The 222,914-nt window shown below is 74.0% G+C and carries 205 protein-coding genes, 3 tRNA genes, 3 pseudogenes and 1 riboswitch; of the genes and pseudogenes, 102 read left to right on the top strand and 109 right to left on the bottom strand.

Annotated elements, in window-relative coordinates; all coding sequences use genetic code 11:
* Positions 1–332: transposase (locus H596_RS0107655; protein WP_027284376.1), on the top strand; the 332-nt coding region annotated here is incomplete at its 5' end.
* Between the two features lie 7 nt (positions 333–339).
* On the opposite strand, the gene H596_RS0107650 is transcribed toward H596_RS0107655, so the two are convergent.
* Both H596_RS0107650 and H596_RS0107645 read right to left on the bottom strand, forming a co-directional pair.
* Entirely contained in the window at positions 340–555 is a 216-nt protein-coding gene (locus H596_RS0107650; protein WP_027284375.1) for a hypothetical protein, read from the bottom strand.
* Between the two features lie 93 nt (positions 556–648).
* Entirely contained in the window at positions 649–999 is a 351-nt protein-coding gene (locus H596_RS0107645; RefSeq protein ID WP_027284374.1) for an ArsC family reductase, read from the bottom strand.
* Positions 1,000–1,084: 85 nt separating this feature from the next.
* Between H596_RS0107645 and H596_RS0107640 the strand changes: the two genes are divergently transcribed.
* Positions 1,085–3,085 carry a hypothetical protein gene (locus H596_RS0107640; protein ID WP_027284373.1) on the top strand — a complete coding sequence of 667 codons (2,001 nt, stop codon included), beginning with the start codon at positions 1,085–1,087 and terminating at the stop codon, positions 3,083–3,085.
* Here H596_RS0107640 and H596_RS20650 read toward each other — a convergent pair.
* The 5 genes from H596_RS20650 to H596_RS20640 are packed head-to-tail and all read right to left on the bottom strand — an operon-like array spanning position 2,977 to position 9,133.
* Positions 2,977–4,089 carry an acyltransferase family protein gene (locus H596_RS20650; protein WP_051212601.1) on the bottom strand — a complete coding sequence of 371 codons (1,113 nt, stop codon included), beginning with the start codon at positions 4,087–4,089 and terminating at the stop codon, positions 2,977–2,979. The genes H596_RS0107640 and H596_RS20650 overlap by 109 nt on opposite strands.
* The gene (locus tag H596_RS0107630; protein WP_027284372.1) at positions 4,086–4,964 is read right to left on the bottom strand and encodes a glycosyltransferase; all 879 of its coding nucleotides are present in this window, start codon (positions 4,962–4,964) and stop codon (positions 4,086–4,088) included. Before H596_RS0107630 ends, H596_RS20650 begins: the two co-directional genes overlap by 4 nt.
* Complete coding sequence (locus tag H596_RS22820) at positions 4,961–6,838, bottom strand: methyltransferase domain-containing protein (protein ID WP_051212599.1); 1,878 nt, start codon at positions 6,836–6,838, stop codon at positions 4,961–4,963. Before H596_RS22820 ends, H596_RS0107630 begins: the two co-directional genes overlap by 4 nt.
* Before the next feature lie 38 nt (positions 6,839–6,876).
* Positions 6,877–8,190: an ABC transporter ATP-binding protein gene (locus tag H596_RS20645; RefSeq protein ID WP_051212597.1), complete on the bottom strand. Its 1,314-nt coding sequence runs from the start codon at positions 8,188–8,190 to the stop codon at positions 6,877–6,879.
* A 7-nt stretch (positions 8,191–8,197) separates the two neighbouring features.
* A complete protein-coding gene (locus H596_RS20640) occupies positions 8,198–9,133 on the bottom strand; it encodes a class I SAM-dependent methyltransferase (RefSeq protein ID WP_211225259.1) in 936 nt (311 codons plus the stop codon).
* A 244-nt stretch (positions 9,134–9,377) separates the two neighbouring features.
* Here H596_RS20640 and H596_RS0107605 point away from each other — a divergent pair, with 244 nt between their 5' ends.
* On the top strand, positions 9,378–10,199 hold the full coding sequence (locus H596_RS0107605; RefSeq protein WP_084602625.1) for a sulfite exporter TauE/SafE family protein: 822 nt from the start codon (positions 9,378–9,380) through the stop codon (positions 10,197–10,199).
* Positions 10,200–10,299: 100 nt separating this feature from the next.
* On the opposite strand, the gene H596_RS0107600 is transcribed toward H596_RS0107605, so the two are convergent.
* Positions 10,300–11,916: a thiamine pyrophosphate-binding protein gene (locus tag H596_RS0107600; protein WP_027284370.1), complete on the bottom strand. Its 1,617-nt coding sequence runs from the start codon at positions 11,914–11,916 to the stop codon at positions 10,300–10,302.
* A 151-nt stretch (positions 11,917–12,067) separates the two neighbouring features.
* On the opposite strand from H596_RS0107600, the gene H596_RS0107595 reads away from it, so the two are divergent.
* The 14 genes from H596_RS0107595 (at position 12,068) to H596_RS0107530 (ending at position 26,821) form a co-directional block, all read left to right on the top strand.
* Entirely contained in the window at positions 12,068–13,513 is a 1,446-nt protein-coding gene (locus H596_RS0107595; protein ID WP_027284369.1) for a circularly permuted type 2 ATP-grasp protein, read from the top strand.
* Positions 13,507–14,436, top strand: coding sequence for an alpha-E domain-containing protein (locus tag H596_RS0107590; RefSeq protein ID WP_027284368.1), 930 nt, complete (start codon positions 13,507–13,509; stop codon positions 14,434–14,436). The genes H596_RS0107595 and H596_RS0107590 overlap by 7 nt, the downstream gene beginning before the upstream one ends.
* A gap of 16 nt (positions 14,437–14,452) precedes the next feature.
* On the top strand, positions 14,453–15,184 hold the full coding sequence (locus tag H596_RS0107585) for a proteasome-type protease (RefSeq protein WP_027284367.1): 732 nt from the start codon (positions 14,453–14,455) through the stop codon (positions 15,182–15,184).
* 270 nt (positions 15,185–15,454) lie between these two features.
* Positions 15,455–16,417, top strand: a complete 963-nt coding sequence (locus tag H596_RS0107580) for a tripartite tricarboxylate transporter substrate binding protein (protein ID WP_027284366.1) — start codon at positions 15,455–15,457, stop codon at positions 16,415–16,417.
* Complete coding sequence (locus H596_RS0107575; protein WP_027284365.1) at positions 16,414–16,866, top strand: (2Fe-2S)-binding protein; 453 nt, start codon at positions 16,414–16,416, stop codon at positions 16,864–16,866. Before H596_RS0107580 ends, H596_RS0107575 begins: the two co-directional genes overlap by 4 nt.
* Positions 16,863–18,965 carry a xanthine dehydrogenase family protein molybdopterin-binding subunit gene (locus tag H596_RS0107570; protein ID WP_051212595.1) on the top strand — a complete coding sequence of 701 codons (2,103 nt, stop codon included), beginning with the start codon at positions 16,863–16,865 and terminating at the stop codon, positions 18,963–18,965. Before H596_RS0107575 ends, H596_RS0107570 begins: the two co-directional genes overlap by 4 nt.
* A complete protein-coding gene (locus tag H596_RS0107565) occupies positions 18,966–19,916 on the top strand; it encodes a substrate-binding domain-containing protein (protein ID WP_027284363.1) in 951 nt (316 codons plus the stop codon).
* 53 nt (positions 19,917–19,969) lie between these two features.
* Positions 19,970–20,755, top strand: a complete 786-nt coding sequence (locus H596_RS0107560; protein ID WP_027284362.1) for an SDR family oxidoreductase — start codon at positions 19,970–19,972, stop codon at positions 20,753–20,755.
* Positions 20,756–20,806: 51 nt separating this feature from the next.
* Positions 20,807–22,009 carry a YeeE/YedE thiosulfate transporter family protein gene (locus tag H596_RS20635; RefSeq protein ID WP_051212593.1) on the top strand — a complete coding sequence of 401 codons (1,203 nt, stop codon included), beginning with the start codon at positions 20,807–20,809 and terminating at the stop codon, positions 22,007–22,009.
* 152 nt (positions 22,010–22,161) lie between these two features.
* Positions 22,162–23,514: a CmpA/NrtA family ABC transporter substrate-binding protein gene (locus H596_RS20630; protein WP_051212591.1), complete on the top strand. Its 1,353-nt coding sequence runs from the start codon at positions 22,162–22,164 to the stop codon at positions 23,512–23,514.
* 4 nt (positions 23,515–23,518) lie between these two features.
* A complete protein-coding gene (gene ntrB / locus H596_RS0107545; protein ID WP_027284361.1) occupies positions 23,519–24,367 on the top strand; it encodes a nitrate ABC transporter permease in 849 nt (282 codons plus the stop codon).
* A gap of 5 nt (positions 24,368–24,372) precedes the next feature.
* The gene (locus H596_RS0107540) at positions 24,373–25,227 is read left to right on the top strand and encodes an ABC transporter ATP-binding protein (RefSeq protein WP_027284360.1); all 855 of its coding nucleotides are present in this window, start codon (positions 24,373–24,375) and stop codon (positions 25,225–25,227) included.
* A gap of 38 nt (positions 25,228–25,265) precedes the next feature.
* Positions 25,266–25,748, top strand: a complete 483-nt coding sequence (gene cynS / locus H596_RS20625) for a cyanase (RefSeq protein ID WP_051212588.1) — start codon at positions 25,266–25,268, stop codon at positions 25,746–25,748.
* 260 nt (positions 25,749–26,008) lie between these two features.
* Positions 26,009–26,821 carry an aspartate dehydrogenase gene (locus H596_RS0107530; protein ID WP_027284359.1) on the top strand — a complete coding sequence of 271 codons (813 nt, stop codon included), beginning with the start codon at positions 26,009–26,011 and terminating at the stop codon, positions 26,819–26,821.
* Here H596_RS0107530 and H596_RS20620 read toward each other — a convergent pair.
* A complete protein-coding gene (locus tag H596_RS20620) occupies positions 26,818–27,993 on the bottom strand; it encodes a M20/M25/M40 family metallo-hydrolase (RefSeq protein WP_051212587.1) in 1,176 nt (391 codons plus the stop codon). The genes H596_RS0107530 and H596_RS20620 overlap by 4 nt on opposite strands.
* Before the next feature lie 181 nt (positions 27,994–28,174).
* Between H596_RS20620 and H596_RS0107520 the strand changes: the two genes are divergently transcribed.
* From H596_RS0107520 to H596_RS20615, 5 genes are read left to right on the top strand one after another with little or no spacing between them, the layout of a single operon-like run.
* The gene (locus tag H596_RS0107520; RefSeq protein WP_027284358.1) at positions 28,175–28,834 is read left to right on the top strand and encodes a DUF1028 domain-containing protein; all 660 of its coding nucleotides are present in this window, start codon (positions 28,175–28,177) and stop codon (positions 28,832–28,834) included.
* Between the two features lie 20 nt (positions 28,835–28,854).
* A complete protein-coding gene (locus tag H596_RS0107515; protein WP_027284357.1) occupies positions 28,855–30,378 on the top strand; it encodes an ABC transporter substrate-binding protein in 1,524 nt (507 codons plus the stop codon).
* A complete protein-coding gene (locus H596_RS0107510) occupies positions 30,378–31,334 on the top strand; it encodes an ABC transporter permease (RefSeq protein WP_027284356.1) in 957 nt (318 codons plus the stop codon). Before H596_RS0107515 ends, H596_RS0107510 begins: the two co-directional genes overlap by 1 nt.
* The gene (locus H596_RS0107505) at positions 31,331–32,176 is read left to right on the top strand and encodes an ABC transporter permease (protein WP_084602622.1); all 846 of its coding nucleotides are present in this window, start codon (positions 31,331–31,333) and stop codon (positions 32,174–32,176) included. The genes H596_RS0107510 and H596_RS0107505 overlap by 4 nt, the downstream gene beginning before the upstream one ends.
* The gene (locus H596_RS20615; protein ID WP_169579853.1) at positions 32,173–34,251 is read left to right on the top strand and encodes a dipeptide ABC transporter ATP-binding protein; all 2,079 of its coding nucleotides are present in this window, start codon (positions 32,173–32,175) and stop codon (positions 34,249–34,251) included. The genes H596_RS0107505 and H596_RS20615 overlap by 4 nt, the downstream gene beginning before the upstream one ends.
* A gap of 125 nt (positions 34,252–34,376) precedes the next feature.
* Here the strand turns inward: H596_RS20615 and H596_RS22815 are convergent, their stop codons facing one another.
* The 12 genes from H596_RS22815 to H596_RS0107440 form a co-directional block, all read right to left on the bottom strand.
* The gene (locus H596_RS22815; protein WP_051212583.1) at positions 34,377–35,414 is read right to left on the bottom strand and encodes a Rid family hydrolase; all 1,038 of its coding nucleotides are present in this window, start codon (positions 35,412–35,414) and stop codon (positions 34,377–34,379) included.
* Positions 35,411–36,445, bottom strand: coding sequence for an alpha/beta fold hydrolase (locus tag H596_RS0107490; RefSeq protein ID WP_027284353.1), 1,035 nt, complete (start codon positions 36,443–36,445; stop codon positions 35,411–35,413). The genes H596_RS22815 and H596_RS0107490 overlap by 4 nt, the downstream gene beginning before the upstream one ends.
* A 32-nt stretch (positions 36,446–36,477) precedes the next feature.
* The gene (locus tag H596_RS0107485) at positions 36,478–37,020 is read right to left on the bottom strand and encodes a chromate transporter (RefSeq protein ID WP_027284352.1); all 543 of its coding nucleotides are present in this window, start codon (positions 37,018–37,020) and stop codon (positions 36,478–36,480) included.
* Positions 37,017–37,547, bottom strand: a complete 531-nt coding sequence (locus tag H596_RS20610) for a chromate transporter (RefSeq protein WP_051212581.1) — start codon at positions 37,545–37,547, stop codon at positions 37,017–37,019. The genes H596_RS0107485 and H596_RS20610 overlap by 4 nt, the downstream gene beginning before the upstream one ends.
* Positions 37,544–38,062, bottom strand: a complete 519-nt coding sequence (locus H596_RS0107475) for a chromate transporter (protein WP_027284351.1) — start codon at positions 38,060–38,062, stop codon at positions 37,544–37,546. The genes H596_RS20610 and H596_RS0107475 overlap by 4 nt, the downstream gene beginning before the upstream one ends.
* Positions 38,059–38,616: a chromate transporter gene (locus H596_RS0107470; RefSeq protein ID WP_027284350.1), complete on the bottom strand. Its 558-nt coding sequence runs from the start codon at positions 38,614–38,616 to the stop codon at positions 38,059–38,061. Before H596_RS0107470 ends, H596_RS0107475 begins: the two co-directional genes overlap by 4 nt.
* Positions 38,609–39,787 carry a M20 aminoacylase family protein gene (locus tag H596_RS0107465; protein WP_027284349.1) on the bottom strand — a complete coding sequence of 393 codons (1,179 nt, stop codon included), beginning with the start codon at positions 39,785–39,787 and terminating at the stop codon, positions 38,609–38,611. The genes H596_RS0107470 and H596_RS0107465 overlap by 8 nt, the downstream gene beginning before the upstream one ends.
* 41 nt (positions 39,788–39,828) lie before the next feature.
* Positions 39,829–40,668 (bottom strand): NADH-ubiquinone oxidoreductase, encoded by an 840-nt coding sequence (locus tag H596_RS0107460; protein ID WP_245583967.1) that lies wholly within the window; start codon positions 40,666–40,668, stop codon positions 39,829–39,831.
* Between the two features lie 90 nt (positions 40,669–40,758).
* Positions 40,759–41,070, bottom strand: a complete 312-nt coding sequence (locus H596_RS0107455) for a hypothetical protein (protein ID WP_156910062.1) — start codon at positions 41,068–41,070, stop codon at positions 40,759–40,761.
* Between the two features lie 7 nt (positions 41,071–41,077).
* Positions 41,078–41,443, bottom strand: coding sequence for a hypothetical protein (locus tag H596_RS0107450; RefSeq protein ID WP_027284346.1), 366 nt, complete (start codon positions 41,441–41,443; stop codon positions 41,078–41,080).
* An 80-nt stretch (positions 41,444–41,523) separates the two neighbouring features.
* A complete protein-coding gene (locus H596_RS0107445) occupies positions 41,524–43,227 on the bottom strand; it encodes a dihydroxy-acid dehydratase (RefSeq protein WP_027284345.1) in 1,704 nt (567 codons plus the stop codon).
* Positions 43,228–43,308: 81 nt separating this feature from the next.
* Positions 43,309–44,265 carry a Bug family tripartite tricarboxylate transporter substrate binding protein gene (locus tag H596_RS0107440; protein ID WP_027284344.1) on the bottom strand — a complete coding sequence of 319 codons (957 nt, stop codon included), beginning with the start codon at positions 44,263–44,265 and terminating at the stop codon, positions 43,309–43,311.
* Positions 44,266–44,431: 166 nt separating this feature from the next.
* Here H596_RS0107440 and rplM point away from each other — a divergent pair, with 166 nt between their 5' ends.
* From rplM to H596_RS24550, 8 genes and pseudogenes are all read left to right on the top strand, one after another.
* A complete protein-coding gene (gene rplM / locus H596_RS0107435) occupies positions 44,432–44,902 on the top strand; it encodes a 50S ribosomal protein L13 (RefSeq protein ID WP_037300407.1) in 471 nt (156 codons plus the stop codon).
* Between the two features lie 4 nt (positions 44,903–44,906).
* Complete coding sequence (rpsI, locus tag H596_RS0107430) at positions 44,907–45,401, top strand: 30S ribosomal protein S9 (protein ID WP_027284342.1); 495 nt, start codon at positions 44,907–44,909, stop codon at positions 45,399–45,401.
* 144 nt (positions 45,402–45,545) lie between these two features.
* Complete coding sequence (gene argC, locus H596_RS0107425; protein ID WP_027284341.1) at positions 45,546–46,499, top strand: N-acetyl-gamma-glutamyl-phosphate reductase; 954 nt, start codon at positions 45,546–45,548, stop codon at positions 46,497–46,499.
* A gap of 5 nt (positions 46,500–46,504) precedes the next feature.
* A complete protein-coding gene (locus tag H596_RS20605; protein ID WP_051212578.1) occupies positions 46,505–47,065 on the top strand; it encodes a gamma carbonic anhydrase family protein in 561 nt (186 codons plus the stop codon).
* Between the two features lie 9 nt (positions 47,066–47,074).
* Complete coding sequence (locus H596_RS0107415; RefSeq protein ID WP_027284340.1) at positions 47,075–47,644, top strand: hypothetical protein; 570 nt, start codon at positions 47,075–47,077, stop codon at positions 47,642–47,644.
* On the top strand, positions 47,645–48,211 hold the full coding sequence (locus tag H596_RS0107410) for a hypothetical protein (RefSeq protein ID WP_027284339.1): 567 nt from the start codon (positions 47,645–47,647) through the stop codon (positions 48,209–48,211).
* Between the two features lie 86 nt (positions 48,212–48,297).
* Positions 48,298–48,906: a hypothetical protein gene (locus tag H596_RS24095; protein WP_169579857.1), complete on the top strand. Its 609-nt coding sequence runs from the start codon at positions 48,298–48,300 to the stop codon at positions 48,904–48,906.
* Between the two features lie 127 nt (positions 48,907–49,033).
* Positions 49,034–49,770: pseudogene (locus tag H596_RS24550) on the top strand (Bug family tripartite tricarboxylate transporter substrate binding protein).
* 26 nt (positions 49,771–49,796) lie between these two features.
* Here H596_RS24550 and H596_RS0107395 read toward each other — a convergent pair.
* On the bottom strand, positions 49,797–51,599 hold the full coding sequence (locus H596_RS0107395) for a PHA/PHB synthase family protein (protein ID WP_027284337.1): 1,803 nt from the start codon (positions 51,597–51,599) through the stop codon (positions 49,797–49,799).
* A gap of 112 nt (positions 51,600–51,711) precedes the next feature.
* Between H596_RS0107395 and H596_RS0107390 the strand changes: the two genes are divergently transcribed.
* The 7 genes from H596_RS0107390 to H596_RS0107360 all read left to right on the top strand — a co-directional run bounded on the left by H596_RS0107390 (position 51,712) and on the right by H596_RS0107360 (position 59,389).
* A complete protein-coding gene (locus tag H596_RS0107390) occupies positions 51,712–52,290 on the top strand; it encodes a hypothetical protein (RefSeq protein WP_156910061.1) in 579 nt (192 codons plus the stop codon).
* A gap of 84 nt (positions 52,291–52,374) precedes the next feature.
* Complete coding sequence (locus H596_RS0107385) at positions 52,375–53,589, top strand: LL-diaminopimelate aminotransferase (RefSeq protein WP_027284335.1); 1,215 nt, start codon at positions 52,375–52,377, stop codon at positions 53,587–53,589.
* A complete protein-coding gene (locus H596_RS0107380) occupies positions 53,586–54,878 on the top strand; it encodes a homoserine dehydrogenase (RefSeq protein ID WP_027284334.1) in 1,293 nt (430 codons plus the stop codon). Before H596_RS0107385 ends, H596_RS0107380 begins: the two co-directional genes overlap by 4 nt.
* 4 nt (positions 54,879–54,882) lie before the next feature.
* Positions 54,883–55,557 (top strand): SIMPL domain-containing protein, encoded by a 675-nt coding sequence (locus H596_RS20595; protein WP_051212572.1) that lies wholly within the window; start codon positions 54,883–54,885, stop codon positions 55,555–55,557.
* Positions 55,558–55,580: 23 nt separating this feature from the next.
* Positions 55,581–56,579 carry a class II fructose-bisphosphatase gene (glpX, locus tag H596_RS0107370; protein WP_027284333.1) on the top strand — a complete coding sequence of 333 codons (999 nt, stop codon included), beginning with the start codon at positions 55,581–55,583 and terminating at the stop codon, positions 56,577–56,579.
* A complete protein-coding gene (gene recJ / locus H596_RS0107365; RefSeq protein ID WP_037300404.1) occupies positions 56,579–58,339 on the top strand; it encodes a single-stranded-DNA-specific exonuclease RecJ in 1,761 nt (586 codons plus the stop codon). Before glpX ends, recJ begins: the two co-directional genes overlap by 1 nt.
* 387 nt (positions 58,340–58,726) lie before the next feature.
* On the top strand, positions 58,727–59,389 hold the full coding sequence (locus H596_RS0107360; protein WP_027284331.1) for a hypothetical protein: 663 nt from the start codon (positions 58,727–58,729) through the stop codon (positions 59,387–59,389).
* A 155-nt stretch (positions 59,390–59,544) separates the two neighbouring features.
* Here H596_RS0107360 and guaB read toward each other — a convergent pair whose 3' ends face one another.
* From guaB to H596_RS20590, 3 genes are all read right to left on the bottom strand, one after another.
* On the bottom strand, positions 59,545–61,047 hold the full coding sequence (guaB, locus tag H596_RS0107355) for an IMP dehydrogenase (RefSeq protein WP_051212570.1): 1,503 nt from the start codon (positions 61,045–61,047) through the stop codon (positions 59,545–59,547).
* A gap of 90 nt (positions 61,048–61,137) precedes the next feature.
* Entirely contained in the window at positions 61,138–61,800 is a 663-nt protein-coding gene (locus H596_RS0107350) for an RlmE family RNA methyltransferase (RefSeq protein ID WP_027284329.1), read from the bottom strand.
* 31 nt (positions 61,801–61,831) lie between these two features.
* Complete coding sequence (locus tag H596_RS20590; protein WP_084602618.1) at positions 61,832–62,857, bottom strand: Ppx/GppA phosphatase family protein; 1,026 nt, start codon at positions 62,855–62,857, stop codon at positions 61,832–61,834.
* Between the two features lie 117 nt (positions 62,858–62,974).
* Here H596_RS20590 and H596_RS0107340 point away from each other — a divergent pair.
* Positions 62,975–63,048 (top strand) — tRNA-Gln (locus H596_RS0107340).
* A 137-nt stretch (positions 63,049–63,185) separates the two neighbouring features.
* Here the strand turns inward: H596_RS0107340 and H596_RS0107335 are convergent.
* Positions 63,186–64,445, bottom strand: a complete 1,260-nt coding sequence (locus tag H596_RS0107335; protein ID WP_027284328.1) for a D-amino acid dehydrogenase — start codon at positions 64,443–64,445, stop codon at positions 63,186–63,188.
* A 130-nt stretch (positions 64,446–64,575) separates the two neighbouring features.
* Here H596_RS0107335 and H596_RS0107330 point away from each other — a divergent pair, with 130 nt between their 5' ends.
* The gene (locus H596_RS0107330) at positions 64,576–65,013 is read left to right on the top strand and encodes an Lrp/AsnC family transcriptional regulator (protein WP_037300402.1); all 438 of its coding nucleotides are present in this window, start codon (positions 64,576–64,578) and stop codon (positions 65,011–65,013) included.
* A 28-nt stretch (positions 65,014–65,041) separates the two neighbouring features.
* On the opposite strand, the gene H596_RS0107325 is transcribed toward H596_RS0107330, so the two are convergent.
* The 3 genes from H596_RS0107325 to H596_RS0107315 are packed head-to-tail and all read right to left on the bottom strand — an operon-like array spanning position 65,042 to position 69,435.
* On the bottom strand, positions 65,042–65,869 hold the full coding sequence (locus H596_RS0107325; protein ID WP_027284326.1) for a PPC domain-containing DNA-binding protein: 828 nt from the start codon (positions 65,867–65,869) through the stop codon (positions 65,042–65,044).
* 1 nt (position 65,870) lies between these two features.
* Positions 65,871–67,628 carry a flavin-containing monooxygenase gene (locus H596_RS0107320; protein ID WP_051212566.1) on the bottom strand — a complete coding sequence of 586 codons (1,758 nt, stop codon included), beginning with the start codon at positions 67,626–67,628 and terminating at the stop codon, positions 65,871–65,873.
* Positions 67,629–67,680: 52 nt separating this feature from the next.
* Complete coding sequence (locus H596_RS0107315; RefSeq protein ID WP_051212564.1) at positions 67,681–69,435, bottom strand: ABC transporter transmembrane domain-containing protein; 1,755 nt, start codon at positions 69,433–69,435, stop codon at positions 67,681–67,683.
* A 56-nt stretch (positions 69,436–69,491) separates the two neighbouring features.
* On the opposite strand from H596_RS0107315, the gene H596_RS0107310 reads away from it, so the two are divergent.
* Positions 69,492–70,712, top strand: a complete 1,221-nt coding sequence (locus H596_RS0107310) for a Coenzyme F420 hydrogenase/dehydrogenase, beta subunit C-terminal domain (RefSeq protein WP_027284323.1) — start codon at positions 69,492–69,494, stop codon at positions 70,710–70,712.
* Between the two features lie 10 nt (positions 70,713–70,722).
* Here the strand turns inward: H596_RS0107310 and H596_RS0107305 are convergent, their stop codons facing one another.
* Positions 70,723–73,503, bottom strand: coding sequence for a phosphoenolpyruvate carboxylase (locus tag H596_RS0107305; RefSeq protein ID WP_027284322.1), 2,781 nt, complete (start codon positions 73,501–73,503; stop codon positions 70,723–70,725).
* An 87-nt stretch (positions 73,504–73,590) separates the two neighbouring features.
* Here H596_RS0107305 and H596_RS20585 point away from each other — a divergent pair, with 87 nt between their 5' ends.
* The 3 genes from H596_RS20585 to purN are packed head-to-tail and all read left to right on the top strand — an operon-like array spanning position 73,591 to position 76,192.
* On the top strand, positions 73,591–74,511 hold the full coding sequence (locus H596_RS20585) for a class I SAM-dependent methyltransferase (protein WP_084602616.1): 921 nt from the start codon (positions 73,591–73,593) through the stop codon (positions 74,509–74,511).
* A 50-nt stretch (positions 74,512–74,561) separates the two neighbouring features.
* Positions 74,562–75,506: a glycosyltransferase family 2 protein gene (locus H596_RS0107295; protein ID WP_027284321.1), complete on the top strand. Its 945-nt coding sequence runs from the start codon at positions 74,562–74,564 to the stop codon at positions 75,504–75,506.
* Positions 75,503–76,192, top strand: coding sequence for a phosphoribosylglycinamide formyltransferase (gene purN, locus H596_RS24085; RefSeq protein ID WP_051212563.1), 690 nt, complete (start codon positions 75,503–75,505; stop codon positions 76,190–76,192). The genes H596_RS0107295 and purN overlap by 4 nt, the downstream gene beginning before the upstream one ends.
* 144 nt (positions 76,193–76,336) lie before the next feature.
* Here the strand turns inward: purN and H596_RS0107285 are convergent, their stop codons facing one another.
* Complete coding sequence (locus tag H596_RS0107285) at positions 76,337–76,963, bottom strand: class I SAM-dependent methyltransferase (RefSeq protein ID WP_027284320.1); 627 nt, start codon at positions 76,961–76,963, stop codon at positions 76,337–76,339.
* Entirely contained in the window at positions 76,960–77,913 is a 954-nt protein-coding gene (locus H596_RS20575; RefSeq protein ID WP_051212561.1) for a glycosyltransferase family 2 protein, read from the bottom strand. Before H596_RS20575 ends, H596_RS0107285 begins: the two co-directional genes overlap by 4 nt.
* Positions 77,914–78,025: 112 nt before the next feature.
* Between H596_RS20575 and H596_RS0107275 the strand changes: the two genes are divergently transcribed.
* A complete protein-coding gene (locus H596_RS0107275; RefSeq protein ID WP_027284319.1) occupies positions 78,026–78,844 on the top strand; it encodes a phytanoyl-CoA dioxygenase family protein in 819 nt (272 codons plus the stop codon).
* Between the two features lie 62 nt (positions 78,845–78,906).
* Here the strand turns inward: H596_RS0107275 and H596_RS0107270 are convergent, their stop codons facing one another.
* From H596_RS0107270 to H596_RS0107255, 4 genes are read right to left on the bottom strand one after another with little or no spacing between them, the layout of a single operon-like run.
* Positions 78,907–79,620, bottom strand: coding sequence for a WbqC family protein (locus tag H596_RS0107270; RefSeq protein WP_037300401.1), 714 nt, complete (start codon positions 79,618–79,620; stop codon positions 78,907–78,909).
* Between the two features lie 5 nt (positions 79,621–79,625).
* A complete protein-coding gene (gene rffA / locus H596_RS0107265; RefSeq protein ID WP_027284317.1) occupies positions 79,626–80,768 on the bottom strand; it encodes a dTDP-4-amino-4,6-dideoxygalactose transaminase in 1,143 nt (380 codons plus the stop codon).
* 44 nt (positions 80,769–80,812) lie between these two features.
* Complete coding sequence (locus H596_RS0107260; RefSeq protein WP_037300399.1) at positions 80,813–81,724, bottom strand: hypothetical protein; 912 nt, start codon at positions 81,722–81,724, stop codon at positions 80,813–80,815.
* 5 nt (positions 81,725–81,729) lie between these two features.
* Positions 81,730–82,392: an acetyltransferase gene (locus H596_RS0107255; protein WP_027284316.1), complete on the bottom strand. Its 663-nt coding sequence runs from the start codon at positions 82,390–82,392 to the stop codon at positions 81,730–81,732.
* 118 nt (positions 82,393–82,510) lie between these two features.
* On the opposite strand from H596_RS0107255, the gene H596_RS0107250 reads away from it, so the two are divergent.
* Positions 82,511–83,143: a class I SAM-dependent methyltransferase gene (locus tag H596_RS0107250; protein WP_027284315.1), complete on the top strand. Its 633-nt coding sequence runs from the start codon at positions 82,511–82,513 to the stop codon at positions 83,141–83,143.
* Between the two features lie 15 nt (positions 83,144–83,158).
* Here the strand turns inward: H596_RS0107250 and H596_RS0107245 are convergent, their stop codons facing one another.
* The 4 genes from H596_RS0107245 to H596_RS0107230 form a co-directional block, all read right to left on the bottom strand.
* Positions 83,159–85,207 carry a hypothetical protein gene (locus H596_RS0107245; protein ID WP_027284314.1) on the bottom strand — a complete coding sequence of 683 codons (2,049 nt, stop codon included), beginning with the start codon at positions 85,205–85,207 and terminating at the stop codon, positions 83,159–83,161.
* A 3-nt stretch (positions 85,208–85,210) separates the two neighbouring features.
* The gene (locus H596_RS0107240) at positions 85,211–86,119 is read right to left on the bottom strand and encodes a lysylphosphatidylglycerol synthase domain-containing protein (protein WP_027284313.1); all 909 of its coding nucleotides are present in this window, start codon (positions 86,117–86,119) and stop codon (positions 85,211–85,213) included.
* 86 nt (positions 86,120–86,205) lie between these two features.
* Positions 86,206–88,602, bottom strand: coding sequence for a hypothetical protein (locus tag H596_RS0107235; protein WP_027284312.1), 2,397 nt, complete (start codon positions 88,600–88,602; stop codon positions 86,206–86,208).
* Positions 88,603–88,774: 172 nt separating this feature from the next.
* Entirely contained in the window at positions 88,775–89,752 is a 978-nt protein-coding gene (locus H596_RS0107230; protein ID WP_027284311.1) for a Bug family tripartite tricarboxylate transporter substrate binding protein, read from the bottom strand.
* Positions 89,753–89,857: 105 nt separating this feature from the next.
* Between H596_RS0107230 and H596_RS0107225 the strand changes: the two genes are divergently transcribed.
* Complete coding sequence (locus H596_RS0107225; RefSeq protein ID WP_027284310.1) at positions 89,858–90,658, top strand: enoyl-CoA hydratase/isomerase family protein; 801 nt, start codon at positions 89,858–89,860, stop codon at positions 90,656–90,658.
* A gap of 3 nt (positions 90,659–90,661) precedes the next feature.
* Here the strand turns inward: H596_RS0107225 and rfaD are convergent, their stop codons facing one another.
* Entirely contained in the window at positions 90,662–91,639 is a 978-nt protein-coding gene (gene rfaD / locus H596_RS0107220) for an ADP-glyceromanno-heptose 6-epimerase (RefSeq protein WP_027284309.1), read from the bottom strand.
* Positions 91,640–91,686: 47 nt separating this feature from the next.
* On the opposite strand from rfaD, the gene H596_RS20570 reads away from it, so the two are divergent.
* A complete protein-coding gene (locus H596_RS20570) occupies positions 91,687–91,953 on the top strand; it encodes an accessory factor UbiK family protein (protein WP_037300397.1) in 267 nt (88 codons plus the stop codon).
* A gap of 34 nt (positions 91,954–91,987) precedes the next feature.
* Positions 91,988–92,210, top strand: a riboswitch (cobalamin riboswitch).
* Positions 92,211–92,285: 75 nt separating this feature from the next.
* Positions 92,286–94,601 carry a 5-methyltetrahydropteroyltriglutamate--homocysteine S-methyltransferase gene (metE, locus tag H596_RS0107210; RefSeq protein ID WP_027284308.1) on the top strand — a complete coding sequence of 772 codons (2,316 nt, stop codon included), beginning with the start codon at positions 92,286–92,288 and terminating at the stop codon, positions 94,599–94,601.
* A 31-nt stretch (positions 94,602–94,632) separates the two neighbouring features.
* Here metE and H596_RS0107205 read toward each other — a convergent pair whose 3' ends face one another.
* Positions 94,633–95,352: a DUF1028 domain-containing protein gene (locus H596_RS0107205; protein ID WP_027284307.1), complete on the bottom strand. Its 720-nt coding sequence runs from the start codon at positions 95,350–95,352 to the stop codon at positions 94,633–94,635.
* 138 nt (positions 95,353–95,490) lie between these two features.
* Here H596_RS0107205 and H596_RS0107200 point away from each other — a divergent pair, with 138 nt between their 5' ends.
* Together H596_RS0107200 and H596_RS20565 are read left to right on the top strand one after the other, a co-directional pair.
* Positions 95,491–96,468, top strand: a complete 978-nt coding sequence (locus H596_RS0107200; RefSeq protein ID WP_245583966.1) for a Bug family tripartite tricarboxylate transporter substrate binding protein — start codon at positions 95,491–95,493, stop codon at positions 96,466–96,468.
* A 57-nt stretch (positions 96,469–96,525) separates the two neighbouring features.
* The gene (locus H596_RS20565; protein WP_037300396.1) at positions 96,526–97,266 is read left to right on the top strand and encodes an NUDIX hydrolase; all 741 of its coding nucleotides are present in this window, start codon (positions 96,526–96,528) and stop codon (positions 97,264–97,266) included.
* 4 nt (positions 97,267–97,270) lie between these two features.
* Here the strand turns inward: H596_RS20565 and mazG are convergent, their stop codons facing one another.
* The 9 genes from mazG to H596_RS0107150 all read right to left on the bottom strand — a co-directional run bounded on the left by mazG (position 97,271) and on the right by H596_RS0107150 (position 105,960).
* Entirely contained in the window at positions 97,271–98,077 is an 807-nt protein-coding gene (gene mazG / locus H596_RS0107190) for a nucleoside triphosphate pyrophosphohydrolase (protein ID WP_027284305.1), read from the bottom strand.
* Between the two features lie 101 nt (positions 98,078–98,178).
* On the bottom strand, positions 98,179–98,973 hold the full coding sequence (locus H596_RS0107185) for an MBL fold metallo-hydrolase (protein WP_342663341.1): 795 nt from the start codon (positions 98,971–98,973) through the stop codon (positions 98,179–98,181).
* On the bottom strand, positions 98,970–99,740 hold the full coding sequence (locus H596_RS0107180) for a TatD family hydrolase (protein ID WP_027284303.1): 771 nt from the start codon (positions 99,738–99,740) through the stop codon (positions 98,970–98,972). The genes H596_RS0107185 and H596_RS0107180 overlap by 4 nt, the downstream gene beginning before the upstream one ends.
* 7 nt (positions 99,741–99,747) lie before the next feature.
* Positions 99,748–101,286, bottom strand: coding sequence for a methionine--tRNA ligase (metG, locus tag H596_RS0107175; protein ID WP_027284302.1), 1,539 nt, complete (start codon positions 101,284–101,286; stop codon positions 99,748–99,750).
* Positions 101,287–101,306: 20 nt separating this feature from the next.
* Entirely contained in the window at positions 101,307–102,296 is a 990-nt protein-coding gene (locus tag H596_RS0107170; protein WP_027284301.1) for a DNA polymerase III subunit delta', read from the bottom strand.
* Positions 102,293–102,910 carry a dTMP kinase gene (tmk, locus tag H596_RS0107165; RefSeq protein ID WP_027284300.1) on the bottom strand — a complete coding sequence of 206 codons (618 nt, stop codon included), beginning with the start codon at positions 102,908–102,910 and terminating at the stop codon, positions 102,293–102,295. The genes H596_RS0107170 and tmk overlap by 4 nt, the downstream gene beginning before the upstream one ends.
* Complete coding sequence (locus H596_RS0107160; protein WP_027284299.1) at positions 102,907–104,133, bottom strand: D-alanyl-D-alanine carboxypeptidase family protein; 1,227 nt, start codon at positions 104,131–104,133, stop codon at positions 102,907–102,909. The genes tmk and H596_RS0107160 overlap by 4 nt, the downstream gene beginning before the upstream one ends.
* Before the next feature lie 22 nt (positions 104,134–104,155).
* Positions 104,156–105,025: a septal ring lytic transglycosylase RlpA family protein gene (locus H596_RS0107155; protein ID WP_051212556.1), complete on the bottom strand. Its 870-nt coding sequence runs from the start codon at positions 105,023–105,025 to the stop codon at positions 104,156–104,158.
* The gene (locus tag H596_RS0107150) at positions 105,025–105,960 is read right to left on the bottom strand and encodes a lytic murein transglycosylase (protein ID WP_156910060.1); all 936 of its coding nucleotides are present in this window, start codon (positions 105,958–105,960) and stop codon (positions 105,025–105,027) included. Before H596_RS0107150 ends, H596_RS0107155 begins: the two co-directional genes overlap by 1 nt.
* Positions 105,961–106,154: 194 nt before the next feature.
* Here H596_RS0107150 and H596_RS0107145 point away from each other — a divergent pair, with 194 nt between their 5' ends.
* Both H596_RS0107145 and H596_RS20560 read left to right on the top strand, forming a co-directional pair.
* Positions 106,155–107,555, top strand: a complete 1,401-nt coding sequence (locus H596_RS0107145) for an MmgE/PrpD family protein (RefSeq protein WP_027284296.1) — start codon at positions 106,155–106,157, stop codon at positions 107,553–107,555.
* Between the two features lie 65 nt (positions 107,556–107,620).
* Entirely contained in the window at positions 107,621–109,681 is a 2,061-nt protein-coding gene (locus H596_RS20560) for a hypothetical protein (protein ID WP_037300394.1), read from the top strand.
* Here the strand turns inward: H596_RS20560 and H596_RS20555 are convergent.
* From H596_RS20555 to H596_RS20550, 4 genes are read right to left on the bottom strand one after another with little or no spacing between them, the layout of a single operon-like run.
* Positions 109,678–110,925: a glycosyltransferase gene (locus tag H596_RS20555; RefSeq protein ID WP_051212551.1), complete on the bottom strand. Its 1,248-nt coding sequence runs from the start codon at positions 110,923–110,925 to the stop codon at positions 109,678–109,680. The genes H596_RS20560 and H596_RS20555 overlap by 4 nt on opposite strands.
* On the bottom strand, positions 110,918–112,402 hold the full coding sequence (locus H596_RS24080; protein WP_027284295.1) for a hypothetical protein: 1,485 nt from the start codon (positions 112,400–112,402) through the stop codon (positions 110,918–110,920). Before H596_RS24080 ends, H596_RS20555 begins: the two co-directional genes overlap by 8 nt.
* 57 nt (positions 112,403–112,459) lie before the next feature.
* Positions 112,460–113,188 carry a glycosyltransferase family 2 protein gene (locus H596_RS0107125; protein ID WP_027284294.1) on the bottom strand — a complete coding sequence of 243 codons (729 nt, stop codon included), beginning with the start codon at positions 113,186–113,188 and terminating at the stop codon, positions 112,460–112,462.
* A complete protein-coding gene (locus H596_RS20550; RefSeq protein WP_051212550.1) occupies positions 113,185–114,891 on the bottom strand; it encodes an ArnT family glycosyltransferase in 1,707 nt (568 codons plus the stop codon). The genes H596_RS0107125 and H596_RS20550 overlap by 4 nt, the downstream gene beginning before the upstream one ends.
* 127 nt (positions 114,892–115,018) lie before the next feature.
* Here H596_RS20550 and H596_RS20545 point away from each other — a divergent pair, with 127 nt between their 5' ends.
* The 3 genes from H596_RS20545 to H596_RS0107105 all read left to right on the top strand — a co-directional run bounded on the left by H596_RS20545 (position 115,019) and on the right by H596_RS0107105 (position 118,129).
* Positions 115,019–116,023, top strand: a complete 1,005-nt coding sequence (locus tag H596_RS20545; protein WP_169579856.1) for an MBL fold metallo-hydrolase — start codon at positions 115,019–115,021, stop codon at positions 116,021–116,023.
* Positions 116,024–116,051: 28 nt separating this feature from the next.
* Positions 116,052–117,932, top strand: coding sequence for an acylneuraminate cytidylyltransferase family protein (locus H596_RS22795; RefSeq protein WP_051212546.1), 1,881 nt, complete (start codon positions 116,052–116,054; stop codon positions 117,930–117,932).
* A 107-nt stretch (positions 117,933–118,039) separates the two neighbouring features.
* Positions 118,040–118,129 (top strand) — tRNA-Ser (locus H596_RS0107105).
* Positions 118,130–118,659: 530 nt separating this feature from the next.
* Here the strand turns inward: H596_RS0107105 and H596_RS23330 are convergent.
* From H596_RS23330 to dusB, 13 genes are all read right to left on the bottom strand, one after another.
* On the bottom strand, positions 118,660–119,040 hold the full coding sequence (locus H596_RS23330) for a phospholipase D-like domain-containing protein (RefSeq protein WP_084602611.1): 381 nt from the start codon (positions 119,038–119,040) through the stop codon (positions 118,660–118,662).
* Positions 119,000–119,089: transfer RNA gene (locus H596_RS0107095), tRNA-Ser, on the bottom strand. The genes H596_RS23330 and H596_RS0107095 overlap by 41 nt, the downstream gene beginning before the upstream one ends.
* A gap of 59 nt (positions 119,090–119,148) precedes the next feature.
* The gene (locus H596_RS0107090; protein ID WP_027284292.1) at positions 119,149–120,030 is read right to left on the bottom strand and encodes an S-methyl-5'-thioadenosine phosphorylase; all 882 of its coding nucleotides are present in this window, start codon (positions 120,028–120,030) and stop codon (positions 119,149–119,151) included.
* A 31-nt stretch (positions 120,031–120,061) separates the two neighbouring features.
* Positions 120,062–121,378 carry a citrate synthase gene (locus H596_RS0107085; RefSeq protein ID WP_027284291.1) on the bottom strand — a complete coding sequence of 439 codons (1,317 nt, stop codon included), beginning with the start codon at positions 121,376–121,378 and terminating at the stop codon, positions 120,062–120,064.
* Positions 121,379–121,472: 94 nt separating this feature from the next.
* Positions 121,473–122,309: an inositol monophosphatase family protein gene (locus H596_RS0107080; RefSeq protein WP_027284290.1), complete on the bottom strand. Its 837-nt coding sequence runs from the start codon at positions 122,307–122,309 to the stop codon at positions 121,473–121,475.
* Positions 122,306–123,634 (bottom strand): GTPase HflX, encoded by a 1,329-nt coding sequence (gene hflX, locus H596_RS0107075; RefSeq protein WP_027284289.1) that lies wholly within the window; start codon positions 123,632–123,634, stop codon positions 122,306–122,308. The genes H596_RS0107080 and hflX overlap by 4 nt, the downstream gene beginning before the upstream one ends.
* Positions 123,618–123,935: an RNA chaperone Hfq gene (gene hfq / locus H596_RS0107070; protein ID WP_027284288.1), complete on the bottom strand. Its 318-nt coding sequence runs from the start codon at positions 123,933–123,935 to the stop codon at positions 123,618–123,620. The genes hflX and hfq overlap by 17 nt, the downstream gene beginning before the upstream one ends.
* A 49-nt stretch (positions 123,936–123,984) precedes the next feature.
* The gene (locus H596_RS0107065; protein ID WP_027284287.1) at positions 123,985–124,659 is read right to left on the bottom strand and encodes an HAD family hydrolase; all 675 of its coding nucleotides are present in this window, start codon (positions 124,657–124,659) and stop codon (positions 123,985–123,987) included.
* On the bottom strand, positions 124,656–126,050 hold the full coding sequence (gene ntrX / locus H596_RS0107060) for a nitrogen assimilation response regulator NtrX (RefSeq protein ID WP_027284286.1): 1,395 nt from the start codon (positions 126,048–126,050) through the stop codon (positions 124,656–124,658). Before ntrX ends, H596_RS0107065 begins: the two co-directional genes overlap by 4 nt.
* Positions 126,040–128,304 carry a sensor histidine kinase NtrY-like gene (locus H596_RS0107055; protein ID WP_027284285.1) on the bottom strand — a complete coding sequence of 755 codons (2,265 nt, stop codon included), beginning with the start codon at positions 128,302–128,304 and terminating at the stop codon, positions 126,040–126,042. Before H596_RS0107055 ends, ntrX begins: the two co-directional genes overlap by 11 nt.
* A 16-nt stretch (positions 128,305–128,320) precedes the next feature.
* Positions 128,321–129,763 (bottom strand): nitrogen regulation protein NR(I), encoded by a 1,443-nt coding sequence (gene ntrC, locus H596_RS0107050; protein WP_027284284.1) that lies wholly within the window; start codon positions 129,761–129,763, stop codon positions 128,321–128,323.
* Positions 129,760–130,902 carry a two-component system sensor histidine kinase NtrB gene (locus H596_RS20530; protein WP_051212544.1) on the bottom strand — a complete coding sequence of 381 codons (1,143 nt, stop codon included), beginning with the start codon at positions 130,900–130,902 and terminating at the stop codon, positions 129,760–129,762. The genes ntrC and H596_RS20530 overlap by 4 nt, the downstream gene beginning before the upstream one ends.
* A 55-nt stretch (positions 130,903–130,957) precedes the next feature.
* A complete protein-coding gene (gene dusB / locus H596_RS20525) occupies positions 130,958–132,010 on the bottom strand; it encodes a tRNA dihydrouridine synthase DusB (protein ID WP_051212541.1) in 1,053 nt (350 codons plus the stop codon).
* A gap of 87 nt (positions 132,011–132,097) precedes the next feature.
* Here dusB and H596_RS0107035 point away from each other — a divergent pair, with 87 nt between their 5' ends.
* Positions 132,098–133,243 (top strand): bifunctional 2-C-methyl-D-erythritol 4-phosphate cytidylyltransferase/2-C-methyl-D-erythritol 2,4-cyclodiphosphate synthase, encoded by a 1,146-nt coding sequence (locus H596_RS0107035; protein ID WP_027284283.1) that lies wholly within the window; start codon positions 132,098–132,100, stop codon positions 133,241–133,243.
* A 261-nt stretch (positions 133,244–133,504) separates the two neighbouring features.
* A complete protein-coding gene (locus H596_RS0107030; RefSeq protein ID WP_027284282.1) occupies positions 133,505–134,686 on the top strand; it encodes an acetyl-CoA acetyltransferase in 1,182 nt (393 codons plus the stop codon).
* Positions 134,687–134,707: 21 nt separating this feature from the next.
* Here the strand turns inward: H596_RS0107030 and H596_RS0107025 are convergent, their stop codons facing one another.
* The 6 genes from H596_RS0107025 to H596_RS20520 all read right to left on the bottom strand — a co-directional run bounded on the left by H596_RS0107025 (position 134,708) and on the right by H596_RS20520 (position 141,414).
* Positions 134,708–135,697, bottom strand: a complete 990-nt coding sequence (locus H596_RS0107025; protein ID WP_037300392.1) for an ABC transporter ATP-binding protein — start codon at positions 135,695–135,697, stop codon at positions 134,708–134,710.
* Positions 135,694–136,665: an ABC transporter ATP-binding protein gene (locus H596_RS0107020; RefSeq protein WP_027284280.1), complete on the bottom strand. Its 972-nt coding sequence runs from the start codon at positions 136,663–136,665 to the stop codon at positions 135,694–135,696. Before H596_RS0107020 ends, H596_RS0107025 begins: the two co-directional genes overlap by 4 nt.
* The gene (locus H596_RS0107015) at positions 136,665–137,567 is read right to left on the bottom strand and encodes an ABC transporter permease (protein WP_027284279.1); all 903 of its coding nucleotides are present in this window, start codon (positions 137,565–137,567) and stop codon (positions 136,665–136,667) included. Before H596_RS0107015 ends, H596_RS0107020 begins: the two co-directional genes overlap by 1 nt.
* 93 nt (positions 137,568–137,660) lie before the next feature.
* Positions 137,661–138,641 (bottom strand): ABC transporter permease, encoded by a 981-nt coding sequence (locus tag H596_RS0107010; RefSeq protein WP_027284278.1) that lies wholly within the window; start codon positions 138,639–138,641, stop codon positions 137,661–137,663.
* Between the two features lie 63 nt (positions 138,642–138,704).
* Positions 138,705–140,291, bottom strand: a complete 1,587-nt coding sequence (locus H596_RS0107005) for an ABC transporter substrate-binding protein (protein WP_027284277.1) — start codon at positions 140,289–140,291, stop codon at positions 138,705–138,707.
* Between the two features lie 46 nt (positions 140,292–140,337).
* A complete protein-coding gene (locus H596_RS20520) occupies positions 140,338–141,414 on the bottom strand; it encodes an AI-2E family transporter (RefSeq protein WP_051212539.1) in 1,077 nt (358 codons plus the stop codon).
* 41 nt (positions 141,415–141,455) lie between these two features.
* Here H596_RS20520 and H596_RS0106995 point away from each other — a divergent pair, with 41 nt between their 5' ends.
* Positions 141,456–142,115 carry a DsbA family oxidoreductase gene (locus H596_RS0106995; protein ID WP_245583965.1) on the top strand — a complete coding sequence of 220 codons (660 nt, stop codon included), beginning with the start codon at positions 141,456–141,458 and terminating at the stop codon, positions 142,113–142,115.
* Between the two features lie 13 nt (positions 142,116–142,128).
* On the opposite strand, the gene H596_RS0106990 is transcribed toward H596_RS0106995, so the two are convergent.
* Positions 142,129–143,160, bottom strand: coding sequence for a polyprenyl synthetase family protein (locus H596_RS0106990; RefSeq protein ID WP_456307592.1), 1,032 nt, complete (start codon positions 143,158–143,160; stop codon positions 142,129–142,131).
* Positions 143,161–143,266: 106 nt separating this feature from the next.
* Here H596_RS0106990 and H596_RS0106985 point away from each other — a divergent pair, with 106 nt between their 5' ends.
* The gene (locus H596_RS0106985) at positions 143,267–143,464 is read left to right on the top strand and encodes a putative signal transducing protein (protein WP_027284274.1); all 198 of its coding nucleotides are present in this window, start codon (positions 143,267–143,269) and stop codon (positions 143,462–143,464) included.
* The gene (locus tag H596_RS0106980) at positions 143,451–144,176 is read left to right on the top strand and encodes a tRNA1(Val) (adenine(37)-N6)-methyltransferase (RefSeq protein ID WP_037300390.1); all 726 of its coding nucleotides are present in this window, start codon (positions 143,451–143,453) and stop codon (positions 144,174–144,176) included. Before H596_RS0106985 ends, H596_RS0106980 begins: the two co-directional genes overlap by 14 nt.
* Here H596_RS0106980 and H596_RS0106975 read toward each other — a convergent pair.
* From H596_RS0106975 to H596_RS0106955, 5 genes are read right to left on the bottom strand one after another with little or no spacing between them, the layout of a single operon-like run.
* A complete protein-coding gene (locus H596_RS0106975; protein WP_027284272.1) occupies positions 144,166–144,621 on the bottom strand; it encodes a DsrE family protein in 456 nt (151 codons plus the stop codon). The two genes, H596_RS0106980 and H596_RS0106975, sit on opposite strands and share 11 nt — an antisense overlap.
* A 27-nt stretch (positions 144,622–144,648) precedes the next feature.
* The gene (locus H596_RS0106970) at positions 144,649–145,392 is read right to left on the bottom strand and encodes a c-type cytochrome (RefSeq protein WP_051212537.1); all 744 of its coding nucleotides are present in this window, start codon (positions 145,390–145,392) and stop codon (positions 144,649–144,651) included.
* Entirely contained in the window at positions 145,385–146,653 is a 1,269-nt protein-coding gene (soxC, locus tag H596_RS0106965; protein WP_027284270.1) for a sulfite dehydrogenase, read from the bottom strand. Before soxC ends, H596_RS0106970 begins: the two co-directional genes overlap by 8 nt.
* Positions 146,654–146,669: 16 nt before the next feature.
* Positions 146,670–147,965 carry an NAD(P)/FAD-dependent oxidoreductase gene (locus tag H596_RS0106960; protein ID WP_027284269.1) on the bottom strand — a complete coding sequence of 432 codons (1,296 nt, stop codon included), beginning with the start codon at positions 147,963–147,965 and terminating at the stop codon, positions 146,670–146,672.
* Between the two features lie 13 nt (positions 147,966–147,978).
* On the bottom strand, positions 147,979–148,275 hold the full coding sequence (locus H596_RS0106955) for a c-type cytochrome (protein ID WP_027284268.1): 297 nt from the start codon (positions 148,273–148,275) through the stop codon (positions 147,979–147,981).
* A gap of 121 nt (positions 148,276–148,396) precedes the next feature.
* Here H596_RS0106955 and H596_RS20515 point away from each other — a divergent pair, with 121 nt between their 5' ends.
* The gene (locus H596_RS20515; RefSeq protein WP_037300388.1) at positions 148,397–148,798 is read left to right on the top strand and encodes a hypothetical protein; all 402 of its coding nucleotides are present in this window, start codon (positions 148,397–148,399) and stop codon (positions 148,796–148,798) included.
* Positions 148,795–149,295: a GlcG/HbpS family heme-binding protein gene (locus H596_RS0106945; protein ID WP_027284267.1), complete on the top strand. Its 501-nt coding sequence runs from the start codon at positions 148,795–148,797 to the stop codon at positions 149,293–149,295. The genes H596_RS20515 and H596_RS0106945 overlap by 4 nt, the downstream gene beginning before the upstream one ends.
* Before the next feature lie 6 nt (positions 149,296–149,301).
* On the opposite strand, the gene H596_RS24075 is transcribed toward H596_RS0106945, so the two are convergent.
* A complete protein-coding gene (locus H596_RS24075) occupies positions 149,302–149,739 on the bottom strand; it encodes a DsrE family protein (protein ID WP_027284266.1) in 438 nt (145 codons plus the stop codon).
* Between the two features lie 11 nt (positions 149,740–149,750).
* A complete protein-coding gene (locus tag H596_RS20510) occupies positions 149,751–151,259 on the bottom strand; it encodes a fused MFS/spermidine synthase (protein ID WP_169579855.1) in 1,509 nt (502 codons plus the stop codon).
* A gap of 86 nt (positions 151,260–151,345) precedes the next feature.
* On the opposite strand from H596_RS20510, the gene H596_RS0106930 reads away from it, so the two are divergent.
* The gene (locus H596_RS0106930) at positions 151,346–151,909 is read left to right on the top strand and encodes a thioredoxin family protein (RefSeq protein ID WP_027284265.1); all 564 of its coding nucleotides are present in this window, start codon (positions 151,346–151,348) and stop codon (positions 151,907–151,909) included.
* A 5-nt stretch (positions 151,910–151,914) separates the two neighbouring features.
* Here H596_RS0106930 and H596_RS0106925 read toward each other — a convergent pair whose 3' ends face one another.
* The 7 genes from H596_RS0106925 to H596_RS0106895 form a co-directional block, all read right to left on the bottom strand.
* Complete coding sequence (locus tag H596_RS0106925) at positions 151,915–152,649, bottom strand: cytochrome c biogenesis CcdA family protein (RefSeq protein WP_027284264.1); 735 nt, start codon at positions 152,647–152,649, stop codon at positions 151,915–151,917.
* Between the two features lie 6 nt (positions 152,650–152,655).
* Positions 152,656–154,317, bottom strand: coding sequence for a thiosulfohydrolase SoxB (soxB, locus tag H596_RS0106920; protein ID WP_027284263.1), 1,662 nt, complete (start codon positions 154,315–154,317; stop codon positions 152,656–152,658).
* A 13-nt stretch (positions 154,318–154,330) separates the two neighbouring features.
* Positions 154,331–155,128 (bottom strand): sulfur oxidation c-type cytochrome SoxA, encoded by a 798-nt coding sequence (gene soxA / locus H596_RS0106915; RefSeq protein ID WP_027284262.1) that lies wholly within the window; start codon positions 155,126–155,128, stop codon positions 154,331–154,333.
* Between the two features lie 162 nt (positions 155,129–155,290).
* The gene (gene soxZ, locus H596_RS0106910; RefSeq protein ID WP_027284261.1) at positions 155,291–155,623 is read right to left on the bottom strand and encodes a thiosulfate oxidation carrier complex protein SoxZ; all 333 of its coding nucleotides are present in this window, start codon (positions 155,621–155,623) and stop codon (positions 155,291–155,293) included.
* Positions 155,624–155,643: 20 nt separating this feature from the next.
* Positions 155,644–156,105, bottom strand: a complete 462-nt coding sequence (soxY, locus tag H596_RS0106905) for a thiosulfate oxidation carrier protein SoxY (protein WP_027284260.1) — start codon at positions 156,103–156,105, stop codon at positions 155,644–155,646.
* Between the two features lie 19 nt (positions 156,106–156,124).
* The gene (soxX, locus tag H596_RS0106900; protein WP_027284259.1) at positions 156,125–156,547 is read right to left on the bottom strand and encodes a sulfur oxidation c-type cytochrome SoxX; all 423 of its coding nucleotides are present in this window, start codon (positions 156,545–156,547) and stop codon (positions 156,125–156,127) included.
* A gap of 181 nt (positions 156,548–156,728) precedes the next feature.
* The gene (locus tag H596_RS0106895; protein ID WP_027284258.1) at positions 156,729–159,074 is read right to left on the bottom strand and encodes a xanthine dehydrogenase family protein molybdopterin-binding subunit; all 2,346 of its coding nucleotides are present in this window, start codon (positions 159,072–159,074) and stop codon (positions 156,729–156,731) included.
* A gap of 531 nt (positions 159,075–159,605) precedes the next feature.
* Between H596_RS0106895 and H596_RS20505 the strand changes: the two genes are divergently transcribed.
* Together H596_RS20505 and H596_RS0106885 are read left to right on the top strand one after the other, a co-directional pair.
* Entirely contained in the window at positions 159,606–160,145 is a 540-nt protein-coding gene (locus H596_RS20505) for a DMT family transporter (protein ID WP_169579854.1), read from the top strand.
* Positions 160,142–160,984 carry an alpha/beta fold hydrolase gene (locus H596_RS0106885; protein WP_027284257.1) on the top strand — a complete coding sequence of 281 codons (843 nt, stop codon included), beginning with the start codon at positions 160,142–160,144 and terminating at the stop codon, positions 160,982–160,984. Before H596_RS20505 ends, H596_RS0106885 begins: the two co-directional genes overlap by 4 nt.
* Here H596_RS0106885 and H596_RS0106880 read toward each other — a convergent pair.
* The 4 genes from H596_RS0106880 to H596_RS0106865 all read right to left on the bottom strand — a co-directional run bounded on the left by H596_RS0106880 (position 160,929) and on the right by H596_RS0106865 (position 164,306).
* On the bottom strand, positions 160,929–162,107 hold the full coding sequence (locus H596_RS0106880; RefSeq protein WP_027284256.1) for an MFS transporter: 1,179 nt from the start codon (positions 162,105–162,107) through the stop codon (positions 160,929–160,931). The genes H596_RS0106885 and H596_RS0106880 overlap by 56 nt on opposite strands.
* Entirely contained in the window at positions 162,104–162,574 is a 471-nt protein-coding gene (gene greB / locus H596_RS0106875; protein WP_211225262.1) for a transcription elongation factor GreB, read from the bottom strand. The genes H596_RS0106880 and greB overlap by 4 nt, the downstream gene beginning before the upstream one ends.
* Before the next feature lie 68 nt (positions 162,575–162,642).
* Complete coding sequence (locus tag H596_RS0106870) at positions 162,643–163,377, bottom strand: SDR family NAD(P)-dependent oxidoreductase (protein ID WP_027284254.1); 735 nt, start codon at positions 163,375–163,377, stop codon at positions 162,643–162,645.
* Positions 163,374–164,306 (bottom strand): dihydrodipicolinate synthase family protein, encoded by a 933-nt coding sequence (locus H596_RS0106865; RefSeq protein ID WP_027284253.1) that lies wholly within the window; start codon positions 164,304–164,306, stop codon positions 163,374–163,376. Before H596_RS0106865 ends, H596_RS0106870 begins: the two co-directional genes overlap by 4 nt.
* 80 nt (positions 164,307–164,386) lie before the next feature.
* On the opposite strand from H596_RS0106865, the gene H596_RS0106860 reads away from it, so the two are divergent.
* The 7 genes from H596_RS0106860 (at position 164,387) to H596_RS0106830 (ending at position 172,073) form a co-directional block, all read left to right on the top strand.
* Entirely contained in the window at positions 164,387–165,280 is an 894-nt protein-coding gene (locus H596_RS0106860; protein ID WP_037300386.1) for a polysaccharide deacetylase family protein, read from the top strand.
* A 525-nt stretch (positions 165,281–165,805) separates the two neighbouring features.
* Entirely contained in the window at positions 165,806–166,543 is a 738-nt protein-coding gene (locus tag H596_RS20500) for a sugar transferase (RefSeq protein ID WP_051212531.1), read from the top strand.
* A 116-nt stretch (positions 166,544–166,659) separates the two neighbouring features.
* Entirely contained in the window at positions 166,660–168,180 is a 1,521-nt protein-coding gene (locus H596_RS0106850) for an oligosaccharide flippase family protein (RefSeq protein ID WP_027284251.1), read from the top strand.
* Positions 168,177–169,232 (top strand): glycosyltransferase family 4 protein, encoded by a 1,056-nt coding sequence (locus tag H596_RS0106845; protein WP_037300384.1) that lies wholly within the window; start codon positions 168,177–168,179, stop codon positions 169,230–169,232. The genes H596_RS0106850 and H596_RS0106845 overlap by 4 nt, the downstream gene beginning before the upstream one ends.
* Positions 169,229–170,341 (top strand): glycosyltransferase, encoded by a 1,113-nt coding sequence (locus tag H596_RS20495; RefSeq protein WP_051212528.1) that lies wholly within the window; start codon positions 169,229–169,231, stop codon positions 170,339–170,341. The genes H596_RS0106845 and H596_RS20495 overlap by 4 nt, the downstream gene beginning before the upstream one ends.
* A complete protein-coding gene (locus H596_RS24070) occupies positions 170,338–171,201 on the top strand; it encodes a glycosyltransferase family 2 protein (protein WP_051212526.1) in 864 nt (287 codons plus the stop codon). The genes H596_RS20495 and H596_RS24070 overlap by 4 nt, the downstream gene beginning before the upstream one ends.
* Positions 171,198–172,073 carry a glycosyltransferase family 2 protein gene (locus H596_RS0106830; protein WP_027284249.1) on the top strand — a complete coding sequence of 292 codons (876 nt, stop codon included), beginning with the start codon at positions 171,198–171,200 and terminating at the stop codon, positions 172,071–172,073. Before H596_RS24070 ends, H596_RS0106830 begins: the two co-directional genes overlap by 4 nt.
* Positions 172,074–172,096: 23 nt before the next feature.
* On the opposite strand, the pseudogene H596_RS23325 reads toward H596_RS0106830, so the two are convergent.
* Positions 172,097–172,551, bottom strand: a pseudogene (locus H596_RS23325) (transposase); the annotation flags it as partial.
* Between the two features lie 244 nt (positions 172,552–172,795).
* A complete protein-coding gene (locus H596_RS0106815) occupies positions 172,796–173,920 on the bottom strand; it encodes an anhydro-N-acetylmuramic acid kinase (protein ID WP_156910063.1) in 1,125 nt (374 codons plus the stop codon).
* 55 nt (positions 173,921–173,975) lie between these two features.
* On the opposite strand from H596_RS0106815, the gene tyrS reads away from it, so the two are divergent.
* The 9 genes from tyrS (at position 173,976) to H596_RS0106770 (ending at position 184,653) form a co-directional block, all read left to right on the top strand.
* A complete protein-coding gene (tyrS, locus tag H596_RS0106810) occupies positions 173,976–175,205 on the top strand; it encodes a tyrosine--tRNA ligase (RefSeq protein ID WP_037300382.1) in 1,230 nt (409 codons plus the stop codon).
* Positions 175,206–175,300: 95 nt separating this feature from the next.
* Positions 175,301–177,013, top strand: a complete 1,713-nt coding sequence (locus tag H596_RS0106805) for an N-acyl-D-amino-acid deacylase family protein (protein WP_027284246.1) — start codon at positions 175,301–175,303, stop codon at positions 177,011–177,013.
* Positions 177,010–178,707, top strand: a complete 1,698-nt coding sequence (locus H596_RS0106800) for an N-acyl-D-amino-acid deacylase family protein (RefSeq protein WP_027284245.1) — start codon at positions 177,010–177,012, stop codon at positions 178,705–178,707. The genes H596_RS0106805 and H596_RS0106800 overlap by 4 nt, the downstream gene beginning before the upstream one ends.
* A gap of 74 nt (positions 178,708–178,781) precedes the next feature.
* Positions 178,782–180,017, top strand: coding sequence for an ABC transporter substrate-binding protein (locus H596_RS0106795; RefSeq protein ID WP_027284244.1), 1,236 nt, complete (start codon positions 178,782–178,784; stop codon positions 180,015–180,017).
* A complete protein-coding gene (locus tag H596_RS0106790) occupies positions 180,014–180,793 on the top strand; it encodes an ABC transporter ATP-binding protein (protein WP_027284243.1) in 780 nt (259 codons plus the stop codon). The genes H596_RS0106795 and H596_RS0106790 overlap by 4 nt, the downstream gene beginning before the upstream one ends.
* A 43-nt stretch (positions 180,794–180,836) precedes the next feature.
* Positions 180,837–181,541 (top strand): ABC transporter ATP-binding protein, encoded by a 705-nt coding sequence (locus H596_RS0106785; RefSeq protein ID WP_027284242.1) that lies wholly within the window; start codon positions 180,837–180,839, stop codon positions 181,539–181,541.
* A 3-nt stretch (positions 181,542–181,544) separates the two neighbouring features.
* Entirely contained in the window at positions 181,545–182,429 is an 885-nt protein-coding gene (locus H596_RS0106780; RefSeq protein WP_027284241.1) for a branched-chain amino acid ABC transporter permease, read from the top strand.
* Positions 182,429–183,364, top strand: coding sequence for a branched-chain amino acid ABC transporter permease (locus tag H596_RS0106775; RefSeq protein WP_027284240.1), 936 nt, complete (start codon positions 182,429–182,431; stop codon positions 183,362–183,364). The genes H596_RS0106780 and H596_RS0106775 overlap by 1 nt, the downstream gene beginning before the upstream one ends.
* Before the next feature lie 104 nt (positions 183,365–183,468).
* Positions 183,469–184,653, top strand: coding sequence for a glycosyltransferase family 2 protein (locus H596_RS0106770; RefSeq protein ID WP_027284239.1), 1,185 nt, complete (start codon positions 183,469–183,471; stop codon positions 184,651–184,653).
* Positions 184,654–184,680: 27 nt separating this feature from the next.
* Here the strand turns inward: H596_RS0106770 and H596_RS20475 are convergent, their stop codons facing one another.
* From H596_RS20475 to H596_RS0106730, 8 genes are all read right to left on the bottom strand, one after another.
* Positions 184,681–186,045 carry a sensor histidine kinase gene (locus tag H596_RS20475; protein WP_037300373.1) on the bottom strand — a complete coding sequence of 455 codons (1,365 nt, stop codon included), beginning with the start codon at positions 186,043–186,045 and terminating at the stop codon, positions 184,681–184,683.
* The gene (locus tag H596_RS0106760; protein ID WP_027284238.1) at positions 186,042–186,704 is read right to left on the bottom strand and encodes a response regulator transcription factor; all 663 of its coding nucleotides are present in this window, start codon (positions 186,702–186,704) and stop codon (positions 186,042–186,044) included. Before H596_RS0106760 ends, H596_RS20475 begins: the two co-directional genes overlap by 4 nt.
* 52 nt (positions 186,705–186,756) lie before the next feature.
* Entirely contained in the window at positions 186,757–187,137 is a 381-nt protein-coding gene (locus tag H596_RS20470) for a PepSY domain-containing protein (RefSeq protein ID WP_051212520.1), read from the bottom strand.
* A 128-nt stretch (positions 187,138–187,265) separates the two neighbouring features.
* A complete protein-coding gene (locus H596_RS20465) occupies positions 187,266–187,763 on the bottom strand; it encodes a hypothetical protein (protein WP_156910058.1) in 498 nt (165 codons plus the stop codon).
* 151 nt (positions 187,764–187,914) lie between these two features.
* Positions 187,915–188,805: a UPF0280 family protein gene (locus H596_RS0106745; protein ID WP_245583964.1), complete on the bottom strand. Its 891-nt coding sequence runs from the start codon at positions 188,803–188,805 to the stop codon at positions 187,915–187,917.
* Complete coding sequence (locus H596_RS0106740; RefSeq protein WP_027284236.1) at positions 188,802–190,289, bottom strand: 6-hydroxynicotinate reductase; 1,488 nt, start codon at positions 190,287–190,289, stop codon at positions 188,802–188,804. Before H596_RS0106740 ends, H596_RS0106745 begins: the two co-directional genes overlap by 4 nt.
* Positions 190,279–192,903: a molybdopterin-dependent oxidoreductase gene (locus tag H596_RS0106735; RefSeq protein ID WP_027284235.1), complete on the bottom strand. Its 2,625-nt coding sequence runs from the start codon at positions 192,901–192,903 to the stop codon at positions 190,279–190,281. Before H596_RS0106735 ends, H596_RS0106740 begins: the two co-directional genes overlap by 11 nt.
* A complete protein-coding gene (locus tag H596_RS0106730; protein ID WP_027284234.1) occupies positions 192,900–193,652 on the bottom strand; it encodes an FAD binding domain-containing protein in 753 nt (250 codons plus the stop codon). Before H596_RS0106730 ends, H596_RS0106735 begins: the two co-directional genes overlap by 4 nt.
* Before the next feature lie 96 nt (positions 193,653–193,748).
* Between H596_RS0106730 and H596_RS0106725 the strand changes: the two genes are divergently transcribed.
* The 10 genes from H596_RS0106725 to H596_RS20460 all read left to right on the top strand — a co-directional run bounded on the left by H596_RS0106725 (position 193,749) and on the right by H596_RS20460 (position 205,377).
* Positions 193,749–194,909, top strand: coding sequence for an amidohydrolase family protein (locus H596_RS0106725; RefSeq protein ID WP_027284233.1), 1,161 nt, complete (start codon positions 193,749–193,751; stop codon positions 194,907–194,909).
* Positions 194,906–195,484, top strand: coding sequence for an amino acid synthesis family protein (locus H596_RS0106720; protein WP_027284232.1), 579 nt, complete (start codon positions 194,906–194,908; stop codon positions 195,482–195,484). Before H596_RS0106725 ends, H596_RS0106720 begins: the two co-directional genes overlap by 4 nt.
* 39 nt (positions 195,485–195,523) lie before the next feature.
* Positions 195,524–196,876: an FAD binding domain-containing protein gene (locus H596_RS0106715; RefSeq protein WP_027284231.1), complete on the top strand. Its 1,353-nt coding sequence runs from the start codon at positions 195,524–195,526 to the stop codon at positions 196,874–196,876.
* Positions 196,876–199,164 carry a xanthine dehydrogenase molybdopterin binding subunit gene (gene xdhB, locus H596_RS0106710; RefSeq protein ID WP_027284230.1) on the top strand — a complete coding sequence of 763 codons (2,289 nt, stop codon included), beginning with the start codon at positions 196,876–196,878 and terminating at the stop codon, positions 199,162–199,164. Before H596_RS0106715 ends, xdhB begins: the two co-directional genes overlap by 1 nt.
* 122 nt (positions 199,165–199,286) lie before the next feature.
* Positions 199,287–200,072: an ABC transporter ATP-binding protein gene (locus tag H596_RS0106705; protein WP_027284229.1), complete on the top strand. Its 786-nt coding sequence runs from the start codon at positions 199,287–199,289 to the stop codon at positions 200,070–200,072.
* A complete protein-coding gene (locus H596_RS0106700; RefSeq protein WP_027284228.1) occupies positions 200,065–200,811 on the top strand; it encodes an ABC transporter ATP-binding protein in 747 nt (248 codons plus the stop codon). Before H596_RS0106705 ends, H596_RS0106700 begins: the two co-directional genes overlap by 8 nt.
* A gap of 59 nt (positions 200,812–200,870) precedes the next feature.
* Entirely contained in the window at positions 200,871–202,112 is a 1,242-nt protein-coding gene (locus H596_RS0106695) for an ABC transporter substrate-binding protein (protein WP_027284227.1), read from the top strand.
* 37 nt (positions 202,113–202,149) lie between these two features.
* Positions 202,150–203,397, top strand: a complete 1,248-nt coding sequence (locus tag H596_RS0106690; RefSeq protein WP_027284226.1) for an ABC transporter substrate-binding protein — start codon at positions 202,150–202,152, stop codon at positions 203,395–203,397.
* Positions 203,398–203,502: 105 nt separating this feature from the next.
* On the top strand, positions 203,503–204,387 hold the full coding sequence (locus H596_RS0106685; RefSeq protein ID WP_027284225.1) for a branched-chain amino acid ABC transporter permease: 885 nt from the start codon (positions 203,503–203,505) through the stop codon (positions 204,385–204,387).
* A 3-nt stretch (positions 204,388–204,390) separates the two neighbouring features.
* Positions 204,391–205,377, top strand: coding sequence for a branched-chain amino acid ABC transporter permease (locus tag H596_RS20460; protein ID WP_051212516.1), 987 nt, complete (start codon positions 204,391–204,393; stop codon positions 205,375–205,377).
* Between the two features lie 96 nt (positions 205,378–205,473).
* On the opposite strand, the gene H596_RS20455 is transcribed toward H596_RS20460, so the two are convergent.
* Genes H596_RS20455 through H596_RS0106665 form a run of 3 tightly spaced genes read right to left on the bottom strand, consistent with a single transcriptional unit; the run spans position 205,474 to position 208,924 of the window.
* Complete coding sequence (locus H596_RS20455) at positions 205,474–206,427, bottom strand: tripartite tricarboxylate transporter substrate binding protein (RefSeq protein ID WP_051212514.1); 954 nt, start codon at positions 206,425–206,427, stop codon at positions 205,474–205,476.
* A gap of 50 nt (positions 206,428–206,477) precedes the next feature.
* Positions 206,478–207,767 carry an adenylosuccinate synthase gene (locus H596_RS0106670; RefSeq protein ID WP_027284224.1) on the bottom strand — a complete coding sequence of 430 codons (1,290 nt, stop codon included), beginning with the start codon at positions 207,765–207,767 and terminating at the stop codon, positions 206,478–206,480.
* Entirely contained in the window at positions 207,767–208,924 is a 1,158-nt protein-coding gene (locus tag H596_RS0106665) for an ATP phosphoribosyltransferase regulatory subunit (protein ID WP_027284223.1), read from the bottom strand. Before H596_RS0106665 ends, H596_RS0106670 begins: the two co-directional genes overlap by 1 nt.
* A gap of 61 nt (positions 208,925–208,985) precedes the next feature.
* Between H596_RS0106665 and H596_RS0106660 the strand changes: the two genes are divergently transcribed.
* Positions 208,986–209,516, top strand: coding sequence for a hypothetical protein (locus H596_RS0106660; RefSeq protein WP_027284222.1), 531 nt, complete (start codon positions 208,986–208,988; stop codon positions 209,514–209,516).
* A 3-nt stretch (positions 209,517–209,519) separates the two neighbouring features.
* Here the strand turns inward: H596_RS0106660 and H596_RS0106655 are convergent, their stop codons facing one another.
* Together H596_RS0106655 and tpiA are read right to left on the bottom strand one after the other, a co-directional pair.
* Entirely contained in the window at positions 209,520–210,644 is a 1,125-nt protein-coding gene (locus H596_RS0106655; RefSeq protein ID WP_027284221.1) for a phosphoserine transaminase, read from the bottom strand.
* A gap of 92 nt (positions 210,645–210,736) precedes the next feature.
* Positions 210,737–211,474: a triose-phosphate isomerase gene (tpiA, locus tag H596_RS0106650; protein WP_211225261.1), complete on the bottom strand. Its 738-nt coding sequence runs from the start codon at positions 211,472–211,474 to the stop codon at positions 210,737–210,739.
* Positions 211,475–211,568: 94 nt separating this feature from the next.
* On the opposite strand from tpiA, the gene H596_RS0106645 reads away from it, so the two are divergent.
* The 10 genes and pseudogenes from H596_RS0106645 to H596_RS0106600 form a co-directional block, all read left to right on the top strand.
* A complete protein-coding gene (locus H596_RS0106645) occupies positions 211,569–213,461 on the top strand; it encodes a peptidylprolyl isomerase (protein WP_084602607.1) in 1,893 nt (630 codons plus the stop codon).
* A gap of 1 nt (position 213,462) precedes the next feature.
* The gene (gene trpE / locus H596_RS0106640; protein WP_027284218.1) at positions 213,463–214,962 is read left to right on the top strand and encodes an anthranilate synthase component I; all 1,500 of its coding nucleotides are present in this window, start codon (positions 213,463–213,465) and stop codon (positions 214,960–214,962) included.
* Between the two features lie 88 nt (positions 214,963–215,050).
* A complete protein-coding gene (locus H596_RS0106635) occupies positions 215,051–216,478 on the top strand; it encodes a methyl-accepting chemotaxis protein (RefSeq protein WP_027284217.1) in 1,428 nt (475 codons plus the stop codon).
* Between the two features lie 63 nt (positions 216,479–216,541).
* Positions 216,542–217,117: an anthranilate synthase component II gene (locus H596_RS0106630; protein WP_027284216.1), complete on the top strand. Its 576-nt coding sequence runs from the start codon at positions 216,542–216,544 to the stop codon at positions 217,115–217,117.
* A gap of 12 nt (positions 217,118–217,129) precedes the next feature.
* Entirely contained in the window at positions 217,130–218,125 is a 996-nt protein-coding gene (locus H596_RS20450) for a LysR substrate-binding domain-containing protein (RefSeq protein WP_051212512.1), read from the top strand.
* 31 nt (positions 218,126–218,156) lie between these two features.
* Positions 218,157–219,125, top strand: a complete 969-nt coding sequence (locus H596_RS0106620; RefSeq protein WP_027284215.1) for a catechol 2,3-dioxygenase — start codon at positions 218,157–218,159, stop codon at positions 219,123–219,125.
* A complete protein-coding gene (locus tag H596_RS20445; RefSeq protein WP_037300364.1) occupies positions 219,122–220,030 on the top strand; it encodes an alpha/beta hydrolase in 909 nt (302 codons plus the stop codon). Before H596_RS0106620 ends, H596_RS20445 begins: the two co-directional genes overlap by 4 nt.
* Positions 220,031–220,048: 18 nt before the next feature.
* Positions 220,049–220,765, top strand: a complete 717-nt coding sequence (locus tag H596_RS0106610) for a PIG-L deacetylase family protein (RefSeq protein ID WP_027284214.1) — start codon at positions 220,049–220,051, stop codon at positions 220,763–220,765.
* The gene (locus H596_RS0106605; protein WP_027284213.1) at positions 220,762–221,595 is read left to right on the top strand and encodes an ABC transporter substrate-binding protein; all 834 of its coding nucleotides are present in this window, start codon (positions 220,762–220,764) and stop codon (positions 221,593–221,595) included. Before H596_RS0106610 ends, H596_RS0106605 begins: the two co-directional genes overlap by 4 nt.
* Before the next feature lie 49 nt (positions 221,596–221,644).
* A pseudogene (locus H596_RS0106600) lies at positions 221,645–222,370 on the top strand (DUF1932 domain-containing protein); the annotation flags it as partial.
* 181 nt (positions 222,371–222,551) lie between these two features.
* Here H596_RS0106600 and H596_RS0106595 read toward each other — a convergent pair.
* On the bottom strand, positions 222,552–222,914 hold a 363-nt coding region (locus tag H596_RS0106595), incomplete at its 5' end, for a transposase (protein ID WP_027284211.1).

The following is a 222,914-nucleotide window of genomic DNA, read 5'->3' as shown; positions in this document are numbered from 1 at the left end:
GCATCACCTTTCGGGCCTATGTCGAGCAGCACCTGGCGCCCGCGCTTGCGCCCGGCGACATCGTGATCTGCGACAATCTGCGATGCCACAAGTCACCGGGCGTGCGCGCCGCCATCGAGGCGCGCGGTGCCGAACTGCGCCACCTGCCGCCCTATTCGCCCGACATGAACCCCATCGAGCAGGTCTTCGCCAAGCTCAAGAACCTCGTCCGCGCGGCCGCGCCCAGGGACATCGAGACCTTGTGGAACACCATCGGCCAGAGCCTCGACGCCTTCACACCGAAAGAGTGCGCAAACTACTTCGCCCACTCAGGTTATCCACGAATGATGTGAAAATGCTCTAGCGCCTCGCCGCCACTGGCACGGGCCGCCGGAAGAAGATCAGCGGCACCGCGATCGCGAGCGCCAGCGCCCCGGCCAGGATGTATTTCACGTAGGAGAGCGCGGCCTCGTCGGCGATGGCTTCGAGGGCGATCACGAAGATCACCGTGCTGCCCAGGATGGACAGCCCGATCAGCCGCCCCGCCAGGGTCACCTCCCGCCTGGTCTCGGACATTCCCGTTCTCCCTCCGCGTGGAGGGGCGAGCCTAGCCCGGCCCGGCGCCTCCGCGCATCACAAGATGCGCCCGCCCGCGCGAGGGGGAAGCCCTCACCGCCCCGCGAAGAGCGCGGCGTAGAGCTCCGGACGGAAACCGAGCACCCGACGCTCCCCGAGATCGAGCACCGGCCGCTTGATGAGCGTGGGCTGCGCCAGCATCAGCGCCACGGCGCGCGCCTCGTCGAGCCCCGCGCGCTCGGCCTCGGGCAGTTTGCGGAAGCTGGTGCCGGCGCGGTTCAGCAGCGCCTCCCAGCCCAGCTCCCGCGCCCAGCCGCGCAGCCGCGCTTCCTCGAGCCCCTGTGTACGGAAGTCGTGGAAGCCGTGGGCGATGCCGCGCGCCGCGAGCCAGGCGCGGGCCTTCTTCACCGTGTTGCAGTTCGGGATGCCGTAGAGCGTGATCATGCACGGCCCATAGCGCCGCCGCCGGCCCGGCCCAAGCCCGGCGGGCCGCGTTGACCCGGCGCGAGAGGCTGGGCAAGCAGCCCCCATGCCCTCCTTCCTGTCCGCCCGGCGCTGGGCGCTGCCCTGCGGCCTCGCCGCGCTCGCCGCCCTCGTGGTCGCGGCCTGCGCCCCGGCCGCGCAGGCGGCGGGGCTCGCCCTGCTCTGCGCGCTGATGGTCCTGGCCTGCATCGGCTGGGGGCGGCTTCTGGCGCGCGCCCTGGGCCTGGCGCTGCCGGTGGAGATCGAACTGCTGCTGGGCTTCTGCGTGGCGGCCCATGCCCTCGCCCTGCCCGTGATGGCGCTGGGCTGGCCCATCGCGGCGCTGGGCGCGGCGCTCGGGGTCGGTGCGCTGGGCTGCGCGGCGCCGGCGCGCGAGGAGAGGGGCGGGGGCCTTCTTCTCCTCGGCCTGCTGCTGGCGGCGGGCTTCGCCCTGATCTGGGCGCTGGAGACGGCGGGGCGCGCCGCCTCCTTCCCCGCCGGCGGTCCCTACCGGCTCTGGATGGACGGCTTCATCCATGCCGGGATCATCGCCGAGTTCGGCGATCCGCGCAGCATCGGCCTGCGCAACAGCGCGATGGCGGGGGTGCCCGCGCCGCTCTACCACGCGGTGAGCCATGCGGTGGCGGGGCTGGCCGTGCGCGCGACGGGCATCGCCCCGCTCGACTCCCTCGCCGGGTTCTGGATGCCCTTCGGCATCTGGCTGACGGCGATGGGCGTGCTGGCGCTGGGCCGGGCGCTGGCCGGGGCGGCCGGGGGGGCGCTCGCCCTGGCGCTGCTCGCGCTGCTGCCCGATGCGGCGGCCTATGGGCTGCGCCACGGCTTCCTCTCCTTCCACTGGATGATGGAGACCTCCCCCGGCTCGCTCTACGGGCTGCCGGTGGCGCTGGGCTGCGTGGCGCTGCTGCGGCTGTGGCTTCTGGAGCGGCGGGCGGGGCTGCTCGCGCTCTCGGGCCTGATGCTGGCGGGGGTGTTCCTGCTGCGGGCGCATCTCTTCGTCTGGCTGCTCGCGCCCTGGTGCGTGGCGGTGTGGCTGGCCCTGCCCTGGCCGGCGCGGCGCTGGCGGCTGGCGCTGTTCGCGCTCGGGCTCGTCATCGCGCCCTTCGCCCTGCTCTGGATCGCCCGGGCGGAGGTGGAGGCGGTGGGGCTCACGGGCTTTCTCACCCGCTATCTGCACCATCTCCACCTCGGCTATCCGCCCACCGGGTATGACGGGCTCTATCTGCGGCTGACGGCCCGTTTCGGGCCCCTCGGCGCGCTGCCTGCGGGGCTCGGGCTCGCGCTGGCGGCGATGGGGGGGGTGTGGCTCCTCGCCTTCCTGCTGGGGGCGGCGCTGTCGGCCTCGAGGGGGCGCTGGCAGGCGGGGGATGGGCTGCCCTTCCTGCTGATGGGCTGGGCGATGGCGCTGATGCTGCTCGCCCCCACCCCTTTCCATGGCGATTTCACGGATTTCCGCCAGCGCGGCTTCGTTCTGGTCTATGCGCTGCTGGTGATCTGGACGGCGGCCTTCGCGCTGCGCCTCGCGCCCGGGCTGGGGCGGGGCGCGCCGCTTTCGGCGCTCGGCCTCGCCGCGCTGCTCTCCGCCGCCTTCTGGATGCCCGGGGCGAAGTCGCCGCGCATGGCGGGCATGGCCGCGCTGGCCGAGGTGACGCCGCGGCCCGGGCTGCGCGAGGCGGCGCAGTGGATGCGCGCGGCGCGGAGCCGGGGCGAGAGCTTCCTCCTCGCCGCGCAGAAGCCCGACGAGCTCTGGTTCGACGACGCCACGCTGCTGCTGGGCGCGAGCGGCGTTCCGGCCTGGCTTTCGCGCCCGGGGCTGGTGCAGCGTCGCGGCGGGGCGGTCGCGGAGATCGCGCGGTCGCGCCTTGGCCTCGCCGCCGAAATCCACGCCATGCCGGACCGCGCCGCCGCCTTCGCGCGCCTGGCGCGCGAAGGGGTGGGCTTCTACCTCGCCCCCGTTTCCGACCCGCCGGCCTGGGCGCCCGGCGGCGCGGGGGCGGACCATGCGGCGGGGGAGCTGCTCGGCTGGCGCGTGCCCGGCGCCGCCCGCTGACCGGCCTTGCCCCGTCCGAGCACATGCTTCTCGAGCAGATGCCAGGAGGCGAGGCCGAGGAGCAGCGAGATCGGCATGGACAGGGCGAAGTTCAGCGCCCCCCCGCCCTGCACGCCGATGGCCTGGATGAGAAGCTGCTGCACCGGGAAGGACCAGAGATAGATCCCGTAGGAGGGATCCCCCATCCGGCTCACCGCCGCCGGGATCCGCCAGGCGCACAGGCCGAGGGCGAGCACCGCATAGGGCAGGGCGAGGACAAGCAGCCCTTGTTGCGCCCAGAAGGGCAGGGGCAGATATTCGAGTGCGAGCAGCATGGCCGCCCCCGCCCGCCAGTCCAGCCAGCGCTCCATCCGCAGCACGGCGATGGCGGTGCCCACCACGAAGAAGGCCGCGAGGATGGAGGCCGCCCAGAAGGGCGTGCCCAGCACCACCACCTCGCGCGGGCGCAGGAGCATGGCGACGAGGAACAGCCCCACCGCCAGCGCGGTGGCGAGCAGCAGCAGCGGCCGCCGCGCGCCGAGCCAGACCAGCAGCGGCGCCATCGCGTACATCGCCACCTCCACCGGCAGCGTCCAGAGGCTGCCGTTCACCGCATGGGGCAGCGGGTGGTTCGCGAAGACGAGCGGCAGCGCGTAGGCCGCGTAGAAGATGATGTTGCCGAGGTAGCGGATGGTCTGCGCGTGGGTGATGTACTGCCAGAAGGGCAGGGGGGTGAGCAGCGGCCCGATCACCAGCACCGAGACCAGCACCACCAGGATCAGCGCCGGCCAGATGCGCCGCGCCCGGCGCAGCGCGAAGCGCAAGGGGTGCGGGTCGTTCATCCAGCTCCGCGCGATCAGGTAGCCGCTGAGGGAGAAGAAGATCAGCACGGCCAGGGTGGAGACGCTGTGTCCCAACAGCGCATGCGGCCGCTCGCCCACCAGGATGTAGGAATGGCCCAGCACCACCATTCCCGCCGCGATCAGCCGCAGGAAGTCGAGGTTGTTGGCGCGATGCCCGCTCATGGCGCGCGCCGGGCCAGGAACTGGGCGATGGTCAGCCCCGGTTCGGGCGGGCGCAGCCCGAGATCGGCCTGCACCTCTGCCGAGAGGGGCAGGAGCTGCTTGCGCCCCTCGATGAAGGCCCGCGCGGCGGCAGCGCGCGCGGCCAGCGCGGGCGGCGGCGCGCTGCGCCCGGCCAGGGTGTTGCTCTCGTCCGTCTTGAAGAAATACTCGCCGATCACCGTCCCGAGCAGGCCGAAATCCGCCCGATGCCGGGCGCAGACACGCAGCAGGAAGTCGTAGTCCTCCTCGAGCGTCAGATTCTCCTCGAAATGGAGTTCGCGCGGGGCGACGCGGCTGCGGTCCAGCACGAAGGAGTGGATGGGGCAGAAATTGCCGCGGAGGAGATCGGCGAGGCCCCTGCCATGGAAGGGCTGCGGCGCGGCCAGGACATGCAGGAAGTGCGGATGCACCTCTGCCCGGCGCACCAGGATGCCGGCGAAGGCGATGGCCGCCCCCGTGGCCTGCAGCCGCCCCACCAGCAGCCGATAGGCTTCGGGGTAGAGGATGTCGTCATAGTCGAGCAGCGCCAGATAGCGCCCCGTGGCGGCGGCGAACCCCATGTTGACCAGGGCGGAGCGCGCATCCGCAGGCTCTGGCGCCGCGTAGCGCAGGATCTCGAGCGCCGGCGCGCCGGGCAGGGCGAGCAGGGGCGCGAGGGCGGCGCGCACCGCCTCGGCCTGCTCGTCGCTGAAGCGCTGCAGCACGAGCAGGATGCGCAGCGGCCGATACTCCTGCGCCACCAGCGAGAAGACCGCCTGCTCCAGCTCGCCCAGCCGGCGCGGATCGTGGAAGCGGACGACGACGTCGAGCCCCGCCTCGGCGTGCGGCGCGCTCACCAGCGCGGCTCCGCGAAGGAGAAGCCGTGGCCGAACTCCGCCACCGCCCGCCAGGCCTCGGGAACGGGCGTCACCTCCTCGAGCGGGGCCGGGCTCTCGCCTGCCTCGCGCAGCTTCGCCGTCGCCCAGTCGCGAAACGCGGCCGAGCCCCATTTGGCGCCCAGACGCCGGCCCGAGGCGAGCATCATGCGCCAGGCGGCGGCCGAGGTGCTGCGGTTGGTGACGGCGTGCATGTAGAGGGCGGTGGGGTTGAGGCGCACCGCCACCCCCTGGGCGCGGGCGCGCCAGGAAAGGTCCACATCCTCGCAATACATGAAGAATCCCTCGTCGAAACCGCCGATGCGCTCCCACACCGCGCGCGGGATGGCGAGGCAGGCGCCCGAGGCCCAGGGCGTGTCGAAGCCCTCGGGGTCATAGGGTTTGGGGTGCTCGGCGGGGAACTGCCGCGCCTCGACCAGCGCCGCGCGCCCCGCGGCCTCGACCATGCGGGCCAGCGCCTCGATGCAGCGGGGGTGGAAGAAGCCGTCGGGGTTGGCGGCGATGTAGAGCTCCGCGCCCGCGGCGAAGGCCTCCTGCATCATGGCGTTGTGGCCCGCGCCGAAGCCGATGTTGCCGCGCGGCGCGAGGCGGCGCACCCCCGGCGGGGGCTCGAGCGGCGCGCCGTTGTCGAGCTGCAGCAGCAGGCCGCCGCCGAGCGGGGCGAGGGCGAGCCGCGCGCTCTCGAGGCAGCGGGCCACCTCATCGGGGGGGTTGTTGTAGGTCACCACGCCCACGGCGACGGAAAGGGCGGGCATGGGCAGGTCGAGGCCGAGCCGCGCCCGCTGCCGGGCCGGATCGGGGCGCGCGGAGGGGGTCGCGGCGCCGGCGGGCGCGTGCGCGCGGGGCGGGGGCGAGAGCTCCACCTCCCGGCCGCCGCGCAGCCGCGTGACCAGGGCGCGCAGCGGGCGGGTGATGCGCCAGCTCGTGCTCGCGCGCATGGCGTCGAGGAAGCCCTGCAGCCGCGCCGCCTCCGCCTCCAGCGCCGCGATCCGGGCCGAGAGGGCGGCGCGTTCGCGCTGCAGCGCCTCCTCCGCCGCCTCCACCGCCGCCAGCGCCCCGGCCGAGCGCCAGGCGTCGAGCTGGCTCGCCTCCACATAGAGGCTGGCGGAGGGCAGGCGCAGCGGCGCGTCCGAACAGGCGGCGAGCAGGTAGAGCGGCCGGGCGAAGCCCTGCTGCGCCTCGAAATGCGCCTCGCCGCGCCGGTCGAAGCTCAAGGCCGCGCCCATGGCCGGCGCGCCGCCCAGGGGCAGGATCGCCGAGCCCACCATGGGCCGCTGCCCGTAGAGGGTGACGTGGCGGAAGCGGCCCGAGAGGAGCGCCGAGAACTCGCGCTGGTCGAGCTCGCGCACATGGAAGGCGTTGGCGGGCCGGCCATCGGGCGAATACACATCGCGGTCGGGGGTGGAGAGCAGCAGCACGCCGCCCGGGCGCAGCACGCGGCGGATTTCCGCGAGGAAGGCCTCATGCTCGTAGAAATGCTCGAGCGTCTCGAAGGAGGCCACGAGATCCACCGAGGCGTCGGGCAGCGGGATGGCGCGCCCGTCGCCCAGGCGGAAGGAGAGGTTGGGCCGACGGTAGTTCTGCCCGGCGAAGCGGATGGCCTCCTCGGAGACATCCACGCCGATCACGCTCTCGGCCACCTGGGCCATCAGCTCCGCGCCGTATCCCTCGCCGCAGGCGATGTCGAGCACGCGCAGCCCGCGCGCCATCTCGCGCGCCAGGAAATAGCGGTGCAGATGCTCGATCTCGATCTGCCCATGGGCCGCGCCGGTCATGCGCTCCCCGGTGAAGCCCAGCGGCGCCGGGGGCTGCGCGCGCGTGAAGATCTCGCCCAACTCGCACTCCTCGCAGGCGGCCGCGCCGCCGTGACTTTCTATCCGTCGGCCGCGCCGAGCGACGCCCACAGCGCCGGCGCGGCCACCAGCGCCCCGTTGTGGTGGGGGTTGGCCACCGTCAGCTCCAGCGCATCGTCCGCCCAGTGGTGCTGGACATGCTGCGCCGGGCTTCCGGAGGCGAAGGCCACGCTCGCCACATAGCGGCCCGAGGCGAGCTCGGGCAGGCGGAAGCCGAGGCGCAGCAGCGCCTCCCGCCCCGCCTCCAGCCGCTCGCCGTGCAGCCGCGCGCCGGTGTTGGCGCCGAAGACGGGCTGGCCCAGACGGTCCTTCAGGGTGAGGCCGGCGATGGGGAAGGCCACCTCGCGACGCGGCGCGATCCGCATCTCGAGGACCGCCTCCTCGCCGCCCTGCCAGACGCCGGGGCTGTAGCCGGCGGCGTCGCAGAGGCGCAAGTGGGTGATGCGCGCATCGCCCGAGCCGTATTCCTGCCTTGCTGCGACAGGCCGCCAGCCCGGGGCCTCGGCGGCGGGCGCCGGGGCGGGCTCCTGCGCCGCGCCGGGCGGGGCGATGCCCATGGCCTCGGCCGCGGTGGCGGCGATATAGGCCTCCGCCACCTCCTTCGCGGGGCCGAGGCGGCGCATCCGCCCCTGTTCGAGCCAGAGCGCGCGCTGGCACAGCCCCAGCACCGCGCCCATGTCGTGCCCGCAGAACAGCACCGTGCCGCGCGCCTGGAAATCGCGCAGCCAGCGCAGGCATTTCTGCTGGAAATAGGCGTCGCCCACCGCCAGCGCCTCGTCCACGATCAGCACATCCGCGTCCACATGCGCGATGACGGCGAAGGCGAGGCGCATCGCCATGCCGGAGGAATAGGATTTCACCGGCTGGTCCACGAAATCGCCGATGTCGGCGAAGGCGAGGATCTCGGGCAGGCGGCGCTCCGCCTCCTCGCGGGAGAGGCCGAGCACGGCGGCGTTCATCAGCGCGTTCTCGCGCCCCGTGTATTCCGGGTTGAAGCCCGAGCCGAGCTCGAGCAGCGCCGCCACCCGCCCGCTCACCTGCACCTCGCCCGCGCTCGGCGTCAGCGTGCCGCACAGAAGCTGCAGCAGGGTGGATTTGCCCGCGCCGTTGCGCCCGATCACCGCGAGCGTCTCGCCGCGCGCCACCTCGAAGCTGAGATCGCGCAGCGCCCAGTGCTCGCTGTAGTAGCGCCGCTCGCGCGCCGGCAGGCCGAGGCGGCGCAGCAGCCGCGCCGCGGGCGGCTGGAGGAGCTGGCGCAGCCGGTGCTGCGGCGTGGGATAGAGCGCGTAGGCCTTGCTCAGATGCGCCACACGGATGGCGGGGGCTTCGGACATCGCCCGTTCAGGTCAGGCTGAACCAGAAGGCCCCGCCGGGGATGGAGGCCTGCCGCAGCGCCGGGATTTCCCAGAAGGGCGCGAGCACGCCGCGCAGCGCGGGTTCCTGCGAGGCGAAATGCACCGGCAGCTCGATCCGCAGCCGCGCCCCGCCGTGCAGCCAGCAGGCCAGCATGTACTGCTCGTTGTACCAGCGCCCGAGCCAGGCCTCGGGGTAGTCGTCGGGCAGGAAGATGTCGTGCACGCCGACCAGCGTGCCCGCGGGCAGGCGGGGCAGGATTTCGGTGAAGAACACCGTCACGTCGCTGTTCTGGAAGGCGCGGTGGCTGCCGTCGAAGAAGACGAGGTCGCCCGCGCCCACATCGTCGAAGACCGAGGCCGGCGCCTCCTCCAGCGTGGTGCGGATCACCTCGTCGCAGCGCTGGTCCACATCGGCGCGCGGGGCGGGGTCGATGGAGGTGATGCGCGTGGGCAGCCCGTGGTCGCGGATGGCGCGGCTGGCGAAGAGGGTGGAGTTGCCCGAGCCGATCTCCACATAGCGGCGCGGCCGGCGCGAGGCGACCATGCCGTAGAGCGCGATGGCGTCCATCGCGGGGAACCATTCCTGCACCCAGTGCGGCTCGCCGGGCGCCTCGCGCGCGGCGGTGATGCGCGCCATGGCGGGCGCGAAGGGCAGGAAGGCCTCGAGCTGGGCGCGGTAGCGGGGCGATTCGGCCTCCATGCGCGCGCGCAGCACCGGCTCCGAGGGCCGGCCCCAGCCATGGCGCACGCGCGGCGCGACGGGGTAGTCGATCACGATCTCCTGCTGCCCGGGCGCGAGCGGCGCGCGGCCCGAGGCGGCGAGCGCGGCCGCCTGGGCGTGCAGCCGGTCATAGAGATCCCCGCAGCCGAGCAGGCGCAGCACCCGCTCCCGCATCCCCCGTCCCTTGAGCCCCTGAGCCATTCCAACCCCCGATCCCCGGCGCGCGGGACGCTATACACGGGGTTTCGCCGCGGTCCACCGGCCCGGGGCCGGGGCGGCGCGCCCTCGCATTGGCGAAGAGGCGGGCAGGGCGGGGGCTGGCCGCCCGGATTCCGGGCGGTTCCGCCGCCCCGCGCAGGGCCGCGATGCGCCCCGCGCGGGTGACGGGCCGCGCCGGGGCGTGTAGGGCCGCGCCATTCGTCGTTGCTGCGCCGGGATGTTTTCCATGACCGAAGTGCTGTGGCTCCTGGCCCTCGCCCTGGCGATGGGGGCCACGGGGCTGTTCTCCGGGCTGCTCGCCGGGCTGCTCGGCGTGGGCGGGGGCATCGTCATCGTGCCCGTGCTGTTCACCGTCTTCCCCTTCTTCGGCATCCCGGAGAGCGTGCAGATGAAGCTCGCGGTGGGCACCTCGCTCGCCACCATCATTCCCACCTCCCTCGTCTCGGCGCGCAAGCATTTCGCCAAGGGCACGATGGACGTGGCGTTGCTGCGCTCGCTCGCGCCCTCGATCGCGCTCGGCGTGCTCGCGGGCACGCTGCTCGGGGTGCATGTGCAGGGGAGCGTGCACACCGCCGTCTTCGCGGCCATCGCCATGCTGGTGGCGGCCAACATGGCCTTCACCGGGGTGGACTGGCGGCTGCGCGACAGCTTCCCCACCGGCCCGGCGCGCCACGGGGTGGGCGGCTTCATCGGCGGCATCAGCGCCATGATGGGGATCGGCGGCGGCACGGTGGGGGTGCCGATCCTCTCCATGTTCGGCGCGCCCATCCGCTCGGCGGTGGCGACGGCGAGCGCCTTCGGGGTGATCATCTCCATCCCCGCTACGCTCGGCTTCGTCTATGGCGGCTGGGGCGATCCGGCGCTGCCGCCGCCCTCGCTCGGCTATGTGAACCTGCTGGGCGTGGCGCTGATCGTGCCGGCGAGCCTGATCGCCACGCCCTGGGGGGTGAACCTCGCCCACTCCATCCCGCCGCTGCTGCTCAAACGGCTCTTCGCCGGCTTCCTCGCGCTGACGGTGCTGCGGATGTGGTGGTCGCTCGCCACCTGAGCCTCCCCGCGGGAGGGGCGCACCGCCGCGCGCCCGGTGCTGCGGGCCGGCCGGCTGCGGCAGCCTTCCGCGCCGGTCATGAGCGACCGCCCGCCCGGGCTCAGCCCCGCAGCGCCTCGATCTGCGCGGGGTAGCCGGAGGGGTCGGTCCGCACGTCGAGCAGCTTCGGCCCGGGGGTGGCCCGCGCCTCGGCCAGGGCGGCGCGCAGCCCCACCGCGTCCTCGACGCGCCAGGCCGCGCCGCCCAGCGCGCGCATCACCCCCGCGAAATCCGCCTCCGGCCAGTCCAGCGCGCCCTCGGGCAGGTCGCGCGCGCCCTTCTTGATCTCGATGAGCGAGAGGGCGGCGTCGTTGAACACGATCACGGTGAGGTCGAGCCGCAGCGCCGCGGCGGTGGCCAGTTCGCCCAGGCACATCAGCAGCCCGCCATCGCCCGTCATCGCCAGCGCGCCCCGCGCGGGGTCGTGCCAGGCGGCGGCGATGGCGGCCGGCAGCGCATAGCCCATGGTGGCGAGCCCGTTGGAGATCAGCAGATCGCCGGGCCGGCGGCAGCGCCAGAAGCTGGTGCAGGCGAACATGTGCGCCCCCGCATCCACCGCAAGCCGCGGATCGGCGCCCAGGGCCTCCAGCGCCGCCTGCGTCTCGGTGACGATCTCGGCGGGGGCCATGCCGCGGTTGCCATGGGCGGGGACGAGAAGCGCCTGCGCCCAGGCCGCGCGCAGCGCCGCCACCCGCCCCGGCGGCCAGGGGCGGGGCGCGGCCCCCTCCGTCAGCGCCTCCGCCGCCTCCTCCCAGGCGCCGATCAGCGACAGGGCGGGCGGGGCGTAGCGCAGCGCCGGCGCGGCCTCGGCGAGTTCGAGGACGGGCGCGGCATAGCGCCAGGGCTGCGGGATGAACTCCACCGGATCGGCGCCGGCCAGCAGGATCAGGTCGGCCTCGTGCAGCAGCGGCGCCTCGGCCGCCCCGCCGGTGAAGACGCCGCCGAAGAGCGGGTGCGCGTCCGCGATCACCCCCTTGGCCTTGTAGGTGACGAGGGCGGGGCAGCCCAGCGCCTCGACGAGCCGGCGCAGCGCGGCCGTGCGGGCCGGGGCGGTCGCCTCCAGCCCCGCGATCACCACCGGCCGGGCGCAGCCCGCGAGCAGCCCGCGCGCCGCGGCGATGGCCTCGGGCCCGATCGCCGGCCGCGCCGGCGGCCGGAAGGGGGAAGGGGCCGCGCAGGGCGCGCGCGCCGCCTCGCCCGAGAGCTCGAGATAGGCCGGGCCGCGCGGCGCGCCGAGGGCGGCGGCCAGCGCCTCCGCCGCCGCCTCGCCGGGCGGCCTCGGCCCCGCGATCAGCCGGGCGCGGGTGACGGGGGCGAGCATCGCCGCCTGGTCGAAGCGCTGATGCGTGGCGAAGCCGGCCTCCCTGGCGCCGAAGCCATCGGCCAGCATGACCACGGGCGCACGCTCCAGCGCCGCATTGGCCACGCCGTTCGCCGCGGCCGAGACGCCGGGGCCGCGGGTGGTCAGCAGCCCCACCGGCCGCTGCGTCAGCTCCGCCAGGGCCGAGGCCATGATGCCCGCGCCCGTCTCGGTGCGCGCCAGCAGGAAGGGCAGCCCGGCGCGCTTGGCGGCCGCGATCAGATCGAGGCTCGACCCGCCGCCGGGCACGCCGAAGAGCGCGGGCATTCCCGCCGTCGCGAAGGCGCGGATCACCGCCTCCGCCCCCGTCATGTCCATGGACCGCCTCCCCTCGCCTGACCTCCGTACGGGCGCAGGCTGGCGCGCATGCGGGCAAAGGCCAAGCGGCGCCCGGCTTTTTCCGCCGGGCTGGCTTGCGCCCAGCGCAAGGCCTTGGTCAATTCGGGGCGGGAAGAGGGTTGGGGGAAAGGTGCGGGCCTTCGACGAGATGCGACAGGGGCCGGAGGGCCCGGTGCGCGGCGCCTATGCGGAGGTGGCGGCCTGGCTCGCCCGCACGCCGGCGCATGAGCTGGAAGCCAAGCGCGCCGAGGCGGAGCTGCTGTTCCGGCGCATCGGCATCACCTTCGCCGTCTATGGCGAGGGCGGCGATCCGGAACGCCTCATCCCCTTCGACATCATCCCGCGCATCCTGGGCCGCGGCGAATGGGAGCGCCTGAGCGCGGGCCTCGCGCAGCGCGTGCGCGCGCTGAACGCCTTCCTCGCCGACTGCTACGGGCCGCAGGAGATGCTGAAGGCCGGGCGCATCCCCGCCCGCCTCGTCACCGGCAACGAGCTGTTCCGGCCGGAGATGCTGGGCTTCACCCCGCCGGGCGGGGTGTACACCCACATCGCGGGCATAGACCTCGTCCGCACCGGCCCCGACGAGTTCTACGTGCTCGAGGACAATGCGCGCACGCCCTCGGGCGTCTCCTACATGCTCGAGAACCGCGAGGCGATGCTGCGCCTCTTCCCGAAACTCGTCGCGCGGCACCGGCTGCTGCCGGTGAACCGCTACCCCGAGGATCTGCTCGCCACGCTCAAGGCCGCCGCCCCCGAGCGCGCGGGGCCCGACCCGACGGTGGTGGTGCTCACGCCCGGCAGCTTCAACAGCGCCTATTACGAGCACTGCTTCCTGGCCGACGAGATGGGCGTGGAGGTGGTGGAGGGCGCGGATCTCTTCGTCGAGAACGAGGTGGTGTTCATGCGCACCACAGCGGGGCCGCGCCGCGTGGACGTGATCTACCGCCGCATCGACGACGACTTCCTCGACCCGCTCGCCTTCCGCCCGGATTCGATGCTGGGCGTGCCCGGGCTCATGGCCGCCTACCGCGCCGGAAACGTCGCGCTGTGCAACGCGCCGGGCTGCGGCATCGCCGACGACAAGGCGGTCTATCCCTACGTGCCCGAGATGATCCGCTTCTACCTCGGCGAGGAGCCGAAGCTCGCCAACGTCCCCACATATCTCTGCGAGCGCGAGGAGGACCGCGCCTATGTGCTCGCCCACCTGGACGAGCTGGTGGTCAAGCTCGCCCAGGGCTCCGGCGGCTACGGCATGATGATCGGCCCGCACGCCACCGCGGCCGAGCGGGCGGAGTTCGCCGCGCGCATCCGCGCCCGCCCGGCCGACTACATCGCCCAGCCCACGCTCGCGCTCTCCACCGTGCCCACGCTCTGCGCCAGCGGCATCGCCCCGCGCCATGTGGACCTGCGGCCCTTCGTGCTGAGCACGAAGGACGAGGTGCGCATCGTCCCCGGCGGGCTGACGCGCGTGGCGCTGCGCGAGGGCTCGCTCGTCGTGAACTCCTCGCAGGGCGGCGGCACCAAGGACACCTGGGTGCTGGAAAGCGACCCCGGCCAGGGGGGCGTGGCATGCTGAGCCGCACCGCGGACTGCCTGTTCTGGCTCGGCCGCTACACCGAACGCGCGGCCAATGTCGCGCGCGGCCTCTCGGTGACGCTGCGCATGGCGAGCCTCTCCTCCGAGCTCGGCGCGGAGCTCGACGCCTGGCGCTCTCTGCTGGTGGCGAGCGGCTGCGCGCCCGGCTTCGATGCGAAGCACGCCGAGACGACGCAGGAGAACGTCGTGGACTTCCTGGTCCGCGACCCCGACAACCTCTCGGGCATCATCCCCTGCTTCGCCGCCGCCCGGCACAACGCCCGCACGGTGCGCACCGCGCTGACCGTGGACATGTGGGGCGCGCTGAACGACACCTGGAACCAGATCCGCGCGGCGGAGTTCCAGGGCGAGAAGCTGCCCGGATTCCTCGAATGGGTGCGCGAGCGCGTGCTGCTGTTCAACGGCGCCGCGCAGGACACGATGCTGCGCGGCGAGCCCTGGCTCTTCGTGCAGCTCGGCACCGCGCTGGAGCGCGCGGACAACACCGCGCGCCTGCTGGACGTGAAGCACGACCTGCTCGGCCCCGGCAGCCAGGGCACGGTGGCCTACGGGCAGTGGCAGGCCATCCTGCAATCCGTCTCGGCGCTGCGCGCCTATCACTGGGTCTATCGCGACCGGCTGGAGGCGAAGCGGATCGCCGAGCTCCTCATCCTGCGGCCCGAGCTGCCGCGCAGCCTCGTCGCCTGCTTCGGCCGGGTGCTGGAGGTGCTGGAGCGCATCGCCGCCGGCCAGGGCGGGCGGCGGGGCGAGTGCCACCGCCTGGCGGGCGAATTGCACGCGCGCCTCGCCTACGGCCGCATCGGAGACATCCTGGAGGGCGGGCTGCACGCCTTCCTCACCGACATGATCGGCCGCACCGCGCGGCTGGGCGCCGAGATCGAGGCCTTCTACATCCGTCCCTGAGCGAAGGAGCGCGCGCATGACCTATTGCGTCGGCCTCTCGGTGGAGGAGGGGCTCGTCCTGCTCTCGGACACGCGCACCAATGCGGGCCTCGACAACATCTCCACCTTCTCGAAGATGCATGCGGTGGAGGTGCCGGGCGAGCGCGCGCTCGCGCTGATGACGGCGGGCAACCTCGCGGTGACGCAGACCGTCTGGAACCTGCTGCAGCAGGGCGTCTGGATGGAGGGGGCGCAGCTTCGCCTGACCGACGTGCACGACATGTTCGCCGCCGCCCAGCTCGTCGGCGCGGCGGTGCGCGAGGTGAACCGGCGCGACGGGGCGGCGCTGGCGCAGCAGGGCCTCGCCTTCGACTGCTCCTTCCTGCTGGGCGGGCAGATCGCGGGCGGCGCGCCGCGGCTGTTCCTGATCTACAGCGCCGGCAACTTCATCGAGGCGACGGAGGACACGCCCTTCCTGCAGATCGGCGAGCACAAATACGGCAAGCCCATCCTGGACCGGGTGCTCACGCCGCGCACCTCGCTGGTGGAAGGGGTGGCGCTGACGCTGATCAGCATGGACAGCACCATCCGCTCCAACCTCTCGGTCGGCCTGCCGCTCGACCTCACGGTGATCCGGCGCGACGGGCTGCGCCTCGCGGTGCGCCGGCGCATCACCGAGGAGGATGGCTATTACCGCAGCATCCGCGACGGCTGGTCGGAGGCGCTGCGGGAGGCCTATATGCGCCTCCCGCGGCCGGATTTCGTCTGAGAGGGGCGGCATCGCAGGCCGCCCGCCTCACCCCCGCGGGCTCCTCGCCCTCTTGCGCGTCAGGGCAAGCGGTCGCCCGCCACGAGGGAGCCCGCGCCGGAACGGAAAAGCCCGTCACACGGCCGGCGCCCGGCGTCCGATGGCGCCTCCTTCTTCCGGGCGACTGCGGCAGCGCAGGGAGGCGAGGCAAGAGGATCGTTGCGCCCCCCTTGCGCGGCGGGCGGCCCGGCCGGATGTAGGGGCGGGAAACATCCGGGAGACGTCCTCGCCATGCTGCGCCGCCGCCATGCGCTCGCCGCGCCCGCCCTGCTGCTCGCCCTGCCGGCGGGCGCGCAACCCACCTGGCCGCAGCGGCCGGTGCGCATCGTGGTGCCCTTCGGCCTCGGCGGCTCGGCCGACGTGGCGGCGCGCTTCCTGGCCGAGCCGCTGGCCGCCGCCTTCGGCCAGCCCTTCGTGGTGGAGAACCGCCCCGGCGCGGGCGCGACCATCGGCACCGACCAGGTGGCGAAATCCGCCCCCGACGGCCACACCCTGCTGCTGATGAGCAACACCCATACGGCGAACGAGACGCTGCTGCCCAGCCGCCCCTATGTGCTGATGCGCGACCTCGCACCCGTGGCCGCCATCAACATCGCCCACCACGCGCTGGTGGTGCATCCCTCCCTCGCCGCGCGCAGCGTGCCCGAGCTGGTGGCGCTGCTGCGCGCCCATCCGGGCCGCTTCGACTACGCCTCCAGCGGCCCGGGCACGCCCTATCACATCGCCGGCGAGGTGTTCCGCGCCATGGCGGGTGTGGAGGTGACGCATGTGCCCTTCCGCGGCTCCAACGAGGCGCGCACGGCGGTGATCTCGGGCCAGGTGCCCATCATGTTCGACGCCATCCCCACCATGCGCGAGCAGATCGCGGCGGGGCGGGTGCGCGGCCTCGCCACCACCGGCCCCGAGCGCAGCCCCCTGCTGCCCGAGCTGCCCACCGTGGCCGAGGCGCTGCCGGGCTACGAGGCCTCCATCTGGCTCGGCCTCATGGCGCCCGCCGGCACGCCGCGGCCGGTGGTGGAGCGGCTGAACGCCGAGGTGAACCGCATCCTCGAACTGCCCGCGACGCGCGAGCGCCAGCTCGCCGCCGGCGCGCAGGTCATGCCCATGACGGTGGACGCCTTCGACGCCTTCCTGCGCCGCGACATCCAGCGCCAGGCCGAATGGATCCGCATGGCGCGCATCACGGCCGGATGATCCGCTGCGCGCTGAACGGCGCGCCCGCCGCCCTGCCCGGGGGGATGACGCTGCTGCAGGCGCTGCGGGCGCAGGGGCTGAACACGCCGCGCTTCGGCTGCGGCGAGGAGCGGTGCGGCGCCTGCCATGTGCTGCTGGAGGGGCGCAGCACCCCCTCCTGCGCCCTGCCCGTCGAGGCGGCCGAGGGCCGCGCGGTGGTGACGCTGGAGGGCCTGGGCGGGCGGGCGGCGCCGCACCCGCTGCAGCGCGCCTTCCTGGCCGAGGAGGCGGGGCAGTGCGGCTTCTGCCTCGCGGGGATCATCGTCACCGCCGCGGCGCTGCTGCGCGAGAACCCCGACCCCGACGAGGCGAGCCTGCGCGCCGCGCTCGATCCGCATCTCTGCCGCTGCGGCAGCCACAACCGCATCCTGCGCGCGATCCGCCGCGCGGCGGCGGAGATGCGCGCGTGAACCTCGCCTTCCACGGGCCGGCGCCGGAAGGGGAGGGGGGGCCGCGCCTGCCCGGCAGCCTGAGGCTCAACCCGCGGCTCGAGCAGTGGCTCGCCTTCCACCCCGACGGCACGGTGACGATCCGCCCCGGCAAGGTGGAGCTGGGGCAGGGCATCCTCACCGCGCTGGCGCAGATCGCGGCGGAGGAGCTGGACCTGCCGCCCGAGCGCATCCGCATCGCGCCGACCGTGACGGGCGAGAGCCCGAACGAGGCCGTCACCTCCGGCAGCCTCTCGGTGCAGGAGGGGGGGATGGCGCTGCGCCAGGCCTGCGCCGAGGCGCGGGCGCGTTTCCTCTCGGTCGCCGCGCAGGCCTCGGGCGCGCCGCTCGCCGCGATCCGGGTGGAGGAGGGGCGCTTCATCGGCCCAGGCGGCGAGATCGGCTCCTACGCCGCCTTCGCCGGGCGCGGGCTGCTGGCGGGCGAGGCGCGCGGCGAGGCCGCGCCCAAGCCGCCCGCCGCGCGCCGCCTCGCGGGGCGGAGCCTGCCGCGGCTCGACCTTCCGGCCAAGATCTTCGGCGAGGCGCGCTTCCTGCACGATCTGCGCCTGCCCGGGATGCTGCACGCGCGCATGATCCGCCCGCCGCGCCCGGGCGCGGTGCTGGTCGAGGCGCCCGCCCATCCCGCGCTGTGGCGGGAGGGCGGCTTCCTCGCGGTGATCGCGGAGACGGAGGCCGAGGCCGAGCGCCTCGCCCCGCGCCTCGCCGCCGCCTGCCGCTGGCAGGGCGGGGCGGAGATCCCCGACGACCCGCAGGCCTGGCTCGACGCCGCCCCGGGCGAGGAGAGCCTGGTGGCGCGGCACGGCGCGCCGCCCGAGGGCGGGCGCATGCTGCGGCGCCTCTTTCGCCGGCCCTTCCTCGCGCATGGCTCGGTGGGCACATGCTGCGCGGTGGCGCTGTGGGAGGGGGGCGTGATGCGCGTCTGGAGCCACGCCCAGGGCCCCTACAATCTGCGGGCCGATCTGGCGAAGGTGCTGGGCCTGCCGGAAGAGGCGGTGGTGGTGGAGCACCGCGAGGGCGCGGGCTGCTACGGCCACAACGGGGCGGACGACGTGGCGCTCGACGCCGCGCTCGCCGCCCGCGCCCGGCCCGGCCGGCCGGTGCGCGCGCTGTGGACGCGCGCGGAGGAGTTCGCTTCCGCCCCGCTCTCGCCCGCCATGGCGGTGGCGGTGGAGGCGGTGCTGGACGAGGCCGGCACGCTCGCCTCCTGGCGCAGCCATGTGCGCTCCAACGGCCATTCGGGCCGGCCCGGGCGCGGGGCCGTGCCGGTGCTGCTGGCCGCGCCGCTGCTGCCCGGCGGGCGGCCCGTCCCGCCCAGCCAGGACGCGCCGCTGGCCGGCGGCGGGGGCGCGCAGCGCAACCAGATCCCGGCCTACCGCACGCCGCATCTCGAGGCGCGGATGACGCGGCTTTCCGAGATGCCGATCCGCTGCTCCGCGCTGCGCGGGCTCGGCGCGCTGATCCATGTCTGGGCCATCGAGAGCGTGATGGAGGAGCTGGCCGCGATGGCGGGCGAGGATCCGCTCGCCTTCCGCCTGCGCCACCTCGACGACCCCCGCGCGCGGGAGGTGCTTCTCGCCGCCGCCGCCATGGCGGGCTGGGAGGGGCGGGCCGGGCTGCCGGAGGGCGAGGGGCTCGGCCTCGGCTTCGCGCGCTACAAGAACAGCGGGGCCTGGTGCGCCGTGGCCGCGCATCTGCGCGCCGAGGAGCGGCTGCGCTGCCTCTCGCTCTCCATCGCCTGCGACATGGGCGAGGTGATCAACCCCGACGGGGCGGAGAACCAGCTCGAAGGCGGCGCGCTGCACGCCGTCTCCATCGCGCTGCACGAGGCGGTGCGGATCGGCGAGGGGCGGGTGCTCTCGGATTCCTGGGCCGCCTATCCGGTGCTGCGCTTCCGCGACGCGCCGGCGGTGGCGGTGCGGCTCATCGCCCGGCCCGAGGAGCCGCCCCTCGGCGCGGGCGAGGCCAGCATGGGCCCCACCATCGCCGCCATCGCGAACGCCGTCCACCAGGCGCTGGGCGTGCGGCCCGAGCGCCTTCCCTTCACGCCGGAGAATCTCTGAGTGGCCACGCTGCGCCTGACCCTCGCCTGCACCCTCTCCGACCGCACGCGCCCCATCCTCGACGGGCGGGTGCGCGTGCCGGGGGTGGAGTTCATCGCCCTGCCCGGAGAGCCGGAGGACATCTTCCGCCGCGCGCTGCGCGACCGCGCCTTCGAGGTGAGCGAGCTCTCCATGGGCAGCCACATCACCACCACGGCGCGGGGGGATTCGGCCTATGTGGGCGTGCCGGTCTTCCTCTCCCGCGCCTTCCGCCACGGGGCGATCTGGATCCGCACCGGGCGCGGCATCTCCCGGCCCGAGGATCTGGCCGGGCGCTGCATCGCCCTGCCCGAATACCAGCAGACGGCCGCGCTCTGGGTGCGGGGCATCCTGCGCGAGGAATACGGGATCGACACGCGCGCCATCCGCTGGCGCATCGGCGCCGAGCGCATCGCCATCGCCCTGCCCGAGGGGTTCGACGTGGCGCCGCTCGGCGAGCCGCCCGAGCAGGCGCTGCGCGAGGGGCGGGTGGATGCGCTGATCACGCCCCGCCCGCCCGCGCCCCACCCGCAGGTGGCGCGGCTCTTCCCCGATTACGCGGCGGCCGAGCGGGCCTGGTTCGCACGGAGCGGCTTCTTTCCCATCATGCACTGCCTCGCCCTGCGGCGGGACGTGGCGGAGGCCCATCCCTGGCTGCCGGTGGAGCTGTTCCGCGCCTTCGCGGCCGCGCGCCGCCTCGCCCTCGAGGAGCTGCGGCTGAGCAATGTGCTGCGCGTCTCGCTGCCCTGGATCGCCGCGGCGATGGAGGAGCAGGAGCGCGCGATGGGCGGCGATGTCTGGCCCTACGGTTTCGCGCGCAACCGCGCCGAAATCGCCGCGATGATCCGCTTCGCCCGGGCCGACGGGCTCGCCGCGCGCGAGATCGCGCCGGAGGAGCTGTTCCACCCGAGCACGCTCGGCGAAGCCGCGTGACGGGCGCGCGGGGCGCCGTCTAACCTCGGCCGCGACAGCACGGGAGGAAGGCCATGCAGATCAGGCTCGATGGGCGGCGCGCGCTCATCACCGGGGGCTCGAAGGGGCTCGGCCTCGCCATGGCCAAGGCCTTCGCCGGGGCGGGAGGGCATGTCGCGCTGGTGGCGCGCGGAGAGGAGGCGCTGGCCGCCGCCCGGGCCGAGGTGCAGGCGGCGGCGCCGGGCGCGCGGGTGGCGGCGATTTCCGCCGACATCCGCACCGCGGAGGGCTGCGCCCGGGCCTTCGGCGAGGCCGAGGCCGCGCTCGGCCCGCTCGACATCCTGGTGAACAACGCCGGCACCTCGCAGCGCGGCCCCTTCCTCGACATCAGCGACGCCGCCTGGCAGGAGGATCTGGACCTCAAGCTCTTCGCCGCCATCCGCCTCTGCCGGCTGGCGCTGCCCGGGATGCGGGAGCGGCGCTGGGGGCGCGTCATCAACGTGCTCAACATCGGCGCGAAGGCCCCGCTTGCGGCCTCGACGCCGACCAGCGTGAGCCGGGCGGCCGGCATGGCGCTGACCAAGGCGCTGGCCAACGAGTTCGCGCCCCACAATGTGCTGGTGAACGCGCTGCTGGTGGGCATCATCGAGAGCGACCAATGGGTGCGCCGCCACGCCTCGGATTTGCGGGGCCTCTCCTGGGAGGCCTGGAAGGAGGAGCAGGGGCGCAGCGTGCCGCTCGGGCGCATCGGTCGGCCGGAGGAGTTCGCCGCGCTCGCCCTGCTGCTGGCGAGCGAGCAGGGCGGCTATGTCACCGGCACGGCGATCAATGTGGATGGCGGGCGCAGCCCTGTGGTGTGATTTTTCGAAAATACACTTGCGTAGAGTGATATTCTGGAATAGCACGCTGCCATGCGTGCTATTCTCTCCCCGCGACCCCTGCTCGCCCTCCTGCCCTTCTCCGCCGGCCTGTGGTGGTTCGGCGCCGGCCCCGGTGCGGGGCTGCTGCCCCACTGGATTCTGGGCGCGGCGATCGGCGCGCTGCTGCTCGCCGCCAGCTTCAGCTTCGCCGCGGCCTTCCGGCGCTTGATCGCCGAGGGGCGCGGGGCCGGGGCGCGGGCCATCCTGCTCGCGCTGGCCGCCGGGCTGCTGCTCTTCCTGCCCAGCCTGGCGGCCGGGGAGCTGTTCGGGCAGCCGGTACGGGGGCTGTATTTTCCCGTCGGCGCGGCGTTGATTCTGGGGGCCTTCCTATTCGGGGTGGGGATGCAGCTCGGCGCGGGCTGCGCCTCGGGCGCGCTGTTCACGGCCGGCACGGGCGAGGCGCGGCCATGGCTCACCCTGCTCGGTTTCGTGGCGGGGGCGACGCTGATGGCCTGGGCGCTGCCGCTGACCGAGGGCTGGCCCAACCTTCCCCCGGTGCGCCTGCCCGAGAGTCTCGGCTGGGCGGGGACACTGGCGGCGGGGCTGCTGCTCGTGGCGCTGCTCTGGCTCGGGCTGAACGCCTGGGAAAGGCGGCGGCACGGGGCGGTGGAGCGGCTGGTGGACAGCCCCGCGGGGCGCTGGCTCCTGCTCGGCGCGCTGGGCCTCGCGTTGCTGGATGTCGCCACGCTTTGGCTGCTGGGGCGGCCCTGGGCCATCACCTCGGCGCTGCCGCTCTGGGGCTCGCGGCTGCTGGAGGCGACCGGCTGGGGCGAGCCCGCCTTCTGGCCCTATTGGGAGGAGCCGACGCGGGCCGAGCTGCTGTTCCGCCCGCTCGATCAGGACCGCACGGGGGTGATGAATCTCGGCGTGATCGCGGGCGCGGCGGTGGCGGCGGGGCTTGCGGGGCGCTTCCTGCGCGGCGGGCCCTGGCCCGGGCTGCGGCCGGCGCTCGCGGGGGTGCTGGGAGGCGGGCTGCTCGGGGTGGGGGCGGTGCTCGCCAACGGCTGCAACATCGGCGCCTTCCTGGGCGGGGCCTTCTCGGGCAGCCTGCATGGCTGGCTCTGGCTGCCGGCGGCGCTGGCGGGCAATGCCGTGGGGCTGTGGCTGCGCCCGGCCTTCGGGCTCGCGGGCGGTCTCGCGCTCTCCTGGCGTGGAATCGGGCCGCGGGGGGCGGTGGCGCAGCCGGCGCGCTGAGCGCGGCCAGCCCGCCCGAGCCGGCGGCAATAGCCGGCGGATTGCCTGCCGGATAGGCAGAAAGCATCCCGATCCGGCGTTTTGCCTTCTCGCGCGGCATGGACCAGGGTCGCCGCCACGGGCATCTCCTCGCCACGCACAGGGAGATTGCCATGGCCCGCCTCTTCGGACGCGACAGCACCGCCACCGCCTGCGCCTGCGGCCAGACCCATGGAGCCGGCTTCCGATGCGCCGAGGCCCCGGCGGACGGCACCGGCGCCTTCGGCCAGGCGGTGAACGAGGCGGCGCTTCGCGCGGCCTTCCCCAACCCCGCCACGCGCCGCACCCTGCTGAACGCCTTCGGCGCCGGCACGCTGCTCGCGGCGCTGGAGGGCGTGCTGCCGCTCGGCGACGCCCGCGAGGCCCTGGCCCAAGGGAGCGGCGCGCCCGAGAAGCGCGATCTCAAGATCGGCTTCATCCCCATCACCTGCGCCACGCCCATCATCATGGCAGACCCGATGGGCTTCTATCGCCGCCATGGGCTGAACGTGGAGGTGATCCGCACCGCCGGCTGGGCGGTGATCCGCGACCGCTCCATCGCGCGCGAATACGATGCGGCGCACATGCTGGCCCCCATGCCGGTGGCGATGTCGCTCGGCATCGGGGTGGCCCAGCCCATCCCCTTCGCGGTGGCCGCCATCGAGAACATCAACGGCCAGGCCATCACGCTCGCCAACAAGCACCGCGAGCGCCGCAACCCGCGCGACTGGCGCGGCTTCCGCTTCGCCGTGCCCTTCGACTTCTCGATCCACAACTACCTGCTGCGCGCCCTGGTCGCCGAACACGGCCTCGACCCCGACCGCGACATCCAGATCCGCGCCGTGCCGCCGCCCGAGATGGTGGCCAATCTGCGCGCGGACAACATCGACGGCTTCCTGGGCCCCGACCCCTTCAACCAGCGCGCGGTGTTCGACGGCGTGGGCTTCATCCATGTGCTCACGCGCGAGCTCTGGGACGGGCATCCCTGCTGCGCCTTCGCCGTGCCGCGCAGCATGGTGACGGACACGCCCAACACCTACGCCGCGCTGCTGCGCGCCATCGTCGAGGCCACCGCCTATTCCGACAACCCGGCCAACCGGCGCGAGGTGGCGAACGCCATCCACGGGCCGAACTACCTCAACCAGCCGCTGACGGTGGTGGAGCAGGTGCTGACCGGCACCTTCGCCAACGGGCTCGGCCAGGTGGTGCGCCAGCCCAACCGGATCGGCTTCGACCCCTTCCCCTGGCATTCCATGGCGATCTGGATCCTCACCCAGATGCGCCGCTGGAACCAGCTTCAGCGCGACGTGGACTGGGCGGCGGTGGCGGAGCAGACCTTCCTCGCCCTCGACGCCGGCCGCGCGATGCGCGATCTCGGCCTCGCCGTGCCGGAGAGCCCGCTGCGCACCGAGACCATCCTCGGCCGCAGTTTCGACCCGCGCCAGCCCGAGGCCTATATGGCGGGCTTCGCCATCCGCCGGAACTGAGGCGATGACGGCGGGCGTTCCCTTCTGGCGCGCGGCGGCGCTCTCTCTCGCGCTGCTCGCCGCGCTGCTGTTCGGCTGGGAGATGGCGGTGAAGGGCGCCGCCACCGGCGGGCCCGCCGTGGATCCCGAGCTTGCGGCGCTGCTCAGCCCCGCCGCGGCCGCGGGCGGGCAGAGCGCGATGCCCGCGCCCTCGGAGATCGGCGCGCGCCTTCTCTACCTGCTCTCCGATCCCTTCCACCAGCGCGGCACGAACGACCAGGGCATCGGCATTCAGATCGCCTGGTCGCTCTGGCGCGTCGCGGCGGGCTTCACGCTGGCGGCGCTGGTCGCGATCCCGCTCGGATTCCTGATCGGCATGAGCCCGCTGCTCAACGCGGCGCTCAACCCCTTCATCCAGGTGCTGCGGCCCGTCTCGCCGCTCGCCTGGATGCCGCTCGCGCTCTACACGATCAAGGACAGCAGCATCTCCTCCATCTTCGTCATCTTCATCTGCTCGGTCTGGCCCATGCTGCTCAACACGGCCTTCGGCGTGGCCAGCGTCCGGCGCGAGTGGCTGAACGTCGCGCGCACGCTGGAGGCCGGCCGCTGGAAGACCGCGCTGCGCGTGATCCTGCCCGCCGCCGCGCCGACGATCCTCACGGGCATGCGCATCTCCATCGGCATCGCCTGGCTCGTGATCGTGGCGGCGGAGATGCTCGTGGGCGGCACGGGCATCGGCTACTGGGTCTGGAACCAGTGGAACAACCTCTCCATCGCCGACATCGTGATCGCCATCCTGATGATCGGCCTCGTGGGCCTCGCGCTCGACCGGCTGCTCGGCCTCGTCGCGCTCTGGGTGGCGTGGCAGGAATGAACGCGATGACCCCCCCGCTGCCCGCCGCGGCGCGCTACGTCTCCATCGAGGGGATCGCGCGCCGCTTCCCGGGCCTGACCGTGTTCGAGGACGTGTGGTTCCACATCGAGCGCGGCGAGTTCGTCTGCCTCGTCGGCCATTCGGGCTGCGGCAAGACGACGATCCTCAACATCCTCGCCGGGCTCGACCAGCCGAGCGAGGGCGCGGTGGTGGTGGACGGGCGCGAGATCACGGGCCCCTCGCTCGACCGCGCGGTGATCTTCCAGGGCCATGCGCTGATGCCCTGGCTCTCGGCGCTGGAGAATGTGGCCTTCGCCGTCTCCTGCCGCCATCCCGACTGGGAGAGGGGCCGCGTGCGCGAGGCGGCGCGCGCCGCCCTCTCCCGCGTGGGGCTCGCCCAGGCGGCGGAGCGCAAGCCCGCCCAGCTCTCGGGCGGCATGAAGCAGCGCGTGGGCATCGCGCGCGCGCTGGCCGTGAACCCCAAGCTGCTGCTGATGGACGAGCCCTTCAGCGCGCTGGATGCGCTCACGCGCGGCACGCTGCAGGAGGAGGTGAGCCGCCTCGTCACCGAGGCGGGGCAGACGGCCTTCATGATCACCCACGGCGTGGACGAGGCCATCCTGCTCGCCGACCGCATCCTGCTGATGACCAACGGCCCCGAGGCGCGGGTGGCGGAGATCGTCCACAACACGCTGCCGCGCCCGCGCGAGCGCGCGAACCTGCACCACATGCCCGGCTACCACGCGCTGCGCGACCACATCATGGATTTCCTGATCACCCGCAGCCGCACCCTGGCCGGCAAGCCGCCCGAGGGCTGGGACGCCCGCCGCCCGCCCGTGGTGGCGCCCGCCGCCGCCTGATTTCCCACCACCGCCGACGACCCACAGGAGTGACCGCGATGACGCGCGCCGACCTCACCGAGAAGATCCTCGACATCAAGCGCGAGAAGGGCTGGAGCTGGAAATACATCTGCGAGGAGATCGGCGGCGTGGCGCCCACGCTGATCGTGGGCGCGCTGCTCGGCCAGATGAAGCTGGTGAAGCCGCTGGCGGCCAAGGCCGCGAAGCTCTTCGGCCTCAGCGAGGCGGAGGAGCGCATGCTGAACGAGGTGCCCTATCGCGGCACGCCCATGCCGCCCACCGACCCGCTGATCTACCGCTTCTACGAGATGGTGATGGTCAACGGCCCCGCCTGGAAGGCGCTGATCGAGGAGGAGTTCGGCGATGGCATCATGTCCGCCATCGACTTCGACTTCGAGTTCGAGCGCATGGCGCACGAGAAGGGCGACCGCGTGAAGATCACCATGACGGGCAAGTTCCTGCCCTACAAGTATTACGGCAACGAGCAGGGCATCCCGGCCTACGGCTACAAGGAGGAGTGATACGGCCGGCGGCTTCGCCGGACGTATCGCGCACGCCGGGTTGCCACCACCCAACGCGGCAAGCCGCCTTGGAACCCGGTGGGGGGCGGCGTGCCAAGACAAAGGGATGCCAGCGGCCGCGCCGCAGCTTCAGCGGTCAATGCAAGCGGCCGCTGGTATGACGCGCGCCCGCGCGGCCTTGCGCCGCGCGGCCGGACGGGCCATCGAGGAGCCGCGGTGCCTCGCGCATCGCGGCTTTCCTGTTTCCGGGGGTGGGGCGCATGGCGGGCGAACTCAAGGTCGGCATCGCGGGGCTGGGCGCGATCGGGCTGCATCTGGCCAAGGCGCTGGATCGGGGCGTGGAGGGGTTGCGCCTCGTCGCCGTCAGCGCGCGGGATCGGGCGAAGGCGGAGGCCAGGCTGGCCGGCTTCCGCAGCAGGCCGAAGCTCGTGCCCCTCGCCGCGCTGGCCGACGACGCCGACATCGTGGTGGAGGCCGCCCCGGCCGCCGTGTTCGAGGAGGTGGCGCGCGCCGCCATCGCGCGCGGGCGCATCTTCGTTCCCTCCAGCGTCGGTGCGCTGCTGCCGCGCATGCAGCTCGTCGAGGAGGCGAAGCGCACGGGCGCGCGCATCGTCGTGCCCACCGGCGCGCTGCTCGGCCTCGACGCGGTGCGCGCGGCGGCCGAGGGCGAGGTGGAGAGCGTGACCATCCAGACGCGCAAGCCGCCGCGCGGCCTCGCCGGCGCGCCCTATCTGGAGCAGCACGGCATCGATGTGGCCGCGATCGCCGAACCCGCCTGCGTCTTCCGCGGCAACGCCTATGACGCGGCGCAGGGCTTCCCGGCCAATGTGAACGTGGCGGCCGCACTCGCGCTCGCCGGCATCGGGCCGGAGCGCACCATGGTCGAGATCTGGGCCGACCCCGCGCAGACGCGCAACAAGCACACCATTCTCGTCGAGGCCGCCTCCGCGCGCCTGTCCATGACCATCGAGAACGTGCCGAGCGAGGAGAACCCGCGCACGGGCAGGATCACGCCGCTCTCCATCCTCGCCTGCCTGCGCGGGCTGACGAGCACGCTGAAGGTGGGCAGCTAGAGCCCCAGCGAGCCCTCGGCCGCCGCCTCGATCAGCCCCGCGAGGATCGCCGCGCGCGGCACGATGGAGGAGAGCTCCACCCGCTCGCGCCGCGAACACACCTCGTGCGTGACGGGGCCGAGCCCGTCGAGGGTGGGCACGCCCAGCCGCGCGGCGAAGCTGCCGTCCGATCCGCCGCGCGAGACGAGGCCGAAGACCGGCGCGCCGAGCGCGGCGCCCAGCGCCTCGGCCTTCGCCAGCAGGGCGCGCGTGCCGGCATGGGTGGGGAAGGCGGGGCGCGTGAAGCCGCCCTGCACCGCGATCCTCACGCGCGGATCGGCCGGCGGGCGTGCCAGCAGCGCACGCAGCGCGGCCAGCAGCGCCTCGGCGGAGGCGTCGTCGGGCGCGCGCAGGTCGATGTGCATCTCGGCCCAGCCCGGCACCACCTGCCGCGCATCGCCGCCGCGCAGGATGCCCACCGTGGCCGAAAGCCCCGAGGCGGGGTCGCCCAGCGCCTCGATGGGCGCGACGAGCGCGGCCAGCGCGGCCAGCGCGCTCGCCCCCTGTTCGCGCGCCGCGCCGCAATGCGCCGTCACCCCTTCGGCGCGCACATAGACGGCGCCCACCGCCCCGCGGCCGATCACCACGCCCCCGCCCGGCCGGCAGGGTTCCAGCGTCAGGCAGAGATCGGCCCGGCGTGCCTCCGCCTCCAGCCAGGCGCGGCTGCCGGGCGAGCCGATTTCCTCGTCGGGGACGATGCAGAAGGTGACGGCCGAGAGCCCGCCGAGCGCGCCCGCCCCGCGCAGCACGGACAGGGCGTGGATCGCCATGGCCACATTGGTCTTCATGTCGCCCACGCCCGGGCCGGTCAGCCACTCCCCGTTCCGCGCGAAGGGCCAGCCCGCCACCGTGCCGGCGGGCCAGACCGTGTCGGCATGGCCGAGCAGCAGCAGCCGCGGGCCGTTCCCCCCGGGTGCAAGCCGCGCCGTCACCTGCGGGCCGAAGCCGGGCAGGGGGGTGCGCTCCAGCGCGAAGCCCTCCGCCGCGAGCCGCTCCGCCCAGAGGGTGGAGACGGCCTCCACCCCCGGCGCGTGATGCGTGCCGCTGTCGGTGTTCACCGTGTGCTCGGCGAGGTCGAGCAGCGCGGGCAGCGCGGCGTCCAGGGCGGCGGCGAGGCGGCGGATCTCGGTCATGGCGGCGAGGCTAGAGCGGTTTCCGGATGACGGGAAACCGCTCTTCCCGCCTCATCCCGCGCAGCGTCGCGCCAAGGCCGCTTCCCGCGAGGCACGCTCCGCTGCCGGCCCGCGCGCCGCGCACGCAAGGCTGGACATTCGCCGCGCCAGGCTTTCCCATGCGCGGCAGAGGGGGCGGTGCATGACCTATTCGCTGATCGGTCGCTGCGCGCGCACGGGGCAGTTCGGCTGCGCCGTGACCACATCGAGCCTCGCGGTCGGGTCGCGGGTGCCGCACGCCAGGGCCGGGCTGGGCGCGATCCTGACGCAGCACCGCACCGATCCGCGCCTCGGGCCGCGCGGGCTCGATCTGCTCGCCTCCGGCTGCTCGGCCGAGGAGACGCTGGCCGCCCTCGTCGCCTCCACCCCCGATCACGGCTGGCGCCAGCTTGCCGTCATGGACCGCCACGGCCGCACGGCGCATTTCCACGGCGCGAAGGTCAAGCCCGCGCTCGGCGCGGCGCATGGGCGGGACTGCGTGGCGCTGGGCAACATCCTGGCGAACGAGCGCGTGCCCGCGGCCATGGCCGAGGCCTTCCTCGCCGCCGAGGCGGAGCCGCTGGCCGAGCGGCTGATGCGCGCGCTGGAGGCGGGCGAGGCGGCGGGCGGCGAGGGCCGGCCCGTGATCTCCGCCGCGCTGCTGGTGGTGGAGCGCGAGGTCTTCCCGCTCGTCGATCTGCGCGTGGACGAGGCGCCGGAGGCCATCTCCGCCCTGCGCGCGCTGTGGAACGCCTACGCCCCGCAGGTGGAGCTCTACCTCACCCGCGCCGTGAACCCCGACGCCGCCCCCGGCGTCACCTGAGCCCAGGAAGGAGAGAGAGAGTGACGACGACGCTGCCCCGCCGCACAGCCCTCGCGCTGCCCGCCCTCGTCTCCGCCGTCGCGCTGCCCAGGCCCGGCGCCTCGCAGGCGGGCGGGGGGGTGCTGCGCATCGCAATGAGCGCGAACCTGCGCTTCCTCGACCCCGCGCGCACCACCATCGGCGAGGAGTACGTCTACAACCAGCTCGTCTTCAACGGCCTCACCCGCATGAAGGAGGACATGACGATCGAGCCGGAGCTCGCGGAATCCTGGCAGTATTCCGACGATCTGCGGACCTGGAGCTTCCGCCTGCGCCGCGGCGTGCGCTTCCACCACGGCCGGGAGATGACGAGCGAGGACGTGGTGGCGAGCTTCCGCCGGGTGATGGACCCCGCCCTCGCCTCGCCCGCGCGCAGCAATTTCGAGATGGTGGAGGCCATCGAGGCGCCCGACGCCCACAGCGTGATCTTCCGCCTCTCCGCCCCCTATGGCGGCTTCGCCGATATCCTGGCCGACCGGCAGGTGAAGATCGTCCCGCACGATCGGATCGAGCAGCTCGCCACCCAGCCCTCGGGCACGGGGCCCTTCCTCTTCCGCAGCTACACGCCGGGCGACCGGCTCGTGCTCGCCCGCAACCCGGAGTACTGGGAGCCGGGCCAGCCGCGCCTCGACGGGGTGGAGCTGCGCGTGCTGCCGGAGATGAGCGTGCGCATCGCCGCCCTGCAGGCGGGCGATCTCGAGGTGGTGTGGGATCTCGGCCCCGAGAACGTGCGCCAGCTCCGCGAGGCGCGGAACATCCGGGTGGAGAGCGTCGCCACCGCCTCCTGGGACGGGGCGGTGATGAACCACCAGATCGCCCCCTTCAACGACGTGCGGGTGCGCCGCGCCTTCCACCTGGCCGTTGCCAAGCCCGATGTGGTGGAGGCGGTGCTCTTCGGCGAGGGCGCGCCCACCCACAGCCCCATCCCGCCCACCCATCCCTTCTTCGCGCGCGAGGTTCCGATCCCCGAGCGGGCGGACCCGGCCGCGGCGCGGCGGCTGCTCGCGGAGGCGGGCATCCGCGGCCCGGTGCGCGTGCCGCTGGTCATCCCGGTCGGCCGGCCGGTGCGCGAGCGGCTGGGCGTGACGCTGCAGCAGCTCGCCCGCCCCGCGGGCTTCGAGATCGAGATCCAGCGCGTGCCCTTCGGCCGCTACTCGGCCGAGGTCTCGGGCCGGGCGCCCTTCTACATCGAGGGCTTCTTCGCCCGCCCGACGGTGGACACGGCGACCTTCCCCTTCCTGCACAGCCGCGGAAGCTGGAACGAGCGGCTGTGGCACTACAACGAGCCGCGCGTGGACCATGCGCTGGAGCAGGCGCGCCTCACCGGCGACCCCGCCCGCCAGCGCGAGCACTACGTCGCCATGCAGCGCGTGCTGGCCGAGAACCCGGCGGGCTATTTCGCCTATGCCGTCAATTTCGCCTGCGGCTATCGCGCCAATGTGCGGGAGGTGAGCACGCACCCGATGCGCTGGTTCGACCTCCGGCGCGGCTTCCTGGGCGCCTGATGGCGGGCTTCCTGGCCCGCCGCCTCGCCTCGCTCGTCTTCGTGCTCTGGGCGATGACGGTGCTGGTCTTCGCCGTGGTGCATCTGCTGCCGGGCAGCGTGGCGCACATGATCCTGGGCGAATACGCCACCAGCGCCGCCATCGCGGCGCTCGAGGAGAGGCTCGGGCTGAACGACCCGCTGCACCTGCAGTACTGGCGCTGGTTCAGCGGGCTGCTGCAGGGCGATTTCGGCGTCTCGCTGACCATGGACCGGCCGGCGGGGCCGGTGATCCTCGAGGCGCTCGGCCGTTCGGCCGTGCTGGCCGCCATCTCCATCGTGCTGGTCGCGCTGGCGGGCGTCGCGCTCGGCATCCATTCGGCCACCCATGCGGGTTCGGCGAGCGACCGCGCGCTCACCCTCGGGCAGTACTTCTTCATCGCGGTGCCCGAGTTCTTCTGGTGCATCCTCGTGATCCTGTTCTTCTCGGTCTGGCTCGGCTGGCTGCCGGCCACGGGCTACACGCCCCTCGCCGAGGGGGGGCTGCTCGGCTGGGCCAAGCACCTCATCCTGCCGGTGGCGACGCTGGTGCTCGGGCTGATCGCGCATGTCTCGCGCCTCGTGCGCTCCTCCATGCTGGAGGCGCTCGAGAGCCGCTACGTGCTCGCCGCGCGCGCCAAGGGCCTGCCCGAGCGCCTGGTGCTGCGCCGCCACGCCCTGCCCAACGCGCTGATGCCGGCCATCACCGTGCTCGCGGTGGATGTGGGCATCCTCATCGGGGGGATCGTGGTGGTGGAGAGCGTCTTCGCCTATCCCGGCCTCGGCCGGATGCTGATCTACGCCATCGACAACCAGGATCTGCCGCTGATGATGGGGGGGATGATCGTCGTCACCGCCGTCTATGCGCTGGCGAATCTCGCGGCCGACATCCTCTACGCGGTGGTGAACCCGCGCATCCGCGTGGGCGGGGCGGCGTGAGCGCCGCGCTGTCCGCGCCGGGGCGGCGGCTGCCGCGCAGCCTGCTGCTGGGGCTGGTCGTGCTCGGGCTCGTGCTGCTGCTCGCCGCGCTCGGCCCCTTCCTCGCGCCCTACGATCCGGACGCCTTCAACATGCGCGCGCGGCTGCGCCCGCCCTCCGCCGCGCACTGGTTCGGCACGGACGAGTTCGGGCGCGACGTGTTCTCGCGCGTGCTGGCCGGGGCGCACCATTCGCTGCTGATGGGCTTCGGCGCCACCGCCATCAGCCTCGCCATCGGCGTGCCGCTCGGCCTGATCGCCGCCTTCCGTCGCGGGCTGGTGGAGGAGGCGATCATGCGCGGGGTGGATCTGCTGATCTCGCTGCCGCCCGTGCTGCTCGGCCTGCTCATCCTCGCGGTGACGGAGCCGGGCCTCGGCAAGACCATCCTCGCCGTGGGCCTCGTCTATGTTCCGATCATGACGCGCATCGCGCGCGCCGTGGCGCTCGACCTGCTGGCGGAGGAGTTCGTGGAGGCCGCGCGCGCCCGCGGCGAGGGCGCCTTCCACATCCTGGCGCGGGAAATCCTGCCCAATGCCTGGCCGCCGCTGATCGTCGAGACGGCGCTGCGCGTCACCTTCGCCATCCTGCTCGGCTCCGCCCTGTCCTTCCTCGGGCTCGGGCCGCAGCCTCCGGCCAGCGAATGGGGGCTGATGATCGCCGAATCCCGGCCCTTCATCTCCGAGGCGCCCTGGATCGGCCTCGCGCCCGGGCTGTGCCTCTGCCTGCTGCTGATCGCGGTGAACGTGGTGGGCGAGGGGCTGCGCGACCTGCTGGACCCGCGCCTCAAGGGGCGGGGGCATTGAGCGCGCCGTTGCTCGAGGTGGCGGGGCTCTCGCTCGCCTACGCCACGCGCAGGGGCGCGGTGCAGGCGCTGCAGGGCGTCTCTCTCGCCATCCCGCGCGGCGGGGCCATGGGGCTGGTGGGCGAGAGCGGCTCGGGCAAATCCTCCCTGGTGCTCGCCCTGCTCGGGCTGCTGGGCAAGGGGGCGAGCCTCTCGGCCGAGCGGATGCGCTTCGCCGAGGATGATCTGCGCGCCGCGGCGGCACGGCTGCGCGGCGCGCGCATCGGCACCGTGTTCCAGGACCCGGCCGGGGCGCTCAACCCCGCCCTGCGCGTGGGCCTGCAGGTGGCCGAGCCGCTGATGCAGCACCGCGGCCTCGCGCCGCGCGCCGCCCTCGCCCGCGCGGTGGAGCTGCTGGGCGAGATGGGCCTGCCCCGCCCGGCCGAGGTCGCGGACGCCTATCCGCACCAGCTCTCGGGCGGGATGAAGCAGCGCGCCGTGATCGCCACCGCGCTCGCCTGCGAGCCCGAGCTGCTGCTGCTCGACGAGCCGACCACGGCGCTGGACGTGACGGTGGAGGCGCAGATCCTCGACCTTCTCGAGCGGCTGCGGCGCGAGCGCGGGGTGGCGATGCTGCTGGTCAGCCACAACCTCGGCATCGTGGACCGGCTCTGCGAGGAGGTGACGGTGCTCTACGCCGGCCGGGTGGTGGAGCAGGGGCCCGTGCAGGCGCTGCTCTCGGCCCCGCTGCACCCCTACACGCGCGGGCTGCTCGCCGCCCTGCCGCGGGCCGATCGCGGGGGGATGCAGCGGCTGCGCCCCATCCCCGGCAGCCTGCCGGACCTGACGCGGCCCGATCCGGGCTGCCATTTCCGCCCGCGCTGCCCCTTCGCCGCCCCGGGCTGCGAGGCGCCCCAGGCGCTCAGGCCGGCGGCCGCCCCCGAGCCCGGCCGGGGCGAGAGGGGCGGCGATCCGGCCGGCCTCGTCCGGGCGGCCGGGGTGCGGCGCGTGCTCTGCCACCGCGCAGAGGCCCTGGCCGGCACGCCCTGGCCGGCCGAGGAGGCGCCCCCCGCCGCCCGTCCGCCGATCGGCGGGACGCTGCTGGAGGCGGAGGGCCTCGCCAAGCGCTTCCGCCTGGGCGGGGGCGTGCTGCGCCTCCTCGCCCCGCGCGCGGAGGTGCGGGCGGTGGATGGGGTCTCGCTCGCGCTGCGCCGCGGCGAAGTGCTGGGGCTGGTGGGGGAATCGGGGTCGGGCAAATCCACGCTGGGGCGGCTGCTGCTGCGCCTGCTGCCGGCCGATGCCGGGGCGATCCGCCTCGAAGGCGCGCCCGTGCCGGCCGAGCCCGGCCCCGGCTTCCGCCGCCGCGCGCAGATCGTCTTCCAGAACCCCGATGGGTCGCTCAACCCGCGCCAGACGGTGGAGCAGGCGCTGCTGCGCCCCTTGCTGCGCTTCGGCATCGCCTCCGGCGCGGCGGCGGAACGCGAGGTGGACCGGCTGCTGGAGCTGGTGCGCCTCGGCCCCGCCTATCGCGCGCGCTACCCGCATCAGATGTCGGGGGGCGAGAAGCAGCGCGTGGCCATCGCCCGGGCCCTCGCCTCGCGCCCCGATCTGCTGGTCTGCGACGAGGCGGTCTCGGCGCTCGACGTCTCGGTGCAGGCGGCGGTGCTGAACCTGCTGGAGGAGCTGCGCGACAGGCTGGGCGTGGGCTATCTGTTCATCTCACACGACATCGGCGTGGTGGCGCACATCGCGGACCGCATCGCGGTGATGTATCGCGGCGGGGTGGTGGAGGAGGGGCCGGTAGAGGCGGTGCTGGCCCCGCCCTATCACCCCTACACCCAGGCGCTGCTCTCGGCCGTGCCGCTGCTGGGGCGGCGGGAGCGGGCGGGGGCGCGGCTGCGCCTGGCGGGCGATGTCTCGACCCCCGCGCCGGCGCGCGGCTGCCGCTTCGCGCATCGCTGCCCCGCGCGGCTCGGCCCCGTCTGCGAGGAGCAGGCGCCGCCGCCGCGGCTCGCCGGGCCGGGCCACGTCATCGCCTGCCACCGCCCGCTGGAGGAGCTGGCCCGCGCCCCGCATGCGCTGCTGGCGGCGGAATAACGCGGCCGGCGGTCATGCCGGACGGATCGGGCGCGCCGGGTGGGCGGGCGGCGGCGTGACGAGCAGGGGCCTGCCGGCGGCCGCTCGCGCCAAGGCGTGCGAAAGCTCCGCCGCCGCCGCCCTGATCACGGCAGCCGGGCGCGGACATCCACCTCCATCAGCAGCTCGGGCGCGGCCAGCCCGCGCACGATGCGCTGCGCCAGCGGCGGCGCGGCGCCCAGCCGCTCCCGCACCACCGCGCAGGCCGGGGCGAGGAAGGCGCGGTCGGTGACGTAGAGGGCGGCGTGCGCCACATCGTCGAGGCCCGCGCCCGCCTCGGCCAGCAGCCGCTCCACATTGTCCATCGCCTGGCGCGCCTGGGCGGCGGGGTCGCCCTCGCCGTGGAAGACGCCCTCGAGCGAGAGGCCGGTCTGCCCGCGCAGGAGGATGTCGCGCCCCGCCCGCACGGCCATGCAGAACTCGGCCTGGAAGGGCTGGCGCTCGCGCCCGTAGGGCATGGAGGTGGAGAGATAGGGCCTGATCCGCGCATGCGGCCCGCCGGGGATCACGACCGCATCGAGCTGGAAGAGCGCATGCGGGTCGGGCAGCCCGGCCACGATCAGCCCGGTGCTGACCGGCCGCACCCCGGCGAGGCGCCGGCCCATCACGCCATAGACCGGCTGGCGGAAGGCGCGGTCGGTGATCTGCATGGTGATCTTGCACAGATCGCCCAGCCGCGCGCCCGCCGCCTCGAGCCGCGCCTCCAGCGCGTCGAACACCGCCTCGGCCTGGAGGGCGGCGGCCTCGGCCGTGTGGCCGCGCGGGGCGGGGGCGGAGAGGCCGGGCAGCCGCAGCTCCGCCTGCGCCGCCGGGCAGGGCGGGGCGGCGTCGAGCCCGATCTCCACCAGCATGCCGGGCTCGGCGAGGCCGGGGAGGATGGTCACCGCGCGCGGGGCGGCGGCCGCGCCGGGCAGCCGGGCGAGCGCCTCCTCGACCGGGGCGAGGAAGGCGCGGTCGGTCAGCGCGATCTCGAGGCGGCGGATGTCCGCCCCGGCCGCGCGAAGCCGCGCCTCGGCCTCGCGCAGCGCCAGGGCGGCCTGGCCCGCGGCGTCGCCGGGCGGCGAGGGGGCGCCGAGGCCGCGCAGGAAGAGCGGCCCCGCCGGGCCGGGCTCCGCGGCCGTCACGGCACGCCCGCCACCGCGCGGGCCATCAGGTCGCGCACAGGCTCGAGGCGGCGGTAGAACTGGTGGCTCTGGTCGATGCTCGGGTTGGGCGCGTCGTCGCGGTAGCCGCTGCAGTCGAGGAAGCGGAAGCGGGCGGGGTCGTAGCGGCCCGGCACATCCTTGTCGCCCGGCCCGCTCAGGCCCAGCCGCTTCATCCCGTTCACCTTGTGGCTGAGGGCGAGGATCGTGTCCTGCTGGGAATGGAGCAGATCCACCTTCGTCGAGAGCTTGCCGAGCAGGGCGAGCCAGCGGGGGCCGGCGCCGTCCTTCTCCGCCCAGCCGGTGTCGGGCGAGGCGCTGATCGCCACGTCGAACAGGGGCTCGCCTGGAAAGGCCATGCCCTCCCATCGCTCCAGCCCGCGCTGCAGCACGAGGTTGCCCATGCTGTGCGCGAGCAGCGCCACCCGCCCCCCGCGTTTGCGCAGCGTCTGCGCCAGCGGGCGCAGCCGGTCGAGGAAGCTGACCAGATCGGCGGCCGAGGCCTCGGCCTGGCGCTGATCCTCCAGATAGGCGCCGGCGAGCGGGGAGGCGACCACCCCGGCCAGCAGCAGCACGAGCGAGACGGGCGCGACCAGCAGCCCCGGCGCCACCGTCTTGCCGTCCACCACCACCCCGCCCGAGGGCCAGGAGAAGGCGATCACCGTGCAGTCCGCCCCGGGCAGGCGCGAACCGGCCAGCCAGTCGCGGTTGAAAGCGGCGCGGCGCAGCGCGTCGCTGAAGCTGTTGGCGAAGCCGTGCAGGAAGACGAGCAGGTTGCCGCCCTGCTCCAGCCGCCGGGAGAGCGCGGCGGAGAAGTCATCGGGCGCGACGCCCGCGATGGAGCGCAGCGCCCCCGTCTCGCGCCGGGCGAGATCGGCGCGCTCCACCTCGGCCATGGCGTGGGTCAGCCGGCCCGGCTGGCCGGCCGGGCCCTGCTCGCCGGCATAGTCGGCGGCCTTGTCGCCGGGGCCGATCAGCCGGCGGTTGGTGGCGAAGAAGACGGTGGTGTGCATGCCGCCATGCTGCCATGGCCGGGCGGTCGGCGTCAGCGCAGAAACAGCGCGCCCATGATCGCGCCGAACCCCAGCACCCAGAGCGGCGAGCGCGCGCTGCGCCAGACGAAGAGCGCGCTGCCCAGCGTGACGCCGAGCGCGAGCCAGGGCAGGGCCGCGCCCTCGGCCGTGCCGGCGGCGAGCAGCACGCCCGAGGCCGCGATCAGCCCCACCGCGATGGGCACGAGCCCGCGCTCGGCCACGCGCAGCCCGCGCCGGCCGGCCAGGCGCTGGCGCATCCGCGCGACGCCATAGGCCAGCAGCGAGGTCGGCCCGCACATGGCCAGCATGGCCGTGAACATGCCCAGCGCCCCGGCCACATGCCAGCCGATCAGCCCCACCACCATGATGTTCGGCCCCGGCGCGGCCTGCGCCAGGGCGAAGCGCTTGGCGAAGCCCAGCGCATCCATCCAGCCATGCGTCTCGACCACCAGGCGCTGCATCTCGGGCAGCACCGCCACGCCCCCGCCCACGCTGAGCAGCGAGATGCCGAGGAAGCCGAGCACCAGCGCGCCGAGCGGGCTCTCCTCGCTCATCGCCGCATCCCCCACCAGGCGGCGAGCAGGCCGAAGGGCGCGAGGCCGAGCACCACGGCGGGCAGCGGCACGCGCGCCAGCGCCATGCCGAGCGCGCCGAGCCCCACCAGCAGCAGCGGCAGGCTGGGGCGCAGCTTCCCGGTCATCTTCGCGGCGGTGCCGAGCACCATGCCCGCCGCCGCGGCGGCGATGCCCGTCAGCACCGCGCGCACCAGAGGCAGCTCGCCATAGGCGTCGTAGAGCGCGGCGATGCCCATCAGCAGCGCCATCGGCCCGCCGAACAGCGCCACTCCGCACACCATGGCCCCCGCCGCGCCATGGAAGCGCACGCCCACGCCGATCGCGCAGTTCAGCGCATTCGGCCCGGGCAGCACCTGCGCGATGCCGAGCGTCTCGGCGTATTCCTGCTCGGTGAGCCAGCCCTTCTCCTCGACCAGGAGCTGCCGCGCCCAGGCGTTCACGCCGCCGAAGCCGGTCAGCCCGATGCGCAGATAAGCGAGGCCCAGGGCGCCGAGCGAGGGCGTCACAGCAGCAGCAGCCCGAGTGCGCCGCCGCCCGCCAGCACCCAGAGCGGCGAGAGGGAGGTGCGCCAGACGAAGAGGGTGGAGACGCCGATGATGGCCCAGGAGAGCCAGCCCGTGCCCGCCGCCCCGGCCATGATCACGCCCGAGGCGGCGATCAGCCCCACCGCCACCGGCACCAGGCCGAACTGCGCGGGCTTGAGCCAGGCCGCGCCGGAGAGGCGGTGCGTCAGCCCCGCCACGGCCCAGGCCAGCAGGGCGGCGGGCAGCAGCATGCCGATCGTCGCCGCCGCGAGGCCCGCCGGCCCCGCGATGTGCCAGCCCATCACCGAGGCGGCGAGGATGTTCGGCCCCGGCGCGGCCTGGGCGAGGGCGAAGAGCTGGCTGAAGGTCGCATCGTCCATCCAGCCATGCACCTCGACCAGCAGCCGGTGCATCTCGGGCAGCACCGCGTTCGCGCCGCCGATGGCGAGCAGCGAGAGCGTGCCGAAGGCGAGCAGGATCTGCAGCAGCAGGCTCATCGCGCCCCCGCCTTCCAGGCCCGGCGCAGCGAGAGCCAGACGCCGAGCGGCGCGAGGGTGACGACCACGACCGGCAGCGGCAGGCGCAGCACCGCCGCTCCCGCCACGGCGAGCAGCCCCACGGCCAGAAGCTCGGGCGGCGGGCGCAGCTTCTCGCCCATCTTGATCGCCGTGCCGATCACCATGCCCGCCGCCGCCGCCGCCACCCCCTGCATGAAGGGCGCCACACCCGGCGTCGTGCCGTAGCGGTCGTAGAAGAGCGACAGCGCGATCAGGATCGCGAGCGGCCCCGCATAGAGCCCCGCCGTGGCGAGCAGCGCGCCCGAGAGCCCGTGGAAGCGCCGGCCGATCATCACCGCCGCATTGCCCACATTGGGCCCGGGCAGGATCTGGCCGAGGCCCAGCACCTCCGCGTAGTCGCGCTCGGAGAGCCAGCGCCGCTCCTCCACGATCACGCGCCGCGCCCAGGCGGCCACGCCGCCGAAGCCGAGCAGCCCGATCTTCGCATAGCCGAGGAAGAGCGCCGCCTTCCCCGGCGTGATGGTCTCACTCACGGGGCAGCAACTGCTCGACGAGCGTGACCCACCAGGAGGCGCCGATGGGCAGGATCTCGTCGTTGAAGTCGTAGAGCGGGTGGTGCACCGAGGCGTCGTCCGCGCTGCGCTGCCCGCCGAGCATGAGATAGGCGCCGGGCTTGGCGTTGAGCATGTAGGCGAAGTCCTCGGCGCCCATGGTGGGCTTGGGCATGTGGACCACGCGCTGCGCGCCGGCCACCGTCTCGGCCGCGCGGCGGGCGAGCCGGGTGCTCTCCGCCTCGTTCACCGTGGCGGGATAGGCGCGGTCGAAGCGCGCCGTGGCGCTGGCGCCGAAGCTCGCGGCGATGCCGGTGACGAGCTCCTTGAAGCGGCGCTCCAGCGTGTCGCCCACCTCGGGGAGGAACCAGCGCGCCGTGCCCAGCATGCGCACGCTCTCGGGGATGACGTTGTAGGTGTCCCCGCCCTGGATCATGCCGATGCTGATGACGCCGGCGTCGGCGGCGTCGAGGTTGCGCGCGACGATGCTCTGCAGCGCCTGGACGATGGCGGCGGCGATCACGATGGGGTCGTTGCCCTGATAGGGCAGCGCGCCATGCGCGCCCTTGCCGGTGATGGTCGCTTCGAGATTGGCCACCGCGGCCATCACCGGCCCCTCGCGCCAGAGGAAGGTGCCCGCGGGCATGCCGGGCCAGTTGTGCAGGCCGAAGATGCGCTCCATCGGGAAGCGCTCGAACAGGCCTTCCTCCACCATCACGCCGCCGCCGGCCAGGTTCTCCTCGGCCGGCTGGAAGACGAGATAGACGGTGCCGTCGAAGGCGCGCGTCTCGCAGAGGTATTTCGCCGCGCCGAGCAGCATGGCCGTGTGCCCGTCATGGCCGCAGGCGTGCATCCTGCCCGGGATGGTGGAGGCGTGGGGCAGGCCGGTCTGCTCCTGGATGGGCAGGGCGTCCATGTCCGCGCGCAGGCCGATGGCGCGGCCCGTCGGGCCCCGCGCGCCATGGATCACGCCGACGACGCCGGTGCGCGCGAGGCCCGTCACCACCTCGTCGCAGCCGAAGGCGCGCAGCTTCTCGGCGACGATGGCGCTGGTGCGGAACTCCTCGAAGCCGAGCTCCGGGTGGGCGTGGAAATCCCGCCGCCAGGCGGTCATCTCGGGGTGGAACTCGGCGATGCGGTTGATCACGGGCATGGAAGACTCCTGTCGCGCCCGAGGCTAGCGCGCGCAGGTGCTCAGCGGAATGTCAGGGCCAGCCCTTCCTCGAGCGGGCGCGGGGCGAAGCCGAGCGCGGCGCGGGCGGGGGCGATGTCGAAGGCCTTGTCCTCGGTCAGTCGGCGGATTTCCTCCGCCTCGATGCGCGGCAGGAAGGGCAGGGCGCGGGTGAGGGGGGCGAGCGCCATCAGCGCCGCGGCCGGCAGCGGCAGCACGGGGCGCGGGGCGATGCCCGCCGCGCGCGCAACCGCGGCGCAGAAGTCGCGATAGGGCAGGGGCGCGGGCCCGGCGAGGACGAGCGTGCCCGAGAGCGCCTCGGCGCGCGCAAGCGCGGCGAGCAGGGCGGCGGTCACGTCGTCCTGGTGCACGGGCTGCACCAGGCTGCGCCCGCCGCCGGGCAGCGGCAGCAGGGGCAGGCGGCGCATCAGCGCAGCGAGGCGCTGCACGTTGTTCTCGCCCTCTGCGCCGTAGATCATGGTCGGGTGCAGCATCACGCCCGGGCGGCCGGAGGCGAGGAAGGCGGCCTCGCCCGCGCGCACGCCGTTCCCGTGCTCGTCCGGCCAGTGCGAGAAGCGGCGCGTGGAGCCCATGAAGACGAAGGCCGCCCCGGGCGGGGCGGCGGCGAGGATGGCGGGCGCATGGCGCGCATGCGCGCAGGAGACGATGCGCGTGGCGCCCGCGAGCGCGGCGCGCAGCGCCGGGGCGTCTGTGAGGTCCGCCACGCGCGGGGTCTGGGTGAAGCCGAGGGCGCGCCACCTCGCGGCGTCGCGCAGGACGGGCAGGAAGGCCTCGCCGCGCGCGGCCAGCGCGGCGGCGAGCGCGCGGCCCGAGCGGCCGCTGGCGCCGATGAGGGCGATCATGCCCCCGCCCATAGGGCGCGGCGCGCCGGCGGGCCAGGGGGGCCTCCCCGGCGGGCGCGCCATGATGGGGGGCATGATATGCCGCCCGTGTCAGGCCTCTCGGGCGGCTTTCACCGCGGCGGCGTAGAGGGCCAAGGCCTCCTTGCGCAGCGCAGCGCACGCCGCGTCGTCGCCCTTCAGGTACGCGGAGGCCAAGGCGCGGCTCCACGCGCGCGCCTCCGCCTCGGTCGGGAAAGGCCCGTCGGGCCGGCAGCAGCCCGGATCGCAGAAGGGGTCCACATACCAGCCGGCGGTAGCCAGGGGGCCATCGGCCAGCTCCTCGCCGGCGGGATAGAAGACGACGGGCTCCCGCGCGAACCACTCCGCCAACATCGGGTCGGGCTTGCCACTCCCTGCCGTCATGGCCGGCTCAGCCGCCGCCTCGGCGAGAGGAACGCAGGCCCGGATATTCGCAATCCACCTGCATCAGGTCGCTCGCCCCGTCCAGCTTCTCGCTCACCTGCACGCCCGCGCCGCGCCGGCACAGCGCGCCCGCGAGCTCCGCGGGGCTGACGCCCGTGGCGATGACGACGAGCGGATCGCCCGCCTGGCAGCCCTCGCGCTCGAGCTGCGCCTTGGCCGCGTTCAGCCCCTCGCCGCGCGCATTGGCCTCGGCGTCGAGCAGCAGCAGCGTGCAGACATGGGCGATCAGGGCCGCCCGCGCCGGCGGGGCGGCGGATGGAAAGGCGGGCAGGCCCGCGCCGAGGCACAGGGCCGCGGCGAGCAGCGCGCGCATGGTGACGTCCTCCTGCGGCGCGGGCGCTGTCGGCCCGCTGCCGCAGGAAAGCCTAGACCCGTGACGGATTCATGCAAGCGTCATCGCGCGCCGCCATCGGGCAGCAGGAAGCGCAGATCCGCCCCCTGCGGGGCCTGCAGCACCTCGCGCCGCACCAGCGCGTCCCAGCCGCGCGCGGGGGCGGGCGGGGGCGACCAGCGCGCGCGGCGGGCGGCGAGAGTCGCCTCGTCCACCAGCAGGTCGAGCCGGCGCTCGGCCACCGAGAGCCGCACGCGATCGCCCGTCTCGACCAGGGCGAGCGGCCCGCCGGCCACCGCCTCGGGCGCGATGTGCAGCACCACCGTGCCGAAGGCGGTGCCGGACATGCGGCAGTCGCTCATCCGCACCATGTCCTTCACGCCCTGGCGCGCGAGCTTCTTCGGGATGGGCAGATAGCCGGCCTCCGGCATGCCGGCGGCGGAGAGCGGGCCCGCGCCCTTGAGGATGAGGATGTCGCTCGGCGTCACGTCCAGCGCCTCGTCGTCGATGCGGTTCGCGAGATCCTCGAGCCCGTCGAAGACGAGGCAGCGCGCCTCGTGCTCGAACAGCGCCGGCGTGGCGGCGCTGCGCTTGAGGATCGCGCCCTCGGGCGCCAGGCTGCCGAACAGCGCCACCAGCCCGCCCACGGGCGAGACGGGCGCGGCGCGGGGCTTGATGTAGGCCCGGTCCACGAAGGAAGGGCCGTCGCCGATGCGCTCGGCCAGCGTGCGGCCATCGAGGTCGGTGCAGCCGAGGTGCAGCAGGTCGCGGATTTCGTGCAGCAGCGCGCGCATGCCGCCGGCGGCGTGGAAATCCTCCATGTAGCCCTCGCCGGTGGGCTTGAGGTCCACGAGCACGGGCGTGGTCTCGGAGAGTTCGTTGAGGCGATGGTAGTCGACCGCCACGCCGCAGCGCCCCGCGATGGCGGCCAGATGCACGAGCGCATTGGTGGAGCCGCCCAGCGCCAGCAGCACGCGCAGCGCGTTCTCCACGCTCTCGGGCGTGATCAGCGCCGCAGGCGGCACGGGCTTGTGGATGAGCCGCACGGCCTGGGCGCCGGCGGCCTCGGCCGCGCGCAGCCGGTCGGCGTGGGTCGCGGGGATGGAGGCGGCCTCGAGCGGCATGAAGCCGAGGGTGGCGGCGATGCAGGCCATGGTGCTCGCCGTGCCCATCACGCCGCAGGTGCCGGCCGTGGTGGCGAGGCTGCCCTCCACCTCCTCGATGCGCTCCTGGCTCACATCGCCCGCGCGGTAGCGCGCCCAGTAGCGGCGGCAATCGGTGCAGGCGGCGAGCCGCTCGCCCTGGAAGCGGTTGGCGCTCATCGGCCCCACCACGAGCTGCACGGCGGGGATGCCCGCGCTGGCCGCCGCCATGAGCTGGGCGGGCACCGTCTTGTCGCAGCCGCCCACCAGCACCACCGCGTCCATGGGCTGGGCCGCGATCATCGCCTCGGTGTCGAGGGCCATCAGGTTGCGGTAGTGCATGGAACAGGGCGAGAGGAAGGGCTCGCAGAGGCTGATGGTGGGGAAGGAGAGCGGCAGCCCGCCCGCCATCAGCACGCCGCGCTTCACCGCCTCGATGAGTTCGGGCGCGGTGCGGTGGCAGTTGTTGAGCTCGCTGCCCGTGTCCGCGATGCCCACCACGGGCCGGGCCAGCGCCTCGCGCGAATAGCCCATGGATTTGGCGAAGGAGCGGCGGAGATAGAGGGCGAAGTCGCGGTCGCCGTAGTTGGCCGCGTTGCGGCCGAGCCCCTTCGCGTCGGTCATGCGGGAATGTCTCCTCCGCCCGCGCGGCGGCGCGCGGGTGGCGGTGCTGGTAGCGCGGAAGCGCGGAAGCGCGAAGCCCGGCTACCCCTGCTGGATGCCCGCGCGCGCCATCAGCTCCCGGTGCTGGTCGAGCTCGCGGCGGATGCGCGCGACGAGCGGCGCCTCGCCGAAGGCCGCGGCGGGGGCGAGGCCCTGGCCGCGCATGAACGCGATGGCCTCGGGGGTGGAGAAGCTCTCGACCGCGGCCTGGGTGAGCCGCGCCTTGAGGGGCTCGGGCAGGCCGGGCGGGGCCTGCAGCGAATACCAGGCGCCGCCGCCGAAGCCCGGGAAGCCCTGCTCGGCCACGGTGGGGATGGCGGGGAAGGCGGCCACGCGGTTCACCGTCACCGCGCCCAGCGCGCGCATGCGCCCCGCCTCCACATGGCCGCGGCAGGCGGCGACGAGGGCGATCATGCAGTCCACGCGCCCCGCGATCACCTCCGTCATGGCGGGCGGCGAGCCGTTGAAGGGCACGTGCAGCATCTCCACCCCCGCGCGCGCCGTCAGCTCCACCATGGGCAGATGCGCGGTGGTCCCGATGCCCCAGCTCGCGTAGCTGAGCTGGCCCGGGCGCTGGCGCGCGGCCTCGAAGAGCTGGGCGAGGGATTCCCAGCGCGGGTTGGCCACCAGCAGCGCCTCGGTGTCGCAGAGCTGGGTCAGATGCGTGAAATCCGCGACGGGGTCATAGCCCGGCTGGCGCAGGGCGAGCGGCGCCATGGAGAAGGTGACGATGGTGCCGAGCAGCAGCGTCTGCCCGTCGGGCCGGGCGCGCGCCACATGGCGCGCGGCGATGGTGGTGGAGGCGCCGGGCTTGTGGTCCATCACGAAGGTCCCGCCGAGGCGCTGCGCCAGCCCCTCGGTCAGCAGCCGCCCCACCACGTCGGAGGCGCCGCCGGGCGCGTAGGGGATGACGACCTGGGTGGCCGTGCCCTGGGCGCGGGCCGCGGCGTGGGGCAGGGCGAGCAGGGGCGCGGCGAGCGCGGCGCGGCGGCGGATCATGCGGTGTTTCCTCCCTCGTTGTGCGGGGAGCGTGGCAGGCCGGCGCGGGCGGGCGCAAGGAGGTTCTCGCGGCGGGGTATCATGTTACCGCATTCCGCGCGGCTTGACGCAGCGCGCGTTCGCGGGCAGAGAGCCGCCCGCGAACTCCCTTTCCCAAGGTTCTTCCATGCTCAGCACACAGACCCGCTCGGTGAAGCCGGCGGAGGTCCAGAAGCAGTGGTGGGTGATCGACGCGGACGGCCTCGTGCTCGGCCGCCTCGCCTCGCTCGTCGCCAACCGGCTGCGCGGCAAGCACAAGCCGCAGTTCACCCCGCATGTGGATTGCGGCGACCATGTGGTGATCGTCAACGCCGCCAAGGTGCGCGTCACCGGCAACAAGGCTGAGCAGTCGGTGTTCTACTGGCACACCGGCTACCCCGGCGGGGTGAAGGGCCGCTCCATCCGCCAGCGCCTCGAGGGCCGCTACCCCGAGCGCGTGATCGAGAAGGCGGTGGAGCGCATGATCACCCGCGGCCCGCTCGGGCGGAAGCAGATGAAGAACCTGCACGTCTATGCCGGGGCCGAGCACCCGCATGCCGGCCAGAACCCGCAGCCGCTCGACGTCGCGGCGATGAACGCCAAGAACAAGGTGCGCTGAGTCCATGAGCGAGCAGACCACGGCCACTTCCCTGGCCGACCTCAAGGCCCTGGTGCAGGGCACCCCGGCCGCGGCGCCCGAGGCCCCGAAGCGCGAGCCGAAGCGCGACGCCCAGGGCCGCAGCTACGCCACCGGTTCGCGCAAGGAGAGCGTGGCGCGGGTGTGGATCAAGCCCGGCAAGGGGCAGATCACCATCAACGACAAGCCGGCGGCCAAGTATTTCGCCCGCCCCGTGCTGCGCATGCTGATCACCCAGCCCTTCCTGGTGGCCGACCGCTACCAGGCCTTCGACGTGACGGCGACGGTGACGGGCGGCGGGCTCTCGGGCCAGGCGGGCGCGGTGCGGCACGGCATCTCCCGCGCCCTGTGCAACTACGAGCCCGAGCTGCGCGGCATCCTCAAGAAGGCCGGCTTCCTGACGCGCGACCCGCGCGCGGTCGAGCGCAAGAAGTACGGCAAGGTCAAGGCGCGCCGCAGCTTCCAGTTCAGCAAGCGCTGACGCGCCGCGCCCCCGCAGACGGGGCGGGCGCGCGTCACGCCCGGCTCGCATGCCGGTCATTCCCACAAGGGGCGGGTCCGCAGGGGCCCGCCCCTTTCGCGTCGCCCCCCAGCCGGGCCACACTCCGCCGACGGAGACACGCAGATGGCCAAGCTTCCGAGCATCTTCATCGACGGCGAGAGCGGCACCACGGGGCTGCAGATCCGCGCCCGCCTCGCGGGGCATCCCGGCCTCGTGCTGCGCTCGCTGCCGGAGGCCGAGCGCAAGGACGCGGCCGCCAAGCGCGCCCTGATGGAGCAGGTGGACCTCGTCGTGCTCTGCCTGCCCGACGAGGGGGCGAAGGAGGTGGCGGCCATCGCCGCCGAGATGGGCGAGGCCGCGCCCAGGCTGCTCGACGCCTCCACCGCCCACCGCACCCACCCCGACTGGGTCTATGGCTTCCCCGAGATGACGCGCGGCCAGGCGGAGCGCATCGCCGCCGCGCGCCGCGTCTCCAACCCGGGCTGCTATCCCACCGGCGCCATCGCCCTGATCCGCCCGCTGATCGAGGCCGGGCTGCTGCCGCCCGATTTCCCGCTGACCATCAACGCCGTCTCCGGCTATTCCGGCGGGGGCAAGGCGATGATCGCGGAGTTCGAAGCCGGCGCGGCCGCGCCCTTCTTCCTCTATGGCCTGACGCTCGAGCACAAGCACCTGCCCGAAATCCAGCTCCATGGCGGGCTCGCGCGCCGGCCCATCTTCGTGCCGAGCGTGGGGAATTTCGCCCAGGGCATGCTGGTCTCCCTCCCGCTGCATCTCGACCTGCTGCGCGGCGCGCCCTCGCCGGGCGACATCGAGGCGACGCTCGCCGCGCATTACGCGGGGGCGGAGTGGGTGCGCGTGGCGCCGGCGGACGGGGCGGCGCGGCTGGAGCCCGAGGCGCTCAACGGCTCCAACGCGCTGGAGCTGCGCGTCTATGGCAACGCCGCGCGCGGCCAGGCGGTGCTGGTGGCGAAGCTCGACAATCTCGGCAAGGGCGCTTCGGGGGCGGCGGTGCAGAACATCGGCCTGATGCTGGGCGTGGACGTGAACGCGGCCCTGCCGCTGGCGGCGGAGTGAGCGCCATGGGCCCGCTCTATCCCTTCGAGGGCAAGTGGCCGGTGGTGCACCCCCGCGCCTGGGTGGCGCCCACCGCCGCCGTGATCGGCGATGTCGAGATCGCCGAGGACGCCAACATTTGGTTCCACTGCGTGCTGCGCGGCGACACGAACCTGATCCGCATCGGTCCGCGCAGCAACATCCAGGACGGCACCATCATCCACGTCAACGCCGGGCGGCAGCGCACGGTGATCGGCGCGGACGTGACGGTGGGCCACGCCGCCATCATCCATGCCTGCACGCTGGAGGACCGCGCCTTCGTCGGCATGGGCGCGACGGTGCTGGACGATGCGGTGATCGAGGCGGGCGGGGTGCTGGCCGCGGGCTCGGTGCTGCCGCCGGGCAAGCGCATCGGCCGGCTGGAGCTGTGGATGGGCAACCCCGCGAAGCTCGTGCGCGTGCTGAGCGGGGAGCAGCGCGCCCAGGGCTTCGACCGCACGGCGCCGCATTACGTTGAGCTCGCGCGCCGGCACCGCGCCTCGCTGGATACGCTTGGTCACTTTCAGGAACAGCCCGCGGCGGAGTAGCCTCCCGCCATGAGGATCGCCGGATTCGCGCTGCTGCTGGGGCTCGCCGCCTGCGCGGGCGGGGCGGCGCCGCCTTCGGCCAGCCTGCCGCCGGGCATGGTGGCGGGGGCGACCGATCCGTGGCGCTTCGCCGTGCTCGGGGCGGCCCACGCCTTCGGCCGGGCCGCCCCGCCCGCGGGGGCCGAGGCCGCACAGGCCGCCATGCTCGTCGAGTATCTCGCCGCCAGCCTGCCCTGGGAGGCGCGCTGGCGCGGCTTCGCCCCCCCCGTGGGCCCCGCCCTGCTCGCGGCCCGGGCCGAACTGCGCGCGGCGCTGGCCATCGCGCCCGAGGCCCCGCCGCAGATGGTGGTGGACGGGCTCGCCCTGGCGCGCCGCCGCCTCGCGGGGGAGGGGGAGGGCGCCGCCCTGCCCGCCGCCGCCTTCCCGGCGCCCGAGACCACCTTGCAGCGCCTCGCCGCGCCGCCACCTCTGCCGCGCACGCGCGAGGCGACCGCGATGGCGGAGCGCGAGATGCTCCGCCTCGACCAGGACCGCCTGAACCAGGACATCGGCCGCGGTTCGGCCAATGGGAGAATCTAGATGATGCTGCGTCGTTCCGTTCTGCTCGCCCTTCCCGCGCTGGCCGCCTGCGCCGGGCTGCCGCCCGTCGAGACCGCGAGCCTGCCGAGCGGCTTCGTCGAGGGCGCGGGCGACCCCACCCGCGCCGCCGCCTTGCACGCGGGCAGCGCCTTCGGCCAGCCCGCAAGCCTCGCCGGGCGGCCCGGCGTTGCGGCGCGCGCCCTGGCGGAGATGGAGTATCTCGCCGTCGAGCTGCCCTCCAACCCCGTGGCGCGGAACCCGGTGCCCACCCTGCTGCCGCAGATGCAGGCCGCGCGGAGCGAGTGGCGCGGCGCGATCGGCGTGGCGGCGGACGCGCCGCCCCAGCGCGTGATCAACGGGCTGCTGGCCGCCTCGCGCGCGCTGGAGGAGGGGCGGCAGGACGCGCTGCGCGCCGCCCTTGCGCCCGAGGTGTTCACTGCCGGGCCCGAGGGCACGCTGGCGCGCCTCAACGCGCTGCCTCCGCTGCCCCGCACGGCGGCCGCGGCCGCCGCGGCCGAGCGCAGCCTGATCGCGCCCGAGCGCTCGCCCGTCACCAGCACGCTGTGATCCGGACGGCGGTCCCGCCGGCTTTCTCGGGGCTGGCGGGTTCCCACCGGCCGACGCGGCCCGCCGGCATCGGGCGGCGCAGCGCCGTGGCGCTGCTGCTCGCCCTCGGCGCCTGCGCCGAGCTGCGCACCCGGCCGCCCGCCCCCCCGCCCGGGGAGCTCACGGGCGGCGATTTCTCCTCGCCTCTGCTGGCGGTGGCGCGGCGGGCGCTGGCCGATTTCGCCCCGGGCGGCGGGGGGCTCGCCGGCCCCCCGGAGGCGGTGGCGCTGGCCGCCGCCCGGCTCGAATGGCTGGGCGGCGAGACGCGGCCGGGCGGCGGCCTCGCCCGGCTGGACGAGGGGTTCCGCTTCGCCCTGGCCGCGGCGGTGGAGGAGCAGCGCGCCGCCCTCGGCCTCGCCCCGGAGGCGACGCCCGAACAGGCCATCGCGGCGCTGCTGGCCGCGCGCCACGCGCTGGCGCGGGGCGAGCGCGCGGCGGTCGAGGCGGCGCTCGCCCCGCCCGCCTTCCGGCCCGGGCTGCGGCCCGGCCCGCTCGCCCGGCTGGCCGAGCCCGGGCCGCGGCCCAATGCGCAGCTCGTGCTGCCCGGCCTGGTCGCGGCGCTGGAGCGCGCCCCCGCGGCCCGTCTGGAGGAGGGGGGCGTGGGCTTCGGCGTGGGCGAAGGGGGGCTTCAGCCCTTCACGGCGCCGCGGCGCTGAGCCGCGGGGCGCTTGGCGCGGGCCGCCGCGCGCCCTATGTCGGGAATGTCATCCTGCCTTCATCCCAGGAGTTCGCGCATGCCCTTCCGCCCCGCCCGGCGCGGCTGGCAACCTCGCCACCGAACAGGTGGCGCGCGCCGCCCCGGACGGGCTCACCCTGCTCATGGCCTATTGCGGGCAGGTGACGATCAACCCCTTCACCTACGGCAACATGACCGTGGACCCGCTGGGCGACCTGATCGGCGTCACGCGGGCCGTGCGCACCTCCATCGCGCTGGTGGTGCACCCCGATTTCCCGGCGCGCGACTTCCCGGGCTTCCTCGCCGAGCTGCGCCGCCAGCCGGGCCGGGTGAACTACGCCACCGCCGGCTCGGGCAGCCTGCTGCATGTGGTGGCGGAGCTGCTGCAGCGCCGCACCGGCACGGAGATGACCTCCGTGCATTTCCGCGGCAGCGCCGCCGCCATCCCCGAGGTGCTGGCCGGCCGGGTGCCGGTGATCGTGGACCCGGTGCCCACCATCGCCCAGCATGTCCAGGCGGGGCGGCTGGCGCGCTGATGGTGGCGGCCGAGGCGCGCGCCCCCCAGCTTCCCGATGTGCCCACCGCGGCGGAGCTCAGCCTCGCCGATTTCGCCTTCGACAACTGGTTCGGCCTGCTCGCCCCCGCCGGCACGCCGGCGGCGCGCATCGAGCGGCTGAACGAGGGGGCCGGGGCGGCGCTGCGCCAGCCCGCGCTGGTGGAGCGCCTGGCCGGCCAGGGCATCCAGACCGCGCCGACGACGCCGGCCGAGGTGCAGCGCCTCTTCGCTCAGGAGGCGCGGGTCTTCGCCGAGGTGATCCGGGCGGCGAACATCCGCGCGGACTGACAGGTCGGGCCATTCGGCCCCCCCTATCAGTCGTTCGCCATCACCCGCACATAGCTGCCCGGCGCGTCCTCGATCACCGGCAGCTTGCCGCTGCCGGGGATGCGCGCGGGCACCATGGTCTTGTCGAGCCCGCTGACCCAGCGCTGCCAGTCCGGCCACCAGGAGCCGGCGAGCTCGGTCGCGCCCTTCAGCCACTCGTCGGGGTCGGGCGGCAGCTCCTCGTTGATCCAGTGGCTGTACTTCCCGGAATCGGGCGGGTTCACCACGCCTGCGATGTGCCCCGAGGCGGCGAGCACGAAGCGCACCGGGCCCGAGTAGATCTGGGTGGCGCGATAGGTGCTCTTCCAGGGCGCGATATGGTCCTCGCGCGTGGAGATCAGATAGCTCGGCACCTTGATCTTGCGCAGGTCGATCTTGGTGCCGAGCAACTCGATCGCGCCCGGCTTCACCAGGTCGTTCTGCTGGTACATCCGGCGCAGGTAGAAGCTGTGCATGCGCGCGGGCATGCGCGTGCTGTCGTCGTTCCAGTAGAGCAGGTCGAAGGGGAAGGGGTCCTGCCCCAGCAGGTAGTTGTTCACGACGAAGGACCAGATGAGGTCGTTCGCGCGCAGCATGTTGAAGGTGGTGGCCATCTCGCTGCCGTCGAGATAGCCGCGCTTGTTCATCTTCTCCTCGAGCGCCTTGAGCTGCTCCTCGTCGATGAAGACGCCGAGCTCTCCCGGCTGCTCGAAATCCACCAGCGTGACGAAATAGGTGGCGGACTTGATGCGGGTATCGCGCTTCGCCGCCATGTAGGCGAGGGTGGTGGCGAGCAGCGTCCCGCCCAGGCAGTAGCCGATGGCGTTCACCGCGCGCTCGCCGGTGGCGAGCTCGATGGCGTCGAGGGCGGCGAGCACGCCCTCCTTCATGTAGTCGTCGAACCCCTTCTGCGCGAGGCGCTCGTCCGGGTTCACCCAGGAGACGCAGAACACCGTGTGCCCCTGCTCCACCGCCCAGCGGATGAAGCTGTTCTTCGGGCGCAAGTCGAGGATGTAGAACTTGTTGATCCAGGGCGGGAAGATCACCAGCGGGCGCTTCAGCACCGTCTCCGTCGTCGGGTTGTACTGGATGAGCTGCATCAGGTCGTTCTGGAAGACGACCTTGCCCGGGGTGACGGCGATGTTTTCGCCCACCTTGAACTTCGAATCGTCCGTCATGCGGATGCGCAGACGGCCCTTGCCGCGCTCGAGATCGGCGAGGAGGTTGGACAGGCCCTTGAGCAGATTCGTGCCCCCCGTCTCGGCGGTGCGGCGCAGCACCTCGGGGTTGGTGAGCACGAAGTTCGCGGGGCTCATCGCGTCCACGAACTGGCGCGTGTAGAAATCCACCTTCTGCGCGGTCTTGGGGTCGAGCCCCTCCGCGCTGTTCACCGTGTTCGTGAAATAGCGCGCGGCGAGAAGGTAGGACTGGCGGATGAAGTCGAACACCTCGTTCTCGCGCCAGGCCTCGTCCTTGAAGCGGCGGTCGCCCTTGGGTTCCTCGATGACGGGGCCCGTCTGCTCGCCCAGCATGCGCCGGGCGGTGTTGGTCCAGAGGGTGAGATAGTCCTGCCAGAAGCCGAGCTGCGCCTGCATCAGCCGCTGGGGGTTGGCCATCAGCCGCGCCGTCATCTCGAGGAAGGCGCCGCCGATGTTCAGCGGGTCGGGGTTGCCGGTCTCCTCGGCCTGGCGCTTGAGGAAATCGGCCACGATGCGCTGCCCGCGCTCGGCCACCTCGGCCATGGTGCGCGTCACCAGCTCGGCGTCGGGCAGGTGGTAGTCCGGCGTGTCCTTGCCGTGGGAAGGGCTCATGGGGTTCTGCCTGCCTTTGCCGTGCCGGGCGTTCTGGCCATCTGCGCGCGAGGCTTGCGGGCGGGCGCGGGCTCGCCCAGCATCGCGCCGCCCGAGAGGGGGAACACCGCGCTTGCCGCCGACACCAGACGCCTTTCCGCAACCCGCCCCGCAGGGTAGGGGCCGCCCGCGCGCCGATCAAGCGCCGCTCTGGCTGCTGCTCGCGCTGTTCTGCGCCGGCTGCGAGGTGCCGAACCGGATGGATGTGCGGGCCATGCTGCGCGACGCCTCGGGGGCGGCGGCCGAGGCGCGGCTGCCCCCGCCCGGGCTCGATCGGCCCTCGCCCAACCTCGCCTCGGTCCCGCCCCTCCCGGAACGGCCGGAGCTCTCGGCGCGGGAGCGGATCACCGCGGCGCTGCAGCGCGACCGCGCGGCGAGCGAGACGCCCATTCCCGCGCCGCGCCCCGCGGCCCCGCTCGCCGGCCCCGCCGCGGCCGGGGAGCCGCCCGTGCCGGCCCGCCCGCCCGCGCCGCCGCGCCTTGCGCGCGCCGCACCGATTCCCTGGGACAGGCCCGCGCCGGCCGACGCGGCGGCGGCCCCCGCCCCGGAGGCCTTCCCGCAGCCCGGCGCGCCGCCCGCCGCCCCGGGGGCGGAGCTGCTCGCCCCCGGCGCGCCGCCGCCCCCGCCGCCCCCGGCCCTGCTGTCCCGGTAGGGCCGCCCCCCTGCGTCCGGGCGGTGACGCCTGGGGCCGACTCCGCTAAAGCCCGCACACTGCCGAGCCCCGAGGAGGCCCGCCATGGCCGAAGAGTTCCACCGCATCCGCCGCCTGCCGCCCTATGTCTTCGCCGAGGTCAACGCGGCCAAGGCCAAGGCCCGCGCGGCGGCGGAGGACATCGTGGACCTCGGCATGGGCAACCCCGACAGCCCCACGCCGCCGCACATCGTGGCCAAGCTCATCGAGGCGGTGCAGGACCCGCGCACCCACCGCTACTCCATGTCCAAGGGGATCCCGGGGCTGCGGAAGGCGCTGGCGGGCTATTACGACCGCCGCTTCGGCGTGAAGCTCGACCCCGAGACGGAGGTGGTGGCGACGCTGGGCTCGAAGGAAGGGCTCGCCAATCTCGCCCAGGCCATCTCGAGCCCGGGCGACACCATCCTGGTGCCCAACCCCTCCTATCCCATCCACCAGTTCGGCTTCCTGATCGCGGGCGCGACCGCGCGCTCCATCCCCTACACGCCGGACGACGCGATGCTCGAGGCCATCGTGCGCGCGGTGAAGCACAGCGTGCCCAAGCCCACCGCGCTGATCGTGAACTTCCCCTCCAACCCCACCGCCCTGCTCGCCAGCCGGGAGTTCTACAAGGAGCTGGTGGCGCTGGCGCGGCGGCACGAGCTGTTCATCCTCTCCGACCTCGCCTACGCCGAGCTCTACTTCGACGAGAACAACCCGCCGCCCTCCGTGCTCGAAATCCCGGGCGCGAAGGAGTGCACGGTGGAGTTCACCTCGCTCTCCAAGACCTACAACATGCCGGGCTGGCGGATGGGCTTCGCGGCCGGCAACCCGCGGCTGATCGCCGCGCTCGCGCGCGTGAAGTCCTATCTCGACTACGGCGCCTTCACGCCCATCCAGGTGGCGGCGGCCGCGGCGCTGAACGGCCCGCAGGACTGCGTGGCCGAGATGCGCGCCCTCTACCGCGAGCGGCGCGACGTGCTGGTGAAGGGCCTGGTCCAGGCCGGATGGCCGGTCGAGCCCTGCCAGGGCTCCATGTTCCTCTGGGCCCCCATCCCCGAGCGCTTCCGCCAGCTCGGCTCCGTCGAGTTCTCCAAGCTGCTGCTCGCCAAGGCCAAGGTGGCGGTGGCCCCGGGCGTGGGATTCGGCGAGCACGGGGACGGGCATGTGCGCATCGCCCTCGTCGAGAACACGCACCGCATCCGCCAGGCGCTGCGCGGAATCCGCGCCTTCCTGCAGGGCGACAACGCCGCCCCCGCCGAGGAGAGCCTCGCGGGATGAGCGCCGTGATGAAGGTGGGCGTGGCCGGGCTCGGCACGGTGGGTGCGGGCGTGGTGAAGCTGCTGCGCGACAACGCGGACGTCATCGCCGCCCGCGCCGGCCGGCCGATCGAGGTGGTGGCCGTCTCCGCACGCCACCCCGAGCGCGACCGCGGCGTGCCGCTCGATGGGCTGACCTGGCACCCCGACCCCGTGGCGCTGGCCGCCGACCCGGACGTGGAGGTGGTGGTCGAGGTGATCGGCGGCGCCGAAGGCCCCGCCCGCGCGCTGGTCGAGGCCGGGCTCCGCGCGCGCAAGCCCGTGGTCACGGCCAACAAGGCGCTGCTCGCCACCCATGGCGTGGCGCTCGCCCAGCAGGTCGAGGCCATGGGCGGCACGCTGGCCTATGAGGCGGCGGTGGCCGGCGGCATCCCCGCCATCAAGGCGCTGCGCGAGGGGCTGGCGGCCAACCGCATCAGCCGCGTCGCCGGCATCCTGAACGGCACCTGCAACTACATCCTCACCGAGATGCGGCAGAAGAAGCTGCCCTTCGCGGAGGTGCTCAAGGCCGCGCAGGAACTCGGCTACGCCGAGGCTGACCCCTCCTTCGACATCGAGGGGGTGGACGCGGCGCACAAGCTCGCCATCCTCGCCGCGCTGGCCTTCGGCCGGCCGGTGGACCTCGCCTCGCTGCACATCGAGGGCATCGCGCAGGTCTCCGCCCTCGACATCGCGCTGGCCGAGGAGCTCGGCTACCGCATCAAGCTGCTCGGCATCGCCAGCCGCACGCCGGAGGGGGTGAGCGCGCGCGTGCACCCCTGCATGGTGCCGGCGGGCAGCCCGCTCGCCGCGGTGGAGGGCGTGTTCAACGCCGTTCTGGCCGAGGGCGATGCGGTGGGCCGCGTGGTGCTGCAGGGGCGCGGCGCGGGGGCGGGCCCCACCGCCAGCGCCGTGGTGGCGGACCTCATCGACATCGCCCGCGGCCGGCGCGCCCCGCTCTGGGGGGCGGACAGCGCCACCCTCGACGCCTCGCCCGCCCTGCCCATGTCGCGCCATCGCGGCGCCACCTATCTGCGGCTGATGGTGCTCGACCAGCCGGGGGTGATCGCGGACGTGACGGGCATCCTGCGCGACCAGCGCATCAGCCTCGAATCCATGCTCCAGCGCGGCCGCGCGCCCGGCGAGGCGGTGCCCGTGGTGCTGGTGACGCACGAGTGCGAGGAGGCGGCGATGGACGCCGCGCTGGCGCGCATCGCCGCCCTGCCGAGCGTGCTCGAACCCCCCGCCCGCATCCGCATCGAGGAGATGTGAGCCCATGCTGCGCCGCGCCCTGATCCCCGCCCTGCTGCTGCTGCCCGCCGCGGCGGCGGCGCAGTCGCCCAACGAGACGCGGCTGCGTCTCGGCGCGAGCGGGGAGGTGCGCGTGGCCCCCGATGAGCTGCTGGCCGTGCTGCGCGTCGAGGCGCGCGGCTTCGAGGCCGGCGCGGTGCAGGGCGAGGTGAACCGCCGCATGGCCGCGGCGTTGGCCGCGGCGCGCGCGGTGGAGGGTGTCACCGCCACCACCGGCCGCTACCATGCGCACCAGGAGCCGCGCGGGCAGGAGTTCCTGGCGCAGCAATCCCTCAGCCTCGTCGCGGCGCGCGGCGAGCCGGCGCTGGCGCTGATCGCGCGGCTGCAGGAGGAGGGGCTGCTGCTCGGCGAGCTGCGCTGGCGCCTCTCCGAAGCCGCGGCGCGCGAGGCGCGGGACGCGGCGATGCGCCAGGCCATCCGCGCCCTGCGCGAGCGCGCGGAGATGGTGGCGCGCGAGCTCGGCCTGCGCGTCGTCGCACTCACCCACCTCAGCGTGGACGCCGCCCCCGAGGCGCGCCCCTTCGCCATGGCCGCTCCGCAGCCCGCCCGCGCCGCCGGGGCCGTGCCGCCGCCCGTGGCCACCGTCGAGGACATTCCCGTGAGCTTCCAGGTCACGGGCGATCTGCTGCTGCGCCGCTGAGCGCGACCCCCGAGGGAGGAAACATGAGCGAGACCGAAGCCCGCCAGGCGCAGGTGGACCGCAACCTGGCGCTGGAACTCGTGCGCGTCACCGAGGCCGCGGCGCTGGCCGCGAGCCGCTGGGTCGGCAAGGGGGACAAGAACGCCGCCGACGGCGCCGCCGTGGAGGCCATGCGCCGCGCCTTCGACAGCGTGGCCATCGACGGCACGGTGGTGATCGGCGAGGGCGAGATGGACGAGGCGCCGATGCTCTACATCGGCGAGAAGGTGGGCCTCTACGCCAAGTCCGGCGGCGGGATGCGCGCCGACATCGCGGTGGACCCGCTGGAGGGCACCTCGCTCACCGCCAAGGGCGGGCCCAACGCCATGGCCGTGGTGGCGCTCGCCCCCCGCGGCGGCTTCCTGCACGCGCCCGACGTGTACATGGACAAGATCGCCGTCGGCCCCGGCCTGCCGCCCGGCGTGGTGGATCTCGACCGCAGCCCCGAGGAGAATCTGCGCGCGCTGGCCGCCGCCAAGGGCTGCGAGGTGGGCGAGCTCACCGTCTGCGTGCTCGACCGGGACCGGCACAAGGAGATCATCAAGGCCTGCCGCGCCGCGGGCGCGCGGCTCATGCTCATCCCCGACGGCGACGTGTTCGGCGTGCTCGCCGTGGCCCAGCCCGAGACGGGGGTGGACATGTATCTCGGCTGGGGTGGCGCGCCGGAGGGCGTCCTGGCCGCCGCCGCGCTGCGCTGCATCGGCGGGCAGATGCAGGGGCGGCTCATCTTCGAGGACGAGGCCCAGGTGGCCCGCGCGCGCGAGATGGGGATGGAGGATCCGCACCGGAAATTCGCCATGGAGGAGATGGCTGCGGGCGAGGTGATGTTCGCCGCCACCGGCGTCACCACCGGGCCGCTGCTGCGCGGGGTGCGGCTCATTCCCGGGGGCGCGGTGACGCATTCCATCGTGATGCGCAGCAAGTCCGGCACGGTGCGCTACGTCGAGGGGCACCACAATTTCCGCGTGAAGCCCATCCTCTGATGGACACCGCGCTCGGGGTCGAGCGCAGCCTGACGGGGCGCCGCTGGCTCTGGCGCCCCACGGATGCGCGGCTCGGCGCCGCGCTTTCGCAGCGGCTCGGCCTGCCCGAACTCGCGGGGCGCATCATGGCCGCGCGCGGCGTGGGCATCGAGGCGGCCGAGGAGTTCCTCGCCCCCACCCTGCGCGCCCTGCTGCCCGACCCCTCGGTGCTGACCGACATGGACGCGGCCGCCGCCCGGCTCGCCGATGCCGCCGAGCGGGGCGAAAAGGTGGCCGTCTTCGCCGATTACGACGTGGACGGCGCCTGCTCGGGCGCGCTGCTGACCGAGGCGCTGCGGGCGCTGGGCTGCGCCGTCACCCCCTATGTGCCGGACCGCATCGCCGAGGGCTATGGCCCCAACGGGCCGGCCATCGAGCGGCTGGTGGCGGCGGGGCATACGCTCGTGGTCTGCGTGGATTGCGGCATCGCCGCGCATGAGGCGCTGGCCGGGGCTGATGGGCGTGCCGATGTGGTGGTGCTGGACCATCACCTGGCCGAGGGCCCGCCGCCGCGCGTGCGCGCCGCGGTGAACCCGAACCGGCTGGACGACCGCTCGGGGCTGCGGCAGCTCTGCGCCGCGGGGGTGGCCTTCCTCGCCGCGGTCGCGATGCAGCGGGAGCTGCGCCGGCGCGGCTTCTTCGCCGCCCGCCCCGAGCCCGACCTGCGCGCGGCGCTGGACCTGGTGGCGCTGGCCACGGTCTGCGACGTGGTGCCGCTCCTGGGCGTGAACCGCGCCTTCGTCGCGCAGGGGCTGCGGGTGATGGCCGGGCGGGCGCGGCCAGGGCTTGCGGCGCTGCTGGATGTGGCCGGGGCGCGGGAGGCGCCCTCGGCCCATACGCTCGGCTTCCTGCTGGGGCCGCGCATCAACGCGGGCGGGCGGATCAGCGCGCCCGACCTCGGCCTGCGCCTGCTGGTGGAGGAGGATCCCGTCGCGGCCCGCGCCATCGCCGAGCGGCTCGACGCGGTGAACCGCCAGCGCCAGGAGGTGGAGGCCGGGGTGCTGGCCGCGGCCATGGCGCAGGCCGAGGCGCAGCGCGCCGCGGGCCATGCCGTGCTGCTGGTGGCGGGCGAGGGGTGGCACCCCGGGGTGGTGGGCATCGTGGCCGGCCGGCTGCGCGAGCGCTTCAACCGCCCCGCCTGCGTGGCCGGGCTGTCGGAGGGGCTGGCCAAGGGCTCGGGCCGCTCGGTGCCGGGGCTCGACCTCGGCGCGGCGGTGATCGCGGCGCGCCAGAAAGGCCTGCTGAAAGCGGGCGGCGGGCACGCCATGGCGGCGGGCTTCACCGCCGAGCAGAACGCGCTGCGCGCCCTGCACGCGCATCTGGACGAGCGCCTGGCGGCGGCGGCGGACCTGCCCGATGTGCCGGAACTGTGGCTCGACGGCGCGCTGACCGCGCGCGGAGCGACGCCGGAGGCGGCCGAAACCCTGGAGCGCCTCGGCCCCTATGGCGCGGGCCATGAGGAGCCGCTGCTGGCGCTGACGCGGGTGCGGGTGGTGAAGGCGGGGCTGGTGGGCAAGGGCGGAACGACGCTGCGCGCCTTCCTGGAAGGCGAGGAGGGCGGGCGCATCAAGGCCCTGTGCTTCCGCGTGCGGGAGACGCCGCTGGAGGCGGCGCTGCTCTCGCCCGGCCGGCCGCTGCACCTGTGCGGCACGCTGAAGGCCGATCGCTGGAACGACACGCCCGGCGCGAGCTTCCTGATCCGGGACGCGGCGGCCGCCTGATTCGGCTGGCCGCTGTTCTCCCCTTGTTTCGGCACGCCGCCGCCCGCCGCCCCGGCGGGCGCGTTCCCCCCGGCGCGAGCGCCGGGCGCTGCATCACGAACCCACGGCATGCGGCCGGCGGCATGGGGGCCGGCGGCATGGGGGCCGGCGATAGGGCCTGCCCCGGGCGAGGGGCGGGAAGGCGGCCCCGGGCGGCCCGGCGCGGACTGCGGTCGCAAGGCGCGCGGCTTCTTCCTTGAAGAACCTAGGAATCTAAAGATTCCTATGCGAGACGATGATTGAATCCAAAGGAATTTTTGCCGAAAACCTCTGCTTCCCGCTTGTGCAGGACTTAAATCTTCGGCTACCTGCAATCTACGGTGGTGAAATCGGCATGGAGGCGCATCCTTGGTTGCAGTCGCCCGCAAGTCCTCTCACTTCGAGCTGGACCGTCGCGTCCGGGAATGCCTGAGCGTCTGGCCTCAGCGCCCGCCAGGCATCGAGCCTTCCGTCAAGCAGCCCGGCACCTGGCTCAAGGCGCGCCCCCATCCGGGCCCCGTCGTGCAGCCCTATCTCAAGGTGCCGGGCAGCCAGCGCCTGCGCACCCTGCCCGATGGCCTCTATCTCCATTTCAGCGACAGGCCCGACGACCTCTACGTGGACATCCTGTGCATCGAGGCCTGCAGCACCTACCAGAACCTGCTCGACAAGCGTTCGCGCTTCGCCCCCTCCACGGGGTCGCTGCTGGCGGTCTGCCCGCTCGAGTGGCTGCAGCAGCCCGCCCAGGAGGGCAGCCGCATCCCGCGCTGGCGGCTGCTGCGCTGCCTCACCTCAGAGCCGCGGCACGAGCTCGTGCTGCCGGTGCGCGATGCGCGCGTGCTCTTCGCGCTGCGCGAGGCGCACTACGAGACCTTCGCCTCCACCCAGACGCCCCAGGCGCACGAGTTCTTCGTCCCGATGGAGGTGATCACGGGCGGCGCGGCGGAGCAGGACCCGGCGCTGCGCGCCATGCTCGGCCGCGCCACCGCGGCCGCCCATTTCCTGCGCCTGCCGGAGCCGCCGCTGGTGTAGATGCCCCGCCTCCGGAGGCCGGGCCACGCCCGGCGGGGGAGGGGGGGCTTGCGATGCCGCTGCTGCCGCCGCCGGCGATGGCGGTGGGGCGGGCCCACCCACGCTGCGGCCGTGCCGATGGGACGGCCTTCCCTGAGCCCTGGGGGCGGCCCGCCTCAGCCGTCGTGGCGGTAGTTCGGCGCCTCGCGCGTCACCGCCACGTCGTGCACATGGCTCTCGCGCAGCCCGGCATTGGTGATGCGCCGGAAGCGGGCGTTCTTCTGCAGCTCGGCGATCGTGGCCGAGCCGGTGTAGCCCATCGCCGCACGCAGGCCGCCCACGAGCTGATGGATCACATTCCCCACCGGCCCCTTGTAGCCCACGCGCCCCTCCACGCCCTCGGGCACCAGCTTCATCTGGTCCTGCACCTCGGCCTGGAAGTAGCGGTCGGCCGAGCCCCGGGCCATGGCTCCTAGGCTTCCCATCCCGCGATAGGATTTGTAGCTACGGCCCTGATACAGGAAGACTTCCCCAGGCGCTTCGTCCGTTCCTGCGAACAGGCTTCCCATCATCACGCATTCCGCGCCGGCGGCCAGCGCCTTCGCGATGTCGCCGGAGTTGCGGATGCCGCCATCGGCGATGGCGGGCACGCCGTGCTCCTTCGCCGCCGCCGCGCATTCGAGAACGGCGGTGAGCTGCGGCACCCCCACCCCGGCCACGATCCGCGTGGTGCAGATGGAGCCGGGGCCGATGCCGATCTTCACCGCATCCGCCCCGGCCTCGATCAGCGCCAGCGCCCCCTCGGGGGTCGCCACATTGCCCGCCACCACCTGCACGGCGTTGGACAGGCGCTTGATCCGCTCGATCGCGCGCAGCACTCCCGCGGAGTGGCCGTGCGCCGTGTCCACCACCACCACATCGGCCTCGGCCGCCACCAGCAGCTCGGCGCGGCGGAACCCGTCCTCGCCCACCCCCGTGGCCGCGGCCACCCGCAGCCGGCCCAGCGCGTCCTTCACCGCGGCAGGGTGCGCCTCGGCCTTGTCCATGTCCTTCACGGTGATGAGGCCGACGCAGCGGTTCTGCTCGTCCACCACCAGCAGCTTCTCGATGCGCCGCTTGTGCAGCAGCGCCCGCGCCTGCTCGGCCGACACGCCTTGCGGGGCGGTCACCAGGTTCTCGCGCGTCATCAGCTCATAGACGCGCTGCTTGGGGTCGGTGGCGAAGCGCACGTCGCGGTTGGTGATGATGCCCACGAGCCGGCCCGTGCCCGGCTCCACCACCGGGAAGCCGCTGATCTTGTGGCGCGCCTTCAGCTCCATCAGCTCCGCCAGCGTCTGGTCGGGGTGGACCATGACCGGGTTCACCACCATCCCGCTCTCGAAGCGCTTGACCTGGCGCACCTGCTCGGCCTGCTCCTCGGGCGAGAGGTTCTTGTGGATCACGCCGATCCCGCCCCGCTGGGCCATCGCGATGGCCATGGGCGCCTCGGTCACCGTGTCCATCGCCGCCGAGACGAGGGGAATGTTGAGGCCGATCTCGCGCGTCAGCCGCGTGCGCGTGTCGGTCTGGCTCGGCAGGACCTGCGAGTAGGCCGGCAGCATCAGCACATCGTCGAAGGCGTAGGCCTCGGCGATGGCGATGGGCCCGGGCGAGGGGGCGGGGAGGGGGGAATCTGCCATGGGCGGGGCCTTTCGGGCGGTCACGCGCGACCTTGGCGCGCTTCCTTAACCCCCGCCCCCCCGCGCCGCAAGCGCGCGGGCCATGACCGATCAGGGACGGAACCCCGTGGCCACCACATAGGTCTCGGCCGATTCCTTGCGCGAGGCGGGGGGCTTCGCGTGGCGCACCTCTGCGAAATGCCGGCGCAGCCGCGCGAGCATCTCGCGCTCCGCCCCGCCCTGGAACAGCTTGGCCACGAAGGCGCCGCCGGGCCGGAGCACCTTCAGCGCGAAATCGAGCGCGAGTTCGGCGAGCGCCATGATGCGCAGATGGTCCGTCGCGGTGTGGCCCGTGGTGTTCGGCGCCATGTCGGAGAGCACGAGATCCGCGGGGCCGTCGAGGGCGGCGCGCACCGCGGCCTCGGCCGCCTCCTCCTGGAAATCGCCGCGCAGGAGGGTGGCGCCGGGGATGGGCTCCATCTCCAGCAGGTCGAGCCCCACCACCCGCGCCGCCGGCCCGCCGCGCCGCAGCGCCACCTGCGTCCAGCCGCCAGGGGCGGCGCCGAGGTCCACCACCCGGCAGCCGGGGGTGATGAGGCCGAAGCGGTCGTCCAGCTCGATCAGCTTGAAGGCGGCGCGCGAGCGCCAGCCCGCCGCCTTCGCCGCCTTCACATAGGGGTCGTTGAGCTGGCGCGAGAGCCAGCGCTGCGAGGCGGTGCTGCGCCCGCGCGTACTGCGAAGGCTGGTGCGGGTGTTGCGGGGGCCGGGGGGCATGGCGCGGGTGTAGGCGCGCGCGGGCGGCGCGTCAGCCCCGGCCCGCGGCACCACGCGTCTCGCCGCGCATCAGGCGCATCAGCATCCCCTCCCGCAGCCCACGGTCGGCCACCGTCACCTCCTCCACCGGCCAGAGGCGGCGGATGGCGGCATAGACCGCGCAGCCGGGCAGCACGTAATCCGCCCGCTCCGGCCCGACGCAGGGGTGCGCCATGAGCCCGCGCCGGCCCAGCGCGAAGAGTTCGGCCAGCGCGTCATCGGCCGCCTCGGCGGGGATGCGCCGGCCATCCACCAGGGCGCGGTTGTAGCGCGGCAGCTTCAGCACCACCCCCGCCAGCGTCGTCACCGTGCCGGAGGTGCCGATCAGCCGCACCCCGCCGCGGCGGATTTCCTGGCCGATGCAGTGCAGCCGGTCGAAGGCGGCGAGGCGCTCGGTGATCGTCTCCACCACCTTCGCGAAGCCGCGGGGCGAGAAGCAGTCCTCGCCCTCGGCCAGCGTCACCACGCCGCAGGGAAGCGAGAGGTAGCCGATCAGCTCCGGCCGCGCCCCCGCGCGCACCCAGGCGATCTCGGTCGAGCCGCCGCCGATGTCGAAGAGGATGGCCCGACGGTCCTCGGGCGTGAGGAGGGGGCTGCAGCTCTCCATGGCGAGCTCCGCTTCCTCCCGCGCGGAGATGATGCGCGGGCGCAGCCCCGTCTCGGCCTCGGCGCGGGCGAGGAAGGCGGGCCCGTTCGCGGCGCGGCGGCAGGCCTCGGTGGCCACGGCGGCGAGCCGCCGCACGGGGCGGCGCTGCAGCCGGTCGGCGCAGGCGGCGAGCGCGGCGAGCGTGCGCTCCATCGCCGCCTCGGAGAGGCTGCCGCTGGCGGCCAGCCCTTCGCCCAGCCGCACCACGCGCGAGAAGCTCTCCACCACGCGGATGCCGGCGCGACTCGGCGCGCCGATCAGCAGCCGGCAGTTGTTGGTCCCGAGATCGAGCGCCGCGAAAAGCGGGGCAGGGGGAGCGGTGCGGGCCGGCAGCCCGCGCGGCGGCGAGGCGGTGGCGAGGGAGGGGCGCATGGGGGGTGCGGCCTGAGCATGTGTCGTATGTCATCATCGTGAAGCCTTTCCCGCGGCGCAAGCGCAAAGCGGGTTGGCAGGCGGCGCGCGCTTTGCTATGAGGCCGCCCGCGCCGCTTGGGGGATAGTTTAGCGGTAGAACTCCCGGCTCTGACCCGGGCAGCCTTGGTTCGAATCCAGGTCCCCCAGCCACCCCTCCGACCCGCCTGTCCATCGCCGGGCCCTCCGCGGCCCGAGACCGCGTTTACGGGCCGGGGCGTGATGCCCCCCCTCATCCCGGCTTCGGCTTGCCGTGATGCGCGACACGCCCGGCCATGCGGCCGCCTGCTTCAGGCCATCGCGTAGCGGGCGAGCGCCAGATCCTCATGCGCGATCTCGGGCGGGCGCCGGCTCACGATGTCCGCGATCAGCCGGCCGCTGCCGCAGGCCATGGTCCAGCCCAGCGTGCCATGCCCGGTGTTGAGGAAGAGGTTGGCGTAGCGCGTGCCGCCCACCACCGGCGTGCCGTCGGGCGTCATGGGGCGCAGCCCCGTCCAGAAGCTCGCGCGCGCGAGATCCCCCCCGCGGGGGAAGAGATCGCCCACCGAATGCGCCAGCGTGGCCCGCCGCGCCGCGCGCAGCCGCAGCGAGAAACCCGCGAGCTCAGCCGTGCCGCCCACGCGGATGCGCTCGCCCAGCCGCGTGATGGCCACCTTGTAGGTCTCGTCCATCACGGTGGAGACGGGCGCCATCTCGGGATCCGTGACGGGCAGGGTGAGCGAATAGCCCTTCACCGGATAGACCGGCACGAAGACGCCCAGCGGGCGCAGCAGCGCGGGGCCATAGCTGCCCAGCGCCACCACATAGGCGTCGGCGGCATGCCGGCCCGCGGCGGTGCGCACGCCCAGCACGCGGCCCGCCTCGGCCTCGATGGCCTCGATCCTCTCGCCGTAGCGGAAGCGCACGCCGCGCGCGGCGGCGAGAGCGGCGAGGCGCTGGGTGAACAGGTGGGCATCCCCCGTCTCGTCGCCCGGCAGTCGCAGCCCGCCCACGTATTTTCCGGCGACGGCGGCCAGCGCGGGTTCGGCCGCCGCGCAGCCCGCCGCGTCCAGCAGCTCATAGGGCACGCCGAAGGCGTCGAGCACGCGCGTGTCCGCCCCCACCGAATCGAGCTGCTTCTGGGTGCGGAAAAGCTGCAGCGTGCCGCGGCTGCGCGCGTCGTAGTCGAGGCCCGTCTCGGCGCGCAGATCGCGCAGGCAGTCGCGCGAGTATTCGGCGAGGCGCACCATGCGGGACTTGTTGCGGCGATAGGCCTCCTCGGTGCAGTTCGCCAGCATCCGCGCGAGCCAGCCATAGAGCCCGTGGTCGAGGCTCGGCCAGAGCACCAGGGGACGGTGGCGCATCATCAGCCACTTCAGCGCCTTGACGGGAATGCCCGGGGCCGCCCAGGGGGCGGAATAGCCCGGCGAGACCTGGCCCGCATTGGCGAAGCTGGTTTCGAGGCCCGGGCCGGGCTGGCGGTCCAGCACCGTCACCTCATGGCCCGCCTGCGCCAGATACCAGGCGCTGGTCACGCCCACCACGCCCGCGCCGAGAACGAGAACCCGCATCGCCGCCTCCGCCATCCGATGCCGGGAAGGATAGCGGCGGGCCCGGCGCAGATCCGGCCCAAGCGGCGCAGATCTGGCGCGATGAACCAAGTATGTCGCACTTTATGCGGGGATTCCGGAGATTCTGCGAATGGACGAGAAGGACCGCGCCATCCTCCGCCAGCTCCGCCAGGACGCGCGCATGCCCAATGCGAAGCTCGCCCAGGCGGTGGGGCTCTCCCCCTCCGCCTGCCTGCGCCGGCTGCGCCTGCTCGAGCGCTCCGGCATCATCCGCGGCTACACCGTGGTGCTCGACGAGGCCCCGCCCCGCGAGGGCGTGGTGGTGATCGTCCAGATCACCCTGGAGCGGCAGACCGACGAGCATCTGCGCCGCTTCGAGGAGGCGGTGCGCAAATGCCCCGAGGTGCGCGAATGCCACCTCATGACCGGCCTCGCCGACTACCTGCTGCGCGTGGAGGCGCGGGATGCGGCCGATTACGAGCGCATCCACAAGGAGGCGCTCTCGCGCATGCCCGGCGTGGCGCGCATCCAGTCGAGCTTCGCCATCCGCACCGTGATCCGTGCGTGAGACGGGCGGCGGGGGGTTCAGGCGCGCGCTATGCGGCCAGCAGCACCGCCTCCAGCGTCATCAGCACCGGGTTCTCGCCCGGGATCAGCACGCCCTCCGCAAGCCCGCCCTCCATGTCCACCAGCCCGGCGCGCAGCGGGGCGGAGAGCGGGCCCGGCGCGAGGAAGACCTCGGTGGCGAAGGGCTCGGTGACGCGCCCATCGGCGAAGCGCGCGCCGATCAGGCTGCCCACCGCCCCGGGCAGGGCGGCCTGCGCGAAGCCCGCCCCGCGCGCAAGGCCCGAAAGCGCCGCCGTCACGTCCTGGTTGGGGCGCAGACGCAGCGCCAGCGCGTTCGGCGCGGGCGCGGCCAGCGCGCCCGGGCGCGGCTCGAAGAGGGTGAAGCCCGTCTCGGCGTCCGGCATGGCCTCGAAGCGCGCGCCGCGCAGCAGCACCCCCTCGGCGCGCATGGGGGCGGCGATCACGCTCTCCTCGGGCAGGACATGGCCGCCGCGCCGCACCCCTTCCGCCTCGCGCCAGAGCCCATGGCAGTGGAAGAAGGGCGCGCCGCCGCGCCAACCGAGCGTGACCGCCCCGCGCTCCCACCGCCCGCCGCCCGGCGGGCGGTGCGGGGCGCTGTAGAAGGCGGCGTGCGCGGCATCGGGCGAGGCGGCGGGCATCACATAGCCGAAAGGGTCCAGCGCGCCGCCGGTCAGGGTGAAACTGCCCCCCTCCGCCCCCTCGCGCGCCATCAGCGCGGCGAGCGCATCGAGCAGCCGCGCCCCCGCGGGGAGGTCCACGACGATGGGCCGCGCCGCGCAGGGCTCGCTGACGGCGCGCGCCGCAGGCGCGGGGCCGGGCTGGGCGATGCGCCGCATCTCAGCCGAGCCCCATCTCCTGCGCCGCGATGCAGAGCGCGAGGGGGCGCGAATAGATCCGCACCTGCGCAAGCCCCCCCGCGGTGAACCACAGCCCCTTCTGCGCGGTGGGCCGCCACATGTTGCGCAGCTCGCCATCCTCGCCGAAGCCCCAGACGGGGCCGATGCGCTCGGCCACCGCATCGCCCAGCAGGGCGCGCGCCGTCTCCTGCATGTTGAGGTAGCCGGTGGCGCAGACGATCAGATCCGCCTCGTGCAGCGCGCCGTCCTTCATCCGCGCCCCGCCCGCCTCGAAGCGCGCGATGTCGGCGAGCTGGATGAGGCCGATCCTGCCCTCCGCGATCAGGTCCGAGCAGCCGACGTTGAAGTAGTAGCCGCCGCCGCGCTGCAGGTAGAGATACTGGAACCCCGTGCCCCCGATGCCGTCGGAGAGGCGGAAGCCCCGCGCGGCGAGGCGCGCGTGCAGATCGGCGTCCGCGCGCTTGGAGATGGCGGTGGCGTGCCGGTAGCCGCGCACCAGCACTTCGTGCGGGGCGGCGGTGGCCAGGAGGTCGCAGGCCTCGGTCGGCAGCCCCTCGGTGTAGATCGAATAGACGCGCTGCGCCTCCTCGATGCTCACCACATGGGTGGGGCTGCGCTGGATCATGGTGACCTGGCAGCCGCTCTCGTGCAGGTCCTGCGCCACGTCATGGGCGGAGTTGCCCGTGCCCAGCACCAGCGCGCGCCGGCCCTTCCAGGCATGGCCCTCGGTGTAGGCGCCCGAGTGCATCACCGTGCCGGCGAAATCGCCGAGCCCGGGCAGATCGGGCATGACGGGAATGGCGCTGACCCCGGTGGCCATGACGAGGTGGCGCGGCCGCACCAGGCGCTGCGAGCCGTCGGCCCGGCGCAGCAGGATCTCCCATTCCGTGTCCGCGGCGTTGCGCCGGCCCGAGACGAGTTCCGTGCCGGTCCAGACATTGAGCTCCATCGCCTCGGCGTAGCTCTCGAACCAGTTGGCGAGCTTGTCCTTGGGGATGAACACCGGCCAGGTGGGCGGGAAGGGCATGTAGGGCAGGTGGTTGACGTGCGTCTCGTTGTGCAGCGTCAGCGCGTGGTAGCGGCGGCGCCAGGAATCCCCGATGCGCGCCTCGCGGTCCACCACCAGCGTGTCCACGCCGAAGGCGGTGAGGCGCGCGGCGATGGACAGCCCCGCCTGGGCCGCGCCGAGCACCAGCACGGCGGGCTCGCGCTCCGCATAGGCCTGGGCGCGGCGGCGGCGGTCGGCCCAGTTCTCGCCCCCGAACTGGCGGGCGTAATCCTCGGGGTTGGCGTGGCGCACCGTCTCGGGCGGGGGGCGGCCGGGCAGGCCGGTGAGGTGGGCGGCGATGATCCAGCCGCGCGGGCCGTCGGGCGTCTCGACGAGGCGGAGCGCGGCCTCCACCGGGCCATGGGCGCTCTCCCAGCCGATGAAGCCCTCGAGGCAGGGCGTGCCGCCGCCGCGCACCACCCGGCGCGGGGCGGGCCAGCCCTCCAGCAGCCGCACCTGGCGCGGGCGCAGCACGGGCAGCCGGGCCGAGAGCAGGGCGGCGATGGCGGCGGGGCCCGCATGGGTGCGGATGCTCCACTCCATCGCCATCAGATCCCGCCACCAGGATTCCGGGGCGAAGAGCGCCGCCGCGCCGGCCGCGTCCCCCGCCTCCATCGCCGCGCCGAAATCCCGCACCCAGCGCGCCATGGCGGCGGGCGCCTGGGCCTCGCGCAGCACCGGATCATCCATGGCCGGTCCCTCCCTCTCTTTCGGGGCAGGATGGACCCGGGGCGGGCCGGGTTCAACCGGCCGGGGCGGGGTCGCGGAACTGCAGCGCGGCGAGGCGCGCGTAGAGCCCGCCCTCGGCCACCAGCCCCTCATGCGTGCCCTCGGCCAGCACGCGCCCCGCCTCCATCACCACGATGCGGTCGGCGCGCCGGATGGTGGCCAGGCGATGCGCGACGACAAGGGTGGTGCGCCCGGCCGAGAGCCGCTCCAGCCCCTGCTGCACGGCCTGCTCGCTCTCGGCGTCGAGCGCGCTGGTCGCCTCGTCGAGCAGCAGGATGGGCGCGTCGCGCAGGATGGCGCGGGCCAGCGCGATGCGCTGGCGCTGCCCGCCCGAGAGCAGCACCCCGCGCGGGCCGAGCGGGCTCGCATAGCCCTGCGGCAGGGCGGAGATGAAGCCGTGCGCGGCGGCGGCGCGGGCGGCAGCCTCCACCTCCGCGTCGCTCGCCTCCGGGCGGCCGTAGCGGATGTTCTCGGCGGCGCTGGCGCGGAAGATCACCGGCTCCTGCGGCACGTAGGCGAAGCGGGCGCGCAGCGCGGACAGGCTGGCCTCGCGGATGTCCATCCCCTCCAGCGTCACCCGGCCCGCCTCGGGGTCGTAGAAGCGCAGCAGAAGCTGCAGCACCGTGCTCTTGCCCGCCCCCGAGGGGCCGACGAGGGCCACCGTCTCGCCCGGCGCCACGCGCAGGTCGAAGCCGTCGAGCGCGAGGCTCTCCGGCCGCGTCGGATAGCGGAAGCGCACGCCCTCGAAGGCGATGCGCCCGCGCGGCGGGGGCAGGATGGCCGGCGCGGCGGGCGAGGCGAGGGAGGGCGCGCGGCCCAGCACCTCCAGGATGCGGTCCGCCGCCGCCGCCGCGCGCTGCACCTCGCCCCAGATTTCCGAGAGCGTGCCGCCGGAGGAGGCGAGCAGCACCGCGTAGAACACGAAGGCCGAAAGCTGGCCGCCCGACATGCGCCCCGCGATCACGTCCTGCGCGCCCACATAGAGGGCGAGGGTGATGGCGCCGAAGCCGAGCAGGATGGCGAGCAGCAGCACCGTCGCGCGGTTGCGGATGCGCCGGCGCGCGGCGGCGACGGCCTGCTCCACCTCCGCGCCGAAACGCCGGCGCTCGGCCGCCTCCTGCCCATAGGCCTGCACGGTGGCGAGCGCGTTCAGCCCCTCCTCGGCGCGCGCGGCGAGATCGGCCAGCCGGTCCTGCGCGGCGCGGGAGAGGCGGCGCTCGCGCCGGGCGAAGAGGATGAGCGGCCCCACGACGAGCGGCAGGATCGCCACCACGACGAGCGCGAGCTTGGTGCTGGTCAGCACCAGCAGCACCAGCGCCCCGGCGGCGGTGAGCGCGGCGCGCAGCCCCATGGAGACCGCCGAGCCGACGAGGGCTTGCAGCAGCGCCACGTCGTTCGTCATGCGCGAGAGCAGATCGCCCGGCGCGGCCGTCTCGACATCGGCGCGCGAGAGATCGAGCACGCGGGCATAGAGGGCGGCGCGCAAATCCGCCGCCACCCGCTCGCCGAGCCAGGTGACGAGGTAGAAGCGCAGCGCGGTGGCGAGGGCGAGCAGCGCGATGACGCCCGCCATGAAGGCGGCGGCGTTGTTCAGCCCGGGCGCGGAGCCGGCCGAGAGCCCCTCGTCGATCAGCCGCGCCACCCCCTGGCCGAGCAGCAGCACCAGCCCCGCGGCCAGCAGCAGCGCCGCCAGCGCGGCCAGCAACCGGCCCAGATGAGGCCGCAGATAGGGGCCGAGCAGGGCGAGGGGGGTGAGGGAGCGCGTCATCGGGTGCCTGTCAGCTATGGTGGACGCGGCGGATGTCCATTGCATAGGCTTGCCGGATGGACAGCCTGCCGCCCTCTGCCGGGGCCGATTTCCCCGGGCTGCGCTCCGCGCCGCACCGGCATCTGTGCACGGATTGCGGCGTCTCGCGCATGGAGAACCCCAAGGCCTGCGCGCGGGCCTGCCAGTTCATCGCGCCCGATTACCCGGCCGCCGAGGCGCGGGTGCATGGCCGGGCGCGCGATCCCGCCCGGCCGGACGAGCTGCATTTCGGCCCCTTCCGGGCCATGTGGCGGGCGCGGCTCACGGCCCCGCGGCCGGGCGCGCAATGGAGCGGCATCACCACAAGGCTGGCCGAGCGGCTGCTGGAGACGGGGGCGGTGGAGGCGGTGCTGACCATGGCGCCCGACCCCGCCGATCGCTGGCGGCCCGTTCCCGTGCTGGTGACGCGGGCGGAGGATCTGGCCCGCTGCCGGGGCATGCGGATGGGCTATGCGCCGCTGCTGGCGCTGCTGGAGCCCGCCCGGGCGGCGGGCCACCGCAGGATCGGCGTCATAGGAATCCCCTGCCAGGTCTATGCGCTGCGCGCGCTGGAGGTGGGGCTGGGCTTCGAGAGGATCTACGTCATAGGAACGCCATGTTCCGACAACACGACCACGGAAAACTTCCATAGGTTCTTGGATCTTCTGGACGGGCGCCCGGAGGAGATCACCTACCTGGAGTTCCGCGCGGATTTCCACGTGGAGCTGCGCTACGCCGGCGGGCGGCGACGCGAGATTCCCTTCCTTAAGCTCCCCATCTCCCGACTGCCTCCGGACTTCTTCCCCATGACCTGCCGGAGCTGCGTGGACTACACCAATGTCCTGGCCGACATCACCGTGGGCTACATGGGCGGGGAGGGGCGGCAATGGATCCTGGTGCGCAACGCGCGTGGGGAGGAAATCCTGCGCCTCCTCGAGGGGGAAATCGAACTCTCCCACCCCCGCAGCCGCGGCAGCCGCGCCGGCCCTGTGAAGGGGTTCCTGGAGAACACGCGCCGCGCCGCGGGCGGGCTGCCCTTGCGCCGCATGCCCGGCTGGCTGCGCCCCCTCATGGGCTGGCTGATGCCGCGCCTCGGGCCGCGAGGGCTCGAGTTCGCCCGGGCGCGGGTGGAGATGAAGGCGGTGGAGAGCATCCTGCACCTCGAACGCGCCGAACCCGCCCGCGCGCGGCGGATGATCCCAGCCCATGTCCGGGCGCTGGCTCGGCCCTACGGGCTCGCGCCCCACGATGGGCCCTGATGCGGCCGGCTCAGCCGAAGGCCCCCACCTCATGGGTGATGGCGGCCGAACAGCCGCGCACCAGGGCGAAGAGGCGGCGCATGGGGCCGAAGAGCTCGGCGTGCTCGCGCGCGTAGCTCGGGCTCTCGGCCGGGGCGGCGGGCTCGTGGAAATCGAGGCCGGCGGCCGGGTCCGGCGCGTCGGGGAAGATCGTCTCGAGCATCGCGAGCGCGGGCTCCACATCCAGGGCGAGGATGCGCGCGATCGCCGCCTCGCGCGTCATGCCATGGCGCGGGCTGAACTCGGGCACCGCCACCGCGAGCAGCCAGAGGCGGTGGATCAGCGCGAGCCGCAGCGCGTGCAGCAGCACCAGCCGCTCGGGCATCTCGGGCAGGTCGGTCCAGACCGCGCGCAGCGCCAGGTGGTCCGCCTTCAGCCGCCGGTAGAGGCGGCGCAGCGCGGCCGCCATGTCGAGCGCATCGAGCCGCGCGGCCACGGCGAGCAGCGCCTCGCGCCGGCCCGGCCGGCGGGTGGCCGCCGCGCGGTCGAGCCAGGTCGAGGGGTCGAGCGTGCCGATCACCGCCCGCAGCACGCCGAGGTCGGAGCAGGCGGCGGCGCGCGCGGCCATCTGCATGGCCCGGCGGAAGCGCGGCGAGCGCGCGCGCAAATCCTGGAAGGCCTCCGGGTTCGCCGCCACCGCGGCGCCGAGCCCCTGCAGCGTGTTCGCAAGCCAGCCCACCTGGTGGAGGATGGCGTTGTTCGGAATGGCGCGAAGCTGCGAGGGGTGGCTGATCCGCACCGGCCCGCCCAGCCCGTCCGTCTGCCGCGCCGCGGGGCGCGAGCCGGTGCGCTCGATCAGCCCCGGCCCGAAGCCGCCCAGCAGCGCCGCATAGCCCGGATCCTCGACCAGCGCCTGCACCTCCCGCCGCAGGGTGGCGAAGAAATCCGCCCCGTAATCGCTCTCGGCATAGATCGGATCGGCCTCGGCGGGCGGTTCGGCGAAGGCGTGCTCGGCGATGCGCGCCACCGTGGCCGCGGCCAGGGCGGGCGTGCCCCAGAGCAGATAGCCGTCCCCGCCCTGGAAAGAGGATTCCTCGCGTACCGCGAAGCCGGCCTCCGCGAGGCCGCGCCGCGCCTGGGGCGGGAAGAGATAGTCCAGCCGGTCGGCCAGGCTGTCGGGATGGCCGCCGCGGCCGATGCTCTCGCCATGGGTGTCGAAGAGCACGAGCTCGATGCCCGACAGCCCGTGCCGGCGCAGCAGCTCCCCAAGGCGCAGCTTCAGCCGCTCGACGAGATAGGAGGCGGCGAGCTGCCCCACATAGCGCCCGGAGTCCGAGTAGCCGAACTGCAGGCACAGCCGCCCGTGCAGGCGCAGATAGTCGCGGAAATGCGGGCTGCGCAGCGCCTCGTCCAGCACGCGCTCGCCATGCTCGAGCGCGCTTGCCGTCTCGAACAGGGGCGAGAGCTCCACATGCCGCTCGCAGCCCAGATGCCGGGCGAGCCACAGCGCGGCGAGCAGCGTGTAGCCCGTCTCGGTCTCCGCGATCAGGAAGCGGATGGGCGTGGCCCCGTCCACCCATTTGCCGATCTGCGCCGCCGTCATCATCAGCCGGGCGGCGGAGGCCTGTTCGCCGAGCAGCGCGCCGAAATCCACGGGGCGCGGCGCGGGGTCGGCCAGGGCGGCGTTGACCTGGGCGAGCAGGGTGCGGCGCTGCGCCATGTCGTCGGGCGCGGCGAGTATTCCTAGCCTCTGCCGCACCGCGTTGTGGATCTGCGCGGCGTTGAGCCGCATCTGCGTGTGCGCGAGCGCGAGCCCGTGGCCCGCGAGCCCCGCCCGCGCCACCGCGAGCCGCCGGCGCGCCGCATCGTCGGGGGCGGCGGCGATCGCGGCCGCGAAGGCCTCCAGCAGCGGGGCGGGGGAGGTGAGGGCGGCCTCGGCGCGCGTGACCAGCGCCTCGGCCAGCGCCTGCACCCGCGCGGGCTCGGGCGCGTCGGGCGCCGCCTCGATCTGCGCCGTCACCGCCGCGATGGCGGCCGAGAGCCGCGCGGAGAGGGCGGGGGCGTCGCCCTCCACCTGCGCGGCGAGGCGTTCGAGCTGCAGCCGCTTCATCACCAGGCGCAGCCGCAGCGTGTCCCACCAGCCGATGTCGGTGCGCCCGTCCGTGTCGTAGCCCACCCAGGAGGCGAGGCGGATGGGCGCGGGGCAGAGCCCGTGCCAGCGGTCGGGCCAGATGGCGCGCGCGGCGTCCAGCATCGCCCCGGCCAGCCCATCCAGGGCATCCCGCCCGCGGGCGATGGCGGCGACGGCCTGCTCGAACTCCTGGCGCAGCGTCACCGGGGCGGGGCGATGGGCGAGCTGTGCGGGCAGGCCCGTCCCCTCGCTCGCGGCCTCGGCCAGCGCGCGTGCCGTCTCCTCGGGCAGCGAGAAGGTGGGGTGCGCGGTGAAGACGGCGCAGAAGCGCGCCCGCTCCACCGCCGCGCGATAGGCGGCGAAGGGCACCGGGCTGTCCTCCGGGTCGGGGCGGGCCAGGCGCGCGGCGAGCGGGGCGAAGGCGGCGGCGGGGTCGGTTCCGGGGCGGTGGCCGAGATAGGCGGCGAGGCGCCGCGCCCGCGCCTCCGCGGCCTCATCGGCGAGGGACTGCACCAGCGCCTCCAGCCCGGCCAGATCCACCGCCCCCTGGTCGAGCTGGCGGCTGACCACGAGGGCGGTGAGCAGCACGGGGTCGCCGAAGGGGTCCTCGGCCGCGGCTTCGCGCGCATGGCGCAGCCGGGCCCGCAGGGCCTCGCGCAGGGAAGGGGGGGCGCCGTCCATGCCGCGATGCTGCACCTGCGAAGGGGGCGCGCGCCAGCGGAATCCGCAGGGGTTGCGCGGGCGGGGCGGCTTTGGCAATGGCACCCCATGCCGGCCAGCCCGCCCATCCTCGTCTGTCCCGGCTGCGGGGCGGAGAAACCCCTGCCCGAGGCGGGGCCCTGGCTCGGCGCCGCGCTGTCTTGCGAGAGCTGCGGCTGGGCGCCGCCGCGCCAGGACGGCTTCGCCCTGCTCGCCCCCGCCCTGGCGGCCCAGGGCTCGGACTACGACCCCGCCGGCTTCGCGGCGCTTCTGGCCGCCGAGCCCTGGCATTTCTGGTTCGCCCCCCGCGCGCGGCTGCTCGCGGGGCTGATCGCGCGGCATTTCCCGGCCGCCGAGAGCTTCCTCGAAGTGGGCTGCGGCACCGGCTACGTCACCGGCGTCATCGCCCGCGCCCGGCCCTGGCGGCGGGTGCTGGGCGCCGAGGTCTCGGCCGACGGGCTCGCCCATGCCGCGCGGCTGCTGCCGCCCGAGGTGGAGCTGATGCAGATGGACGCTCGGGAGATGCCCTTCCGCGCGGCCTTCGACGTGATCGGCTGCTTCGACGTGCTCGAGCACATCGAGCAGGACCAGGAGGTGCTGCACGCCTTCGCCGCCGCGCTGCGCCCGGGCGGCGGGGTGGTGCTGGCCGTGCCGCAGCACATGTGGCTGTGGTCGGGCGCGGACGAGCACGCCCAGCACAAGCGCCGCTACGGGCGCGGCGAGCTCGAGGGGCGCTGCCGCGCCGCCGGGCTCGAAGTGGTGGCGAGCCTCTCCTACAACAGCGTCACCCTGCCGCTGATGCTCGCCTCGCGCCTGATGCCCCGGCGCGGCCTGCGCGAGACCGGCGCGACCGACGAGCTGACGCCGCCGCGCTGGCTGAACGCGATGCTGCGCGCCGCGCTGCAGGCCGAGGTGGGGATGAGCCTCAAGGGCCTGCACCTGCCGCTGGGCGGCAGCCGGGTGGTGGTGGCGCGCAAGGCGGCGGCGTGAGCGGGCGCGCGCAAGTGGCCTTTCGCGATCGGCGGGCGTAGAAGCGGGCGATGCCACAGCCCGAACTCTCGGTCGTCACGACGCTCTACCGCTCCGCCCCCTATATCGAGGCCTTCCTGGCCCGGGCCAGGGCGGCGGCCGAGGCGGTGAGCGCCTCGCACGAGATCGTGGTGGTGGACGACGGCTCGCCCGACGATGCGCTGGAGATCGCCCTGCGCGTCGCACGGGCCGATCCGCGCATCCGCGTCATCGAGCTCAGCCGCAATTTCGGCCACCACGCCGCGATCCTGGCCGGGCTGACCCATGCGCGCGGCGAGCGCGTCTTCCTCGTGGATTCCGACCTGGAGGAGCCGCCCGAACTGCTGATCCGATTCGCCGAGGTGCTGGAGCGGGAAGGGGCGGACGTGGTCTATGGCCACCATGACCAGAGGGTCGGCTCGCGCGCGCGCCAGTGGGCGAGCGGGCTGTTCTGGCGGCTGTTCAACCTGCTCTCGGAGACCCGCACCCAGGAGAACATCTGCCATGTGCGGCTGATGCGCCGGGCCTATGTGCAGGCGCTGCTCAGCCTGCCCGAGCGCAACATCTTCCTGGGCGGCCTCTATGCCTGGCCGGGCTTCCGCCAGGTTCCGGTGCGGGTGGAGCGCGTGATCAACCGCGAGGTCTCTACCTACGACTTCAAGCGGCGCCTGGCGCTGGCGCTGCGCTCCATCGTCGCCTTCTCCGCCCGGCCCCTGCACCTCGTCTTCCTCGTGGGCTCGAGCATCGCCGCCATCTCGCTGGTCGTGGGCCTCGTGGTGCTGGCGCTGCGCCTGCTCTGGGGGAAGGAGATGCTGGTCGGCTTCGCCTCGCTCATCCTCTCCATCTGGTTCCTGGGCGGGCTCACCATCATGTCGCTCGGCGTCATCGGCCTCTACATCGCCCAGCTCTACACCGAGACGAAGGCGCGCCCGCGCTGGCTCGTCCGCCGCATCCACGGCGGGGAAGACCCGTCGTGAAGCGGCTCGCCTGGGCGGTCAGCGGGCAGGGCAGGGCCCTGCAGGCGGTGCTGGAGGCGACGGAGGCGGGGCTGCTGCCCGTCTCGGTCGTGGCGGTGGCGACGGACCGCCCCTCGCCGATCGCCGAGCTGGCCGAGGCGCGGGGCGTGCCCTGCCGCCTGATCCCGCCCGGCGCCGGGGCCTATCATCCCGATCTGGCGGCCCTGCTGCGCGAGACGGGGGCGGAGTGGCTCGGCCTCACCTTCAACCGCCTCCTCTCCGAGGAGGTGCTGGGGCAGATGCGCGGCCGGGTGTTCAACCTGCACCTCTCGCTGCTGCCCATGTTCCCGGGCTTCGGCGCGCTGCGGCGCACGCTCGAGCAGGGCATGCGCATGTGCGGCGTCACCGTGCATCTGGTGGACGCGACGCTCGACCAGGGGCCGATCCTGGCCCAGGGCTGCGCCCCGGTGGCCCGCAGCGACAGCCGCGCCGCGCTCGGCCGCAGGCTGTTCGAGACCTCTCTGCCGCTGCTGCTGCAGGTGGTGCGCTCCATCGGCGCGGGGGAGCTGCGCTTCTCGCCCGAGACGGGGCTGGACTGGCCCAGGGCCGATCTCCCCCCGCCGGGCCCCACGCCCCGTTTCCCGCTGGTGGACGAGGATCTGCTGCGCTTCGCGGAGCGCTATTGCGCCGCCCTGCCTGCCGGCTGACCCGGCCTTCCACCAGCGGCCGCTGCTCTCCCTCCCTCTGCGTCGGCGCGCGGCCGCCCTGCCGGGCCCCGGCGCGGCCTGCCCCCTCGGGCGGCGGCGCCCTGGCGCGCGCGACGGGGGCGGGCCGTCATGCCGCCGCCGTCGTCACCCCCGCCGCACCAGCACGGTGAACTCCCACAGCCCGTAATCCTGCAGCAGCGCCACATGGCGGCCGTAGCGGTCGAGGCAGTGGCGCAGCATCCCGGCCGGGTCGGCGTAGTAGAGGTGCGGCCGCCGCTTCTCCGGGTCCGAGGAGAGGGAGAGCAGGTTGAAGCCGAAGCCGCGCCGCCCGGCCTGAGCCAGCGTCTCGATCACGCCCAGCACATACTCGGCCCATTCGGCCTCGCCGGTCTCGCCCTTCACGTTGAGCACGCCCGAGGCGATGGCGTAGTCGGCCGGGGCATCGGGCGTGGCGCCGACATGCCAGCACACACCCTCCCCCTCGCCATGCCGGGCGCGGGCGGCCGCGATCATCTCGGGGGCCACGTCCCAGCCGGCATAGGCGCCGCGATGGCCCTGGGCGCGCAGGAAGTCGAGGAAATCGCCATAGCCGCAGCCGAGGTCCAGCACTGAGGCCTCGGGCTCGCCGCCCAGGAGGCGGAGGAACTGCGCATGGCGCAGGCGCTGGGATTCCTCGCCGTTCCAGTCCACGCCGCGCGGCGTCGGCCCGTGCTCGGCCAGCCGCCCGGCGTAGTAGCGGGCCACGCGCTGCAGCAGCGCCTCGGTGCTCATGGAGAAGGATCCTTTTCCGTCGGGGGGCCGCCCGGCGCGCGGTGCAGCGCCCGCAGATGCGTGTAGGGCCGGCGCTTCGATTCCTCGAGCAGCGCGGCGATGTAGATGCCGAGTATGCCGAGCACCAGCACGATCAGCCCCCCGAAGAACCAGACCGAGAGGAAGACCGAGGTCCAGCCCGCCATCGCCACCCCATGGGTGAGGTAGCGCAGCAGCAGCACCAGCGTGACCGCCACCGCCAGCCCCGACAGCGCGAGCCCGGCGTAGAAGACGAGGTGGAGCAGCCGCGTCGATGTGGTGGTCAGATGCTCCACCGCCATGCGTAGGCGCCGGCCGAGCGTGTAGGTGGTGGGCGAGAGGGAGAGCTTCGCCACCTCCATGGGCGCCTGGCGGAAGCCGGTGAGCACCCAGAGATCGGACATCTGGAAGCTGCGGTCCTCGTGCGCCGTCAGCGCGGCCACATAGTCGCGCCGCATCAGCCGGGCGGTGAGCAGGTTGCGCGGGATGCTGCGGTCCGACAGCGCCTCCATCAGCCGGTAGAAGGCCTCGCCCGTCACGCGCTCGAACCAGCCGCCGCGGCGGGCGGGCTGCACGCCATAGACCACGTCCCAGCCCTCGCCCAGGAGCTTCGCGTGGAAGGCGGCGAGGGATTCGGGCGGCTCCTCGAGGTCGCTGTCGAGGAGGAAGACCAGATCGCCGGTGGCGAGCCTGAGCCCCGTCATCATCGCCTTGTGATGGCCGAAATTGCGCGCGAGCTCGGCCACCACCACGCGCGGATCCCGCGCCTGGATCGCAAGCGCGATCCGCAGGCTCTCGTCGGGCGAGCCGTCGTCCACGAGAATCATCTCGATCTCCTCGAAGAGCGGCTCGGCCGCCGCCATGCAGCGGCGGTGGAACTCCTCGAGGCCGGGGGCCGAGCGATAGAGCGTCGAGACGATCGAGAGCTTCACGGGCGGATCCGACGCGAAGGGGCGGCACGGCCCGCCTAGACGAAAACCCCCCGCTTGGCGAGGGCCGCCCGCCCCCCTATCAGGCGATCCGGCAAAGGGGAGGCCGCGGGCCATGGACGCCACGCCGCGCTACGGGGTGCGCATCGCGAACCAGGCGAACACCGCCATCGAGGAGGCGGCGGAGACGCTGCGCCTGCTCGGCTACGCGGTGGTGGATGCGGGGCTCAGCCCGGCGGAGCTCGAGGGGCTGCGCGAGGGCTTCGAGGCGCTGCGCCGCAAGGCGGCGTCGGACGAGCTCGCCGATCTGCGTCGGCGCGTGGGCGAGGCCGATCTGCTGCGCTGCCCGCTGGCCGATGACCCGCGCTTCCTGGCGCTGGCCGCCAACCCGCGCATCCTTGCGCTGTGCGAGGCGCTGATCGGGCCGGGCTTCATCCTGAACCAGCAGAACGGCATCCTGAACCCGGCCGAGAGCGAGCGCTACAGCCAGTCCCCCTACCACCGGGACCTGCCCTACCAGCATTTCGTCAGCACGCGCCCGCTGGCGCTGAACGCGCTGTTCTGCCTCGACCCCTTCACCGCCGAAAACGGCGCGACCTGGGTGATCCCCGCCTCGCACAAGGAGGAGGCCTTCCCCTCCGAGCCCGTGCTGCGGGCCCAGCGCCGCCAGGTGGAAGCCCCGGCGGGCAGCTTCCTGGTGCTCGACTGCATGATCTGGCATGGCGGCGGGCAGAACCGCACGAACCGCGACCGGCGCGCGGTGAACCATGTCTATACCATCGCGATGATGCGCCAGCAGATCGACCTGCCGGCCTATCTCGGCGAGGGCTTCACCCAGGACAAGGCGCTGCGCCAGTTGCTGGGCTTCCAGCACCCGCAGCCGCGGTCGGTGCGCGAATACCTGGAGACGCAGGCCGCCCGGCGCGGCGTGTGACCCGCCTCAAGAGACCGTGCGAGAATGCGGGCGGCCGACCCGCCGGTGTTTTCAAGCGGCCTTCAGTCGGGCCGGCCCAGCAGCCGGGGCGCCTCGGGGCCCGTGTTCAGCATCAGGTCCACCACCGAGACGGCGGGCTCGAACTCGCCCCAGAGCTGCGGGTAGGGCGGGTAGCCCGAATAATCCATCCAGGCGATCTCGATGCCGCGCCGGGCGAAGGGGGCGGGGTCCAGATAGGCCTGGGCCGCGGGGCCCGAGAGGTAGCGCGTGGCGCCCACCGCCTCGGCCAGCGCCGCCAGCCGCTCGGAGGGGTCGAGCCCGGGCAGCTCCGCGCGGGGGATGTGGTCCGCATCGCGCGTGATGGACAGGCCGAGGCCGAGCCGGTCGCAGAAGGCGCGGATCAGCCGCTCGTTCATGCGGCTGAGCAGCTCCTCCCCGGCGGCGGCGCGCAGCACCGCCTCCAGCCAGGGGAAGACCTCGGCGTGGTGCCGGGCGCGGGCATAGGCGAGGGCGATGGCGCGCAGGTGCTGCTCCGCCCAGTCGCGGCCCTGGATGCGCGTCTCGTCCACCGCCTGGTGGTATTTCCCCTTGGCCTCCACCGGCACGGTGAGCCAGACGAGGCCCTGCGGCGTCTTGATGCGGTTGCGGTTGCGCCAGTCGCGCCGGGTGTATTGCACGCTGTCGAGGATCACCAGCGCATCGGCCTGGCGCAGCATGTCGAACCAGCCCCGCCAGGGCAGGTAGTTCGACTGGGTGACGACGACGGTGCGGGCCACGCGCCTCAGCCCGGGCCGAGCACGTCGGCCAGCGCGCGCACGACCCGCGCCTGCTCCTCGGGCGTGAGGCGCGGGTGCAGCGGCAGGCGGATCAGCCGGGCGGAGAGCTCGTCCGTCACGGTCATGGGCCCCGCGGCGCGCCCGTAGCGCAGCCCGGCGGGGGAGGAGTGCAGCGGCACATAGTGCATCACCGCGTTCACCCCGAGCGCGGCGAGGCGCTCGAGCGCGGGGTCGCGCTGCGCGGCCTCGGGCACCAGCACGAAGTAGATGTGCCCGTTGTGCCCGCATTCCTGCGGTACGCGCGGCCGGGCGAGGCGGCCCGCCGCCTCCAGCGGGGCGAGCAGGGCGTGGTAGCGCTCCCAGGCGGCGAGGCGCTGGGCCGTCACCTCCGGCCCCGCCTCGAGCTGGGCGAGTAGGAAGGCCGCCGTGATCTCCGAAGGCAGGAAGGAGGAGCCGATGTCCACCCAGGTGTAGCGGGCCACCTCGCCGCGGGCGAACTGGGCGCGGTTGGTGCCCTTCTCCCAGACGATCTCGGCGCGCAGCGCGAGTTCGGGGTCGTTCACCAGCAGCGCACCGCCCTCGCCGGAGATGAGATTCTTCGTCTCGTGGAAGGAGATGGCGGCGGCCATGCCGAAGCTGCCGAGCGGCTTGCCGCGGAAGCTCGCATGCAGGGCCTGCGCCGCGTCCTCCATCACGGCGAGGCCGTGGCGCTCCGCGATCTCCATGATCGCGTCCATCTGCGCCGCCACGCCGGCGTAGTGCACCACCGAGATGGCCTTGGTGCGCGGGGTGATCGCGGCCTCGATGGCGGTCTCGTCGATGTTGAGCGTGTCGGGGCGGATGTCCACGAAGACCGGCACGCCGCCGCGCAGCACCACCGCGTTCGCCGTCGAGCAGAAGGTGAAGGAGGGCATGATGACCTCATCCCCCGGCTCGATGCCGGCGAGGATGGCGGCCATCTCCAGCGCCCCCGTGGCCGAGTGCGTGAGCAGCGCCCGGGCCGCGCCGGTGCGCTCCTCCAGCAGCGCCTGGCAGCGGCGGGTGAAGTCGCCATTGCCCGAGAGCTTGCCCCGGCTCAGCGCGGTGCGCACATGTTCGAATTCGGCGCCGACCAGGGTGGGCCAGTTGAAGGGGATGCGCGGGAGCATTGCCCGCGCTTAGAGGGGATCGCGAGGGGCGTAAAGCGCCGGCTTCAGCCGGTTTCCAGCACCGCCAGCCCGAAGCCCGACCGCCCGTAGCCCGCCCCGTTGTGCAGCATGTAGCGCCGCCCGCCATGGTCGAAGACGGCGGGGTAGCAGCGCACCCCTTCCTCCCAGCCCGCCGCCTCGGGAAAGCGCAGCGCCGCGTCGTCGCGCCGCCAGCGCAGCCCATCCGCCGAATGGGCGTAGCCCAGCCGGTATTCGGGCAGGCGGCGGCAATACCACATGTGCCAGCCGCCCGCGTCGCGCAGCAGGCTGGGGCGGGAGAGGGCGAACTCCTCCCCGCCCGCGGGGCGCAGGCAGGGCGCCTCGTCGCGCCGCCAGAGCCCATCGGGCCCGCGCACGGCGCGGCGGATGGGATGGTCCATCTCGAGCCACCCCTCGCCCCAGGAGAGATGCGTGCCATACCAGAGCCAGCGCTCCGCCCCGACATCGAGCGCCCAGGGGTAGCCCAGCACGAAGGGATCCTCGGCCGAGCGGTCGAGCAGGGGGGCGGGCGAATCGCGCGTCATCCGGCGCGCGCCGGGCGGGGCGGTGGCGCGGCCGATCGCGGTGCGGAAGGGCACGCTGACCCCGAGCGACCAGCCGAGATAGAGGCACTCGACGCCGCCATCGGGCAGCATCCCCACCCAGGCGACCGAGGCGCCGGCGTCGTCGAAGGCCCCGCGGGGCCCGGGCTCAAGCCAGGGCCCGTCGGGCGGGCCGAGCCTTTCGAAGCGCTCCCCCTCCAGGGCGAGGTCGAGCGAGAAGATGGAGGAGCGCCCCTTGGCGTCGCGCGGCGAGAAGAACACGCGCAGCCGGCCATCGGGCAGCGACAGCGGGGTGGGGTAGGTGGCGTGGCTCGCATGCCAGGGCGATTCGCCCGCCGCCACATGGACATGGCCGAGCGGCCGCCAGCGCTGCATCCCGCTCAGATGCCCCGCAGTCGCGAGGAGGGCACGCGCGCCCGCTCCGTCGCCTGGCCCATGTAGACGCCCTCGGCCTCGGCGTCGGCCAGCAGCAGCGCCCCCGCGCCCACCACGCAGCGCGGCCCGAGGGTGATGTGGTCGCGCAGCGTGGCGTTCACCCCGATGAAGCAGCCCTGGCCGATGCGCACCCCCCCCGAGACGACGACATGGGAGGCGATGAACACGTCGTCCTCGATCACGCTGTGATGGCCGATGTGGTTGCCCGACCAGAGCGTGACGTTGTCGCCGATCCGCACGAAGGGCTGGATGGTGTTGTCCTCGAGGATGAAGGCGTTGTCGCCCGCCGTGAGATCCCCGAACACCGTGGCGCGGGAGGAGACGTAGCTGGCGAGGCGATAGCCCAGCGCGCGCAGCGCGGCGCATTTCTCGGCCCGCAGCCGGTTCAGCTTCGCGTAGCTCAGCGCCACGAAGGCGTCGTAGCGGTCGGGCGGGAAGCGGGCGGGCAGCTCCTCGAAGGGCACCAGCGGCAGGCCCATGAAGCTCTCGGCCTGGCGGTAGGCGGCGTCCACGGTGAAGGCGGCGACCCGGCGCGGGGAATCCTGCGTGAAGTAGACATGGGCGAGCTGCGCGATGTCGCCCGCGCCGAAGATCACGAGATCCTTCATGGGCAGCCGCATACCACGCCGCCGCGGGGCGCGGCCAGACGATGCGGGCGGAAGATGGGCTGGACAGGGGCGCGGGGCTCGGGCACTCGGCCGCGCATGAGCATCCCCGCCTCCCGCCATGGCTGAGCGCAGCACCGGCGCCTGGGCCCTGCTGCGCCACCCCCGCGCCTATGAGGCGCTGCAACGCCTGCTGGGCGCCGACGAAAGCCGCCGCCGCTTCGCCGAGGAGGTGCTGCGCCCCCGCCCCGGCGAGCGCGTGCTCGACATCGGCTGCGGCACGGCGGCGCTGGCGCGCCATCTCGGCCCCGTCGCCTATGTCGGCTTCGAGCCCAACGCGGATTATGTGGCCCGCGGCCGGGCCGAGAATGCGGGCCGGGACGTGACCCTGCACGCCGGCTATTTCGACGAGGCCGCCGCGGCCGGCCTCGCGCCCTTCGACCTCGTGATCGTCTCGGCCGTGCTGCACCACATGGACGACCGCCAGGGCGAGGAGCTGTTCCGGCTGCTCGCGCGCGTGACCAAGCCCGAGGGGCGGGTGGTGACGCTCGACAACGTCTATGTGCCCGATCAGAACCCCATCGCGCGGTTGATCATCAGCCTCGACCGCGGGCGCAACGTGCGCGACCCCGAGGGCTATGCGGCGTTGGCCCGCCCGTATTTCGCCGAGGTGACGGGCGAGGTGACGCACCGCCGCCTGCCGCCCTACACCTACTGGATCATGCGCTGCCGCCAGCCCCGGCCGGCGGGGTGATCTGGCCGGCCCCGATCAGGGCGCGGCTTCGGCGGGCCCCGCGGCGCGCAGCAGCGCCACGGCGCCGAAGGGCTGGAAGCTCAGCGCGCGCGTGAGCAGCCGGCCATCCCCGGCGCGGTAGCGCACCCGGCAGGCGATGCGCTGGGCCTCGGACGCGCAGCCCGCCTCCTCCAGCGCCGCGATGGGCCGTGGCGTCGGCCCGGCGAGGTCCGGCCGGGCGCGCGCCTCGGGGCTCGGCGGCGGCGCGCCGGGCGGGGCGGCGGCGTCCAGCCCATCGAGCCGGGCGAGGATCGCCTCGATCTGTCCGGGCAGGGGCGGCGCCTGGCCCCGGTGGGGGTTGGACAGCACGGCCCGGCCCGCGGCGAAGCCCGGCACCCCCGGCAGGGCGAAGGATTCGACAGGCCCTTCCTCCACCGCGAGGCCCAGTTCGCGCAGCGCCGCTACCCCTGCGCGGCATTGCTCGGGCAGGGCGCAGAGGGTGATCAGCGGCAGCCCATGGCCGGCGATGTTGGCGGCGTGCGCGATCCCCCACTGCTCCTCCAGAACGGGCATGCCGAAGCCCAGCGCGAGGCGGTGCCAGCCGAGCGTCGCGGCCAGCGTGTCGAGGAAGTTCAGCCTCAGCCGGCTGCCGCGGAAGGCGATGTCGTGCAGGAAGGCGTCGCCGAGGCCATGGGCGCGGGTGTAGCCATCCCGGCCCATCCAGATGAGGAAGCTGCCGCCGAGCCCGCCGCTGCGCGAAAGGAAGCGGTGGAACTCGCCCAGCGCGCGCATGTGCGCCGCCTGGTCCGGCGCGCCGGGGAAACGATAGGCGCGCGCCGTGTCGGCGTTCAGCGCGCCGGCGAGCATCAGCCCGAGCGAGACCGCGGGCAGGGCGGGGCGCAGCCGCCCGGCGGCCGCAAGGGCGAGCCCCCCCGCCAGCACCGCGCCCGCCACCGCCCAGACGGCGAGGCCCATCGCCGCCTCCTGCCGCCAGGGCAGGGGCGGCAGTGCGCCCAGCCCGAGCACCAGCCCGAGCGCGAGAACCAAGAGCCCGAGCCCCCGCCGCCCCGGCAGCGCCCCCGCCCGCTCCACCCGCGCGAGGAAGAGGACCAGCGCGGGGACGAGGGCGAGTTGCAGATAGCTCGCATAGAAGTGGAACTGCAGCAGCGAGGCCGAGCGGAAGAACCAGGCCGCCAGCGGCAGCAGCGGCACCAGGCTGGCGGCGAGGAAGGCGAGGCCCCGCCGCCCCTCCGCGCGCAGCACCGGCCGGGCGAGCAGCGGCAGGGCGAAGATCAGCGGCAGGATCAGCAGCCGCGGCGCGAAGGGCAGCCAGGCCGAGAGGGGCAGGGCGAAGCCGTCATAGGTGCCGTCCACCGACAGGCGCAGCGGCGTCCAGAAGGCCTGCACGAAGAGGAAGGGCAGCCCGAGTGCCCGCCCCGCGAGGGCGAGGGCCAGGAAGCCGGCCAGCACGCCCGCAAGCCCGGCCGCGCCATTCGCCAGCACCGCCCGCCAGCCTGGCGCGCGCAGCAGCGCCACCGCCGCCACGGCCAGCGCCGCCATGCCGCCGCCCAGCGCATGGGCGCAGAGGGCGAGCACCAGCAGCGCCCCGGCCAGCGCATGGCGCAGCGGCCCCGGCGGCGCGGCCGGCCGCAGCAGGCAGGCGAGGGCGAGCAGCCCGAGCGCCATGCAGGGCCCGTCCACATAGCCCCGCGCGAAGGCGCCGATCCACAACGGGTTGGCCCCCAGCGCCACCAGCAGCACCGCCCGCGCCGCGACGCCGCTGAGCAGCGCGCCTGAGAGCAGATGCAGCCCGAGCAGCCCCAGCAGATAGAAGCCGCTGACCAGCAGCGCCTGCGCCAGCACCGGCTCGAAGAGGCGGTAGAGCAGGAAGCCCGGCAGCACATAGGTCAGCCGCGCGCCGTGATAGTCGAGGTCGCGATAGGCCGCGTTCTCGGGCGCGAGCAGGAACCAGTGGATGTAGAGGCCCGGATCCACCCAGCCCAGCGGCGGATGCAGGTGGAACAGCCCCGACCAGAACAGCCCGAGCAGCCCCGCGAAGAGCAGCGGCGCGAGAAGCCGCGCCACGGCTCAGCCCCGCTCGGCCGCGCGGCGGCCGCGCAGCAGGAACAGCCCGTGCAGCAGCCCGATGCCGATGACCAGCGGCGTGAGCAGCCGCAGCAGCAGCGCCCCCGCATCGGCGAGGCCCGGCTCCACCCCGAGCCAGAGCAGCAGCGCGCGGGTGGAGACCTCGGCCACCCCGATGCCGCCCGGCACCAGCGAGACGGTGACCGAAAGCGTGACCAGCACCACCACCAGCGCCGTGTCGGCGAAGCCGAGGCCGATGCCCGCCGCCGCGAAGGTGGTCTGCCACATCAGCACCACCATCAGCCATTTGGCGACGGTGCAGCCGCCCAGCACCAGCATCCGTGCCGCCGAGGGGCGGTACTGCGCGAGCGGCCCCAGCGCCACCGCGAGGCGCGGGGGCAGCCGCGCCCCGGCCAGCCGGCGCAGCAGGAAGGGCGCGAGCGCCACCGCGACCGCGAGCAGCCCCGACGCGGCGAGAAGCCACAGCCCGGAGGCACCCGCCAGCCCGAATCCGATGGCGCCGATGCCGAAGAGCACCGCCGCATCGGCCAGACGCTCCACCGCGAAGGCCCCGCCCAGCGAGGCGTAATCCTTCCCCGTGAGGTCGCGCGCGAATTTCAGCTTCAGCGCCTCGCCCGCCTGCACCGGGGTGGCGGCGGCGGTGGCCAGGGCGAGGGCCGTCTGCACATGGGTGCGCCACAGCAGGGCGGGCGTGAAGGGGATCCCCGCCACCGCCGCCCAGCGCAGCGAGCGGACGAGAAAAAGCAGCAGCCCCACCGGCAGGCAGACCTCGAGGAAGAGGCGGAGGTCGAAGCGCAGCAGCGCCCGCCCCACCATGGGCCAGTCGAAGGCGTAGAGCGCCCAGGCGCAGGCGAGGGTGCAGACGAGGACGGGCCAGAGGCGCCGCGCCATGGACAGGGTCTCCCGGAGAGGCGCCGTGCCGCGCCGGGCAGGGGTTGCCCCAGCGCCGCAGCTTTGGCAACCGCCCTGCCGCTGCATCACCGCGCCGGGGCCAGGCCGAAGCGGGCCAGCCAGGCCGCCCGCACCCGCGCTGCGCCGATCACGCAGCCGGGCGCGTCGTTGCGCCGCGCGGCCGCCTCCGCCTCCGCCAGCTCGGCCGCCACCCGGGCATCGGCGAGCCCCCCCGTCAGCGCCCCCGCGAGCGCCCGCGCGGCGGCGAGCTCGATCTCGCAGCCCATGGCCGGGCGAGGCAGATGGCCGGGCCGCCAGTCGAGGTCGAAGCCGCGCGCGAGGGCCGCGCCCGCTTCCAGGCAGGCGACCGGCCCCTGCTCGGCCTGGGCGCGCGCCATGGCGGCGAAGCCGGCCCCCGCCTCGGGCCGGTCGAGCCAGAAGCCGATGCGGCGCAGCTCCGCCCGGCAGAGCAGCGCCGCGAGGGCGGGGTCGAGCGCGGCGAGGGCGGGCTCGGCCGGGCCCACCCCTTGCGGCAGCGCGAGCCGCCCGAGGCGCTCGAACTGCAGGCGGCGCGCCTCGAGGCCCCCCCCCTCGCGGCGGATGAGCGCGCGGCAGAGGCGCTGCGCCCCCGCCTCGGTGCAGGCGAAATGCTCCAGCGCCGGGGGCGCGCCCAGCACCGTGGCCAGCACATGCGCGGCCTGTTCGGCGCCCGGCGCCTCCTCCTCGCGCGGGAAGGCGAGGCGCAGGCGCTCCACCCGCAGCCGCGCCGCGCCGGGGGCCTCGAGGCGCGCCTCCGCCACCGGCTCGGGCCGCAGGCCGAGGCGCTGCAGCAGCGCCCGCCCCGCCGCGCAGGCCTCCGCCTCGGGGCAGAGCAGGAGGATGTCGCGCCGCTCGCCAGGGGGCTGCCCGCTCAACCGCTCCCAGCGGAAGCCGGGGGCGAGGGCGGGCATGTGGAAACCGAGCGCGAGCGCGTCCCAGCCCAGCGAGGCGGCAAGGGAATCCACCGCGTTGAGGCGCAGGCTCTCCCCGGCGAAGGCGAGAGCATGCGTGCCCCCGGGCGGGGGGGAGAGCCCCTCGCGCGAGAGCCAGAGCAGGGGCGGGGGCGCGAGCCCGCCGCTGCGCGCGAGGAAACCGCGGAACTCCGCCAGCAGCCGCTGCTGCGCGGCGAAATCGGCCTCGCCGGGGCGGGCGAAGACGCTCGCCGTGTCGCGGGTGAAGGCCCCGGCCGCGGCGAGCAGCGCGAGCACGGCGAGAAGCGCCGCCCCGGGCCGGGCAAGGGCGCGGGCCAGCACGCCCCCGGCCAGGGCGAGCAGCGCGACCCCCCAGCCGATCCAGCCGAGGAGCGGCGCCTCGCGCAGTTCCAGCGGCAGAAGCCAGCCCAGCGCGAGCCCGGCGGCGAGCGGCGGCAGCGCCGCCCAGGCGGGCAGCCTGCCGCGCGCTTCCGCCTGGGCGGCCAGCAGCGCGAGGCCCGGCACGAGGGCGAGCCAGGCATAGCTCGCATAGAAGGCGAACTGCGCCGCGAACCCCCGCCAGACAAGGTCCATGCCCAGCAGCGGGGCGATCATCGCCGCGGCCGCGGCGGCCATGGCGCGCGGGGCGGGGGGGCCGCCGCGCGCGCCCAGCCACCCGGCCAGGGCGAGCCAGGCCGCCGCCGGGAAGAGCGCCACGCGCACCGCCCCGGGCAGCCACTCGGCGAGGGGCAGGTTGAAGGGGGTGGGGCCGGCCGAGGCCAGCCCCTGCGCCATGCGGCCCAGCGCGGGGGCAAAGAAGAGGAAGGGGAAGCCCGCCGCGACCGCGGCGAGGCCGGTGAGCAGCAGCGCCGCCAGCCCGCCGCCGGCGGCGGACAGCGCACGCAGGGCCAGATCGCCCTGGGCCCGCCCCAGCACCCAGAACGCCGCCGCGAGGCCGAGCAGCGCAAGCCCCCCGCCGAAGGGGTGGGTGAGGAAGGCCAGCATGCCGCAGGCGCCCGCGCCCAGCGCCCCCCGCCAGCCCGGCAGGCGCAGCAGCAGCGCGAGGCCGAGCAGGCCGAAGGCCATGCAGGGCCCGTCCACATAGCCGCGCGCGATGGCGGCGAGCCAGACCGGATTCAGCGCCACCGAGGCCGTCAGCACCGCCCGCAGCGCCGCGCGCCGCACCACCGCGCCGGTCAGCGCATGGATGCCGACCAGCGCCAGGGCCTGGAAGAGCAGCACCAGCGCCGCCTGCCCCGCGACCGGCCCGAACAGCGCGTGCAGCAGCCGCCCCGCCACCACGAAGGGCGCGCGGGCGGAGTGGTAGTCTCCCCCGCCGGGCGCCAGCGCCGGCGCGGGCTCGAGGAACCAGCGGATGTAGAGCCCGGGATCCACCCAGCCGATCGGGGGATGGAGCTGGAAGGGGCCGAGCGGCAGAAGCAGCAGAAGAAGGGCGAGCAGCAGCACGCCCTGCCGGCGTTCCGGCCCGCCGCGCAGGGCGGAGAGGAAGGACGGCGCGGGGCGGGGCGTCATCGCGCCGCGGGGCAGGCGGGGGGATGCGGTGCAGGGCGGGCCATGCGGGCGGCTCCGTTCGGCAGGCAGACGCCGCGCGCAGGAGGCGGCGGGCGCGAGAGGGGGCAGCGCGGCGCGTGCAACAGCGCCGCCGCTTTGGCAAGCCCGCGCGGGCGCGCCCGGTGTCCGGGCCCTACCCCTCGATGCGGATGTTCGCCGCCCGGATCGCCGTCTGGAAGCCGCGGCGCTGGGCGGCGATGTAGCCGCGCATGCTGTCGCGGTTGTGGTGGATGGGCTCGAGCCCCGCATTGGCCAGGCGCTCGCGGAACTCGGCCTCGCCCATGGCGCGGGCGATCTCGGCGTCCAGCCGCTCCAGGATGGGCGCGGGGGTGCCGGCGGGCGCCATCATCCCGATCCAGGCCCCCGCGTCATAGCCCGCGCAGCCGGGAAGGCGGGCGAGCGGCGGCACATCGGGCGCGAGCGTCGAGCCGCGCTCGAAGGAGATGCCGAGCGCGCGCAACTGCCCGTTGCGGATCAGCGGGCCCGTGGCGGCCAGCGTCTCGATGGAATAGCTCACATGCCCGCCCACCACGGCCGTCAGCGCCGGGCCCGAACCGGCGAAGGGCACATGCACCACATCGAGCCCCGCCAGCGCATGGAACCAGGCGGCGACGATGTGCGCCGTGGCGCCCGTGCCGGAGGAGGAGAAGGTGAAATGCCCCGGGCGCGCGCGCACCAGCGCCACGAACTCCTCGGCCGTGCGGGCGGGGAAGTTCGGCGGCACCACCAGCAGATAGGGGGACATGCCGGTGATCGCGACCTCGGTGAGGTCGCGCTCCACATTGTAGGTGGTGCGCTGCACGAGCGGCGAGGTGACGATGGGCCCGGTGGAGGCGGCGAGCAGCGTGTAGCCGTCGGGCGCGGCTTTCGCCACGAGGTCGGTGCCGATCATCCCGCCCGCGCCGGCGCGGTTCTCGGCCACGAAGGGCTGGCCCAGCGCCTGGGTCAGCCGGTCGGCGGTGATGCGCGCGGCGAGGTCCGTCGCCTGGCCCGGCGGCCAGGGGATGATCACGCGCACCGATCGGTTGGGCCAGGGCGCGCCCTGCGCCAGGGCGGGGCCGGCGAGGCCGATGAGGGCGGGGGCCGCGAGCAGGCGGCGACGGTGGAGCATGGCTGTCCTCCCTGATGGCGGGGCTGTGCCGCCCCGGCCTCTTTCGCCAAGGTGGCGGGAAGCGCGCCGCGGCACAAGCGGCGCGCGGCAGGAGACGCGACACCGATGACCGATTTCCCCGCCTTCGAGACGCTGGCCCTCGAACACCCCGCCCCGCATGTGCTGCTGGTGCGCCTCAACCGCCCCGAGGTGGCGAATGCGCTGAACACCCGGATGGGGCGCGAGCTCTTCGCGCTGTGGTCGCAGCTCTCGGCCGAGCCGGGCGAGACGCGCTGCGTGGTGTTCACCGGCACCGGCGGGCGGGCCTTCTGCGCGGGCGGGGACCTCAAGGAGCGCAACGGCATGACGGATGCGCAATGGGTGGCGCAGCACGAGATCTTCGAGCGCGCCTTCTGGACGATGATGGACTGCCCCATCCCCATCCTCGCCGCCGTGAACGGGCACGCCTATGCGGGCGGGCTCGAGATGGTGCTCGCCTCCGACTTCGCCTACGGCCAGAGCACCGCGCGCTTCGCGCTGACGGAGGTGACCATCGGCATCATGCCCGGCGCGGGCGGCACCATGACGCTGCCCCGGGCGGTGGGCGAGCGGCGGGCGAAGGAGATCATCCTCACCGGCCGGCCCTTCGGCGCGCAGGAGGCGCTGGAGTGGGGCATCCTGAACGCGGTGTACGAGCCCGAGGCGCTGCTGCCCGCCGCACTCGAGACGGCGCAGCGCATCGCGGCCAATGCGCCGCTCTCGGTGCGGCAGGCGAAGAAGAGCATCCATTTCGGCATGCAGATGGACCTGCGCACCGGGCTGCGCTTCGAGATCGAGGCCTACAACCGCCTGGTGCCGACCGAGGATCGGCGGGAGGGCATCGCGAGCTTCAACGAGAAGAGGAAACCCCTCTTCCGCGGGCGGTGAGGGTCAGGGCTCGCGGTTCCAGGGGTTGGCCTCCAGCCAGCGCACATAGGATTCCACGCCCTGCTCCAGCGGCGTGGGAACCATGTCGCAGCCCGCCTGGCGCAGCTTCCCCATGGGCGCCTCGGTGAAGTACTGGTACTTGCCTCCTAGGTCTTTCGGCATGGGAAAGAACTCAATCCTGGGTTCCTTTCCCATCGCCAGGAAGATCGCCCGCGCAAGGTCCAGGAAGCTCCGCGCCCGCCCGCTGCCGATGTTGAACAGCCCGCTCACCCCGGGGTGGTCCAGCAGCCAGAGCATCGCCGCCACCGCGTCGTCCACATGCACGAAGTCGCGCATCTGCCCGCCATCGGGGATGTCCGGCCGGTCGGAGGCGAAGAGGCGCGCGGGGCCGCCCGCCTTCGCCTCGCGCCACTTGTGCAGCGCCACGCTCGCCATGCGGCCCTTGTGCGCCTCGCGCGGGCCATAGACGTTGAAGAACTTGAGCCCCGCCCATTGCGGCGGACGCGCCCGGCCCAGGGCCAGCATCTGCGCCACCCGCCGGTCGAACAGGTGCTTGGACCAGCCGTAGAGGTTGAGCGGAACGAGCCGCGCCAGCGCCTCGGGCGTCTCCTCGTCGGCGAAGCCCGCGCTCCCGTCGCCATAGGTCGCGGCCGAGGAGGCGTAGAGGAAGGGAACCCCCTCCCGCGCGCACCACTCCCACAGCCGCAGCGAGAGGGTGAAGTTCGCCGCCACCACGGCGTCGGCGTCGGTCGCCGTGGTGGCGCTGATGGCGCCCAGATGCGCCACCGCCCGGGGCTTCAGCGCCAGCGCCTGCTCCAGCGCCTCGGGCGGGAGGAGATGCGCGATCACCGCGCCTTCCAGGTTGCGCCATTTCGTGCCGGACTCGAGCCGGTCGAGCACCGCCACCTCCTCGCCGCGCGCGGAAAGGGCCTGGACGAGGTTGGAGCCGATGAAGCCGGCCCCGCCGGTGACGAGGATCATGGCCCCGGGTTAGAACCCCCGCGCCAGACGATCAACGGGAGCCCGCCATGTCCGCACGCCAGCGCCTCGACGACCTCGCCGGAGTGGCGGGGGGCGCCTTCTCCCTGCTCTCGGGGCTGCGCGCCGAGATGGAGGCCATGGCCCGCGCCCAGGCCGAGGCCATGGTGCGCCGCCTCGAGCTCGCCCGCGCGGCCGATCTCGACGCCGCCATGGAGGTGGCCCGGCGCGCGCGCGAACAGGCCGAGGCGCTGGAGGCGCGCGTCGCCGCGCTGGAGGCGCAGATCGCGGCCCTGAAATCCGCCCCGGAGGGGTAACCAACGCGCCGCTTGCCGGCGCTGCCCCATAAAGATATGTTTATGGCGCGTCGGTCCCGCGCGAGCGGGTGAAAAGGGAAGGCCGTGCGGGGGCGCACCCCAAGTCGGCCGCTGCCCCAGCAACTGTCGGCGGGAAGTCGCCGGTCCGGCCCCGATGTCGGGGCGCCACTGCGCGAGCGGGAAGGCGGGACCGGCGGCGAGGGGGCGTCAGCCCCGCGCCCGCAAGCCAGGAGACCTGCCGTCGCCGCACACCCCGCCTCTTCCGCGGAAGGGAAGGGGGCGCGCCACCCTCACGGCCGGGCTGGGTGCACCGGGCGACGGAGACCTCTGCGATGACCATCGCCGCCAATCTCGGCTACCCGCGCATCGGCCCGCGTCGGGAGCTCAAGACCGCCCTCGAAGCCTTCTGGGAGGGGCGCAGCAGCGAGGCCGGGCTGCTCGCCGCCGCCGCGGGCCTGCGCGCCGCCGCCCGCGCCGACCAGCTCGCCGCCGGCGTGAGCCACATCCCCTCCGGCGATTTCGCCCTGTACGACCATGTGCTCGAAACCGCCTGCGCCTTCGGCCTGATCCCCGAGGGCTATGGCTGGTCGGGCGAGGGGCCGGCCTCGCTCGCCACGCTCTTCGCCCTGGCGCGCGGGGCGCGCGGCGGCGAGGCCGAGCGCGCCGCCGGCGTGCCGCCCGGCGCCGTGGCGCTCGAGATGACCAAGTGGTTCGACACGAACTACCACTATCTCGTCCCGCGCCTGTCGGCCGCCATGCGTCCGCGGCTGCTCGACCATCGCTGGGCGCGCGCCTTCCGCGAGGGGCTCGCGCATGGCCAGCGCACCCGGCCCGTGCTGCTCGGCCCCGTCTCGCTGCTGCTGCTCGCCAAGCGCGAGGATGGGGGGCGGCCGCTCGATCTGCTTCCCCTGCTGCTGCCCGCCTATGCCGAGGCGCTGCGCATCCTGGCCGAGGCCGGCGCGGCCTGGGTGCAGATGGACGAGCCCTGCCTTGCCGCCGATCTGCCCCCGGGGGCGGAGGCGGCCTATCTGCAGGCCTATCAGAACCTCGCCGCCGCCGCCCCGGGGCTCGATCTGATGCTCGCCACCTATTTCGGCGGGCTTGAAGAAAATCTTCCGCTCGCCGCCAGCCTGCCCGTGGCGGGGCTGCATCTCGATCTCGTGCGCGCCCCCGGCCAGCTCGACGCGGCGCTCGCCGCGCTGCCCAGGGGCCGCTGGCTCTCCCTGGGGCTGGTGGACGGGCGCAATGTCTGGCGCACCGATCTGCGCGCCGCGCTCGCCCTCGCCCGCCGGGCGGAGGCGGCGGGTTTCGGGCGGCGGCTGATGATCGCCCCCTCCTGCTCGCTGCTGCACGTGCCCCTCAGCCTCGCCCAGGAGACGGGGCTCGACCCCGCGCTGAAGCGCCGCCTCGCCTTCGCGCGCGAGAAGCTGCGCGAGGTGGCCCTGCTCGCGCGCGGTCTCGACGAAGGGGAGGGCGCCATCGCCGCCGCGCTGGAGGAGAGCGACCGCGCCCTGGCCGAGGCCCGCGCCGACGCCCGGCTGCACGACCCGGCCGTCGCGGCGCGGATCGCCGCCATCACGCCCGAGATGGAGCGCCGCCGCAGCCCCTATCCCGAGCGCGCCCGGGCGCAGGCCGCACGCCTCGGGCTGCCCCGCCTGCCCGTCACCGCCATCGGCTCCTGGCCGCAGACGGCGGAGGTGCGGGCGCTGCGCGCCCGCCTCGCGCGCGGGGAGATCGAACCGGCCGCCTATGAGGCGGAGCTCGAGCGCCTCACCGCCGAGGCCGTGCGCTGGCAGGAGGAGATCGGCGTGGACGTGCCCGTCCATGGCGAGTTCGAGCGCAACGACATGGTGAAGTATTTCGGCGAGCGGCTCGCCGGCTTCGCCTTCACGAAGCATGGCTGGGTGCAGAGCTATGGCAGCCGCTGCGTCGCGCCCCCGATCATCTGGGCCGACGTCTCCCGCCCCGCGCCGATGACCGTGCGCTGGTCGGCCTACGCGCAGTCGCTCACCGACCGGCCGATGAAGGGGATGCTCACCGGCCCCGTGACCATGCTGCAATGGTCCTTCGCGCGCACCGACATCCCGCGCGAGAGGATCTGCCGGCAGATCGCGCTCGCCATCCGCGACGAGGTGCTGGACCTCGAGGCGGCGGGCATCCCGATCATCCAGATCGACGAGCCCGCCTTCCGCGAAGGCCTGCCGCTGCGCGCGGCCGACCGCGCCGACTACCTGCGCTGGGCGGTGGCCTGCTTCCGCCTCGCCGCCTCGGGCGTGCGCGACGAGACGCAGATCCACACCCACATGTGCTACTCGGAGTTCAACGACATCATCGAGAGCATCGCGGCGATGGACGCCGACGTGATCTCGATCGAGACGGCGCGCAGCGACATGGAGCTGCTGCAGGCCTTCCTCGACTTCGACTACCCCAACGAGATCGGCCCCGGCGTGTGGGACATCCACAGCCCTCGCGTGCCCACCGCGGAGGAGATGGCGGGCCTGCTGCGCCGGGCGACGAACCGCATCCCGGCCGAGCGGCTCTGGGTGAACCCCGATTGCGGCTGCAAGACCCGCCGCTGGGCCGAGGTGAAGCCCGCCATGGCCAACCTCGTCGCCGCAGCGCGGAGATTGCGGGCCGAGCTGGCCTGACGGGGAAGGGTGGGGGGGCTCTCGCCCCCCCTCAGCGCGGGAAGCGCAGCGAAAGGCCCTGGCGGCGCCAGGCCTCCTCCATCGCCTCCATGTCGAAATTGCCCGAGGGGTTGGCCCGGCGCGGGGCGTCCCTCAGCCCGGGCTCGCGCTGCACGCGCCACAGCCGCAGCAGCCGCGCGAGCTCCTTCAGCGGCTCGCGGTGGTCGTCCACGCGCAGGTCGAGGTCCGGGAAATCCTCGGTGGTGATGATGTAGAGCGCGGCGGATTGGCGGCCGCGCCGGTCGCCGCCCGCGGCCTCGCCGGCCTCGAGCGCGGCGAGCAGCCGCTCGGGCAGGGGGAGTTCGTCGCGCGCGAGGAAGGCGGCCATGGTGTCGGCCACCACCGCCTCGCTCGCCAGCATGTTGCCCGCCACCGACCAGCCCTGGCCGGTGATGCCGCCCGCCCAGGGCACGCAGTTCGCCCCGGTCCAGACGGCGGAGCGGCCATGCACGTCCACCGCATGCACCTGGCGCAGCCCCTTGCCCTCATCGCCGGCCAGCGCCCCCTCGATGGCGGCGGCGGGGTGCAGGCCGCGCGCCATGCCGTCGAGCACCGCCGGGCCGAGATAGCGGTTGGTGATGGACTGGGTGGAGACCGCGCCCACCCCCCGCCGCAGGAAGGGGCAGGAGGCGCCCACCGCCAGGTTGCAGGTGGTGATGGCGAGGCCGAAACCCTGCGTCTGCGGGTCGTGGACGATCAGCGACCACGTCATGGCGACCACGTCATGCGGCAATCTCCCTGGAACCTGCAGTATAGGCGCGGGGCGCGGCGCGGGAAGGGATGGGCCGTCCCTGCGGTGGACAAGGCCGCCGCGCCGTGCATCCCTTCGCCGCACCCGGAGGAGACGCCCATGCCCCTGCTCTCGCGCCGCCAGGCGCTCGCCGCCTCTCTGCCTCTGCTCGCCGCCCCGGCGCTCGCCCAGCCCGCCTGGCCCGACCGGCCCATCCGCCTGGTGGTGCCCTTCGGGGCGGGGGGCGCGATCGACACGCTCTCGCGCACCGTCGCCGCCCGCTTCGCCGAGTTCGCCAACGGCCATGCGCTGGTGGTGGAGAACCGCCCCGGCGCGGGCGGCACCATCGCCGGCGCCTTCGCCGCGCAGCAGCGCCCGGACGGGCTGACGCTGATGATGGCCGACATCGGCGCGAACGTGATCGGCAAGGAGTTGAACCCGAACCTGCCTTATGACCCGATGACGGCCTTCACCCCCGTCATCCACCTCGTCCGCCTGCCGGCGGTGCTGATCGCCCACCCCGCCGTGCGCGAGCAGACCCTGCCGGAGATCATCGCCGCCGCCCGGGCGCGGCCCGACGGCTTCGTCTTCTCCTCGGCCGGCAACGGCAACGGCTCGCACCTGTTCATGGAGCTGTTCCTGCGCCGCGCGGGCATCCGCATGACGCATGTGTCCTACCGCTCGGGCGCGGAGATGGTGACGGCGCTGGTGCGTGCCGATGTGCAGTTCGGCTTCCCCACCGTCTCCTCGGCGCTGGCGATGATCCGCGACGGGCGGGCGCGGGCGGTGGCGGTGGGCACGGCGGGGGGCACGCCGCTTCTTCCCGGCGTGCCGACCATCGATACGGTGCTGCCCGGCTTCGACGTGGCGGTCTGGCACGGCATCGTCGCGCCCGCGGGCATGGAGCCCGGGCTGGTGCAGCGCATCAACGAGGTGTTCGCGCGCATCATCGCCCTGCCCGAGGTGCAGCAGCGCATCTTCGAGACCCAGGCGGGGCGGGTGGTGGGCGGCAGCCCGGCGGATTTCGCCGCGCATCTCCGCCGCGAGTTCGACACCTGGGCCCCCATCATCCGCGAGGGCAACATCCGCGCCGACTGATGCGCAGGGCGCGGGCGGGGGTGGGCAAGGCGCGCGCGCCGCGCTTCACTGCCGGCCATGAGCGCACCGCCCGCCACCCCCCGCCCCGCCGCCACCCTGCTGCTGCTGCGCGACGGGCCGGGTGGGCTCGAGGTGCTGATGGTGGCGCGCGCGCGGGAGGTGGATTTCGCCTCCGGCGCCCTGGTCTTCCCCGGCGGGCGCGTGGACCCCGAGGACCACGCCCTGGCCGACCCCTCCGACCCGCTGGGCGCCTTCCGGATCGCCGCGCTGCGCGAGGCCTGGGAGGAATGCGGGCTGCTGCTGGCCCGCCCCGGCCGCGCGGCGGGGGAGGGGGCCTTCGCCCAGCACCTCGCCGCGCGCGGCCTCGCGCCCGACGCCGGGGCGCTGGTGCGCTTCGCCCACTGGATCACCCCCGCGCACAGCCCCAAGCGGTTCGATACGCATTTCTTCCTCGCCCGCGCCCCGGAAGGGCAGGAACCCGTGCATGACGGGCGCGAGGCCACCGAGGCGATCTTCCTGCCTCCCGCCCAGGCCGTGGCGGAGGCCGAGGCGGGGCTGAGGACGCTGGTCTTCGCCACCCGGCTGAACCTGCTGCGGCTCGCCCGCCACGGCAGCGTGGCCGAGGCCATGGCGGAGGCGGAACGAAATCCTATCGTGACGGTCTGCCCCGAGCCGATCCCCGATGCCGAGGGCAATGTGATGCTGCGCATCCCCGAGGCGGCGGGCTATGGGGGCAGCCTGTTTCCCGCCAAGGACCGCCCGGCCATGGGCGGGCGCTGGCCCGGCCAGAAGGGGTAGGGGGCTACAGCCCCTGCGCCTTGGCCGCCTGCCAGGCGGCCTCCATCTCCTCCAGCGTCGCGTCCTGCGGGGCCTTGCCCTGGGCGGCCAGGGCGGTTTCCACCGCGCGGAAGCGGCGTTCGAACTTCGCGTTCGCGCCGGCGAGCGCGGCCTCGGGGTCGAGGTCGAGCTTGCGGGCCAGGTTGGCGACCACGAAGAGCAGATCCCCAAGCTCATCGGCCAGGCGGGCGCGGTCCGCGCCGGGCAGCTCGCGCCGCAGCTCCTCGGCCTCCTCGGTGAGCTTGTCGAGCACGGCCGCGGCGTCGGGCCAGTCGAAGCCGACGCGCGCGGCGCGCTTCGTGAGCTTCACGGCGCGGGTGAGGGCGGGCAGATGCGCCGCCACCCCGGCCAGCGCGCCCGTCTCGGCCCGGGCGGCGCGCTCGGCGGCCTTCATGGCCTCCCAGGCCTCGCTCTGCGCCTCGGCCGAGGCGATCTCGGCCGCGCCGAAGACATGGGGGTGGCGGCGGATCATCTTGGCCGCGATGGCCTGGGCCACCTCGGCGAAGCCGAACCAGCCGCGCTCCTCGGCCATGCGGGCGTGGTAGGCGACCTGGAGCAGAAGATCGCCCAGCTCCTCGCGCAGCTCCGCGGGGTCGGGGCCGCGACGGATGGCGTCGGCCACCTCATGGGCTTCCTCGACCGTGTAGGGCGCGATGGTGGCGAAATCCTGCGCCACGTCCCAGGGGCAGCCGGCCGCGGGGTCGCGCAGCCGGGCCATGACGGCGAGCAGGGCGAGGGTGGCGGCGGCGGGGTCGGGGGGCGCTTCGGTCATGGGCGGGGTGTGGCGCGGGGGCGGCGGGCTGTCCACAGGGTTGAAAGTCGCATAATCAATATTATGGAAAAATCTGCGTCTGGGGATAACCCGGGGATAAATCAGCCCGCCGCTTCCAGCTCCATCCCGTCGAAGCCGGGCTCCACCCCCTCGGGCAGCGATGCGCGCAGCCGCGCCTCGTCGAGCTGGTTGCCCATATGCGTCAGGACCATGCGCCGCGGGCGATAGCGGTCGCGCCAGGCGAGCACCGTGGCGAGATCGGCGTGGACCGGGTGCGGGCCGGGCTGGAAACAGCCCACCACCCAGGTGTCGAGCCCCGCGAGGAAGGGCTCGCTCTCCGGCGGGAACGCCGCCACATCGGTGCTGTAGGCGAAGCCGCCGATCCGCAGCCCCAGGCTGCGCATCACCCGGTGGTCCTGCGCGAAGACGCGGCCCGTGAGGCCCGGCAGCGTCAGCGCATCGCCGGGGGCGAGTTCATGCACCTCGAAGGCCGGGCGGTAGAAGCCGCGCGTGGGCGGCAGGAAGCAGTAGTCGAAGCGCCGGCGCAGCTCGGCCAGCGTCGGCGCGTCGGCGAAGAGCGGCAGCGCCCGGCCCGTGGCGCGGTTCACCGCGCGCATGTCGTCCAGCCCCGCGATGTGGTCGGCATGGGCGTGGGTGATGAACAGCCCATGGATCTCGGCCGTGCCGGCGGCCAGGAGCTGTTCGCGCACATCCGGGCCCGCATCCACCAGCAGCCGCGTGCCGGCGGGGCTTTCGATCAGCGCCGAGGTGCGCAACCTGCGGTTGCGCGGGTGGGAGGGGTCGCAGGCGCCCCAGCCGTCATGCAGCCCCGGCACGCCCTGCGAGGGGCCGGTGCCGAGCAGCCGCACCCGCAGCCGGGGCCCCTGCCCGCTCACGCCGCCTTGGTGAAGAGGCGGTGGAAATTCGCCGTGGTGACGGCGGCGAGCGCCTCCAGGCTCATGCCCCGAACCTCCGCCAGCACCCGGGCGGTGTGGACGGTGTAGCCGGGCTCGCAGCGCTTGCCCCGCAGCGGCACGGGGGCGAGGTAGGGTGCATCCGTCTCCACCAGCAGCCGCTCCTCGGGCAGCCGGGCGGCCAGGGCGCGCAGCTCGGCCGATTTCGGGAAGGTCAGGATGCCGGAGAAGGAAATGTAGCCGCCCATCTCCACCGCCTTTTCAGCCAGTTCGGGGCTGGAGCTGAAGCAGTGCATGAGGAAGGGAAAAGCCCCCCCTGCCCGCTCCTCGGCCAGGATGCGCGCGCAATCCGCATCGGCGTCGCGGGCATGGATGCACATGGGCAGGCCGGTGGCGCGGGCGGCGCGCAGATGGCGGCGGAACCCCTCCTGCTGCACCGCGCGCGGGGCCTTGTCGTAGAAGTAATCGAGCCCGCTCTCGCCGATGCCGATCACGCGCGGGTGATCGGCCAGCGCCACCAGTTCCTCCACCGTGGGCATGGGGCCCTCGGCGGCGCGGTGGGGGTGCACGCCCACCGTGGCCCAGACCTCGGGGAAGCGTTCGGCCAGAGCCTTCACCGCCGCAGCCTGCGGGACGCTGGTGCCGATGGTCACCATCCGCCCCACACCGGCGGCGACGGCGCGGGCGATGACGGCCTCGACCTCCTCCTCGCCGAAATAGTCGAGGTGGCAATGGGAATCGATGATCATCCGTGGGTTACGCCGGGTTCTGGATCTTTTGGAAGAGCGGCGCGGGCGCGGGCAGCGCGAGGCCGCCGGGCAGCGGCGCGGCGAGGGCGGCGAGGCTGCGCGCCCCCTCGGGCACGCCGAGCTGGTCGAGCATGCGCGCCATGGTCCCGGGCATGACGGGCTGCAGCAGCGTGGCGAAGACGCGCAGCGCGTCGTGCAGTTCGCGCAGCACCAGGGCCATGCGGGCCGGGTCGGTCTTCTTCAGCGCCCAGGGCGCCTCGCGGGTGATGTGGGCGTTGGCCTCGCGCACCGCCTCGAAGATCGCCTCCAGCGCGGCGTGGAACTCGAGCCGCTCCAGCCGCTCGCCCACGCGCTGCGGCAGCGGGGCGACGAAGCCCGCATGGAAGGCCGCGCCCGCCTCGCTGGCGCCCGGCGGGGGCAGCAGCCCCGCGCAGTTGCGCTGGATCAGCGAGAGGGTGCGGTTGGCCAGGTTGCCCAGCGCATCCGCCAGCTCGCCGTTCAGGCGGTTGATCAGGGCGGCGCGCGAGAAATCGCCGTCCTGGCCGAAGGGCACCTCGCGCAGCAGGAAATAGCGCACGGGGTCGAGCCCGAACTCGGCCACCAGCGCCACCGGGTCGATCACATTGCCGAGGGATTTGCTGATCTTCTGCCCCTCATTCGTCCACCAGCCATGGGCGAAGACGCGCGAGGGCGGGTTGAGCCCCGCCGCCATCAGGAAGGCCGGCCAGTAGATGGCGTGGAAGCGCAGGATGTCCTTGCCCACCAGGTGCAGCCGCTCGGCCGATTGCCAGAAGCGCCAGAGCTCCGCCTTTTCATCGGGATAGCCGAGGGCGGTGATGTAGTTCGTCAGCGCATCCAGCCAGACATACATCACATGCGCCTCATCCCCCGGCACCGGCACGCCCCAGCGGAAGGAGGTGCGGGAGATGGAGAGGTCATGCAGGCCGGACTTCACGAAAGCAATGACTTCGTTGCGCCGGCTCACAGGCTGGATGAAGTCCGGGTGCTTTTCGTAGAAGTCGAGCAGCCGCTCGGCCCAGTTCGAGAGCCGGAAGAAGTAGGAGGGCTCCTTCACCCAGGCGACCGGCGCGCCCGAGGGGGCGTATTTCACGCCGTCGCGCTCGGTCAGTTCGTCGGGGCCGTAGAAGGCCTCGTCGCGCACCGCGTACCAGCCCTCATAGGCGCCGAGATAGATCTCGCCCCGCGCCTGAAGCGCCTTCCACAGCGCCTGGCAGGCGGCGCGGTGGCGCGGCTCGGTGGTGCGGATGAAGCCGTCATTGGACAGGCCCATGGTGGCGGTGAGGTCGCGGAAGGCCTGGCTCACGCGGTCGGTGAAGGCCTGGGGCTCCTCGCCCGCGTCCTGGGCGGCGCGCTCGACCTTCTGGCCGTGCTCGTCCGTGCCGGTGAGGAAATACACCTCCCGCCCCGCGAGCCGGCTCCAGCGCGCCAGCACATCGGCGGCGAGGCTCGTGTAGGCGTGGCCGATATGGGGCCGATCGTTCACGTAATAGATCGGGGTGGTGATGTAGAGGGGCGGCCGGCTCATGGGGCCTTTCTGGGCCGGGCTCAGCCGCCCCGCAAGGTGGCGAAGGCGGCAAGCAGCGCCTGGCGCCGGTCGAGGGAGAGGCGCTCGGCCTCCTGGGCCTGGCGGCGGATGGCGGAGGCGGCCTCGGCCCAGGCGGCCAGCGGGCGGCGCGCCGCCCAGGGCGGCCCCCCCTGCCCCATGGCCGCGGCGCGCACGCCCGATTCGATGGCGCGCGCCAGCAGGTCGAAGAAGGTGGCGAAGGCGGCGCCGGCCTCGCGCCCCGCGAGGCGATCGGCGAGGGCATGGGCGGCCTCGGCCCCCGCGCCCTGGGCGAGGGCCTGCTCGGCGAGGCGGGCGAGTTCGAGCCCCTCGGCGGCCATGAGGTCGAGGGCCCGGCCGGGCGCGCCGCCGGCGAGCGGGGCCAGCGCCCCCGCGCCCGGCTGCCAGGATTCCAGGAGCGAGGCGAGGACTCCTTCCGGCAGAGGAAAGAAATCAAGCCTACGGCAGCGCGAGCGGATGGTGGGCAGGAGCCGCCCCGGTGCATGGGACACAAGAATGATGACTGTCCTAGGCGGCGGTTCCTCCAGCGTCTTGAGCAGCGTGTTGGCCGCGGGCGCCTCCATCGCCTCCGCCTCGTCCAGGATGACGCAGCGCCAGCCCCCCTCCGCCGAGGTCAGCGCCAGGAACTGACGCGCCCCGCGCACCTCCTCCACCTTGATCGTGCGCCGCTTGCCCGCCTCCTCCTCCGGCGCCAGCACCAGCAGATCCGGGTGCGCCCCGGCCGAGACCCGCCGCAGCACGGGCGAATCCGGCGGCAGCCACAGCGGCCCCTGCCCCGCCGGAGCGCGCAGCTGGCCGGCCAGCAGCCAGGCGGCGAAGCGGAAGGCTGCGCTCGCCTTGCCCACCCCGCGCGGGCCGCAGAACAGCCAGCCATGGTGCAGCCGGCCCGACCGCGCCGCCCCCTCGAGCGTCGCGAGCGCCTCCTCCTGCCCGATCAGCGGCGGGCAGGCGCGCGGTTCGGCCGGCGTCACGGCGCGCCGAGCCGCGCCCGGCAGGCCGAGAGCGCCGCCTCCGTCACCGCCGCCTCCGGCGCCGCAGCGTCCAGCACCGCGAAGCGCCCGGGCTCGGCCGCCGCCTGCTCTAGGAAGGCCGCCCGCACCCGCTCATGGAACCCCGCCCCCAGCGCCTCGTAGCGGTTCGCCTCGCCGCGCGCCGCCGCCCGCGCGAGGCCCTGCTCCACCGGCAGGTCGAAAAGCAGGGTCAGATCGGGGCTCGCGCCGGGCAGCAGCGCGGCGCGCAGCCCCTCCCAGGCGGCGCGCGGCGCGCCCTGCCCGCCCACCTGATAGGCCAGGGTGGAATCGAAGAAGCGGTCGCACACCACCCAGACCCCGGCGGCCAGGGCGGGTTCGATCAGCCGCGCCCAATGCTCGCGCCGGGCGGCGAAGTGCAGCGCCATTTCGGCCAGCGCGTCCCAGGGGCGGGAGAGCAGCAGGCCGCGCAGCGCCTCCGCCCCCGGGCTGCCGCCAGGCTCGCGCGTGCGCAGCACGGGCAGCCCCGCCTCGGCCAGCGCGGCAGCCAGCCGCCGCGCCTGGGTGGATTTGCCCGCCCCCTCCCCGCCCTCGAGGGTGAGGAACCGGCCCCTCACGTCCCGCCGCCGAGCAGGCTGCGCGCCACCGCCGGGATGCGCGCGAAGAGGCCGAGCCGCTCCACATCCGCGCCCGCATAGAGGGGAATGGTCATCGGCGGCACGCCGCGGCCCGAGACCTCGAGCCGCCCCATCTCCTGCCCGCGCAGCACCGGGGCGGTGACGGGCGCCTCGTAGCGCAGCCGCACCTCCAGCCGCTCGCGCCAGCCGCGCGGCAGGGTGGCCACCACCTCCTGCCCCACCACCAGCGGCACGCGCGGCCGCTCGCCCAGATGCACCGGCGCCTCCTCCACCGTGTCGGCGGCGCGGAAGAGCACCACGTTGTCGAACTCGCGGAAGCCCCATTCCATCAGCCGCTCGCTCTCCTCGGCGCGGGCGCGCATCGAGGGCAGCCCGCCCAGCACGAGGATGAGCCGCCGCTCGCCCCGCCGGGCGCTGGCGGTCAGGCCGAAGCCCGCCTCCTCCGTATGGCCGGTCTTGAGCCCGTCCGCGCCGGGGAAGCGGCCGAGGATGAGGGGGTTGCGGTTCTCCTGCGCGATGTTGTTCCAGCGGAAGCTGCGCTCGCTGTAGAAGCGGTAGAATTCCGGGAAATCCGTGATGATGCGCCGCGCCAGCAGCGCAAGGTCGCGCGCCGTCATGCGGTGTTCGGGGTCGGGCCAGCCGGTGGCGTTGCGGAAATGGCTGCCCGCGAGGCCGATCTCGCGCGCCATCCGGTTCATCAGCTCCACGAAGCCGCGTTCGGAGCCCGCGATGGCCTCGGCGAAGACGATGCAGGCGTCGTTGCCCGACTGCACGATCACCCCGCGCGCCAGATCCTCCACCGTCGGCGTCGAGCCGCGTTCGAGGAACATCCTGGACCCGCCCATGCGCGCCGCCGTCTCGGAGACCGCGAGCGGCTGATCGAGCCGCAGCCGCCCGCGCCGGATCTGGTCGAAGACGACATACATCGTCATCAGCTTCGACATGGAGGCGGGCGGCATGGAGGTGTCGGCCGCCTTCTCGAGCAGGGTGGCGCCCGTCTCGAAATCCACCATCAGCACATGGCGCGCCTGGGTCTCCACGGGGCCGAGGGGGGATTGGGCGGGGGCGCTGGCCGGGGCGGGCGCGGGGCGGGGGGCGGGGCGCGGGGATTGCGGCGCGCGCTGCGGCTGCGCGGCGGCGGGGCCGGCGAGGCCCGCGAGGGCGGCGGCGCCGAGCAGGGCGCGGCGGGGGGAGGGATTCATGCGCCGGAGAGTGGCCCCCGCCTCACTCCACGACAAGGCGCAGCTCCGGCAGGCCGGCGGCCATGGCGCGCGCGAAGGCGGCATCCGCCTCGGCCAGGGTCGCATAGGGCCCGGCGCGCACCACGAACTGCTGCTGCCGCCCGCGCGGGCCGAGCGGCTCCGCCCGCGCGCCCGGGATGCGCGCGGCCTCCCGCTCGGCGAGGTCGCGGCGGAAATAGCGCCCCGCCTCGAGGCGGATCCGGCCCGGGGCGGGCGCGCCCTGCGTCACCGCCTCGGGCAGCCGCTCGGGCGGGCGCGGGGATGGGGCCGCCGCCCCGGCCGGCGCGGCCTCGCGCCGGGCCGGCTCGGCGCGCGGGGCGGCGGCGCGCCCCCCCTCGGGCGGGGCGAGGCTTTCGCGCGTCACCGCCTCCACCGGCGCGGCGGCGATGGGCAGGGCGGCGGCCTGCCCCGGCAGCCCCTCGATGGCGGCGCGCGAGGCGGGGCCATCCAGCACCACCCGCGCCTGGAAGGGGCCGGTGGCGCCCAGCAGCAGGGCGGCGCGCGGGCTCACCGCGATCAGCCGCGCTGGGTTCTCGGGGCCGCGGTCGTTCACCCTGAGCCGCAGGCTCCGGCCGGTCTCGAGATTGGTCACGGTCACGATGGCCGGAAGCTGCAGCGTGCGGTGGGCGGCGAACATCCCGTCCTCCCGCCGCTCGCCATTCGCGGTCAGGCCCCGGCGCGGCGGCTGGATGGCGGCGATGCCGCGCTCGTCCAGCGCGAACTCCTCGCGCGGATAGGCCCAGAGCCCGCCGGCGCGATAGGGCTCGCCCAGATGGTAGCGCGGGCTGGGCGCGGGGCCGGATTCGCAGGCGGCGGCCAGCGCCGCGAGGGCGAGCAGCCAGGGCCGGCGCATCACGCCACCCGGTCGGAGAGCAGCCCCACCACCGTCGCGTAGAAGTTGGAGGGGTTGTAGCGGCGGATGGCGAGGAAGTTCTGCCCCACGAGGAAGGCCTGCTCATCCCCGCGCGAGAGGCCAGGGATCACCACCGCCCACTCGTTCTCCAGCGGCGGCAGGGCCGCGCCCGAGGCCCGCCGCACCCCGAGCCGCGCCCAGTCCCGCGGGGGGCGCATGTTCTGATGGCCCGAGAGCGCCGTGTCGAAGCCCGGCGGCAGCGCCACCTCGAAGCCCCAGATCTCGCCCTCGCGCCAGCCGCTGCGCGCGAGGTAGTTGGCGATGGAGGCCAGCGCGTCGGGCCGGCTGTCCCAGATGTCGCGCCGGCCATCGCCGTCGAAATCCACCGCCAGCCGCTCGAAGCTGGTGGGCATGAACTGCGGCTGGCCCATCGCCCCGGCATGGCTGCCGCGCATGCGCTCGAAGCCGATGTGCCCGGCGTCCAGGATGCGCAGCGCGGCGAGAAGCTCGGCGCGGAAGAAGGCGGCGCGCCGGCCCTCCCAGGCCAGGGTGGCCAGCGCCTCGATCACGTTGAAGTTGCCGGTGAAGCCGCCATAGCTCGTCTCCAGCCCCCAGATCGCCACGATCACCCGGGGGCTGACGCGGAAGCGCCGCTCGATGGCTTCGAGCGTGGCGCGGTTCTCGGCGAAGGCGCGCCGGCCGTTCTCGATCCGCGTGGGCGAGAGGCGCGCGTCGCGGTATTGCGGCCAGGTCTGGGTGAACTCGGCCTGGCGGCGGTCGAGCTCCAGCACCCGCTCATTGGGCCGCAGGCCCTGGAAGGCGCGGTTCAGCGTCGCCTGGCTCACCCCGGCCCGGCGCGCCTCCTGGCGCACGCCGTCGAGGAAGGCCTGGAAGCTCTGCTGCGCGCGGGCGGGGGCGGCCGCGGGGAGCGCCATGCCCCCGAACCCGACGCCCCCGAGCCCGACGCCCCCGAGTCCCAGCCCGAGGCGACGGCGCGTGATCATGCCCCGTTCGTGCCATGTCCCGCCCCGCGCCGCAACGCGCGCGGCCATGCCCGGGGCGGCGGCCCGCATTCCGCCCGCCGCGCATCTGGCCTAGGCTCGCGCGCAACCGCGAGAGGAACCCGTCCATGGCCGCGCTGACCGAGAGCTTCGCCCGCTATGCCGCCGCGATCCGGCACGCCGATCTGCCCCCCGAGGTGGAGGCCCGCGCCCGCTTCCTGCTGCTCGACCTGGTGGGCAACATGGTGCGCGGCCGCGCCGAGGCCGAGAGCAGCCCGCCGCTGATCGCCGCGGTGCGCGCCATGGGCCTCGGCCAGGGCCAGGCGGCGGTGTTCGGCGAGGCGGCGCGCTTCGCCCCCGCCGGGGCGGCCCTGCTGAACGGCTGCTTCGCCCACAGCCTCGACTTCGACGACACCCACGCCGCGGGCAGCCTGCATCCCGGCGCCCCGGTGATCCCGGCCGTGCTGGCCGCGGCCGAGATGACTGGCGCCTCGGGCCGCGAGGCGATCGCCGCGCTGGTCGCGGGCTATGAGGTGACGAACCGCCTCGCCCTCGCCCTGCCCGCGGGCGAGCATTACGACCGCGGCTACCACCCCACCGCCACCTGCGGTGCCTTCGGCGCGGCCGCGGCCGCGGGCCGGGTGATGGGCCTCGACGCCGCGCGCATGGCCGACGCCTTCGGCATCGTGCTGAGCCAGGCTGCGGGCAGCCTGCAGTTCCTCGCCAACGGGGCCTGGACCAAGCGCTGGCAGGTGGGCTGGGCGGCCATGGCCGGGCTCTCGGCCGCGCTGCTGGCGCGCGAGGGCTTCCGCGGCGCGGCGGAGGCGCTGGAGGGCAAGGCCGGCTTCCTGCGCGCCTACGCGCCGAACCCGGTGCCCGAGCGCGCGCTGCAGGAGCTCGGCGCGCAGTACGAGCTGATGGAGACGGCGGTGAAGCCCTACCCCTCCTGCCGCTACGGCCATGCGAGCGTGGACGCGGCGCTGGCGCTGCGCGCCGAGCACGGCCTCGCGCCCGAGGAGATCGAGGCCGTCACCATGGGCCTGCCCAACAAGGGCATGCTGCTCGTCGGCGCGCCGCTCGCCTACAAGCAGAACCCGCAGAACGTGGTGGACGGGCAGTTCAGCGGCCCCTTCGTGGTGGCCTGCGCCCTCGCCTTCGGCCATTTCGGCTGGGACAGCTACGCCCGGATGGAGGAGCCGGTGCTGCGCGCGCTGATGCGCAAGGTGGTCTGCGTGGAGGATCCCGAGGTGCAGGCCGAGTTCCCGCGCAACATGTCGGGCAAGCTCACCATCCGCGCGCGCGGGCGGGAGTTCTCGAAGATGGTCGTGGTGCCCAAGGGCGAGCCGGGCAACTTCCTCACCGAGGCGGAGCTGCGCGCGAAGTTCCACGGCCTGGCCGACGCGGTGCTGGGCGCGGAGCGCGCCGCCCAGCTCGCCGACGCCGTGCTGGGGCTCGACCGCGCGGCCGATGTGCACGCGATGATGCGCCTGGGCGCGCCGCCGCTGGCCGCGCGGATGGCGGGGGAATAGCCATTCCGGCCGAGCCCGGGTCCGCGGCCGGCCTCGCCTCCTTCGCCCCGGAGGAGCTTCTGGCCATGGCGCGCTCCCTCGCCGCCCAGGGCGCGCGGGGCGAGGCGCTGCGCCTGCTGCTCGGCGCGGAGGAGGCGCATCCCGGCGCGGCGGCGCTGGCCGGGGCCGCCCTCGCCCTGCTCGAGGGCCCCGCCCCGCCGCCCCTGCCGGCCGAGAAGGCGGCGCAGGCGCGGCTCGTCGCGCTCGCCGCCGCGGCGGAGGAGGCCGGGGCGCTGCCGGCCCTGGCCGCGCACCCCGATCTGCTGCCCGGACCTCGCGCCCAGGCGGGCCGCGCGCTGCTCGGCCGCGGGCAGGGGCGCGCGGCGCGCGACGCGCTGCTCGCCGCCTTCGCCACCGGAGCGGCGCTGCCCGAGGCCGCGCGCTGGGATCTCCAGGCCGCGCTCTGGCAGGCGCCGGGCCCGCTCGAGACCCCCCTGCCCGCCCCGCTGGCCGAGGAGGTGGCGCGTTTCGGGCAGGGCATGCTCGCCTTGCTCTCGGGCGCGGCGCCGGAGGCCGGGGCGGCGCCCGAGGCCCGGCTCACCCCGCACAGCCTCGCCCTGCTCTGGCTGACCGAGGCCTGCGAGATGCTGGACGCCGGCGCCATTCCGCCCGAGGCGCGGGCGGCGCTCGCCGCGCGCGCGGGGCTGTCGCCCGCCTTTCTCGATCTCGCCGCCGAGGGGGCGGAGGCGCTGGGCGAGGCCTGTTTCCGCGACTGGCCAGAGCTGCCCTTCGCCGGCGACGCCGCGATCCCGCTGCGCATGCGCGATGTGGCGGCGACGGTCCGCCTCGGCGGCAAGCCCTGCCTCTGCCCCTTCACCGGCAAGCGGCGGCTGCTGCGCGACAACCTCGCCCCCGACATCTTCCTCCATCGCGCCGACCCCGCGCCCTGCCTCGTGATGGCCGCGAGCCACTGGGTGCACGCGCTGCAGGACGCCGCCTGGTTCTTCCCCGCCGCGGGGCTGCTGCTGCTCGCCGCCCGGCCCGAGCGCGCCTTCGGCGGGGCCGAGGCGGCGCGGCGGCGCCTCGCCGAGGCGCTGGCCCAGGCCTGGATCCGCGCCGATGCGCTGCGCGCCTACCTCGCCGCCGAGGAGAGGCAGGTGGCCGTGGCCCCGCTGGTGACGGCCCATGTGGGCCATGAGCTGTGGAACAACCTCTCGGGCTGGGCGCGGCTCTTCTCGCTGGTCGGGCCGGAGGCGCCGGCGCACTTCGTCGCCCTCGCCCGCGGGCGCATCTATCCCGATCTCGCGGCCCTCTGGTCCGAGCACGCCGAGGCCATCGCCGCGCGGCGGCTGGAGGCGGCGGACGAGCGCGAACTCGCCCGCATGCTGCACGAGCGGCGGCTGCTGCTCGTCACGGTGCGGGACCAGTTCATCCCCGACGACCTCGCCCGGCGCATCGTCCGGGCCTCTCGCCGGGGCTGCGACCGCGGCTTCCTCGGCCGCCTCAACGCGCTGCGCGCCGAGGCGCCGCTGATCCTGCTCGTCACGCTGCGGCTCGGCAACCGCGCCTGGGTGGAGCAGGAGGAGGGGCTGATCGCCCTGCTGCGGGCGCTGGGCGAGGAGTTCCCGGGCCTCGCCGTGGTGCTCGACGGCATGAACGCGGGGGCGGAGACGGGCTCCACCCACGGGTTCATGTCGCTCGAGGAGGAGCGCGCGCTGGCCCGGCGGATCGAGGCCGGGCTCGGCGGCGCGCTGCGCGTCGAGAACGCGGTGGGCGCGCCCATGGCCGAGAGCATCGCGCTCTGCGCGGCGGCGGACGCCTTCCTCGCCCCCATCGGCGCGGGCATGGCCAAATGCCGCTGGATCGCGAACAAGCCCGGCGTGGCCTACAGCAACCCGATGATGCTGCGCCCCGAGAGCTATGACGGGCGGCTCTACGACAACCCCCGCTTCCGCGAGGCGCCGCGGCCTGCGGTCTTCCTCGAGCCGGAGGCGGTGCGGGAGGTGGAGGCCGCGCGCCACGGCCAGCCCTTCCGCGCCAATTTCTCGCTGGACTGGCGCGCGCTGCACGGGCCCACCCGGGCGCTGCTCGCGCGCATCGCCGCGCGCAAGGCGCAGGCCGGCGGCGACGGCAAGCGGCCGGCCTAACCCTCGCCCCCGTAGCACTCCGCGATGGCCGCGAGGAACTCGGCCGGGCCCGTCGCGTCGGCCAGCGTCGCCGCGATGGCCGCGCGCCGCGCCGGATCGGCCGCCTCCAGCAGCGCGCGCGCGAGGTCGGCCACCGAGCCGAAGCGGAAATGCAGCCCGTCGAGGCCGGGGCGCACCTTCTCGGCCATCCCGCCCACATCGGCCACGATCAGCGGCGTGCCGGCGCGCTTCGCCTCCTGGATCACCATCGGCGAGTTCTCCCACCAGCGCGAGGGCACGACCACCCAGCCGGCCGCGCGCATCAGCGGCAGCACGTCCCGCGCCCTGTAGCGCCCGCCGAAGGCGAGCGCGGGGCCGAGCTCCTCGATCAGAGGCGCCAGCCCGGGATGCAACGCGGCGACGGCCTCGGCGCTGGCCCCGTTGAGGGTGAGGTGCAGCCCCGGCTGCTCGGCCCGCGCCAGGGCGAAGGCGTTCAGCAGCAGGTCCAGCCCCTTGAAGGGCGTCGCCTGGCCGAAGAAGGCGAAGCGCGTCTCGATCCCGGGCGTATCGGCCCTGGCGCGCGGGGCGGCCATCATCGCCGCGCTCAGCGGGTTCTCGAGCACCAGGCCGCGCGCGGCGGGCAGCCCCCAGGCCTCGTAGCGCGCGCGCAGGAAGGCGCTCGGATAGACGAAGCGGTCGCAGGCGCGCAGCGCCTGCAGCAGAAGGGCGCGGCGGATGACGAGCCGCTCGATCGTCTCCTCCGGAAAGCAGCCGAGGCAGGAGAGCGGCCGCGCCTCCTCGCAGAGCTCCCCCCCCTGGGTGCGGACCATCTGGCCGTGGTTGAGGCAGATGGCGAGCATCTCGTGCAGCGTCATCACGAGGCGCGCCTCGGGCCGGGCTTTGCGCAGCGCGAGGATCAGGTCGGCGCCGACGCGCCAGTAGTGGTGGAAGTGATAGGCCGAGGCGCCGAGCCCCGCGAGGAAGTCCAGCAGCGCCCGCCGCCGCCCGGCGTCGCGCCAGGCCAGCCGGTCGGGGGTCATGCCGTCGAAGGGGTAGAGATACTCGTCCGGCCCGTGCCGCCACACGGTCGGGGTGGGGCGGCGTGCGGCCTGCGCGCCGAGCTCGGGCGAGGCGGCGACGAAGCTGACGCGCCAGCCGGCCGCGCGCAGCGCCTCGGCCTGGCGCCAGGCGGCCGTCTCGCCCCCGCCCTTTGAGTGCTCGGGATGGGCGTGGGCGATGATGCAGACATGGCGCGGCTCAGCCATGGGCGGGCCTGCCGGAGGAGTGCCGCGCCGGGAGGGCGCGCCAGAGCGCCTCGAGATGCGCCGCAAGCGGCGGGGCGGCGTCCGGGCAGGCGGGGGTGTGGGGCAGCGCCTCCCGGCCCGCGCGCCGCGCCAGGGTGGCCGCCGGGTCCGGCCCGGGCCCGGCGAGCCGGTGCAGCAGCAGCACATCCCGCGCGGGCAGCCCGGGCGCGCCGCCATGCAGCGCCTCGTCAAGCCGCTCCTCGATCATCGCCTCGGCCAGCTCGCGCAGGCTGAGCGCGCGGACGGGCCGCGCCCCGGCCTCCTCCAGCGCGCGCTCCGCCTCCTCGCCCGCGCGCGCCTCAATCCCGCGCTCCTCCAGCGCGAGCTGGGCGAGGCCGGCAGCGGGGCCGAAGAGCAGCAGGGGCGGCGCGGCATCGGCGAGGCTGGGCACGGCGGCCTCGATCAGCCGCAGCCCCAGCTCCTCCTCCACGCCGCCCAGCAGCAGCAGCGGCCTGCCCCCGGCGGGCCCGGCCGCGCCCAGCCCGGCCTGCAGCGCCGTGCACGCCGCCGCCTCGCGCCGGGCGAGCAGCCGCCCCAGCGCCCGGCGCAGCGCGGCCCGGGCCTCGGGTCCGGGCTCGGGGCCGAGGGCCGCGGCGGCCAGCCCGTCGAACAGCGCGACGAGGTCGCGCGCCGGGGCCCGGCTGCGGGCCCAGAGCTCCTCGGCGCCCAGCTCCGCCTGAAGGACGAGGTCCAGCGCCGTCCCCGGCGGGCGCTCCACCCGGCCCCAGCCGAGCAGCGCCTCGCCCACCGACTCGAGGCGCCACTCCGCGAGGGGCAGGGCGGAGAGGCCGCCCTCCGGCGCGCGCGCCAGCGCCTCCAGCCGCAGCGTCTCGGCGCGGAGGGGGCCGCGCCCCGCGGCCGGGCGCAGGGCGAGGCCGAGATCGCCCGCCGGGCTCGCCGCCAGGGCCAGCGCGGCGGCCGGCCCGAGCGGGGCGGCCTCGGGCCCGGCCGGCGGCAGGGCCGAGATCCATCCGGCCAGCGCGCCGCCCGGCGTGGCGCCACCCGCCAGCAGCGGCGCCAGAAGCGGCCCGGCCCGGCGCGCATCGGCGAGCAGCGCCATGGTCCGCGCCCAGGGCCGCGCGGCCAGCAGGCGGGAGAGATCGTCGCCGATGGCCGGATCGCCCAGCCGGGCGCGCAGCTCCTGCCCCCCCGCCTCGGCCCGCAGGGACAGCGCGCCCCGCCCCTCCTCACCCGCCGCGAAGACGATGTGGAAACCGTAGAGGCCGACGGCCCCGGGCGCGCCGGCCGCGACATCGGGGCGCCGATGCCGCCCCTCGTAGAGCAGCGGCAGCGCGCGGCCATCGGCCCCGTGGAACTGCAGCCGCGCCTCCGCCCCGCGCGGATGCATCACCCAGCCGCAGAGCAGCCAGCGCCCCTCGCCGAGCGGGGACAGGGCGTCGAGGCCCATCTGGAACGTCTCGCTCGCGTGGCAGAACATGCGGCAGCCCCCTGCGGGCCTTGTCGCACCAAGGCCGAGGCCCCGGCAAGGCGGGGGTCAGCCGGGCGGGATTTCCTCGGCCCGCGCGACCACGCGCCGGCGTCGGCGCAGCCACATCACGCCCAGCATGTCGTCGATGCCGACCCAGAGCCGGTCGAAGAAGCCGTATTTCGACCGCCCCGCCCCGCGCGGGCGGTCCGTCACCTCGACGAACACGACGCCGAGCCCCTCGCGGCGCACCAGCGCGGGCAGGAAGCGGTGCAGCCCGTCGAAGGCGGGCAGGGCGAGGTAGGTCTCGCGCGGCAGCAGGGCGAAGCCGCAGCCCGCATCGCGCGCGCCGTCGCGCAGCAGGGCCTGGCGGATGGCGTTGGCCAGGCGCGACTGAAGGCGCTTGAAGCCCGTGTCCTTGCGCCCGCGCCGCTGGGCCATGGCGAGGCCCGCGCCCGGCGCGGCCTCGAAGGCGGCCAGAAGCCGGGGGATCTCGGCCGGGTCGTTCTGCCCGTCCCCGTCCACCAGCACCACGAGCGCCCCGCGCGCGGCCCGCACGCCGGCGCGCTGCGCCTCCGCCTTGCCCGCGTTGCGCGCGAGCGCGAGCAGGCGCAGATGGGGCCGCCCCGGGCGCAGCGCCGCGATCTCGGCGCGGGTGGCGTCGGTGGAGCCGTCGTCCACATAGACGATCTCGAAGGGCAGGAGGGGCGCGAGCGCCGCCTCGATCTCCGCCACCAGGGGTGCGATGTTGCCCGCCTCGTCCTTGACGGGAAGGATCACCGACAGGCGCGGGCTCATCCCCCCTCCTTCAGCCGCCACAGGCCCATCCGGCGGTGCCGCCCGCCATTGAGGTTGCGCCCCTCCACCATCGCCAGCGGCTCGGCCGCGAGGCCGCGGGCGGCGAGGGTGGCGAGGAAGGCCGCCTCCTCCGCCGGGCGGCCGCGCCGGCCGGGGGCGGCGTCCACGAAGGCGAGGCGGCAGGGCCCCTCGGCGAGGAAGAGCGCCGCGCCCTCGCCATCGGTCAGCAGCGTGTCCGTCCGGGTGAGGACGACGAGGCTCGGCTCGCGATAGCCGGCGGAGGCCAGCCGCGTCTCGGCGCAGGGGGCGTGGCGGGCGGCCGCCGCGGCCATGCGCGGCGAGAGCCAGATCGTCTCCGCCCGCGCGAGCAGCGGCCAGGCGCCGAGCCAGGTGGCGAGCGCCGTCGCCGCCGCCACCGGCACCGCCGCCATGGCCGAGCGCCGCGCCACCGCCCCCGCCAGCACCCCGAGCCCGACGGCGAGCAGGAAGGCGGGCGGAACCCACAGCGGCGGCCAGCCCTCGAACCAGAGAAAGGCGCCGAGGCCGAGCCCCCCCATCGCCGCCGGCAGCAGCCAGAAACCCTGGCGCATCAGCGCGCTGAACCAGCCGCCGGCGATCGCCCCCGCCCCGCCCAGCGCCAGCGCCACCAGCGCCGCCAGGGCCGGATAGGTGGGCAGCACGTAGTGGGGCAGCTTGGTCGCCACCGCCTCGAACATCACCCAGGCGGGCAGGATGAGGCAGAGCAGCGCCTGCACCTCGCGCAGCCGCCGCTCGCGCCAGACCCACCACAGCGTGGCGGCGAGGAAGGGCGCGGCGGGCCAGAAGGTGACCCAGACGAGCAGGCTGTAGAAGCCCGGCGGCCCGCCATGGCCCTGGTGCGCCTCGGTCACCTTGCCGAGCGCGTTCCAGCCGAGCGCGGTGGCGAAGAACTCGCCCCGCGTGGCGATGGCGATGGCGACATACCAGGGCAGCGCGAGCCCCAGCATCGCCAGCACCCCCGGCCAGGGCCTGAGCGCGCCGAGCCAGCGCAGCCCGCGCGCGGGCAGGCAGAGGGCGGCGGCCGCGACCAGCACGACCAGCGGGCCGATGGGCCCCTTGATCATCGCCGCCGCCCCGAGCGCGCCCCAGAACAGCCAGGGCAGCCGGCTGGCGCGCACCGCCGCGGGGTCGAGGAAGGCGCGGACCAGCACGCCGAGCGCGGGCAGGGTGAAGGCCAGCAGCGCCGCATCGGTCTTGGCGATGCGCGCCTCCACCCCCAGGAGCAGCGCGGGCGCGAGGAGCAGCCCCGCGAGCAGCGCCGCCTGCGGCCCCACCAGCGGGCGGAAGGCCCAGACCGTGAGCGCGGCGGAGGCCACCGCGCCGATCAGCGAGGGCAGGCGGAACACGCCGATGGGCGCCTCCGCCCCCTGCCCGCTCAGCGCCGCGGCGGCCGCCTGCAGCCAGTAGATGCCCGCGGGCTGCTTGTGGCGCGGCTGGTCCTGGTTGCGGGGCTCGAGGAAATCCCCGCTTTCCAGCATCTGCTGCGTCGCCATGACGTAGCGGCCCTCGTCGCGGTCGGTCGGCGGGAGGGAGGCGTAGCCGGGCAGGAAGGCCGCGAGCGCCACCAGCGCCACGAACAGCATGGACCGCGCCTGGCTGGGCGCGAGCAGGGCGAGGAGGCGGGCGGAGTGCCGCTCCGTCCAGGCGGCGAGGGTGGCGGGCATGGGCCTGACGCGGAAGGGCGGGGGCCCCGTGCGCCGGGGCCGGCGCGCTGTGTGGCACGGCGGGGGCCCGGGCGCCACCCCCCGCCTCCCGCCCGCGCGGGAAAGGCCGCTATGCTCCCGCCACAGAATGACGAGGCCGAACCGCCCCTCCCCCCGCCCCATGGGCCGCCGCGCCGCGGCGCTGCTGCTGCTCGGCGCGGCGGGCTGCGCGCCCGACGGGGACCATCACCCCGCCCTCTCGCAGCCGCCGCCCGACGGCATCCTGGCCGACCGGCTGCGCCTGCTCTTCGGCGCCGTGCCCGCCAGCGCCGCGGCCGAGGCGCTGGGGCGGGAGGCGGCGCTCGCCGGCTGGCGGGGCGGCGGCGATGCGGTGATGTGGCTCGGGCACGCCGGGGTGATGCTGCGCCTCGGCGGCGTGGTGGCGGTGGTGGACCCGGTGTTCGGCGAGCGCGCCTCGCCCCTGCCCGGCCTCGGCCCGCGCCGGCTGGTTCCCCTGCCCTTCGACGCCGAGAGCCTGCCGCCTTTCGACCTCCTGCTCCTCACCCACGACCACTACGACCATCTGGAACTGCCGAGCTTCCGCGCCCTGGCCCGCCGCCCGGGGGTGGCCTGCCTGCTGCCGCTGCGCGTCGCCGCGCTGCGCGGCATCGCCTGCGCGCGCACCGAGGCGCTGGGCTGGGGCGAGTCGCGCAGCCTGGGCGGGCTGACGGCCACCTTCCTGCCCGCGCGGCACGAATCCGGGCGCGGGCTGTTCGACCATCGCGTGACGCTCTGGGGCGCCTGGGCGCTGGAGGGGGGCGGGCGGCGCGTCTATCTCGCAGGCGACAGCGCCCATGGCCCCCATTTCGCCGAGGCGGGCGCGCGGCACGGGCCCTTCGACCTCGCCGTCATGGGCGTGGGCGGCTTCCTGCCCCGCCGCACCAACCATCACCACCACGCGAGCCCGGAGGAGGTGATCGAGGGCTTCCGCGCCCTGCGGGCGCGGCGGCTGATGCTCGTCCACTGGGGCACCTATCCCATGGGCGCGGAGGACACGGGGGCCGCGCCCGCCGCCACCCTGGCCGCCGCCCGCGCCGCAGGGGTGGAAGGGGCGGTGATCGTCCCGCGGATCGGGGAGACGATCCCGCTGTGACGACGCCCACGCCATCGAGGAGACGCCTATGCGCGCCTATGCGCTGATCCCCGCCCGCTCCGGCTCCAAGGGCCTGCCGGACAAGAACATCCTCCCCGCCGCGGGCCATCCGATGCTGGCCTATTCGGTGGCCTTCGCGCGCCGCATCCCGGTGGAGCGCATCCTCCTCTCCACCGACAGCCCGCGCTACGCGGCGATCGGCCGGGCCTACGGGGCGGAGACGCCGGGGCTGCGCGGGCCCGCGGCCAGCGGCGACACGGCGATGGAGGAGGACATCCTCGCCGATCTCGACGCCGCCCTGCCGCGCCACGGCATTCCGCTGCCCGACATCTGGGTGTGGCTGAAACCCACCTGCCCCTTCCGCGACGCCGAGGCGGTGACCGCCGCCATCGCCCTGCTGCGCGACCGCCCGGAGGTGGATTCCGTGCGGCTGGTCAGCGAGGCCGATGCGCGGCTGCACCGCATCAACGAGGAGGGCTGGCTCGAGCCGCTGCTCGAGAGCTGGGACCCGGCGCGCTCCAAGATGCGCCGCTCGGAGTTCCCCAAGGTCTATCAGCCCTTCAACCTCGAAATCTTCCGCCATGAGGGCTGGCGCCGCCGCGGCGCGCTGTTCATGGGCCGGCGCATCCACCCCATCGTGCTGCCGCGCATCACCGGCCTCGATGTGGACGACCGCGACGGCTTCGAGCTGATCCGCACGCTGCTCGAGGCGCGCCCGCGGCCGGAGCTGATCGCCCGCCACGTCCCGCTGCCGCAGCCCCCGCCGCCGCCGGCCGGGCTCCCCTCCGGCCATGCGGGGCGGGAGCGCGCCTTCGCCGCGGCCGACGCCGAGGGCCGTGTGGCGCTGCTGGCGGGGCTGCTGCACGCCGAGGAGGGGCCCTTCTGCCAGCCCGCCCTCGACCTCGCCCGGCGCGACCCCGGCGCGATGCGCGCGGCCTGCCGGCGGGTTCTGGCGGATTTCCCGGCCCATCGCGTCGCCCTGCGCTGCCTCGCGCTCACCCTCAACCGGGAGGGCGACTTCGCCGCGGCGCGCGAAACCCTGCTGCGCCTTCTGGAGATCTGGCCCAAGGGCGGGCTCGACGATCCGCGCGAGCTGCTGCGGCTCGACCTTCTCGGCGCCGCGCCCGATGCGGCGGCGCGCGAGGAGGACTGGGCCCGCCACGGGCGGCATGGCGGGGAGGTCTCGCGCCTGTCCTACCTCGCGCAGCGCGCCGTGGCGGAGGGGCGGACGCCGGACCTGTCGGCGCTCGAGGAGGCGATCGCCGCGCGGCGGGAGGCGGCGCTGGCCGAGCTCGCCGAGGCGGCGGCGGCCGGCCACGCGCCGACGCGCGCCGCCCTCGACTGGATCGAGCGGCTCCGCGCCGCGCGCTCGGTCGCGCTGGTGGGCAATGCGCCATGTCTGGCGGGCGGCGGGGCCGGCCAGGCCATCGAGGCGCATGCGCTCGTGCTGCGGTTCAATCACCCGGTGCTGCGTGGCTTCGAGGCCGGTGCGGGCCGCCGGACGGATCTCATCCTCTTCGCCGCGGCGCACAGGGCGCGGCTGGCGGAGCGGATCGGCCGCGATCCCGCCTACGCCGCGACGCCGAGCATGGGCACCGACGCGATGGCGCCCGACGTCGAGGGGCCGCTGCCGCCCGGCCTGCCCGCCTCGCTGCTGCGGCTGATCGCGGAGCTCTCCTACGGGCGGGCGACCACGGGTTTCCGCGGCGTGGTGCTGGCCTCGCTGATCCTCGGCCGGCCCGCGGGCCTCTTCGGCTTCGACTTCTTCCGCCCGGGCGGGCGCGGGCACTATTACGACGAGGCGAGCGCGCCCTTCACCCACGAGATGGGCTATGAGCGCTGGTTCGTGGAGCATTTCCTGCCGCGGCTGCGGCCCGGGCTGCGCCTGCACGGCGGGGCGGGCCAATAGGGGCGGCGGGCATGCGGGCCGTCTGGCGCGCAGGTCGGTGTGGCTCCTGCCCGCCGCGCGCGGGCCTTGCCCGGGGCGTGGCCGCGTAGCAGGGTGCCGGGCGATGCGGGCAGGTGGCCGAGCGGTTTAAGGCAGCGGTCTTGAAAACCGCCGTGGGGGCGACCCCACCGTGGGTTCGAATCCCACCCTGCCCGCCAGTTCCCATGTGCGTCGCGCTCTTCTTCATACCAGCGGCCGCACCGGCTTCTCGGGAGTCGAAATCAGCGGCGGATGGTAGCGTTGGTTCGATCATGACGAAGGCCGGAGGAGCTTTCCCGGGAGTGCGAGCCGACGGCGCAGACGATCTGGAACTGGGTGCGGCAGGCCGAGCGCGACGGCTGTCAGTGTGCCCGATGTGGTCCCGCACCAAGCGCCAGGTCTTTCCCGCGCGGTTGCGGACGTTGTGGCTCTCGTCGATGACGACGAGCTGGCAGCGGCGAAGGTCCGGCAGCTCGGAGGCAACGCGGCCCGTGGAGAGCACCTTGCCGCGGATGCCATAGCGGTCCTGGCAGTCCCGCCACATGGGTTCAAGGTTTCGCGGGCAGAGGATGAGGGTCTCGAGATCCTCCGTCTCCTCCAAGGTTTTGACGAACGCCGTCGCCACCAGCGTTTTGCGGAGGCCGACAACGTCGCCAAGCAGCACGCCTCCGCGCCGCGAGAGGTGCCGTGCGGCGATACGCACGGCTTGCTACTGGAAGGCGAACAACTTGCCGTGGAACTGACGCGGAAGGCGGAACTCCGCCAGGCCCTCTCGTGCCTCCTGCGACAGGCGATAAGCGATCTTGAGGTAGATGTGGTGGGAAAGGATCGCCTGTTCCCAGGCCCAGCTCTGTTCGAGGACCGCGATCAGATCCGCCGCGATGTCGAGGCACCATCTGTCGGTCCAGCGCGCCTCGAACCAGTCCGCGGGTTCCGCTGCTGCCTTCCGGCCCAAGACATCGATGTTCAGTTCGCCCTGGCCGAGCAGCCCGCAGAAGGTCGGGTTCCGCGGTGTCTGGTCCGGCGAAGAACACGCCTCGGATGCGAACTGGCGGACAGGGTGGGATTCGAACCCACGGTCGGCTTGCACCGACTTCGGTTTTCGAGACCGACGCGATCGACCACTCCGCCACCTGTCCGCGGCGCTCAGCGTTTATCGAGGCCGGCGCGGAGGCGCAAGACCACCGCCGGCCCCGCGCTACCGCAGAACCCGCCCCGCCACCGCGTCGAGCTTGGCCAGCAGCGCGGGGTCGCGCTTCTCGGGCGCGGTGATCAGCGCATTGTCGAGCGCGCGGTCGCAGCCTGCCGGGCATGGCCCGCGCGGACGCCCGATCCGCGGCACCAGCGCCCGAACCAGCGCGCGCGCCTTCTCGGCATTGCCGGTCAGCACCTTCACCACCTGCTCGACCGTCACATGATCGTGGTCGGGGTGCCAGCAGTCATAGTCCGTGACCATGGCCACGCTCGCGTAGCAGAGCTCCGCCTCGCGGGCGAGCTTCGCCTCGGGCATGTTCGTCATGCCGATCACATGGCAGCCCCAGGCGCGGTACATCTCGCTCTCGGCCTTGGTCGAGAACTGCGGCCCCTCCATGACGAGGTAGGTGCCGCCGCGCGTCATCGGCAGATCCAGCTCCGCGCCCGCCGCCTCCACCGCGTCGCCGAGCCGCGGGCAGGTGGGATGCGCGACCGAGACATGCGCCACGCAGCCCGGCCCGAAGAAGGATTTCTCGCGCGCGAAGGTGCGGTCGATGAACTGGTCCACGATCACGAAATGCCCGGGCGGCAGCTCCTCGCGCAGCGAGCCGACGGCGGAGAGCGAGATCACGTCCGTCACGCCCAGGCGCTTCAGCGCGTCGATGTTCGCCCGGTAGTTCAGCGCCGAGGGCGGCAGCGGATGGCCCTTGCCGTGGCGCGGCAGGAACACGCAGCGCACCCCGGAAAGGCGGCCGGTGAGGATCTCGTCCGAAGGCTCGCCCCAGGGGGTGAAGACGCGCTTCCAGGCGCGCTCCTCCAGCCCGTCGATGTCGTAGAGGCCCGAGCCCCCGATGATGCCGATGACGGGTTCGATCGTCGCGCTCACGCGGCAGCCTCCCCGATGGCGCGGCGCGCGCTCAGCCGCGCGCCTCCAGCGGCACGTAGTCCCGCCGGCCGGCGCCCGTGTAGAGCTGGCGCGGGCGGCCGATGCGCTGGGCGGGATCCTCCACCATCTCCTTCCACTGGCTGACCCAGCCCACGGTGCGCGCCACGGCGAAGATGGCGGTGAACATGGAGGTCGGGATTTCCATCGCCTTGAGGATGATGCCCGAGTAGAAATCCACGTTCGGATACAGCTTGCGCGAGATGAAGTAGTCGTCCGTCAGCGCGATGCGCTCGAGCTCGCGCGCGATGTCGAGCAGCGGCTCGTGCGTCACGCCGAGCGCGGCGAGCACCTCGTCGCAGCTCTCCTTCATGATCTTCGCGCGCGGGTCGAAGTTCTTGTACACGCGGTGGCCGAAGCCCATCAGCTTCGCGTGGTTGTTCTTGTCCTTCACCTGCTCGATGAAGGCCGGGATGTTCTTCGGGTGGCCGATGTCGGAGAGCATCTTCAGCACCGCCTCGTTGGCGCCGCCATGGGCGGGGCCCCAGAGGGCGGCGATGCCGGCCGCGATGCAGGCGAAGGGGTTGGCGCCGGTGGAGCCGGCGAGGCGCACCGTGGAGGTCGAGGCGTTCTGCTCGTGGTCCGCGTGCAGGATCAGGATGCGGTCCATCGCCTTGGCCAGCACGTCGGGCACCTCGTAGTCCTCGGCCGGCACCGACTTCAGCATGTGGATGAAGTTGCGCGCATAGCCCTGCGGGCCGTTCGTCAGCACGTTCTTCGGGTACACGAAGGGCTGGCCGAGCGAGTACTTGTAGGCCATGGCCGCGATGGTCGGCACCTTGGCGATCAGGCGAAAGGCCGCGATCTCCCGCGCGCGGGGGTCGTTGATGTCGATGTTGTCGTGGTAGAAGGCCGCGAGCGCGCCCACCACGCCGCACATCACCGCCATCGGGTGCGCGTCGCGGCGGAAGCCGTCGAAGAAGCGGCGGATCTGCTCGTGCACCATGGTGTGGTAGATCACGCCCTTGCGGAACTCGGCGAGCTGCGCCTCGTTCGGCAGCTCGCCGTTCATCAGCAGGTAGCAGACCTCGATGAAGTCGCTCTTCTCCGCGAGCTGCTCGATCGGATAGCCGCGGTACATCAGCACGCCCGCGTCGCCGTCGATGTAGGTGATCTTGCTCTCGCAGGAGGCGGTCTCGCCATAGCCCGGGTCGAAGGTGAAGAGGCCGAGCGTGGAGTAGAGCTTGCGGATGTCCACCACCTGCGGCCCCATGCTGCCCGAGAGCAGGGGGAAGCTGGCGCTGCGGTTGGAACCGTCCACGGAAATGGTGATGGAGCCGTTGCTGGTCATGATCCTCGGCCTTCCTCGAAGCGGGAGGGCGGCATGGCGCGGGCCGCCTGCCGTCTGTTGCGATGCAGAATAGGGCAGACGCCGCGCTTGTCCATCACGGCGCGCCAAGCCCCAGAATCTCCTGCCGGACCAGCGCGAGGCTCGCGCCGTCCGGCGCGCAGATCAGCCCGCCCTGGTGGCGCAGCGGCGAATAGGCCGCCCCGTCGAACTGCGCCGAGGCCCCGCCCGCCTCGGCGTGGATGAGCTGGCCCGGCGCATGGTCCCAGGGCATCAGCCGGTTGTAGATCAGCAGATGCGCGCCCCCCGTGGCCGCAAGGCGATACTCGTGCGCGGCGCAGCGGAAGTTCAGCGCAGCCCCCAGCGCGGGCAGGCGCGCCAGCACCGCGGCCTTGCGCTCCGGCGGCATGAAGCCCCAGGAGACCGCGCCCACCATCCGCCCGAGCGGCGCGGGCGGGGCCACGCGGCAATCATGCCGCGCCCCCTCGCGCGAGAGGCTCCAGGCCCCCTCCCCGCGCAGGCCGATCAGCGTGTCGTCGCCCAGCGGATCATGGATCCAGCCGGCCACCGTCTCGCCCCGCACGATGGCCGCCGCCATCACGCCGAAGAGCGGCACGCCGGCCGCGAAATTCGCCGTGCCGTCCACCGGATCCACCACGAAGGCGAGCGGGGCCTCGGCGAGGCGGCCGAGCAGCGCGGGCTCGGCCGCGGCCGCCTCCTCGCCCACGATCAGCGCGCCGGGGAAACGCGCGGCGAGGCCGGCGGCGATGCGCCGCTCCGCCGCCTCATCGGCCTCGGTCACGAGGTCGAGTGGGCCGGATTTGGCGCGCACATCGCCCGCCGCCAGGCGGCGGAAGCGGGGCAGCACCTCGCGCGCCGCCGCCTCGCGCAGCAGCGCCGCCACCTCCTCGGCCTCGCGCGCGGAGAACCTCATGCGAGCTGCGCGAAGCGCGCCCGATCGGCCGGGCTGAGGCGGACGGTGAGGCGCAGGCGCCCCTCCGCCTCCTCGCGGCCGATCACCTCGCCATGGCGGTAGAGCCAGGCGATGCGCGCGCCGTCGCTCGCGGGCAGCTCGACGCTCTCGGTGACGAGGTTCGCGCCCAGCCGCGCGTCCAGCGCCGCGCGCAGCGCATCGAGCCCCTCCCCCGTCAACGCCGAGACGGCGAGCGCGCCGGGAAAGCGGGCGGCGATGGCCTCCGGCCCGCCGAGCAGATCGGCCTTGTTGAGCACCTCGATGCAGCGCGCGCGCCAGCCGGGGTCGAGGCTCGCCTCCGGCCCCTCGGCCATGCCGTCCAGCACCGCCTGCACATCGGCCTTCTGCGCCGCGCTGTCGGGGTGCGCCACATCGCGCACATGCAGGATGATGTCGGCCGCGGCGACCTCCTCCAGCGTCGCGCGGAAGGCCTCGACGAGCTGGGTGGGCAGTTCGCTGATGAAGCCCACCGTGTCGGAGAGGATGGCCTGCCGCCCCGAGGGCAGGGTGATCTGCCGCATGGTGGGGTCGAGGGTGGCGAAGAGCTGGTCCTGCGCGTGCACGCCCGCGCCGGTGAGCGCGTTGAACAGCGTGGACTTGCCCGCGTTCGTGTAGCCCACCAGCGCGATGACCGGATAGGGCACGCGCTCGCGCGCGCGGCGGTGCAGGCTGCGCGTGCGGCGCACCTGCTCCAGCTCCTTCTTCAGCCGGACGATGCGCTCGCCGATCAGCCGGCGGTCGAGCTCGATCTGGCTCTCGCCCGGGCCGCCGAGGAAGCCGAAGCCGCCGCGCTGGCGCTCGAGATGCGTCCAGGAGCGCACGAGCCGCGTGCGCTGGTATTCGAGATGCGCGAGCTCCACCTGCAGCGCACCTTCCCGCGTGCGCGCGCGCTCGCCGAAGATTTCGAGGATCAGCCCGGTGCGGTCGATGACCTTCACGCCCCAGGCGCGCTCCAGGTTGCGCTGCTGCACGGGGGTGAGCGCCGCGTCCACCACCACGAGGCCGGCCTGCTGCTCCACCAGCGCCTGGCGGACCATCTCCACCTGCCCTTCCCCGAGCAGGGTGGAGGGGCGGCGGGCGCGCAGCGGATGGATCGCCTGATGGACGATGGTGACGCCGATGGAGGCGGCGAGGCCCACCGCCTCGGCCAGCCGCGCCTCGGCCGCGCGGGAGGCGGCGCCCTGCGGCCCGAACTCGGCCACATTGCCGCGCGCGGGGCGCTCATAGGGAAGGATGACGGCGCAGCGCGCCGGGGGCGCGGCGGTGGTCTCAGTCGTCGCGGGCAGAAGCGGGCTCCCGGTTCATGGTCAGTGTCGTCTCGCGCACCGGGGCGCTCTGGGCCGCCGCCTGCCCGGCCGCCGCCGGGTCGAACAGCATGATGGGCGCGCCCGGCATCACCGTGCTGATCGCGTGCTTGTACACGAGCTGGGTGTGCCCGTCCCGGCGCAGCAGCACGGAGAAGTTGTCGAACCAGGTGATGATGCCCTGAAGCTTCACGCCATTGACCAGGAACACGGTGACGGGCGTCTTGCTCTTGCGGACGTGGTTCAGGAACACGTCCTGCACGTTCTGCGACTTTTCGGCCATCCAGGCCTCCTTCCTCTCTTGGTCTTCTTGCGCGGCGCCTGCGGGCGGCTCAGCCGCGGAGACTGTCCTTCGTCTCGGCCGGCTTGTCCAGCATGGCAAGGTGGCGGGCCAGCGCATGGCCGTCCGCGAAGGCGAGATCGGGCGCGCAGGCGGCCAGCCCGCCGTCATGCGCCGCATCGCCCAGCAGCACGGCAGTGCAGCCCGCCGCACGGGCGGCCTGCATGTCGAGCGCCGTGTCCCCCACATACCAGACATCGCGCCCGGGCGCGACGCCGAGCACGGCCAGCGCCATGACCAGCGGCGCGGCGTCGGGCTTGTCGGCCGCCGCATCGCCCGCGCCCACCAGCACGCCGAAGGCCGCGGCCATGCCCAGATGCTCGGCCTCGCGCCGCAGCAGCGGCCCCTGCTTGTTGGAGACGACGCCGAGCGGCCAGGGCGCGGCCGCCTTGAGCAGCGCCGGCGTGCCGGCCAGCGGGCGCACCACCGCGAGGTGGGAGGCGCGCACCGCCTCGGTGAAGATGTCGCGCGCGCGCTCCCACTCCGCCCCGAAATGCTCGGGGAAGCTCTCGCGCAGCGAGAGGCGGACATTGGCCAGCACCTCGGCGCGGCTCCAGAGCGGCTTGCCGAAGGCGGCGAAGGCGGCGTTGAGCCCGGCCTCGATCGCGGCCCAGCCGTCCACCAGCGTGTTGTCCCAGTCGAAGAGAAGGGCGCGCGGCGGGGTCATGCCGTGCCCGAGGCGCGGTCCTCGGCCTGCACGCCCAGGAATTTCAGCTTGCGGTGCAGCGCGCTGCGCTCCATCCCCACGAAATTCGCGGTGCGGCTGATGTTGCCGCCGAAGCGCAGGAGCTGGGCCTCCAGATACTGCCGCTCGAACAGTTCGCGCGCCTCGCGCAGCGGCAGCGTCATGATCTCCGAGGAGCGGTCGAGCCGCAGCATGGCCGGGGCGGCCGAGACGATCTCGGGCGGCAGCGCCTCGGCGCGGATGGGCGCGCCGGGCTCCCCGGGGGCCATGATCAGCAGCCAGTCCACGAGGTTGCGGAGCTGGCGCACATTGCCCGGCCAGTCGTAGGTCTGCAGCGCGGCGATGGTGTCCTCCGCCAGATCGCGCAGCGGCAGGCCCGAGGCCTCGACGGAGCGTGCGGCGAAGTGCCGGGCGAGGATGGGCACGTCCTCGCGCCGCTCGCGCAGGGCGGGCACGCGCAGCGGCACCACCGAAAGGCGGTAGAACAGATCCTCGCGGAAGCGCCCGGCCGCGATCTCGGCCTGCAGGTCCTTGTTGGTGGTGGCGATCACCCGCACGTCCACCTTCACGCGCGTGGCGCCGCCGATGCGCTCGAAGCCCTGTTCCTGCAGGGCGCGGACGATCTTGCCCTGGGTTTCGAGGGGCATGTCCGCCACCTCGTCGAGCAGCAGCGTGCCGCCATGGGCGCGCTCCAGCACGCCCGCCCGGCGCGGCGCATCGCCCTGCGGCTCCACGCCGAACAGCTCCTCCTCGATGCGCGCGGGGTTGAGGGTGGCGCAGTTGAGCGCGACGAAGGCGCCCTCCGCCCGGCGCGAGCGCGCGTGCAGCATGCGCGCCGCCACCTCCTTGCCCGAGCCCGCGGGCCCGGTGATGAGCACGCGCGAGTTGGTCGGCGCCACCTTCTCGATGGCGTTGCGCAACTGCGTGACCGCGGCCGAGACGCCGAGCAGCTCGCTCTCCGCCCCGCCGCGCAGGCGCAGCTCGCTCACCTCGCGCCGCAGCCGCGCCGCCTCCAGCGCGCGCGCGACGACGAGCAGCAGCCGGTCCGCCTTGAAGGGCTTCTCGATGAAGTCGTAGGCCCCCTGCTGGATGGCCTGCACCGCCGTCTCGATGGTGCCGTGGCCCGAGATCATCACGCAGGGCACCTGAGGCTCCTCGCGGTGCATGGCCTCGAGGATGCCGAGCCCGTCGAGGCGCGAGTTCTGCAGCCAGATGTCGAGGATGACGAGCGAGGGGCGCCGGGCGCGGAAATGCGCCAGCGCCGTGTCGCTGTTGTGCGCCTGGCGGGTCTCGTAGCCCTCGTCCGAGAGGATGCCGTCGATCAGCGAGCGGATGTCCGGCTCGTCGTCCACGATCAGGATGTCATGCGCCATGCCCGCGCTCCATCACCTCGTCCGCCGCCTCGGCCTCGATGACCGGCAGGAGAAGCTCGGCGCGCGCCCCAGGCCCCTCCCGCGCGTCGGTCAGCACGATGCGTCCGCCATGGTCCTCCATGATCTTCTTCACGATGGCAAGCCCGAGGCCCGTGCCCTTCGGCTTGTGGGTGACGTAGGGTTCCGTCAGCCTTTCGCGCTCCTCGCCCTGGGGCAGGCCAAGCCCGTCATCTTCCACGCTTATCGCCCAGAATCCCCCGACCCGGCGCAACGAGAGGACGATGCGCCCGATGGGCGGCGCGAGGGGCGCGCCCGCCTCGGCCTGCTGCTGCGCGCGCAGGCTCACCGAATCGAGCGCGTTCTGGATCAGGTTCGCCAGCGCCTGGCCGATCAGCCGCCGGTCGCACAGGGCGGGCGCGGGCGCCTCGGGCAGATCGGCCTGCCAGGCGATGTCGGGGCGCGCGTTCTGCGGCAGCACAAGCGCCTCGCGCGCCACGCGCGCCAGATCCTCCTCGCGCATCACCGGCTGGGGCATGCGCGCGAAGGCGCTGAACTCGTCCACCATGCGGCCGATGTCCTCGACCTGGCGCACGATGGTGTCGGTGCAGAGCTTGAAGGTGTCGGGATCCTCCCGGATCTGCTTGAGGTAGCGGCGCTTGAGCCGCTCCGCGCTGAGCTGGATGGGGGTGAGCGGGTTCTTGATCTCGTGCGCGATGCGCCGGGCCACATCCGCCCAGGCCGCCTGGCGCTGCGCCTGCACGAGGGCCGAGATGTCGTCGAAGGTCAGCACATAGCCGCGCCCCTCGAGCTCGGGCGAGAGGCGCGCGAGCAGCGTGCGCCGCTCCGCCGGCGGGCCGATGCGGATTTCGGCCGGGCGGTTGGAGGCGGGGCGCGCCAGCAGGGGCGCGAATTCGGGCGCCACCTCCGCGAGCGGCCGGCCGATCTCGCGCTCCAGATCGAGGCCCAGAAGCTGGCTCGCGCTGCGGTTGGGAAGGTTGATGCGCATCGCCTCGTCGAGCCCGATCACCCCGGCCGAGACGCCGCCCAGCACCGCCTCGGTGAAGCTCTGCCGGTCGGCGATCTGCCGATAGGCATCCATCAGCTCGCTGCGCTGCGCGGCGAGCTGGTTCGTCATGCGGTTGAAGGCGCGCGAGAGGCTGCCCACCTCGTCGTCCGCGTCGCCCTCCTCCACGCGCACGCTGAGGTCGCCCCCGCGCACCCGCTCGGCCGCGGTGATCAGCCGCGAGATCGGCCGGGCGAGCTGGTTGGCGAGAACGAGGCCGATCAGCACCGCGGCCAGCAGCACGAGCAGCGAGCCGATGGCGAAGATCATGATGAAGGTGATCTGCAGCCCGTCCCGGTTGCGGTCGAGCTGCTGATAGGCCGTCACCGCCGCCTCGGTGCGCTGCATGTGCTCGAGCACCGAGCCGTCCACCGGCCGGCCGATCATCAGCATGAGCCCCGCCGCGGGCGTGAGCGCGACCACTGCGCGCACCCGCCCCTCCTCCTCGCCGGCGATCACCGCCACCTCGCCGTTGCGGGCGAACTCCACCGCCCAGTCCGGCGGGGGCGAGAGCAGGAAGCCCGAGGCGAGCCCGGCATGGGCGATGATGCGCCCGAGCAGCGGCTCGAACACCACCGCCTCCGTCAGCCCCCGCGCATTGGCCTGGGTGGCGAGCACGCGCGCGAAGGCGAGGCCCTGTTCGGGCAGCAGCACGATGGCGCGGTTGAGGTCGTTCGCCATGGCCAGCGCATCGGCGCGGATGGCGTTCTGGTGCTCCTCGAAATAGGCGCGGCTCGCCACCAGCGAGGCCTCGAGCGCCGTGCGCACGCGGTCGCTGAACCAGGCCTGGATGCCGAGGTTGAAGAAGACGGTGGAGAAGCCCGCCAGCAGCATGGCGGGCACGATCGCCACCACCGAGAACAGCAGCACGAGCCGCGTGTGCAGCCGCGAGCCGGCCGAGCCGCGCCGCCGCTCCACCCACATCCGCACCACGCGTCCCGCGAGCGAGGCCAGCAGCAGCAGCACCACCGCCGTGTTGGCGAGGAAGATCGCCACCACCTGGCCCGGCGAGGTCGGCCCGAAGGGGGAGCCGTCGGAGAGCAGCACGAAGGTGGCCACGCCCATGAAGAGCGCGGCGAGCGCGAGGCCGAGGGTGACGCCGCGGCCCAGAAGCATGTCCGCGATCCGGCGCAGCAGCGGCGGGCGCGGCTTCTGCGCGGCGGGCGGCGCGGTCGGGGCGGCCGCGCTCATGACGGCCCGCCCCGCATCAGGAGAGCCCGCGCACCACGGGCAGGTCGAGATCCCGCAGCTTCTTGCGCAGCGTGTTGCGGTTGAGCCCGAGCAGCGCCGCGGCCTTGATCTGGTTGCCGCGGGTGGCGCTGAGCGCGAGGCGCAGCAGCGGGCGCTCCACCTCGCTGATCACGCGCTCGTGCAGGTCGCGGATGGGCATGCCGTCCTTGTGCGCGGCCATGAAGAGCTTGAGATGCCGCTCCACCGCCTGCTCGAGCGTCTCGGTGCTGCGCGGGGCGCCGTCGCTCGGCGCCTCGGCCTCGGCGAGCTCGGCCGCCACCGCCTCCTCGCCGATCACCTCCTGCGGGTAGAGCGCGGCGAGGCGGCGCATGAGGTTCTCGAGCTCGCGCGCATTGCCTGGCCAGGAATGGCGCTTGAGGCGCTCCAGCGCCTCGGGCGAGAGGGTCTTGGCGGGAAGCCCCGCGGCGCGCGCGCGCTCCAGGAAATGGCGCGCGAGCAGCGGGATGTCCTCCGTCCGCTCGCGCAGCGGCGGCAGCCGGATGGGCACCACGTTGAGGCGGTAGAACAGATCCTCGCGGAACAGCCCCGCGCGGATGGAGGCGCGCAGGTCGCGGTGCGTGGCGGCGACGATCCGCACATTGGCCTTGATGGGGGTGCGCCCGCCCACCGTCGTGAACTCCCCCTCCTGCAGCACGCGCAGCAGCCGCGTCTGCGCCTCGGCCGGCATGTCGCCGATCTCGTCGAGGAAGAGGGTGCCGCCCGCGGCCTGCTCGAAGCGGCCGATGCCGCGCGTCAGCGCCCCGGTGAAGGCGCCGCGCTCATGGCCGAAGAGCTCGCTCTCGATGAGCTCGCGCGGGATGGCCGCCATGTTGATGGCGACGAAGGGGCCCTGGCGGCGCTTGCCGTAATCGTGCAGCGCGCGGGCGATGAGTTCCTTGCCCGTGCCGCTCTCGCCCGTGACCATCACCGTGAGGTCGGCGGTGGTGAGGCGCGCGACCGTGCGGTAGATCTCCTGCATCGCGGGGCTGCGGCCGATCAGCGGCAGGCGCTCGGTGCTCTCGGCCGCCTCCTCCTCGGCCAGCGCCGTGGCGGGGCGCGCCAGGGCGCGCTCCACCACCGCCAGCAGCTCCTTCAGGTCGAAGGGCTTGGGCAGGTATTCGAAGGCGCCGCGCTGGGCCGCCTTCACCGCGGTGGTGAAGGTGGACTGCGCGCTCATCACCACCACGCGCAAATCCGGCCGCACCCGCTTCATCCGCGGCAGCAGATCGAGCCCGTTCTCGTCGGGCATCACCACGTCGGTGATGACGAGATCGCCCTCCCCGTCCTCCACCCAGCGCCAGAGCGTCGAGGCCGAGGAGGTGGCGCGCACGTTGTAGCCCGCGCGCGAGAGCGCCTGGGAGAGCACGGTGCGGATGGCGCGGTCGTCGTCGGCGATGAGGATGGAACGCGTGTCGCTCATTCTTCGGTCTCGGAGAGATCGGCGCCGGGCGGCGGTGCGGGAAGGGAGAGGCGGAAGGCGGTGCGGCCCGGCCGGCTGTCGCACTCGATCAGCCCGCCATGGTTGGCGACGAGCTTCGCCACCAGCGCGAGGCCGAGCCCCTGCCCGCCCTTCTTCGTGGTCACGAAGGGCTCGAAGAGCGTCGCGCGCACAGGCTCGGGGATGCCGGGGCCGTTGTCGCGCACGATGACGGTCAGCGGCAGGTGCACCCGCTCGGAGGAGCCGGGCACGGCGATGCGCACCCCGTGGTGGTAGGCGGTGGCGAGCACGATCTCGCCCTCGCGCGGGTCCACCGCCTCGGCCGCGTTCTTCACGAGGTTGAGCAGGATCTGGACGAGCTGGTCGCGGTCCCCCCACACCGGCGGCAGCGAGGGGTCGTACTCCTCGGCGATGCGCAGGTGGCAGGCGAAGCCGGTCTGCGCCACCCGCCGCACATGGTCGAGCACGGAGTGGATGTTGACGGGCCGCCGCTCGATCGGCCGGTCGGAGAACATCTCCATCCGGTCCACGAGCTTGCGGATGCGGTCCGCCTCCTCCTGGATGAGGGTGCAGAGCTCGCGGTCCCCCTCGCTCGCGCCCTGTTCGAGGAGCTGCGCCGCGCCGCGGATGCCGGAAAGCGGGTTCTTCACCTCATGGGCGAGCATTGCCGCCATGGCGGTGGCGCCGCGCGCCGCGCCGAGGAAATGGAGCTGGCGGTCGAGCATGGCCGCCGTGGAGCCGTCCTGCAGCGTCAGCACCACGCCGCCCTCGAGCTCCGCGAGTGGCGCGCCATGGACAGAGACGCCGTGGCGGTGCAGGCGCGGGCTGTCGAGGGCGAGGTCGTGGTCGGCCACCGGGGCGTCCTGGCGGCGCACCTGCTCGATGAGGGCGAAGAGGCGGCTGTCCTCGGGCAGAAGCTCGCTCAGGGCGAGCCCCTGCAGCGAGGCCTGGGAGAGCTGGAAGAACAGCTCCGCCGCCGGGTTGGCGAAGCGGAAGCGGTTCTCCGCATCCAGCACCACGGCCGGCAGCGGCAGCGCGGCGAGGATGGCCGCCGCATCGGGAACCGCCGCGCCGCGCGGGCGGCGCGCGAAGGCGGCGACCTTGCCGATCACGCCGCTCATCCCGGCCCCCGCCGCCGCGGCGAGGCGGCGCGAGGGGGCGTTGGCCGCGGGCGCATCACGCCGCCTCGCGGTAGCTCTCGCGCACCGCCTCCACGCCGCGTTCGATCAGGGGAAGGTAGAAGGCGTCCATCAGCGCCTCCGCCTCGGCCGGCGTCTCCACCGCGTTCACGCGGGCGCGGAACTCCGCGCTGCCGGGCAGGCCGCGCGAATACCAGGCGATGTGCTTGCGCGCCATGCGCACCCCGGTGGCGACGCCGTGATGGGCGAGGATGGCGCGGTAGTGCCGCAGCAGCACCGCGCGCTGTTCGGCGAGAGTCGGGTCGGGCTCGCGCACGCCCTCGCGCAGGAAGCGGGCCACCTGGCGCGGGAACCAGGGCCTTCCGTAGCAGCCGCGGCCGATCATCACGCCGTCCGCGCCCGAGCGCCGCAGCGCCTCGGCCGCGTCCTCCACCGTCACGATGTCGCCATTGGCGATGACGGGGATGGAGACGGCCTGCTTCACCCGCGCGATGAAGTCCCAGTCCGCCGTGCCGGTGTAGAGCTGCTGGCGCGTGCGGCCATGGATCGTCACCATGCGGATGCCGCACTCCTCGGCGATGCGCGCCAGCCGCGGGGCGTTCAGGCTCTGATGGTCCCAGCCCATGCGCATCTTGAGCGTGACCGGCACCGGCACGGCCTTCACCACGGCCTCCAGGATGGCGGCGGCGCGGGGTTCGTCGCGCATCAGGGCGGAGCCCGCGCTCTGCCCCACCGCGACCTTCTTGACCGGGCAGCCGAAATTGATGTCCACGATGGCCGCGCCGCGGTCCACCACGAGCTTCGCGGCCTCGGCCATCACCGCGGGCTCGCAGCCGGCGAGCTGGACGGAGCTCGGCGCGCCGAACCCGTCCACCTCGGCCATCTTCAGGCTCTGCCGGTTCTCGCGGATCATGGCGGCGGAGGCGATCATCTCGCTGACCACCAGCCCCGTGCCCTCGGCCCGCGCGAGGCGGCGGAAGGGCAGGTCCGTCACGCCGGACATGGGGGCGAGGATCACCGGCGTCTCGATCACCACATCGGCGGAGAGCCGGATCGGGCGCAGGGGGTTGCTCATCATTTGGGCAGCCATACGCAAATCCGCGCCCGGCGTCCACGGCGCGTGCAGTCCCCACCCCAACTTTCCGCGCCGGGCGGATGGGGCTATGCCGGCCCGCGCATGACCATCGCCGCCCTTCTTCTCGCCGCCGGGCGCGGCGCGCGCTTCGGCGCCCCCGAGCCCAAGCAGTATGCCCCCCTGCTGGGCCGGCCCGTGCTGCGCCATGCGGCCGAGGCGCTGCTCGAGGGCGGGGCGGTGCGCTGGCTGCAGCCGGTCTGCCCCGAGGGGGAGGAGGCCCGGGTGGCGGCGCTGCTCGAGGGGCTGCCCGTTCTTCCGCCCGTCGCCGGCGGGGCGACGCGGCAGGAGAGCGTGCGCCGCGGCCTCGCCGCCCTCGCCCCCCTCGCGCCCGAGCGCGTGCTGGTGCATGACGCGGCGCGCCCGGTCATCCCGCCGGGCACCATCGCCGCGCTGCTCGCCGCGCTGGAGCGGCACCCCGGCGCCATCCCGGCCCAGCCCGTCTCGGACACGCTCAAGCGGGCCGAGCAGGGCGTGGTGCGGGAGACGGTGCCGCGCGCGGGGCTCCACCGCGCCCAGACGCCCCAGGCCTTCCGCTATGCGGAGCTGGTCGCCGCCCATGCCGCCGCCGCGGGCGAGGCGACGGACGACGCGCAGCTCCTGGAATGGCGGGGGCTGTCGGTGGCGCTGCTGCCCGGCCATGAAAGCAATGTGAAGATCACCTTCCCGGAGGATCTCGCCCGCGTGGAAGCCTCGCTCCTCTCCCGCCTCCTGCCCCGCGTGGGTACGGGCTTCGACGTGCATCGCCTCGTGCCGGGCCGGCCGCTGATCCTGTGCGGGATCGCCGTGCCGCACGAGCTGGGGCTCGACGGCCACTCCGACGCGGATGTGGGCATCCATGCGCTGTGCGATGCGATCTACGGCGCGCTGGCCGAGGGCGACATCGGCACGCATTTCCCGCCCTCGCAAATGAGGTGGAAGGATGCGGACAGCGCGCAGTTCCTGCGGCACGCGGCGGGGCGGATCGCCGCGCGCGGGGGCGTGCTGGTGAACGCCGATGTGACGCTGATCTGCGAGCGGCCGAAGATCGGGCCCCACGCCGCCGCCATGCGGGCGCGGCTGGCGGAGCTTCTGGGGGTGGAGGTGGCGCGCATCGGCGTGAAGGCCACCACCACCGAGCGGCTGGGCTTCACAGGCCGCGGCGAGGGCATCGCCTGCCAGGCGGCGGTGAGCCTGCTGCTGCCGCCCTGACCCCGGAAGGCCCCCCCCGAGGGGCGGCGACCGACAAAAAAAGTGGGCCGCTCCCGGAGGAGCGGCCCAAGGCAAGGTTGAGGAAGGCAAAGCTGTCGGAGCGCAGCGCGCATCCGACCCCATGGAGATAGAACCGATCTGGTCCGGTTCAACACCCTTCCGCCCGCGCATCGCATGACAATGCGTTCACCTGTTGCCCATCTGCCACAGTCTGGCGGCGGGGCGGCCCTGGGATAAGCTCCGCCCGAGGAGGAACGCCCCATGCCCGGACACACCCATGACGCCGCCATCATCGGCTGGGCGCACAGCCGCTTCGGCAAGCTGGAGGACTGCCCCGACGCCGAGGCGCTGATCGGCCTCGTCGCGCGCCAGGCCATCGAGCATGCGGGCATCGCGCCGGAGGAGGTGGACGCGGTCTTCCTCGGCCAGTTCAACGGCGGCTTCGTGCCGCAGGAGTTCCCGGCCTCGCTGGTCTTCGAGGCGGTGCCCGAGCTGCGCTTCACCCCTGCCACGCGCTACGAGAACGCCTGCGCCACCGGCAGCGCCGCCATCCATGGGGCGCTCGATTTCCTGGGCGCGAAGCGCGGGCGCATCGCCCTGGTCGTGGGCGTGGAGAAGATGACGGCCACGCCGGGCCCGCGCATCGGCGAGATCCTCCTCTCCGCCTCGCATCTCAGGACGGAATCCGGGGTGGAGAACGGCTTCGCCGGCGTCTTCGCCCGCATCGCCGAGGCCTATTTCCAGCGCCATGGCGACGCCTCGGACGCGCTGGCCACCATCGCCGCCAAGAACCATGCGAACGGGGTGGACAACCCCTGGGCGCAGATGCGCAAGGATCTCGGCTTCGCCTTCTGCCGGCAGGAGAGCGAAAAGAACCCCTATGTCGCCCGCCCGCTGAAGCGCACCGACTGCAGCCTCGTCTCCGACGGCGCGGCCGCCGTGGTGATCGCCACCGGCGATGTGGCGAAGGCCGCGCCCCGCGCCGCCCGCTTCCGCGCCACCGCCCATGTCAACGACTTCCTGCCCATGGCCCGGCGCGACGTGGTGCGCTTCGAGGGCCCGCGCGAGGCCTGGGCCCGGGCGCTCGCGGCGGCGGAGCTCACGATCGACGACCTCTCCTTCGCCGAGACGCATGACTGCTTCACCATCGCCGAGCTCATCCAGTACGAGGCGATGGGGCTCGTCCCGGAGGGACAGGGCGCGCGCGCGGCGCTGGAGGGCTGGACGGCGAAGGACGGGCGGCTGCCCGTGAACCGCTCGGGCGGGCTCAAGGCCAAGGGCCACCCGATCGGCGCCACGGGTGTGTCCATGCACGCGCTGGCGGCCATGCAGCTCTGCGGCGAGGCGGGCGAGATGCAGCTTCCCAAGGCCGAGATCGGCGGCGTGTTCAACATGGGCGGCGCCGCCGTCGCGAACTACGTGAGCATTCTGGAACGCGTCTGAGCCCGCTGCGGGCGGCCGGCGTCAGGCCGCCGCCCGCCCCTCCTCCACCGCGTGGCAGGCCACCTGCGCCTCGCCCGCCGGCAGCATGCGCGGCGCCTCGGCCTTGCAGCGCGCATTGGCCAGCGGGCAGCGCGGGTGGAAGGCGCAGCCGCTGGGCGGGCTGATGGGGCTCGGCACCTCGCCGCCCACCGGGGTGCGCGCGCGGCCCGTCATCTCGAGGTCCGGGATCGCCTCCATCAGCGCGCGCGTATAGGGGTGGCGCGGCGTGGTGAAGAGCGTCTCGGCCGGCGCGAGCTCCACGAGCCTGCCCAGATACATCACCCCGATGCGGTCGCTCACCTGGCGCACCACGGCGAGGTTGTGGGAGATGAACAGGTAGGTGAGGCCGAGCCGCGCCTGCAGCTCCTTCATCAGGTTCAGGATCTGCGCCTGCACGCTCACGTCGAGCGCCGAGGTCGGCTCGTCGCAGACCAGGAACTCAGGGTTGGAGGAGAGGGCGCGCGCGATGGAGATGCGCTGGCGCTGCCCGCCCGAGAACTCGTGCGGATACTTCTGCCCGTCGAGCGGCGAGAGGCCGACCTGGGTGAGCAGCTCGCCCACCCGCTCCATCTGCGCCGCGCGGCCTTCGATCAGCCCGAAGGCGCGGATCGGCTCAGCGATGATGTCCGCGACACGCCAGCGCGGGTTGAGGCTGGCGTAGGGGTCCTGGAAGATCATCTGCATGCGCGAGCGCTGGCGGCGGTCGGCCCGCGCGGCGGCGAGATCCTGCCCGTCGAACAGCACGCGCCCGCGCGTGGGCGGATAGAGCCCCACCACCAGGCGCGCGACGGTGGATTTGCCGCAGCCGCTCTCGCCCACCAGCGAGAGGGTGCTGCCCTTGGGGATGGCGAAGCTCACGCCATCCACCGCGCGCAGGGTGCGCCTTCCCTCGCGCGCGAGCAGGCGCTGGATCAGCGGGCGCGAGACGTCGAAATGCCGCGCGACATCCTGGGTTTCCAGCATCGGGGTCATCGCGCGGACCCCTCCGCGTGCAGCCAGCAGGCGGCCTCGGTGCGGCCGGCGGGCATGAGATCGGGCCGCTCCGTCTGGCAGCGGTCGAAGGCGTGGGGGCAGCGCGGGTTGTAGGCGCAGCCCTTCGGGATGGCGGAGAGGCGGGGCATGGCGCCCTCGATCTGCTGCAGCCGCTCCACCCGACGGTCGAGCGGTGGGATGGAGGCCATCAGCCCCTGCGAATAGGGGTGGTTCGCGTGCTTCACCACCTCGCGCACGGGGCCGATCTCGGCGATGCGGCCGGCATACATGACCGCCACACGGTCCGCCGTCTCGGCGATCACGCCCATGTCGTGCGTCACCAGCATCATCGCCGTCCCCTTCTCGCGCGCCAGGCGCTTGAGCAGGGCGATGACCTGCGCCTGGATGGAGACGTCGAGCGCCGTGGTGGGTTCATCGGCCACGATCAGCTTCGGCTCGGCGCAGAGCGCGAGCGCGATGACGACGCGTTGCCGCATGCCGCCCGAGAACTCGTGCGGGTAGCTGTCGATGCGCTCCCGCGCGGCGGGGATGCCGACCTGCTCGAGCCAGCCGATCGCCCGCTCGCGCGCCTCGCCGGGGCCGATGGGCAGGTGCGTCGTCATCGTCTCCACGAGCTGCCGGCCCACCGTGTAGAGCGGGTTCAGCGTGGTCAGCGGATCCTGGAAGATCGCGCCGATCTCGCGGCCGCGGATGCGGCGCATCTGCTCGTAGGGCAGGTTGTCGATGCGCCGGCCCTCGAGCAGAATCTGCCCCCCCGCGATGCGCCCGGGCGGCTCCAGCAGCCCGATGATGGCCGCCCCGGTCATGGACTTGCCCGCGCCCGATTCCCCCACCACGCCCAGCACCTCGCCGGGCGCGATGGCGAAGGAGACGTCGTCCAGCGCCACCAGCGTGCCGCGGCGCGTGGGGAACTCCACGCGCAGGTTCTTCACTTCCAGCAGGGACATCAGCGCAGCTTCGGGTTGAGGGCGTCGCGCAGCCAATCGCCCAGCAGGTTGACGGAGAGCACCATCACGATCAGCGCCACGCCGGGGAAGATCGTGATCCACCATTCGCCGGAGAACAGGAAGTCGTTGCCGATGCGGATGAGGGTGCCGAGGGAGGGCTGGGTGGGCGGCACGCCCACGCCGAGGAAGGAGAGCGTGGCCTCGGCGAGGATCGCGAAGCCGAGCGAGAGGGTGGCGATCACCAGAACCGGCGACATCACGTTGGGCAGCACGTGGCTGACCATGATGCGCAGCGGCGAGAGCCCGATCACGCGCGCCGCCTGCACGTATTCCTTGTTGCGCTCGACGAGGGTGGAGCCGCGCACCGTGCGCGCGAACTGCGGCCAGTTGGAGATGCCGATGGCGAAGATCACCACGAACACCGCGATCTGGTCGTGCACGTCGCGCGGCAGGGCGGCGCGCACGATGCCGTCCACCAGCAGCGCCACCAGGATGCCCGGGAAGGTGAGCTGGATGTCGGCGATGCGCATGAGCAGCGCGTCCACCTTGCCGCCCAGATAGCCCGCGAGCAGCCCGAGCGTGACGCCGAGAAGCGTCGAGAAGGCCACGGCGGCGAAGCCCACCAGCAGCGAGACGCGCGCGCCGTACATGATGGCCGAGAGCACGTCGCGCCCCTGGTCGTCCGTGCCCAGCGGATAGGCGAGATCCCCCTCCGCGCTCCAGGCCGGGGGCTTGAAGGCGTCGAGAAGCTGCAGCGAGGCGAGGTCGAAAGGGTTGTGCGGCGCGAGCCAGGGCGCGAACACCGCCCCCGCGATGCAGACGAAGGCCGTGACGGCCGAAAGCACCGTGACGGGCGAGCGCGTGAAGCTCCACCACAGGTCGGAATCGAAGAAGGCGCGCATCAGACGGGGTCCTCGCGGCAGCGCGAAGCGGTTTCGTGGGAGTTCATCGCTCGGGGTCCCCGCGAGAACGCGAAGCGGTTTCGTGGGGAACCATCAGTGCCCCTTCCCCCGCCCGACGCGCAGCCTCGGGTCCACCGCGTAGTAGAGCAGGTCCACGATCAGGTTGATGGTGACGAAGACGAGCGCGATCAGCATCAGATAGGCCGCCATCACCGGGATGTCCGCCGCGCCGACGCTCTGGATGAAGAGCAGCCCCATCCCCGGCCACTGGAACACCGTCTCGGTGACGATGGCGAAGGCGATGATCCCGCCGAGCTGCAGCCCTGCGATGGTGATGACGGGCACCAGCGTGTTCTTCAGCGCATGGCCGAAATGCACCGCGCGGTTGGACAGGCCCCGGGCGCGCGCGAACTTGATGTAGTCCGTCCGCAGCACCTCCATCATCTCGCTGCGCACGAGGCGCATGATGAGGGTGAGCTGGAACAGCCCCAGCGTGATGGCGGGCAGGATCAGCGCCTTGATGCCCGACCAGGTGAGGAAGCCCGTGCTCCACCACCCCAGCCGCGTCACCTCGCCCCGCCCGAAGGAGGGCAGCCAGCCCAGCCAGACGCTGAAGGTGAGGATGAGCAGGATGCCGATGAGGAAGGTGGGCAGCGAGACGCCGATCAGCGAGAAGGTGAGGAAGAAGCGGCTGAGCCAGGAGTTGCGGTAAAGCCCCGTATAGACCCCCATCGGCACGCCGACGGCGAGCGCGATGAAGGCGGCGGTGAAGGCGAGCTCGAGCGTGGCCGGCGCGCGCTCGGCGATCAGCTCGGCCACCGGGCGCGAGAGCCGGTAGGAAAGGCCGAACTCGCCCTGCACGGCGTTGCCGAGGAAGGTCGCGAACTGCACGAAGAAGGGCTGGTCGAGCCCCAGGTCACGGATGAGCTGCTGGCGCTGCGCCTCGGTGAAGTCCTGCCCCAGCATGATCGCCACCGGGTCGCCCACATAGGCGAACATGGCGAAGCTGATGAGCGAGACCGTGAACATCACAGGCAGCGCCTGCAGCAGGCGCGAGATGATGAAGGCGAACATTCTGCGTTCCTCGTCGCCGGCGGCCGGGCGTGGGCCCCGGCCGCCGGCGCGGTCAAGACATCCTCAGTTCACGACCATCCAGCGGAAATAAGGCTGGTTGTTCGCCATGTGGGGGATCTGGATGTTCGCGCGCATCGCCCAGGGGATCATCTGGTGGTGCAGCGGGATGTGCGGCACATCCTCGCGATAGAGGCGCAGCGCCTCGCGGATCGCGGCCTGACGGGCCTCGCCCGTCTCGGTCTTCATCCGCTCGATCAGCGCGTCCATGCGCGGGTTGGAGTAGCGGCCGAAGTTCCAGATGCCATCGCCCTGGGCCGTGCCGCGCGTGGCGAGCAGCGACTGGAAGGAATAGAGCGCGTCCAGGGTGGGAACGCCCCAGCCCAGCAGGTAGATGCTGGTGTCGTCGCGCTGGATCTTCGGGAAGAAGGTGGCGAGCGGCATGGCGTTCAGCCGCGTGCGCACGCCCACCCGCGTCCACATCGCCGCCACGGCCTGGCAGATCTGCTCGTCGTTGATGTAGCGGTTGTTGGAGCAGTCGAGCGTGATCTCGAAGCCGTTGGGGAATCCGGCCTCGGCCAGCAGCGCCCGGGCACGCGCCGGGTCGTAGGGCAGGCGGACATCCTCCTCGCGCACATAGCCGTTCACCTGCTCGGGAAAGAGCGTGCCCGTGATGACGCTCTGCCCGCGCATGATGGTGCGGTGGATCGCCTGGATGTCGATCGCGTGGTAGAGCGCCTGGCGCACGCGCAGGTCGCGGAAGGGGTTGCGGCCGCGCACGTCGCTGTAGAGAAGCTCGTCGCGGTGCGTGTCCATGGCGAAGAAGAGGGTGCGCACCTCGGGCCCCTCCAGCACGCGCAGGCCCTGGGCGTTGCGCAGCCGGTTCAGGTCCTGCAGCGGCGGGTCGAGCACGAAATCCACCTCGCCCGAGAGCAGGGCGGCCACGCGCGTCGCGTCGCTCGCGATCGGGCGATAGACGATCTCGGTCACGTTGCTCCGGTTGCCGGGCACCTGCCAGCCCCACCACTCGTTGTTGCGGACCATCACGGTGCGCACGTCCGGCTCGCGCACGGAAAGGCGGAAGGCGCCGGTGCCGTTGGTGTTGCGCACCGTGTGCATCTCCTCGCGCTGGCGCGTGTTCTGCGGACGCGTGGCGTTGTGCCGCTCGCTCCAGGAGCGCGACATGATGAACACGGAGGCGAGCTTGTTGGGCAGGATCGGGTCCGGCACCTTGGTCACGATGTCCACCGTGAAGTCGTCCACGGCCACCGCGCGCTCGATGGTGTCCACGAAGATGCCGAAGTTGGAGGTGGGTGCCAGGGCGCGGGTGATGCTGAACACCACGTCGTCGGCGGTGAAGGGCTCGCCCTCGTGGAAGCGCACGCCCTGGCGCAGCACGAAGCGCCAGCGCGTCGGCTCCTCCTGCCGCCAGGAGAGGGCGAGGCCCGGCTCCAGCCCGAGCTGCGGGTTGCGGTGGATCAGCGGGTCATAGATCTGCTGCAGCACCATGGTCACGGTGCCCAGGTTCTGGCTGTGCGGGTCCATGGTGTTGGGATCCCCGCTCGCCGACCAGCGCACGGTGCGCGCCTCCGCGGCGGGCGCGACCGCCCAGCACGCCACGGCCAGGGCCGCGGCCAGCAACCAACGACGCATCTGTTCTGTCTCCCCGTCCCCCGGCCGGAAGGCCGGCAAGCGGCCCCTATAGGGGCGGCGGCGGCGGGTTGGAAGCCTGATCCTGCCCCTCCCGCGCCCAATCGAGCAGCAGCGCATAGCCCACCGCCAGCACCACCGGGCCCAGGAACAGGCCGAGGAAGCCGAAGGCGAAGACGCCGCCCAGCGCCCCCAGCAGCGTCAGCAGCAGGGGCAAATCCGCCCCGCGCGAGATCAGCCAGGGCCGGATCACATTGTCCACCGAGGAGATGCCGAGCGCCCCATAGGCAAGCATGAACAGCCCCCAGCCGATCTTGTCGGTGGCGAGAAGCCAGATCGCGGCCGGAATCCAGACGAGCGGCGCCCCCACGGGCAGGATGGAGATCACCCCCGCGATCACCCCCAGCAGCACGGGCTGCGGCACCCCCGCGATCCAGAGCCCGAAGGCGGTCATGAACCCCTGCACGATGGCGGTGCCGAGCAGCCCATAGACCACCCCGCGCGTGACATTGCCCGTCAGCTCCCACAGATGCGCGGCCTGATCGCCCGCCAGCCGCTGCAGCAGCAGGAAGCTCTGCCGGGCGATGGCCGGCCCGTCGCGGTAGAGGAAGAAGGCCAGCGCGATGGCCAGCAGCATCTCCGCGATGCCCGAGAGCACCGCCAGCAGCAGCCCGAGCAGGAACTGCGCCACGGTCCCGGAATAGGGCCTGAGCGCGGCGATGAGGTGCGAACTGTCCCCCGCCAGCGAGTTCCACCAGTCGTTGATCTGCCCGCCCACCAGCGGGATGGCGAGGAACAGGCCCGAGAGATCGGGCAGCCCCTCGGAGAGCACGCGCTCGATCCAGGCGCGGATGCCCTCGATGTCCTCCCGCCGCACCGGGGCGGCGAAGAGCAGCGGCAGGCCGAGCAGAAGGAACTCCGCCGCCACCATCACCAGCGCCGCCGCACCGGGGCCGAGGCGCAGCCGGTCGGTCAGCGCGCGATAGGCCGGCCAGGTGGAGAAGACCAGGATCACCGCCCAGAGCAGCGCCGAGATGAAGGGCTGCAGCACCAGGAAGGCGGCGACGCCCAGCGCCACCGCCGCCATCAGCCCGATCAGCCGGGTCAGCCCCTCCTGCGTGTCCATGCATCCTTACCCTTCGGCGCGCGGGCGGCTAGAATGGCGGCGTGAACATCCTGGCGCCACCCCGGCCGCGGCTTTCGGTCGAGATCGTCTTCGATCTCGTCTGCCCCTGGTGCTGGCTCGGCATCCGCCGGCTGCAGCGGGTGCTGGCCGGGCGGCCCGAGCTGCAGCCCGAGCTGCACTGGCGCCCCTTCCTGCTGAACCCCGACATCGCCCCGGGCGGCATCCCCCGCCAGGACTGGCTGACGCGCAAGTTCGGCGGCGAGGAGCGGGCGCGCCGGCTGCACGGCACCATCGCCGAGCTCGGCCGGGCCGAGGGCATCGCCTTCCGCTTCGAGCTGATGCGCCGCATCCCCTCGAGCCTCGACGGCCACCGGCTGCTGCGCTGGGCCGGGCAGCAGGGGCCGGTGGAAGGGCTGATCGGCCGCATCTTCACCGCCTATTTCAGCGAGGGGCAGGACATCGGCCAGCACGCGCTGCTCGCCGCCCTCGCGGCCGAGGAGGGCTTCGACGAAGCCGAGGCGCGGCGCTTCCTCGCCTCGGGGGCCGAGACGGAGTGGGTGCATGTCGAGAACCTCCGCGCCCATCGCCTGGGCATCAACGGCGTGCCCTGCTTCCTCGTGGAGGGCCAGCACGCCATCGCTGGCGCGCAGGAGCCCGAGGTGCTGGAGCGGCTGATCGAGGTGGCGCTGGCCGGCGCCTGATGCGGGCGGCCGTTCAGCGTGCGCGGGCGATGCAGAAGCGCACCACCTCGGCCAGCGCCTCGCGATAGGGGTTGGCGGGGAAGCCCGCCAGCGCCCGCAGCGCGATTTCGCCATAGGCGGCGGCGCGCTCCACCGTGCGCTCCACCGCGCGGTGGCGGGCCATCAGGCGCTGCGCCTGCGCGAGATCGCCCTCGCGCTGGTCGCGCTCCTCGATGGTGCGGCGCCAGAAGCCCTGCTCCTCTGCGTCGCCCGCGTGGAAGGCGATCAGCACGGGCAGCGTGATCTTCCCCTCGCGGAAATCATCGCCCACCGTCTTGCCGAGCAGCGCCTGCTCGGCCGCGTAGTCGAGCGCGTCGTCCACGAGCTGGAAGGCGATGCCGAGGTTGCGGCCATAGGCGTCCAGCGCCTCCGCCTCCTCCGTCGGGCGGCCGGCCACCACGGCGCCGAGGCGCGTGGCCGCGGCGAAGAGCGAGGCGGTCTTGCCCTCGATCACCTCGAGATACTGCGCCTCGCCGGTGGAGAGATCGTTCTGGATGAGGAGCTGCAGCACCTCGCCCTCGGCCAGGGTGGCGGCCGCGCTGGAGAGGATGCGCATCACCTCCAGCTCGCCGTCCTCCACCATCAGGCGGAAGGCGCGGGCGAAGAGGAAGTCGCCCACCAGGACGGAGGGCTTGTTGCCGAACAGCGCGTTGGCGCTGGCCTGGCCGCGGCGCAGCGTGCTTTCGTCCACCACGTCGTCATGCAGCAGGGTGGCGGTGTGGATGAACTCCACGCAGGCCGCGAGCGTCACATGCCGCTCGCCCGCATAGCCGCAGAGGCGCGAGGCGGCGAGGGTGAGCACGGGCCGCAGCCGCTTGCCGCCCGAGGAGACGAGATGCGCCGCAAGCTGCGGGATGAGCGCGACGGGGCTGTGCATGCGCTCGACGATGAGGCGGTTGCACTTCGCCAGATCATCGGCGACCAGCGCGGTGAGGCGCTTCAGCGCGTCCTCGCCATCGGCCCGCCTGGCCGATTCGTCCCTGCCCGCCTCGATCACTCCGGCCACGCTGTCCCGCCCCTGTTCCGTTGCGGCCTTGACCCCGCAGCCCGCCGCCGCAGGATACCCCCCGCCCCAGGTGGCGACAAGGAAGGGGGCCGCAAGGGAGCGCGCGATGGTGGTGGTGGCCGAGGGCGCGGAGCCGGTGCGCATCCAGTTCCTCGCCGCGCTGCTGCGCGATGCGGGCGTCGAGGCCGTGCTGCTCGACCAGCAGCTCGCCGCGCTCGGGCCGGGCGTCTTTCCCCAGCGCCTCGCCGTGCGCGGCGAGGACGCGGCGCGCGCCCGGCGCATCCTGGCCGATGCCGGGCAGTGAACCGCCGGAGGAGGACCGGCTGCTGGGCGGGCGCGTGCGCCTCGCCCAGCTGCGCGAGGGGTTGCGCGCGGCGATAGACCCGGTGCTGCTGGCCGCCTTCGTGCCGGCGCGCCCCGGCGAGACGGTGCTGGAGATGGGCTGCGGCGCGGGCCCGGCCTTTCTCTGCCTCGCCGCGCGCGTGCCGGGGCTTCGCGTCGTCGCCATCGAGCGCGAGCCGGAACTCGCCGCCCTCGCGGCGCGCAACGCGGCGGCGAACGGCGTGGCGGCCGATGTGCGCGCGGCCGATCTGCGCGCGCCCGGCCCCCTGCCCCGCTGCGACCACGCCTTCGCCAACCCGCCCTGGTGGCCCGGCGGCACGCCCCCGCCCGCCGCGCGCCGCGCCGCCGCGACGCATGAGGAGGTTCCGCTCGCCGCCTGGGTGGCGGCGCTGGCCGCGCCCCTGCGGCATCTGGGCACGCTCTCGCTCGTGCTGCCCGCGGCGCGGCTCGGCGATGCGACGGCGGCGCTGAAGGCCGCGCGCTGCGGCGCGATCGCGCTGCTGCCGCTCTGGCCGCGCGCGGGTGTCGCGGCCAGGCGCATTCTGATCCAGGCCCGGCGCGGAGGGCGCGGGCCTGATCGCGTTCTGCCCGGCCTCGTGCTGCACGAGGCGGATGGCGGCTTCACGCCGGCCGCCGAGGCGGTGCTGCGCGAGGCCGCCGCTATCAGATCTTGAGGTAGGCGAAGCCCTGGTGCTGCAGCTTGGCGATCTGGCCCACGCCGCTCGGCACGAGGTCGTCCTCGCTCGCGTCGTAGAGCTGCTCGAGGGGGATGTTGCCGCGCTGCAGCGTGATGCGGCAGATCTCGAAGCGCACGCCGGCGAGCTTCAGTTCGTCCACCGTGGCGGCGATCTGCGGGTCGCTGCGCGCGCCGAAGCGCAGCAGGTTGATGCCCGGCCCGTGCATGATGATGCGGAAATCGTATCGCCCGGGCGTGAGCACGGTGAGGTGGTTCTGCACGTTCACCAGCATCTGGCGGTAATAGGCGAACTCCTCCCCGCCCGGCATGTTGAGGTGGTAGAGGATCTTCTCCACCGGCCCCGTCTGCGCCATGGCGGGCAGCGCCGCCCCGGCGGCCGCCAGCGCGGCGAGGCCGCCGCGCCGTCCGAGCTTCCTGTTCATCGCATCCTCCCTCCCTCCGGCCGCCGGCTATTCCGGCTGGTCGGTTCCCGAACCCGAGCCGGGCGGCACGAACTGGCGGCTGTCCATCGTCACGCGGACGGGGCGGCCTTCGCGGCAGTTGCTCATGCAGGCCGTGTTGGGCGTGTCGGGGCGCGCCTCCAGCACGAAGCCGTCGCGGTTGGGCATCTGCACCCGCGGCAGGCTCTCGCGGTCCATCACGTCGTCCTCGCCCACCAGCTCGTTGAGGTGGAGGATGTAGGCGGTGATGGCGTAATACTCGTCGTTGGTCAGGCTCTGCGGCGCGGTGTAGGGCATGGCCCGGCGCACATAGTCGAACACGCCGGGCGCGTGCTGCCAGAAGGAGCCGACGGTGCGGCGCGGCTGGTCGCTGCGCAGGCTGCCGCGGCCGCCCATCAGCGCGGGCCAGCGGTCGATCCCCTCGCCGAAATCGCCATGGCAGGCGGCGCAATGCTGGAGGTAGAGCTCCTCCCCATCCTTCGCCGTGCCGCGGCCGGGCGGGAGGTTGCGCCCGTCTCCGCGCACGGCGATGTCCCAGCCCGCGATCTCGGCGCTGGTGGCGGGCCGGCCGATGCCGGGGAGCGGCGCGGGCAGCGGCGGGAGCGCGGGCGCGGGCCAGGCCACATCGGCGCGCGTTCGCTCCCCGGGCGGGGCCTCGAAGGGCCGATAGAGCCGCTCCACATCGCGGCTCTGCGCCATGGCGAGCCCGCTCAGCGCGAGGAGCGCGGCGGCGGAGAGAAGGGCGCTACGCATCGATCTGGACATTCACCACCGTCCCGTCCCGTTCGACCAGCCAGGTGTGGATGCTGTTCTTGTGGTAGATGCTCTCGGTGCCGCGCGCGGCGCGCAGCGCGGTGATGCTGGGCTGCACGCGGCCCGTCTCGTCCATCGCGCGGCTCTGGAGGAAGGCGCTCTGGCCCTCGCGCCACTCCCAGGGGATGCGGAAGCGCGTCAGCGCCTTGGGCAGCACCGGATCCTGCAGCTCGGCCGTGCGCCAGTTGTCGCCGCCGTCCACGCTCACGTCCACCCGCGTGATCCGCCCGGCGCCGGACCAGGCGAGGCCCGAAATCTCCACGAAGCCGGGCCTGCCCTGCAGCGGCTTCTCGGGGCAGGGATAGGTGATGACGCTGTTCACCTCGTTGACGAAGGTGAACTGGCGCGAGAGCCCGTCGGGCATCAGGTCGGTGTAGGTGCGCGTCTCCCAGCGCGAGAACCAGGGCCTGTCGCCCAGCTCGATGCGGCGCAGCCACTTCACCCACATGTTGCCCTCATAGCCGGGCAGCACGAGGCGGACGGGATAGCCCTGCTGCGGGCGCACCGCCTCGCCGTTCTGCCCATAGGCGATGATGGCGTCGTCCAGCGCCTTCGCCAGCGGCACGGAGCGCGTCATGTGCGAGGCGTCGCCGCCCTCGGCGAGCAGCCAGGAAGCGCCGGGCCTGAGCCCCGCCTGCGCGAGCAGGAGCTTCAGCGGCACGCCCGTCCATTCCGAGCAGGAGAGCATGCCGTGCGTGAACTGCACGCCCGACATCTGCGCCCCGCGCCACTCCATGCCGCCATTGGCCGGGCACTCGATGAAGTGGATGCGCGAGACCTGCGGCATCCGCTTGAGGTCCTCGAGCGTGAAGATCAGCGGCCGCTCCACCATGCCGTGGATCATCAGCCGGTAGTCCGCCGGGTCGATGTCCGGCACGCCGCCATGGTGGCGCTCGAAATGCAGGCCCGAGGGCGTGATGATGCCGTGCATCTCCGCCAGCGGCGTGAAGGAGACGGAGGAGACGCGATCCGGCGTGAGCCAGGGCACGTAGCGGCGCACCGCCGTCTCGTGGCGCGAGCGCGTGCCGTAGGTCTCCTCGATCACGCCCGGGCCGAGGCTGCGGCCCCATTCGGGCAGGTGGGGCGGCTGGTTCTGCGGGTTGCCCGCCGCCCGGGCGATGCCCGCCGGCAGCGCGGCCGCCGCCCCCGCCACCGCCCCGATCACGCCCCGCCGCGAGGCGAGGCCGCGCTCACTCCTCATGCCGCCCTTCCCTTCCTCAGCCGAACATCTCGTTGGTGATGGCGTCGTACCAGCCATCGGCGTAGAGCGCCTCGAGCTTGCGGAAATCCCGCGCGCGTGCGCCCAGCGCCTCGTTGCGCGGGCTGATGCCGCCCGAGCCCTCGACCTCGACGATGCGCTCCGGCGTGCCGCGGAAGACGCCGACGATGGAGATGCCGTAATCGTCGCCCACATGGCTGTAGCAGGTGTTGAAGAACACCGCCGGCGGCGTGGGCCGCCCCGCAAGCGATGCGGCGATGCAGGCCACCGCGTGCTTGGCGTGCGAGGAGGCGGCGAAGCCCGATTTCGGCATGGGCGCGGCCACCGTCGCATCGCCCAGAACATACACGTCCGGCACCTGCGCGCTCTCGAAGGTGGTGGGGCGGATCGGGCACCAGCCCGAGGCGGCGGCGAGCCCCGCCTCGCGCGCGATGGAGGCGGCCATCTGCGGCGGGATGACGTTGATCACATCGCCCTTCACGCGGTCGCCGAACTCGGTCTCCACCTCCATCTCCGCCGGGCGGACGCGCACCACGCGCCCGTCGTTGGAGGCGCCGCGCCACTCCACCATGCCGGGATAGAGCTCGGCCCAGGCGTCCTGGAACAGCGGCTGCTTGGAGAAGCCGTTCTTCGCGTCGAGCGCGATGATCTTGCTGCGCGGCTTGTGGCGCTTGAGATACTCCGCGACCATCGAGATGCGCTCATAGGGCCCGGGCGGGCAGCGGAAGGGGTTGTCCGGGATCGCCATCACGAACACCCCGCCGTCGCGCATCGCGCGAAGCTGCGCGGCGAGGACGCTGATCGGCTGCAGCGAGGGCACCCAGCCATGCGGCATGCGCGCGCTCGCCGCCTCGTCATAGCCCTCGATGGCGCCCCAGCGCAGGTCGATCCCCGGCGAGACGATGAGCTTGTCGTAGGGCACCTGCGCGCCGTCGGCGAGGCGCACGCGCTTGGCCCCTGCATCCACCGCCACCGCCGCCTGGTGCACCACGCGCACGCCGCGCGCGGCCAGGCGCTCATAGCCGAAGGTGATGCTCGCCATGTCGCGCCGGCCGGCCAGCACCAGATTGCCGTAGGGGCAGGTGGTGAAGGTGCGGCTGCGCTCGATGAGCGTGATGTCGAGCTGCGGGAAGCGGTCGCGCGCGAAGCGGGCGGCGGAGGCGCCGCCGAATCCGCCGCCGAGGATGACGACGCGCCCCGCACCCGCCTGGGCGCGGGCGGCGCGCGGCGCGGCGAGGGTGGCGGCGGCGAGTGCGGGCGCGGCGGCGAGAAGGCTGCGACGGGCGAGCGTCATGGCGTTCTCCTCCTCACTCGGGCTTGCCGAAATGCACCGCCAGCGCCGCGATCTCGGCGTCCGTGTAGCCGCGCGTGATGCGCCCCATCACGGTGCTCGGCCGCTCATTGGCGCGGAAGGCGCGCATGGCGGCGACGAACTCCGCCCGCGTCTGCTGCTGCTTGATGCTCGGGATGCCGTGGCCGCCCTCGCCGGTCGCGCCGTGGCAGCCCTGGCAGGAGCCGGCGAGAAGCGCGGCGTCCGGCGCCTGCGCGAGCGCGGGCGGGGCCGCCAAAAGGCCGAACGCGAGCATGGGTGCGGCGATGCGCATGAACTGCTTCCTCCTGGCCGCGCTTTCATCCGCGGCGCGTTATGTGCAAACTAGCTAAAGCTAACCGAGCGGGAAGGTCCAGAGGAAATCCTCCCGCCCCGCGCGAAAAGGATGGGCGAGGATGCAGACGCCGTTCAACCGCTTCCGCACGCGGCGCGCGCTGCTTGCGCTCGGCGCGGGAAGCGTCGCGGCGCGCGGCGCGCGGGCGGCGGCGGCGAGCTTCGTCATGCTCGAACGCCACGACTGCGCCTGGTGCCGGCGCTGGCTGCGCGAGGTGGGCGAGAGCGCCTGGAACCTCTCCGACCTCGGCCGCCGCGCGCCGCTGCGCCGCGTGGACGTGGCGCGCGGCCTGCCGCCCGATCTCGGCTTCATCGCCAACTGGCGCTTCACGCCGACCTTCGTGCTGGTCGCGCAGGGGCGCGAGATCGGCCGCATCATCGGCTACCAGGCCGATCTGTTCTTCTGGCAGCAGGCCGAGGCGCTGTTCGCGCGCCTGCCGCCTTCGTCACGGGAGGAAGGATGACCATGAAAGGCATGATGCTCGGCACGGCGCTGGCCGCCGCCCTCGCCGCCGCGCCCGCGCGGGGCGAGGATTTCATCCCGATGCGGATGATGGCCCCCGGCCTCGCGCTCGACCTCGCGCGCGCCGCGCTGGAGGAATGCCGCACGCGCGGCTTCCAGGTGGCCGTGGCGGTGGTGGACCGCATGGGCGTGCCGCAGGTGATGCTGCGCGACGCGCTGGCGGGGCCGCACACGCCCGAGACCGCCATCGGCAAGGCGCGCGCCGCCGTCTCCTTCCGCACGCCGACGGAGGAGCTCTCCGCGCTCACCCAGGCGGGCCAGGTGAACAGCGCGATCCGCCACATCCCGGGCTTCGTCTTCCTCGGCGGCGGCGTGCCGATCGAGGCCGGCGGCATGATCGTGGGCGGGGTGGGCATCTCCGGCGCACCCGGCGGGGCGGAGGACGACGCCTGCGCGCGCGCGGGCATCGCCGCGGTGGAGGAACGCCTGCTGATGTAGCGCCCCTCAGGGGCGGAGATGCACCCAGCCCATCAGCGTGCGCTCGACGATCTCGGGCAGACCGTTCTGCACCACCTCCACCCCGGGCAGCAGCGCCTCCGGGCCGAGGCCGAGCGAATCGAGCGTCGCGCCACAGGCCACGAAGCCCACGTCATAGGCCTGCAGCGAGGCCACGCGCTCGGCCACCTGGCTCTCCGCCGCAATCAGATGGCGCACGCCGGGGCCGTAGGCGACGAGCAGGATCTCCACCAGGTCCTGCCCGTAGAAGGCCTGGATGTTGATCAGGTTCGAGAAGACGGCGTGCGCGCGCTCCGGCTCGCGCTCGCTCAGCGAGACGACGATGCGGCGCGGCTGGTCCATCGAGGGGCGCGGCTCGGCGAGCGGGGTCTCGCGCCGCTGCGCGCGCGCGGCCATGGGCAGCGCGGCGGGGAGAAGCAGAAGCATCCGGCGTGGGGTCATCGTCCGCTGGCCTCCGGCGAGAGAAGCAGGTGCGACATCAGCCGCTCCACCGGCGCGAAATCGTCGGTGAGCAGGGGCACGCGCGCGCGCGCCGCGCGGGCGGCGACGAACTCGGGCGGCAGCCGCGCCCAGCCGCGCTCGGGCCCGCGCGTGGCGGCGATCCGGCCGAAGGGCGTCGGCGCGTCGGAGGCGAGGACGAGATAGGTGATGCGCCGCCCGGGCGGCTGCTCGGCCATCTCGACCCAGATCTCCACATGCGCGAACTCCTCGGCCAGCGTGCGGGCGAGGGCGAGCAGGAAGCGCGGCTCGCGCCGGTCCTCCATCACGTTCACGAGATAGGCGCCGCCGGGCGCAAGGCGCGCGCGCACCGCGCGGTGCCACTCGCGTGTGACGAGGTGCACGGGCATGGCGAGATCCTGGAAGGCGTCGGCCAGGATCACGTCGAAGCGCGGCCCCTCGGGCAGGGACTGCAGCGCGGCGCGCGCATCGCGCGCCACCACCTCGAGCGCGGGCGAATCCTGCAGCCAGAACGCCTCGCGCGCGAGGCGGGCGATCGCGGGGTCGATCTCCGCGACGAGGAAGCGCCCCTCGGGAAAGGCCGCGGCCCAGGCGCGCGGCAGGGTGAAGGCGCCGCCGCCGGCGAAGAAGGCGCTGGGCCGCTCCGGCAGGCCGCGCGCGCGCGCGAGCTCGTCGGCGAGGTGCAGATAGGGCTGCACCAGCAGCCCGGGATCGCGCTCCACATTCACGCCATGCGCGAGGTGATCGAGCACCAGCAGCCGCGCGGGCTCGCCCACCAGCGGCGTCGCGTCCACCACGCGCAGGCAGGCATAGGCGCTCTCGGCGTCGCAGGCGCGCGCATAGGCGGGCAGCAGCCCCGCACCCCCGGGCAGCAGGAGCGCGAGCGCGGCCAGCGCCACCCCCGGCCGCGCCCCGCGCGCCGCGCCCGCATGGGCCGCCGCGAGCAGCCCGTAGAGCGCCGCAGCGGCCAGCATCGCCCCGGAGGAGCCGATCCAGGCCAGCAGCAGGAAGCCCGCCGCCAGCGTGCCCGCGATGGCGCCGAGCGCGGAGAGCGCGAAGAGCCGCCCCAGCACCCGCCCCACCCCGCCCGGCGGCGCCTCCTCCACCGCGAGCTTCGTCACGATGGGCGAGACGGCGCCCACCAGCAGGCTCGGCGCGAGGAAGCCCGCCAGCGCGAAGCCCAGCATGGCCATGAGCGGGTGCACGCCGGGCGCATCCAGGAAGGGCGCGGCGAGGCGCAGCGCCGGCACGGCGGCGAGGGTCGTCACCGCGCAGCCCGCGAGCAGCCAGGCCAGCCGCGCATGGCCGCGCGCGCGGTCGCACTCGGGCCCCGCCAGCCGCCCGCCCCACCAGTGGCCGAGCGAGAAGCCGCCCAGCACCACCGCGATCACCGCCGTCCAGGAATGCACGGACATGCCGACATAGGGCGCGATCAGCCGCCCCGCGACGATCTCCACCAGCAGGCCCAGCGCGCTGGCGAGTCCCATGGTCGCCGCATCGAGCCAGGCCCTCAGCCGCATTGACGCACCCCCCGGTCGCGGGCGCATGATGGCGCGCGGAGGAACGCTTCGCCATGCCCCGCATCGCCCGCCGCGCGCTGGTCGGCGCGCTCGCCCTGCCCGCCCTCGCCCGCATCGCCCCGGCCGCGCCGGTGCGCACCGAGAGCGGCTTCACCCAGGACTGGTTCCACGAAGGCTTCCTCGACCTGCCCGAGGATCTGGCGGAGGCCACCGCCGCCGGGCTGCGCCTCGCCGTGGTGTTCGACCAGCGCGGCTGCCCCTATTGCCGCGAGATGCACACCGACCACCTGGTGCAGCCCGAGATCGAGGGCTTCATCCGCCCGCGCTTCCGCATGGTGCAGATGGACCTGCACGGTTCGCGCGAGGTCACGGATTTCGACGGGCAGAAGATGGAGGAGCGCGCGCTGGCCCGGCGCTGGCGCGTCACCTTCACGCCCACCATCGTCTTCTTCCCCGAACAGGCGGCCCGCCGCCCGGGGCGCGAGGTGGAGGTGGCGCGCATGCACGGGCTGATGGGCAAGCCGGATTTCCTCGCCCTGTTCCAGTATGTCGCCGCCCATGGCTACGCCGACGGCACGGACTTCCGCGCCTGGCGCGCCCGGCGCGGGGCGGGCTGAAGCCCTCACCCGAAACGCCCGAGTTCGGGCCAGCGCTCGATCATCCAGGCGCCGATCTCCTGGAAGCCGCCCGTCATCACCAGCACGCCCGTTGCGATGAGCAGCAGGCCGAGCGCGATCTCCACCGCCCGGAAATGCCGGCGGAAGCGCTGCACGAAGCCGAGGAAGGGCGTGGCGAAGACCGCCGCCAGCAGGAAGGGGATGCCGATCCCCATCGCATAGGCGAAGAGCAGCGTGGCCCCCTCCAGCGCATCGCCGCGGCTCGCCGCGATGGTGAGGATGCCCGCGAGGATCGGGCCCACGCAGGGCGTCCAGCCGAAGGCGAAGGCGAGGCCCACCACATAGGCCCCGGCGGGCGAGACGGGGCGCGTGGAGGTCTGGAACCGCGCCTCGCGGTTGAGCAGCCCGAGGCGCAGCACCCCCATCACATGCAGGCCGAAGAGCACCAGCACCGCGCCCGCCACGAGCGCCGCCGTCTCCAGATGCTCCTGCAGAAGCTGCGAGACGGCGCTGGCCGTGGCGCCGAGGGCGGTGAAGACCGTGGCGAAGCCCAGCACGAAGAAGAAGGCCGCGAGCAGCACGCGCCCGCGCGCCGGAACCTCCGCCACCACGCCGCCCGGGGCGGCGCGCAGCGTCACCCCGCCCAGGAAACCCAGATAGGGGATGATGAGCGGCAGCACGCAGGGCGAGAGGAAGCTGAGCGCGCCGCCCAGCACGGCCGCGGCGTGGCCGACCTCCATGGCCGCTCAGACGCCGCGCAGCCGCACGTCCTGGCGCGGCGCGGCGCGCACCGGGCCGCGGGCGAGATGGGCGAACACCACCTCCCAGATCGGCGGCCCCTCCGTGCCCTGGTTGATGGAGGCCCAGCCCGCCACGGCGTAGCCGCGCTCCGCCTCCAGCGGCGCGCCCGTGCGCAGGAGGCGCAGGTCCGAGACGCGCTGCCCCGCCCGCCCCGCCACGTCGAGGGTGAAGGAAAGCCCGCCCGTGCGCACCATGTCCCCGCCCTGCTGGAAGTAGGGGTCGGGGTTGAACAGGTTGTCCGCCACGTCCTCGAGGATCGCCTTGATCTGCGCCCCCGTCATCGTCATGCGGTAGGCGTTGGGATAGGTGATGGCCGTCTGCGCCCAGACATCCTCGGCCGTGATGTCGCTGCCCGGCGGCAGCGAGGTTCCCCAGCGGAAGCCGGGCGAGAGCGCGATCTCCGCGTCGCGCACCGAGAGCAGCGCGTCGCAGATCACGTCGTCCCAGGTGCCGGCGGTGTTGCCGCGGCGGTAGAGCAGCGACTCCGTCCTGCCCACGACGCGCGAGAGCTCCGCCGCGTATGGCGCGCGCAGCCGCGTGACCAGCCCCGCCATCTCCGCATCCGGGGCGATGCGGTCGCTGAAGATGGGAATGAGCGCGTGCCGCCAGCCCTTCATCCGCCCGCCCTCCACCTCGATGTCGAGGCGCGAGAGGAACTTGCCGCAGGCGCCGGTGGCGATCAGCAGCGTGTTCCCCACCTGCAGCGGGCGGGGCATCGCGTCATGGGTGTGGCCCGTGAGGATCACGTCGATGCCCGGCACGCGCTGGGCCATCTTGCGGTCCACGTCGAAGCCGTTGTGCGAGAGCAGCACGACGAGCTGCGCGCCATCGGCCCGGGCGGCGGCCACCCGCTCGGCCAGCTTCTCCTCCTTGATGCCGAAGGACCATTCGGGGAACATCCAGCGCGGATTGGCGATGGGCGTGTAGGGGAAGGCCTGGCCGATCACCGCGATCTTCACGCCGCCGCGCTCGAACATGGCGGTGTGGCCGAAGACATCCTCGTTCCACTCGCTGTCCTGCACGTTGCTGGCGAGGAAAGGCGCGCCCAGCTCCTCGGCCAGCTCCTTCACGCGGTCGGCGCCGTAGGTGAACTCCCAGTGGCCGACCATCGCCTCCACGCCCAGCGCCTTCTGCACCGCCACCATGTCGGCGCCGCGGGTGCGCAGGCTGGTCCAGGAGCCCTGCCAGGTGTCGCCGCCGTCGAGCAGCAGGGTGCGGCCCGGGCGCTCGGCGCGGATCGCCTTGATGACGGTGGCGAGCCTGTCCACCCCGCCCATCGGGCCGAAGCGGCGCGCGAGCTCGGCGAAGTCGAGATGCGTCAGCGCATGCGCCATGGGGCTGCCGCGCGCGAGGTCGAAGGCGGCGAGGAAATCCTGCCCCGTCAGGTGCGGCAGCACCCCGCGCACCTCGCCCACGCCGAGATTCGTCTCCGGCTCGCGGAAGAACATGGGCGTGAGCTGCGCGTGCAGATCCGTGCTGTGCAGCAGCGTCACCTGGCCGAGCGGGGCGAAGCGCAGCAGCTCCTCCTGGCTCGGCGCCTGCTGGGCGCGGACGGGCAGCGCGGCGAGCGCGGCGCCGGCGGCGAGGAGGTCGCGGCGGGTGATCATGGGCGCTTCCTTCTCAGCGGCGCACCGCGGGGCTCTCGACCGGCAGCCCCTGCGCGCGCCAGGCGAGGTAGAATTCGAGGTTGGTGAACTCCTCGCTGCCCATGGCCGGCGGCTGGCCGCGCACGTCCTGCACGCAGCCCATCAGGCGGAACTGCAGGCTGATGACGCGCTGCTCCTTCAGGCGATAGGTCGGGAAGCCATTGGACATGCCCTGGGAGAGCAGGTCGGCGCGCAGGTAGCGGCCGTAATTCTCCTCGTGGCAGGTGGCGCAGCGCATGTCGAGCTGGCCGCGCCGCGTGTTGTAGAAGCGCTCGCCCTCGTCGAAGAAGCGCCGGGCGGGGCCGGAGATGTCCACGTTCACCGGCATGCCGCGCGACTGCAGCGCGATGTAGGTGGTGATGGCGTTGAGCGGCCGGCTGTCTATGGGCAGGGCTGGGGCGCCCATGCGCTCGGTGCGGCAGATGTTCACCTGCTGCTCCAGCGTCACCACGCGCTGCAGGCGCGGATGATAGGCGGGCATGCGCGCGCGCACGCCGCGCATGCTTTCCGTCGCGTCGTTGTGGCAGGAGGCGCAGGACTGCCCCGCCGTGCCTTCGACGCGGTTCCAGGCCTGCTCGCCCTCCTCGACCCAGAGGAAGGCTGGGTTGAGGAAGTCGTCGTCCTGGATGGCGAGCGTGTCGGGCGTCGCGAAATGCCGGCCCGATTGCGGATCGGGGATGGGCCTGTTGGGCGGCCGCTCGCCCTCCGCGAAGGCGACGACGGCGGAGAGCGAGGCCGCGGCGAGCCCCGCCAGAACCATCCCGATCTTCATGCCCTGCTTCCTCCCCCTCCGGATTCTCCGGCCCGCCTCATACCAGCGGCCGCTGATTTCGACTCCTCACAGCCGGTGCGGCCGCTGGTATGCCTCTGTTTTGGCGCGCAGCCGCCACACCAACCCTGCGCGCGATACGGTCGGCATGTCATGCCGACCGTATCAGGCGAGCCGGAGCTCCTGCGTGGCGCTGCGGCTCTCGCCCGCGTCGTTGGTCCAGGTGAACTCGAAGCGCCCCGGGCGCTCGGCGCGGAACTGGAAGGCGATGTAGGGGTTCGCCGAGATCGCCGGCGCCAGGTCCATGGCGAAGACGAGCTGGCCCTCGAACTTCGCCTCGAAGCGCTTGATGATGTCGCGCGGGATCACGTTGCCCGCCTGGTCGCGCCGCTGGCCCGTCTCCATGACATGGGAGATCAGGGTGCGGATTTCGATCACCTCGCCCGCGCGGACCTGCGCGGGAAGGCGCACGCGGGGCTGCCCGATGGGTGCGGCCATGGTCTCTCTCCTTCCTTCGCTCAGCCGCCGCAGCCGCCGATGGTGACCTTCACCTCGGTGCGCGCCTGGAACAGCGAGCCGTCCTGCATCTCCGCCAGCACCACCACGTCCTGCGTCTGGCCGAGGCGGATGCGCGTGTCCACCTGCGCCCGGCCCATGGCCGGGGTGAGGTGGAAGACCGCGACTTCCGGCGTCGGGTTGCCGGTGGCGAAGACGTGCACGCGCGTCACATGGTCGGCGGCCGTCATGGGGCTCTCGACGCTGACGGTGATGGGCACGGTGTTGCCGTTCTCGGCGATGGGCGGGGCGCGCAGGGTGATGCGTCCCTCCTGCGCGGTGCGGTTGCCGCGCACCCGGTCCACCGCCGCCTGCACGGCGGGGGCGAGCTGGGCGGAGGCGGGCATGGGCAGGAGCGCGACGGCCGCGGCCGCCGCCGCCAGCCCCATCGCGCCGCGCCGCGTGGGCGCCTTCAATGTGTGCATCGCGTTCTCCATGGAATTCTCAGCGCAAGGTCATCAGATAGGCGAGGAGGTCCTCCACCTGCTGGGCGGTCAGCATGGTGCGGCCGGCCCAGTCCCGGCGGACGTTGTAGAGCCCCTCGATCCGGTAGAAGGAGGGCATGTTGCTTTCGGGATTGATGCGCTTGCTGTCCACCACGCGCAGGCGCAGCTCCGGCAAGGTGTAGCGCGAGGCCAGCCCCTCGAGCGGCGGGCCGAGATTGCCCTGGAAATCGGCGCGCACCGGCATCTCGTGGCAGGTGATGCAATTGCCGAGCGAACGGTCCAGCGCCACCGCGCGGCCGCGCTCGACATCTCCCGGCTGGCTGGTCAGCGGCTCGGGGATGCCGTCATCCACGACGCGGAAGGGCACGGGCTGCGTGTCGCCCCGCGCCCAGGCCCCGGCCAGCGGCGCGAGGAGCGCCACAGCCAGTGCCAGAAGGGCCGCAGCGGGCGGCCATGAGGCCGCGTGCGTCACGCCCGCGGCATGCTCTCTCCCTCGGATGCGCAATGGACGACCCTCCTCCAGCCGGGGGCCTTCGCCCTCTCGTTCCGGAAGACAAGCATGAGCCGCCGCGCATATGCAAGCATGACGAAGAAGCGCCGCGTCACGCGCCCCGGATGGCGCGCCAGATGCGCTCGGGCGTGGCGGGCATGTCGATGTGCGTGACGCCCAGCGGCCGCAGCGCGTCCACCAGCGCGTTCATCACGGCGGGCAGGCTGCCCGCGCAGCCGGCCTCGCCGCAGCCCTTGGCGCCCAGCGGGTTGGTCTTGCAGGGCACGGCGTGGGTGTCGAGGGTGAAGGCCGGCAGGTCATCGGCGCGGGGCAGGCCGTAGTCCATGAAGCTGCCGGTGAGGAGCTGCCCGTCCTCGCTGTAGGCCACATGCTCGTGCAGCGCCTGGCCGATTCCCTGCACGATGCCGCCATGCGCCTGGCCGGCCACCAGCAGCGGGTTCACCACCACGCCGAAATCGTTGACCGCGATGTAGTTCACGATGCGCGAGAGGCCCGTCTCCGGGTCCACCTCGATCTCGCAGACATGGCAGCCATTGGGGAAGGCCATGGGCGCTTCCTCGAAGACATGGGTCACGTCCAGGCTGGCGGGCACCTCCGAGGGAAGGGAGTGGCTCTCGCGCGGCTTCGCCGCCAGCTCCATGATGCCGATGCCGCGGTCGGTGCCGGCCACGAGGAAGCGGCCGGCCTCGAACTCGATGTCGGCGGGGGCGGCCTCGAGCAGATGGGCGGCGGCGAGGCGGCCCTTCTCGATCACCCGATCGCTCGCCTCGAGGATCGCGGCACCCGAGGCCATGAGCGACTTCGACCCGCCCGTGCCGCCGCCGGCGATGAGCTCGTCGGAATCGCCCTGCAGCAGCCGGATCGCCTCGAAGGGCACGCCAAGCTTCTGGTGCAGCACCTGGGCGAAGGGCGTCCAGTGCCCCTGCCCGTAGTCGAGCGTGCCGGTGATGATGGTCACCGTGCCGTCCTTCTCGAAGCGGATGCCGCCCTGCTCCTTCGCGGGCGGGGCGGTGCATTCGAGGAAGTTGCCCACGCCGAGGCCGCGCAGCATCCCGCGCGCGCGCGCCTCGGCCCGGCGCGCCTCGAAGCCCGCCGCGTCGGCGAGCGCCAGCGCCTTGTCGAGGATCGCGCCGAACTCGCCCCCGTCATAGACGCTGCCCGAGGCCGCCTTGTAGGGCATCTGGGAGGGCGCGATGTGGTTGAGCCGGCGCAGCGCCAGCGCATCCCTGCCCATGGCGCGCGCGGCCTCTTCGATCAGCCGCTCCATGAAGTAGTTGCCCTCCGGCCGCCCCGCGCCGCGATAGGCCGAGACGGGGGTGGTGTTCGTCAGCAGGCATTTCGTGCGCACCTCGATGAGCGGCACGGCGTAGTTGGACTGCACATTCTTCACGAAATTGCCCGTGCCCATGAGCGGCGCGACGGTGGAGAGATAGGCGCCCATGTTCGCATAGGCCGTGAGGCGCACGGCGAGGAAGCGGCCCTCCGCGTCGAGCGCGAGCTCCGCCTCCACCTCATGGTCGCGCCCGTGCTGGTCGGAGAGGAAGGCGCCCGAGCGCTCGTCCGTCCACTTCACGGGGCGGCCCAGCAGCTTCGCCGCGTGCAGCAGCGGCAGGTATTCCGGATAGGCATTGGCCTTCATGCCGAAGCTGCCGCCCACATTGCCCGTCAGCACCCGCACCTTCTCGCGCGGGAGCTTCAGGATGTCGTCGGCGAGCTGGTTGCGCAGGCCGAACACGCCCTGGCAGCCCACATGCAGGGTGAAGCGGCCCGTCTCGGCGTCGTACTCGCCGATGGCGCTGCGCGGCTCCATGGCGGCGACGACGACGCGGCTGTTGCGGATGGCGAGGCGCTGCACATGCGCCGCGCGCGCGAAGGCCTCCGCCACCTGCGCGGAATCGCCGAAGGCGAAGTCCAGCACGCAGTTGCCGGGAATCTCCTCGTCCACCAGCGGCGCGCCGGGGGCGGCGGCGGCCGAGGCCTCGGTGACGGCGGGCAGCGCCTCCGCCTCCAGCTCCACCAGCTCCGCCGCGTCCTTGGCCTGCGCCTTGGTCTCCGCGACCACCACGGCGAAGGGATCGCCCACCCAGCGCAGCTTGCCCCGGGCCAGCGCCGGGCGCTTCGTGCTGCGCAGCGGCGTGCCGTCGGCGTTGCGCAGCGGCATGGCGCAGACCATGGGGCCATAGCCCGCGAGGTCCTCGGCCGTGATCACCGCCTTCACCCCGGGCGCGGCACGCGCGGCGCTGACATCGAGGCGCGTGATCACCGCATGCGCGTAAGGGCTGCGCACCACCACCGCCCAGAGCATGCCGGGCAGGGCGAGGTCGTCGGTGTAGCGGCCCTGGCCGCGCAGCAGCTTCGGGTCCTCCTGCCGCGGCACGGGCTGGCCGATGCCGAACTTCAGGCGCGTGGGGTCGAAGGGGAGGTTCGTGTCCGGCATCGCGGGGCGTCCTGGCAGCGGAAGGTTGCGCCCGATGGTAGGGGGCGCGGGGGCTTCCGCAAGGGCGCGCGGCGCGCCACGCTGCGCCCACAGACTTGGGAGCGGCCCGCCATGCGCCCCTTGGACATCCCGCGCAGCATCGCCCGGCGCCTGCGGCCGGTCGCCGCCGAGCCCCTTCGCGCGGCGGCCTCGCTCGATCCGTGAACCCCGCATTGCAGGGCATGGCGCTGGCGGCGGCCGCAGGCGTCACCTTCGCGGCCCTGAACGCGAATCTGCGCGGCCTGGCGAGCGAGCTGCCCCCCTTCCAGGTGCAGTTCCTGCGCTACGCCGCGGGGCTCGTGGTGATGCTGCCGCTGATCTGGCGCACGGGCCTCTCGGCCTATCGCCCCAAGGCGCCGGGGGGCCAGGTGCTGCGCGGCGCGACGCACACAGTGGCGCTGTTCTTCTGGTTCGCCGCCCTGCCCCACATCGCCTTCGCGGACATGACGGCGATCGGCTTCACCGGCCCCCCTCTTCATCATGCTCGGCGCCGTGCTCTTCCTGAAGGAGCCGATGTTCTGGCAGCGCTGGGCCGCGGCGCTGCTGGGCTTCGCGGGGGTGCTGGTGGTGGTGGGCCCCAAGCTGACCGGCGCGGGCGGGCAGCATCTGCTGATCATGCTCGCCTCCGCCCCGCTCTTCGCCGCCTCCTTCCTGATGGCCAAGGCGCTAACGCGGCATGACCGGCCGGAGGTGATCGTCGCCTGGCAGGCGCTGACGGTGGCGCTCTTCACCCTGCCCGTGGCCGCCTGGCTCTGGCAGGCGCCGAGCCTCGCGCAATGGGGGCTCGTGCTGCTCTGCGGCGCGCTCGGCAGCCTCGGCCATTGGCTGCTGACCACCGCCTACAAGCTCGCCGACATCTCGAGCGCCCAGCCGGTGAAGTTCCTCGACCTCATCTGGGCGGCCGCGCTCGGCTGGCTCGTCTTCCACGAGGTGCCGAGCGCCTCCACCCTGGCCGGCGCAGCCGTCATCTTCCTCGCCACGAGCTGGATCGCGCGCGTGGAAGCGCGGCGCGGCAGGAGCACCCCCGCATGAACGACGAGATCGAGGAACTGGACCGGCGCGCCACGCTGCGCCGCACCCCCTGCGGCGAGGGCGAGACGGTCTGGCGTCTCTGGGGCGAGGGCATGCCGCTCGTGCTGCTGCATGGCGGCTCGGGAAGCTGGCGGCACTGGCTGCGCAACATCCTCGCTCTCGCGCGCCGCTACGCGGTGCTAGCGCCCGACATCCCGGGCCTCGGCGAAAGCGCCATGCCGCCCGGCGAAGGCACGCCGGAGGACGCCGCCATCCCGCTGGCCGAGGGGCTCGTGGCGCTGCTCGGCCCCGCGCGGCGCTACCACCTCTGCGGCTTCTCCTTCGGCGCCAATGTGGGCGGGCATCTCGCCGCCATCGAGGGCGCGCGCGTGGCGAGCCTCACGCTCGTCGGCGCCGCCTCGCTCGGTCTGCCGCGCCCGCCGCTCGAACTGCTCAAGGTGCGCGAGAAGGAGGGCGAGGCGCGGATGGCCGCGCACCGCGAGAACCTCGCGCGGCTGATGATCCGCGACCCCGCGCGCATCGACGCGACCGCGCTCGCCATCCAGGAATGGAACACGCGCCATGCGCGGCTGCGCTCGCGCCGCTTCGCCTCCGGGGCCTCGCTGCGCGATGCGCTCGGCCGCGTGCGCGCGCCCCTGAACGGCATCTGGGGCGAGTTCGACGCGGTGGCCTGGCCGGAGGTGGAGGCGCGCCTCGCCGTGCTGCGCGAGGCCGACCCCTCGCTGCTCGAGGCGGTGATCCCGGGCGCGGGCCACTGGGTGGCCTATGAGGCGCCCGAGGCCTTCAACGCGACGCTTCTGGCGATGCTGGCGCGACGCGAAGGAAGAACAGCGCCATGAAGGCGGCGAGGTTGAGCGCCACGGTCAGCCACAGCGCCTGCGCCCCGCCCGCCTCCACCACCATCCCGAACAGGGCGGGCGCCAGCGCGCCGAAGAAGCGCGAGGGCGCGACGATCATCCCCTGCCGCGCCCCGTAGCCCGCGGGGCCGAACACCGCGAGCGGCAGCGTGCCGCGCACGATGGTCTGCACCCCGTTCCCCGCCCCGTGCAGCAGCACGAACACCGCCGCCACCGGCGCGCCCACGGCGAGCAGCAGCATCGCCCCCAGCGGATGGGCGATGCTGGCGAGCTTGGCCGAGAGCAGCGGATGCGCCCGGCGCAGCAGCGTGGCCTCCAGCGCCCGCGCGGCCACCTGGGCGGGGCCCATCAGCGCCGCCGCGGCGATGGCGGCCGCGGGCGCCGCCCCCGCCGCGAGCAGCAGCCCCGGCAGATGCGCCGAAAGCGCGGCCGCCGAGAAGGCGCCCGCGCAGAAGATGAAGGCCATGAGCCAGGCCTGGCGGCGGGTGTCGCGCGCCTGCTTCGCGTCGGCGGACGCGGGCGGCGGCCTGGCCGCGTCGGGCGCGCGGTGCTCGGCCCCCGGCAGCAGCAGGTTCAGCGGCAGGCTGACCAGCAGATGGATCGCCGCCCAACCGAGGCAGGCCCCGCGCCAGCCCCACCAGGCCTCCATCGCCGCCGTCAGCGGCCAGCCCAGCGTGCTCGCGAAACCGGCGAGCAGCGTGATCCCGGTGATCGGGCCGCGCGCCTCGCGCCCATAGAGCCGTGCGAGCGCGGCGAAGGCCGGGTCGTAGAGTCCCATCCCCATGGCGAGGCCGAGCAGCGCCCAGGCCGCAAGCAGCGTCGCCGGCCCCTGCGCCAGGGCCAGCACCAGCACCCCCGCCACCATCACGAGGTTGGAGGCGACCAGCACCACCCGGCCCCCGCGCCGATCCACCGCCCGCCCCACCGGCTGGCCCAGCACGGCGGTGAGCAGCAGCGCCGCCGAGACGGCGACGAAGACGAAGGAGACGCTGACGCCGAGGTCGCGGGCCATGCTCGCCGCCAGCACGGCGGGCAGGTAGTAGCTGCCCGCCCAGGCGAGGGTCTGCGTCGTGCCCAGCAGCAGAACGGTGCGGCGGCGGCTCATCGGCGGGGCTCGGGATAGGCGATGGAGAGCACCTCGATCTCCTCCACGCCCGCGGGCGTGCGCAGCCGCACCACATCGCCCACCCGCTTGCCGAGCAGCGCCCGCGCCACGGGCGAGACCCAGGAGATGCGGCCCGCCCGCGCCTCCGCCTCCTCCATGCCGACGATGGTCACCGTCACTTCGGAATCATCGGCGCGCGCATAGGTGACGGTGGCGCCGAAGAAGACCTGGTCGCGCTTCGTCTGCCGCGCCGGGTCCACCACCTCGGCGCGTTCGAGGCGCTTGCGCAGGAAGCGCACGCGGCGGTCGATCTCGCGCAGGCGGCGCTTGCCGTACTGGTAGTCGGCGTTCTCGCTGCGGTCGCCGAGGCCGGCGGCCCAGCTCACCACCTCCACCACTTTCGGCCGCTCGACATGCCACAGCGCGTGCAGCTCCGCCTGCAGCGCGGCATGGCCCTCGGGCGTCATGTAGAAGGGGGTGCCGGGGGGAAGGCCGGGCGGGCCATCCTCCTCCTCGTCCTCGTCCTGCGGCGCGCTCACGGCATCCACATCCCGCCATTGATGTGGTGCACCTGGCCGGTGATCCAGCCGGCGCGCTCGCTCGCCAAGAAGGCGGCGAGTTCGGCGATGTCCTCGGGCGTGCCCATGCGGCCGAGCGGAATGCCGCGCGCGCGCTCCATCAGCTCCGCCTCGCTGTGGCCGCCGCGCGGCTGGGCCGTGTCTGTCAGTCCCGGCGCGATGGCGTTCACCCGGATGCGGTGCGGCGCCAGCGCCAGCGCCATGGCGCGGGTGAGGCCGAGCAGCCCCGCCTTGCTCGCGCTGTAGTGCGCCCCGCGCGGATCGCCGCGCACCGCCGAGGAGGAGAGCGTGAGCACCGCGCCCGGCCGCTTCGCCGCCGCCAGCGCGCGCGCGAAGAGCTGCGTCTGGAACGCGGCGGCCTTGAGGTTCACGCCGAGCACCGCATCCCACATCGCCTCGGTGAGGTCGAGGAACTCCGCGCGCGGGAAGATGCCGGCGTTGCAGACCAGGATGTCGGGCAGGCCGAGCCGCCGCTCCGTCTCCGCCTGCAGATGCGCGCGCCCCTCGGCCGTGGCCACATCCGCCTGGATGGCGAGGCCGCCACAGCCCTCCGCCACGCGCCGGCCGGCCGCCTCGTCGTCGAGCCAGTTCACCGCCACCCGCGCCCCCTCGCGCGCGAGCGCGGCGCAGATGGCGGCCCCGATGCCCTGCTGCGCGCCGGTGACGAGGGCGATGCGCCCCGCGAGCGTCATGCCGCCGCCGGCAGCCGCGCCAGCGGATCGCGCCGCGCGAGGCGGGCGAGCATCGCCTCCACCTCCGCGCGCGTGGCGTCCGAGAGCTTCGGCGCGGGCGCGCGCAGCGTGGGGTGGGCGATGATGCCGCGCCGCGCCAGCACGTATTTGCGCACCGCGAGGCCGAGCCCTGGCTGGTGCTCGGTGCGGATCAGCGGCAGATGCGCCTCGAAGAGGTCCATCGCCGCCTCGCGCTGGCCCTCCGCCAGCAGCGCGCGCAGCCGCACCAGCATTTCGGGGAAGGCGTAGCCCGTCATCACGCCGTCAGCGCCGCGCAGCGTCTCCTCCGGCAGGAAGAGCCCGCCATTGCCGCCATAGATGGCGATGCGGCGCATCTCGCCCTTCGCCATCATCCCAACGAGGGTGGCGATCTTGTCGAGGCCCGGCCAGTCCTCCGCCTTCAGCATGACGCAGCGCGGATCGGCGGCGAGGGCGGCGATCACGCGCGGGGAGAGGTGCACGCCATTCGCCTGCGGGAAATCCTGCAGCACCCAGGGGGCGGGCGCGACGGCCTCGGCCGCGCCCTGCAGCCAGGCGAGCGCGGCGTCATCCCCGCGCAGCCCGGAGGGCGGGGCGATCATCACGCCCGCCGCCCCGGCCTCCATGGCGCGGGCGGCCAGCGCGCGCATGGGCGCATAGCCGGGGGCCGAGACGCCCACGATCACGGGCAGTCCCTGCGCATGGCGCAGCACCACGCGCAGCAGCGCCATCGCCTCCTCCTGGTCGAGCTTCGGCGCCTCGCCCATGATGCCGAGGATGGTGAGGCCGGTGGCGCCGGCCGCCACATAGGCCTCGGTCATCGTCGCGGCGCTCGTCTCGTCGAGCGCGCCATCGGGCGTGAAGGGCGTGGGGCAGATCACGCACACGCCCTTGGCGTCGGCGGTCAGCATGGGGCTTCTCCTCGTGTCGCTCCCTTCCTAAACCCGCGCGCAGCCGCTGCGAAGGACGCCCCATGCCGCTGCCCGGAGGAATGCCGCCGACGACCCGCGACCTTGTCGGCTACGGCCGGCGCCCGCCCGATCCGCGCTGGCCGGGCGGCGCGCGGCTCGCGCTCAGCTTCGTGGTGAACGTGGAGGAGGGCGCGGAGCTCAGCCTCGCGAGCGGCGATGCGCGCAACGAGAGCCTGCACGAAATCCGCGAGGAGGTGGACAGCATGCCAGACCCCTGCATGGAGACGCACTACGCCTACGGCGCGCGCGCGGGGTTCTGGCGCATCCTCGACGCCTTCGCCGCGCATGCGATGCCCGCCACCTTCTCCGCCTGCGGGCGGGCGGTCGCGGCCAATCCCTTCCTCGCGCGCGAGGCGCATGCGGCGGGGCACGAGGTCAGCGCCCATGGCTGGCGCTGGGAGCGCCACGCCGAGATGGAGGAGGCGACCGAGCGCGCCGTGATCGCCGCCACCGTCGCCGCCATCCGCGACGCGACGGGCGAGGCGCCCCTGGGCTGGCACACGCGCTCCGCCGCCTCGCCCAACACGCGGCGGCTGCTGATCGAGCATGGCGGCTTCCTCTACGACAGCGACGCCTATGACGACGACCTGCCGCGGCTGCACGCGCCGGGGCATGTCATCCTCCCCTACGGCTTCGACTGCAACGACATGCGCTTCTCGCCCGGCGGCGGCTTCGTGCAGGCGGAAGATTTCGCGCGTTACTGCATCGGCGCGATCGAGTGGCTGCTCGGGGAGGGCGAGCGCGCGCCGAAGATGCTCTCCATCGGGCTGCACCTGCGCATCATCGGCCGGCCGGGGCGCATGGCGGGGCTCGCGGCGGTGCTCGCCCATGTCGCCCGACGGCCGGAAATCTGGGTGGCGCGGCGACGGGAGATCGCGGCCCATTGGCTCGCCCGCGTGGCGGAGCGGCTGTGATACGGTCGGCATGACATGCCGCCCGTATCGCGCGCAGGGTTGACGGGCCCCCAGCGAAGCTTTGCTTCGATGGGATCCGGTGTGGCGGCTGCGCGCCAAAACAAAGGCATACCAGCGGCCGCGCCCGCTCCTCAGGAGTCGAAATCCGCGGCCGCTGGTATGATACGGGCGGCGGTCACGCCGGACGTATCGCGCACGCCGGGTTGGTGGGCGGCGGCGTGCCAAAACAAGGGCATGCCAGCGGCCGCGCCGCTTGCTCAAGAGTCGAAGCAAGCGGCCGCTGGCATGAGTCCGGCCCATTCCCCGCCATGCACGCTCGGCGGGAAATGGCGGATTCCCGCCGGAGAGGGAATGATCCGCCAGGCTTCCGATTTGTTGCGCCGCCACAATCTTGCCCCAAGCGGGTCCAAAAGCCGCCTATCCCCAAGGGGATAAGCCCCCCCGCGGCCAGGGAGGGGTGGGCCCTCCCCCGCCGCGACGAACCCGACGGGGCGCGACGACCGGCCCCGTCACGGATGGCGCAAGATGCCGGGCCTGGACGCTCTTTCGTCCCTGCAACGCGACAGCGCGGCGCGCGAAAGCCGCATCGGCGCGGGCTACGCGCCGCCCGAGGCGCTGGCTGCGCCGCCGCACCGCGCCTGGCGCGAGGGGCTGCGCCCCGCGCTGAAGCGCGCTCTCGACATTCTGGGCGCGGGGGCGCTGCTGCTGCTGCTCGCGCCGCTCTTCCTCCTGCTCGCCCTGCTGGTGCGGGCCGATGGCGGGCCCGCCTTCTACGCGCATCGGCGCGTGGGGCGCGGCGGCCAGCCCTTCGGCTGCCTCAAGTTCCGCTCCATGGTGGTGGACAGCCAGGCGCGGCTCGAGGCGCTGCTGGCGGCCGACCCCGCGGCCCGCGCCGAGTGGGAGGCCACGCGCAAGCTGCGCCGCGATCCCCGCGTGACGCGGGTGGGCCGCTTCCTGCGCGCCAGTTCGCTCGACGAGCTGCCGCAGCTCATCAACGTGCTGCGCGGCGAGATGAGCCTCGTCGGCCCCCGCCCCGTGACGCAGGCCGAGCTCGATGGCTATTACGGCGCGGCCGCCGCCCACTACATCAGCGTGCGGCCGGGCATCACCGGGCTGTGGCAGGTCTCGGGCCGGTCGGACACCAGCTACGCGCAGCGCGTGGCGCTCGATGTGGCCTATGTGGCGCGGCCCTCCCTGTGGCGCGACCTCGCCATCCTGCTGCGCACGCCCTTCGCCGTGCTCTCCCGCAAGGGTGCGGTCTGACGCCGGCCGCCTGGCATGATCCGCGGCCGTGCGGCCCAGCCGCCGGCATGACGGGCGAGGTTCCGCACCCCGCCCCCAGCGGCTAGAAGGCGCGCCGGTTTCGGGGTGAACCCAGAATGAGCGATTCCGCCGCCGCGCGGGCCGGGGCCGGGCGACTGCTCTCCGGCCTGTTCTGGAACGCGCTCGGGCGCGGCCTGCCGCTGCTGCTCGCGCTGCTGCTCACCCCGGTGCTGATCGCGCAGATGGGGCTGGAGCGCTGGGGCCTGTTCACCCTGGCGCTCGCGCTGGTCGGCGTCTTCGGCATCTTCGACCTCGGCGTGGGCCCGGCGCTGACGCGCGCGCTGTCCGAGAGGATGACGCATGAGGGCGGGCGCGATGCCGAGGCGGGCCGGCTGGTGGGCACGGCGCTGCTCGCGCTCGGCCTCTTCGCCGCGCTCGGCGCGGGGCTGCTCTGGTCCCTGCTGCCCTGGCTCATGGAGCGGGCGCTGAACGTGCCCCCCGCCCTGCAGGCGGAGGCGCTGACCGCCTTCCGCCTCCTCGCCCTCGCCGCGCCGCTCGTCGTGGTCAACGCGGCGCTGTGGGGCGTGCTGGCGGCGCATCAGAGGTTCCGTGCCGCGAACCTCGTCACCATCCCTGTCGCCGCCATGTATTACATCGGCCCGGCGCTCGTCCTGCTCGCCTGGCAGAGCCTGGTGGCGGTGATGCTGGTGCTGCTGGCCTGCCGGCTCGCCAACACCCTGTCCTACGCCTGGCTGTGCCGGGGGCTGCTGCCGCGCCTGTCCCTGGGCTCGCCCGCGCTGGTCTGGCCGCTGCTGCGCATCGGCGGCTGGCTGACCTTCGCCTCGGTGCTCAACCAGGCGCTGCTCTACGCCGACCGCTTCCTGATCGGCGCGCTGCTCACGCTCGCGGCGGTGGCGCACTACGCCACGCCGCTCGACCTCGTGCTGCGCATGTGGATCATCCCCGTCGCGGTCGCGCAGGCGCTGCTGCCAGCCATGGCCTCGGCCTTCCGGCCGCTGCCGGAGGCGACGGCGGGGCTGATGCGGCGCGGCGCGCTGCTGATCCTGGCGCTGACCCTGCCGCCCTGCCTGCTGCTCGCGGGCTTCGGGGAGTTCGCGCTGCGGCTGTGGCTGGGCGCGGCCTTCGCCGCCGAGGGCGGGACGGTGCTGCGGCTGCTCGCGCTCGGCATCTTCTTCTCCTGCCTCGCCTATGCGCCCAATGCGCTGCTGGAGGCGATCGGCCGGCCGGACCTCACGGCGAAGCTGGTGCTGGCGCAGGTGCTGCTGTTCCTGCCCCTGTCGGCGCTGCTGCTCTGGCGCTTCGGCATCGAGGGCGCGGCGCTGGCCTGGGCGCTGCGCGCGCTGGCCGATGCGGCGGGCAAGCTCTGGCTGGCCGCGCGCGCCTATCCCGCCGCCGCGGCGGCCGCGCGCGCGCTGGCCGCACCGGGCCTCGCCGCGCTGGCCGGGCTCTCGGCCAGCGTGCTGGCGCCGGAGGGGCCGTGGTCGGCCGGGGCGGCGGCGGGCGGGCTGCTGCTGGCGGCGGGGGTGGCGGCCCGCGCCCTCTCGCCGGAGGAGCGCCGGCGGCTGCGCCCGCTGCTGCGCCGCCCCTGGAAGCTGCGCGAGGCGCTGGCGCCATGATCACCCTCAACGGCCGCTTCCTCACACAGGGGCTCACCGGCGTGCAGCGCTATGCGCGCGAGATGGCGGCCGCCCTGGACGGGCTCGCCGCGCGGGGCGAGGCCCCCGCCCTCCGCCTGCTCGCCCCGCCGGGGGCGGAGGGGCTTGCGGCCTATCCCCATCTCGCGCCACGCCATGTCGGCCGGCGCGGCGGGCAGCTCTGGGAGCAGCTCGAGCTGCCGCGCGCGGCCGAGGGGCTGCTGCTCGGCCTCGGCAACACGGGCCCGCTGCTCGCGCGCCGCCAGGCGGTGGTGATCCATGACGCGGGGGTGTTCGACACGCCCGGCAGCTACTCCTGGAAGTTCCGCCTCTGGTACCGGCTGCTGCAGAGGGGGCTGGTGGCGCGCGGGGCGCGCATCCTCTCCGTCTCGCATTTCTCGGCCGGGCGCATCGCGCATCATCTCGGGCTCGACCCCACGCGCATCGGCGTGACCTGGGAGGGGGGCGAGCACATCCTGCGCGCGCCCGCCGATCCGGGCGTGCTGGCGCGCCACGGGCTCGCGCCGGGCGGCTATGCGCTGGTGGTGGGCACCGGCGCGGCGCACAAGAACCTCGCCGCGCTCGCCCATGCGCGCGCGGCACTCGCCGGGGCGGGGGCGGTGCTCGCCGTGGCGGGGGCGAAGGATGCCGCGGTGTTCCGCGGCGAGGGCCGCCCGCCCGAGGAGGTGCGCGCGCTGGGCAGGGTGAGCGACGCGGAGCTGCGGGCGCTGTACGAGAACGCGCTCTGCCTGCTCTTTCCCTCGCTCTACGAGGGCTTCGGCCTGCCGCCCGTGGAGGCCATGTGGTGCGGCTGCCCGGTGATCGCGGCCCCCATGGGCGCGGTGCCCGAGGTGTGCGGCGAGGCCGCGCTGTGGTTCGACCCCGCGCGCCCCGAGAGCCTGGGCGAGGCGGTGGCGCGCCTCGCGGCCGAGCCCGCGCGGCGCGAGGGCCTCATCGCCGCCGGGCGCGCCCGCGCCGCCCTGTTTTCCTGGGACGCGGCCGCGCGCCGCCTCTTGGAGTTCCTCGCCGCATGAAGGTCGCCATCGTCCATGAATGGCTGGACAGCTACGCGGGCTCGGAGCGGGTGGTGGAGCAGATGCTCGCCGTCTTTCCCGAGGCCGATCTCTTCGCGCTGGTGGATTTCCTGCCCGAGACCGAGCGCGGCTTCCTCGGCGGGCGCACCCCGCGCACCAGCTTCCTCCAGCGCCTGCCCTTCGCGCGCCGGCGCTTCCGCCACTACCTCCAGCTCATGCCGCTCGCCGTCGAGCAGTTCGACCTGCGCGGCTATGATCTCGTGCTCTCCTCCTCGCACGCCGTCGCCAAGGGGGCCATCACGGGGCCTGGCACGCTGCACCTCAGCTACGTCCACTCGCCGATGCGCTACGCCTGGGACCTGCAGCACCAGTATCTCGCGCAGGCGGGGCTCGAGCGCGGGCCGGCCTCGCTCTACACGCGCTGGCTGCTGCACCGCCTGCGGCAATGGGACCAGGCGAGCGCGGCGCGGCCCGACGCGATCCTCGCCAACTCGCGCTACATCGCCCGGCGCATCGCCAAGGCCTGGCGGCGCGAGGCGCAGGTGCTGCACCCGCCGGTGGACGTGGAGGGCTTCCCCCTCGGCGCCGGCCCGCGCGGGCATTTCCTCGTGGCCGGGCGCCAGGTGCCCTACAAGCGCATCGAGCTGGTGGCCGAGGCCTTCCGCGCCCTGCCCGACCAGCGCCTGATCGTGGTGGGCGACGGGCCTTCCGCGCCCCTCGTGCGCGCGGCCGCCGCCGGCGCGCCCAACATCGAGATCCGCGGCCGCGTGCCGCAGGCGGAGCTGGTGGCGCTGCTGCAGGGCGCGCGCGCCTTCGTCTTCCCGGCCGAGGAGGATTTCGGAATCGGCATGGTGGAGGCGCAGGCGGCCGGCGCGCCTCTGCTCGCCTTCGCCCGCGGCGGCGCGGAGGACATCGCCACCCCCGAGACCGGCCTTCTCTTCCCCGAGCAGAGCGCCGAGGCCATCCGCGCCGCGGTGCGCGCCTTCCTCGCGCGCGAAAGCGATTTCCGCCCCGAGGCCTGCCGCGCCAACGCGCTGCGCTTCTCCATCGCGCGCTTCCGCGAGGGGCTGGCTGCGGCGGTGGCGCGGGCGATGGAGGCGCGGGCGTGATCTCCCTCATCGTCGCCACCCGCGGCCGGGTCGAGGAGATCGGCCTGCTGCTCGACAGCCTGCTCGAGGGCCAGCGCGCGGCCTTCGAGGTGATCCTCGTGGACCAGAACGACGATGCGCGGCTCGATCCGCTGCTCGCGCGCTATGCGGGCCGGCTGCCGCTCACCCATCTGCGGATGGAGCGCGCCAACGCCAATGCGGGCCGCAACCTCGGCCTGCGCCACGCGCGCGGCGACATCGTGGCCTTCCCCGACGACGACTGCGTGCTGCCGCCGGGCGTGCTCGCGCGGGTGCGCCTCGCCTTCGACAGCGACGGCAGCCTCGCGGTGCTGACGGGCCCCGCGGCGGCGCCGGGCGGCGGGCTCGGCTCGGGCCGCTGGAACACGGAGCGCGGGCCGATCACGCTCGAGAATGTCTGGACCAGCGTGATCGAGTTCAACCTCTGGCTCCGGCGCGAGGCGGCGTTGCGCCTCGGCGGTTTCGACGAGGCCATGGGCCCCGGCGCGCGCTTCGGCAGCGCGGAGGGCAATGACCTCGTCTGCCGCGCCCTCGCCGCGGGGCTGCACGCCCGCTACGCGCCGGAGCTGCGCGTCGTGCACCCCGACAAGCGCCTCACGCGCGAGGCGGCGCGGCGCGCGGGGCGCTACGGGCTCGGGCTCGGCTTCGCGCTGCGCCGGCATGGCGCGCCGCTGCGCCTCCGCCTCGCCTTCCTCTACCGGCCGCTCGGGGGCGCGCTGCTCGCGCTGCTGCGGCTGAACCTGCTGCACGCCTGGTATTACCTCGCCACCTTCCAGGGCCGGCTGCGCGGGATGCTCGCCCGCCCCCTGCCCTGGCCCGCGCCGCTGGAGCCGGTCGCATGAGAATCGCCGTCGGCATCGCCACGCGCGGGCGCGCGGCCATTCTGGGCGAGGTGCTCGAGGAGCTGCGCCGCCAGACCCGCGCGCCCGACCGCCTCCTCGTCTGCCATGTGACGGAGGAGGATGTGGCGGGCCTGCCCGCCCGCTTCCCGGAGGCGGAGTTCCTCCTCCAGAACCCGGGCGGGCTGCCGCGCCAGCGCAACCGCATCCTCGACGCGGTGGCGGAGTGCGACCTGCTGCTCTACCTCGACGACGATTTCCTGCCCGCGCCCGAATGGCTCGCGGTGCTGGAGGCGGTGATGCGCGCGCATCCCGACTGCGCGGTGGCGACGGGAACCGTCATCGCCGATGGCGCGAAGGGGCCCGGCATCGGCGTGGCGGAGGGCCGCGCGCTGCTCGCCGCCGATGCGCCGCCCGATGATCCGCTCGCCGTCGCGCCGCATTTCAACGGCTATGGCTGCAACATGGCGCTGCGCCTCGCGCCCATGCGCGCGCACGGGCTGCGCTTCGACGAGCGCCTGCCGCTCTACGCCTGGTACGAGGACATCGACCTGACGCGGCGGCTGCTGCCGCATGGGCGCATCCTGCGCCTCGCCGGCGCGCGGGGCGTGCATCTGGGCGCGAAGTCGGGGCGGGTGCCCGGGGTGCGGCTGGGTTACAGCCAAGTGGTGAACCCCATCTACCTCGCGCGCAAGGGCAGTTTTCCCTGGAGCCACGCCCTGCCCTCGGCGGCGCGGCATTGCCTCAAGAACCTGCTGATGAGCCCCTGGCCCGAGCCGGAGGTGGACCGCTGGGGCCGCTTCAAGGGCAACATGATCGGGCTGTGGGATCTGCTGCGCGGCCGCGCGGCGCCGGAGCGGATACTGGAGCTGTGATCCAGGCCTAGGCCCCCTGCCCCGATCCACACTGTGACAATGGCGGCGAGGGTGACGGCGCCGAAGAGGATGCGCGCGCAGCGGTCGTAGCGCATGGCGATGCGTCGCCAGTCTTTCAGCCGGTCGAAGGCGATCTCGATGCGCTGGCGCTGGCGATGGAGCGCCTTGTCCTACGGGATGGGCTGCTTGCGGTTCTTCTTCGAGGGAATGCAGGCCTCGATGCCTCGCCCGGCGAGCGCGGGGCGGAACGCGTTGCTGTCGTCGCCGCGGCCGGCGATCAACGCCCGCGCGCGTGGCACGCCCATGCGGCCCAGCGGAGGAAGCGGTTGCAGAGGGTCTTGTGCGGGCCATGGCCCGGCGGGGCGTCGCGCCAGCGCAGGCCACCCTGGATGGCGAAGATGATGCCGCCGAGGACGCGCCGGTCGTCCAGGCGCGGGATGCCGCGCGAGAGCGGAACATGCGGGCGGATGCGCCGCATCTGCGCCGCGGTGGGCAGGAGCGGGACGGACGCGCCCGCACGCGTCGCAGCATGGAGAGGAAGGGCGCCCGAGCCTGGCGCAGCCCCGGGCACGGCGGCGTGACGGGATGGCGATGGCTCATCCCGGGGGCCGTTTCCGTTGAGCCCTGAAGCGGCGGCGCGGCGGCAGGCATGCCTTTGCTTCGGCGCGCAGCCGCAACGCCGAGCCTGCGCGCGAGAGGGGTGGCACGCCATGCCGCCCGGATCAGAGCAGCCCGCCCAGGATCTGCCCGCCGGGCAGTGGCTGGGGCGCGCCCGTGGTCCCGGGGAAGCTGATGGGCAGGCCGCGGGCGGTGCGCGCGGCCAGCACGGCGAAGCATTGCGCCTCCAGCGCATCGCCGTTCCAGCCGCACACCTCCACCGGGCGCACCGGCTCGGGCAGGGCGGCGGCGAGGGCGCGCATCAGCACCGGGTTGCGCCGCCCGCCCCCGGCCACCAGCCATTGCAGGGGCGGCTCGGGGAAATGCCGCGCGGCGATGGCCACGCAGACCGCGGCAAAGGCGACCAGCGTGGCCGCCCCATCCTGCGGCGAGAGCAGATGCCCCCCCGCCTCGCGCAGCGCGCGGTCGAAATCCAGCCGGTCGAGGGATTTGGGCGGCGGCGCGGCCAGGTAGGGGTGCTCCATCAGCCGCCCCAGCACCGCCCCGTCCACTTGGCCCGCGCGGGCGAGATTCCCGTCCTTGTCGTAGTCCCGCCCCGTGGAGCGGCGCGCCCAGTCGTCCAGCGGCCCGTTGGCGGGGCCCGTGTCGAAGGCCATCAGCCCGCCCTCGGCGCCGAGCCAGGTGACATTGCCCACGCCGCCCAGGTTCAGCACCGCGAGCGGCTTGGGCAGGGCGGCGGCCAGCGCGGCATGGGCGACGGGGACGAGCGGCGCGCCCTGCCCGCCCGCCGCCACATCGGCCGAGCGGAAATCAAAGGCGACCGAAAGCCCCGTGGCGCGCGCCAGCGCCCGCGCATCGCCGATCTGCCAGGTGCGGCCCCGCGCCCCCGGCGGATCGCCCGGCCGGAGGGGGCGGTGCAGGATGGTCTGGCCGTGGAAGCCGATCAGCTCGGGCTCGGCGAGCCCCGCCCGCGCCGCCTCGCGCCGCAGGCGCTCCACCGCCTGGACATGGCGCTCCGTCAGCCGCGCCTCGACATCGCGCAGGAAGGGATCCTCGCCGCCGATCCCCTCCGCCATGTCGAGCAGCCGCCGCAGGTCGCGCCGGAGCGCGGGCTCATAGGGAAGGGTCAGCGCGGGGCCGAGCGCGCCCACCCTCTCCCCGTCCGTCTCCACCCAGGCCGCGTCCACCCCGTCGAGCGAGGTGCCGCTCATCAGCCCCACGATTCTCAGCATCGGGGGAGTGTGCTACGGCACGCCCCCCACGCCAAACGGAACAGCTTCGACCATGAGCGCCGGCGATTTCCTCGATGTGCTGCGCGAGCGCGGCTTCATCCACCAGGTGACGGACGAGGCGGGCCTGCGGGCCCAGCTCGCGAAAGGGCCCCTCGCCGGCTATATCGGCTTCGACTGCACGGCCGACAGCCTGCATGTCGGCCATCTCATGCAGATCATGATGCTGCGCTGGCTCGCGCGCACCGGCAACCGCCCGGTGGTGCTGATGGGCGGCGGCACCACGAAGATCGGCGACCCCTCGGGCCGCGACGAGACGCGCCAGTTGCTGAGCGAGGAGGCGATCGAGGCCAACAAGGCGGGCATCCGCCGCAGCTTCTCGGGCTTCCTCGAGTTCGGCGAGGGGCCGGGCCGCGCCCTCATGCTCGACAACGCGGAATGGCTCGACCAGCTCCGCTACATCCCCTTCCTGCGCGAGGTGGGCCGCCACTTCAGCGTGAACCGCATGCTGAGCATGGACAGCGTGCGCCTGCGCCTGGAGCGCGACCAGCCGCTGACCTTCATCGAGTTCAACTACATGCTGCTGCAGAGCTACGACTTCCTGGAGCTGCGCCGCCGCCACGGCGTGGTGCTGCAGATGGGCGGCAGCGACCAGTGGGGCAACATCGTGATGGGGGCGGACCTGATCCGCCGCATGGACGGGGCGGAGGCCTTCGGCCTCACCTCGCCGCTCATCACCACCGCCTCGGGCGCGAAGATGGGCAAGACGGCGGCCGGCGCGGTCTGGCTGAACCCCGACCGCCTCTCGCCCTACGACTACTGGCAGTTCTGGCGCAACGCGGAGGATGCGGATGCGGGCCGCTTCCTCGCCCTCTTCACCGATCTGCCCATGGCGGAGGTGCGCCGCCTCGGCGCGCTGCAGGGCGCGGAGGTGAACGAGGCGAAGAAGGTGCTCGCCACCGAGGCCACCGCCCTGCTGCACGGGCGCGCCGCGGCCGAGGCGGCGGCCGAGACGGCGCGCCGCACCTTCGAGGAGGGGGCGGCGGCCGAGACCCTGCCCTCCATCACCGCCACCCTGCCCGCGCCGGTCGCGGATCTGCTTGTCAGCGCCGGGCTCGCGGCCTCCAAGGGCGAGGCCAAGCGCCTCGTCGCGCAGAACGGGGTGCGGCTGAACGACGCGCCCGTCTCCGACGCGCTGCGCCCGGTCACCGCGCAGGATCTGCGCGACGGGGCGGCCAAGCTCTCGGCCGGGCGCAAGAAGCACGTGCTGGTGCGCGCGGCCTGATCCGGCCGGCGCGACGGCCGCCCTTCCCCTCCGCCCCCTCCCCCCGGCCGGCGGCGCGTGCCATCCTCCCGCCGCCAGGGATCGGGAGGAACGCCATGAGGGAGCCCACGCTCCTCATCCGCGGCGGCACGGTGCTGGACGGCGCCGGCGCGCCGCCCGTGGAGGCCGATGTGGTGCTCGCCGGCGCGCGTATCGCCGCCGTCGGCCGCGGCCTTTCCGTGCCCCGCGGCACGCCCGAGATCGACGCGCGGGGCCTGCTCGTCACCCCGGGCTTCGTCGATATCCACACCCATTACGACGCGCAGGCGACCTGGAGTTCGCGCCTCCTCTCCTCCTCGCTGCACGGGGTGACGACGGCGCTGCTCGGCAATTGCGGCGTGGGCTTCGCCCCCTGCCGGCCCGAGAACCGCGAGATGCTGGTCGCGCTCATGGAGGGTGTGGAAGACCTGCCCGAGGTGGTGCTGACGGAGGGCCTCCCCTGGAACTGGGAGAGCTTCCCCGACTACCTCGATGCGCTGGACGCGCGCCGCTACGACATGGACATCGCGGCGCAGGTGCCGCACGCCGCGCTCCGCGTGCACGTCATGGGCCGCCGCGGCTTCGCGCGCGAACCCGCCACCGCGGCCGACCGCGCGGAGATGGCCCGCCTCGCGCGCGAGGGGGTGGCGGCCGGCGCGCTCGGCTTCTCCACCTCCCGCGCCATCGCGCACAGGACGCTGGCGGGCGAGCCCACCCCCACCCTCGGCGCGGCGGAGATCGAGCTCGCCGAGATCGCGCGTGCGCTGGGCGGCGGCTGGTTCCAGGTGATCTCCGACTTCGACGAGCCCGCCGAGGAGGAGTGGGAGAGGCTCAGGCGCGTCATCGCCCTTTCCGGCCGGCCGATGACCTTCTCGCTGCTCCAGCGCGAGAGCCGGCCCGAGTTCTGGCGCTGGCTGATGGCGCGCGTCAGCGAGGCGAACGCCGAGGGGCTGCGCGTCACCGGCCAGGTGATGGGCCGGGCCGTGGGGCTGATGTTCGGCTGGGAGCTCTCGCAGCACCCCTTCCTCACCCGCCCCTCCTTCCGCGAGGTCGCGCACCTGCCCATGCCCGAGCGCGTGGCCGCGCTGCGCGATCCCGCCCGCCGCGCGCGCATCCTCGCCGAGCCCACGGAGGATCCGGCGCTGCGCGCGCGGCTCAACAACTGGGCGCGGATCTACAAGCTCACGCTCGACTACGAGCCGCCGCCCGAGGCCTCCGTGCTCGAACAGGCGCGCGCCCAGGGGCGCGACCCCGCGGATCTCTGCTACGACTGGATGCTCGAGGAGGACGGCCGCGCCATCCTCAACCGGCCCATCCTCAACTACGCGCACGGCAACCTCGACGACATCCGCGAGATGCTGACGCATCCCGACACGCTGATCGGCCTCGGCGACGGCGGCGCGCATGTCGGCTACATCTGCGACGCCTCGGCGCCCACGCACATGCTCACCCACTGGGCACGCGACCGCGCGCGCGGCGGCCGGCTGCCCGTGGAGTTCGTGGTGAAGCGCCTCTCCCTCGACAACGCGCGCGCCCTCGGCCTCAACGACCGCGGGCGCATCGCGCCGGGCCTCAAGGCCGACCTCAACGTGATCGACTTCGAAAGCCTGGCGCTCAAGCGCCCCGAGATGCGCTACGACCTGCCCGCCGGCGGCAAGCGCCTCGTCCAGGGCGCGGAGGGCTACGTCGCGACCCTCGTCAGCGGCGAGGTGGTGCAGATGCACGGCGAGGCGACGGGCGCCCTGCCCGGCCGCCTGGTGCGCGGAGCCCAAGGGGAGCGGAACGCATGAGCCACGATCTCGTCATCCGCAACGGCTGGGTGCTGGACGGCACGGGCGCGCCCGGTTTTGAGGCCGACATCGCGGTGGAGGGCGAGCGGATCGTCCTCGTCGGCACGGTGCCCTCGCGCGGGCGCGAGGAGATCGAGGCGAAGGGGCTGCTCGTCACGCCCGGCTTCGTGGACATCCACACCCACTACGACGGGCAGGCGGTCTGGGATTCGCACCTCGCGCCCTCCGCGTGGCATGGCGTGACCACGGCGCTGATGGGCAATTGCGGCGTCGGCTTCGCGCCCTGCCGCGCGGCCGACCGCGAGACCCTGATCGCGCTCATGGAGGGCGTGGAGGACATCCCCGGCCCTGTGCTGCACGAGGGGCTGAACTGGTCCTGGGAGAGCTTCCCCGAATATCTCGACACGCTGGAACGCAGGCCCCGCGACATCGACATCGCGGCGCTGCTGCCGCACGGCGCGCTCCGCGTGCATGTGATGGGCGAGCGCGCGCTGCGGCTCGAGAACGCGACGGCGGCGGACATCGCGGCGATGCGCGCCCTCACCGCCGAGGCGGTGGCCGCCGGCGCCTTCGGCGCCTCCACCTCGCGCACCATCAGCCACAGGACGCTGGCGGGCGACCCCACCCCCACCCTCAAGGCGCAGGAGGAGGAGCTTGTCGGCCTCGCCTGCGGCATGGCCGAGGGCGGCGGCGGGCTGCTCGAACTCGTCTCCGACTGGAACACGCCCGATCCGGCCACCGAGTTCGCGATCGTGCGCCGCGTCGCCGCCGCCTCCGGCCAGCCCGTGGTGTTCAGCCTCACCGCGCGGCATGACCGCACCGAGGCGTGGAAGGAGCTGCTGGCGCTGGCCGAGGACGCCGCGGCGCATGGGCTCGACATCCGCCCCGTCTTCCCCCCGCGGCCCATCGGCATCCTGCTCGGCCTCGAAGGGTCCCAGAACCCCTTCTCGGGCTGCCCCTCCTACCGTGCCATCCAGCACCTGCCGCCCGCGCAGCGCGCCGCGGCCATGCGCGAGCCGTCGCGGCGCGCCGCCATCCTCTCCGAGGACCGGATCGCGGGATCGAGCTTCCCGCTGATCACGCGCCTCTCCTGGGCGCGCATGTTCCCCTTCGGCGATCCGCCCGACTACGCGCCGCCGCGCGAGGCGAGCATCGAGGCGCGCGCCGCGCGCGAGGGGCGCCGCCCCGAGGAGGTCGCCTACGACCTCCTCGCCGAGGGCGAGGGGAGGAACTTCCTCTTCGCGCCGCTCACCAACTCTGCCGACTACACGCTGGATGCCTCCGCCGAATGCCTCCGGCACCGCATCGCGATCGTCGGCCTCTCCGACGGGGGCGCGCATGTCGGCTTCATCTCCGACGCGAGCTTCCCCACCTTCCTCCTCGCGCACTGGTCGAAGCGGGGCTTTGCGATGGAGGAGCTGGTGCGGCGGCAGACGAGCGACACGGCGCGCGCGATGGGTCTCACCGACCGCGGCGTGATCGCGCCCGGCCTGCTCGCCGATCTCAACCTGATCGCAGAGGAGGAGCTCTCCCTCCCCGCCCTGCGCATGGTCCATGACCTGCCCGCGGGCGGGCGGCGGCTCTTGCAAGGCGCGCGCGGCTATCGCGCCACCCTCAAGCGAGGCGTCGTGACCTATCGCGACGGGGTGGCGACCGGCGCCCTGCCCGGGCGGCTGCTGCGGCGGGGGCGCTGAGACGGCCGGCATTGCGCCGCCCCTGACGGGGCGTTAATCCCCGGCCATAAAGAAGCCGACAGGGAGACCCGCCCATGACCGCCCTCCGCCTGCCCCGCCGCGCCGCGCTGGCCGCCGGCGCCGCCAGCCTTTTCGCGCCCTCCCTCGCCCGCGCCCAGGGCGAGGCCATCCGCATCGGCGTGATCCTCTCCGCCACCGGCGGGCTCGCGGCCTTCGTGCCGCCCATCCGCGCCGGCATCGTGCTGGCCTTCGAGGAGATGAACGCCGCGGGCGGCGTGCTGAACGGCCGGCGGCTGCAGATGGTCGAGGCCGATGACCAGACGAACCCCCAGGCGGGCGTGACGGTCGCCACCCGCCTCGTGCAGGCCGAGAACGTCTCGGCCATCATCGGCCCCATGGCCTCGGGCATCACCATCGCGGTGGCCAACGCCGTGACGGTGCCGGCGGGCGTGCCCATCGTGAGCCCCTCGGCCACCGCGCCGGCCGTCAGCCAGATCAACGACAACGACACGGTGTTCCGCACCGCCGTCCCCGACGGGCTGCAGGGCCAGGTGCTCGCGCGCCTGGTGCGCGAGGCGGGCATCGAGCGCGTGGCCATCATGGCCATCAACAACGACTACGGCCGCGGCCTCGCGGGCAGCTTCACCGCCGCCTTCCAGGCGCGCGGCGGCACCGTCGCGGGCGCGCAGAACTACGAGGAGAACCGCCCCTCCTACCGCGCCGAGCTGCAGACGCTCGCGCGCACGGGCAACCCGCAGGCGCTGCTGCTGATCGGCTACCCGGCCTCGGGCGGCAACACCATCCTGCGCAACTCCATCGAGAACGGCTTCTTCCAGCGCTACATCGGCACCGACGGCATGCGCGACCAGGGCGTGATCGACCAGATCGGCGCGCGCGCGCTGGAGGGGATGTTCGGCACCGGCCCCGGCACCGCCGCCGCGCCCGAGCGGCGCGAGGCCTATGCCGCCGCCTTCCGCCGCGCCAACCCGCAGATGGACCCCGGCGCGGCCTTCGTCGCCCAGGCCTATGACGCGGCCTATGTGATCGGCCTCGCCATCCAGGCCGCCGGCAGCGCCGAGCGCGCCGCCATCCGCGCCAACCTCCGCACCGTGGCCAATGGCCCGGGCGAGGTGGTGGGCCCCGGCGAGTTCGCCCGCGCGCGCGACCTCATCGCGCGCGGCGCCAAGGTGAACTACGAGGGCGCCTCCGGCCCCGTGGAGTTCAACGCCACCGGCGACGCCCAGGGCCGCATCGAGCATTGGGCCGTGCGGGGCGGGCGGCTCACCTCGGTCGCGCAGCTCAGCGAGTGAGCGCAGCCGCGCTGGAGGTCGAGGGGCTGGTGAAGCGCTTCGGGGGCGTCACCGCCCTCGATGGCGTCTCCTTCGCCGTGCCCGAGGGCTCGATCACCGGGCTGATCGGGCCCAATGGCGCGGGGAAATCCACCGCCTTCGCCGCCATCGCGGGCTTCCACCGACCCGATGCGGGGCATGTGCGCCTGTTCGGCCGCGAGGTGACGGGCCAGAGCCCCTGGGCGCTGCACGCGGCGGGGCTCGCGCGCACCTTCCAAATCCCGCGCCTCTTCGCCCGGCTCACCGTGCGCGAGAACCTGATGGTCGCCGCGCGCGACCAGGCGGGTGAGCGGCTGCCCGCGCCCTGGTTCGCGCGCGGGCGCATCGCGCGCGAGGAGGCGGCACTCGCCGCCCGTGCCGATGCGGTGCTCGAGCGGCTCAACCTCGCCCGCCACGCGGAGGCCCCGGCCAGCGCCCTCTCCGGCGGGCAGAAGAAGCTGGTCGAGCTCGGCCGGGCGCTGATGAGCGGCGCGCGCGTGATCCTGCTCGACGAACCGGCGGCGGGGGTGAACCGCACCCTGCTGCGCGAGATCGCGGCCGGCATCGCGCGGCTGAACCGCGAGGAGGGGATCACCTTCCTCGTGATCGAGCATGACCTCGACCTGGTGGCCGAGCTTTGCGCGCCCGTCCACTGCATGGCGGAAGGCCGCGTGATCGCGAGCGGCAGCATGGAGGAGGTCCGCGCCGACCCGGTGGTGGCCGAGGCCTATCTCGGCATGGCGATCGAGGCGGCGTGATGGGCGGCGGATGGTCACCGCCCCGCGCCGCGGCGGGGGCGCGATGAGCCTGCTCGAGGTGCGGGAGGTGGTGGGCGGCTATGGCGAGGCCGACATCCTCCAGGGCGTCTCCTTCCAGGTGGCGCCGGCCGAGATCCTCGTCATCATCGGCCCCAACGGGGCGGGGAAATCCACCGCGATGAAGGCGGTGGCCGGGCTCGTTCGCGTGCGCCAGGGCGCGATCCGCTTCGACGGCGCGGAGATCACGAACCGCCCGGCGGAGGAGATGGTGGGCCGCGGCCTCGCCTATGTGCCGCAGGAGCGCAACGTCTTCCCCTCGCTGACGGTGGAGGAGAACCTCCGCATGGGCGCCTATGTGCGCCCCGAGGCCAGCGCGGAGGGGCTGGAGCGCGCCTACGCGACCTTCCCCGACCTCAAGACCAGGCGTCGCGCGCTGGCGGGCAGCCTCTCGGGCGGGCAGCGGCAGATGCTGGCGGTGGGGAGGGCGCTGATGCTCGCCCCCAAGCTCATCATGCTGGACGAGCCGACGGCGGGCCTCTCGCCCAAGTTCTGCGCGCTGATCTTCGAGCGCGTGCAGGCCATCGCCGCGGCCGGCATCGCCGTGCTGATGGTGGAGCAGAACGCACGCCCTGCGCTCGCCATCGCCGACCGCGGCCTCGTCCTCGCCCAGGGCCGCAACCGCTTCGAGGACAGGGGGCCCGCCGTGGCCGCCAACCCGGAGATCGGCCGCATGTTCCTGGGCGCCTGAGCGATGATCGAGTTCGTCACCTTCTACCTGATCCCGGGCCTGGTGCTCGGCAGCATCTACGCGCTGGCCGCCGCAGGCGTCTCGCTCGTCTATGGCGTGATGCGCTTCGCCCATTTCGCGCATGGGGATCTGATGACCTGGGGCGCCTATGCGGCGCTGGTGGCGGTGGGGGTGCTCGGCGTCTCGCCCTGGCTCGCCATTCCCGTCGCGGTGCTGGCCACCATCCCCGTGGCGCTGGCGGCCGACCGCGCCTTCTACGCGCCGCTGCGCCGCTCCGCCCCGGCGGTGCTGCTCATCTCCTCCTTCGGCGTGGCGCTGATGATCCGCGCCCTCGTCTACCTGATCTGGGGCCCGACGCCGGAGAGCTACGCGCGCGGCTTCACGCCGCCGCTCTTCCTGGGCGAGATCCGCATCCAGCAGCGGCACCTGTTCATCCTGGGCGGGGCGCTGGCGGCGGCGCTGGCGGTGCATCTGCTGCTCTCCCACAGCCGGGCGGGCCGGGCCATGCGCGCCATGGCCGATGACCCCGACCTCGCGCGCGTCACCGGCGTGCCGGTGGCCGGCGTGATCCGCCTCACCTGGGCCGTCTCGGCCGGGCTGGCCGCCATCGCGGGCGTGTTCCTCGCCATCGACACGGAGCTCACGCCGCTGCTCGGCTTCAACGTGCTGCTCGCGGCCTTCGCCGCGGCCATACTGGGCGGGATCGGCCGGCCCTGGGGGGCGGCGCTGGGCGGGCTGATCCTGGGCCTCGCGGAGGAGCTTTCCTCCTACCCCTGGATCGGCACCGCGCCGCTGCTCGACCCCTCCTACAAGACCGCCGTGGCCTTCGCGGTGCTGATCCTCGTGCTGATCTTCCGCCCGCAGGGGCTGTTCAAGGGGATGGGCTGATGGAAGCCGCCCTTCTCTACCTCGCCACCATGCTGACCCTGGCGGGCGTCTATGCCTGCCTCGCGCTCGGGCTGAACCTGCAATGGGGGCTGACGGGGCTGATGAATTTCGGCGGCCTCGGCTTCCTGGCGGTGGGCGCCTACACGGCCGCGCTGCTGACGGCGCCCGAGAGCGCGCAGCAGAGCGCGGCCCATGGGGGCGGCTTCGGCTGGCCCTGGTGGGTGGCCTGGCCCCTGGCCGCGCTGGCCGGCGCGCTGCTCGCCCTGCCCGTCGGCGCGGCGGCGCTGCGGCTGCGGGCGGACTACCTCGCCATCGCCACCATCGGCATCGGCGAGATCCTGCGCTTGGTCGTGCGCAACGAGGACTGGCTGACGGGCGGGCCGCTCGGCGTGCCGGGCATTCCGCGCCCGCTCGAATCCCTGGGCGAGCCCGCGGGGCAGTTCGCCTTCCTCGCCCTGGTGCTGCTGGTGGCGGCGGGGCTCTACGCCATGGCCGAGGCGACGGCGAGGAGCCCCTTCGGCCGCACGCTGCGCGCCATCCGCGAGGACGAGGAGGCGGCGAAGGCGGTGGGCAAGAACCCGGGCGCCTTCCGCCTCGCTGCCTTCGTGCTGGGGGCGGGCTGCATGGGGCTCGCGGGGGCGATGCTCGCGGGCTTCTTCAAGTTCATGGGGCCCGATGCGCTCGACCCCGTCACCGCCACCTTCCTCGTCTGGGTCATGCTGATCGCGGGGGGTTCGGGAAACAACCGCGGCGCCATCCTGGGCGCGGTCGCGGTCTGGGCGATCTGGGCGGCGAGCGACTTCCTCGCCGCCCAGCTTCCCGGCGAGGCGGCGACGCGCGCGGCCTATGTGCGGCTCTTCCTCATCGGCCTCGCGCTGCAGCTCATCCTCCTCCACCGCCCGCAGGGGCTGCTGGGCGAGCGGCCGGGGCGCTGATGCGGCCGGAGCAAGGACGCCCCTGGCGGAGGTGCCGGCCGCGGCCATGACCCTCGACATCGGCGCGGCGCTGGCCCAGTGAGGGCGCGAACGATCCGGACGCCATGACCACCCCCTCCCCCGCGCCCGCCGAAGGCGAGCTCGAACTCACCATCCTCATGCCCTGCCTCAACGAGGCGGAGACCCTCGCGCTCTGCATCCGCGACGCGCAGGCCTTCCTCGCGCGCAGCGGCGTCAGAGGCGAGGTGCTGGTGGCCGACAACGGCAGCACCGACGGCAGCCAGGCCATCGCCGAATCCCTCGGCGCGCGCGTCGTGCCGGTGGCCGAGCGCGGCTACGGCGCGGCGCTGCGCGGGGGCATCGCCGCCGCGCGCGGGCGCTTCGTCATCATGGGCGACAGCGACCACAGCTACGATTTCGCGAATCTCGACGCCTTCGTGGAGGCGCTGCGCGGCGGGGCGGAGCTCGTGATGGGCAACCGCTTCCGCGGCGGCATCGAGAAGGGGGCGATGCCCTTCCTGCACCGCTGGCTCGGCAACCCCGTGCTCTCCTTCCTCGGCCGGCTCTTCTTCCGCGTGCCGACGGGGGATTTCCACTGCGGCATCCGCGGATTCTCGCGCGAGCGCATCCTCGCGCTCAATCTCGTCACGCCGGGGATGGAGTTCGCCTCGGAGATGGTGGTGCGCGCCGCGCTGGCGGGCTATCGCATCGCCGAGGTGCCCACACGGCTGCGCCCGGACGGGCGGTCCCGCCCGCCGCATCTGCGCACCTGGCGCGACGGCTGGCGGCATCTGCGCTTCCTGCTGTTCTATTCGCCCCGCTGGCTGTTCCTCTATCCGGGGCTTGCGCTGCTCGGGCTCGGGGCCGGCTTGGTGCTGCTGCTGGCGGGCGGGCCCGTCGTGCTCGGTCCCGTGCGGCTCGACCTGCACAGCCTGATGGCGGGATGCCTCTTCCTGCTCGCGGGGATGCAGGCGGTGGCCTTCGCGCTGATCTCGCGGCTCGTCGGCATGCGGCGCGGCTATCTGCCGCCGATGCGCGAGTCCTGGTGGCGGCGCCTGCCCATGCTGGAGAGCGGCCTGATCCTGGCCGCGCTGCTGCTGCTCGCGGGCGTGGCCGGCATGGCCGCCACCTTCGGCGGCTGGGCGGGGGCGGGCTTCGGCGACATCGAGGACCCCGTCTCGCCGCGGCTCTTCCTCGTCTGGAGCACGGTGGCGGTGGCGGGGCTGCAGCTCGGCTTCACCGCCTTCCTCGCGAGCATCCTGGAGGCGGGGCAGGAAGGGCGGGGCTGAAGGCGATGATGCGGGCGGCGGCCCGCTTCACCCCCGGCTGGGGGGCAGTTCGAGCCGCGCGCGCAGCCCGCCCAGCGACGGGCTCGCGCCCAGGCTGAGCCGCCCGCCGTAGAGCTGCGCCAGATCGTTCACGATGGCGAGGCCGAGGCCCGAGCCCGCCTTGGATTCGTCGAGCCGCACGCCGCGGGCCAGCGCCGCCGCATCCTCGCCCGGCGACAGGCCCGGCCCGTCGTCCTCGATCTCGATGGCCACGGGCAGGCCGCGCGGCGCGCTGACCGTGACCCGCACGCGGCGGGCGGCGAATTTGGTCGCGTTCTCGATCAGGTTGCCCAGCATCTCTGTCAGGTCCTGGGCGTCGGCGCGCACGCGCGCCGCGCGCTCGCCGCGCACCTCGATCGCGAGGCCGCGCTGCGCGGTGAGGCGCGAGAGCGCGGTGGCCACCGCCTGCGCCACCTCATGGGGCGCGCTCTCGCCCGCCGCGCTGCCGGCCAGCGCCCCGGCCCGGGCGCGGCGCAGATGGTGCTGCACCAGCCGGTCGAGCGTCATCGCCTGGGCGCGCGCGGCCTCGGCGTCGCCGCTGTCGAGCGCGTTGCGCAGCACGGCGATGGGCGTCTTGAGCGCATGGGCGAGGTTGCCGACATGGTGGCGCGCGCGCTCCACCGTGGCGCGGTTCTGCTCGATCAGCGCCTCGATCTCCTCGACCAGCGGCGCGATCTCGGAGGGCGCGGTCACGTCCATGTGCTGGCGCCGGCCCTCGCGCACCTCCACCAGCTCCTCCTGGGTGCGGCGCAGCGGCCTCAGCCCCCAGACCACCAGCCCGACCACGACGACGACGAGCCCCGCGCCCAGCATGGCGAAGGCGAGCACCACGCCGCGGCGCAGGCTCAGGATCTCCTCGTCGATGGCGGCGCGCGGCACGGCGAGCTGCACGGAAATAGGCACCCGCCCGCCCGGCGCCTCGATGGTCACCTCGCGCTCCAGCACGCGCAGCGCCTCGCCGCGCGGGCCCCAGAGGTCGCGCGCCACCAGCCGCCCCTCCCCCGGCCGGGGCGGCGGCAGGCGCGAATCCCACAGCGAGCGCGAGGTGAGCACCGTGCCCCCGGGCCCGGTGAGCTGCCAGTAGAAGCCCGAAAGCGGCCTCTCGAACTCCGGATCCGCGAGCGGGCGGGTCAGCAGCGGGCCGAGGGCGCGGTCGAAGGCCACGGCGGCGACCAGCGCATCGAGCTGGCGCTCGATGCGCGCATCGGCCGCGGCCTCGATCTGGCGCGCGTCGGTGCGGATCACGAACCAGCCGATGAGCCCGAGCCCCATGGCCACCCAGAAGGCGGCCGAGGCCGCAAGCCGCCAGGTCAGCGAACCGCTGCGCGGCAGGCGCGGCGGCGCGGCGTTCATCGCGGCGGCAGCAGCCGGTATCCCTGGCCGCGGATGGTCTCGATCAGCCCCTCGCCCAGCTTGCGCCGCAGCCGCGCGACGATGACCTCGAGCGTGTTCGAATCGCGGTCGAAATCCTGCGCGTAGAGATGCTCGGTCAGCTCGGTCTTGGAGACGGGGCGGCCCGCATGCAGGGCCAGATACTGGAACAGCCCGTATTCCAGCGCGGTGAGGCGCACGGGCTGCCCCTCGCGCGTGACCATGCGGGTCGCGGTGTCGAGCGCGACGGGGCCGAAGCGCAGCACCGGCGAGGCCACGCCGCTCGCGCGGCGGATCAGCGCGTTGAGCCGCGCCACCAGCTCGCCCATGGCGAAGGGCTTGGCGAGGTAGTCGTCGGCGCCGGCGTTCAGCCCCTCCACCTTCTCGCTCCAGGCGTCGCGCGCGGTGAGGATCAGCACGGGCATGCTCCGCCCCCCCGCCCGCCAGCGCCGCAGCACGGACAGGCCGTCGAGCCGGGGCAGGCCGAGATCGAGCACCACCGCGTCATAGGGCTCGGTCTCGCCCAGATGCGCGCCCTCCTCGCCGTCGGCGGCGACATCCACGACGAATCCGGCCTCGCTCAGCCCCTGGCGGAGCTGCGCGCTCAGTTGCGCGTGATCCTCGACGACGAGCAGGCGCATGGCCTCAGCTTGCACCCGCGGCGGGGGGGTGGTCCATGGCGGCGGCGGGGTCTCAGCGCAGGGCCGGGCCCGGGCGGGGGGCGGCGGTCTCGCCCGGCGCGCGCTCCTGCACCGGCCCGCGCGAGCGCAGAAGCTGGCCGGTGGCCGCATCCAGCTCGACGATGAAGACGCGCCCGTTGGGCGGCAGGATCTTGAGCTCGTAGAGCCACTGGGCGTCGTCGCGCTCCAGCTCGGCCTCGATGACGCGGCCGCGGAAGCGGCGCTCCACCTCGGCCAACAGGTCGGAGAGGGGGCGGATCTGCCCCGCCTCCAGCGCGGCGCGCGCGCGCTCATGGTCGCGCCTTTCGCTGGCGCGCGCCCGCCCCGACCCCGGCAGGGCGAGCGGCGCGAGGGCGAAGGCGGGGGCGAGAACCGCAAGCAGGCGTCGGCGCATGCGGGCTTGCTGCGCCCCGGGCGCTGAACGCGGGCTGAACCGCGGCGGCGGGCCCTGGCTCATCGCCGCGAGGCCGAGGCCGCGGGCGAGAGAGGCGGCATCATTCGGCAGGGAGTCATGCGCCCCTGTCAGGCCCCTTTTCCGCCCGGGGGCGCGCCGCGCCCGCGGCCGGGAGGGTCGCTCGGGTCGGTGTCGGTGGGGCCGGAGGGGGGGCGGGGTGCGCCGCCCCTTCCCTGGCCCGGCGGATCGGTGGGGTCCGCGTCGCTGACGCCCTGGCCGGGCGGGCGGGCGCCACGGCCGCGCCCCGGAGGGTCGCCGGGGTCGGCGTCGCTCATGCCCGGGGCGCCGCCGCCCCGGCCCTGGCCCGGCGGGTCGTTGGGGTCGCTGTCGGTCAGGCCGCTGCGCGGAGGCTGCGGGCCGGTACCGCGACCGCGCCCGGGAGGGTCGCCGGGGTCGGCGTCGCTCACGCCGAAGGGGGGCGCGGGCCCGCCCTGCGGCGGTGCGGGCGGGCTGCGCCCGGCCTTGGTGCCCTGCGCCCAGGCCGGGGCGGCCAGGGCCGCGCCGCCCGCGCTCGCGGCGCGCAGCACGAAAAGCCGCCGCCTCAGCCGATCATCGCGCTCCGCCATGCTCATCCCCGCCTGACCTGACCCAGCATAGCACGGCCGGGGCGCATGCCAGCGGCCGCTGGCATGACTTTGTTAAAGGCGCAGCGCGACCCGCCGCCCCGGGTGGCGCCCAGGCTGCGCGCGAGAAGGACCGCATGGGACGCCGCCCGGCTCAGCCGAGCCTCTCCTCGCGCCCGAAATTCACCAGCGCGCCCGAGGCGCCCAGAACCCGCACCTGCCCCTGCAGGCGCAGGCAGGCGCCCAGCACCAGCCCGCGCGCCAGCAGCCCCTCGGCGAAGGCCTCGCCGCGATCGAGGGCGAGGTGCACGATCTCGGGCGGCAGCGCGCCCACATCCACCGTCACCGGCAGGTCGCGCAGGTCGCTGTCCGGGTCGAGGCTCTGCGCCGGCGCGCGGCGGATCAGCGGGTGCTCGGCGTCCACCGCGTTGGCGATCAGGCTCGCGGCGGCGTCCGCCTCGGGCGCGCGGGTGGCGAGCACCGTCACCGCATCGGCGATCCCGCGCGAGAAGCTGCGCCCGCGCCAGCCCGAGGTGGCGATGCCCCGCACCGCATCGCCGCCGCGGATCACCGCCAGCCCATCGGGCGCCCCCGCCTCGGGCCGCTCCACGAGGCCCACGCGCAGCGTCGCCTGCCCCGAGAGGTGCAGGGCGATGTCGCCGCCATTGTTCACATAGGCCATGGTGAGCCCCGGGACGGCGGTGAGCCCGAGCAGCACATGCTCGGCCACCGCCCCCGCCACGGCGACCATGGGCGTGACGAAATGCGCGCGATAGGGCCAGGCGGCCTCCACCATGCGCCGCGCCACGGGGTGGCGCACGGCGGGCGGGCGGCCCATGAGCGGCTGGCGCAGCAGCGCGACCTCCTCGGCCAGGGCGGGCAGCACGCCCTCCAGCGCGCGCGCCGCCGCCTCGCGCGCCTCCAGCACCGCCGCCCGCGCGCCCTCCAAGCCGATCACGAGGCGGATCGGCCCGTCCTCCAGCAGCAGCCGCCCATCGGGCAGAAGCTGCCGCTGCGGCGGCGGCCAGGCGGCGGCGTCCATCATCTCGGGGCCTCGGGCCAGGGATTGGCGGCAGGCCAGGGCGCGCTCTCGCTCTCCGCCGCGTGCCGCGCGAGCAGTTCCGCAAGCGGCAGCGCGTGCTCCACATGCCCGCCGAGCGCGGCGTAGAGATCGGCGCGCATGGTGAACTCGATGGGCGCGACCAGGGCGGGCGTGGGCACATGCCCGAAGGCGTTGTCGGGGATGCGCAGCACATCCGCCATGATGGTGATGCCGCCCCCGGGCCAGAGATAGCAGGGCGCGCCGCCCATGGTGACGCGCACCTCGCCCTGCTGCACGCGGCGGGTGAGCAGGATGGGGTTCTCCGTCACCCCCGCGCGCAGCGACCCGCCCGCCCCGGCCATGAAGAGGATGGAGGTCATCGCCGGCTCGCAGTTCTCGCCGATGCGCGCGACGGTGCGCGCCACCGCCTCGGGCATGGGGCGCGGGACGGGGCGCAGCGCCTCGTCGAGTTCGAACCACAGCGCGTCCTCGCCCGTCGTGCTGGTCATCAGCACGCGCATGCCGGGCCAGGCCTGCTTGGGGTCGAAGCCCTCGATGACCGAGAGCGGATCGGTGATGTCCGTCCCGCCCCAGCCCGCGCCGGGATGCGCCACCTGGAAATAGCGCCCGGGGGTGGAGCGCCGGCCGCGCACGCGCAGCCCGGAGGGGCGCATCCCGAGGCATTTCCCCGCCTGGTGCTCGGTCAGCACGCCGGTGATGTGGTCGTCCAGCACCACCACCTCGTCCACATGGCCGTGCCATTGCTGGGCGAAGATGCCGATGGCCGCGCTGCCGCAGCCCACGCGCATGCGGCTCTCGCGCACGCCGTTGACGATGGGCGCGGCGCCGGCCTGCAGCACAAGGCGCGCGCCGCCCTCGATCTCGACCTCGATCGCCTCCTTCCGGCAGAGGGCGAGCAGCGCGGCGCAGGTCACCTGCCCCTCGCGCTTCGAGCCGCCCGTGAGGTGGCGCACGCCGCCGAGCGAGAGCATCTGCGAGCCGTATTCGGCGGTGGTGACATGGCCGATCTGCTCGCCCTCATGGCGCACCGGCGCGGCCTCGGGGCCGAGATGGCGGTCGGTGTCGATCTTCGCCTTGAGGCCGCAGTAGCTGAAGATGCCCTCGGTGACGACCGTCACCGTGTCCACCCCCTCATGGCGGGCGCTGACGATGAAGGGCGCGGGCTTGTAGTCCGGATAGGTGGTGCCCGCGCCGATGGCGGTGACGAAGACCTGCTCGCGCGGGGCAAGCTCGCCCGCCCATTCCTCCGCGCCCTCGAGGAAGGGCACCACGGGCTCCGCGGCCTCCACCGTGCGGGTGAGCAGCACCAGCGGATCGGTCCGCACCAGCCGCCCGCCCTCATTGGCGTAGCGGTGGCAGGCGCCGGCGCGGCCGGGCCTGATGCGGCAGAGCACCGGGCAGGCGTCGCAGCGCACGATGCCCTCCGTCCCCTCGCGCGCGCCGAATTGCTCCGTCCTATCGGCCATGGCCAAGCGCCTCCAGCACACGGTGCGGCAGGGCGGGCAGATGCGCGATCTGCGCGCCCGTCGCGTCGCGGATGGCGGAGAGGATGGCCGGCGCGGTGGCGACCAGCGCGGGCTCGCCCACCCCCTTCGCGCCATAGGGCCCGAGCGGTTCGGGCGATTCGATCAGGATGCACTCGATGGGCGGCACATCGCCGAAGGAGGGGATCAGGTAGTCGTGCAGGTTCTCGGTGCGGCCGGGGATGTATTCCTCCATCAGCGCGAGCCCGATGCCCTGGGCGATCCCGCCATGGATCTGCCCCTCCACCAGCGTGGGGTTGATCGCGCGCCCCACGTCATGCGCGGCGACGAAGCGCTCGAGCCGCACCGTGCCAAGCCGCACATCCACCGCCAGCGCGCAGAGCTGCGCCGCGAAGCCGTAGGTGGCGTAGGGCGTGCCCTGGCCCTCCGCGTCGAGCGGCACGGTGGGCGGGTCGAAACGGCCATGGCCCTCGAGCCCCGGCCCGGCATAGGGCTCGCCGTTCACCGTCACCCGCGCCCCGTCCCAGCCCAGCGCGCCGTTGAGCTTCGCGCGCAGGTCCAGGGCCGCGGCCAGCGCCGCGCGGCCCGAGACGAAGGTCTGGCGCGAGGCGCTGGTCTTGCCCGCATCGGGGGTGAGCGCCGTGTCGCCATGGATCTGGGCGATGGCCACGACCGGCAGGCCGAGCGCCTCCGCCACGATCTGGGCGAGCACGGTGGCGCTGCCCTGGCCGATGTCCACCGCCCCGTTGCGGAAGGAGAGCCGGCCATCCGCGCCCAGGATCAGCCGCATCTCCGAGGGGTTGGACATGCCGGTGTTGCCGATGCCGTACCACATGCCCGCCACCCCCACGCCATGGCGCCAGGGCCCGCCGGCCGCGTTGCGGCGCGCGGCCTCCGCGCGCAGCGCCGCCCAGCGCGGGCGCAGCGCCTCGAGACACTCGCGCTGGCCCACGGAATGGGCGAGGCGCTGGCCCGTCGCCGTCACGTCGCCCGGCGTCAGCGCGTTGAGGATGCGGAACTCCAGCCGGTCCATGCCGCAGGCGTCGGCCAGGCGGTCGTAGAGCGCCTCCTGCGCCACCGCCGCCTGGGGCACGCCGAAGCCGCGGAAGGCGCCCGAGGGCGGCTGGTGCGTGAACACCGCCCGCGCCCGCGCCCGCACATGCGGCACGCGATAGGGCCCGGTGGCGTGCACCGGCACGCGCCCCGCCACCGTCGGCCCCCAGGAGGCATAGGCGCCCGTGTCGTAGAGCCCCTCGAAGTCGAGCGCGAGCAGGCGGCCCTCCGCGTCGCAGGCGGCGCGCGCCGCGATGCGCGCGGGGTGGCGCTTGGTGCTGGCGGCCATGCTCTCGGGCCGCGACCAGACGGCGCGCACGGGATGGTCGAGGACCCAGGCGGCGACGGCGAGCATGGGCTGCATCCCCGCATCGAGCTTGCCGCCGAAGCCGCCGCCGCAATGGCTCGGGATGATGCGCACGGCCTCGAGCGGCAGGCCGAGCACGCCCGCCACCTCCTCGCGGTCCATCGCCGGGGCCTGGGTGGCGCACCAGATCTCGATGCGCTCGCCGATTCGCCGCGCGAAGCCCGCTTCGGGCTCGATGTAGGCGTGCTCGACGAAGCTCGTGCGGAAGGCGCCCTCCGCGACATGTGCGGCGGCGGCGAAGGCGGCCTCCGGATCGCCGCGGCGCACCAGCCCCTCGGCCAGCACATTGTCCGGGAAGGCCGCGTGCAGCGGCGGGCCGCCGAGCGCGGCCTCGGGGTCGTGACGGGCGGGCAGCGGCGTCCAGGCCACGGGCAGTTCCGCGCGCTCGACGGCCTCGCGCGCGCCCACCAGCGCGGCCACCGCGTCGCCGCGATAAAGGGCCTCGCCTTCGGCGAAGACGGGCTGGTCCTTGATGTGCGGATAGATGCCGTAGCCGTTGCGCCCCGGCACGTCGCGCGCCGTCAGCACCGCGCGGATGCCGGGATGGGCGGCCAGGAAGGCCGGGATGTCGGGCAGGACGAAGCGCGCATGGGCGTGCGGCGAGCGCACGGCCTTGAGCCAGAGCGCATCGGCCGGGGCGAGATCGGCCCCGAACCGGGCACTTCCGTCGAGCTTGGCCGCGCCGTCGAGCCGCGGCAGCCGCGCCCCCACCGCCCCCGGCTCGGCCGCCGGCCCCGCGCCGCGCACCGCCTCGATGATGCGCCGATAGCCGGTGCAGCGGCAGAGCACGCCGCCCAGCGCCGCCTCCACCTCCGCCTCCGAGGGCGCGGGGTTGGCGCGCAGCAGCTCGGTCGCGGCCACCAGCATGCCGGGCGTGCAGATGCCGCATTGTGCCGCGCCCGCGGCGTGGAAGCGCGCGATCAGCGCCCGCCCCTCGGGGGTGGCGGCCAGGCCCTCCACCGTCTCCACCCGCGCCCCCTCGCATTGGCCGAGCGGGGTGAGGCAGGCGCAGGCCTGGGCGCCGTCGATCAGCACGGTGCAGGCGCCGCAATCCCCGGCGTCGCAGCCGATCTTGGTGCCCGTCAGCCCCAGCGTCTCGCGCAGCGCGGCGGAAAGCCGCGTCCCGCCCGGCAGATCGAGCGCGCGCGGCGCGCCGTTCACGGTCAGGCGGATCATGCGGCGAGCCTCGCGCGCGCCCGCGCCACCAGCTCCTCGGCCGCGGCGCGGCGATAGGCGGCGCTCGCGCGCACATCGTCGATGGGCGCGAGCCCCTCCTCCCACAGCCGCGCCACCTCCGAGCAGGCCCCCACCGCCACCCGCCCGTTCGCGCTGGCCGCGACCATGGCGATGGAGATGACGAGATGCGCCCGCGCGCCGAGCTTGAGGAACACCGAGGGCGCCTCCGCCGCCGCCACGGGAACGAGGATGGCCGTCACGATCTCATCCGCCGCGCGGGCCGTGCGCCGCGCGCCCGGCAGGAACTCCCGCAGCGGCAGGACGCGCAGGCCCCGGGGCGAGGCGAGCTCCACCGCCGCGTCGAGGATCAGCAGCGGCGGCACGCCATCGGCCGCGGGCGAGGCGTTGCAGAGATTGCCCCCGATGGTGCCGCGCGCCTGGATCTGCCGCCCGCCCACCTGCGCCGCCGCCTCGGCCAGGGCGCGGAAGCCCGGGGCGGGCGGCGCGTCGCGCAGCACCGCCCAGGGGGTGAGGGCGCCGATGCGCCACGTCCCGCCCGTGCGCGTCACCCCGCGCAGCGCGGCGATGCCCGTGAGGTCGAGCAGCGCCGGCGCGGGGGCCGCCCCCCAGGCGGCCGCCTGGGTCAGCGCCGGATAGACATCGGTGCCGCCGGCCAGGAGGCGCGGCGCCTGCTCCACGAGAATCCGCAGCGCCGCCTCCAGCGTCGCGGGCCGCCAATAGTTCCCCAACCTCGTCCGCTCCATTTCGTTTCGTCGGAGCATGCGGCCCCTTGGCGCGCCGCTCAATCGGAAACTACGCTCCCCGCGGCCCTTGGGGAGGCTTGCATGACACGGACATTGCTGCGCGGGCTCGGACTCGTCTTCTCGGGCGACATCGCCGCCCCGCGCCTCGAGGCGGACGCGATCCTGATCGAGCAGGGCCGCATCGCCGCCATCGGCCGCGCCGCGGAGATGGACGCCGAGGGCGCGGAGGTGATCGAGGCGCAGGGCTGCGCCGTCATGCCCGGGCTGATCGACAACCACGTGCACCCCGCCTTCGGCGACTGGACGCCGCGGCAGAACCAGCTCGGCTGGATCGAGGGCATGGTGCATGGCGGCACCACCACGCTGATCAGCGCGGGCGAGGTGCATCTGCCCGGCCGGCCGAAGGATCCCGTGGGGGTGAAGGCGCTCGCCATCGCCGCGCAGCGCGCCTTCTCGGCCTTCCGGCCCATGGGCGCGCGGGTGCTGGCCGGCGCGCCGGTGCCCGAGCGCGGCCTCACCGAGGCCGACTACGCCGAGATGGCCGCGGCCGGGGTGCGCTTCGTGGGCGAGTTCGGCCTCGGCACCGTCAAGGACGAGGCGGAGGTGGCGCAGGTGATGGGCTGGGTGCGCGCCGCCGGGCTCAACGCCATGATCCACTGCGGCGGGCCCTCCATCGCCGGCTCGAACCTCATGGCCGCGCCGGTGGTCATCGCCGCGGACGCCGACATCGTGGCGCACATCAATGGCGGGCCCACCTCGCTGCCGCGCGCGGAGCTGACGAAGGTCATCGAGGGCACCTCCCGCGCCATCGAGGTGGTGCACAACGGCAACCCGCGCAACGCGCTGCATGCGCTGGGCGTGCTGCGCGAGATGGGGCGGCTCGACCGGCTGGTGATCGGCACGGACAGCCCCGCGGGCTCGGGCGTGCAGCCGCTCGGCGTGCTGCGGACCATCTCCCTCCTGTGCTCGGTCGGCGGGCTCGATCCGGGCCTCGCCATCGCGGCGGCGGGCGGCAACACCGCGCGCTGGCGCGGGATCGAGGCGGGGGTGATCGCGCCCGGGCGGGCGGCCGATCTCGTGCTGCTGGACGCGCCCATCGGCGGCGCGGGGCGCGACGCGGCCGAGGCCTTCATGGAGGGCGAGCTGCCCGGCATCGGCATGGTGATCGTGGACGGGAAGATCGTCTGCGGCCGCAGCCGCAACACGCCCCCCGCCGCGCGCATCCCGGAGCTGCGGGCATGAGCCCGCGCGCCTGGGCCGTGCTGGTCCACGAGACCGCGCGCGAGGCGGGGCGCGCGATCGCGCCCCCCATCCGCCGCGCCGTCGCCGCCTGCGTGATCGAGAACCCCTTCGCCGGGCGCTATGTCGAGGATCTCACCCCCCTCATCGAGGCCGGGGCGGAGCTGGGTGCCGCACTCGCCGCGCGCGCCATCGCCGCGCTCGGCATCGAGGGCGCAAGGGTGCACAGCTTCGGCAAGGCGGCCATCGTGGGCGAGGCGGGCGAGCTCGAGCACGCCGCGGCCCTGCTGCACCCCAAGATGGGCGCGCCGGTGCGCGCCGCGCTGGGCAAGGGGCCGGCGCTGATCCCCTCCGCCAAGAAGCGCGGCGGGCCGGGTGCGGCCATCGACATCCCGCTCGGCCACAAGGACGCCGCCTATGTGCGGAGCCATTTCGACGCCATCGAGTTCCGCCTGCCGGATGCGCCCGCGCGCGACGAAATCCTGCTCTGCCTCGCGCTGACCGATGGCGGGCGGCCGCTGCCGCGCATCGGCGGCTTGACGGTCGAGGGCATCATCGGCGAGGACGGGCTCAGATGACATCGCCGTAAGCTGCGGCGGAAGGGCCGGGTGCGGAACATGCAGCAGCAGATCGAGTTCGTGCTGAACGGAACCCCGCGCCGCCTGCCGCCCGGCACGCCGCCGACCATGACGCTGCTCGACTGGCTGCGCGCCCAGGGGCTGACCGGCACGAAGGAGGGCTGCGCCGAGGGCGATTGCGGCGCCTGCACCGTGGTGCTGGAGGAGGCGGAGGGCGCCCGCACCCCCATCAACGCCTGCCTCTGCGCGCTGGGCCAGCTTCATGGCCGCGCGCTGCGCAGCATCGAGGGGCTGGGGCCCCAGCACCCGCTGCCGCGCATCCTCGCCGAGAGCGACGGCACGCAATGCGGCTTCTGCACCCCGGGCATCGTGATGAGCGCCTGGGCGCACACGCGCGAGGGCGGCGATCCGCACGAGGCGCTGGCGGGCAATCTCTGCCGCTGCACGGGCTATCGCCCCATCCTCGACGCGCTGGCGCGCATGGAGGATGACGGCGCGCCGCCCCCTGCCCTGCCGCCGCGCGCCTCGGCCCGTTTCGGCGGCTTCCACCTGCCCGCCACGCTGGCCGAGGCGCTGGCGCTGCGCGCCGCCCATCCGGCGGCCTGGCTGCTGATGGGCGGCACCGATCTCGGCCTGCGCCTCTCGGAGCATCGCGAGCGGCCCGAGGAGGTGATCTGCCTGCTGAACGTGGCCGAGATGCAGGGGATCGGCGCCGGCCCCTCGGGCTGGCGGATCGGCGCGGCCGCGCCCTATCGCGCGCTGCTCTCGCTCTGCCGGGCCGAGCCCGCGCTTGCGCCGCTCGCGCCCTTCTTCGCGCGGCTCGGCTCGCGGCAGATCCGCGGCCTCGGCACGGTGGCGGGCAATCTCGGCACCGCCTCGCCCATCGGCGATTCCCTGCCCGTGCTGATCGCCCTCGGCGCGGAGGTGGAGCTCGCGCGCCCCGGCGGCACGCGCCGCCTGCCCGTCGAGGCCTTCCTCACCGGCTATCGCCGCACCGCGCTGGCCGAGGACGAGCTGATCCTCGCCGTGCATCTGCCGCGCCCGCCGGCAGGGGCCTTCCTCGCGGCCGAGAAGCTCTCGCGCCGGCATGACCAGGACATCAGCGCCGTCTCGCTCGCCGCCTGCATCGAGATGGAGGGCGGGGTGGTGCGCGCCGCCCGCCTCGCCTTCGGCGGCATGGATGCGCGCGCCCGCCGCTGCCTTCCGGCCGAGGCCGCGCTGGTCGGCCGGCCGCTCGACGACGCGGCGCTGCGCGCGGCGGGCAAGGCGCTCGACTTCGCGCCGATGAGCGACTGGCGCGGCAGCGCCGCCTACCGGCTGGAGGCGGCGCGCGGGCTGCTGCGGCGGCTTGCGCTGCGCCATGCCGGGCTCGCCGCCGAGGTCTTCGCGTGATGGACGGCGCGCCCCCTCCGCTGCGCCGCGCCGGCCAGGCCATGCGGCACGACAGCGCGCTGCGCCACGCGACTGGCGCGGCGCGCTTCCTCGACGATCTGCCCGAACCCGCGGGCACTTTGCATGCCGCACTCGCCCTCTCGCCCGTCGCGCATGGGCGGATCGAGGGGCTCGACCTCGCCGCCGCCCTCGCCATGCCCGGGGTGGTGCGGATCGTCACGCCCGCCGACATCCCGGGCGAGAACGACATCGCCCCCATCGCGACCGGCGAGCCGCTGCTGGCCGAGGGGCTGGTGGAGCATCACGGCCAGCCGCTCGCCATCGTCGTGGCCGAGACGCGCGATGCGGCGCTGCGCGCGGCCGCCGCCATCGCCCCCGCCATCGCGCCGCTGCCGCCCGTGCTCTCCATCGAGGAGGGGCTGGCGCGGCAGGCCTGGATCATCCCGCCGCAGACCATCCGCGAGGGCGACGCGGCGGCCGGGCTCGCGCGCGCCCCGCACCGGCTCTCGGGCGAGTTCCGCGCCGGCGGGCAGGAGCATTTCTACCTCGAGGGGCAGATCGCCCTCGCCATCCCGGGCGAGGAGGGGGAGATGCTCGTCCACTCCTCCACCCAGCACCCGAGCGAGGTGCAGCACATCGTCGCGCGCGTGCTGGGCGTGGCCTATCAGCGCGTCACCGTCACCTGCCGGCGCATGGGCGGCGGCTTCGGCGGCAAGGAGAGCAATGCGAGCTGGGTGGCGGCGGCGGCGGCGGTGGCGGCGCGGCTGACGGGCCGGCCGGTGAAGCTGCGCCTGCCGCGGCGGGCCGACATGGCGGCCACCGGCAAGCGCCATCCCTTCCTCTACCGCTGGGAGGCGGGCTTCGACGCCGAGGGCCGGCTGCTGGCGCTGCGCGCGCTGCTCGCCGCCGATGGCGGGCACAGCGTGGACATGTCGGGGGGCGTGGTGTTCCGCGCCCTCACCCATGCGCTCAACTGCTACGCCGCGCCGGAGCTCGAGATCACCGCCTGCGCGGTGAAGACCAACCACGTCAGCAACACCGCCTTCCGCGGCTTCGGCGGCCCGCAGGGCGCGCTGCTGATGGAGGATGTGCTGCACGCCATGGCCCGGCATCTCGGCCGCGACGTGGAGGCGCTGCGCGCAATCAACCTCGCCGATCGCACCCCCTATGGCCAGGCGCTGGAGCCCGAACTCGCCCGGCGCGTGATGGCCGAGGCGAAGCGCGATGCGGGCTGGGAGGCGAAGCGGGCGGAGATCGCCGCCTTCAACGCCGCCCACCCCACGCTGCGGCGGGGGCTCGGCCATTTCGTCTGCGCCTTCGGCATCAGCTTCGGCATCGTGCATCTGAACCAGGCCGGCGCGCTGGTGCATGTCTACACCGACGGCTCCATCCGCCTCGCCCATGGCGGCACGGAGATGGGCCAGGGCCTGTTCATCAAGGTGGCCCAGGTGGTGGCGGAGGTGTTCTCCGTGCCCGTCGAGCAGGTGGGCATCACCGCGACCTCCACCGCCGAGGTGCCCAACACCAGCGCCACCGCCGCCTCCACGGGCAGCGACCTCAACGGCTGGGCGGCGCATGCGGCGGCGAGCGCCATCAAGGCCCGCATGACGGAGGTGGCGGCGCGCCGCTTCGGCTGCGCGCCCGAGGAGGTGGTGTTCGAGGACGGCGCGATCTTCCCCGCCCGGCCCGGGGCGAATGAGCGCCTCTCCTTCGCCGAACTCGCCAGGCTCTGCTGGCGGGAGCGCGTGAGCCTCTCCGCCACCGGCTTCTACAAGACGCCCGACATCCACTGGGACGCGGCGGCGATGCGCGGCGCGCCCTTCTTCTACTTCACCTACGGCGCGGCGGTGGCGGAGGTGCTGCTCGACACGCTGACGGGCGAGCACCGCTGCCTTTCGGCGCACATCGTGCAGGATTGCGGGCGCAGCCTGAACCCGGCCATCGACCTCGGCCAGATCGAGGGCGCCTTCGTGCAGGGGATGGGCTGGCTCACCACCGAGGAGCTGTGGTGGGACGAAGCCGGCCGGCAGCGCACCCTCGGCCCCTCCACCTACAAGATCCCGGGCTCGCGCGACGTGCCGCCGGTGCTGAAGGTGCGGCTGCTGGAGGGGGCGCCGGCGCGGGCGAACACCATCTTCCGCTCCAAGGCGGTGGGCGAGCCGCCGCTGCTGCTCGCCACCGCGGTGGTGAACGCGCTGCGCGACGCCACGGGGCTCGCCCGGCTCGACCTGCCGGCCACGCCCGAACGGATTCTGCTCGAAATGAAGGCAGCGCAGGGCGGCGCGTGAAGGCGCTTGCCAGCGCCACAACGCCCCGCCATACAAGCGAGAACAGGCGCCGCATGAGCGCCGGAACAGGGTGGCCCGCCGCATCGGCCGATGCGGCGGAACGGACAAGGGGGCGGCGACGGGTGAGCGACATCATCCTTCAGACGGAGGATCTGACGAAGGAGTTCCGCGGCTTCGTCGCGGTCCAGGGCGTCAACCTCAGCGTCCGGCGGCACAGCATCCACGCGCTGATCGGCCCCAACGGGGCGGGCAAGACCACCTGCTTCAACCTGCTCACCAAGTTCCTCATTCCCACGCGCGGGCGCATCACCTATGACGGGCGCGACATCACCAGCATGAAGCCCGCCGAGGTCGCGCGGCTCGGCCTCATCCGCTCATTCCAGATCTCGGCGGTGTTCCCGCACCTGACGGTGCTCGAGAACGTGCGCGTGGCGCTGCAGCGCGAACGCGGCGCGAGCTTCGATTTCTGGCGCTCGGAGACGGTGCTCGACCGCTACAACCGCCGCGCCGAGGAACTGCTCGAGGATGTGGGGCTGACCGACTACGCGACGCTGCAGGCCGGCCAGCTTCCCTACGGCCGCAAGCGCGCGCTCGAGATCGCGACCACGCTGGCGATGGACCCCCAGATGATGCTGCTGGACGAGCCCACCGCCGGCATGACGCATGAGGACGTGGACCGCATCGTGGCGCTGATCAGGCGCGTCTCGAAGGGCCGCACCGTGCTGCTGGTGGAGCACAACCTCAAGGTCGTCGAGGGCCTGTGCGACGTGATCACGGTGCTGACGCGCGGCCAGGTGCTGGCCGAGGGGGACTACGCGAGCGTGAGCCGCAACCCCGAGGTGCAGGCGGCCTATCTCGGGACCGACCCCGCCTCCGTCGGCGTTCCGGAGGGCGCCTCCCATGGCTGACCAGCTCGCCGAACTCCCGCTCGCCGCGACCGACGGCACGGCGCCCCTGCTGCGCGTGAAGGGGCTCGAGGCCTGGTACGGCGAGAGCCATGTGCTGCACGGGGTGGACATCGAGATCCGCGAGGGCGAGGTGGTCACGCTGCTCGGCCGCAACGGCGCGGGCAAGACCTCCACGCTGCGCGCGATCATGGGGCTGGTGGGCCGGCGCTCGGGCTCCGTCCACTACGCGGGGCGGGAGCTGATCGGCGCGCGGCCGGACGAGATCGCGCGCGCGGGCATCGCCTATTGCCCGGAGGAGCGGGGCATCTTCGCCTCGCTCACCGTCTACGAGAACCTGATGCTGCCGCCCGAGGTGCGGCCCGGCGGGCTTCCCGTGGACGAGATCTACAAGATGTTCCCCAACCTCAAGGAGCGCACGCGCAGCCCGGGCACCAAGCTCTCGGGCGGCGAGCAGCAGATGCTCGCCATCGGGCGCATCCTGCGCACGGGGGCGAAGCTGCTGCTGCTGGACGAGCCCTCGGAGGGGCTCGCGCCCGTCATCGTGCAGCAGATCGGCCGCACCATCCGCGAGCTCAAGCAGCGCGGCTTCACCGTGCTGCTGGTGGAGCAGAACTTCCGCTTCGCCCAGACGGTGGCCGACCGCCACTACGTCATGGAGCACGGCCGCGTGGTGGATGCGGTGCGCAACGAGGAGATGGCCGGCGCGATGGAGCGGCTGCACGAATACCTCGGCGTGTGACCGCCGCCCCGCCGCGGGAAACGAACACAGAACAAGAGAGAGACAGGGAGACGACCAAGATGAGCCAGATCCACCGCCGCGGGCTTCTGGGCGCCGCCGCCGCCGCGCCGCTGCTCGGCGCGCTGCCGCACCGCCCGGCGCGCGCCCAGGCCGCCAACACCATCCGCATCGGGCTGCTGAGCGATTTCTCCGGCCCCTTCCGCGACCTGAACGGGCCCAACTCCATCGCCGCCACGCGGCTCGCCATCCAGGAGTTCGGCAACCGCGGCTTCAACGTCGAGATGGTGCAGGCCGACCACCAGAACCGGCCCGACGTGGGCGTGAACATCGCCCGGCAGTGGTTCGACCGCGACAATGTGGACATGGTGCTGAACCTCGCCGCCTCCTCGGTGGCGCTGGCGGTTTCGGAACTCGCGCGCGAGCGCAACAAGGTGGCCATCGCCACCTCCACCGCCACCTCCGACCTGACCGGGCGCGCCTGCAACGCGAACACCATCCACTGGGTGTACGACACCTACATGCTGGCGAAGGTGAGCGGCCTCGCCACCGTCCGCGCGGGCGGGCAGAACTGGTTCTTCATCACCGCCGACTACGCCTTCGGCCATGCGCTGGAGCGCGACACCGCGAACTTCGTCCGCCAGGCGGGCGGGCGGGTGCTGGGCCAGGTGCGCCACCCCTTCCCTGGCACCACCGACTTCTCGAGCTTCATCGTCCAGGCCCAGGCCAGCCGCGCGCAGGTGATCGGCCTCGCCAACGCGGGCGCGGACACGATCAACTCCATCAAGCAGATCGGCGAGTTCGGCGTGACGCGCCGCGGCATCCGCGTCGCCTCGCTGCTGCTGTTCATCACCGACGTGCATGCGCTCGGCCTGCAGACGGCGCAGGGCCTCGTCTGCGCCAACACCTTCTACTGGGATCTGAACGACCGCACGCGGCGCGTGGCCCAGCGGGTGCTGCAGCTCTCCGGCGCCGACATGCCGGTGGCGATGAGCCATGCGGGCGACTATTCGGCCACGCTGCACTACCTCAAGACCGTGGCCGACATGGGCGTGGCCGCGGCCAAGGCCAGCGGGCGCGACGTGGTGGCGCGCATGAAGCGCATGCCCACGAGCGACGACGCCTTCGGCGAGGGCACGATCCGCGAGGACGGGCGCAAGATGCACCCCGCCTATCTGTGCGAGGTGAAGAGCCCCGCCGAAAGCCGCGGCCGCTTCGACTACTACAAGGTGCTGCAGACGGTGACGCCCGAGGAGGCCTTCCGGCCGCTCTCCGAGGGCGCCTGCCCCATGGTCCGCACCTGAGGCTTCCCACGCAACGAGAAGAACCGAGGAGAGCAAGATGAGCCACGAGACCACCCGCCGCGCCGTTCTGGGCGCGGCCGCCACCGCCCCGGTCTGGGGCGCCCTGCCCTACCGCTCCGCCAAGGCGCAGGCGGCGAACACCATCCGCATCGGCGTGATGAACGACCAGTCGGGCCTGTATCGGGACATCTCCGGCCCCGGCTCCACCCAGGCCGTGCGCCTCGCGGTGCAGGAGAGCGGCATCACCCAGCGTGGCGTGAACGTCGAGGTGGTGCAGGCCGACCACCAGAACCGCCCCGATGTCGGCTCCACCGTCGTGCGCCAGTGGATCGACCGCGACGGCATCGACGTGATCGTGGACGTGCCCACCTCCTCGGTGGCGCTCGCCGTCAACACCATCGTGCGCGAGCGCAACAAGGTCTTCCTCGCCTCCGGCCCCGCCACCTCGGACCTGACGGGCGCGCAGTGCTCGCCCAACACCGTGCACTGGACCTACGACACCTGGATGCTGGCGCGCGGCACCGGCGGCGCCATGGTGGCCGCCGGCGGGCAGACCTGGTTCTTCATCACCGCCGACTACGCCTTCGGCCATGCGCTGGAGCGCGACACCTCCGAGTTCGTGCGCCAGGCGGGCGGGCGCATCCTGGGCTCCGTGCGCACGCCCTTCCCGGGGACGACCGATTTCTCCTCCTTCCTCGTGCAGGCGCAGGCGAGCCGGGCACAGGTGGTGGGCCTCGCCAATGCCGGCGGCGACACCATCAACTCCATCAAGCAGGCGGCCGAGTTCGGGCTGACGCGGCGCGGCGTGCGCCTTGCGGGGCTGCTCGTCTTCATCACCGACGTGCACAGCCTCGGCCTGCAGACGGCGCAGGGCCTGGTGCTGACCGAGACCTTCTACTGGGATCTGAACGACCGCACCCGCGCCTTCACCCAGCGGCTCGGGCCGGTGCCGGGCAATCTGCGCCCCTCCATGGTGCAGGCGGGCTGCTACTCGGCGGTGCTGCACTACCTCAAGGCGGTGGGCGAGATGGGCGTGGCGGCGGCCAAGGCCTCGGGCGTGGACGCGGTGAACCGCATGAAGGCCATGCCCACCAGCGACGACGCCTTCGGCGAGGGAACCATCCGCCCCGACGGGCGCAAGATCCATCCCGCCTATCTGTTCCAGGTGAAGGCGCCGAACGAGAGCCGCTACGCCTGGGACTACTACACCCTGCTGCAGACGGTGCCGGCCGACCAGGCCTTCCGCCCGCTCGCGGCCGGCGGCTGCGCCCTGGTGCGGAGCTGATCCCCCGAGGGCCCTCGCGGCCCTCGCCCGTCGCGATGCGCCGCGCCCGCGCTGCGGCGCGTCGCGGCGCCGCCCGGCCAGAGATCGAAGGAACGACGCACGCCGATGGATGAGATCTTCGGAATCCCCGCGCCGCTGCTCTTCGGGCAGTTGCTGCTCGGGCTGATCAACGGGGCCTTCTACGCCCTGCTCTCGCTCGGGCTCGCCGTCATCTTCGGCATGCTCAACGTCATCAACTTCACGCATGGCGCGCAGTTCATGATGGGCGCCTTCGTGGCCTGGATGCTGCTGAACTGGGCGGGCCTGGGCTACTGGTGGGCGCTGCTGCTCGCCCCCGTCCTCGTGGGGCTGACCGGCGTGCTGATCGAACGGACCATGATCAGCCGATTGTACAAGCTCGACCACCTCTACGGGCTGCTGCTCACCTTCGGCGTGGGCCTGGTCATCGAGGGCGTGTTCCGCAACGAGTTCGGCAGCTCCGGCATGCCCTACCGCATCCCGGCGGAGCTGCAGGGAAGCTGGGATCTCGGCTTCATGTTCATGCCGATCTACCGTGGCTGGGTGGTGGTGGTGGCGATCGTCATGTGCCTCGCCACCTGGCTGGTGATCGAGAAGACCAAGATCGGCTCCTACCTGCGCGCGGCCACCGAGAACCCGGCGCTGGTGCAGGCCTTCGGCATCAACGTGCCGCGCATGATGACGCTGACCTACGGCGCGGGCGTGGCGCTGGCCGCCTTCGCGGGCGTGCTGGCCGCGCCGATTTATTCGGTGAACCCGCAGATGGGGGCGAACCTGATCATCATCGTCTTCGCCGTCGTGGTGATCGGCGGCATGGGCTCCATCCTCGGCTCCGTGGTGACGGGCTTCGCCCTCGGCGTCATCGAGGGGCTGACCAAGGTGTTCTGGCCGGAGGCCTCCTCCACCGTGATCTTCGTCGTCATGGCCATCGTGCTGCTCACGCGGCCGGCCGGCCTGTTCGGGAGGGCCTGAGACATGGCGGCTCCCGGCGGCTTCTCCGGCACGGATTTCAAGCAGGAAGACACGGTCTTCTTCGGCTTCACGCGCACCCAGCTCGCCGCCTTCGCGATCATGCTGGCGTTCATCGCGATCAGCCCCTTCTTCCTCTATCCCGTCTTCCTCATGAAGGTGCTGTGCTTCGCGCTCTTCGCCTGCGCCTTCAACCTGCTCATCGGCTATGTCGGGCTGCTCAGCTTCGGGCACGCCGCCTATTTCGGGATGGGCGGCTACCTCGCGGGGCATGCGGCGAAGGTCTGGGGCCTGCCGCCCGAGCTCGCCATCCTGATCGGCGGCGCGGTGGGCGCCGGGCTCGGCCTCGTGATCGGCGCCATCGCCATCCGGCGCCAGGGCATCTACTTTGCCATGATCACCCTGGCCTTCGCGCAGATGGTCTATTTCTTCTGCCTGCAGGCCGAGTTCACCGGCGGCGAGGACGGCATCCAGGCCATTCCGCGCGGCGTGCTGTTCGGCGTCTTCGACCTGCGCTCGGACATGACGATGTACTGGGTGGTGGCGGCGGTGTTCCTGATCGGCTTCCTGCTGATCCACCGCATCATCCACTCGCCCTTCGGCATGGTGCTGAAATCCATCCGCGAGAACGAGCCGCGCGCCACCTCGCTCGGCTACCGCACGGACGACTACAAGCTGATGGCCTTCGTCCTCTCGGCCGCGCTCTCGGGCGTGGCGGGCGGGACCAAGGCCATCGTCTTCGGCATCGCGACGCTGACCGACGTGTTCTGGACCATGTCGGGCGAGGTGGTGCTGATGTCGCTGGTCGGCGGGCTCGGCACCATCTTCGGCCCGGTGATGGGCGCGGCCGTGATCATCACCATGCAGAACTACCTCGCGGAGTTTGGCGCATGGGTGACGGTGATCCAGGGCGTGATCTTCGTGCTCTGCGTGCTCGCCTTCCGCCGCGGCATCGTGGGCGAGATCGGCAACTGGCTGCGGGTGCGGCTGTAGCGCCGTGCGGCCTGCCGAGCCGCCTCATACGGTCGGCATGTCATGCCGACCGTATCAAGGGGGCGGGGCGCGAGAAACCGCCCCGCCCCTTTCCCTTCACTCCCGCGGCAGCCGGGGCAGGATGGCGCGGATCGCCGCGCGATCCTCCGCCCAGAAGCGCGCGAAATCGGCCTGGCCGAGCCAGGCCGGCGCCTCGCCGAGCCGCTGCAGCGCCGCCTGCCCGCCCGGGCCTTCGAGGGCGGCCCGCAGCAGCGCCTCCAGCCCCGCCAGTGTCTCGGGCGGCGTCGCCGCCGGCGCGAAGCAGCCGCGCCAGCCGGCGAAGACCAGGTCGGTCCCCGCCTCGCGGAAGGTGGGCGTGGCGGGCAAGGCGGGGTGGCGCGCCTCGGTGGTGATGGCGATGGGGCGGAAGATGGCGCCGCCCCCCTGGTCCAGCACCTGGCCGGGCGGCACGGGAATCAGGTCCACCTGCCCGCCCAGCACGGCGGCCGTGGCCGGGCCCGTGCCCTGGAAGGGCACATGGGTCATCTCGATGCCCGTGGCGGCGGCGAAGCGCTCGGCCACCACATGCGCGAAGCTGAGAATGCCCGGCGTGGCGTAGGTGATGCGCCCCGGCGCGGCGCGCGCGGCCGCCACCACCTCGGCCAGCGTGCCGAAGGCGCCGTTGGGCCGCGTCGCCAGCACGAAAGGCGAGGTGGCGAGCCGCGCGACGGGCGCGAAATCCTCCGCGCGGTACTGGGTGCGCCCCGCCTCCAGCAGGATGGACATGGGCGAGCCGTCGGCCTGCAGCACCACCCCGCCATCGGCCGGCCCCCGCGCCACCGCCAGCGCGCCGATGGTGCCGGATGCTCCGGCGCGGTTCTCCACGATGGCGGCGCGGCTGCCCGAGGCGGTGATCTGCTCGGCCAGCGCGCGCGCCAGCACATCGGCGCTGCCGCCCGGCGGATAGGGCACGACGATCCGCAAGGGCCGCGCCTGGGCGAGGGCCGGCGTGGCGAGGGCGGGCGTGGCGAGGGCGGGCGTGGCGAGCGCGAGCAGCGTGCGGCGATGCATGGTGCGGGTTCCTCCCGGCCACGGAGATTGGCGCGGGAGGCGGCGCGCGCCTACCCCGCGAAAGGATCCCGCAGCGCGATGGTGTCGTCCCGCTCCGGCGAGGTGGAGAGCATCATCACCGGCGCCTCCACCAGCTCCTCGATGCGGCGGATGTATTTCACCGCCTGGGCCGGCAGCTCGGCGTAGCTGCGCGCGCCGCGGGTGGAGCCCGACCAGCCTTCCATCGCCTCGTAGATCGGCTCCGCCGCCGCCTGGGCGCGCATGGCGAAGGGCAGGCGGCGCAGCACCTCGCCGTTCACCCGGTATCCGGTGCAGATCTTCAGCTCCGGCAGCCCGTCCAGCACGTCGAGCTTGGTGAGCACCAGGCCCTGCACGCCGCCGATCTTCACCGCCTGGCGCACCATCGCCGCGTCGAACCAGCCGCAGCGGCGCGGCCGGCCGGTCACGGTGCCGAACTCGCGCCCGCGCTCGCCCAGCAGCCGGCCCGTCGCGTCGTGCAGCTCCGTCGGGAAGGGGCCCGAGCCCACGCGCGTCGTGTAGGCCTTGGCGATGCCGAGCACGAGGCCGATCGCATCCGGCCCCACGCCGCTGCCGGCCGCGGCGTTGCCGGCCACGGTGTTGCTGCTGGTCACATAGGGGTAGGTGCCGTGGTCCACGTCGAGCATCACGGCCTGCGCGCCCTCGAACAGCACGCGCCGGCCCTCGCGCCGGGCGGCGTCCAGCCGCTCCCACACGGGCTCGGCATAGGGCAGCAGCCTGGGCGCCAGCGCCATCAGCGCCTCGAACAGCGCCGCCTTCTCGAAGACCGGCGCGCCGAGGCCGCGCAGCAGCGCATTGTGGTGCAGCAGCAGCTCGTCGAGCTTGGCCGAGACCGTCTCCGGCTCCGCAAGGTCGCAGAGGCGGATGGCGCGCCGGCCCACCTTGTCCTCGTAGGCGGGGCCGATGCCGCGGCCGGTGGTGCCGATCTTGTCCTCGCCGCGCGCCGCCTCGCGCGCGCGGTCCAGCGCGGGATGCAGCGGCAGGATCAGCGGCGCATTCTCGGCGATGCGCAGGTTGTGCGGCCCCACCTCAAGCCCCTGAGCGCGCAGCTTCTCGATCTCGCCCAGCAGCGCGTCGGGATCGAGCACCACGCCGTTGCCGATGATGCCGAGCTTGCCGCGCACGATGCCCGAGGGCAGCAGCGAGAGCTTGTAGGTGTTCCCCCCCACCACCAGGGTGTGCCCGGCATTGTGCCCGCCCTGGAAGCGCACCACGATCTCGGCGCGGCTGGCGAGCCAGTCCACCACCTTGCCCTTGCCCTCGTCGCCCCACTGGGCGCCGATCACGGCGACATTGGCCATCAGTCCGAACCTTCCTGCGTGAGGGGCCGCGCCGCCCGCCCGTCCCAGGCGTGGGAGCAGCGCAGCGCGCGGGGATCATCCGCCGCCGAGAGGGCGGCCACCGTGGCGAAGCCCTGCGCGCGCAGCCCCTCGCCCACGGCCGGAGCGGTGCCGGGCGGCAGGAAGCAGCGCGGCCGGCGCGGCGTGGCCGGCGCGGCGCGCAGCACCGCATCGGGATAGAGCGTCATGCCCGTCGCCGGCTCGTCATTGGCCGAGAGGTAGCGCCCGCCGCGCGCGAGTTCGCCCGTCGCGCCGGGGCCATAGATCGTGAAGGCGACGCCCACATGGTAGCGGAAGCCGCGGAACTCCACCGGGTCGAGCGTGATGCGCAGGCCCGGCGCGCGGCGGGCGATGGCCTCGATCACCTCGCGCGCATTGGCCGCGATGGCGCGCGCGGCCTCGGGCAGCGCCAGCGCCTCCAGCACGCCGAGCGCGGCCGGCGCGGGCCCCGCCGCGGCCAGCAGCGGCGGCAGCAGCCCCGCCACCGGCCCCGCCTCGCCGGCCAGCGCGGCGACGGCCGCCGCGTCCTTGCGGTCGAGGGCGCGGATCAGCCGCCCGGCCAGCGGCGCGCCCAGCCCCGCCGCCTCCAGCAGCGTCTGCGCCATGCGCGGCAGGGTGATGTCGAGGGTGATGCCCGCGATGCCGAGCCGGAAGAGCGCCTCGGCCGCCACCAGCGCCACCTCGGCGTCCGCCTCGGGCGCGGCGCCGCCGATCAGCTCGATGCCGGCCTGGGTGAGCTGCCGGGCGGGCGCGAGCTCGCTGCCGCGCACGCGCAGCACCTGGCCCTCGTAGCAGAGGCGCAGCGGGCGGGGCTGCAGGCCGAGCCGCGTGGCCGCGATGCGCGCCACCTGCGGCGTGATGTCGGCGCGCAGCCCCATCATGCGCTGGCTCACCGGGTCCATCAGGCGGAAGGTCTGCTCCGCCACGGCGGCGCCGGAGCCCGCGAGCAGCCCCTCCTCGAACTCGAGCAGCGGCGGCTCCACCCGCTCGTAGCCGTGGCGGGCGAAGCTCTCCATCAGCGCGGCCACCAGCGCGGCCTCGCGCTCCGCCTCGGGGGGGAGGAGGTCCATCAGGCCGGCCGGCAGCAGGCCGGGCGCCATGGGGGGCGTGTCGTTCATGCCGGCGCTGTGTGGCAGGGGGGTGGTTGGACGGCAAGATGCGCTGGGGCAGGATGCGGCCATGCGCCCGCTGCTCGCCCTGCCCCTGCTGATCGCCGCCTGCGCCGCCGACCCGGTGGCGGACTATCTCGGCGGCGTGGGCGACCCGGTGCGGGGGGCGGCGCTCTACGGGCCGCGCAACCTCGGCGACACCAGCGCCTATGCCGGCGATCCGCGGGGGGCCGCCATCGCCGCCGCGCAGCTCGAGTTCCTGGCGCGCAGCTTCCGCAGCGACCCGCGCTGGGCCCCGGGGACGGACCCCGCCGCCCTCACCGCGCTGGAGGAGGGGCGGCGGGAGATGCGCGCCGCCCTCGGCATCGCCCCCGACGCGCCCGGCGAGGCGGTGGAGCGCGCGCTGCGCGCCGCCGCCGAGGGGCTGGAGGCCGGCAGCCCCGTGCGCGCCGAGGCGGCGCTGAACCTGCCCGAGCTCTTCCCCCTCGGGCCGCGCGAGACGCTGCGCCGCCTGGGCAGCCTTCCGCGGCTGCCCGCCGTGGCGGTGGCGGGCGGGGCGGCGGCGGCCGAGCTCAGCCGGCGGGACATCCGGCGGAACTAGCTCTCAGCCTTTGAGCGCCGCCTCATAGGCCGCGTCCAGCCAGGGCAGGACGCGCGCCACATCCTCGCGCTCCACCGTCGCGCCGCACCACAGGCGCAGCCCGGGCGGGGCGTCGCGGTAATGCGCGGCGTCGAGCGCCACGCCCTCGCGCTCGAGGAAGGCCGCCATCCGCCGCGCCACCTCGGGCTGGCGCTCCGGCGCCAGCGCCTTGAAGCGCAGGCAGACGGAGGTGCAGGAGCGCGTGGCCGGCTCCTCGGCCAGGAAAGCCGCCCAGTCGCTGCGCGCCACCCAGTCCGAGACGAGGGCGAGGTTGCCCTCGGCCCGCGCGATCAGCGCCGGCAGCCCGCCGACCGCCTCGGCCCAGCGCAGCCCGTCCAGCGCGTCCTCCACGCAGAGCAGCGAGGGGGTGTTGATCGTCTCGCCCCGGAAGATCCCCTCGATCAGCTTCCCGCCCTTGGTCAGCCGGAAGATCTTGGGCAGCGGCCAGGGCGGCGTGTGCGATTCGAGCCGCGCCACGGCGCGCGGCGAAAGGGCCAGCATGCCGTGCGCCGCCTCGCCCCCCAGCACCTTCTGCCAGGACCAGGTGACGACATCGAGCCGCTCCCACGGCAGCGCCATGGCGAAGGCCGCGCTGGTGGCGTCGCAGATGGCGAGCCCCTCGCGGTCGGGCGCGATCCAGCCGCCATCGGGCAGCCGCACGCCCGAGGTGGTGCCGTTCCAGACGAAGACCACGTCCCGCGCCCAGTCCACCGCCGCGAGATCGGGCAGCCGGCCATAGGGCGCGCGCAATATCCGGACATCGGGCAGGCGGAGCTGCTCGGCGATGTCGGCCGCCCATTCGCCCGAGAAGCTCTCCCAGACCGGCACATCCACCCCGCGGGGGCCGAGCAGCGACCACAGCGCCATCTCCACCGCCCCCGTGTCCGAGGCGGGCACGACGCCGAGCCGCCAGTCCTCGGGCATGCCCAGGATGGCGCGGGAGCGCGCGATCACCTCCGCGATGCGCGCCTTGGGTGCGGCGGCGCGGTGGCTGCGGCCGAGCAGCGCGCCCTCGAGCGCCGCGAGCGAAAAGCCGGGCCGCTTCGCGCAGGGGCCGGAGGAGAAATGGGGGCGTTCGGGCTTCAGCATGGCCGCGGTGGTGGCACGCGCCCGCGCCCCCGGCAACGGGGCCTGCCCGTCCAGGGGCGGCATGCCATGCCGCCCGCATCAGACCGCCCGCCTCAGCCCGGCACGGCGCGGGCGATGGCCAGGAAATCCGCCGCCACCAGCGAGGCCCCGCCGACCAGCGCGCCGTCCACATCGGGCAGGGCGAGGATGGCCGCCGCATTGCCCGGCTTCACCGAGCCGCCATAGAGCAGCCGCGTGCTCCGCGCCGAGGGGCCGAAGCGCTCCACCAGCGCGCGGCGGAGGGTGGCGTGGATGGCCGCGATCTCCTGCTCGCCGGGCGTGCGCCCCGTGCCGATGGCCCAGACCGGCTCATAGGCGATGATCCCGCCCGCCGTGACGAAGCCATAGGGCACCGAGCCGGCGAGCTGCTTCTCCACCACCGAATCGGCGAGGCCGGCGAGGCGCTCCGCCTCCGTCTCGCCCACGCAGACGATGGGCACGAGGCCCGCCCCCAGCGCCGCCTCGGTCTTGGCGAGCACCGCCGCGTCGTTCTCGCCGTGGTCCATTCGGCGCTCCGAATGGCCGAGGATGACATGGGTGGCCCCCGCGTCGCGCAGCATGGCGGCGCTGACATCGCCCGTGTGCGCGCCGCGCTGGGCGGCGTGGCAGTCCTGCGCACCGACGGCGACGCGGCTGCCCAGCAGGCTCACCGCCACGGCGTGGATGTGCGGAAAGGGCGGGCAGACCAGCAGATCCACCCCCTCCGCCCCCTCGCGCAGCGCCTCGGCCAGCTTCACGGCCTCGCGCAGCGTGCCGTGCATCTTCCAGTTGCCGGCGATGAGCGGGCGGATCCCGGGCGTCATGGGGGCGTTCTCCCTTCCTTCCGCTCCGGGATAGCCCAGCGCGCCGTTTGGCAACAGCCCGCCGACCCGCTATGCGCGCGGCATGATGATGTGGATGCGCCGGCTGGCCGGCACCTGGTTCGCGAAGGCGCTCTTCGTCCTGCTGATCCTCTCCTTCGCCGTGTGGGGGATCGAGGACATGGTGCGCAACATCGGCCGCGACGACGCGGTGGCGCGCGTCGGCGGCGAGGCGATCGAGGTGGGCGAGGCGCAGGAGGCGGCGCGGCGCGAACTCCAGCGCATCACCCGCGCCCTGCAGGGCGGCTTCGAGCCCGACCAGCGCATCCGCCGCGCCATCGCCGAGCAGGCGGTGGAGGGGCTGGTGCTCGACCGGCTGACGCGGCAGGAGGCGGCGCGGCTCGGCGTGACGGTGCCCGATCAGGCGGTGCGCAACTACGTCTTCCAGATCACCGGCTTCCAGGGGCCGGACGGGCGCTTCTCCCGCGAGATGTTCAACGCCTTCCTGCGCAACAACGAACTCACCGAGGCGGGCTTCCTCGCCCTGCTGCGCGCCGACCTCGCGCGGCAGCAGATCGCGGGCGCGGTGCGCGCCGGCGCCGCCCTGCCCGAGGCCGCGGCGCGCCCGCTGCTCGGCTGGCAGCTCGAGCAGCGCAGCGTCACCCTCGTGGAGCTGCCCTTCGCCGAGGCGCCCGATCCGGGAGAGCCCGGCGAGGCGCAGCTCGCCCGCTTCCACGAGAACAACGCGGCCCTCTTCTCCACCCCCGAATACCGGGAGGTGGCGGTGGCGGTGCTGAACGCCGAGCGCATGATCGCCGCCGTCGAGGTGAGCGAGCGCGAGATCGAGGACGCCTACGCCGCGCATCGCTCCCGCTACGAGACGCCCGAGCGCCGGCGCGTGCTGCAGGCCCTGCTGCCCGACGAGGCGCGCGCCCGGGCGCTGGCCGGGCGCTGGAGCGCCGACACGCCCTTCGCCGAGATCGAGGCCGCCGCGCGCGAGGCGGGCGGCAGCGCGAGCGACCTCGGCCTCTCCTCCGCCGCCGATCTGCCCATCCCGGCCCTCGCCCAGGCCGCCTTCGCCCTCGCGCCCGAGACGGTCTCCGCCCCCATCCGCTCGCCCTTCGGCTGGCATGTGCTGCGGGTGACGGAGGTCGAGCCCGGCATGCGGCGGGAACTGGGCGAGGTGCGCGAGGAGCTGCGCCAGGAGATCGCCGCCGAGCGCGCCGCCGATCTCGCCTTCGAGCGCGCCAACCGCATCGAGGACGCGCTGGCCGCGCGCACGCCCCTCGAGGAGATCGCGCGGCGCTACGATCTCGGCTTCGCCACCGCGACCCTGGACGCGCGCGGCCTGACCCCCGAGGGCGAGCCCGCCGCCCTGCCGGTGGCGGACGCCGCGCGCAACGCCGCCATCGCGCGCATCTTCGCGCTCGACCGCAACGCCGAGATCCGGCTGCTCGAGGGCCCCTGGGGCTTCATGGCCGTGCAGATCCGCGAGGTGATCCCGCCCCGGCTGCGCCCGCTCGAGACGGTGCGCGCGGAGGTGACGGCCGCCTGGATCGCCGATCAGCGCCGCCGCCACCAGGAGGAGCGCGCGGCCGCGCTGCTCGCCGCCACGCGGGCGGGGCAAAGCCTCGCCGCCGCCGCCGAGGCCGCCGGCGCGCGGCCGGAGGAGCTCGGCCCCTTCCCGCGCAGCCCGGGCGGCGGCAACCCCATGCCGCGCGACCTGCTGGCGCCCAGCTTCGAACTGCCCGCCGGCGGCGTGACCATGGTGCCGCGCGCGCAGTCCTTCGCGGTGATCCAGCTCCTCGGCGTCACGCGGCCCGAGCCGCCCGACCTCGCCGAGCAGCTCGCCGCCCTGCGGCGCGAGGGGGCGCAGGCGGTGGCCGAGGATCTGGAAACCCAGCACCAGGCCGCGCTGCGCGCGCGCGCCGATGTGCGCATCAACCCGCGCCTGCTCGAGCGCGTGGCGGGGAACTGAGATGAGCGGGCCCGACGCCGCCTTCCGCGAGGCCTTCGCCCGCGGCGAGAACCAGCTCCTGACGCGCGAGCGGGTGGCCGATCTGGAAACCCCGGTCGGCGCCTTCCTCAAGCTCGCCGAAGGCAGGCCGCACGCCTTCCTGCTGGAGAGCGTGGAGGGGGGCGCGGCGCGCGGGCGCTTCTCGGCCATCGGCTTCGCGCCCGACCTCGTCTGGCGCTGCCGGGCGGGGGTGGCGGAGTGCAACACCCAGTTCCTCGCGGCGCCGCACGCCTTCGAGCCGGAGGAGGGGCCGCCGCTCGAGGCGCTCGCGCGGCGCGTCGCCGCCATCCGCATGCGGCTGCCGCCCGGCGTGCCGCCCATCGCGGCCGGCCTGTTCGGCTATCTCGGCTACGACATGGTGCGGCAGATGGAGCGGCTGCCGAGCCTCAAGCCCGATGTGCTCGGCATCCCCGAGGCGGTGCTGGTGCGCCCCACCCTCATCGCCGTCTTCGACCATGTGCGCGACGCGCTGACCCTCGCCACCCCCGTCTGGGCCGAGCCGGGCGGCGACGCCGAGGCCGCCTGGGCGCGCGCGCAGCAGCGGCTGGACGACGCGGAGGCCGCGCTCTCGCGCCCCCTGCCCCGCCCCGCCCCGCCCGCGCGGCTGCCGCCGCCGCCCGCGCCGGCCTCGAACTTCACGCCCGAGGCCTACATGGCCGCGGTGGAGCGCGCGCGCGACTACATCCGCGCCGGCGACGCCTTCCAGATCGTGCCCTCGCAGCGCTTCGAGGCGCCCTTCGCCCTGCCGCCCTTCGCGCTCTACCGCGCGCTGCGGCGCATCAACCCCGCCCCCTACCTGTTCTTCTTCGACCATGGCGGCTTCGCCGTCGTCGGCGCCTCGCCCGAAATCCTGGTCAGCGTGAAGGACGGCGAGGTGACCATCCGCCCGCTCGCCGGCACGCGCCGGCGCGGCGCGACCCCGGAGGAGGACGCCGCGCTGGAGGCCGAGCTTCTGGCCGACCCCAAGGAGCGCGCCGAGCACCTGATGCTGCTCGACCTCGGGCGCAACGATGTGGGCCGTGTGGCCGCCATCGGCAGCGTGCGCGTCACCGCGCAGTTCCGCATCGAGCGCTACAGCCAGGTGATGCACATCGCCTCCGAGGTGCGCGGGCGGCTGCGTCCGGGCCTGAGCGCGCTCGATGCGCTGGTCGCGGGGTTTCCGGCCGGCACCCTCTCCGGCGCGCCCAAGGTGCGGGCGATGGAGATCATCGAGGAGCTGGAGCCCTCGCGCCGCGGCCTCTACGCGGGCGGTGTGGGCTATTTCGGCGTGGACGGCAACATGGACGTGTGCATCGCGCTGCGCACGGCGCTGGTGAAGGAGGGCCGGCTCTACGTGCAGGCGGGCGCGGGGGTGGTGGCCGATTCCGACCCGCGCGCCGAGCACGAGGAATGCGTGCAGAAGGCCAAGGCGCTGTTCCGCGCGGCGGAGGAGGCGGTGCGCTTCGCCGCCTCGGGGGGCTGAAGGCGCGCCGCGTCAACGGCTTGGCAAGCATCTCCGGGGCATGGCTCGGGCCGGGGCGCGGCGCGCCCCGTCTGGAGACACGTCCCGCATGAACGCACTCGCCCCGCCCGCCCCGGCCGAGCCGCCGGCCGCCTCCCCCGCCGCCGATCCGGCCGCCGAGATCGAACCCCTCCTCCAGCGGCTCGAATCGCCCCTGCCCTTCGGCCGGCAGGCTGCGGTGGCGCGGCTGCGCCAGCTCCTCGCCCGGCGCCCGGCGCCCGCCGCCCCCGCTGTCGCCGCCCAGCCCCCCTCCGAGCGCGAGGAGGCGGCCGAGAACGCCCGCAGCTTCGAGACGCTGATCGCCCTGGTCGGGGCGGAGGCCGAAAGCGCCATCCTCAGCGCGCGCATCTTCTCCGAGCTGCGCGAGCAGGAGGCACAGCTCACCGAGATCAGCGCCGCCACGCGCCAGCTCGTCTCCGCCGCGGGGGAGATGGCCGGCGAGGCCGACGCCGTGGCCCGCGACGTGGCCGCCGCCGAGGCCGACGCCGTGGCGGGCCGCGACACGGCCGGCGAGGCGCTGGCGGAGATGCGCCGCCTCGCCGCCCAGGTGCAGGACGCCGAGGACAAGGTGCGCAGCATGGCCGGCACCCTGGCCCGCATCGCCGAGACGGCGCGCATGATCGAGCAGGTGGCGGCGCAGACCAACCTTCTCGCGCTCAACGCCACCATCGAGGCGGCGCGCGCGGGCGAGGCGGGCAAGGGCTTCGCGGTGGTCGCCTCGGAGGTGAAGAACCTCTCCGCCCAGACCACCCACGCCACCGAGGACATCCGCCGCGTCGTCGCCGCGCTGCGGGCGGAGATGGAGGCCGTCACGACGGCCACCGGCCTCGCCGCCGGCGCGGCCGGGACGGTGGAGGAGCGCATCGCCGGGCTCTCCGGCGCCTCGGAGCGCCTGGCCGGCTCCATGGGCGATTCCGCGCGCAGCATGCAGCGCATCTCCGAGCTGCTGGCCGAGCAGCGCGGGGCCGCCCAGGCGCTGGCCGAGAACGTGGCGGGCGCGGCCGCGCGCTCGGCCGATGTGCTCGGCGCGGCGAAGGAGGGGGTGGAGGCGCGCCGCGCCTCCGAGGCGCTGGCGCTGCGCCATGTGAACGCCCTCTATGAGCGCCCCATCCCGCACAAGGTGCTGCGCATCGCCCGGCTCGACCACCTGCTCTGGAAGAAGCGGCTGGGCGACATGCAGGCGGGGCTGCTCGCCCTCAAGCCCGACGAGCTCGTCTCGGACGAGGCCTGCCGCCTCGGCAAATGGTATTTCGGCCCGGCCAGCCTGCCCTACCGCAAGCTGCCCGCCTATGCCGCGCTGGCCGCGCCGCACAAGGCCGTCCATGTCCACGGCAAGGCGGCGGCCGAGGCCTTCGCGCGCGGCGAGCGCGCCGCGGTGGCGCGCGAGTTCGACGCGATGCAGCAGGCCTCCGTCGAGGTGCTGCGCCGCCTCGATGAGCTGATCGCCCAGGCCGAGGCGTCGGGCGTGAAGGGCTGAGGCCGGCGCCGACCAGGACGTGCCGCGCTTGACCGCGGCCCGCCCCTGCCGGACCCTGCGGCCATGCTCCTGCTCATCGACAACTACGACAGCTTCACCTTCAACCTCTACCACTTCCTGGGCGATCTGGGCGTGGAGCCGGTGGTGGCGCGCAACGACGCCATCACCGTGCAGGAGGCGATGCGCGCCTCGGCCATCGTGCTCTCGCCCGGCCCCTGCACGCCCAACGAGGCGGGGATCTGCCTGCCGCTGATCGCCGCGGCGGCGGAGGCGAAGCTGCCGCTGCTCGGCGTCTGCCTCGGCCACCAGGCCATCGGCCAGGCCTTCGGCGGGCGGGTGATCCGCGCGCCCGAGCCCGTCCACGGCAAGGTGTGGGAGGTCTCGCACCATGGCGAGGATCTCTTCGCCGGGCTGCCCTCGCCGCTGCGCGCCACGCGCTACCACTCGCTGGTGGTGGAGCGCGCGACGCTGCCGGCCGATCTCGCCATCACCGCCGAGACCTCGGACGGGCTGATCATGGGCCTCGCGCACCGCGCCCTGCCCATCCATGGCGTGCAGTTCCACCCCGAGAGCATCGCCTCCGAGCACGGGCACGGCATCCTGCGCAACTTCCTCGCCCGCGCCCGGCTGCCGGCCTGAGGGCGGGCGCGCGTGCCGGGCCGCCATCTCGACCGGCGCCTGAAGCCCGCGCAGTTGCGGCTGGTCGAGGCGCTCGCCACCCATGGCAGCCTGCTCAAGGCCTCGGCCGCGCTGGGGCTCGGCCAGCCCGCGCTGACCCGCGCCCTGCGGGAGCTGGAGGCGCTGGCCGGCCATCGCCTGTTCGAGCGCCACGCGCGCGGCGTGCGGCCCACCGAGGCGGGGGTGCTGATGATCCGCGAAGCGCGGGCGCTGCTCGCCCTGCTGCGCCGGCTGGACGAGGCGCTGGACGGGGTGGCCGGCGCGGCCACGGGGCGGCTTGCGCTCGGCGTGCTGCCGGTCGCCTCGGTGGGCGTGCTGCCCGGGGCGCTGGCGCGCCTCTCCGCCACGCATCCGGGGCTGCGGCTGCGCCTCGAGGAGGGGCGGACGGAGGAGCTGCTGCCCCGCCTCGCCGCGCGGGAGATCGACCTGGTGGTGGGCCGGCTCTACGAGCCGCCTTTGCCCGACGGATTCCTGCGCCGGCCCATGTGGGAGGAGCCGCTCGCCGTCATCGCGCGCGCGGGCCATCCGCTGCGCCGGCGGCGCGGCCCGCTGCCGGGCGCGGCGCTGGCGCGCCACCCGCTGCTGCTGCCCACCACGAGCCAGCGCCTGGGCCAGGAGATCGAGCGCTTCCTCGGCGCGCTCGGCCTCTCGGGCGAGGCGGCGCTGCGCAGCTCCTCCCACGGCTTCATCCGCGAGATGCTGCTGGGCGGCGAGGCGCTGGCGGTGATGCCGCGCCACCTGGTGCTGGGCGATCTGCTGCGCGGGGCGCTCTGCGCGCTGCCGGTGGCGGCGGCCGGCCCGCCCCGCCCCGCGGGCGTGATCATGCCGCCCGACCCGCCGCCCTCGCCCGCCGCCCGCGCCTTCCTCGACGCCCTCTCGGCGCATCTCGCCGAGGTGGCGCAGGCCATGCCGGAATCTCATAGCTCCCGACCGCGAAGCGATGGGACGCGCCGGCGCCCACGCGGCTAGGGTGGCGCGCGTTCGAGCGGGAGGAAGCGCCATGGAGCAGGAGCCGGTGATGGATGTCGCGCATCTTGGCCATGTCGAGCTGCTGACGCCGAGGCCCGCCGAATCCCTCGCCTTCTTCCGCGACGTGATGGGCATGACGGTCAGCGGCGAGGAGGGCGCTTCCGTCTTCCTGCGCGGCTTCGACGATTACGAGCGCTACTCGCTGGTGCTCACGGCCTCCGCCAGCTCCGGCCTCGGCCATGCCGCCTTCCGCACGCGCAGCGCCGCCGCGCTCGAGCGCCGCCGCGCCGCGCTGGAGGCAGAGGGCTGCACGGTGCGGGAAGTGCCGAGGAGCTTCGGCCACGGCAAGGCCTATCGCTTCCTCGACCCCGACGGGCACGTCTTCGAGCTCTACTGGGAGACGGAATGGTACGAGGCCCCGCCCGACCGCCGCCCCGCGCTGAAGAACCAGGCCGAACGCTACCCGGCGCGCGGCGTGAACGTGCGCCGGATCGATCACTTCAACTGCCTCGCCGTGGACGTGCGGCGCTGCCGCGAGTTCTTCGAGCGCACGCTCGGCCTGCGCTGCACCGAGCGCATAGAGCTCGACAGCGGCGAGGAGGCGGGCATGTGGCTCACCGCCACCAACAAGTCCTACGACTTCGCCTTCACGAAGGAGGCGCACGGCGTGCCCGGGCGCTTCCACCACCTCACCTTCGCCCTGGACAGCCGCGAGGCCGTGCTGCAGGCCGCCGACGCCTTCCTCGAGGCCGGCGTCTTCATCGAGACGGGCCCGCACAAGCACGCCGTGCAGCAGACCTTCTTCCTCTACGTCTACGAGCCGGGCGGCAACCGCATCGAGGTGGCGCATGCGGGGGCGCGCCTCGTCCTCGCGCCGGACTGGAGGACGATCACCTGGACCGAGACGGAGCGGAAGAAGGGCCAGGCCTGGGGCCTCAAGACCATCGAGAGCTTCCACACCCACGGCACGCCGCCGCTGCCGGAGGGAAAAGCAGGATGATGGGCCGCCTGCTCGCCCTTGCGGTGCTCGCCGCCACTCCGGCGCACGCCCAGTTCAGCGCCCTGCCCGAGGAGGCGCGCGCGGCCATCGCGCGCATCGGTCCGGCCATGGGGCCGGAGGCGGTGGCGGCCACCGGCGCCGCGCTGGCCCCCGTCATCCCCGCCCCCGGGGTCGCCGCCCTGCGCGACCTGCGCTATGGCGAGGACCCGCGGCATCGCCTCGACGTCTTCACGCCCGGCGCGGGGGCGCGGCCCGTGCTGGTCTTCGTGCATGGCGGCGGCTTCGTGGGCGGGGACAAGACGCGCCCCGGCGTCCACTACTACGACAACATCGCCGCCTGGGCCGCCCGCCAGGGCTGGGTGGGCGTGAACATCACCTACCGGCTCGCGCCGCAGCACCCCTTTCCCGCGGCGCGCGAGGACGTCGCGGCCGCGATCGCCTGGCTGCGCGCGCACATCGCGGCGCATGGCGGCGACCCCGCGCGGATCATCCTCATGGGCCAGTCAGCCGGGGCGGCGCATGTGGCGGATTACCTCGCCTCGCGCGCCGAGGCGCCAGGCGTGGCGGCGGGCGCCCTCGTCTCGGGCGTCTATGACGTGGCGCGCTATCCCCGCGCCGCCACCACCCGCGCCTATTACGGCGAGGACGAGGCGCTGCTCGCCGCGCGCTCGGCCCTGCCCGGGCTCGCGCGGCTTTCCATCCCGCTGCTGATCGCGCGCGCGGGCAGCGAGCCGGAGCCCTTCCGCGCCCAGGCCGCGCTGCTCAGCGATGCGCTGTGCGCCGCCCGCACCCCCTGCCCCGCGATCCTGGAACTCGATGGGCACAACCACTTCTCGACCGTCTTCGCGATCGGCAGCGCGGACCGCGCGCTGACCGACGCGCTGCTCGGCCTGCTTCCACGCTGAACAACGGGACATGACCCCATGAGCCAGACCGCCCTCGTCGTCTCCGCCCATTCCGCCGATTTCGTCTGGCGCGCGGGCGGGGCCATCGCGCTGCACGCCGCGCGCGGCTGGCAGGTCACGGTGGTCTGCCTCAGCTATGGCGAGCGCGGGGAGAGCGCCAAGCTCTGGCGCCAGCCGGGGATGACGCTCGAGCGCGTGAAGCAGGAGCGCGAGGCCGAGGCGCGCCGCGCCGCCGAGGTGCTGGGCGTGCACGACATCCAGTTCTGGGATCTCGGCGACTATCCCATCAACCTGACCGAGGCCGCCTTCTACCGCCTGGTGGACCTCTACCGCGCCCTGCATCCGCGCTTCGTGCTGACGCACAGCAAGGAGGACATCTACAACCACGACCACCCGCGCGTGACGGAGTTCGCCCAGCACGCGCGCATCACCGCCCAGGCGCATGGCCACAACCCGGGGCAGAAGGTGCTGGGCGCGCCGCCCGTCTTCCTCTTCGAGCCGCACCAGCCCGAGCAGTGCGAGTGGAAGCCCGATGTGCTGCTCGACATCTCGCCCGTCTGGGAGAAGAAGCGCGCCGCCATCGAGTGCATGGCCGGGCAGGAGCATCTGTGGGAGTACTACACCCGCGTCGCCCTGCAGCGCGGCGCGCAGGCCGCGCGCAACAGCGACAAGGCGATCAAGTGGGGAGAGGGCTACCAGTCCGTCTTCCCCCATGTGCTGGACAGCCTGGGGTGAGCGCGCTCTCGCTCGCCATCGGCCGCACGCCGCGCAGCGCGGCGCTGCTGGACGCGCCGCCCGAGGGTGTCGCGGTCGTGGCGGTGCAGCCCGTCAGCCGCGCCTTCGCCCCCATGCTGCGCGAAGGCCGCTACGACCTGAGCGAGATGGCGATCGCGAGCTTCCTCATGGCGCGCGCGGCGGGGCTGCCCGTGGTGCTGCTGCCCTGCGTGCTGGCTGCCCGCGCGCAGGAGGGCTCGCTGCTCTGTCGCGCGGATTCGCCGCTGCGCGGCCCCGGGGATCTGCGCGGGGCCCGCATCGGCGTGCGCGCCTACAGCCAGACCACGGGGATGTGGCTGCGCGGGGTTCTGGCCGAAGGATACGGCCTCGCGCCCGCCGCGATGCGCTGGATCACCTTCGAGGAGGCGCATGTGGCGGGCTTCCGCGACCCGCCCTTCTGCACGCGCGCGCCCGAGGGCGCCTCGCTCGAGGCGATGCTGCGCGAGGGCGCGCTGGATGCCGCCATCTTCGGCAGCGACGCGCCGGCCGATGCGGCGCTGCGCTGCGTCTTTCCCGACCCCGCCGCCGAGGCCGCCGCCTTCCGCGCCGCGCACGGCTTCACGCCCGTCAACCACCTGCTCATCGCCCGCCGCGAGGTCGCGGCCGCGCGCGCGGAGGAGATCGCGCGGCTGCTCGCGGCGCTGGCCGCCTCGGGCGCGGAGGTGACGACGCGCGCGGCCCTCGCCCCCGCCCTCGCCCTCGCCTCGGCCTGGTGCGCGGCGCAGGGGCTCATCCCCCGCCCGCTCGGCCTCGAGGAGATCTGGGCCGGCACGCCCGAGCGCTTCGCCTGATGGAGGAGACCGCCATGACCATCCGCACCGCGCCGGGGCGCGCCCCGGGATGATGCGCCTCGCCCTCATCGGCCTCGGCGAGGTGGGCGGCCTCTTCGCGCGCGACCTCGCCGCGCGGGGCGCGCCGCCGCTCGCCGCCTACGACATCCGCCAGGGCGAGGCGGATTCCGCCCCCGCGCGCCAGGCCCGCGCGCTCGGCCTGCCGCTCGCGCCCTCGGCCGCCGAGGCGGCGCGCGGGGCGGAGCTCGTGATCTGCGCCGTCACCGCCGGCCGCGCCGAGGAGGCGGCGCGCGCCGCCGCCCCCGGCCTCTCGCCCGGCGCGCTCTACATGGACGTGAACTCCGTCTCGCCCGCAACCAAGGCGGCGATCGCCGCCATCGTCGAGGCCACGGGCGCGCGCTTCCTCGAGGCGGCGGTGATGACGAGCGTGCCGCCGCACGGCATGCGCGCGCCCATGCTGCTGGGCGGCCCGCACGCGGCGGCGGCGCTGCCCGCCCTCGCCGCGCTCGGCTTCCGCGCGGAGCTGTTCTCGGAGGAGATCGGCCGCGCCTCGGCGGTGAAGATGTGCCGCAGCGTGATGATCAAGGGGCTGGAGGCGCTGGTGACGGAATGCCTGCTCGCCGCCCGCCATTACGGGGTGGAGCAGCCGGTGCTCGCGAGCCTCGCCGACACGCTGCCGCACCCCGACTGGGCGGCGCAGGCGCGCTACATGATGGGCCGCGCGTTGCAGCATGGCCGCCGCCGCGCCGAGGAGATGCGCGAGGTGGCGCGCACCGTGGCCGAGGCCGGGCTCTCTCCGCTGCAGAGCGCCGCCACCGCCGAGCGGCAGGACTGGGCGGCGGATTTGCGCGGCCGCCTGCCCCCCGAGGCGCTGCGCGAGGAGGATCTCGGCCGGCTGCTCGATGCGCTGCGCGCGGCGCTGGATCTGCGGGCGCAGCCCGGCGCCTAGAGCATTTTCACATCATCCGTAGATAACCTGAGTGGGCGAAGTGGTTCGCGCACTCTTTCGGTGTGAAGGCGTCGAGGCTCTGGCCGATGGTGTTCCACAAGGCCTCGATGTCCCTGGGCGCGGCGGCGCGGACGAGGTTCTTGAGCTTGGCGAAGACCTGCTCGATGGGGTTCATGTCGGGCGAATAGGGCGGCAGGTGGCGCAGTTCGGCACCGCGCGCCTCGATGGCGGCGCGCACGCCCGGTGACTTGTGGCATCGCAGATTGTCGCAGATCACTATGTCGCCGGGCGCAAGCGCGGGCGCTAGGTGCTGCTCGACATAGGCCCGAAAGGTGATGCCGTTCATCGGGTGGTCGATGACCAGCGGGGC

The organism is Rubritepida flocculans DSM 14296 (assembly GCF_000425365.1).
GTDB classification, from domain to species: domain Bacteria; phylum Pseudomonadota; class Alphaproteobacteria; order Acetobacterales; family Acetobacteraceae; genus Roseococcus; species Roseococcus flocculans.
Note: the sequence above shows the minus strand (reverse complement) of the source record. Positions and strands in the feature narration are given on the sequence as shown.

What these genes read in the sequence shown, in the direction of transcription:
- H596_RS0107650 (WP_027284375.1), bottom strand. Translation starts at nt 555, where the DNA reads ATGTCCGAGACCAGGCGGGAGGTGACCCTGGCGGGGCGGCTGATCGGG.
- H596_RS0107645 (WP_027284374.1), bottom strand. Translation starts at nt 999, where the DNA reads ATGATCACGCTCTACGGCATCCCGAACTGCAACACGGTGAAGAAGGCC.
- H596_RS0107640 (WP_027284373.1), top strand. Translation starts at nt 1,085, where the DNA reads ATGCCCTCCTTCCTGTCCGCCCGGCGCTGGGCGCTGCCCTGCGGCCTC.
- H596_RS20650 (WP_051212601.1), bottom strand. Translation starts at nt 4,089, where the DNA reads ATGAGCGGGCATCGCGCCAACAACCTCGACTTCCTGCGGCTGATCGCG.
- H596_RS20645 (WP_051212597.1), bottom strand. Translation starts at nt 8,190, where the DNA reads ATGTCCGAAGCCCCCGCCATCCGTGTGGCGCATCTGAGCAAGGCCTAC.
- H596_RS20640 (WP_211225259.1), bottom strand. Translation starts at nt 9,133, where the DNA reads ATGGCTCAGGGGCTCAAGGGACGGGGGATGCGGGAGCGGGTGCTGCGC.
- H596_RS0107605 (WP_084602625.1), top strand. Translation starts at nt 9,378, where the DNA reads ATGACCGAAGTGCTGTGGCTCCTGGCCCTCGCCCTGGCGATGGGGGCC.
- H596_RS0107600 (WP_027284370.1), bottom strand. Translation starts at nt 11,916, where the DNA reads ATGGACATGACGGGGGCGGAGGCGGTGATCCGCGCCTTCGCGACGGCG.
- H596_RS0107590 (WP_027284368.1), top strand. Translation starts at nt 13,507, where the DNA reads ATGCTGAGCCGCACCGCGGACTGCCTGTTCTGGCTCGGCCGCTACACC.
- H596_RS0107585 (WP_027284367.1), top strand. Translation starts at nt 14,453, where the DNA reads ATGACCTATTGCGTCGGCCTCTCGGTGGAGGAGGGGCTCGTCCTGCTC.
- H596_RS0107580 (WP_027284366.1), top strand. Translation starts at nt 15,455, where the DNA reads ATGCTGCGCCGCCGCCATGCGCTCGCCGCGCCCGCCCTGCTGCTCGCC.
- H596_RS0107575 (WP_027284365.1), top strand. Translation starts at nt 16,414, where the DNA reads ATGATCCGCTGCGCGCTGAACGGCGCGCCCGCCGCCCTGCCCGGGGGG.
- H596_RS0107560 (WP_027284362.1), top strand. Translation starts at nt 19,970, where the DNA reads ATGCAGATCAGGCTCGATGGGCGGCGCGCGCTCATCACCGGGGGCTCG.
- H596_RS20635 (WP_051212593.1), top strand. Translation starts at nt 20,807, where the DNA reads ATGCGTGCTATTCTCTCCCCGCGACCCCTGCTCGCCCTCCTGCCCTTC.
- H596_RS20630 (WP_051212591.1), top strand. Translation starts at nt 22,162, where the DNA reads ATGGCCCGCCTCTTCGGACGCGACAGCACCGCCACCGCCTGCGCCTGC.
- ntrB (WP_027284361.1), top strand. Translation starts at nt 23,519, where the DNA reads ATGACGGCGGGCGTTCCCTTCTGGCGCGCGGCGGCGCTCTCTCTCGCG.
- H596_RS0107540 (WP_027284360.1), top strand. Translation starts at nt 24,373, where the DNA reads ATGACCCCCCCGCTGCCCGCCGCGGCGCGCTACGTCTCCATCGAGGGG.
- cynS (WP_051212588.1), top strand. Translation starts at nt 25,266, where the DNA reads ATGACGCGCGCCGACCTCACCGAGAAGATCCTCGACATCAAGCGCGAG.
- H596_RS0107530 (WP_027284359.1), top strand. Translation starts at nt 26,009, where the DNA reads ATGGCGGGCGAACTCAAGGTCGGCATCGCGGGGCTGGGCGCGATCGGG.
- H596_RS20620 (WP_051212587.1), bottom strand. Translation starts at nt 27,993, where the DNA reads ATGACCGAGATCCGCCGCCTCGCCGCCGCCCTGGACGCCGCGCTGCCC.
- H596_RS0107520 (WP_027284358.1), top strand. Translation starts at nt 28,175, where the DNA reads ATGACCTATTCGCTGATCGGTCGCTGCGCGCGCACGGGGCAGTTCGGC.
- H596_RS0107510 (WP_027284356.1), top strand. Translation starts at nt 30,378, where the DNA reads ATGGCGGGCTTCCTGGCCCGCCGCCTCGCCTCGCTCGTCTTCGTGCTC.
- H596_RS0107490 (WP_027284353.1), bottom strand. Translation starts at nt 36,445, where the DNA reads ATGCACACCACCGTCTTCTTCGCCACCAACCGCCGGCTGATCGGCCCC.
- H596_RS0107485 (WP_027284352.1), bottom strand. Translation starts at nt 37,020, where the DNA reads ATGAGCGAGGAGAGCCCGCTCGGCGCGCTGGTGCTCGGCTTCCTCGGC.
- H596_RS0107475 (WP_027284351.1), bottom strand. Translation starts at nt 38,062, where the DNA reads ATGAGCCTGCTGCTGCAGATCCTGCTCGCCTTCGGCACGCTCTCGCTG.
- H596_RS0107465 (WP_027284349.1), bottom strand. Translation starts at nt 39,787, where the DNA reads ATGCCCGTGATCAACCGCATCGCCGAGTTCCACCCCGAGATGACCGCC.
- H596_RS0107460 (WP_245583967.1), bottom strand. Translation starts at nt 40,668, where the DNA reads ATGATCGCCCTCATCGGCGCCAGCGGCCGCTCGGGCCGCGCGCTCGCC.
- H596_RS0107455 (WP_156910062.1), bottom strand. Translation starts at nt 41,070, where the DNA reads ATGACGGCAGGGAGTGGCAAGCCCGACCCGATGTTGGCGGAGTGGTTC.
- H596_RS0107450 (WP_027284346.1), bottom strand. Translation starts at nt 41,443, where the DNA reads ATGCGCGCGCTGCTCGCCGCGGCCCTGTGCCTCGGCGCGGGCCTGCCC.
- H596_RS0107445 (WP_027284345.1), bottom strand. Translation starts at nt 43,227, where the DNA reads ATGACCGACGCGAAGGGGCTCGGCCGCAACGCGGCCAACTACGGCGAC.
- H596_RS0107440 (WP_027284344.1), bottom strand. Translation starts at nt 44,265, where the DNA reads ATGATCCGCCGCCGCGCCGCGCTCGCCGCGCCCCTGCTCGCCCTGCCC.
- rplM (WP_037300407.1), top strand. Translation starts at nt 44,432, where the DNA reads ATGCTCAGCACACAGACCCGCTCGGTGAAGCCGGCGGAGGTCCAGAAG.
- rpsI (WP_027284342.1), top strand. Translation starts at nt 44,907, where the DNA reads ATGAGCGAGCAGACCACGGCCACTTCCCTGGCCGACCTCAAGGCCCTG.
- argC (WP_027284341.1), top strand. Translation starts at nt 45,546, where the DNA reads ATGGCCAAGCTTCCGAGCATCTTCATCGACGGCGAGAGCGGCACCACG.
- H596_RS20605 (WP_051212578.1), top strand. Translation starts at nt 46,505, where the DNA reads ATGGGCCCGCTCTATCCCTTCGAGGGCAAGTGGCCGGTGGTGCACCCC.
- H596_RS0107415 (WP_027284340.1), top strand. Translation starts at nt 47,075, where the DNA reads ATGAGGATCGCCGGATTCGCGCTGCTGCTGGGGCTCGCCGCCTGCGCG.
- H596_RS0107410 (WP_027284339.1), top strand. Translation starts at nt 47,645, where the DNA reads ATGATGCTGCGTCGTTCCGTTCTGCTCGCCCTTCCCGCGCTGGCCGCC.
- H596_RS0107395 (WP_027284337.1), bottom strand. Translation starts at nt 51,599, where the DNA reads ATGAGCCCTTCCCACGGCAAGGACACGCCGGACTACCACCTGCCCGAC.
- H596_RS0107385 (WP_027284335.1), top strand. Translation starts at nt 52,375, where the DNA reads ATGGCCGAAGAGTTCCACCGCATCCGCCGCCTGCCGCCCTATGTCTTC.
- H596_RS0107380 (WP_027284334.1), top strand. Translation starts at nt 53,586, where the DNA reads ATGAGCGCCGTGATGAAGGTGGGCGTGGCCGGGCTCGGCACGGTGGGT.
- H596_RS20595 (WP_051212572.1), top strand. Translation starts at nt 54,883, where the DNA reads ATGCTGCGCCGCGCCCTGATCCCCGCCCTGCTGCTGCTGCCCGCCGCG.
- glpX (WP_027284333.1), top strand. Translation starts at nt 55,581, where the DNA reads ATGAGCGAGACCGAAGCCCGCCAGGCGCAGGTGGACCGCAACCTGGCG.
- recJ (WP_037300404.1), top strand. Translation starts at nt 56,579, where the DNA reads ATGGACACCGCGCTCGGGGTCGAGCGCAGCCTGACGGGGCGCCGCTGG.
- guaB (WP_051212570.1), bottom strand. Translation starts at nt 61,047, where the DNA reads ATGGCAGATTCCCCCCTCCCCGCCCCCTCGCCCGGGCCCATCGCCATC.
- H596_RS0107350 (WP_027284329.1), bottom strand. Translation starts at nt 61,800, where the DNA reads ATGCCCCCCGGCCCCCGCAACACCCGCACCAGCCTTCGCAGTACGCGC.
- H596_RS20590 (WP_084602618.1), bottom strand. Translation starts at nt 62,857, where the DNA reads ATGCGCCCCTCCCTCGCCACCGCCTCGCCGCCGCGCGGGCTGCCGGCC.
- H596_RS0107335 (WP_027284328.1), bottom strand. Translation starts at nt 64,445, where the DNA reads ATGCGGGTTCTCGTTCTCGGCGCGGGCGTGGTGGGCGTGACCAGCGCC.
- H596_RS0107330 (WP_037300402.1), top strand. Translation starts at nt 64,576, where the DNA reads ATGGACGAGAAGGACCGCGCCATCCTCCGCCAGCTCCGCCAGGACGCG.
- H596_RS0107325 (WP_027284326.1), bottom strand. Translation starts at nt 65,869, where the DNA reads ATGCGGCGCATCGCCCAGCCCGGCCCCGCGCCTGCGGCGCGCGCCGTC.
- H596_RS0107320 (WP_051212566.1), bottom strand. Translation starts at nt 67,628, where the DNA reads ATGGATGATCCGGTGCTGCGCGAGGCCCAGGCGCCCGCCGCCATGGCG.
- H596_RS0107315 (WP_051212564.1), bottom strand. Translation starts at nt 69,435, where the DNA reads ATGACGCGCTCCCTCACCCCCCTCGCCCTGCTCGGCCCCTATCTGCGG.
- H596_RS0107310 (WP_027284323.1), top strand. Translation starts at nt 69,492, where the DNA reads ATGGACAGCCTGCCGCCCTCTGCCGGGGCCGATTTCCCCGGGCTGCGC.
- H596_RS0107305 (WP_027284322.1), bottom strand. Translation starts at nt 73,503, where the DNA reads ATGGACGGCGCCCCCCCTTCCCTGCGCGAGGCCCTGCGGGCCCGGCTG.
- H596_RS20585 (WP_084602616.1), top strand. Translation starts at nt 73,591, where the DNA reads ATGCCGGCCAGCCCGCCCATCCTCGTCTGTCCCGGCTGCGGGGCGGAG.
- H596_RS0107295 (WP_027284321.1), top strand. Translation starts at nt 74,562, where the DNA reads ATGCCACAGCCCGAACTCTCGGTCGTCACGACGCTCTACCGCTCCGCC.
- H596_RS0107285 (WP_027284320.1), bottom strand. Translation starts at nt 76,963, where the DNA reads ATGAGCACCGAGGCGCTGCTGCAGCGCGTGGCCCGCTACTACGCCGGG.
- H596_RS0107275 (WP_027284319.1), top strand. Translation starts at nt 78,026, where the DNA reads ATGGACGCCACGCCGCGCTACGGGGTGCGCATCGCGAACCAGGCGAAC.
- rffA (WP_027284317.1), bottom strand. Translation starts at nt 80,768, where the DNA reads ATGCTCCCGCGCATCCCCTTCAACTGGCCCACCCTGGTCGGCGCCGAA.
- H596_RS0107260 (WP_037300399.1), bottom strand. Translation starts at nt 81,724, where the DNA reads ATGCAGCGCTGGCGGCCGCTCGGCCATGTCCATGTGGCGGCGGGCGAA.
- H596_RS0107255 (WP_027284316.1), bottom strand. Translation starts at nt 82,392, where the DNA reads ATGAAGGATCTCGTGATCTTCGGCGCGGGCGACATCGCGCAGCTCGCC.
- H596_RS0107250 (WP_027284315.1), top strand. Translation starts at nt 82,511, where the DNA reads ATGGCTGAGCGCAGCACCGGCGCCTGGGCCCTGCTGCGCCACCCCCGC.
- H596_RS0107240 (WP_027284313.1), bottom strand. Translation starts at nt 86,119, where the DNA reads ATGGCGCGGCGCCTCTGGCCCGTCCTCGTCTGCACCCTCGCCTGCGCC.
- H596_RS0107235 (WP_027284312.1), bottom strand. Translation starts at nt 88,602, where the DNA reads ATGACGCCCCGCCCCGCGCCGTCCTTCCTCTCCGCCCTGCGCGGCGGG.
- H596_RS0107230 (WP_027284311.1), bottom strand. Translation starts at nt 89,752, where the DNA reads ATGCTCCACCGTCGCCGCCTGCTCGCGGCCCCCGCCCTCATCGGCCTC.
- H596_RS0107225 (WP_027284310.1), top strand. Translation starts at nt 89,858, where the DNA reads ATGACCGATTTCCCCGCCTTCGAGACGCTGGCCCTCGAACACCCCGCC.
- rfaD (WP_027284309.1), bottom strand. Translation starts at nt 91,639, where the DNA reads ATGATCCTCGTCACCGGCGGGGCCGGCTTCATCGGCTCCAACCTCGTC.
- H596_RS20570 (WP_037300397.1), top strand. Translation starts at nt 91,687, where the DNA reads ATGTCCGCACGCCAGCGCCTCGACGACCTCGCCGGAGTGGCGGGGGGC.
- metE (WP_027284308.1), top strand. Translation starts at nt 92,286, where the DNA reads ATGACCATCGCCGCCAATCTCGGCTACCCGCGCATCGGCCCGCGTCGG.
- H596_RS0107205 (WP_027284307.1), bottom strand. Translation starts at nt 95,352, where the DNA reads ATGACGTGGTCGCTGATCGTCCACGACCCGCAGACGCAGGGTTTCGGC.
- H596_RS0107200 (WP_245583966.1), top strand. Translation starts at nt 95,491, where the DNA reads ATGCCCCTGCTCTCGCGCCGCCAGGCGCTCGCCGCCTCTCTGCCTCTG.
- H596_RS20565 (WP_037300396.1), top strand. Translation starts at nt 96,526, where the DNA reads ATGAGCGCACCGCCCGCCACCCCCCGCCCCGCCGCCACCCTGCTGCTG.
- mazG (WP_027284305.1), bottom strand. Translation starts at nt 98,077, where the DNA reads ATGACCGAAGCGCCCCCCGACCCCGCCGCCGCCACCCTCGCCCTGCTC.
- H596_RS0107180 (WP_027284303.1), bottom strand. Translation starts at nt 99,740, where the DNA reads ATGATCATCGATTCCCATTGCCACCTCGACTATTTCGGCGAGGAGGAG.
- metG (WP_027284302.1), bottom strand. Translation starts at nt 101,286, where the DNA reads ATGAGCCGGCCGCCCCTCTACATCACCACCCCGATCTATTACGTGAAC.
- H596_RS0107160 (WP_027284299.1), bottom strand. Translation starts at nt 104,133, where the DNA reads ATGAATCCCTCCCCCCGCCGCGCCCTGCTCGGCGCCGCCGCCCTCGCG.
- H596_RS0107155 (WP_051212556.1), bottom strand. Translation starts at nt 105,025, where the DNA reads ATGCGCCGGCCCTGGCTGCTCGCCCTCGCGGCGCTGGCCGCCGCCTGC.
- H596_RS0107150 (WP_156910060.1), bottom strand. Translation starts at nt 105,960, where the DNA reads ATGGCGCTCCCCGCGGCCGCCCCCGCCCGCGCGCAGCAGAGCTTCCAG.
- H596_RS0107145 (WP_027284296.1), top strand. Translation starts at nt 106,155, where the DNA reads ATGGCCGCGCTGACCGAGAGCTTCGCCCGCTATGCCGCCGCGATCCGG.
- H596_RS20560 (WP_037300394.1), top strand. Translation starts at nt 107,621, where the DNA reads ATGGCGCGCTCCCTCGCCGCCCAGGGCGCGCGGGGCGAGGCGCTGCGC.
- H596_RS20555 (WP_051212551.1), bottom strand. Translation starts at nt 110,925, where the DNA reads ATGGCTGAGCCGCGCCATGTCTGCATCATCGCCCACGCCCATCCCGAG.
- H596_RS24080 (WP_027284295.1), bottom strand. Translation starts at nt 112,402, where the DNA reads ATGTTCTGCCACGCGAGCGAGACGTTCCAGATGGGCCTCGACGCCCTG.
- H596_RS0107125 (WP_027284294.1), bottom strand. Translation starts at nt 113,188, where the DNA reads ATGAGCCCGCGCCTGTCGGTGATCCTTCCCGTCAAGGACGAGGCGGGC.
- H596_RS20550 (WP_051212550.1), bottom strand. Translation starts at nt 114,891, where the DNA reads ATGCCCGCCACCCTCGCCGCCTGGACGGAGCGGCACTCCGCCCGCCTC.
- H596_RS20545 (WP_169579856.1), top strand. Translation starts at nt 115,019, where the DNA reads ATGACGAGGCCGAACCGCCCCTCCCCCCGCCCCATGGGCCGCCGCGCC.
- H596_RS22795 (WP_051212546.1), top strand. Translation starts at nt 116,052, where the DNA reads ATGCGCGCCTATGCGCTGATCCCCGCCCGCTCCGGCTCCAAGGGCCTG.
- H596_RS0107085 (WP_027284291.1), bottom strand. Translation starts at nt 121,378, where the DNA reads ATGACCAGCAACGGCTCCATCACCATTTCCGTGGACGGTTCCAACCGC.
- H596_RS0107080 (WP_027284290.1), bottom strand. Translation starts at nt 122,309, where the DNA reads ATGAGGTTCTCCGCGCGCGAGGCCGAGGAGGTGGCGGCGCTGCTGCGC.
- hfq (WP_027284288.1), bottom strand. Translation starts at nt 123,935, where the DNA reads ATGGCCGAAAAGTCGCAGAACGTGCAGGACGTGTTCCTGAACCACGTC.
- H596_RS0107065 (WP_027284287.1), bottom strand. Translation starts at nt 124,659, where the DNA reads ATGACCCCGCCGCGCGCCCTTCTCTTCGACTGGGACAACACGCTGGTG.
- ntrX (WP_027284286.1), bottom strand. Translation starts at nt 126,050, where the DNA reads ATGGCGCATGACATCCTGATCGTGGACGACGAGCCGGACATCCGCTCG.
- H596_RS0107055 (WP_027284285.1), bottom strand. Translation starts at nt 128,304, where the DNA reads ATGAGCGCGGCCGCCCCGACCGCGCCGCCCGCCGCGCAGAAGCCGCGC.
- ntrC (WP_027284284.1), bottom strand. Translation starts at nt 129,763, where the DNA reads ATGAGCGACACGCGTTCCATCCTCATCGCCGACGACGACCGCGCCATC.
- H596_RS20530 (WP_051212544.1), bottom strand. Translation starts at nt 130,902, where the DNA reads ATGAGCGGCGTGATCGGCAAGGTCGCCGCCTTCGCGCGCCGCCCGCGC.
- dusB (WP_051212541.1), bottom strand. Translation starts at nt 132,010, where the DNA reads ATGGCTGCCCAAATGATGAGCAACCCCCTGCGCCCGATCCGGCTCTCC.
- H596_RS0107035 (WP_027284283.1), top strand. Translation starts at nt 132,098, where the DNA reads ATGACCATCGCCGCCCTTCTTCTCGCCGCCGGGCGCGGCGCGCGCTTC.
- H596_RS0107030 (WP_027284282.1), top strand. Translation starts at nt 133,505, where the DNA reads ATGCCCGGACACACCCATGACGCCGCCATCATCGGCTGGGCGCACAGC.
- H596_RS0107025 (WP_037300392.1), bottom strand. Translation starts at nt 135,697, where the DNA reads ATGACCCCGATGCTGGAAACCCAGGATGTCGCGCGGCATTTCGACGTC.
- H596_RS0107020 (WP_027284280.1), bottom strand. Translation starts at nt 136,665, where the DNA reads ATGTCCCTGCTGGAAGTGAAGAACCTGCGCGTGGAGTTCCCCACGCGC.
- H596_RS0107015 (WP_027284279.1), bottom strand. Translation starts at nt 137,567, where the DNA reads ATGCGCGCCTTCTTCGATTCCGACCTGTGGTGGAGCTTCACGCGCTCG.
- H596_RS0107010 (WP_027284278.1), bottom strand. Translation starts at nt 138,641, where the DNA reads ATGTTCGCCTTCATCATCTCGCGCCTGCTGCAGGCGCTGCCTGTGATG.
- H596_RS0107005 (WP_027284277.1), bottom strand. Translation starts at nt 140,291, where the DNA reads ATGCGTCGTTGGTTGCTGGCCGCGGCCCTGGCCGTGGCGTGCTGGGCG.
- H596_RS20520 (WP_051212539.1), bottom strand. Translation starts at nt 141,414, where the DNA reads ATGGACACGCAGGAGGGGCTGACCCGGCTGATCGGGCTGATGGCGGCG.
- H596_RS0106985 (WP_027284274.1), top strand. Translation starts at nt 143,267, where the DNA reads ATGGTGGTGGTGGCCGAGGGCGCGGAGCCGGTGCGCATCCAGTTCCTC.
- H596_RS0106980 (WP_037300390.1), top strand. Translation starts at nt 143,451, where the DNA reads ATGCCGGGCAGTGAACCGCCGGAGGAGGACCGGCTGCTGGGCGGGCGC.
- H596_RS0106975 (WP_027284272.1), bottom strand. Translation starts at nt 144,621, where the DNA reads ATGAACAGGAAGCTCGGACGGCGCGGCGGCCTCGCCGCGCTGGCGGCC.
- H596_RS0106970 (WP_051212537.1), bottom strand. Translation starts at nt 145,392, where the DNA reads ATGCGTAGCGCCCTTCTCTCCGCCGCCGCGCTCCTCGCGCTGAGCGGG.
- soxC (WP_027284270.1), bottom strand. Translation starts at nt 146,653, where the DNA reads ATGAGGAGTGAGCGCGGCCTCGCCTCGCGGCGGGGCGTGATCGGGGCG.
- H596_RS0106960 (WP_027284269.1), bottom strand. Translation starts at nt 147,965, where the DNA reads ATGACGCTCGCCCGTCGCAGCCTTCTCGCCGCCGCGCCCGCACTCGCC.
- H596_RS0106955 (WP_027284268.1), bottom strand. Translation starts at nt 148,275, where the DNA reads ATGCGCATCGCCGCACCCATGCTCGCGTTCGGCCTTTTGGCGGCCCCG.
- H596_RS20515 (WP_037300388.1), top strand. Translation starts at nt 148,397, where the DNA reads ATGCAGACGCCGTTCAACCGCTTCCGCACGCGGCGCGCGCTGCTTGCG.
- H596_RS0106945 (WP_027284267.1), top strand. Translation starts at nt 148,795, where the DNA reads ATGACCATGAAAGGCATGATGCTCGGCACGGCGCTGGCCGCCGCCCTC.
- H596_RS24075 (WP_027284266.1), bottom strand. Translation starts at nt 149,739, where the DNA reads ATGCTTCTGCTTCTCCCCGCCGCGCTGCCCATGGCCGCGCGCGCGCAG.
- H596_RS20510 (WP_169579855.1), bottom strand. Translation starts at nt 151,259, where the DNA reads ATGGGACTCGCCAGCGCGCTGGGCCTGCTGGTGGAGATCGTCGCGGGG.
- H596_RS0106930 (WP_027284265.1), top strand. Translation starts at nt 151,346, where the DNA reads ATGCCCCGCATCGCCCGCCGCGCGCTGGTCGGCGCGCTCGCCCTGCCC.
- H596_RS0106925 (WP_027284264.1), bottom strand. Translation starts at nt 152,649, where the DNA reads ATGGAGGTCGGCCACGCCGCGGCCGTGCTGGGCGGCGCGCTCAGCTTC.
- soxB (WP_027284263.1), bottom strand. Translation starts at nt 154,317, where the DNA reads ATGATCACCCGCCGCGACCTCCTCGCCGCCGGCGCCGCGCTCGCCGCG.
- soxA (WP_027284262.1), bottom strand. Translation starts at nt 155,128, where the DNA reads ATGAAGATCGGGATGGTTCTGGCGGGGCTCGCCGCGGCCTCGCTCTCC.
- soxZ (WP_027284261.1), bottom strand. Translation starts at nt 155,623, where the DNA reads ATGGCCGCACCCATCGGGCAGCCCCGCGTGCGCCTTCCCGCGCAGGTC.
- soxY (WP_027284260.1), bottom strand. Translation starts at nt 156,105, where the DNA reads ATGCACACATTGAAGGCGCCCACGCGGCGCGGCGCGATGGGGCTGGCG.
- H596_RS0106895 (WP_027284258.1), bottom strand. Translation starts at nt 159,074, where the DNA reads ATGCCGGACACGAACCTCCCCTTCGACCCCACGCGCCTGAAGTTCGGC.
- H596_RS0106885 (WP_027284257.1), top strand. Translation starts at nt 160,142, where the DNA reads ATGAACGACGAGATCGAGGAACTGGACCGGCGCGCCACGCTGCGCCGC.
- H596_RS0106880 (WP_027284256.1), bottom strand. Translation starts at nt 162,107, where the DNA reads ATGAGCCGCCGCCGCACCGTTCTGCTGCTGGGCACGACGCAGACCCTC.
- greB (WP_211225262.1), bottom strand. Translation starts at nt 162,574, where the DNA reads ATGACGCCCGAGGGCCATGCCGCGCTGCAGGCGGAGCTGCACGCGCTG.
- H596_RS0106870 (WP_027284254.1), bottom strand. Translation starts at nt 163,377, where the DNA reads ATGACGCTCGCGGGGCGCATCGCCCTCGTCACCGGCGCGCAGCAGGGC.
- H596_RS0106865 (WP_027284253.1), bottom strand. Translation starts at nt 164,306, where the DNA reads ATGCTGACCGCCGACGCCAAGGGCGTGTGCGTGATCTGCCCCACGCCC.
- H596_RS0106860 (WP_037300386.1), top strand. Translation starts at nt 164,387, where the DNA reads ATGCCGCCGACGACCCGCGACCTTGTCGGCTACGGCCGGCGCCCGCCC.
- H596_RS20500 (WP_051212531.1), top strand. Translation starts at nt 165,806, where the DNA reads ATGCCGGGCCTGGACGCTCTTTCGTCCCTGCAACGCGACAGCGCGGCG.
- H596_RS0106850 (WP_027284251.1), top strand. Translation starts at nt 166,660, where the DNA reads ATGAGCGATTCCGCCGCCGCGCGGGCCGGGGCCGGGCGACTGCTCTCC.
- H596_RS0106845 (WP_037300384.1), top strand. Translation starts at nt 168,177, where the DNA reads ATGATCACCCTCAACGGCCGCTTCCTCACACAGGGGCTCACCGGCGTG.
- H596_RS20495 (WP_051212528.1), top strand. Translation starts at nt 169,229, where the DNA reads ATGAAGGTCGCCATCGTCCATGAATGGCTGGACAGCTACGCGGGCTCG.
- H596_RS0106830 (WP_027284249.1), top strand. Translation starts at nt 171,198, where the DNA reads ATGAGAATCGCCGTCGGCATCGCCACGCGCGGGCGCGCGGCCATTCTG.
- tyrS (WP_037300382.1), top strand. Translation starts at nt 173,976, where the DNA reads ATGAGCGCCGGCGATTTCCTCGATGTGCTGCGCGAGCGCGGCTTCATC.
- H596_RS0106805 (WP_027284246.1), top strand. Translation starts at nt 175,301, where the DNA reads ATGAGGGAGCCCACGCTCCTCATCCGCGGCGGCACGGTGCTGGACGGC.
- H596_RS0106800 (WP_027284245.1), top strand. Translation starts at nt 177,010, where the DNA reads ATGAGCCACGATCTCGTCATCCGCAACGGCTGGGTGCTGGACGGCACG.
- H596_RS0106795 (WP_027284244.1), top strand. Translation starts at nt 178,782, where the DNA reads ATGACCGCCCTCCGCCTGCCCCGCCGCGCCGCGCTGGCCGCCGGCGCC.
- H596_RS0106785 (WP_027284242.1), top strand. Translation starts at nt 180,837, where the DNA reads ATGAGCCTGCTCGAGGTGCGGGAGGTGGTGGGCGGCTATGGCGAGGCC.
- H596_RS0106780 (WP_027284241.1), top strand. Translation starts at nt 181,545, where the DNA reads ATGATCGAGTTCGTCACCTTCTACCTGATCCCGGGCCTGGTGCTCGGC.
- H596_RS0106775 (WP_027284240.1), top strand. Translation starts at nt 182,429, where the DNA reads ATGGAAGCCGCCCTTCTCTACCTCGCCACCATGCTGACCCTGGCGGGC.
- H596_RS0106770 (WP_027284239.1), top strand. Translation starts at nt 183,469, where the DNA reads ATGACCACCCCCTCCCCCGCGCCCGCCGAAGGCGAGCTCGAACTCACC.
- H596_RS20475 (WP_037300373.1), bottom strand. Translation starts at nt 186,045, where the DNA reads ATGAACGCCGCGCCGCCGCGCCTGCCGCGCAGCGGTTCGCTGACCTGG.
- H596_RS0106760 (WP_027284238.1), bottom strand. Translation starts at nt 186,704, where the DNA reads ATGCGCCTGCTCGTCGTCGAGGATCACGCGCAACTGAGCGCGCAGCTC.
- H596_RS20470 (WP_051212520.1), bottom strand. Translation starts at nt 187,137, where the DNA reads ATGCGCCGACGCCTGCTTGCGGTTCTCGCCCCCGCCTTCGCCCTCGCG.
- H596_RS20465 (WP_156910058.1), bottom strand. Translation starts at nt 187,763, where the DNA reads ATGGCGGAGCGCGATGATCGGCTGAGGCGGCGGCTTTTCGTGCTGCGC.
- H596_RS0106745 (WP_245583964.1), bottom strand. Translation starts at nt 188,805, where the DNA reads ATGATGGACGCCGCCGCCTGGCCGCCGCCGCAGCGGCAGCTTCTGCCC.
- H596_RS0106740 (WP_027284236.1), bottom strand. Translation starts at nt 190,289, where the DNA reads ATGGCCGATAGGACGGAGCAATTCGGCGCGCGCGAGGGGACGGAGGGC.
- H596_RS0106735 (WP_027284235.1), bottom strand. Translation starts at nt 192,903, where the DNA reads ATGATCCGCCTGACCGTGAACGGCGCGCCGCGCGCGCTCGATCTGCCG.
- H596_RS0106725 (WP_027284233.1), top strand. Translation starts at nt 193,749, where the DNA reads ATGACACGGACATTGCTGCGCGGGCTCGGACTCGTCTTCTCGGGCGAC.
- H596_RS0106720 (WP_027284232.1), top strand. Translation starts at nt 194,906, where the DNA reads ATGAGCCCGCGCGCCTGGGCCGTGCTGGTCCACGAGACCGCGCGCGAG.
- H596_RS0106715 (WP_027284231.1), top strand. Translation starts at nt 195,524, where the DNA reads ATGCAGCAGCAGATCGAGTTCGTGCTGAACGGAACCCCGCGCCGCCTG.
- xdhB (WP_027284230.1), top strand. Translation starts at nt 196,876, where the DNA reads ATGGACGGCGCGCCCCCTCCGCTGCGCCGCGCCGGCCAGGCCATGCGG.
- H596_RS0106700 (WP_027284228.1), top strand. Translation starts at nt 200,065, where the DNA reads ATGGCTGACCAGCTCGCCGAACTCCCGCTCGCCGCGACCGACGGCACG.
- H596_RS0106695 (WP_027284227.1), top strand. Translation starts at nt 200,871, where the DNA reads ATGAGCCAGATCCACCGCCGCGGGCTTCTGGGCGCCGCCGCCGCCGCG.
- H596_RS0106690 (WP_027284226.1), top strand. Translation starts at nt 202,150, where the DNA reads ATGAGCCACGAGACCACCCGCCGCGCCGTTCTGGGCGCGGCCGCCACC.
- H596_RS0106685 (WP_027284225.1), top strand. Translation starts at nt 203,503, where the DNA reads ATGGATGAGATCTTCGGAATCCCCGCGCCGCTGCTCTTCGGGCAGTTG.
- H596_RS20460 (WP_051212516.1), top strand. Translation starts at nt 204,391, where the DNA reads ATGGCGGCTCCCGGCGGCTTCTCCGGCACGGATTTCAAGCAGGAAGAC.
- H596_RS20455 (WP_051212514.1), bottom strand. Translation starts at nt 206,427, where the DNA reads ATGCATCGCCGCACGCTGCTCGCGCTCGCCACGCCCGCCCTCGCCACG.
- H596_RS0106670 (WP_027284224.1), bottom strand. Translation starts at nt 207,767, where the DNA reads ATGGCCAATGTCGCCGTGATCGGCGCCCAGTGGGGCGACGAGGGCAAG.
- H596_RS0106665 (WP_027284223.1), bottom strand. Translation starts at nt 208,924, where the DNA reads ATGAACGACACGCCCCCCATGGCGCCCGGCCTGCTGCCGGCCGGCCTG.
- H596_RS0106660 (WP_027284222.1), top strand. Translation starts at nt 208,986, where the DNA reads ATGCGCCCGCTGCTCGCCCTGCCCCTGCTGATCGCCGCCTGCGCCGCC.
- H596_RS0106655 (WP_027284221.1), bottom strand. Translation starts at nt 210,644, where the DNA reads ATGCTGAAGCCCGAACGCCCCCATTTCTCCTCCGGCCCCTGCGCGAAG.
- H596_RS0106645 (WP_084602607.1), top strand. Translation starts at nt 211,569, where the DNA reads ATGATGATGTGGATGCGCCGGCTGGCCGGCACCTGGTTCGCGAAGGCG.
- trpE (WP_027284218.1), top strand. Translation starts at nt 213,463, where the DNA reads ATGAGCGGGCCCGACGCCGCCTTCCGCGAGGCCTTCGCCCGCGGCGAG.
- H596_RS0106635 (WP_027284217.1), top strand. Translation starts at nt 215,051, where the DNA reads ATGAACGCACTCGCCCCGCCCGCCCCGGCCGAGCCGCCGGCCGCCTCC.
- H596_RS0106630 (WP_027284216.1), top strand. Translation starts at nt 216,542, where the DNA reads ATGCTCCTGCTCATCGACAACTACGACAGCTTCACCTTCAACCTCTAC.
- H596_RS0106620 (WP_027284215.1), top strand. Translation starts at nt 218,157, where the DNA reads ATGGAGCAGGAGCCGGTGATGGATGTCGCGCATCTTGGCCATGTCGAG.
- H596_RS20445 (WP_037300364.1), top strand. Translation starts at nt 219,122, where the DNA reads ATGATGGGCCGCCTGCTCGCCCTTGCGGTGCTCGCCGCCACTCCGGCG.
- H596_RS0106610 (WP_027284214.1), top strand. Translation starts at nt 220,049, where the DNA reads ATGAGCCAGACCGCCCTCGTCGTCTCCGCCCATTCCGCCGATTTCGTC.